At 70.5% G+C, this 222,306-nt stretch carries 227 protein-coding genes, 1 tRNA gene and 2 riboswitches (2 of these 230 running past the window's edge); of the genes, 110 read left to right on the top strand and 118 right to left on the bottom strand.

What is annotated here, in order from left to right:
• On the bottom strand, positions 1-500 hold the 5' end (the start) of the coding sequence (locus tag G537_RS0106725) for an MFS transporter (protein ID WP_211230305.1). Its footprint begins 844 nt before the window's first position; 500 of the gene's 1,344 nt are visible here — the first part of the coding sequence; the start codon lies at positions 498-500; the stop codon falls past the left edge of the window.
• Between the two features lie 158 nt (positions 501-658).
• On the opposite strand from G537_RS0106725, the gene G537_RS0106720 reads away from it, so the two are divergent.
• Both G537_RS0106720 and G537_RS0106715 read left to right on the top strand, forming a co-directional pair.
• Entirely contained in the window at positions 659-1,150 is a 492-nt protein-coding gene (locus G537_RS0106720; protein WP_051248036.1) for a MarR family winged helix-turn-helix transcriptional regulator, read from the top strand.
• A gap of 116 nt (positions 1,151-1,266) precedes the next feature.
• Positions 1,267-2,289: an aminoglycoside phosphotransferase family protein gene (locus G537_RS0106715; RefSeq protein ID WP_026869446.1), complete on the top strand. Its 1,023-nt coding sequence runs from the start codon at positions 1,267-1,269 to the stop codon at positions 2,287-2,289.
• Between the two features lie 27 nt (positions 2,290-2,316).
• On the opposite strand, the gene G537_RS0106710 is transcribed toward G537_RS0106715, so the two are convergent.
• On the bottom strand, positions 2,317-2,727 hold the full coding sequence (locus G537_RS0106710) for a DUF2000 family protein (protein WP_026869445.1): 411 nt from the start codon (positions 2,725-2,727) through the stop codon (positions 2,317-2,319).
• Positions 2,728-2,829: 102 nt separating this feature from the next.
• On the opposite strand from G537_RS0106710, the gene G537_RS0106705 reads away from it, so the two are divergent.
• Positions 2,830-3,654: an AraC family transcriptional regulator gene (locus G537_RS0106705; protein WP_026869444.1), complete on the top strand. Its 825-nt coding sequence runs from the start codon at positions 2,830-2,832 to the stop codon at positions 3,652-3,654.
• On the opposite strand, the gene G537_RS0106700 is transcribed toward G537_RS0106705, so the two are convergent.
• The 4 genes from G537_RS0106700 to alkB are packed head-to-tail and all read right to left on the bottom strand — an operon-like array spanning position 3,651 to position 7,442.
• The gene (locus tag G537_RS0106700) at positions 3,651-4,778 is read right to left on the bottom strand and encodes an NAD(P)/FAD-dependent oxidoreductase (RefSeq protein WP_026869443.1); all 1,128 of its coding nucleotides are present in this window, start codon (positions 4,776-4,778) and stop codon (positions 3,651-3,653) included. The genes G537_RS0106705 and G537_RS0106700 overlap by 4 nt on opposite strands.
• Entirely contained in the window at positions 4,775-5,956 is a 1,182-nt protein-coding gene (gene uxuA, locus G537_RS0106695) for a mannonate dehydratase (protein WP_026869442.1), read from the bottom strand. Before uxuA ends, G537_RS0106700 begins: the two co-directional genes overlap by 4 nt.
• 13 nt (positions 5,957-5,969) lie before the next feature.
• Positions 5,970-6,743, bottom strand: coding sequence for an oxidoreductase (locus G537_RS0106690; protein WP_026869441.1), 774 nt, complete (start codon positions 6,741-6,743; stop codon positions 5,970-5,972).
• 45 nt (positions 6,744-6,788) lie between these two features.
• Positions 6,789-7,442 (bottom strand): DNA oxidative demethylase AlkB, encoded by a 654-nt coding sequence (gene alkB / locus G537_RS0106685; protein WP_026869440.1) that lies wholly within the window; start codon positions 7,440-7,442, stop codon positions 6,789-6,791.
• Between the two features lie 129 nt (positions 7,443-7,571).
• Between alkB and G537_RS0106680 the strand changes: the two genes are divergently transcribed.
• On the top strand, positions 7,572-8,213 hold the full coding sequence (locus G537_RS0106680; RefSeq protein ID WP_026869439.1) for a glutathione S-transferase family protein: 642 nt from the start codon (positions 7,572-7,574) through the stop codon (positions 8,211-8,213).
• Positions 8,214-8,217: 4 nt separating this feature from the next.
• Here G537_RS0106680 and G537_RS0106675 read toward each other — a convergent pair whose 3' ends face one another.
• Positions 8,218-10,059 carry a chloride channel protein gene (locus tag G537_RS0106675; protein ID WP_051248032.1) on the bottom strand — a complete coding sequence of 614 codons (1,842 nt, stop codon included), beginning with the start codon at positions 10,057-10,059 and terminating at the stop codon, positions 8,218-8,220.
• A 129-nt stretch (positions 10,060-10,188) separates the two neighbouring features.
• Between G537_RS0106675 and G537_RS43565 the strand changes: the two genes are divergently transcribed.
• Together G537_RS43565 and G537_RS42880 are read left to right on the top strand one after the other, a co-directional pair.
• On the top strand, positions 10,189-10,362 hold the full coding sequence (locus G537_RS43565; RefSeq protein WP_155888528.1) for a hypothetical protein: 174 nt from the start codon (positions 10,189-10,191) through the stop codon (positions 10,360-10,362).
• Positions 10,363-10,440: 78 nt separating this feature from the next.
• Positions 10,441-10,599 carry a DUF3309 family protein gene (locus tag G537_RS42880; RefSeq protein ID WP_034850741.1) on the top strand — a complete coding sequence of 53 codons (159 nt, stop codon included), beginning with the start codon at positions 10,441-10,443 and terminating at the stop codon, positions 10,597-10,599.
• An 11-nt stretch (positions 10,600-10,610) separates the two neighbouring features.
• Here G537_RS42880 and hrpB read toward each other — a convergent pair whose 3' ends face one another.
• From hrpB to G537_RS44655, 3 genes are all read right to left on the bottom strand, one after another.
• Positions 10,611-13,082 (bottom strand): ATP-dependent helicase HrpB, encoded by a 2,472-nt coding sequence (gene hrpB / locus G537_RS0106660; RefSeq protein WP_034850738.1) that lies wholly within the window; start codon positions 13,080-13,082, stop codon positions 10,611-10,613.
• Positions 13,079-14,854 carry an SLC13 family permease gene (locus tag G537_RS0106655; RefSeq protein WP_026869436.1) on the bottom strand — a complete coding sequence of 592 codons (1,776 nt, stop codon included), beginning with the start codon at positions 14,852-14,854 and terminating at the stop codon, positions 13,079-13,081. The genes hrpB and G537_RS0106655 overlap by 4 nt, the downstream gene beginning before the upstream one ends.
• Positions 14,855-14,987: 133 nt before the next feature.
• Positions 14,988-15,737 (bottom strand): hypothetical protein, encoded by a 750-nt coding sequence (locus G537_RS44655; protein ID WP_026869435.1) that lies wholly within the window; start codon positions 15,735-15,737, stop codon positions 14,988-14,990.
• A 235-nt stretch (positions 15,738-15,972) separates the two neighbouring features.
• On the opposite strand from G537_RS44655, the gene lysS reads away from it, so the two are divergent.
• The gene (gene lysS / locus G537_RS36780; protein ID WP_081688628.1) at positions 15,973-17,484 is read left to right on the top strand and encodes a lysine--tRNA ligase; all 1,512 of its coding nucleotides are present in this window, start codon (positions 15,973-15,975) and stop codon (positions 17,482-17,484) included.
• A 215-nt stretch (positions 17,485-17,699) separates the two neighbouring features.
• Here lysS and G537_RS0106640 read toward each other — a convergent pair whose 3' ends face one another.
• The 4 genes from G537_RS0106640 to G537_RS0106625 all read right to left on the bottom strand — a co-directional run bounded on the left by G537_RS0106640 (position 17,700) and on the right by G537_RS0106625 (position 23,897).
• Positions 17,700-20,951 carry an error-prone DNA polymerase gene (locus G537_RS0106640; protein WP_026869434.1) on the bottom strand — a complete coding sequence of 1,084 codons (3,252 nt, stop codon included), beginning with the start codon at positions 20,949-20,951 and terminating at the stop codon, positions 17,700-17,702.
• A complete protein-coding gene (locus G537_RS0106635) occupies positions 20,951-22,492 on the bottom strand; it encodes a Y-family DNA polymerase (RefSeq protein ID WP_081688627.1) in 1,542 nt (513 codons plus the stop codon). Before G537_RS0106635 ends, G537_RS0106640 begins: the two co-directional genes overlap by 1 nt.
• Positions 22,407-23,144, bottom strand: a complete 738-nt coding sequence (locus G537_RS36775) for an ImuA family protein (protein ID WP_051248029.1) — start codon at positions 23,142-23,144, stop codon at positions 22,407-22,409. Before G537_RS36775 ends, G537_RS0106635 begins: the two co-directional genes overlap by 86 nt.
• Before the next feature lie 84 nt (positions 23,145-23,228).
• Positions 23,229-23,897, bottom strand: a complete 669-nt coding sequence (locus tag G537_RS0106625) for a glutathione S-transferase N-terminal domain-containing protein (RefSeq protein ID WP_342665192.1) — start codon at positions 23,895-23,897, stop codon at positions 23,229-23,231.
• A 113-nt stretch (positions 23,898-24,010) separates the two neighbouring features.
• Here G537_RS0106625 and G537_RS0106620 point away from each other — a divergent pair, with 113 nt between their 5' ends.
• Positions 24,011-24,634 carry a TetR/AcrR family transcriptional regulator gene (locus G537_RS0106620; protein WP_026869431.1) on the top strand — a complete coding sequence of 208 codons (624 nt, stop codon included), beginning with the start codon at positions 24,011-24,013 and terminating at the stop codon, positions 24,632-24,634.
• Here G537_RS0106620 and G537_RS0106615 read toward each other — a convergent pair.
• The 5 genes from G537_RS0106615 to G537_RS0106595 form a co-directional block, all read right to left on the bottom strand.
• Entirely contained in the window at positions 24,631-25,002 is a 372-nt protein-coding gene (locus G537_RS0106615; RefSeq protein WP_026869430.1) for a YciI family protein, read from the bottom strand. The genes G537_RS0106620 and G537_RS0106615 overlap by 4 nt on opposite strands.
• A gap of 63 nt (positions 25,003-25,065) precedes the next feature.
• The gene (locus G537_RS0106610; RefSeq protein ID WP_026869429.1) at positions 25,066-25,857 is read right to left on the bottom strand and encodes an ABC transporter ATP-binding protein; all 792 of its coding nucleotides are present in this window, start codon (positions 25,855-25,857) and stop codon (positions 25,066-25,068) included.
• Positions 25,854-26,633 carry an ABC transporter permease gene (locus G537_RS0106605; RefSeq protein WP_026869428.1) on the bottom strand — a complete coding sequence of 260 codons (780 nt, stop codon included), beginning with the start codon at positions 26,631-26,633 and terminating at the stop codon, positions 25,854-25,856. The genes G537_RS0106610 and G537_RS0106605 overlap by 4 nt, the downstream gene beginning before the upstream one ends.
• A 44-nt stretch (positions 26,634-26,677) precedes the next feature.
• Positions 26,678-27,628 (bottom strand): ABC transporter substrate-binding protein, encoded by a 951-nt coding sequence (locus G537_RS0106600; protein ID WP_026869427.1) that lies wholly within the window; start codon positions 27,626-27,628, stop codon positions 26,678-26,680.
• Positions 27,629-27,733: 105 nt separating this feature from the next.
• Positions 27,734-28,168, bottom strand: coding sequence for a DUF5818 domain-containing protein (locus G537_RS0106595; protein WP_155888527.1), 435 nt, complete (start codon positions 28,166-28,168; stop codon positions 27,734-27,736).
• Between the two features lie 312 nt (positions 28,169-28,480).
• Here G537_RS0106595 and G537_RS0106590 point away from each other — a divergent pair, with 312 nt between their 5' ends.
• Entirely contained in the window at positions 28,481-33,334 is a 4,854-nt protein-coding gene (locus G537_RS0106590; RefSeq protein ID WP_026869425.1) for an NAD-glutamate dehydrogenase, read from the top strand.
• Between the two features lie 34 nt (positions 33,335-33,368).
• Here G537_RS0106590 and G537_RS0106585 read toward each other — a convergent pair whose 3' ends face one another.
• Both G537_RS0106585 and G537_RS0106580 read right to left on the bottom strand, forming a co-directional pair.
• Entirely contained in the window at positions 33,369-33,860 is a 492-nt protein-coding gene (locus G537_RS0106585) for an Lrp/AsnC family transcriptional regulator (protein ID WP_026869424.1), read from the bottom strand.
• Positions 33,861-33,889: 29 nt separating this feature from the next.
• Positions 33,890-34,612, bottom strand: coding sequence for a haloacid dehalogenase type II (locus G537_RS0106580; RefSeq protein ID WP_026869423.1), 723 nt, complete (start codon positions 34,610-34,612; stop codon positions 33,890-33,892).
• A gap of 206 nt (positions 34,613-34,818) precedes the next feature.
• A riboswitch (cobalamin riboswitch) is annotated at positions 34,819-35,028 on the top strand.
• A gap of 110 nt (positions 35,029-35,138) precedes the next feature.
• Between G537_RS0106580 and G537_RS0106575 the strand changes: the two genes are divergently transcribed.
• Positions 35,139-36,383, top strand: a complete 1,245-nt coding sequence (locus tag G537_RS0106575; protein ID WP_026869422.1) for an aromatic ring-hydroxylating oxygenase subunit alpha — start codon at positions 35,139-35,141, stop codon at positions 36,381-36,383.
• Positions 36,384-36,636: 253 nt separating this feature from the next.
• On the top strand, positions 36,637-37,710 hold the full coding sequence (locus G537_RS0106570; RefSeq protein WP_026869421.1) for an FAD-binding oxidoreductase: 1,074 nt from the start codon (positions 36,637-36,639) through the stop codon (positions 37,708-37,710).
• 15 nt (positions 37,711-37,725) lie between these two features.
• On the opposite strand, the gene G537_RS0106565 is transcribed toward G537_RS0106570, so the two are convergent.
• From G537_RS0106565 to G537_RS0106515, 11 genes are all read right to left on the bottom strand, one after another.
• Positions 37,726-38,208: a hypothetical protein gene (locus G537_RS0106565; protein ID WP_026869420.1), complete on the bottom strand. Its 483-nt coding sequence runs from the start codon at positions 38,206-38,208 to the stop codon at positions 37,726-37,728.
• Between the two features lie 4 nt (positions 38,209-38,212).
• A complete protein-coding gene (locus G537_RS0106560) occupies positions 38,213-42,751 on the bottom strand; it encodes an RHS repeat-associated core domain-containing protein (RefSeq protein ID WP_026869419.1) in 4,539 nt (1,512 codons plus the stop codon).
• Entirely contained in the window at positions 42,741-43,922 is a 1,182-nt protein-coding gene (locus G537_RS0106555) for a tetratricopeptide repeat protein (RefSeq protein ID WP_026869418.1), read from the bottom strand. The genes G537_RS0106560 and G537_RS0106555 overlap by 11 nt, the downstream gene beginning before the upstream one ends.
• A gap of 48 nt (positions 43,923-43,970) precedes the next feature.
• Positions 43,971-44,522 carry a hypothetical protein gene (locus tag G537_RS0106550; protein ID WP_155888526.1) on the bottom strand — a complete coding sequence of 184 codons (552 nt, stop codon included), beginning with the start codon at positions 44,520-44,522 and terminating at the stop codon, positions 43,971-43,973.
• Between the two features lie 30 nt (positions 44,523-44,552).
• Entirely contained in the window at positions 44,553-46,658 is a 2,106-nt protein-coding gene (locus G537_RS36770) for a type VI secretion system Vgr family protein (RefSeq protein ID WP_155888525.1), read from the bottom strand.
• Between the two features lie 158 nt (positions 46,659-46,816).
• Positions 46,817-47,398, bottom strand: a complete 582-nt coding sequence (locus tag G537_RS0106540) for an NAD(P)H-dependent oxidoreductase (protein ID WP_026869416.1) — start codon at positions 47,396-47,398, stop codon at positions 46,817-46,819.
• Between the two features lie 197 nt (positions 47,399-47,595).
• Entirely contained in the window at positions 47,596-49,002 is a 1,407-nt protein-coding gene (locus tag G537_RS0106535; RefSeq protein ID WP_026869415.1) for an FAD-binding oxidoreductase, read from the bottom strand.
• Positions 48,999-50,330 (bottom strand): cytosine deaminase, encoded by a 1,332-nt coding sequence (locus G537_RS0106530; RefSeq protein ID WP_026869414.1) that lies wholly within the window; start codon positions 50,328-50,330, stop codon positions 48,999-49,001. The genes G537_RS0106535 and G537_RS0106530 overlap by 4 nt, the downstream gene beginning before the upstream one ends.
• Positions 50,331-50,332: 2 nt before the next feature.
• Positions 50,333-51,190 (bottom strand): ABC transporter permease, encoded by an 858-nt coding sequence (locus G537_RS0106525; protein WP_026869413.1) that lies wholly within the window; start codon positions 51,188-51,190, stop codon positions 50,333-50,335.
• Positions 51,187-51,996: an ABC transporter ATP-binding protein gene (locus tag G537_RS0106520; protein ID WP_051248099.1), complete on the bottom strand. Its 810-nt coding sequence runs from the start codon at positions 51,994-51,996 to the stop codon at positions 51,187-51,189. Before G537_RS0106520 ends, G537_RS0106525 begins: the two co-directional genes overlap by 4 nt.
• 16 nt (positions 51,997-52,012) lie before the next feature.
• Entirely contained in the window at positions 52,013-53,035 is a 1,023-nt protein-coding gene (locus G537_RS0106515; RefSeq protein ID WP_026869411.1) for an ABC transporter substrate-binding protein, read from the bottom strand.
• A 224-nt stretch (positions 53,036-53,259) separates the two neighbouring features.
• On the opposite strand from G537_RS0106515, the gene G537_RS0106510 reads away from it, so the two are divergent.
• Positions 53,260-53,652, top strand: a complete 393-nt coding sequence (locus tag G537_RS0106510; protein ID WP_026869410.1) for a RidA family protein — start codon at positions 53,260-53,262, stop codon at positions 53,650-53,652.
• Positions 53,653-53,663: 11 nt separating this feature from the next.
• Positions 53,664-54,461, top strand: coding sequence for a creatininase family protein (locus tag G537_RS0106505; protein ID WP_026869409.1), 798 nt, complete (start codon positions 53,664-53,666; stop codon positions 54,459-54,461).
• A gap of 189 nt (positions 54,462-54,650) precedes the next feature.
• On the opposite strand, the gene G537_RS36765 is transcribed toward G537_RS0106505, so the two are convergent.
• Genes G537_RS36765 through G537_RS36760 form a run of 6 tightly spaced genes read right to left on the bottom strand, consistent with a single transcriptional unit; the run spans position 54,651 to position 58,789 of the window.
• Entirely contained in the window at positions 54,651-55,907 is a 1,257-nt protein-coding gene (locus G537_RS36765; protein ID WP_051248022.1) for an adenylate/guanylate cyclase domain-containing protein, read from the bottom strand.
• The gene (locus G537_RS0106495; protein WP_051248019.1) at positions 55,900-56,286 is read right to left on the bottom strand and encodes a gamma-butyrobetaine hydroxylase family protein; all 387 of its coding nucleotides are present in this window, start codon (positions 56,284-56,286) and stop codon (positions 55,900-55,902) included. The genes G537_RS36765 and G537_RS0106495 overlap by 8 nt, the downstream gene beginning before the upstream one ends.
• Positions 56,287-56,290: 4 nt before the next feature.
• Positions 56,291-56,524, bottom strand: coding sequence for a Trm112 family protein (locus tag G537_RS0106490; protein WP_026869407.1), 234 nt, complete (start codon positions 56,522-56,524; stop codon positions 56,291-56,293).
• Positions 56,525-56,550: 26 nt separating this feature from the next.
• Positions 56,551-57,210: an LON peptidase substrate-binding domain-containing protein gene (locus G537_RS0106485; RefSeq protein WP_026869406.1), complete on the bottom strand. Its 660-nt coding sequence runs from the start codon at positions 57,208-57,210 to the stop codon at positions 56,551-56,553.
• A gap of 13 nt (positions 57,211-57,223) precedes the next feature.
• On the bottom strand, positions 57,224-58,141 hold the full coding sequence (trxA, locus tag G537_RS0106480; RefSeq protein ID WP_026869405.1) for a thioredoxin: 918 nt from the start codon (positions 58,139-58,141) through the stop codon (positions 57,224-57,226).
• 60 nt (positions 58,142-58,201) lie between these two features.
• Complete coding sequence (locus tag G537_RS36760; protein WP_081688624.1) at positions 58,202-58,789, bottom strand: prolyl-tRNA synthetase associated domain-containing protein; 588 nt, start codon at positions 58,787-58,789, stop codon at positions 58,202-58,204.
• 167 nt (positions 58,790-58,956) lie between these two features.
• Here G537_RS36760 and G537_RS0106470 point away from each other — a divergent pair.
• Positions 58,957-59,031: transfer RNA gene (locus G537_RS0106470), tRNA-Gly, on the top strand.
• 330 nt (positions 59,032-59,361) lie between these two features.
• Here the strand turns inward: G537_RS0106470 and G537_RS0106465 are convergent.
• The 7 genes from G537_RS0106465 to G537_RS0106440 all read right to left on the bottom strand — a co-directional run bounded on the left by G537_RS0106465 (position 59,362) and on the right by G537_RS0106440 (position 65,853).
• Positions 59,362-60,165 carry an alpha/beta hydrolase gene (locus G537_RS0106465; protein ID WP_211230304.1) on the bottom strand — a complete coding sequence of 268 codons (804 nt, stop codon included), beginning with the start codon at positions 60,163-60,165 and terminating at the stop codon, positions 59,362-59,364.
• Positions 60,166-60,167: 2 nt separating this feature from the next.
• Positions 60,168-60,479: a hypothetical protein gene (locus G537_RS44650; protein ID WP_211230303.1), complete on the bottom strand. Its 312-nt coding sequence runs from the start codon at positions 60,477-60,479 to the stop codon at positions 60,168-60,170.
• A complete protein-coding gene (locus G537_RS36755) occupies positions 60,479-61,597 on the bottom strand; it encodes a hypothetical protein (RefSeq protein ID WP_211230302.1) in 1,119 nt (372 codons plus the stop codon). The genes G537_RS44650 and G537_RS36755 overlap by 1 nt, the downstream gene beginning before the upstream one ends.
• Positions 61,594-62,484, bottom strand: coding sequence for an alpha/beta fold hydrolase (locus tag G537_RS36750; protein WP_211230301.1), 891 nt, complete (start codon positions 62,482-62,484; stop codon positions 61,594-61,596). Before G537_RS36750 ends, G537_RS36755 begins: the two co-directional genes overlap by 4 nt.
• A 292-nt stretch (positions 62,485-62,776) precedes the next feature.
• The gene (locus G537_RS36745) at positions 62,777-64,003 is read right to left on the bottom strand and encodes a Zn-dependent hydrolase (protein WP_034850733.1); all 1,227 of its coding nucleotides are present in this window, start codon (positions 64,001-64,003) and stop codon (positions 62,777-62,779) included.
• A 137-nt stretch (positions 64,004-64,140) separates the two neighbouring features.
• Positions 64,141-64,611 carry a DUF2269 family protein gene (locus G537_RS0106445; protein ID WP_026869403.1) on the bottom strand — a complete coding sequence of 157 codons (471 nt, stop codon included), beginning with the start codon at positions 64,609-64,611 and terminating at the stop codon, positions 64,141-64,143.
• Positions 64,612-65,853, bottom strand: coding sequence for an SDR family oxidoreductase (locus tag G537_RS0106440; protein WP_026869402.1), 1,242 nt, complete (start codon positions 65,851-65,853; stop codon positions 64,612-64,614).
• A gap of 276 nt (positions 65,854-66,129) precedes the next feature.
• Here G537_RS0106440 and G537_RS44240 point away from each other — a divergent pair, with 276 nt between their 5' ends.
• On the top strand, positions 66,130-66,366 hold the full coding sequence (locus tag G537_RS44240; RefSeq protein WP_162146085.1) for a hypothetical protein: 237 nt from the start codon (positions 66,130-66,132) through the stop codon (positions 66,364-66,366).
• A 413-nt stretch (positions 66,367-66,779) separates the two neighbouring features.
• On the opposite strand, the gene G537_RS0106425 is transcribed toward G537_RS44240, so the two are convergent.
• Positions 66,780-67,097, bottom strand: a complete 318-nt coding sequence (locus G537_RS0106425; protein WP_026869400.1) for a hypothetical protein — start codon at positions 67,095-67,097, stop codon at positions 66,780-66,782.
• A 311-nt stretch (positions 67,098-67,408) separates the two neighbouring features.
• On the opposite strand from G537_RS0106425, the gene G537_RS0106420 reads away from it, so the two are divergent.
• From G537_RS0106420 to G537_RS0106405, 4 genes are all read left to right on the top strand, one after another.
• Positions 67,409-68,110 (top strand): FkbM family methyltransferase, encoded by a 702-nt coding sequence (locus G537_RS0106420; protein WP_026869399.1) that lies wholly within the window; start codon positions 67,409-67,411, stop codon positions 68,108-68,110.
• Positions 68,103-68,669: a putative pterin-binding protein gene (locus G537_RS41945; RefSeq protein WP_051248013.1), complete on the top strand. Its 567-nt coding sequence runs from the start codon at positions 68,103-68,105 to the stop codon at positions 68,667-68,669. The genes G537_RS0106420 and G537_RS41945 overlap by 8 nt, the downstream gene beginning before the upstream one ends.
• Positions 68,666-69,940 (top strand): sensor histidine kinase, encoded by a 1,275-nt coding sequence (locus G537_RS0106410; protein WP_081688622.1) that lies wholly within the window; start codon positions 68,666-68,668, stop codon positions 69,938-69,940. Before G537_RS41945 ends, G537_RS0106410 begins: the two co-directional genes overlap by 4 nt.
• A 118-nt stretch (positions 69,941-70,058) precedes the next feature.
• Positions 70,059-70,736 (top strand): response regulator transcription factor, encoded by a 678-nt coding sequence (locus G537_RS0106405; protein ID WP_211230300.1) that lies wholly within the window; start codon positions 70,059-70,061, stop codon positions 70,734-70,736.
• Between the two features lie 104 nt (positions 70,737-70,840).
• Here the strand turns inward: G537_RS0106405 and G537_RS0106400 are convergent, their stop codons facing one another.
• Positions 70,841-71,578, bottom strand: a complete 738-nt coding sequence (locus G537_RS0106400) for an aspartate/glutamate racemase family protein (RefSeq protein ID WP_026869396.1) — start codon at positions 71,576-71,578, stop codon at positions 70,841-70,843.
• A 184-nt stretch (positions 71,579-71,762) separates the two neighbouring features.
• Between G537_RS0106400 and G537_RS0106395 the strand changes: the two genes are divergently transcribed.
• The 3 genes from G537_RS0106395 to G537_RS0106385 are packed head-to-tail and all read left to right on the top strand — an operon-like array spanning position 71,763 to position 74,649.
• Entirely contained in the window at positions 71,763-72,761 is a 999-nt protein-coding gene (locus G537_RS0106395; protein WP_051248010.1) for a TRAP transporter substrate-binding protein, read from the top strand.
• Positions 72,758-73,318: a TRAP transporter small permease gene (locus G537_RS0106390; protein ID WP_051248008.1), complete on the top strand. Its 561-nt coding sequence runs from the start codon at positions 72,758-72,760 to the stop codon at positions 73,316-73,318. The genes G537_RS0106395 and G537_RS0106390 overlap by 4 nt, the downstream gene beginning before the upstream one ends.
• Positions 73,319-73,356: 38 nt before the next feature.
• On the top strand, positions 73,357-74,649 hold the full coding sequence (locus tag G537_RS0106385) for a TRAP transporter large permease (RefSeq protein ID WP_026869393.1): 1,293 nt from the start codon (positions 73,357-73,359) through the stop codon (positions 74,647-74,649).
• 12 nt (positions 74,650-74,661) lie between these two features.
• Here G537_RS0106385 and G537_RS44235 read toward each other — a convergent pair whose 3' ends face one another.
• Entirely contained in the window at positions 74,662-75,540 is an 879-nt protein-coding gene (locus G537_RS44235; protein ID WP_051248005.1) for a helix-turn-helix domain-containing protein, read from the bottom strand.
• 132 nt (positions 75,541-75,672) lie between these two features.
• Between G537_RS44235 and G537_RS44230 the strand changes: the two genes are divergently transcribed.
• The 5 genes from G537_RS44230 to G537_RS0106355 are packed head-to-tail and all read left to right on the top strand — an operon-like array spanning position 75,673 to position 80,840.
• On the top strand, positions 75,673-76,929 hold the full coding sequence (locus G537_RS44230) for an ABC transporter substrate-binding protein (RefSeq protein WP_162146084.1): 1,257 nt from the start codon (positions 75,673-75,675) through the stop codon (positions 76,927-76,929).
• 17 nt (positions 76,930-76,946) lie between these two features.
• Positions 76,947-77,834, top strand: a complete 888-nt coding sequence (locus G537_RS36735) for a carbohydrate ABC transporter permease (protein ID WP_034850731.1) — start codon at positions 76,947-76,949, stop codon at positions 77,832-77,834.
• Entirely contained in the window at positions 77,834-78,703 is an 870-nt protein-coding gene (locus tag G537_RS0106365; RefSeq protein WP_034850728.1) for a carbohydrate ABC transporter permease, read from the top strand. Before G537_RS36735 ends, G537_RS0106365 begins: the two co-directional genes overlap by 1 nt.
• A 33-nt stretch (positions 78,704-78,736) precedes the next feature.
• Positions 78,737-80,056, top strand: a complete 1,320-nt coding sequence (gene melA / locus G537_RS0106360) for an alpha-glucosidase/alpha-galactosidase (protein WP_026869389.1) — start codon at positions 78,737-78,739, stop codon at positions 80,054-80,056.
• Positions 80,057-80,069: 13 nt separating this feature from the next.
• Positions 80,070-80,840: a glucose 1-dehydrogenase gene (locus G537_RS0106355; protein ID WP_026869388.1), complete on the top strand. Its 771-nt coding sequence runs from the start codon at positions 80,070-80,072 to the stop codon at positions 80,838-80,840.
• 203 nt (positions 80,841-81,043) lie between these two features.
• Here G537_RS0106355 and G537_RS36730 read toward each other — a convergent pair whose 3' ends face one another.
• From G537_RS36730 to G537_RS0106310, 9 genes are all read right to left on the bottom strand, one after another.
• Positions 81,044-81,886, bottom strand: a complete 843-nt coding sequence (locus G537_RS36730) for an endo alpha-1,4 polygalactosaminidase (RefSeq protein ID WP_051248002.1) — start codon at positions 81,884-81,886, stop codon at positions 81,044-81,046.
• 153 nt (positions 81,887-82,039) lie between these two features.
• Positions 82,040-82,837, bottom strand: a complete 798-nt coding sequence (locus G537_RS0106345) for a transporter substrate-binding domain-containing protein (protein ID WP_026869387.1) — start codon at positions 82,835-82,837, stop codon at positions 82,040-82,042.
• A 46-nt stretch (positions 82,838-82,883) separates the two neighbouring features.
• Positions 82,884-83,612 carry an amino acid ABC transporter ATP-binding protein gene (locus G537_RS0106340; protein WP_034850726.1) on the bottom strand — a complete coding sequence of 243 codons (729 nt, stop codon included), beginning with the start codon at positions 83,610-83,612 and terminating at the stop codon, positions 82,884-82,886.
• A gap of 48 nt (positions 83,613-83,660) precedes the next feature.
• Positions 83,661-84,332, bottom strand: a complete 672-nt coding sequence (locus G537_RS0106335) for an amino acid ABC transporter permease (RefSeq protein WP_026869385.1) — start codon at positions 84,330-84,332, stop codon at positions 83,661-83,663.
• Positions 84,333-84,346: 14 nt separating this feature from the next.
• A complete protein-coding gene (locus G537_RS0106330; RefSeq protein ID WP_026869384.1) occupies positions 84,347-85,030 on the bottom strand; it encodes an amino acid ABC transporter permease in 684 nt (227 codons plus the stop codon).
• Between the two features lie 12 nt (positions 85,031-85,042).
• A complete protein-coding gene (locus tag G537_RS0106325) occupies positions 85,043-85,945 on the bottom strand; it encodes an NAD(P)-dependent oxidoreductase (RefSeq protein ID WP_026869383.1) in 903 nt (300 codons plus the stop codon).
• A 3-nt stretch (positions 85,946-85,948) separates the two neighbouring features.
• Positions 85,949-86,386: a ribose 5-phosphate isomerase B gene (gene rpiB / locus G537_RS0106320; protein ID WP_245578967.1), complete on the bottom strand. Its 438-nt coding sequence runs from the start codon at positions 86,384-86,386 to the stop codon at positions 85,949-85,951.
• A 54-nt stretch (positions 86,387-86,440) separates the two neighbouring features.
• Positions 86,441-87,199, bottom strand: a complete 759-nt coding sequence (locus G537_RS0106315; protein ID WP_026869381.1) for a FadR/GntR family transcriptional regulator — start codon at positions 87,197-87,199, stop codon at positions 86,441-86,443.
• Positions 87,200-87,280: 81 nt separating this feature from the next.
• A complete protein-coding gene (locus G537_RS0106310) occupies positions 87,281-88,237 on the bottom strand; it encodes a helix-turn-helix transcriptional regulator (protein WP_026869380.1) in 957 nt (318 codons plus the stop codon).
• A gap of 316 nt (positions 88,238-88,553) precedes the next feature.
• On the opposite strand from G537_RS0106310, the gene G537_RS0106305 reads away from it, so the two are divergent.
• Genes G537_RS0106305 through G537_RS0106295 form a run of 3 tightly spaced genes read left to right on the top strand, consistent with a single transcriptional unit; the run spans position 88,554 to position 92,943 of the window.
• Positions 88,554-90,707 (top strand): TonB-dependent siderophore receptor, encoded by a 2,154-nt coding sequence (locus tag G537_RS0106305; RefSeq protein WP_211230299.1) that lies wholly within the window; start codon positions 88,554-88,556, stop codon positions 90,705-90,707.
• Positions 90,701-91,855, top strand: coding sequence for an ABC transporter substrate-binding protein (locus G537_RS36725; RefSeq protein ID WP_064742078.1), 1,155 nt, complete (start codon positions 90,701-90,703; stop codon positions 91,853-91,855). The genes G537_RS0106305 and G537_RS36725 overlap by 7 nt, the downstream gene beginning before the upstream one ends.
• Positions 91,852-92,943, top strand: a complete 1,092-nt coding sequence (locus G537_RS0106295) for a siderophore-interacting protein (RefSeq protein ID WP_026869378.1) — start codon at positions 91,852-91,854, stop codon at positions 92,941-92,943. The genes G537_RS36725 and G537_RS0106295 overlap by 4 nt, the downstream gene beginning before the upstream one ends.
• Positions 92,944-92,948: 5 nt before the next feature.
• On the opposite strand, the gene G537_RS0106290 is transcribed toward G537_RS0106295, so the two are convergent.
• Both G537_RS0106290 and G537_RS0106285 read right to left on the bottom strand, forming a co-directional pair.
• Positions 92,949-94,388: an ATP-binding protein gene (locus G537_RS0106290; protein WP_026869377.1), complete on the bottom strand. Its 1,440-nt coding sequence runs from the start codon at positions 94,386-94,388 to the stop codon at positions 92,949-92,951.
• Positions 94,385-95,104, bottom strand: coding sequence for a response regulator (locus G537_RS0106285; RefSeq protein WP_026869376.1), 720 nt, complete (start codon positions 95,102-95,104; stop codon positions 94,385-94,387). The genes G537_RS0106290 and G537_RS0106285 overlap by 4 nt, the downstream gene beginning before the upstream one ends.
• Positions 95,105-95,370: 266 nt before the next feature.
• On the opposite strand from G537_RS0106285, the gene G537_RS36720 reads away from it, so the two are divergent.
• From G537_RS36720 to soxA, 12 genes are all read left to right on the top strand, one after another.
• Positions 95,371-95,973: an adenylate/guanylate cyclase domain-containing protein gene (locus tag G537_RS36720; protein ID WP_051247996.1), complete on the top strand. Its 603-nt coding sequence runs from the start codon at positions 95,371-95,373 to the stop codon at positions 95,971-95,973.
• Between the two features lie 130 nt (positions 95,974-96,103).
• Positions 96,104-96,448 (top strand): hypothetical protein, encoded by a 345-nt coding sequence (locus G537_RS0106275; RefSeq protein ID WP_026869375.1) that lies wholly within the window; start codon positions 96,104-96,106, stop codon positions 96,446-96,448.
• Positions 96,449-96,501: 53 nt separating this feature from the next.
• Entirely contained in the window at positions 96,502-96,876 is a 375-nt protein-coding gene (locus tag G537_RS0106270) for a c-type cytochrome (RefSeq protein ID WP_051247993.1), read from the top strand.
• Positions 96,877-97,022: 146 nt separating this feature from the next.
• Positions 97,023-97,190: a hypothetical protein gene (locus G537_RS43560; RefSeq protein WP_155888522.1), complete on the top strand. Its 168-nt coding sequence runs from the start codon at positions 97,023-97,025 to the stop codon at positions 97,188-97,190.
• An 84-nt stretch (positions 97,191-97,274) separates the two neighbouring features.
• Positions 97,275-97,748, top strand: coding sequence for a (2Fe-2S)-binding protein (locus G537_RS0106260; RefSeq protein WP_026869373.1), 474 nt, complete (start codon positions 97,275-97,277; stop codon positions 97,746-97,748).
• Positions 97,749-97,759: 11 nt separating this feature from the next.
• Complete coding sequence (locus G537_RS0106255) at positions 97,760-99,934, top strand: xanthine dehydrogenase family protein molybdopterin-binding subunit (protein ID WP_026869372.1); 2,175 nt, start codon at positions 97,760-97,762, stop codon at positions 99,932-99,934.
• Positions 99,931-100,230, top strand: a complete 300-nt coding sequence (locus G537_RS0106250; protein WP_026869371.1) for a c-type cytochrome — start codon at positions 99,931-99,933, stop codon at positions 100,228-100,230. Before G537_RS0106255 ends, G537_RS0106250 begins: the two co-directional genes overlap by 4 nt.
• Positions 100,217-101,482, top strand: coding sequence for an NAD(P)/FAD-dependent oxidoreductase (locus tag G537_RS0106245; RefSeq protein ID WP_034850724.1), 1,266 nt, complete (start codon positions 100,217-100,219; stop codon positions 101,480-101,482). The genes G537_RS0106250 and G537_RS0106245 overlap by 14 nt, the downstream gene beginning before the upstream one ends.
• A 5-nt stretch (positions 101,483-101,487) precedes the next feature.
• A complete protein-coding gene (gene soxX / locus G537_RS0106240; protein ID WP_026869369.1) occupies positions 101,488-101,907 on the top strand; it encodes a sulfur oxidation c-type cytochrome SoxX in 420 nt (139 codons plus the stop codon).
• A 3-nt stretch (positions 101,908-101,910) separates the two neighbouring features.
• Positions 101,911-102,579 (top strand): SoxY-related AACIE arm protein, encoded by a 669-nt coding sequence (locus G537_RS44965; protein ID WP_155888521.1) that lies wholly within the window; start codon positions 101,911-101,913, stop codon positions 102,577-102,579.
• Positions 102,576-102,896: a thiosulfate oxidation carrier complex protein SoxZ gene (soxZ, locus tag G537_RS0106230; protein ID WP_026869367.1), complete on the top strand. Its 321-nt coding sequence runs from the start codon at positions 102,576-102,578 to the stop codon at positions 102,894-102,896. The genes G537_RS44965 and soxZ overlap by 4 nt, the downstream gene beginning before the upstream one ends.
• On the top strand, positions 102,896-103,657 hold the full coding sequence (gene soxA / locus G537_RS0106225) for a sulfur oxidation c-type cytochrome SoxA (RefSeq protein WP_026869366.1): 762 nt from the start codon (positions 102,896-102,898) through the stop codon (positions 103,655-103,657). Before soxZ ends, soxA begins: the two co-directional genes overlap by 1 nt.
• A 210-nt stretch (positions 103,658-103,867) precedes the next feature.
• On the opposite strand, the gene G537_RS0106220 is transcribed toward soxA, so the two are convergent.
• A complete protein-coding gene (locus G537_RS0106220) occupies positions 103,868-105,949 on the bottom strand; it encodes a 3-hydroxyacyl-CoA dehydrogenase NAD-binding domain-containing protein (RefSeq protein WP_026869365.1) in 2,082 nt (693 codons plus the stop codon).
• A 137-nt stretch (positions 105,950-106,086) separates the two neighbouring features.
• On the opposite strand from G537_RS0106220, the gene G537_RS0106215 reads away from it, so the two are divergent.
• On the top strand, positions 106,087-106,578 hold the full coding sequence (locus G537_RS0106215; protein ID WP_081688615.1) for a lytic transglycosylase domain-containing protein: 492 nt from the start codon (positions 106,087-106,089) through the stop codon (positions 106,576-106,578).
• 138 nt (positions 106,579-106,716) lie between these two features.
• On the opposite strand, the gene G537_RS0106210 is transcribed toward G537_RS0106215, so the two are convergent.
• Positions 106,717-107,457 (bottom strand): SIMPL domain-containing protein, encoded by a 741-nt coding sequence (locus G537_RS0106210; RefSeq protein WP_026869363.1) that lies wholly within the window; start codon positions 107,455-107,457, stop codon positions 106,717-106,719.
• Positions 107,458-107,591: 134 nt separating this feature from the next.
• Here G537_RS0106210 and G537_RS0106205 point away from each other — a divergent pair, with 134 nt between their 5' ends.
• Both G537_RS0106205 and G537_RS0106200 read left to right on the top strand, forming a co-directional pair.
• Complete coding sequence (locus G537_RS0106205; protein WP_026869362.1) at positions 107,592-110,864, top strand: GH36-type glycosyl hydrolase domain-containing protein; 3,273 nt, start codon at positions 107,592-107,594, stop codon at positions 110,862-110,864.
• 55 nt (positions 110,865-110,919) lie between these two features.
• Positions 110,920-111,468, top strand: a complete 549-nt coding sequence (locus G537_RS0106200) for a methylated-DNA--[protein]-cysteine S-methyltransferase (RefSeq protein WP_034850721.1) — start codon at positions 110,920-110,922, stop codon at positions 111,466-111,468.
• Between the two features lie 4 nt (positions 111,469-111,472).
• Here the strand turns inward: G537_RS0106200 and G537_RS0106195 are convergent, their stop codons facing one another.
• Positions 111,473-112,675, bottom strand: coding sequence for an MFS transporter (locus G537_RS0106195; protein WP_026869360.1), 1,203 nt, complete (start codon positions 112,673-112,675; stop codon positions 111,473-111,475).
• Between the two features lie 226 nt (positions 112,676-112,901).
• On the opposite strand from G537_RS0106195, the gene G537_RS36715 reads away from it, so the two are divergent.
• From G537_RS36715 to G537_RS0106175, 4 genes are all read left to right on the top strand, one after another.
• Positions 112,902-113,816: a LysR substrate-binding domain-containing protein gene (locus G537_RS36715; RefSeq protein ID WP_051247985.1), complete on the top strand. Its 915-nt coding sequence runs from the start codon at positions 112,902-112,904 to the stop codon at positions 113,814-113,816.
• A gap of 155 nt (positions 113,817-113,971) precedes the next feature.
• Positions 113,972-114,598 (top strand): SRPBCC domain-containing protein, encoded by a 627-nt coding sequence (locus G537_RS0106185; RefSeq protein ID WP_081688614.1) that lies wholly within the window; start codon positions 113,972-113,974, stop codon positions 114,596-114,598.
• 73 nt (positions 114,599-114,671) lie between these two features.
• Positions 114,672-115,325: a glutathione S-transferase family protein gene (locus G537_RS0106180; RefSeq protein ID WP_026869358.1), complete on the top strand. Its 654-nt coding sequence runs from the start codon at positions 114,672-114,674 to the stop codon at positions 115,323-115,325.
• Complete coding sequence (locus G537_RS0106175; RefSeq protein ID WP_026869357.1) at positions 115,322-115,843, top strand: GNAT family N-acetyltransferase; 522 nt, start codon at positions 115,322-115,324, stop codon at positions 115,841-115,843. Before G537_RS0106180 ends, G537_RS0106175 begins: the two co-directional genes overlap by 4 nt.
• Before the next feature lie 31 nt (positions 115,844-115,874).
• Here G537_RS0106175 and G537_RS0106170 read toward each other — a convergent pair whose 3' ends face one another.
• Together G537_RS0106170 and G537_RS0106165 are read right to left on the bottom strand one after the other, a co-directional pair.
• A complete protein-coding gene (locus G537_RS0106170; protein WP_026869356.1) occupies positions 115,875-116,627 on the bottom strand; it encodes a nucleotidyltransferase domain-containing protein in 753 nt (250 codons plus the stop codon).
• Between the two features lie 62 nt (positions 116,628-116,689).
• Entirely contained in the window at positions 116,690-117,559 is an 870-nt protein-coding gene (locus tag G537_RS0106165) for a LysR family transcriptional regulator (protein ID WP_081688650.1), read from the bottom strand.
• Between the two features lie 194 nt (positions 117,560-117,753).
• Between G537_RS0106165 and G537_RS36710 the strand changes: the two genes are divergently transcribed.
• The 3 genes from G537_RS36710 to G537_RS0106150 all read left to right on the top strand — a co-directional run bounded on the left by G537_RS36710 (position 117,754) and on the right by G537_RS0106150 (position 121,331).
• Complete coding sequence (locus tag G537_RS36710) at positions 117,754-118,917, top strand: GSCFA domain-containing protein (protein WP_034850888.1); 1,164 nt, start codon at positions 117,754-117,756, stop codon at positions 118,915-118,917.
• 225 nt (positions 118,918-119,142) lie between these two features.
• Positions 119,143-120,327 carry an MFS transporter gene (locus G537_RS0106155; protein WP_034850719.1) on the top strand — a complete coding sequence of 395 codons (1,185 nt, stop codon included), beginning with the start codon at positions 119,143-119,145 and terminating at the stop codon, positions 120,325-120,327.
• An 80-nt stretch (positions 120,328-120,407) separates the two neighbouring features.
• Positions 120,408-121,331 carry an alpha/beta hydrolase gene (locus G537_RS0106150; protein WP_026869353.1) on the top strand — a complete coding sequence of 308 codons (924 nt, stop codon included), beginning with the start codon at positions 120,408-120,410 and terminating at the stop codon, positions 121,329-121,331.
• Between the two features lie 9 nt (positions 121,332-121,340).
• Here G537_RS0106150 and G537_RS36705 read toward each other — a convergent pair whose 3' ends face one another.
• Entirely contained in the window at positions 121,341-122,576 is a 1,236-nt protein-coding gene (locus G537_RS36705) for an SAM-dependent methyltransferase (RefSeq protein ID WP_034850717.1), read from the bottom strand.
• Positions 122,577-122,745: 169 nt separating this feature from the next.
• Here G537_RS36705 and G537_RS0106140 point away from each other — a divergent pair, with 169 nt between their 5' ends.
• The 5 genes from G537_RS0106140 (at position 122,746) to panC (ending at position 126,892) form a co-directional block, all read left to right on the top strand.
• The gene (locus G537_RS0106140; RefSeq protein WP_034850715.1) at positions 122,746-123,030 is read left to right on the top strand and encodes a GNAT family N-acetyltransferase; all 285 of its coding nucleotides are present in this window, start codon (positions 122,746-122,748) and stop codon (positions 123,028-123,030) included.
• Positions 123,031-123,084: 54 nt separating this feature from the next.
• Positions 123,085-124,503: an amidase gene (locus tag G537_RS36700; protein WP_051247982.1), complete on the top strand. Its 1,419-nt coding sequence runs from the start codon at positions 123,085-123,087 to the stop codon at positions 124,501-124,503.
• Positions 124,504-124,602: 99 nt separating this feature from the next.
• Positions 124,603-125,082, top strand: coding sequence for a carboxymuconolactone decarboxylase family protein (locus G537_RS0106130; protein WP_026869351.1), 480 nt, complete (start codon positions 124,603-124,605; stop codon positions 125,080-125,082).
• Positions 125,083-125,234: 152 nt separating this feature from the next.
• Positions 125,235-126,059, top strand: coding sequence for a 3-methyl-2-oxobutanoate hydroxymethyltransferase (gene panB / locus G537_RS0106125; RefSeq protein WP_026869350.1), 825 nt, complete (start codon positions 125,235-125,237; stop codon positions 126,057-126,059).
• Positions 126,056-126,892, top strand: a complete 837-nt coding sequence (gene panC / locus G537_RS0106120; protein WP_034850713.1) for a pantoate--beta-alanine ligase — start codon at positions 126,056-126,058, stop codon at positions 126,890-126,892. Before panB ends, panC begins: the two co-directional genes overlap by 4 nt.
• An 11-nt stretch (positions 126,893-126,903) precedes the next feature.
• Here panC and G537_RS0106115 read toward each other — a convergent pair whose 3' ends face one another.
• Both G537_RS0106115 and mdh read right to left on the bottom strand, forming a co-directional pair.
• On the bottom strand, positions 126,904-127,119 hold the full coding sequence (locus G537_RS0106115) for a hypothetical protein (protein ID WP_026869348.1): 216 nt from the start codon (positions 127,117-127,119) through the stop codon (positions 126,904-126,906).
• Positions 127,120-127,336: 217 nt separating this feature from the next.
• Complete coding sequence (mdh, locus tag G537_RS0106110; protein ID WP_026869347.1) at positions 127,337-128,299, bottom strand: malate dehydrogenase; 963 nt, start codon at positions 128,297-128,299, stop codon at positions 127,337-127,339.
• Positions 128,300-128,611: 312 nt separating this feature from the next.
• On the opposite strand from mdh, the gene G537_RS36695 reads away from it, so the two are divergent.
• Together G537_RS36695 and G537_RS36690 are read left to right on the top strand one after the other, a co-directional pair.
• Positions 128,612-129,214, top strand: a complete 603-nt coding sequence (locus tag G537_RS36695; protein ID WP_034850711.1) for a PRC-barrel domain-containing protein — start codon at positions 128,612-128,614, stop codon at positions 129,212-129,214.
• Between the two features lie 16 nt (positions 129,215-129,230).
• Positions 129,231-130,520, top strand: coding sequence for an MFS transporter (locus tag G537_RS36690; RefSeq protein ID WP_081688613.1), 1,290 nt, complete (start codon positions 129,231-129,233; stop codon positions 130,518-130,520).
• A 3-nt stretch (positions 130,521-130,523) separates the two neighbouring features.
• Here the strand turns inward: G537_RS36690 and G537_RS0106095 are convergent, their stop codons facing one another.
• Positions 130,524-130,943, bottom strand: coding sequence for an acyl-CoA thioesterase (locus tag G537_RS0106095; protein WP_026869346.1), 420 nt, complete (start codon positions 130,941-130,943; stop codon positions 130,524-130,526).
• A 146-nt stretch (positions 130,944-131,089) separates the two neighbouring features.
• On the opposite strand from G537_RS0106095, the gene G537_RS0106090 reads away from it, so the two are divergent.
• The 4 genes from G537_RS0106090 (at position 131,090) to G537_RS0106075 (ending at position 133,787) form a co-directional block, all read left to right on the top strand.
• On the top strand, positions 131,090-131,434 hold the full coding sequence (locus G537_RS0106090) for a cupin domain-containing protein (RefSeq protein WP_026869345.1): 345 nt from the start codon (positions 131,090-131,092) through the stop codon (positions 131,432-131,434).
• Positions 131,435-131,448: 14 nt separating this feature from the next.
• Positions 131,449-132,609, top strand: a complete 1,161-nt coding sequence (locus G537_RS0106085) for a family 1 glycosylhydrolase (RefSeq protein ID WP_026869344.1) — start codon at positions 131,449-131,451, stop codon at positions 132,607-132,609.
• A gap of 5 nt (positions 132,610-132,614) precedes the next feature.
• Positions 132,615-133,352, top strand: a complete 738-nt coding sequence (locus G537_RS0106080) for a GNAT family N-acetyltransferase (protein ID WP_026869343.1) — start codon at positions 132,615-132,617, stop codon at positions 133,350-133,352.
• A gap of 111 nt (positions 133,353-133,463) precedes the next feature.
• On the top strand, positions 133,464-133,787 hold the full coding sequence (locus tag G537_RS0106075) for a hypothetical protein (protein WP_026869342.1): 324 nt from the start codon (positions 133,464-133,466) through the stop codon (positions 133,785-133,787).
• Positions 133,788-133,803: 16 nt separating this feature from the next.
• Here G537_RS0106075 and G537_RS0106070 read toward each other — a convergent pair whose 3' ends face one another.
• The 3 genes from G537_RS0106070 to G537_RS0106060 form a co-directional block, all read right to left on the bottom strand.
• Positions 133,804-134,598 carry an undecaprenyl-diphosphate phosphatase gene (locus G537_RS0106070; protein ID WP_026869341.1) on the bottom strand — a complete coding sequence of 265 codons (795 nt, stop codon included), beginning with the start codon at positions 134,596-134,598 and terminating at the stop codon, positions 133,804-133,806.
• A 146-nt stretch (positions 134,599-134,744) separates the two neighbouring features.
• The gene (locus G537_RS0106065) at positions 134,745-137,858 is read right to left on the bottom strand and encodes an efflux RND transporter permease subunit (RefSeq protein WP_026869340.1); all 3,114 of its coding nucleotides are present in this window, start codon (positions 137,856-137,858) and stop codon (positions 134,745-134,747) included.
• A 7-nt stretch (positions 137,859-137,865) separates the two neighbouring features.
• Positions 137,866-138,930 (bottom strand): efflux RND transporter periplasmic adaptor subunit, encoded by a 1,065-nt coding sequence (locus G537_RS0106060; protein WP_026869339.1) that lies wholly within the window; start codon positions 138,928-138,930, stop codon positions 137,866-137,868.
• Positions 138,931-139,196: 266 nt separating this feature from the next.
• On the opposite strand from G537_RS0106060, the gene G537_RS0106055 reads away from it, so the two are divergent.
• Complete coding sequence (locus G537_RS0106055; protein WP_051247980.1) at positions 139,197-139,613, top strand: response regulator; 417 nt, start codon at positions 139,197-139,199, stop codon at positions 139,611-139,613.
• Positions 139,614-139,623: 10 nt separating this feature from the next.
• On the opposite strand, the gene G537_RS0106050 is transcribed toward G537_RS0106055, so the two are convergent.
• Positions 139,624-140,697, bottom strand: a complete 1,074-nt coding sequence (locus G537_RS0106050) for a Gfo/Idh/MocA family protein (RefSeq protein WP_026869337.1) — start codon at positions 140,695-140,697, stop codon at positions 139,624-139,626.
• 92 nt (positions 140,698-140,789) lie between these two features.
• Here G537_RS0106050 and G537_RS0106045 point away from each other — a divergent pair, with 92 nt between their 5' ends.
• Positions 140,790-141,533: a TlyA family RNA methyltransferase gene (locus G537_RS0106045; protein ID WP_051248093.1), complete on the top strand. Its 744-nt coding sequence runs from the start codon at positions 140,790-140,792 to the stop codon at positions 141,531-141,533.
• A gap of 22 nt (positions 141,534-141,555) precedes the next feature.
• Here the strand turns inward: G537_RS0106045 and G537_RS0106040 are convergent, their stop codons facing one another.
• The gene (locus tag G537_RS0106040; protein WP_026869335.1) at positions 141,556-142,050 is read right to left on the bottom strand and encodes a MarR family winged helix-turn-helix transcriptional regulator; all 495 of its coding nucleotides are present in this window, start codon (positions 142,048-142,050) and stop codon (positions 141,556-141,558) included.
• 168 nt (positions 142,051-142,218) lie between these two features.
• On the opposite strand from G537_RS0106040, the gene G537_RS0106035 reads away from it, so the two are divergent.
• Positions 142,219-142,827: a VOC family protein gene (locus G537_RS0106035; RefSeq protein WP_026869334.1), complete on the top strand. Its 609-nt coding sequence runs from the start codon at positions 142,219-142,221 to the stop codon at positions 142,825-142,827.
• Positions 142,828-142,917: 90 nt separating this feature from the next.
• Here G537_RS0106035 and sppA read toward each other — a convergent pair whose 3' ends face one another.
• From sppA to pdxH, 4 genes are all read right to left on the bottom strand, one after another.
• A complete protein-coding gene (gene sppA / locus G537_RS0106030) occupies positions 142,918-144,663 on the bottom strand; it encodes a signal peptide peptidase SppA (protein ID WP_026869333.1) in 1,746 nt (581 codons plus the stop codon).
• Positions 144,664-144,681: 18 nt separating this feature from the next.
• Complete coding sequence (locus tag G537_RS0106025; RefSeq protein ID WP_026869332.1) at positions 144,682-145,254, bottom strand: peroxidase-related enzyme; 573 nt, start codon at positions 145,252-145,254, stop codon at positions 144,682-144,684.
• Positions 145,255-145,323: 69 nt separating this feature from the next.
• Positions 145,324-146,265, bottom strand: a complete 942-nt coding sequence (locus tag G537_RS0106020; RefSeq protein WP_026869331.1) for a cation diffusion facilitator family transporter — start codon at positions 146,263-146,265, stop codon at positions 145,324-145,326.
• A complete protein-coding gene (pdxH, locus tag G537_RS0106015) occupies positions 146,262-146,879 on the bottom strand; it encodes a pyridoxamine 5'-phosphate oxidase (RefSeq protein WP_026869330.1) in 618 nt (205 codons plus the stop codon). The genes G537_RS0106020 and pdxH overlap by 4 nt, the downstream gene beginning before the upstream one ends.
• Positions 146,880-147,056: 177 nt before the next feature.
• On the opposite strand from pdxH, the gene G537_RS0106010 reads away from it, so the two are divergent.
• Complete coding sequence (locus tag G537_RS0106010) at positions 147,057-147,533, top strand: RT0821/Lpp0805 family surface protein (protein ID WP_026869329.1); 477 nt, start codon at positions 147,057-147,059, stop codon at positions 147,531-147,533.
• Positions 147,534-147,572: 39 nt separating this feature from the next.
• On the opposite strand, the gene G537_RS36685 is transcribed toward G537_RS0106010, so the two are convergent.
• Positions 147,573-148,937: a YihY family inner membrane protein gene (locus tag G537_RS36685; protein WP_051247973.1), complete on the bottom strand. Its 1,365-nt coding sequence runs from the start codon at positions 148,935-148,937 to the stop codon at positions 147,573-147,575.
• Positions 148,938-149,047: 110 nt separating this feature from the next.
• Between G537_RS36685 and fabI the strand changes: the two genes are divergently transcribed.
• From fabI to aroC, 3 genes are all read left to right on the top strand, one after another.
• Positions 149,048-149,887: an enoyl-ACP reductase FabI gene (gene fabI, locus G537_RS0106000; protein ID WP_026869328.1), complete on the top strand. Its 840-nt coding sequence runs from the start codon at positions 149,048-149,050 to the stop codon at positions 149,885-149,887.
• Positions 149,884-150,381, top strand: coding sequence for a GNAT family N-acetyltransferase (locus G537_RS0105995; RefSeq protein WP_026869327.1), 498 nt, complete (start codon positions 149,884-149,886; stop codon positions 150,379-150,381). Before fabI ends, G537_RS0105995 begins: the two co-directional genes overlap by 4 nt.
• A gap of 171 nt (positions 150,382-150,552) precedes the next feature.
• The gene (gene aroC / locus G537_RS0105990; RefSeq protein WP_026869326.1) at positions 150,553-151,629 is read left to right on the top strand and encodes a chorismate synthase; all 1,077 of its coding nucleotides are present in this window, start codon (positions 150,553-150,555) and stop codon (positions 151,627-151,629) included.
• 79 nt (positions 151,630-151,708) lie between these two features.
• Here aroC and G537_RS0105985 read toward each other — a convergent pair whose 3' ends face one another.
• Positions 151,709-151,936: a hypothetical protein gene (locus G537_RS0105985; protein WP_026869325.1), complete on the bottom strand. Its 228-nt coding sequence runs from the start codon at positions 151,934-151,936 to the stop codon at positions 151,709-151,711.
• Positions 151,937-152,226: 290 nt separating this feature from the next.
• Between G537_RS0105985 and G537_RS36680 the strand changes: the two genes are divergently transcribed.
• A complete protein-coding gene (locus tag G537_RS36680; RefSeq protein WP_051247970.1) occupies positions 152,227-153,285 on the top strand; it encodes a trypsin-like peptidase domain-containing protein in 1,059 nt (352 codons plus the stop codon).
• A 132-nt stretch (positions 153,286-153,417) separates the two neighbouring features.
• The gene (locus G537_RS0105975; protein ID WP_026869324.1) at positions 153,418-154,206 is read left to right on the top strand and encodes a phosphodiesterase; all 789 of its coding nucleotides are present in this window, start codon (positions 153,418-153,420) and stop codon (positions 154,204-154,206) included.
• Here the strand turns inward: G537_RS0105975 and G537_RS0105970 are convergent.
• Complete coding sequence (locus G537_RS0105970) at positions 154,203-155,273, bottom strand: LacI family DNA-binding transcriptional regulator (protein ID WP_281171442.1); 1,071 nt, start codon at positions 155,271-155,273, stop codon at positions 154,203-154,205. The two genes, G537_RS0105975 and G537_RS0105970, sit on opposite strands and share 4 nt — an antisense overlap.
• A gap of 227 nt (positions 155,274-155,500) precedes the next feature.
• On the opposite strand from G537_RS0105970, the gene G537_RS0105965 reads away from it, so the two are divergent.
• The 4 genes from G537_RS0105965 to G537_RS0105950 all read left to right on the top strand — a co-directional run bounded on the left by G537_RS0105965 (position 155,501) and on the right by G537_RS0105950 (position 159,536).
• Complete coding sequence (locus G537_RS0105965; protein WP_034850703.1) at positions 155,501-156,721, top strand: ABC transporter substrate-binding protein; 1,221 nt, start codon at positions 155,501-155,503, stop codon at positions 156,719-156,721.
• 160 nt (positions 156,722-156,881) lie between these two features.
• Positions 156,882-157,751, top strand: a complete 870-nt coding sequence (locus G537_RS43555; RefSeq protein ID WP_026869321.1) for a carbohydrate ABC transporter permease — start codon at positions 156,882-156,884, stop codon at positions 157,749-157,751.
• Between the two features lie 5 nt (positions 157,752-157,756).
• Positions 157,757-158,560, top strand: coding sequence for a carbohydrate ABC transporter permease (locus tag G537_RS43550; protein ID WP_034850700.1), 804 nt, complete (start codon positions 157,757-157,759; stop codon positions 158,558-158,560).
• Positions 158,561-158,639: 79 nt separating this feature from the next.
• On the top strand, positions 158,640-159,536 hold the full coding sequence (locus G537_RS0105950; RefSeq protein ID WP_026869319.1) for a bifunctional 5,10-methylenetetrahydrofolate dehydrogenase/5,10-methenyltetrahydrofolate cyclohydrolase: 897 nt from the start codon (positions 158,640-158,642) through the stop codon (positions 159,534-159,536).
• Here G537_RS0105950 and G537_RS36675 read toward each other — a convergent pair.
• Positions 159,503-160,225, bottom strand: coding sequence for a DinB family protein (locus G537_RS36675; RefSeq protein WP_034850697.1), 723 nt, complete (start codon positions 160,223-160,225; stop codon positions 159,503-159,505). The genes G537_RS0105950 and G537_RS36675 overlap by 34 nt on opposite strands.
• Before the next feature lie 169 nt (positions 160,226-160,394).
• Here G537_RS36675 and G537_RS0105940 point away from each other — a divergent pair, with 169 nt between their 5' ends.
• The 3 genes from G537_RS0105940 to G537_RS43545 all read left to right on the top strand — a co-directional run bounded on the left by G537_RS0105940 (position 160,395) and on the right by G537_RS43545 (position 162,164).
• On the top strand, positions 160,395-160,856 hold the full coding sequence (locus tag G537_RS0105940) for a potassium channel family protein (protein ID WP_026869318.1): 462 nt from the start codon (positions 160,395-160,397) through the stop codon (positions 160,854-160,856).
• Between the two features lie 51 nt (positions 160,857-160,907).
• Positions 160,908-161,150 carry an AbrB/MazE/SpoVT family DNA-binding domain-containing protein gene (locus G537_RS0105935; protein ID WP_026869317.1) on the top strand — a complete coding sequence of 81 codons (243 nt, stop codon included), beginning with the start codon at positions 160,908-160,910 and terminating at the stop codon, positions 161,148-161,150.
• Positions 161,151-161,318: 168 nt separating this feature from the next.
• Positions 161,319-162,164, top strand: a complete 846-nt coding sequence (locus G537_RS43545; RefSeq protein ID WP_155888519.1) for a hypothetical protein — start codon at positions 161,319-161,321, stop codon at positions 162,162-162,164.
• A 137-nt stretch (positions 162,165-162,301) separates the two neighbouring features.
• Here the strand turns inward: G537_RS43545 and hemA are convergent, their stop codons facing one another.
• The gene (gene hemA, locus G537_RS0105925) at positions 162,302-163,522 is read right to left on the bottom strand and encodes a 5-aminolevulinate synthase (protein WP_026869315.1); all 1,221 of its coding nucleotides are present in this window, start codon (positions 163,520-163,522) and stop codon (positions 162,302-162,304) included.
• Positions 163,523-163,750: 228 nt separating this feature from the next.
• On the opposite strand from hemA, the gene G537_RS0105920 reads away from it, so the two are divergent.
• The 3 genes from G537_RS0105920 to G537_RS0105910 all read left to right on the top strand — a co-directional run bounded on the left by G537_RS0105920 (position 163,751) and on the right by G537_RS0105910 (position 165,591).
• On the top strand, positions 163,751-164,242 hold the full coding sequence (locus tag G537_RS0105920; RefSeq protein WP_245578953.1) for a VOC family protein: 492 nt from the start codon (positions 163,751-163,753) through the stop codon (positions 164,240-164,242).
• An 81-nt stretch (positions 164,243-164,323) separates the two neighbouring features.
• Complete coding sequence (locus G537_RS0105915; RefSeq protein WP_034850695.1) at positions 164,324-164,944, top strand: TetR/AcrR family transcriptional regulator; 621 nt, start codon at positions 164,324-164,326, stop codon at positions 164,942-164,944.
• Between the two features lie 80 nt (positions 164,945-165,024).
• On the top strand, positions 165,025-165,591 hold the full coding sequence (locus G537_RS0105910) for a hypothetical protein (RefSeq protein ID WP_026869312.1): 567 nt from the start codon (positions 165,025-165,027) through the stop codon (positions 165,589-165,591).
• Positions 165,592-165,596: 5 nt separating this feature from the next.
• On the opposite strand, the gene G537_RS0105905 is transcribed toward G537_RS0105910, so the two are convergent.
• The 3 genes from G537_RS0105905 to G537_RS36670 are packed head-to-tail and all read right to left on the bottom strand — an operon-like array spanning position 165,597 to position 168,177.
• Positions 165,597-166,808, bottom strand: a complete 1,212-nt coding sequence (locus tag G537_RS0105905; protein WP_026869311.1) for a M20 aminoacylase family protein — start codon at positions 166,806-166,808, stop codon at positions 165,597-165,599.
• A gap of 50 nt (positions 166,809-166,858) precedes the next feature.
• Positions 166,859-167,140 (bottom strand): MFS transporter, encoded by a 282-nt coding sequence (locus tag G537_RS44645; RefSeq protein WP_211230298.1) that lies wholly within the window; start codon positions 167,138-167,140, stop codon positions 166,859-166,861.
• The gene (locus G537_RS36670) at positions 167,140-168,177 is read right to left on the bottom strand and encodes an MFS transporter (RefSeq protein WP_211230297.1); all 1,038 of its coding nucleotides are present in this window, start codon (positions 168,175-168,177) and stop codon (positions 167,140-167,142) included. Before G537_RS36670 ends, G537_RS44645 begins: the two co-directional genes overlap by 1 nt.
• A 150-nt stretch (positions 168,178-168,327) precedes the next feature.
• Between G537_RS36670 and G537_RS0105895 the strand changes: the two genes are divergently transcribed.
• Together G537_RS0105895 and G537_RS0105890 are read left to right on the top strand one after the other, a co-directional pair.
• Complete coding sequence (locus G537_RS0105895; RefSeq protein ID WP_026869310.1) at positions 168,328-169,293, top strand: LysR family transcriptional regulator; 966 nt, start codon at positions 168,328-168,330, stop codon at positions 169,291-169,293.
• 68 nt (positions 169,294-169,361) lie between these two features.
• A complete protein-coding gene (locus tag G537_RS0105890) occupies positions 169,362-170,285 on the top strand; it encodes a ribokinase (RefSeq protein ID WP_026869309.1) in 924 nt (307 codons plus the stop codon).
• 209 nt (positions 170,286-170,494) lie between these two features.
• Here the strand turns inward: G537_RS0105890 and clpS are convergent, their stop codons facing one another.
• Complete coding sequence (clpS, locus tag G537_RS0105885; protein WP_026869308.1) at positions 170,495-170,803, bottom strand: ATP-dependent Clp protease adapter ClpS; 309 nt, start codon at positions 170,801-170,803, stop codon at positions 170,495-170,497.
• 231 nt (positions 170,804-171,034) lie between these two features.
• Between clpS and G537_RS41940 the strand changes: the two genes are divergently transcribed.
• Together G537_RS41940 and G537_RS0105875 are read left to right on the top strand one after the other, a co-directional pair.
• The gene (locus G537_RS41940; protein WP_162146083.1) at positions 171,035-171,940 is read left to right on the top strand and encodes a trypsin-like serine peptidase; all 906 of its coding nucleotides are present in this window, start codon (positions 171,035-171,037) and stop codon (positions 171,938-171,940) included.
• A gap of 107 nt (positions 171,941-172,047) precedes the next feature.
• Complete coding sequence (locus G537_RS0105875; RefSeq protein WP_026869307.1) at positions 172,048-173,220, top strand: M20 aminoacylase family protein; 1,173 nt, start codon at positions 172,048-172,050, stop codon at positions 173,218-173,220.
• A gap of 17 nt (positions 173,221-173,237) precedes the next feature.
• Here G537_RS0105875 and G537_RS0105870 read toward each other — a convergent pair whose 3' ends face one another.
• Both G537_RS0105870 and G537_RS0105865 read right to left on the bottom strand, forming a co-directional pair.
• Positions 173,238-174,287, bottom strand: coding sequence for a TAXI family TRAP transporter solute-binding subunit (locus G537_RS0105870; protein ID WP_026869306.1), 1,050 nt, complete (start codon positions 174,285-174,287; stop codon positions 173,238-173,240).
• 40 nt (positions 174,288-174,327) lie between these two features.
• Positions 174,328-175,248 (bottom strand): LysR substrate-binding domain-containing protein, encoded by a 921-nt coding sequence (locus G537_RS0105865; protein WP_026869305.1) that lies wholly within the window; start codon positions 175,246-175,248, stop codon positions 174,328-174,330.
• Positions 175,249-175,380: 132 nt separating this feature from the next.
• On the opposite strand from G537_RS0105865, the gene G537_RS43540 reads away from it, so the two are divergent.
• The 3 genes from G537_RS43540 (at position 175,381) to G537_RS0105850 (ending at position 177,044) form a co-directional block, all read left to right on the top strand.
• Entirely contained in the window at positions 175,381-175,524 is a 144-nt protein-coding gene (locus G537_RS43540) for a hypothetical protein (RefSeq protein WP_155888516.1), read from the top strand.
• A 71-nt stretch (positions 175,525-175,595) separates the two neighbouring features.
• Positions 175,596-176,309: a hypothetical protein gene (locus G537_RS0105855; protein WP_026869304.1), complete on the top strand. Its 714-nt coding sequence runs from the start codon at positions 175,596-175,598 to the stop codon at positions 176,307-176,309.
• Between the two features lie 9 nt (positions 176,310-176,318).
• Entirely contained in the window at positions 176,319-177,044 is a 726-nt protein-coding gene (locus G537_RS0105850; RefSeq protein ID WP_051247964.1) for a J domain-containing protein, read from the top strand.
• 3 nt (positions 177,045-177,047) lie between these two features.
• Here G537_RS0105850 and G537_RS36660 read toward each other — a convergent pair whose 3' ends face one another.
• The 10 genes from G537_RS36660 to coxB all read right to left on the bottom strand — a co-directional run bounded on the left by G537_RS36660 (position 177,048) and on the right by coxB (position 186,652).
• The gene (locus tag G537_RS36660) at positions 177,048-178,499 is read right to left on the bottom strand and encodes a DHA2 family efflux MFS transporter permease subunit (RefSeq protein ID WP_051247961.1); all 1,452 of its coding nucleotides are present in this window, start codon (positions 178,497-178,499) and stop codon (positions 177,048-177,050) included.
• A gap of 300 nt (positions 178,500-178,799) precedes the next feature.
• Positions 178,800-180,293: a carboxypeptidase M32 gene (locus G537_RS0105840; protein ID WP_026869302.1), complete on the bottom strand. Its 1,494-nt coding sequence runs from the start codon at positions 180,291-180,293 to the stop codon at positions 178,800-178,802.
• Complete coding sequence (locus G537_RS36655) at positions 180,290-181,015, bottom strand: SURF1 family protein (RefSeq protein ID WP_034850690.1); 726 nt, start codon at positions 181,013-181,015, stop codon at positions 180,290-180,292. Before G537_RS36655 ends, G537_RS0105840 begins: the two co-directional genes overlap by 4 nt.
• Before the next feature lie 7 nt (positions 181,016-181,022).
• Positions 181,023-181,376, bottom strand: coding sequence for a DUF983 domain-containing protein (locus G537_RS0105830; RefSeq protein ID WP_026869301.1), 354 nt, complete (start codon positions 181,374-181,376; stop codon positions 181,023-181,025).
• Between the two features lie 6 nt (positions 181,377-181,382).
• A complete protein-coding gene (locus tag G537_RS0105825; RefSeq protein ID WP_026869300.1) occupies positions 181,383-182,261 on the bottom strand; it encodes a cytochrome c oxidase subunit 3 in 879 nt (292 codons plus the stop codon).
• 76 nt (positions 182,262-182,337) lie between these two features.
• Positions 182,338-182,943 (bottom strand): cytochrome c oxidase assembly protein, encoded by a 606-nt coding sequence (locus G537_RS36650; protein ID WP_051247958.1) that lies wholly within the window; start codon positions 182,941-182,943, stop codon positions 182,338-182,340.
• A 1-nt stretch (position 182,944) separates the two neighbouring features.
• Positions 182,945-183,112, bottom strand: coding sequence for a hypothetical protein (locus tag G537_RS43535; RefSeq protein ID WP_155888515.1), 168 nt, complete (start codon positions 183,110-183,112; stop codon positions 182,945-182,947).
• Positions 183,105-184,031, bottom strand: coding sequence for a heme o synthase (locus G537_RS0105810; protein ID WP_026869299.1), 927 nt, complete (start codon positions 184,029-184,031; stop codon positions 183,105-183,107). Before G537_RS0105810 ends, G537_RS43535 begins: the two co-directional genes overlap by 8 nt.
• Positions 184,032-184,106: 75 nt before the next feature.
• On the bottom strand, positions 184,107-185,705 hold the full coding sequence (gene ctaD, locus G537_RS0105805) for a cytochrome c oxidase subunit I (RefSeq protein WP_026869298.1): 1,599 nt from the start codon (positions 185,703-185,705) through the stop codon (positions 184,107-184,109).
• A gap of 77 nt (positions 185,706-185,782) precedes the next feature.
• A complete protein-coding gene (gene coxB / locus G537_RS36645; protein WP_034850688.1) occupies positions 185,783-186,652 on the bottom strand; it encodes a cytochrome c oxidase subunit II in 870 nt (289 codons plus the stop codon).
• 330 nt (positions 186,653-186,982) lie between these two features.
• On the opposite strand from coxB, the gene tldD reads away from it, so the two are divergent.
• Positions 186,983-188,416: a metalloprotease TldD gene (gene tldD / locus G537_RS0105795; RefSeq protein WP_026869297.1), complete on the top strand. Its 1,434-nt coding sequence runs from the start codon at positions 186,983-186,985 to the stop codon at positions 188,414-188,416.
• A complete protein-coding gene (locus G537_RS0105790) occupies positions 188,413-188,751 on the top strand; it encodes an antibiotic biosynthesis monooxygenase family protein (RefSeq protein ID WP_026869296.1) in 339 nt (112 codons plus the stop codon). Before tldD ends, G537_RS0105790 begins: the two co-directional genes overlap by 4 nt.
• Positions 188,752-188,755: 4 nt before the next feature.
• Here the strand turns inward: G537_RS0105790 and G537_RS0105785 are convergent, their stop codons facing one another.
• Entirely contained in the window at positions 188,756-189,190 is a 435-nt protein-coding gene (locus G537_RS0105785; RefSeq protein WP_026869295.1) for a GFA family protein, read from the bottom strand.
• Positions 189,191-189,362: 172 nt separating this feature from the next.
• A riboswitch (FMN riboswitch) is annotated at positions 189,363-189,523 on the top strand.
• Positions 189,524-189,595: 72 nt separating this feature from the next.
• On the opposite strand from G537_RS0105785, the gene G537_RS0105780 reads away from it, so the two are divergent.
• Positions 189,596-190,090, top strand: a complete 495-nt coding sequence (locus tag G537_RS0105780) for a 6,7-dimethyl-8-ribityllumazine synthase (protein ID WP_245578941.1) — start codon at positions 189,596-189,598, stop codon at positions 190,088-190,090.
• A gap of 85 nt (positions 190,091-190,175) precedes the next feature.
• On the opposite strand, the gene rsmD is transcribed toward G537_RS0105780, so the two are convergent.
• Both rsmD and G537_RS36640 read right to left on the bottom strand, forming a co-directional pair.
• Complete coding sequence (gene rsmD / locus G537_RS0105775) at positions 190,176-190,742, bottom strand: 16S rRNA (guanine(966)-N(2))-methyltransferase RsmD (protein ID WP_081688603.1); 567 nt, start codon at positions 190,740-190,742, stop codon at positions 190,176-190,178.
• Positions 190,711-191,592: a pseudouridine synthase gene (locus tag G537_RS36640; protein WP_051247955.1), complete on the bottom strand. Its 882-nt coding sequence runs from the start codon at positions 191,590-191,592 to the stop codon at positions 190,711-190,713. The genes rsmD and G537_RS36640 overlap by 32 nt, the downstream gene beginning before the upstream one ends.
• 123 nt (positions 191,593-191,715) lie before the next feature.
• Between G537_RS36640 and G537_RS0105765 the strand changes: the two genes are divergently transcribed.
• A complete protein-coding gene (locus tag G537_RS0105765) occupies positions 191,716-192,150 on the top strand; it encodes a nucleoside deaminase (protein ID WP_026869292.1) in 435 nt (144 codons plus the stop codon).
• A gap of 25 nt (positions 192,151-192,175) precedes the next feature.
• Positions 192,176-192,478, top strand: a complete 303-nt coding sequence (locus G537_RS0105760; protein ID WP_026869291.1) for a DUF5076 domain-containing protein — start codon at positions 192,176-192,178, stop codon at positions 192,476-192,478.
• 7 nt (positions 192,479-192,485) lie between these two features.
• On the opposite strand, the gene G537_RS0105755 is transcribed toward G537_RS0105760, so the two are convergent.
• Positions 192,486-193,403 (bottom strand): PhzF family phenazine biosynthesis protein, encoded by a 918-nt coding sequence (locus G537_RS0105755; protein ID WP_026869290.1) that lies wholly within the window; start codon positions 193,401-193,403, stop codon positions 192,486-192,488.
• A 66-nt stretch (positions 193,404-193,469) separates the two neighbouring features.
• Here G537_RS0105755 and G537_RS0105750 point away from each other — a divergent pair, with 66 nt between their 5' ends.
• Complete coding sequence (locus tag G537_RS0105750; RefSeq protein ID WP_026869289.1) at positions 193,470-193,769, top strand: ArsR/SmtB family transcription factor; 300 nt, start codon at positions 193,470-193,472, stop codon at positions 193,767-193,769.
• A 61-nt stretch (positions 193,770-193,830) separates the two neighbouring features.
• Complete coding sequence (locus G537_RS0105745) at positions 193,831-194,322, top strand: GAF domain-containing protein (protein WP_026869288.1); 492 nt, start codon at positions 193,831-193,833, stop codon at positions 194,320-194,322.
• Between the two features lie 178 nt (positions 194,323-194,500).
• Here G537_RS0105745 and greB read toward each other — a convergent pair whose 3' ends face one another.
• Positions 194,501-195,052: a transcription elongation factor GreB gene (greB, locus tag G537_RS0105740; RefSeq protein ID WP_026869287.1), complete on the bottom strand. Its 552-nt coding sequence runs from the start codon at positions 195,050-195,052 to the stop codon at positions 194,501-194,503.
• Between the two features lie 43 nt (positions 195,053-195,095).
• Positions 195,096-196,355, bottom strand: a complete 1,260-nt coding sequence (purD, locus tag G537_RS0105735; protein WP_026869286.1) for a phosphoribosylamine--glycine ligase — start codon at positions 196,353-196,355, stop codon at positions 195,096-195,098.
• 57 nt (positions 196,356-196,412) lie between these two features.
• On the opposite strand from purD, the gene xseA reads away from it, so the two are divergent.
• The 7 genes from xseA (at position 196,413) to G537_RS0105700 (ending at position 202,170) form a co-directional block, all read left to right on the top strand.
• Positions 196,413-197,906: an exodeoxyribonuclease VII large subunit gene (xseA, locus tag G537_RS0105730; RefSeq protein WP_026869285.1), complete on the top strand. Its 1,494-nt coding sequence runs from the start codon at positions 196,413-196,415 to the stop codon at positions 197,904-197,906.
• 2 nt (positions 197,907-197,908) lie between these two features.
• Entirely contained in the window at positions 197,909-198,748 is an 840-nt protein-coding gene (locus G537_RS0105725; protein ID WP_026869284.1) for an aminoglycoside phosphotransferase family protein, read from the top strand.
• 83 nt (positions 198,749-198,831) lie between these two features.
• Complete coding sequence (locus G537_RS0105720; RefSeq protein WP_026869283.1) at positions 198,832-199,203, top strand: YciI family protein; 372 nt, start codon at positions 198,832-198,834, stop codon at positions 199,201-199,203.
• Positions 199,200-200,462: an RNA polymerase sigma factor gene (locus G537_RS0105715; protein WP_026869282.1), complete on the top strand. Its 1,263-nt coding sequence runs from the start codon at positions 199,200-199,202 to the stop codon at positions 200,460-200,462. Before G537_RS0105720 ends, G537_RS0105715 begins: the two co-directional genes overlap by 4 nt.
• A 106-nt stretch (positions 200,463-200,568) precedes the next feature.
• The gene (locus tag G537_RS0105710) at positions 200,569-200,991 is read left to right on the top strand and encodes a VOC family protein (protein ID WP_026869281.1); all 423 of its coding nucleotides are present in this window, start codon (positions 200,569-200,571) and stop codon (positions 200,989-200,991) included.
• Positions 200,992-201,066: 75 nt separating this feature from the next.
• Positions 201,067-201,510, top strand: a complete 444-nt coding sequence (locus G537_RS0105705; protein ID WP_026869280.1) for a YybH family protein — start codon at positions 201,067-201,069, stop codon at positions 201,508-201,510.
• Positions 201,511-201,735: 225 nt separating this feature from the next.
• The gene (locus G537_RS0105700; RefSeq protein WP_026869279.1) at positions 201,736-202,170 is read left to right on the top strand and encodes a YybH family protein; all 435 of its coding nucleotides are present in this window, start codon (positions 201,736-201,738) and stop codon (positions 202,168-202,170) included.
• Here G537_RS0105700 and G537_RS0105695 read toward each other — a convergent pair.
• Positions 202,167-202,520, bottom strand: a complete 354-nt coding sequence (locus tag G537_RS0105695) for an ArsR/SmtB family transcription factor (protein ID WP_034850686.1) — start codon at positions 202,518-202,520, stop codon at positions 202,167-202,169. The genes G537_RS0105700 and G537_RS0105695 overlap by 4 nt on opposite strands.
• 167 nt (positions 202,521-202,687) lie before the next feature.
• On the opposite strand from G537_RS0105695, the gene G537_RS0105690 reads away from it, so the two are divergent.
• A complete protein-coding gene (locus G537_RS0105690; RefSeq protein ID WP_026869277.1) occupies positions 202,688-204,118 on the top strand; it encodes an MFS transporter in 1,431 nt (476 codons plus the stop codon).
• 8 nt (positions 204,119-204,126) lie between these two features.
• Here G537_RS0105690 and G537_RS0105685 read toward each other — a convergent pair whose 3' ends face one another.
• On the bottom strand, positions 204,127-204,993 hold the full coding sequence (locus G537_RS0105685; RefSeq protein WP_026869276.1) for a Rossmann-fold NAD(P)-binding domain-containing protein: 867 nt from the start codon (positions 204,991-204,993) through the stop codon (positions 204,127-204,129).
• A gap of 141 nt (positions 204,994-205,134) precedes the next feature.
• On the opposite strand from G537_RS0105685, the gene G537_RS0105680 reads away from it, so the two are divergent.
• The 5 genes from G537_RS0105680 (at position 205,135) to G537_RS36630 (ending at position 209,041) form a co-directional block, all read left to right on the top strand.
• Positions 205,135-205,392 (top strand): hypothetical protein, encoded by a 258-nt coding sequence (locus G537_RS0105680; protein WP_026869275.1) that lies wholly within the window; start codon positions 205,135-205,137, stop codon positions 205,390-205,392.
• An 89-nt stretch (positions 205,393-205,481) separates the two neighbouring features.
• Positions 205,482-205,652: an entericidin A/B family lipoprotein gene (locus G537_RS42870; protein ID WP_081688602.1), complete on the top strand. Its 171-nt coding sequence runs from the start codon at positions 205,482-205,484 to the stop codon at positions 205,650-205,652.
• Positions 205,653-205,729: 77 nt separating this feature from the next.
• Positions 205,730-205,888 (top strand): YqaE/Pmp3 family membrane protein, encoded by a 159-nt coding sequence (locus tag G537_RS42865; RefSeq protein ID WP_034850683.1) that lies wholly within the window; start codon positions 205,730-205,732, stop codon positions 205,886-205,888.
• 72 nt (positions 205,889-205,960) lie between these two features.
• Entirely contained in the window at positions 205,961-207,931 is a 1,971-nt protein-coding gene (locus tag G537_RS0105665; protein ID WP_026869274.1) for a S9 family peptidase, read from the top strand.
• Between the two features lie 216 nt (positions 207,932-208,147).
• A complete protein-coding gene (locus G537_RS36630) occupies positions 208,148-209,041 on the top strand; it encodes a cobaltochelatase CobT-related protein (protein ID WP_051247950.1) in 894 nt (297 codons plus the stop codon).
• Positions 209,042-209,078: 37 nt separating this feature from the next.
• Here G537_RS36630 and G537_RS0105655 read toward each other — a convergent pair whose 3' ends face one another.
• The 8 genes from G537_RS0105655 to G537_RS0105625 form a co-directional block, all read right to left on the bottom strand.
• Complete coding sequence (locus tag G537_RS0105655) at positions 209,079-209,918, bottom strand: hypothetical protein (RefSeq protein ID WP_026869273.1); 840 nt, start codon at positions 209,916-209,918, stop codon at positions 209,079-209,081.
• A 233-nt stretch (positions 209,919-210,151) separates the two neighbouring features.
• Complete coding sequence (locus tag G537_RS44640; protein WP_064742077.1) at positions 210,152-211,174, bottom strand: cupin domain-containing protein; 1,023 nt, start codon at positions 211,172-211,174, stop codon at positions 210,152-210,154.
• A 151-nt stretch (positions 211,175-211,325) separates the two neighbouring features.
• Positions 211,326-211,547 carry a hypothetical protein gene (locus G537_RS0105645; RefSeq protein WP_026869272.1) on the bottom strand — a complete coding sequence of 74 codons (222 nt, stop codon included), beginning with the start codon at positions 211,545-211,547 and terminating at the stop codon, positions 211,326-211,328.
• Positions 211,548-211,647: 100 nt separating this feature from the next.
• Entirely contained in the window at positions 211,648-212,271 is a 624-nt protein-coding gene (locus G537_RS0105640; protein ID WP_026869271.1) for a PRC-barrel domain-containing protein, read from the bottom strand.
• Positions 212,272-212,912: 641 nt separating this feature from the next.
• A complete protein-coding gene (locus G537_RS0105635; protein ID WP_026869270.1) occupies positions 212,913-213,437 on the bottom strand; it encodes a hypothetical protein in 525 nt (174 codons plus the stop codon).
• A complete protein-coding gene (locus G537_RS41935; RefSeq protein WP_081688601.1) occupies positions 213,424-214,863 on the bottom strand; it encodes an HD domain-containing protein in 1,440 nt (479 codons plus the stop codon). The genes G537_RS0105635 and G537_RS41935 overlap by 14 nt, the downstream gene beginning before the upstream one ends.
• Positions 214,864-215,380: 517 nt before the next feature.
• The gene (locus tag G537_RS42855; RefSeq protein ID WP_081688600.1) at positions 215,381-216,541 is read right to left on the bottom strand and encodes a 2'-deoxycytidine 5'-triphosphate deaminase; all 1,161 of its coding nucleotides are present in this window, start codon (positions 216,539-216,541) and stop codon (positions 215,381-215,383) included.
• A gap of 599 nt (positions 216,542-217,140) precedes the next feature.
• Positions 217,141-217,944: an AraC family transcriptional regulator gene (locus G537_RS0105625; RefSeq protein ID WP_026869269.1), complete on the bottom strand. Its 804-nt coding sequence runs from the start codon at positions 217,942-217,944 to the stop codon at positions 217,141-217,143.
• 180 nt (positions 217,945-218,124) lie between these two features.
• On the opposite strand from G537_RS0105625, the gene G537_RS44220 reads away from it, so the two are divergent.
• Positions 218,125-218,355: a YjiS-like domain-containing protein gene (locus tag G537_RS44220; protein WP_026869268.1), complete on the top strand. Its 231-nt coding sequence runs from the start codon at positions 218,125-218,127 to the stop codon at positions 218,353-218,355.
• A 253-nt stretch (positions 218,356-218,608) separates the two neighbouring features.
• On the opposite strand, the gene lpxK is transcribed toward G537_RS44220, so the two are convergent.
• From lpxK to G537_RS0105600, 4 genes are all read right to left on the bottom strand, one after another.
• Positions 218,609-219,613 carry a tetraacyldisaccharide 4'-kinase gene (gene lpxK / locus G537_RS0105615; RefSeq protein ID WP_026869267.1) on the bottom strand — a complete coding sequence of 335 codons (1,005 nt, stop codon included), beginning with the start codon at positions 219,611-219,613 and terminating at the stop codon, positions 218,609-218,611.
• 202 nt (positions 219,614-219,815) lie between these two features.
• A complete protein-coding gene (locus tag G537_RS0105610) occupies positions 219,816-221,087 on the bottom strand; it encodes a 3-deoxy-D-manno-octulosonic acid transferase (protein WP_026869266.1) in 1,272 nt (423 codons plus the stop codon).
• Between the two features lie 10 nt (positions 221,088-221,097).
• A complete protein-coding gene (locus G537_RS0105605) occupies positions 221,098-222,090 on the bottom strand; it encodes a glycosyltransferase family 4 protein (protein WP_026869265.1) in 993 nt (330 codons plus the stop codon).
• Positions 222,091-222,118: 28 nt separating this feature from the next.
• Positions 222,119-222,306, bottom strand: partial view of a UDP-2,3-diacylglucosamine diphosphatase gene (locus tag G537_RS0105600; RefSeq protein WP_026869264.1) — the end only. It continues 616 nt past the right edge of the window; only the last 188 of its 804 coding nucleotides appear in the window; the start codon falls outside the window, past its right edge — the gene reads right to left on this strand; it ends in the stop codon at positions 222,119-222,121.

Raw genomic sequence — 222,306 nt, 5'->3', positions numbered from 1 at the left:
GCCAGGACATTGGCGGCCGGGCCGCCGATCATCGGGAAGCTGGTCCAGAAGCCGCGCCGCCGGCCGGGCATGGATTCGGCGACGATCAGCAGGGCGCCGGTGGCCTCACCGCCGACGGCGATGCCCTGCAGCACGCGCAGCGTGACCAGCAGCACCGGCGCCAGCACCCCGGCTGAGGCATAGGTCGGCAGCAGGCCCATGGCGAAGGTGGCGGCGCCCATCATCAGCAGGCTGACCACCAGCGCGTTCTTGCGGCCGATCCGGTCGCCCAGTGCGCCGAACAGGATGCCGCCCAGCGGCCGGGCCAAGAAGCCGATGGCGAAGGTGCCGAGGCTCAGCAGCACTCCGGCCAGCGGATCCTCGGTCGGGAAGAAGGCCCGGTCGAACACCAGCGTGGCGCAGAAGGCGAAGATGAAGAAGTCGTACCACTCGATGATGGTGCCGACGGCGCTGGCGAACAGCAGGCGCACGCGCTCCGCGATCGAAGTCGTCTGGGCCATTTGTCCTCCCCTCGTTCTTTGGTCTGATCGCCCGGACTTCCGCCAAGCACCGGGCTTGCCGCGGCCGCGCCCTCGCGTATGGTCGGGCGGGCCCGTCTTGATCGGCGGCCAATCTCGTTTCATATGAAACGAATGTCAAGCGGCGGGGAGGCCGGACGATGCGGGACCAGGCGGTGCGGGCGGCGGCGGATTTCGACCTCGAGGCGTTCCTGCCCTATGAGCTGTCGGTGGTCAGCAACCGGGTCAGCCGCACCTTCGCCCGGCGCTATGCCGACGCCTTCGGGCTCAGCATTCCGGAATGGCGGGTGATGGCGATGGTCGGCCGCTATGCGCCCCTGTCGTCGAACCAGATCTGCGAACGCACGGCGATGGACAAGGCCAAGGTCAGCCGGGCGGTCAGCCGGCTGATCGCGGCGGGCTACCTCAGCCGCGGCACGCATCCGGCCGACCAGCGGCTGATCCAGCTCGGCTTCACCCCGGCCGGCCGGCGGGTCTATGATGCGATCGTGCCGCTGGCCCAGGAGATCGAGGCCGAGCTGATGGCCGCCTTCGAGCCGGGCGAGCGCGAGGTGCTGCGCCGCCTGCTGCGCAAGCTCGACGCCCGCGTCTCCAGCCTCGGCACCCCGCCCGACGCCGGCGGGGAGGATTAGAGGCCGAGCTCCGATCGGCCGGCGCCGATCACGCCTTCAGATGCCTCAGCCGTGCGGGCAGCAGCCACTTTCGATTGTCCTGGAACCAACTCCGGATCGCTGCGACCGTGCCGCGGATGGAACAGGACCATATCGATGCATCGATCCGTCGCGTGCTCGAGTCGGTGGCGGGTGGGCCGGGCCGGGACGCGGCGGTCGAGATCAAGCCGTTGCGGGGCGGCCTGGAGGCGGCTGCGGTCGCGCAGGTCACGGCTCGGTACCGCGACCACGAAGGGCGTTCTCGAACGACGCGATTCGTCGTCAAGCAGCTCACCGGGCGGCCTGCCCGCGAGGCGCTGATCTACCAACGCCTGGTGTCGGCTCATGCCGCCCATATGTCGCCCCGCCTCCTGGCCGTCGACCGGCCGGCCCGGGATCTCACACTGCTGTATCTGGAGCGGATCCGACGGGTCAGCGCATGGGTATGGCGGGATATCGCGGCCGGTCGGAAACTGCTGACCCAGCTGGCGGAGTTCCACCAGAGGGCGGCGGAAGCGCCGGAAAGCGTCCGGGACTGGGACTATGAGGCGGAGCATCGCGATCTCGCCGTGGAAACGCGAGATGCGCTCGATCGCTGCCGGCAGGACGCGGATCTCTCGGTGCTCGCGCGCGCTCTCCCGGCGACGGACCGCATCGTGCGTGCCCGGGACAGGCTGCGCTCGCAACTCCGGTCCGAGCGGGGCTTCCAGGCGCGCCCGATCCATGGCGACGTCCACCCGGGAAACGCCGTCGTCCGACGGCGCCAGCGCGCCGACCAGCCCGTCCTTCTCGACTGGGCGCGGGCCCGGATCGGGTCGCCGCTCGAAGATGTCGGCTCCTGGCTCCAGTCGCTGGGGTTCTGGGAACCCGAGGTCCGCCGTCGCCACGATGCGCTTCTGCGCCATTACCTGACGGCCTACGGCATGGAGGATCGGCTGCTGCCGCATATCCGGGCGACCTATTGGCTCGCCGGTGCCTCGAACGCCCTGTCGGGCGCCCTGCTGCACCATCTGCGGACGGCAGGCGATGCGACGCAGAGCCTGAAGCAGCGATCGCTCTCATTCGACGCCGCGCAGGCATGGCTGCGCGTCATCCGTCGCGCCGATGCGTATTGGAGCTGACGGGGCGTCGTCGTCCCCGGTCGGCCGTCACGGATGCAGCGACAGCCCCTTCAGCACCTTGTCGATGTCCTTCCGCTCCTCGTGCAGGGCGAAGCCGACCAGGTCCAGCGCCTCGGCCGGCACCACCTGCACCGCCGCGCGGTTGGCCTCGTCGTAACCGGTGGCGAAGAGGTCGGCGGTGTAGACCGCCATCCGCAGGTTGCGGGCCAGGGCCCGGGCATGCGCCGCCTTCAGCGCCTCGGCCGGTCCGGCGAAGACCAGCACCGGCTGGCGGAGCATCGGCAGGTACAGGTTGCCCGAGCCGTCCCGGTAGGGCTCGCCGATCAGCTCGGGCCTCGTGCCGGCCAGGCCGGCGACGGTGAAGGCGGTGACGTTCAGCTTCTGCCACACCGGCAGATCCTCGCGCAGGACGACGGCGATCTTGGTGTCGAAGCGCATGCTTCCTCCTCGTGACCGGGCCGGATGCTAGGAACAGGGCGTCGGGCCGGCTTGTACGATCGTGCTGTGGCGGCCGCGGCCGGGGCGGCCTAACATGCCGCCATGGGCAGCGACGAATGGGTCACGGTCGGGCTGGACCAGCGCTTCGGCGTCGAGCGCTTCCGCGCCCATTTCACCGCCCATTGCTACGAGCGGCACGCGCACGAGACCTACGCCATCGGCCTGACCGAGGCGGGGTCGCAGAGCTTCACTTGCCGCGGCGCCACGCACAGCACCCGGCCGGGATCGGTCATCACCTTCAACCCGGCCGAGATCCATGACGGGCATGCGACCAATGCCGAAGGCTTCCTCTACCGCATGCTCTATGTCGAGCCGGAGACGGTGTCCGCCGTGCTGGACGATGCCGGCATCCGCCTGCCCTGGGCGCTGGGCTTCCCGGCCATCCTGTCCGAGGACCCGGCCCTGGCAGCACTGATCGCCCGCACCGTCGACGCCTTCGCCGAGCCGGGCGCGACGCTGGCGCGGTCGGAATCGCTGGCCGCCATGCTGGTGGCGCTGGCCCGCCGCCTGGCCGGGGCGCCGGCGCCGACCCTGCTGCATCCGGGCGACGCCGCCTTGGCGCGGGTGCGCGACCATCTGCACGCCCATCTCGGCGAGGACGTCACGGTGGAGGACCTCGCCGCCGTGGCGGGGCTGAGCCGCTTCCACATGTCCCGCGCCTTCGCCCGGCGCTACGGCGCACCGCCGGCGACCTATCTGCGCTGGATCCGGCTGGAGCGGGCGAAGCGGCTCCTGGCCACGGGCGAGGCGCCGGCCCAGGTGGCCGCAGCCACCGGCTTCACCGACCAGGCTCACCTGACCCGCCGCTTCAAGGGCGCCTACGGCATCACCCCGGCCTGGTTCCAGAAGGCGGCGCGGGCGGCCTAGGCCGGCGGCCCCAGCCGTTCCACCACCTCGTCGGCGATCGAGAGGCAGGAGGTCAGGCCCGGGCTTTCGATGCCGAACAGATTGACCAGGCCGGGCACGCCATGTCCCTCCGCCCCCTGGATCACGAAATCCGCCGCGGCGGCGCCGGGCGGGGTGATCTTCGGGCGGATGCCGGAATAGTCCGGCTGCAGCGCCCCGTCCGGCAGGGCCGGCCAGTAGCGGCGGATGGCAGCGTAGAAGCTCTCGGCCCGCGCCGGGTCGACCCGGTAGTCGATCACGTCGACCCATTCGACGTCGGGGCCGAAACGCACCCGGCCGGCGAGGTCGATGGTGGCGTGGGTGCCGAGGCCGCCGGGCACCGGCACCGGATAGACCAGGTGGCGGAAGGGCGGGCGGCCGGACAGGCCGAAATAGTTGCCCTTGGCCAGATAGGGCTGCGGCACCGATGTCTCGGGCACGCCGGTGATGCGGCGGGCGACGTCCGGCGCCGACAGCCCGGCCGAGTTCACCACCCGGCGGGTCAGCAGCTCCATGCCGCCGTCCTCGGTGGCGATCTCCAGATGCAGCCCCTCGGGTGTGACCGAAGCCGCCTCCAGCCGGCTGTGATACGCGATCATCGCGCCGCGGGCCTCGGCGTCGCCCAGCAGCGCCAGCATCAGCCCGTGGCTGTCGACGATGCCGGTGGAGGGCGAGAACAGCGCCGCGGTGCAGGCGATCTCCGGCTCCAGCGCATGCGCCTCGTCGGCCGTCAGCGGCCGCAGCGCGTCGTCCTCTCGCGTAAGGCCGTTGGCCCGGGCCGAGGCTTCGATCCGGGCCAGGGTCGCCGCCTCGGCCTCGTCGGTGGCGACGATCAGCTTGCCGCAGCGGTGATAGGTGATGCCGTGGTCGTCGCAGTAGCGGTACAGCGCCCGCCGCCCGGCGACGCAGTGCCGGGCCTTCAGGCTGCCCTGCGGGTAGTAGATCCCGGCGTGGATCACCTCGCTGTTGCGGGCCGAGGTCTCGGTGCCGAAGGCGTCCGCCGCCTCCAGGATGATCACCTCCTGCCCGGCCAGGGCCAGCGCCCGGGCGACGGCCAGGCCGACCACCCCGGCGCCGACCACGACGGCGTCGACCGTGTCCGTCATGTGCGCAGCTGCGCGACCGCCCGGGCCACGCCGCGCAGCTCGGCCAGGCCCTTCAGCCGGCCGATCAGGGAGTAGCCGGGGTTGGTCTTCTTGTGCACGTCGTCGGCCAGCAGATGGCCGTGGTCCGGCCGCATCGGGATCTCCCAATCCGCGCGCCCGGCGGCCTTGCGCGCCCGCTCCTCGGCCATCAGCGCGTCGATGATCGCCACCATGTCGGCGCCGCCCTCGAGATGCTCGTCCTCGAAGAACGATCCGTCGGGCTCGACCGTGACGTTGCGCAGATGGGCGAAGTGGATGCGCGGCGCGAATTCCCGCGCCATCGCCGCCAGGTCGTTGTCCGGCCGCGAGCCGTAGGAGCCGACGCAGAGCGTCAGCCCGTTCGCCGTGCGGTCGACCATGGCCAGGATCGCCCGGGCATCGGCCGGGGTGGAGACGATGCGCGGCAGGCCGAACAGCGGGAAGGGCGGGTCGTCGGGATGCACGGCCAGGCGGGCGCCGACCTCCTCCGCCACCGGCACCACGGCGGCCAGGAAGGCCTTGTAGTTGGCGCGGAAGTCGTCGGCGGTGATGCCGTCATAGAGCGCGAGGCGGCGCTCGAACCCGGCCCGGTCGTTGACCGCGCCGGCCACGCCCGGAAGGCCGGCGATGATGGTCTTCTCGAGCTCAGCCGTCTCGCTCTCGCTCATCGCCGCCACGCGGTCGCGGGCACGGGCCAGCACCTCGGGCCTGTGGTCGGCCTCGGCGCCGCGGCGCTTCAGGATGAAGGCGTCATAGGCGGCCATGTCGACCGCGTCGAAGCGCAGGGCGTAGCCGGTGGTGGGCAGCCGCCACATCAGGTTGGTGCGGGTCCAGTCGACCACCGGCATGAAGTTGTAGCAGACGGTCTTCACCCCGGCCGCGGCGACGTTGCGCAGCGACTGGGAGAAATTGGCGATGGCCTCGGCCGCGCCGGCGCCGCCGGTCTTGATCACGTCGGGCAGGGGAATGCTCTCGACCACCGACCAGACCAGGCCGGCGCGCTCGATCACCGCCTTGCGCTCGGCGATCTCGGCCTCCGGCCACACGCTGCCGTCCTGGCGGTGGTGCAGGGCGGTGACGATGCCGCTCGCGCCCGCCTGCTTGACATGGTCCAGCGTCACCGGGTCGTCCGGGCCGAACCAGCGCCAGGTTTCCTTCATCGTCTCCGATCCCTCATCGCGTGTTGATCTTGTTGCGGCCGACCAGCGGGTACTGCTCGACCTCGTAGACCTGGCCGGTGACCGGCGCCGACCGGTCGGACAGCCAGAAGACGGCATGCTGCGCCACCTCCTCCGGCCGCAGGATGCGGCCGGTCGGGGCGAAGGCGGGCGGGATGTGCTCGGCCCAGTCCTCCGGCCGGCCCTCGCGGCGCTGGATCTCGCGCTCCGTCTCCGTCAGGGTCCAGCCGACATTCAGCTGGTTGACCCGGATGCGCTCGGCCGACAGCGCGTCGCCCAGGTTGCGCGTCATCGTCATCAGCGCCGCCTTGGACATCGAATAGACCAGCAGATTGTCCTGGCCGCACAGTGCGTTGACCGAGCCGATGTTGACGATGGCGCCGCCCATCCCCCGGGCGCGGAAGGCGCGCACCGCCTCGCGGCACAGCAGCAGCGGAGCGCGGGCGTTGACGGCGATGATGGCGTCGAAGGCGGCGGCGTCGGCCTGCTCCAGCGTCGTGCGGGTCAGGACGGCGGCATTGTTCACGAGGCCGTCGATTCGCCCATGGGCGCGGAGCGCCGCATCGACCACGATTCCGGCGGCCTCCGGCTCCGACAGATCGGCCAGCACCGAGGCGGCGCCGCCGAGCTCGGCCGCGGCCTTGGCGAGGGCATCCGGCTCCACCCCGTGCAGCATCACGGTCGCGCCTTCGTCCCGGGCCGCCCGGGCGATCGCCAGGCCGATGCCGGAGGAGGATCCGGTGACCAGAATGACCTTGCCCTGAAGCATCGCGCCGCCTGTTCCCATGCAACCGACCCGGCCTTCATAGCGAGTCTACAGGGCCTTCCGAAAGGTCAGGTTTATCCGCTGGCGGCCGAGCAGCGCATGGCTGCCGTCCGGCAGCGGGGCGACGCCGTGGAAGGCCAGCCGCGCCGGACCGCCCCAGACCGCGACGTCGCCGTGCTCCACCCGCACCCGGCGTGGCGGGTCGCTGCGCTGCAGCCCGCCGAACAGGAAGGTCGCGGGCAGGCCCAGCGAGACCGAGACGATCGGCGCGCCGGTGTCGCGCTCGTCCCGGTCCTGGTGCAGCGACAGGCGGGCGCCGGGCTCGTAGCGGTTGATCAGGCAGGCGTCGGGCGCGAAGGGGCCGAAGCCGGCCTTGATCGAGGCGGCGTCGGCCAGCGCGGCGAAGATCTCCGGCATCTCCGGCCAGGGCCGGCCGGCGATCGGATCGATCGGATCGTAGCGATAGCCGCTGCGGTCGCTGACCCAGCCGACCCGGCCGCAATTGGTCATCGCCACCGACATGCGGTAGCCGCCCGGGGTGACCAGGTGGCGGAACGGCGCCTGGGTTTCGACCGCCCGTACCGCCGCGACCAGCGCCTCCGCCCGGTCGCGGGCGAAGCCGCGCAGCAGCACCGCGCCCTGGGCCAGCGTCTTTTCGGTCGGTCCCGGGGCAGGAAGGCTGTCGAACAGATCGGACATCATGCTCCGTATCCTAGCTCGCCGAGAGGAGACGCCCACCCGTCCCTTGCGGCCGAATTCGGCGCAAGAAGCGGAGTGGCGGGATCGCGGCGCGCTGCGATCCTTCCGGCCTCACCCCGCCCGAGGACGCCCATGCTCACCCTCTACGACTACCTGCCGTCGCAGAACGCCTACAAGGTCCGGCTGCTGCTGTCGCATCTGCAGCTTCCCTACCGGACCGAGATCATCAGCATCTTCGAGGGCGAAGGCCAGCGGCCGGAATATCTGGCGATCAACCCGACCGGCGCGGTGCCGGCGATCCGGCTGGAGGACGGCCGGGTGCTCGCCGAGTCCGCCGCCATCCTGGTCTTCCTGGCCGAGGGCACGCCCTATCTGCCGGACGACCGCTTCGCCCGGGCCAAGGTGCTGCAATGGCTGTCCTTCGAAGGAGACTACGTCCAGTCCACGATCGGGACGCTGCGGCACTGGACCATGACCGGCAAGCTGGCCCGCCGCCCGGCCGCGCTGGTCGAGGCCAAGCGGAAGGGATCGCTGAAGACGCTGGCGATCCTCGACCGGGAGCTGTCGCAGCGCACCTGGCTGGCCGGGCCGGCCTACGGCATCGCCGACATCGCCGTCTTCGCCTATGTCCACCGGGCAGAGGAGGCCGACCTGCCGCTGTCGGACCACCCGCATGTGACGGCCTGGATCGACCGGGTCCGGTCGCAGCCGCGCTTCCTGGCCGAGACCTTCCCCTATTCGATCGACCCGCATTCGGTGAACGAGCTGCCGTAAACCCTCACTCCGTCGACCGGAACCAGCGCTCGCCGGTGTCCTCGGCGCGGCGCCGCTCCAGCTCCTCGTTGTAGCGGCGCAGGGCGTAGGCCTCGCTGACATAGCCGATGATCCGCCGCTCCTGCGCGTCGCTGACCACCGGCAGGGTCTCCGTCTCCGCCGCCTGGAACAGCTCCAGCGCCGTGCGGACCGTCTGGCCGGGCAGCAGCATGTAGGCGGCGGCGTGGCGCAAGGCGCCGATCTCGGTGGTCTCCGCCTCGGCGTCATAATCGGCGCTGTGCGCGTCCGACACCTGCACCACCCCGGCGGCGCGGCCGGCGGCGTCGGTGACGAAGACGCGCTGGGTCGACCCGACCGGGAACTGCCGGCGGAAATCGGCCACGGTCGTCGTCTCCGGCACGCTGCGGGCGTCGCGCCGCATCAGCCGGGCGACGGTCAGGTCGCGGATCCAGCCGACGTCCTGGGCGCCGCGGATCGCTTCGCCGCGCAGATGGAAGCGCCAGGTGGCGAAGGAGTAGCCGAACAGGTGCCGCACCACCGCGGCGGCCACCACCACCCCGACCATGACGCCGATGGTGATGGAGAAGTCGCCGCTCAGCTCCAGCGCCAGGAAGGTCATGGTCAGCGGCCCGCCGATCACCGCCGCCGCCATCGACGCCATGCCGACCAGGGAATAGGCGAGATGCTCGACCGGATGGCCGGGCAGGGCCAGCGCCGCCAGCTGGGCCAGGATGCCGCCGAACAGCGCGCCGGTCAGTAGCGAGGTGAAGAACAGGCCGCCGCGGAAGCCGGCGCCGAGCGAGATCGCCGCCGCGGCGGTCTTGGCGACCAGCAGCAGGGCCAGCGCCGCGAGGGGCGGCGCCATGGTCAGGTCGGCGTAGAGCGCGCCGTGGCCGGAGCTCAGCACCTCCGGGAAGCGCAGCGCCATCACCCCGACCACCAACCCGCCCACGGCCGGCCGCAGCAGCTGCGGCAGGGCCAGGCGCCGCATCGCCCGCTCGGTCCAGGTGACGCCCTGCATCATCAGGATGCCGAGGCCGGCGCAGGCGAGGCCGACCAGAACGAACAGCGCGTAGTCGGCGGCGTGCAGGCCGGTGGTCCAGGTCACGGTCAGGAACGGGCCTTCGTTCAGCAGCACGCGCGCGACGGCCGTCGCCGCCAGCGCCGCCGCCACCACCGGCGCCAGCGTCGCCGCCGTGTAGGCGCCCATGATCAGCTCGAAGGCGTAGAAGGTGCCGGCCAGCGGCGCGTCGAAGGCGGCGGCGATGGCGGCCGCGGTGCCGCAGCCGACCATGGTGCGCAGATCGGCCCGGCGCAGCCGGAAGATCTGGCCGATGCGCGAGGCGAATCCGCCGCCGATCTGGGTGTAGCCGGCCTCCATCCCGACCGAGGCGCCGACGCCGCTCGACATCAGCGTGGCGCCGGCGACGACGAAGCCGTCGCGCAGCGACATCCGGCCGCCGTAGAGGGCGTTGGCCTCGATCGGGTCGACCGGCGGGCGGGGCCGCCAGCGGCCGATCGCCCACATCACGGCACCGAAGGCCAGGCCGCCCAGCACCGGCACCAGCACGGTCAGCACCGGATCGATGTCGGTGCTGGCGCTGAGGCGCTGGCCGCTCGGCAGGCCGAACAGCAGCTCATGCGCGATCTGCAGCGCCCAGCGCAGGGCGACGACGCCGAGGCCGACGATCACCCCGATCGCCACGGCCAGCAGCGGCAGGGCGATCTCGTTGGCGCGCACGGCGGTGCGCAGCCGGGTCCACAGATGCAGGCGCAGCAGCTGCCGGCGCAGGAAAGGGCGCTGGGGCGGGGAGATTGTCGCGTCTTCGGCCTGGGGCGTGGCCATGGTCGCCGCCGTATCGGGAAGTCCCGTCCTTGTGGCCGAGGCGGCAGGCCGGCGCAAGGGATCGGGGCTCGACGAATGGTCGCAACTGGGGTCTAACGGCGCGGGGGGCGGTGAGACGAAGGTGACGCGATGGTCCTGATCGGCTGCTTCCTGCCCTTCCTGCTGGCGCTCGCCGGCGCCGTGGCCGGCCATTGGCTCGGCAGCGGCAGCGTCGGGCTGTGGGGGATGGGCATCGGCTTCGTGGCCGGGCTGGTGCTGGCGGCGGCGGTCGGCGCGGTGGCGATGCGCGCCAAGGGCGATTAGGCGGACCGATCGACAGGAACTTACATTTCCCAATCGCTATTGAGGGAATCAGCGCGAACAACGGCGAGGACCGCCGTCATGGGTATCGGAACCATCCTGCTGATCATCCTGATCATCCTCCTGATCGGCGCCTTCCCGTCCTGGCCCTACAGCAGCGGCTGGGGCTACGGCCCGAGCGGGATTCTCGGGGTGATCGTCATCGTCCTCCTGATCCTGGTCCTGATGGGACGGATATAGCCTAGCCCGTCTCAGGTGCCGCGCGGCTTGGCCCGCGCGGTGGCCGGGGCGGCCAAGGGATCGTCGGGCCAGGGATGGCGGGGATAGCGGCCGCGCATGTCGCGGCGCACCTCGGCGTAGCTGCCGGCCCAGAAGCCGGCGAGGTCGCGCGTCACCTGCAGCGGCCGCCCGGCCGGCGACAGCAGGTGGATCGCGACCGGCACCCTGCCGTTGCCGACACGCGGCGTCTCGGCCTGGCCGAACATCTCCTGCAGCTTCACCGCCAGCACCGGCTGGGCCGGGTCGGCATAGTCGATCGCGGCGCGCCGGCCGCTCGGGATGGGGATCGCCGCCGGCGCCAGCGCGTCGAGCGCCCGCTGCCGCTCCCAGCCCAGCGCCGCCGCCAGGATCTGCGCCAGGTCCAGCCGGTCGAGATCGGCGCGGCGCCGCATCCCGGCCAGATGCGGCCCCAGCCAGTCCTCCAGCGTTTCCGTCAGCGCCGAATCCGACCAGTCGGGCCAGGCATCGCCCTCCAGCGCCCGGGCGAAGCCGACGCGCTGGCGCAGCGCCACGGCGGCGTCGCGCCAGGGCAGGGCGGCGAGGCCGAACCGCCGCACGCCCTCCAGCAGCGCCGCCGTCACCGCCGCGGGATTCGGGTTCGGCAGCGCCGCATCGGCCAGCACCAGTGCGCCCAGCCGGCGCTGGCGGCGGGCGGCGACGGTCTGTTCGGCGGCATCCCAGGCGACGCTGTCGACCATGGCGATGCGGTCGCCCAGCACGGCCTCCAGCGCCGCCTCGTCCAGCGGCGCCGCCGCCAGGATGCGGGCCTCGCGCCCGGCATCGTCGGTCTCGGCGACGGCGAGGTAGTCGGCGCCGGCCAGCGTGTCGCCCTCGCGCAGCGCGGCGCCGCGGCCATTGGCCAGCAGGAAGCTGCCGCGCCCGCCCGGCCGGCGCTTGGCCACGCGGTCGGGATAAGCCAGCGCCAGCAGGGCGCCGGCGTCCTCCGGCCCGCCGCCGGTACCGAGGTCGAAGCGCCGGGCGATGTCGCGCGCCGCCTCGCGCAGCCGGGCGACCGCCGGATCACCGCGGTCGCCACCCCTTGAATGACCCCGCAGCGCCTCGATCGACGCGCGCAGGTCAGTCTCGGAAGAAGGCCGGCGCCCCTCCAGGATCGCCGCCAGCTCCGCCGCCGCGCCGCCGACGCCTTCGGCCCTGGCGCGCAGCACCATATGGGCCAGGCGCGGATGCAGCGGCAGCCTCGCCATCGCCTTGCCATGCGCGGTCGGCCGAATCTGGAGTCCCTCGGCGGCGTCGATGGCGCCGAGATCGGCCAGGAGCGCACGGGCCTGGGCCAGGGCGGCGGCCGGCGGCGGGTCGAGCCAGGCCAGGTCATCGCCGCCCCAGAGCGCCAGCTCCAGCGCCAGCGGCGCCAGGTCGGCGACCAGGATCTCGGGCGGATCGAAGGGCGCCATCGCGCCCTCCCCGGCCCTGGCCCACAGGCGCCAGCACACCCCGGGCCCGGTGCGGCCGGCGCGGCCGCGGCGCTGGTCGGCGGCGGCGCGGGCGATGGTCACCGTCTCCAGCCGGCTCATGCCGGTGCGCGGGTCGAAGCGCGGCGCGCGGGCCAGGCCGCTGTCGATCACCACCCGCACGCCCTCGATGGTCAGGCTGGTCTCGGCGATGTTGGTCGCCAGCACCACCTTGCGGGTTCCGGCCGGCGCCGGGCGGATCGCCTGGTCCTGCGCCGCTGCCGGCAGGTCGCCGTAGAGCGGCGCCACGATGACCCCATCGCCCAGACCGGCCAGCTTCGCCTGCACCCGCCGGATCTCGCGCGCGCCGGGCAGGAACACCAGCAGGCTGCCGCTCTCCTCCGCCAGCGCGTCGCGCACCGCCCGCGCCACCGCATCCTCGATCGGCTCGGCGGCGCGGGGCGGGCGGTGATGCGTCTCCACCGGGAAGGCGCGGCCTTCGGAGGTGACGATCGGCGCGTCCCCCATCAGCCGCGCCACCGGCCCGCCGTCCAGCGTCGCCGACATCACCAGGAGGCGCAGGTCCTCGCGCAGCGCCGCCGTCTCCAACGCCAGGGCCAGGCCCAGATCGGCGTTCAGGCTGCGCTCGTGGAACTCGTCGAAGATCACGGCGCCGATGCCCTCCAGCGCCGGATCGTCCTGCAGCATCCGGGTCAGGATGCCCTCGGTCACCACCTCAATCCGGGTCTTCGGGCCGACCCTGCGGTCCATGCGGATGCGGTAGCCGACGGTGTCGCCGACCGTCTCGCCCAGCAGCGACGCCATGTGGCCGGCGGCGGCGCGGGCCGCGATCCGCCGCGGCTCCAGCATCACGACCTTGCCGCCGCCCAGCCAGGGCTGGCCCAGCAGCGCCAGCGGCACCCGGGTGGTCTTGCCGGCGCCGGGCGGCGCCTGCAGCACGGCGCGGCCGCGTTCGGCCAGGGCCGGCAGCAGATCCGGCAGCGCGGCGTCGATCGGGAGAGGGGGCAGGGTCACGGGGCGAAGGGCCAGACGATCGGGATCAGGAGGACGGAGACGACGATGATGACGGCGTCGAGCGGCAGGCCGACGCGCCAGAAATCCGACACCTCATAGCCGCCCGGCCCCATGATGAGGGTGTTGTTCTGGTGGCCGAACGGGGTCAGGAAGTCGCAGCTGGCGCCGATCGCGACGGCGATCAGGAACGGGTCGGGGCTGAGGCCCAGCTGCTGGGCGATGCCGATCACGATCGGCGCCATGATCACCACCGTCGCGGCGTTGTTCAGCATCGGGGTGACGGCCATGGTCGCGGCCAGCACCACGGCCAGGATCATGTGCGGCGGCAGGCCCCGGGTCACGGCGGCGATGCCGTCGGCCAGAAGCTGTGCCGTGCCCGTGGTCTCCAGCGCCCCGCCCACCGGGATCATGGCGCCGAGCAGCACCACGACCGGCCAGTCGATCGTGCTGTAGAGGTCGCGCAGCGGGATGGCGCGGCCGGCCAGCATGCCCATCACCGCCAGCGCGAAGGCGATGGTGGCCGGGACGGTGCCGGTCGCGGTGGCGACGATGGCGGCGACGAACAGGCCGAGCGGCAGCCACAGGTTGCGGCTGCGCAGGGTCAGCCGGCGCTGGGCCAGCGGCAGGCAGCCCAGCGCCTGCAGCGTGTCCGGCAGGGTGTCGGGATCACCCTGCAGCAGCAGCACGTCGCCGGCCTCGATGGCGACGTCGCGCAGCCGCTGCTTCACCGTATGGCCATGGCGCGACACGGCCAGGAGGTTGACCCCGTGGCGGCGGCGCAGGTCGAGATCGGCCGGGCTGGCGCCCCGGATCCAGGCATTGGTCGGCACCACCACCTCGGCGGTGACGAGATCGCGGAGGCCCCCGGTCTCCGGCGGGTGCTCGGCCGCCAGAACGATGTCGCCTTCGCCGAGGGCCTGCTCCAGCGCCTGGGTCTCGGCCTGGACCATCAGCAGGTCGCCGGGCTCCAGCCGCTCCAGCCGGATCAGCCCGGCGACGCGGCGCTTGCCGCGGAGGATGCCGAGCACGACGATGCGGCCCTTCTGCGCTTCCTCGAAGGCCATGACCGAACGCCCGGCCATCTTCGATTTGGCGGTGATCTCGACCTCGGTGGCGTAGCGGCTGATCTCGAAGCTCTCCTCCTCGGCCCGGCGGCCGCGCCGGCTGGTCGGGATCAGCCGCCAGCCCAGCAGCAGCATGTAGGCCAGGCCGGCGCCGGTCAGCGCCAGGCCGACGGGCGCGAAGTCGAACAGGTGGTACGGCTCGCCCAGCGCCTGCTCCCGGAAGGCGGAGATCAGCAGGTTCGGCGGCGTGCCGATCAGCGTGACGGTGCCGCCCAGGAGCGTGGCGAAGGACAGCGGCATCAGGATCGCGGAGGGCGAGTAGCCGGCGCTGCGCGCGCCCTGGATCGCCACCGGCAGCACCAGCGCCAGCGCCCCGACATTGTTCATGAAGGCCGAGATCAGGGCGCCGAAGCCGCACAGCACGGCCATCTGGGCGAAGCGGCCGCGGGCCACGCGCGCCAGCGCCGCGACCATCCGATCGACCGCGCCGGACAGGGCCAGGGCCCGGCCGATCACCAGCACCGCGGCCACGGTGATGACGGCGGGGTTGCCGAAGCCGGAGAAGGCGTCGTCGGCCTCGACCAGGCCCAGCAGCACGGCAGCGAGCAGCGCCCCGACCGCCACCAGGTCGAAGCGGATGCGGTTCCACACGAACAGGGCCAGGGCCACGGCCAGAAGCCCGATGATCGCGATCTGGTCCTGGGTCATCCGGGCTGTGGTCCGTTCCGGCGGCTTCGGGATTCCATCGACACCCCGACGCGCCGGATCGTGCCTGTCCTTCGCGGCGGGCGGCTATTCCTGCACCAGAAGGAACGACGGTTCCAAGACCGAATTGGTGCCGTCAGTAGCCGAGCGTCACCATCGAATAGATGTCGGTGCCCATCTCGACCGCGTTCAGCACCTGGCTGTTGCGCCGGCCCGAGAGGGTGCCGCGCACCACGATCGGCCGGCCCGGGGCCAGGCGGCTGCGGTCCGGGTCCATCGCCGCGGCGAAGGCCGGGGAGAAGCGGATCACCGTCTTGTCCTTCAGGATGACACCGTCGGGTCGGCCGGAGCCGTCCGACAGCACGAAGTCGATCAGGCCGCTCTTCTCGGTCAGCATCGGCCGGGCCGGGACATAGACGGCGGTCGCGGCGGGCGCCGAGACGATGCTGGTGGTCGGCGCCGGCGTCACCCGTGCCGGCGCCGCCGGCTGGGCGACGCGCGGGGGCGCGGCTTCGACCGTCACCGGCGGCGCGGCACCGACCACGCGCGGCGGAGCTGCGGCCGCCGGAGGCGGGGCCGTAACGGTCCGGGGCGGGGCATAGGCGGGGGCAGGCGCCGGCGCCGCGACGACGGGGGCCGGCGGCGCATAGGTCACGGTGGGCGGGGGTGGCGTCACCCGGGCGGGGGCGGCCGCGATCACCCGCGGCGCGGTATAGGCCGGCGCCGCCGGCTGCGGCTCGGGCAAGGGTTCGGTTTGGATCGGGGCGGGCCGCTGGGCGACGGCTCCCGGTTCGGTCGGATAGGCCCAGGGGGTGGTGTCGGTGCAGGCTGCCAGACCGACCGCGGCGACGGCCGCCGCCATCGCCTTGGACACGCTCTCTCTCATCTCGAACGCCCTCGCTGCTCACAGCCGCCGGTCGGTGCGGTGCCGGCTTCAATACGCAATTATGACTCTATTTCTCATAAACTGGTGTGAAACATTCGGATACCGAAAACGGCCACGACCGTGAGAGGAAGAAGGGCGCCATGCGCGGAACCGGCTTGCGCCCCGGGGATGCGGCGGGTAGAGGACGCGATCCCCGTCCATCCGCCCAGCCGTTTCCTGCCCTGGAGTCCCGATCATGTCCGACAGCGTCGAGAGCGTCCGCGCCCCGCACGACGATGCCGACAACCCGCTGAAGACGCCGCGGCTGGAGAAACTGCGGGCGCTGCGGGAGAAGCGGATCGACCCCTATCCCTATCACTACGAGAAGACGGCCGACGCCGCCGGGCTGCAGGCGCGCTATGCCGACCTGCCGGCGGAGGCGGAGAAGCCGGAGGACGTCGTCCGCATCGCCGGCCGCATCCGGGCCTACCGCAACAGCGGCATGTTCATCGACCTGCACGACGTCAGCGGCAAGATCCAGGTGTTCTGCCACAAGGACTATGCCGACCCGGAGACGCAGGAGCTGGTCGGGCTGCTCGACATCGGCGACCTGATCGGGGTCGAGGGCTTCATCCGCCGCACCAAGCGCGGCGAGCTGACGGTGAACGCGCAGCACGTCACCCTCCTGTCCAAGACGCTGCTGCCGCTGCCGGAGAAGTATCACGGCCTGACCGATGTCGAGGCGCGCTACCGCCAGCGCTATCTCGACCTGATCATGAGCGAGGAGAGCCGCGAGACCTTCCGCGCCCGCAGCCGGATCGTCAGCGACATCCGTCGCCTGCTGGAGGATCGCGGCTTCCTCGAGGTCGAGACGCCGATGCTGCACCCGATTCTGGGCGGCGCCTCGGCCCGGCCGTTCGTGACGCATCACAACACGCTCGACATGCAGCTGTATCTGCGCATCGCGCCGGAGCTGTACCTGAAGCGCCTCATCGTCGGCGGCGTGTCGGAGCGGGTGTTCGAGATCAACCGCAACTTCCGCAATGAGGGCATCTCGACCCGGCACAATCCGGAGTTCACGATGCTCGAGCTGTACCAGGCCTATGCCGACTACACCGACATGATGGCGCTGGCCGAGGACATCTTCGCGGCGGCGGCGAAGGCGGCGACCGGCAGCACCACGGTGACCTTCGGCGAGCACCAGATCGAGTTCGGCGGCCGCTACCGCCGCGCCTCGATGACCGATCTGGTGAAGGAGGCGACCGGCGTCGACTTCCTGGCGATCGAGGGCGCCGAGGCGGCGCGGGACGCGGCGCGCAAGCTGCAGCTCAAGGTCACCGGCAAGGAGAACTGGGGGCAGGTGGTGGAGCTGGTGTTCGGCGAGACGGTCGAGCACACGCTGATCCAGCCGACCCATGTCACCGACATGCCGAAGGAGATCTCGCCGCTGGCCAAGGCGCACCGCAGCGACCCGCGCCTGACCGAGCGGTTCGAGACCTATGCCAATGGCTGGGAGATCGCCAACGCCTTTTCCGAGCTCAGCGACCCGCAGGACCAGTACGAGCGCTTCGCCGCCCAGGTGGCGGCGCGCGAGGCCGGCGACGACGAGGCCCAGATGATGGACCGCGACTACGTCACCGCGCTGGAATACGGCCTGCCGCCGACCGGCGGCATGGGCATCGGCATCGACCGGCTGGTGATGCTGGTGACCAACTCCGCCTCGATTCGCGACGTCATCCTGTTCCCGACCCTGCGGCCGCGGAAGTAGGGGGAGCGCGTCACAAGCCGGGCTCGCCCAGCGGCGCTGTCCCCACTCCCCCTCACCCTCCCATTCGCTGTCGCGAATGGGCCCCTCCCTCTCCCCGAGGAGAGGGAAAGGATCTGCGGCCTCCAATACCTCTCCCCAGGGGAGAGGTCGAAATCGCGTCAGCGATTTCGGGTGAGGGGGCGGCTCCGACCCATCCATTGATCTGAGCGCCCGCCTCACCTGAAATCCCGGCTCTTCAGCGTCACGCGGTGGCCGCGGCCGGCGGCGGTGCGGGGGCGGCTCTGGGGCGCGGGGTCCAGCACCACCTGGTCGGTGCCGCGGGCGAGGACGGGAAGCTGGTCCGTCCAGTCGACGAAGCGCTCGGCCACGACGTGGATCACCATGTGCTCGCCCTCGCCCACCTTCTGCACCCGGCCCTCGCAGGCCAGGAGGCGCCCGGCATAGACGGCGCGGCGGTACTGCTCCGCCACATGCGACCAGACCACGATGTTGGCGGCGCCGCTCTCATCCTCGACGGTGACGAAGATGGTATCGTTGGCGGTCTGCGGCCGCTGCCGGAACAGCACGATGCCGGCGACGCGGATGCGGGCGCCGTCCCTTGTCTCGTCCTCGCGCAGGCTGCGGGCCGGGACGATGCCGAGCCTGGTGAGCGCCGGGCGCAGCAGCGCCAGCGGGTGCCGGGTCAGCGACAGGCCGGTGGCGGCGTAGTCCTCCAGCACCTCCAGCCCCGGCGGCAGAGGCGGCAGCTCGGCCTCCTGTTCCTCGAACAGTGCCAGCTGGGCCGGGCGGGCGGCGAAGAGCGGCAGGGCCTCGCCCTCCACCCCGGCCACCGCCCACAGCCCCTGCTGCCGGTCGAGCCCCATCGAGCCGAAGGCGGCGGCCTCGGCCAGCCGGTTCAGGGCGCGGGCGGAGACACCGGCGCGGCGGGCGAGGTCGGCCGGCGAGGCGTAGCCGGCGCCGCGCCGCTCGGCGATCCTTTTGCCCTCCTCCTCGTTCAGCCCCTTCACCAGGCGCAGGCCCAGGCGCACGGCGTGGTCGCGGCGGTCCGGCCCCAGCCCGGCGATCGGCTCCAGCGTGCAGTCCCAGTCGCTGTGGTTGACATCGACCGGACGGATCTCGACGCCGTGCTCGCGCGCGTCGCGCACCAGCTGGGCCGGGGCGTAGAAGCCCATGGGCTGGGAGTTGATCAGGGCGCAGCAGAACACGTCGGGGTAATGGTGCTTCACCCAGGCGCTCTCATAGACCAGGAGCGCGAAGGAGGCGGCATGCGCCTCGGGGAAGCCGTAGCTGCCGAAGCCCTTGATCTGGTTGAAGCAGCGTTCGGCGAAGTCGCGCTCATAGCCGTTGGCGACCATGCCCTCGACGAAGCGCTTCTCGTACCGGCCAATGGTGCCTTCGTTCTTGAAGGTGGCCATGGCCCGCCGCAGGCTGTCGGCTTCGGCCGGGCTGAATTTGGCGGCGACGATGGCCAGCTTCATGCCCTGTTCCTGGAACAGCGGCACGCCCTTGGTCTTCTCCAGCACCTCCCTGAGCTCCTCCTTCGGGTAGGTGATGGGCTCGAGGCCGTCGCGGCGGCGCAGATAGGGGTGCACCATGTCGCCCTGGATCGGTCCCGGCCGGACGATCGCGACCTCGATCACCAGGTCGTAATAGGTCTTCGGCTTCAGCCGCGGCAGCATCGACTGCTGGGCCCGGGATTCGACCTGGAACACGCCGATCGAATCGGCCCGGCCCAGCATGTCGAACACGGCCTCGTCGGTCGGCCGGCGGCCCAGCTTCGGCCGTTCGGGGAAGTCCTCCGGATAATGCGCGTGCAGCAGGTCGAAGCAACGCTTGAGCGCCGAGAGCATGCCGAGCGCCAGCACGTCGACCTTCAGCATGCCCAGCGCCTCGATGTCATCCTTGTCCCAGCAGATGACGGTGCGGTCCTCCATCGCCGCATTCTCGATCGGCACCAGCTCGTCCAGCCGCTTGCGGGCGAAGACGAAGCCGCCGGTGTGCTGGCTCAGATGCCGCGGGAAGCCCATCAGCTCGACCGCGAGCTCTAGCGTCAGGCGCAGCCTGGGATCGTCAGGGTCCAGCCCGGCCTCGCGCACCTGGCTTTCGTCCAGGCCGTTCATGCTCCAGCCCCAGACCGAGCCGGTCAGGGCGCTGACCATGTCCTCCGACAGGCCCATCGCCTTGCCGACGTCGCGCAGCGCGCCGCGGGTGCGGTAGCAGATCACGGTCGCGGTCAGGGCGGCGCGATCGCGGCTGAATTTCTCGTAGATGTGCTGGATCACCTCCTCGCGGCGCTCGTGCTCGAAATCGACGTCGATGTCGGGCGGTTCATGGCGCTCCTCGCTGATGAAGCGCTCGAACAGCAGGTTGACCTCTGTCGGATTCACCGCCGTGATCCCCAGGCAGTAGCAGACGGCGCTGTTGGCGGCGGAGCCGCGGCCCTGGTTCAGGATGCCTTTGCTGTTCGCGAAGGCGACGATGTCGGCCACGGTCAGGAAGAATGGCGCGTATTCGCGCCGGCCGATCAGGCCCAGCTCCCTTTCGATCTGGCTGCGCAGCTCGGCCGGCATGCCCTGCGGATACAGCCTGGCCGCCCCCTCCCAGGTCAGCCGTTCCAGACGGTCCTGCGGGGGTTCGCCATCCGGCGTGATCTCCTCGGGATACAGATACTTTTTGGACAGATCATCCAGGTCGAAGCGGCAGCGCTCGGCGATCTCGATCGTGCGTTCCAGCGCATAGGGATGGTCGCGGAACAGCCGCGCCATCTCGTCGGGCGTCTTCAGGTGACGCTCGGCATTGGCCTCCAGCCTCCAGCCGGCCTCGTCGATGGTGCAGTGCTCGCGGATGCAGGTCAGCGCGTCCTGCAGCCGCCGCCGCTGCGGCACGTGGTACAGAACGTCGTTGGTGGCGACCATCGGCGCCCTCGTGCGGAACGCCACCTCCCGCAGCGCCTCCAGCCGCCGGGCATCGTCGCCGCGATAACGGTGGCTCGCCGCCAGGAAGACCCGCCTGCCCATGTCCGAACGCAGCCGATCGAGATGCGCGACGAAGCCGTCGTCGATCCGGTCGGGCGGCAGTGCCACCAGGATCTGGCCGTCGCTGAACGGCAGCAGGTCGGCATGGTACAGAAGGCATTCGCCCTTCTTGGCCCGGAGGTTCCCCTGGGTCAGCAGCCGGCACAGCCGGCCATAGGCGTCGATATCGGTCGGGTAGCACAGCAGGCTCGGCGCATCGGCGAAGTCCAGCCGGCAGCCGACGATGTAGGGAATGCGGCAGGCCTTCTGCCGGTTCTGGTCGCGATTGGCGGCGACATGGCCGCGCACGATCCCGGCCAGGGTGTTGCGGTCGGTCACCGCGATGGCGGACAGGCCCAACAGGATCGCCGTCTCCACCAGCTCCGCCGGATGCGACCCGCCGCGCAGGAAGGAGAAGTTGGTGGTGACCTGCAATTCGGCGTAATCGACCATCAGTCGAACATCCCGTGCAGGTACCAGCGTGCGGTTTCGCCTTCGCCCTCGCGGTACAGCCCGGCGCGGTAGACCCAGAAGCGGCGGCCGGCTTCGTCCTCCACCCGGTAATAGTCGCGGATCATGTCCGGCTCGGCCCGGTCCTGCGGCCGCGCCTGGCGCCACCATTCATAGGCGATGCGCTCCGGCCCGTCGGCGCGGCGCACCCGGTGGGTCTTGCCGGCCCATTGGAAGCTGGTCGGCGGGTCGTCCGGGATCTGGGCGATCGCCTTGATCGGCTCCGGCCGGCGCAGCAGGCGCAAGGGCCGTACCCAGCCGGCGGGCCAGGCCTTGCCCTCGGCCAAGTCCAGCGGCGGGCGGGCGGCGACGCAGCGCTCGGGCAGGTGGCTCTCGACCGCGGCCGGGCGCCAGATCCGGTCGAAGCCGATGCGGTTGCCGACGATGTCGACGAAACCCGCGAGATCGCCGATCCCGCCGCCCTCGCCCTCCAGCTTGCTCAGCCCGGCCTGGCGTCCCGAAACCGGCGCCACCCGGTCGGCGCGCAAGGTCGCCACCTCGACGCCGAAGCCGGGATCGACCCGGTCCAGCCGGTCGGCCAGCATGCGCCCGACCCGCGCCGGGTCGCGCACCGGCAGGGCGGTGCGGATGGCGATGGTCGGGCAGCGGCCGTCGACCCGGTGGAAGGCGGCGGCGAACTGCGCCGCGCCCATCATCCGCGCCTCCAGCCGGCCGCAGAGATCGGCGGCCAGCGCGGCGATGGCGCGCTGCAGGTCCTCGGGCGTGCCGATCGGCTCCGGGAAGGCCAGGCGGGCGAACCAGGGCGTCGGCGGCCGGCGGAAGCCGACCGTCTCCTCCGCCCGGCCCAGCGCCTGGTCCAGCCGCAGCAGCGGCCCGGCGCCGAAGCGGCGGGCCAGGCCGGCCCGCGGCGCCGCCAGCAGCTCGCCGATCCGGGTCAGGCCGATCCGTTGCAGCGCCGCGACCTCCTCCTCGCCCAGCCGCAGCGCCGCGACGGGCAGCGGGGCCAGGGCCTCGCGCTCGGCGCCGTCGGGCCGGATCCGCCGGTCGGACCGGTCGTGATGCGCCAGCGCCCAGGCGGCGCCGAAGCTGCCGGCGATGGCGAGGCGGCAAGGCAGGCCGCGCCGCTCCAGCCGACCCGCCAGGTCGGCGGCCAAGCCGTCCTCGCCGCCCCAGAGATGGGCACAGCCGGTGATGTCGAGCCACAGCCCGTCCGGCGGGCAGGGCGCCACGGCGGGGCTGTAACGGCCGGCCCAGCGGGCCAGCCGGGCCAGCGCCTTCGCGTCGGCGGCATGGTCGGCCGGAACCAGGGCCAGCGCCGGCAGGATGGCGCGGGCGTCGGTCGCCTTCTGCCCCGGCCGGATGCCGGCGGTCCAGCCACGGTCGTCGACGGCGACCACCTGGCGCCGCTGCTCGACGGTCTCGACGATCGCGACCGGCTCAGCCGGCCAGGCGTCGGAGGGTGTCGACAGTCTCAGTCGCGTGATCGGCCAGTTCGGCAACCACAGCGAGACGATCCGTCCCATCCTCGGTCTCCACGATCCAGCGGCCGGGCAGGCCGCCGCGGCTGTGCAGCAGGGCCAGCTCCCACCGCGCCGGCCCGACCCAGGCGGCGGTGCCGCCGCTCGGCGCCGGGGCCACGGCCCAGCGCGTCACCGCGGCGCTGGCAACGGTGCGGCCTGCCCGCGGCGCGGCCGGCTGGCGCTGCAGCAGGAAGGCGGTGGTGCCGTGCGCTTCGCAGGCCAGCTGCAGCCGCCGCTCGGCCAGCAGCTCGGCCCGTGCCGCTTCGGCCAGCACGGCGCCGAAGCCTTCGGTGCGCAGCGCCTCCTCCGCCACCGCCAGCACGCCCTTCTCGTCGCGCGGCCGCACCAGGATCAGCCGGTCCGGCGCCAGACCCAGCGCGGCCAGGGCCGGCGGGTACAAGTCGTCGGCCGCGGTGCACCACAGCACCGGCCCGCGCCGCTGCAGCCGGGCCAGGATGCGGGCGGCGAAGCCGGTGGCCGCGGCCCCGGCCGGGTCGCCGCCGGCGCCGGCGATGCGGTGCAGCCGGCCGAGCGCCAGCCCGCCGCGCGGCAGGCGGTCATCGATCGGCGGCAAAGCGAGCGGCAGGACTCCCGGATCCCCGACGGCGGATCCGGTCCGGTTCAGGCGCTCGCGCAGGGCGGCGAGGGCAGACATGGCGGGGCATGGTTGTTCCGTATTTGTTCTAATATGAATCCACCATGCCGCCGCAGAGTCAAGCCGCCCTGGCTTCCGCGCGTATTACTGCGCCCCCGCTGCGACCACCGCTTCGGCCGGGCGGGGGCCGAAGAAGCCGTCGTCTCGCCGCACCAGCCCTTCCGCCGCCAGCGCCGCCTGCACCGCCGGGCGGGCGGCGACGCGCCGGTGCAACGCCTCCAGGGCCGGCCGGCGCGCCAGGTCGACGCCGTTCCAGGGCGACCAGTTCAGACAGACGAAGAGATAGGCGTCGGCCACGGTGAAGCGCCCGCCCGTCAGATACGGGCCGGCGATCTGCCCGGCCAGCCAATCGAGGCGCTTGTCCACCAGCGCCGCCAGCGCGGCCCGGGCCGGCGCATAGGCCGGAAGCATCAGCATCACCATCGGCTTGTGCAGCTCGGCGGTGACGAAGTTCAGCCAGGACTGCACCTGCGCGCGCCCGACGCAGCCGGGTGGCGGCAGCAGCCCGGCCTCGGGGCGGAGATCCGCGAGGTACTGCACGATCGCCGGCCCCTCGGTCAGCGTCTGCCCGTCCTCCAGCACCAGCGCCGGCACATAGCCGTTGCCGTTGATGCGCAGGAAATCCTCACCGTCGCTCGCCGCGTGGGTCCGCCGATCCACCTCGACCAGCTCCACCGGCAGGTCGAGCTCGCGGCACACGATGTGCGGCGACAGCGAGCAGGCGCCCGGATGCATGTAGAGCTTCATCGCCATCTCCCAGACCTCCTTCTCTCCGGCGACCTCGACGTCGCCGCGAAACCGTCTATATTTTGTACTGTATCGAATATTAATCTGGGATCAAGCCTTATTATGCGAAGTGGTACAAAATGAGCGAGGAGCCGAGAAAGCGTGGCCGGCCGCGGGCTTACGACCCCGACGTGGCGCTGGAGCGGGCGCGGGACGTGTTCTGGGAAGCCGGCTTCACCGGCAGCTCGCTGGATGCCCTGAGCGCCGCGACGGCGATGAACCGGCCCAGCCTGTACGGCGCCTTCGGCGACAAGGAGGCGCTGTATCTCAGGACGCTGGAGCGCTACCGCGACGAGGGCCTGGCGGCGATGCGGCAGGCGCTCGACCCCGGCCGCTCCCTGCGCGAGGGGCTCGACGCGGTCTACGCTGCGGCGCTGGCGACCTATCTGGACGAGCGGGCCGGCGCGCGCGGCTGCCTCCTGATCGGCACGGCGGCGGTGGAGGCGGTGCTGCACCCGGCCGTGCGCGCGGTGCTGCACGGCAGCCTGACCGTCTTCGACCAGGCGCTGGAGGAGCGCTTCCGCCTCGCCCGCGACCGCGGCGAGATCGACGCCGCCGCCGATGCCGCCGCCCTGGCCCGGCTGGCCTCGGCGGTGATGCATTCGCTGGCCGTGCGGGCGCGGGCGGGCGAATCGCGCGCCGTGCTGGAGGCGATCGCCGATTCGGGCGCGGCGATGATCTGCGGCGCCGCGCGCGCCGACTAGGCTGCGGTCCCGGGCAGGAACAGCCGGACCGGCCGGATCTCGTAGCCGCCGAGGCCGGGATTGGCCTGTTCCAAATCCTTGGCGATGGCGACCGCCTCCTCCTTCGATTCGCAGTCGACGACGTAGAAGCCGAGCATCTGCTCCTTGGTCTCGGCATAGGGGCCGTCGATCACCAGCGGCGGCTGATGGCCCTTCATCAGCGTGGTCGCGGCGGAGGTGAAGGCCAGCCGCGCGGCGGGGCCGAGCTTGCCCTCTGCGGCCAGCCGCTTGTGGACGACGTCGAGCCGGGCCATGACCGCGTCGTCCTCCTCCTGCGTCCAGGCGCTGAGGACCTCTTCCGAGTTGTAGCAGAGAATGGCGTAGAGCATCCGGGCCTCCCCTTCCCGTGTCCGGTCGGGAGTATGCCTGAGTCGCCGTCTGGCCGCAGGCCCTTACGCCGCCATCCCGGCCGCGATCATCGCCTGTTGGCGCACCGCCTCGGTCAGGGCGGCGCGGTGCTCCTGGAACTCCGGCGTCGTCTTCACCGTGTAGTGCCGCGGATGCGGCAAGGCGATCGGCCGGTCCTCGATGATGCGGCCGGGCCGGGCGCTCATCACGATCACCCGGTTGGCCAGGAACACCGCCTCGTCGATGTCGTGGGTGACGAACAGCACGGTCTTGCGCTCCGCCTCCCAGATCGACAGCAGCAGCTCCTGCATCAGCGCCCGGGTCTGGGTGTCGAGCGCGCCGAAGGGCTCGTCCAGCAGCAGGATCTTCGGGTCGTTGGCCAGCGCCCGGGCGATCGCGGTGCGCTGCTGCATGCCGCCCGACAGCATCTTCGGATAGTGGTTCTCGAAGCCGCGCAGCCCGACCTTGGCGACGTATTCGGCCACGATCTCGTCCTGCTGCCTCTGCGGCACCCCCTTCTCGCGCAGGCCGAAGGCGATGTTGCGGGCCACGGTCAGCCAGGGGAACAGCGTATAGGCCTGGAACACCACGCCGCGGTCCGGCCCCGGCTCGGTCACCGGCGTGCCGCCGACCAGCACCCGGCCCGCGGTCGGCCGGTCGAGACCGGCGACGATGCGCAGCAGGGTGGACTTGCCGCAGCCCGACGGGCCGAGGAGGGTGATGAAGTCGTTCTCGGCGATCGCCAGGTCGACCGGGCTCAGCGCCTGGGTCGGCGCGCCGCCATGGACGCCCGGGAAGGTGCGGCTGACGCCTTCGACGCGCACCAGGTCGGTCATCGGCCGAGGCTCCAGGGGAACAGGGCGCGGTTCGCCCGCTTGAACAGCTGGTCGGTGATCAGGCCGATGGTGCCGATGACGAAGATGCCGAAGATCATCTGCCCGGTGTCCAGGAAGCGCTGCGCGTCGATGATCATGTGGCCGATGCCGGCGGAGGAGCCAATCAGCTCGGCGACGATGACATAGGTCCAGGCCCAGCCCAGCACCAGCCGCAGCGCCTCGAAGATCTGCGGCGCCGCATTCGGGATCATCACCCGGAAGACGATGCCGCGGGTGCGGGCGCCCAGCGTCCGCGCCGCCTCCACCAGCTCCATCCGGATCGAGCCGGTGATCACCGCCACCATGATGATCAGCTGGAACACCGAGCCGATGAAGATCACCAGCAGCTTCTGCGTCTCGCCCACACCGGCCCACAGGATCAGCAGCGGGATGAAGGCCGAGGCCGGCAGATAGCGGCAGAAGGAGACGAAGGGCTCGAAGAACGCCTCGACCCCCCTGAAGGTGCCCATCAGGATGCCGAGCGGCACCGCCAGCAGCGCCGCCAGGATGAAGCCGCCGAACACCCGGAACATCGTCACCAGGATGTCCCAGACGAAGCCGAAGCGGACGAACAGCTCGACCCCCGCGGCCAGGGTGGCGTCGGGGCCGGCGAGGAACAGCGGCTTGACCAGCCCGCCCCAGGTCGCGGCGCCCCACAGCGCCACGAAGGCGACGAAGCACAGGATGCCGAGGACGATGCGGCGGCCGGGGCCGACGGGGGCGAGCGGGACGAGCACGGGTCGGTCCTAACAGCGGTTCGGATATCGCGCCGACGCCGAGGTCACTGCACGAATTTGGCGGTGTAGAGGGCGGTCAGGTCCGCGGGCTCGCGCCGCAGCAGCCCGGCCTCCAGCATCACGTCGGCCGCCTCCTTGATGAATTTCGGCATGGTCTCGGTCATGTAGGTCTTGTTGGCGTCGCGGCCGTACCAGGTGACGAACTTCGCCGATTCGGCGAACTGCTCGGCGGTCTGATTGACGTCGGCGCCCATGATCCGGTTGGCCTCGGCCGGGTTGGCCTTGATGTAGTCCAGCGCCTCGAACCAGCTGTCGACCACGCCCTTCACCACCTCCGGATGGGCTTCGACGTAGTCCGGCTGGAAGGCCAGGGTGTCGATGATCACGCCCGGCGTCTCGGCCGAGGTTACCAGGATCTTGCCGTTCGGGTCCTTGCGGATGTTCGACAGATAGGGCTCGTAGGTCACGGCCACGTCGAACTGGCCGGCGACGAAGGCGGCCGCCGCGTCGGAGGGCTGCAGGTCGGTCAGCCTGACGTCGCCGAGCGACATGCCGTTGTGCTTCAGGAGATAGGCCAGCCAGAACTGCGGCACGCCGCCGAACTGCACCGCCACGCTCTTGCCCTTCAGGTCCTCGAACTTGCCGATGTTCTTGCGCACGGCGACGCCGTCGCCGCCCGAGGAGGTGTCGAGCGCCAGCACCTGCACCACCGGCACGCCCGAGCTGGCGTAGAGCAGATGGGTGTCGACGGTGGTGGTGATGACCTGCACGTCGCCCGAGGCCATGGCCTGATGGCGGTTCGAGGTCGGCATCTTGACGATGTCGAGCTCGATGCCGTGCTTCTGGAAGATGCCGAGCTGCTTGGCCAGCGTGATCGGCGCGAAGCCGGTCCAGCCGCTCATCGCCAGGCGCAGCTTCACCGGCTCCTGCGCGGAGGCGGCGGTGGCCATGGCGGCGGTCACGGCAAGAACGGCGGCGGCGATGCCCAGACGCATGATGCTGTTCCCCTGTTCCGGTCGCCCGGGCACCGCGGCACCCGGGCGTGATTCGCCGCAGCCTACGGGATTTTGCAGTGCAGCGGAACGGGGCCGGCGGTCAGGTCAGGGTGTCGGCTGCACCACCACGGCGCCGGGGGCCACGGTCACGGCGGTGCCGGGGCCCGAAGCCGGCAGATAGGCGCTGGTCATGACGTCGACCTTGTCGGCGCGGATCGTCTCCAGCGTCTGGCACAGCGACCATTTCGCGGTCGGGCCGGAGATGGTGACCCGGTCGCCGATCCGGACCGGAACGGGCTTGCCCTGGATCGCCACCTCGCTGCCGTCGTCGCGCCGCAGCACGGTGCAGGGCCGGCCGACCTGCAGCGTGCCGGTGTAGACGACGCTGATGCCCTCATGCCACTCGGTCGAGACCTTCGGGAAGTCGTAGGGCGGGATCTGCGCCGCCTGCTGCTGGGTCGTCTGGCAGGCGCCCAGCAGGGCCGCCGCGGCGAATGCGATGAAGAGGGTCGGCGAGGGGCGATGACGGGTCGACAACACGCGCTCTCTTTCTCGTTTTGGCGGCGGAATCATTTCTTCCAATATGATCTTCCATACAGGCGAAGCGGGGCCGCCGTCCAGCCGGCGTTCGAAGCGAACGTTCCGGACCCGAAGCGGGATATTTCAGACCGGATCGCGGTGTCTTTGTGATCCGAGATGTCGTGGCCGCCAAATCGTCTGATGAAAACCGCCTGGAAATGCCAATGAACCGTCACGGTTCGGCGGTTTCCTTTTACACGGGTTGATTGTATGCCCTTGGGGCCCTGATGCGGCCCCACCGTTCGGGCCGCACGCTCTTCTGGAGTCTGCAGGATGTCGAAGGCCGATCAACACAAGGCCGAAATCGTCGATGGCGTCGTAACCCTGGCCAAGCAGCGGCTCGACCCGGCGAAGGGAGGAATGGCCGAGCGGTTCATCCGCCTTTATTTCCGCAACGTGCCGCCGCACGACGTGCTGCGCGAAGGTACGGACACCCTCTACAGCGTCGCCCTCGGCCTGCTGCAGTTCGGCGGCGAACGCCGCAAGGGCGAGGTCAAGATCCGGATCTTCAACCCGGTCTATGACGATTACGGCTGGCGCAGCCCGCACACCGTCATCGAGATCATCAACGACGACATGCCGTTCCTGGTCGATTCGGTGACCGGAGCCCTGTCCGAGCTGGGCCTGACCGTGCATCTGGTCGTCCACCCGATCCTCGCCGTCACCCGCGACGCCCAGGGCCGGCTGACCGACGTGCAGGATCCGGCCGCGGCGCCGGAAGGGACGCCGGCCGAGAGCTTCATGCATCTGCAGATCGACGAGCGCACCGACCAGGCGACGCTCGACCGCATCGCGTCGACGCTGCGGGCGGTGCTGGCCGATGTCCGCGCCGCGGTCGAGGACTGGGGCGCGATGCGGCAGCAGATCCGCGCCGTGCTCGATGAGCTCGACCACAGGGCGCTGCCGGTCGATCCCGGCGAGACGCGCGAGATCATCGCCTTCCTGGAATGGCTCGAGGACGACCACTTCACCTTCCTCGGCTATCGCCGCTACGACTTCGCCCGCACCGATGACGGGCTCGAGATCGCGATCGTGCCGGACAGCGGCCTCGGCATCCTGCGCCAGCCCGACGTCTCGGTCTTCGACGGCGCGCGCCGCTACGACCGGATGTCGGAGGAGGCGCAGTCGATGCTGCGCAGCACGGCGCCGCTGACCGTCACCAAGGCCAGCCTGAAGGCGACGGTGCACCGGCCGGTGCATCTCGACGTCTTCACCGTGAAGATCTTCGACGATGCCGGCGAGGTGGTGGGCGACCATCTGTTCGTCGGCCTGTTCACCTCGGTCGCCTACAGCCGCAGCGCCCGCGACATCCCCTATCTCCGGGCCAAGGTCAGCCGCACCCTGGCGCGCGCCGGGCTGGACCCGAAGAGCCATGACGGCAAGGCGCTGGGCCACATCCTCGACACCTATCCGCGCGACGAGCTGTTCCAGATCTCCGACGAGCAGCTGCTCGACACCGGCATGGGCATCCTGCACCTGCAGGAGCGGCAGCGGACGGCGCTGTTCGTGCGGCGCGACCCGTTCGGCCGCTTCGTCTCCTGCCTCGTCTACGTGCCGCGCGACCGTTACAACACCGACCTGCGCCACCGCATCCAGAAGATTCTGGAGAAGGCCTATGGCGGCCCGGTCACGGCGTTCACCACACAGATGACCGAAGGGGCGCATGCCCGCGTCCATTTCCTGATCAAGACCCAGCCCGGCGCCGGCACGGACGAGCCGGTCGACGTGATCGAGGAGAAGCTGGTCGAGGCCGGCCGCAGCTGGTCCGACCTGCTGCAGGCGGCGCTGGTCGAGAAGAAGGGAGAGGAGCAGGGGCTGATCCTCTTGCGCCGCTACGCCGAGGCCTTCCCGGCCGGCTATCGCGAGGAGACCACGCCCGCCGCGGCGATCGTCGACATCGAGCGGATCGAGGAGATCGACGAGGACGGCGAGATCGGGCTGCACCTGTTCCGCCCGATCGAGGCGGGGCCGAACGAGCTGCGCTTCAAGCTGTACCACCGCGGCACGCCGGTGCCGTTGTCCGACGTGCTGCCGATGCTGGAGCATCTCGGCTTCAAGGTGGTGTCGGAATTCCCGACCGAGGTCGCGATCCAAGGCCAGGGGACGGTCTGGATCCACGATTTCGAGATGCGCAGCCGCACCGGCGACGCGATCGACCTGAACCGCCTCAAGGCCGTGTTCCAGACCGCCTTCGAGCGGATCTGGACCGGCGACATGGAGGACGACCGGCTGAACCGGCTGGTGCTGGCCGCCGGGCTCGACTGGCGCTCGGTCACGCTGCTGCGCGCCTATGCCCGGTTCCTGCGCCAGGCCCGCTTCGCCTTCAGCCAGGAGACGATCGAGGACACGCTGGTGGCGCATCCGGAGATCACCCGCGCCATCGTCCGCATGTTCACCACCCGCTTCGATCCGGAGCTGACCGGCGACCGCGAGGTGGCGATCCGCGGCCTGCTGGTCGAGATCGAGCACGCGCTGGACGCGGTGACCAACCTGGACGAGGACCGCATCCTCCGCCGCTACCTGAACCTGGTGCGGTCGACCCTGCGCACCAACTTCTTCCAGACCGACGACCAGGGGCGGCCGAAGCCCTATCTGTCGCTGAAGTTCGACAGCCCGTCGATCGAGGAGCTGCCGCTGCCGCGGCCCTGGCGCGAGATCTTCGTCTACAGCCCGCGCATGGAGGGCGTGCACCTCCGCGGCGGCAAGGTCGCCCGCGGCGGCATCCGCTGGTCCGACCGGCGCGAGGACTTCCGCACCGAGATCCTGGGGCTGATGAAGGCGCAGATGGTGAAGAACACCGTCATCGTGCCGGTCGGCTCCAAGGGCGGCTTCGTGCTGAAGCGGCCGCCGGCGCCCTCGGCCGGGCGCGAGGCGTTCCAGGCCGAAGGCATCGAATGCTACAAGCTGCTGATGCGGGGGATGCTCGACATCACCGACACCATCGCCGGCGGCGAGACCCGGCATCCGGAGCGGGTCGTCCGGCATGACGAGGACGACCCGTACCTGGTGGTCGCGGCGGACAAGGGCACGGCCACCTTCTCCGATATCGCCAACGGCGTCAGCCAGGACTACGGCTTCTGGCTCGACGACGCTTTCGCCTCCGGCGGCTCGGCCGGCTACGACCACAAGAAGATGGGCATCACCGCCCGCGGCGCCTGGGAATCGGTGAAGCGGCATTTCCGCGAGCTGGGCACCGACATCCAGTCCCAGGACTTCACCTGCGTCGGCGTCGGCGACATGTCGGGCGACGTGTTCGGCAACGGCATGATCCTGTCCGAGCACACGCGGCTGGTCGGCGCCTTCAACCACCTGCACATCTTCGTCGACCCGAACCCGGACGCGGCGACCAGCTTCGCCGAGCGCAAGCGGCTGTTCGCGCTCGGCCGCGGCTCCTGGGACCAGTACGACACGGCGCTGCTGTCGCCCGGCGGCGCCGTGTACGAGCGCAAGGCCAAGTCGGTCAAGCTGTCGCCCGAGGCCCGCGCCCGCTTCGGCATCGACCGCGAGACGGTGACGCCGAACGAGCTGATCCAGGCGATGCTGAAGGCCGAGGTCGACCTGCTGTGGTTCGGCGGCATCGGCACCTATGTGAAGAGCAGCCGCGAGAGCCACGCCGATGTCGGCGACAAGGCGAACGACCCGCTGCGCGTCAACGGCCGCGACGTCCGCGCCCGGGTGATCGGCGAGGGCGCCAATCTCGGCGTCACCCAGTTCGGCCGCATCGAATACGCCCGCATCGGCGCCGGCGGCACGGGCGGCAAGATGAACACCGACTTCATCGACAACTCGGCCGGCGTCGACACCTCGGACCACGAGGTCAACATCAAGATCCTGCTCGGCTCCGTGGTCCAGGCCGGCGACCTGACGCTGAAGCAGCGCAACCAGGTGCTGGAGAGCATGACCGAGGAGGTCGGCCAGCTGGTGCTGCGCGACAACTACCTGCAGAGCCAGGCGCTGTCGCTCGCGGTCGGCGAGGGCTTCGAGGTGCTGGACCAGCAGGCCCGCTTCATGCGCGGGCTGGAGAAGGCGGGCAAGCTCGACCGCGTGATCGAGATGCTGCCGACCGACGAGGAGCTGACCCAGCGCTCGGGCAACCGCGAGGGGCTGACCCGGCCGGAGCAGGCGGTGCTGCTGGCCTATGCCAAGATCACCATCTACGACGCGCTGCTGGCCAGCGACCTGCCGGACGACCCGGCCCTGCTGGACGACCTGTTCCTGTACTTCCCGACGGCGCTGCGCGAGCGCTTCAAGGACGCCATCCCGCAGCACCGGCTGCGGCGCGAGATCGTGGCGACCCACGTCACCAACAGCATGGTGAACCGGGTCGGCGCCACCTTCGTCTCGGAGATGGCGGACAAGACCGGGATGGGCGTGGCCGACATCGCCCGCGCCTATCTGATCGTGCGCGACAGCTTCAGCCTGCGCGACATCTGGGCGGCGGTCGAAGCGCTGGACAACAAGGCCGAGGCCCAGGCGCAGATCCGCGCCATGCTGGCGACGCGGCGGCTGATCGAGCGCAGCGTCGCCTGGATCCTGCGCCAGCAGGGCCGCGGCCTCGACGTCGGCCAGGACGTGGCGCATCTCAAGCCCGGCCTGGCCGAGCTGGAGAGCCAGCTGGACGCCGCGATCTTCGACGACGCCCGCGCCGTGATCGACGCCCGCGCCCGCGGCTTCGTCGAGGCCGGCTTCCCGGAGGATCTGGCCCGGCGCGTCGCCCGGCTGAACCTGTGGGCGGCGGGGCTCGACATCATCCGCATCGCCGACCAGGCGGGTCGCAGCGTCAGCGAGGTGGCGTCGGTCTATTTCGAGACCGGGCGCCGGCTCGGCCTCGCCTGGCTGCGCGACGGCGCCAGCCGGATGCCGGCCACCAACCACTGGCAGAAGCAGGCGGTGGGGGCGATCGTCGACGACCTGTACACGCTGCAGGCCGACCTCGCGGTGCGGGCGCTGCAGGCGGCGCCCTCGGGCGCGGACGGGGCCGATGTGGTCGAGGCCTGGGTCGGCCACCGCCGCGCCCCGGTGGACCGGATCGACCAGCTGGTCTCCGAGCTGAAGGCGCTGGACCAGGTCGACCTGTCGATGCTGGCCGTCGCCAACCGCAACCTGCGCGGTCTGGCGACGGGGTGAGGACGGGCTGGGGCGTCGCCGGCGCGGCGCCCCTTCACTCCGCCCGCAGCAGCCTCTGCAGCGGCGCGGCCTGGCGCAGGATCGGCGACTTGATGACGATGTAGCTGAAGTACTTCTCGATGCCGAGGCGGCGGTCCAGCAGCGCCTCCATCACCTGCTGGTAATGCGCGATGCTGCGGGTCAGGAAGCGCAGCAGGTAGTCGTAGCCGCCGCTGACCATGTGGCACTCAAGCAGCTCCTCGACCGTCGCCAGGCCGGCCTCGAAGCGGATGAAGTCCTCGCGCCGGTGGTCGGCCAGCGTCACCTCGGTGAACACCGTCACCGTCTCGGTCAGCCTGGACAGGGCGATGCGGGCGCCGTAGCCGGTGATGTAGCCCGCCGCTTCCAGCCGCTTCACCCGCTGCAGGCACGGGCTGGGCGACAGGCCGACCGCCTCCGCCAGGGCGGCGTTGGTGATCCGCCCGTCGGCCTGCAGCCGGGCCAGGATGGCGATGTCGATCCGGTCCAGCTTCGGCGCGCCCGCCATCCTTCCCCTCGTCCGATCGGCTGTGGAGGTTAACCCCGCAGCGCCTCCTGGTGAGCTTTGGCAAGATCCGCCATGCTGGTGAAGCGGAAATCGACGTTGGGCTCGGACTCCGGCGGCATGGTGGCGCCGAAGCCACCCTCGGCGTGGCGGCGGTGGATCCAGCAGGTGGCGAGCCCCGCCGCCTTGGCCGGCACATGGTCGTGGAACAGGCTCTCCGCCGTGTGCAGGATCTCGCCCCTGGCGATCCCCAGGCCGTCCAGCTTCTCCAGCATGTACTGGAAGTTGCGGTGCGAGGGTTTGTAGCTGCCGATGTCCTCGGCGGTGAAGATCGCGTCGAACTCGACCTGCAGCCGGACGTTGCTGAGGGCGAAGCTGGCATTGTCGACATTCGAGAGGATGGCCAGCTTGTAGTACTTCTTCAGGTACTGCAGCGCACCGGCGGTGTCGGCGAAGGCCGGCCAGTCCTTGATCGAGCGGCCATAGGCCAGCGCCTCCTCCCAGCTCGCCGCCACGCCCCATTCCTCGGCCAGGCGCTTGTAGACGACCGCCAGCAGCTCGTCGTAGCGGCGCGCCGGGGTCCAACGCTGCTGCGCCGACTCGTGGCGGGCATGGGCTTCCAGGATCTGATTGCGGCTCAGCGGCTCTTTGGCGCGCGCGGTCAGCGGCGCCAGCCCGTTGACCATGCCGGTCTCCCAGTCGATCAGCGTGCCGTAGCAGTCGAAGGTCAGGATCTTGAAGTCGGTCAGCTTCATGGCGGCGTTCTCCAGATGGCTCTGCTTTCCAGTTAATGCCCCGGCGCCGACGGCAAGGGCTGCGCATTCGCGCCGTGCGGCGGCAGGAGCTGGCGAGACGCGGCCGTCCGGCAGCAGAAAATGCCGTGCCGCGGCCGGCACAGGATTCGTGTCGCAGCCGCGTCATGGCGTGTCGGCTCTGGAGCGTGCGGGGCCGCGGAGTCGCGCCATGATCCCCGCCAAGAGGTGCCGGTCCGAGGCCGCGGAACAGAGCGGCGGCGGGCCGGATAATTGGGAAGCCGGTGGAAGTCCGGCGCTGCCCCCGCAACGGTTACGGCGGTGAAGGTGCGGCAGGGGCCACTGGAGCGATCCGGGAAGGCGCCGCACCGGCCAGGAAGCCCGCCGAAGCCCGGAAACCAGCCTCGACGGAGTTTGTCTCGGTGATCGCGGTGGGCGGTCGGCGGGCATGTTCGCGAGGGACCGGCCCGGTCGCCGAGCGCGCGTACCCGGATGCCACATCTGCGACCGTGCCCATGGAGGATCGGGTATGGAAGCGCGTTCGGCCATGTTGATGGATCTGCTCTCCCGCGCGCCGGGCTTCAGCCTGAAGCGGGACTTCTACACCAGCCCCGCCTATCACGCGCTGGACCTGGAGCACATCTTCTACCGGGAGTGGCTGTTCATCGGCCATGCCTGCGAGGTGGCGCGGCCGGGCGACTTCCTGACCGTGCAGATCGGCGACTATCCGGTGATCGTGGTGCGCGGCCGCGACGGCGCCGTCCGCGCCTTCCACAATGTCTGCCGCCACCGCGGCTCGCGCCTGTGCACGGACGAGCGCGGCTCGCGCCCCCGCCTGGTCTGCCCCTATCACCAGTGGACCTACGACCTCGAGGGCAAGCTGGTCTTCGCCCGCGACATGATGGGCGACATCGACGCCGCGCAGTTCGGGCTGAAGCCGGTGGCATGCGAGGAGGTCGCCGGCTGGATCTTCCTCTCGCTGGCCGAGCAGCCGCGCGACTTCGAGCCGTTCCGCCGCATGGTCGAGCCCTATATGGCGCCGCACCGGCTGGCCGAAGCCAAGGTCGCCCACAGCTCGACCATCATCGAGCGCGGCAACTGGAAGCTGGTGATGGAGAACAACCGGGAATGCTACCACTGCTCCGGCAACCATCCGGAGCTGTGCCGCGTCTTCTCCGATCAGCCGACCCTGACCGGCGGCCGGGACGGGATGGAGGAGAGCCCCGAGATCCTCGGCCACTGGCAGCGCTGCGAGGCGTTGGGCCTGCCCAGCCGGTTCCGGATCTCGCCCGACCTGCAGTACCGGGTGATGCGGATTCCCTTCATCAACGACGCCCATTCGATGACGATGAGCGGAGAGCCGGCGGTGAAACGCCTGCTGGCCGACTTCCCGACCGCGCGGCTCGGCTCGATGCTGCTGTACCACTACCCGAACAGCTGGAACCATCTGTTGGCCGACCACGCGCTCAGCTTCCGGGTGCTGCCGATCAGCCCGACCGAGACCGAGGTCACCACCAAATGGCTGGTGCACAAGGACGCGGTCGAGGGCGTCGACTACGACCTGCAGGCCCTGACCGAGGTGTGGACCGCGACCAATGACGAGGACCGCCGCATCGTCGAGGAGAACCAGCGCGGCATCCTGTCCCCGGCCTATGAGCCTGGGCCCTATTCGCGGCTGCACGAGGGCGCGGTGATCCAGTTCGTCGACTGGTACGCCGACACCATCTCCGGCCGGCTTGGCGGCGGCACCGCCACGATCCGCGACGTGGCTTGAGGGGCCCCAGCTTGAAGAGAAGCACTGCGGCTCCCTTCCTTGTCCCCCCTCCCCTTGCGGGAGGGGGGCGGGGGGAGGGGTCTGCGCGCGTCTGCGCGCGAAAGGCTTTGAGGTCTCCCCGAGGGCCGGGACGGTTTGCCGCGTTTGAACGCCGGTGCGGGTCGAGACAATCCCCTCCCCCTATCCCCCTCCCGCGAGGGGAGGGGGGACAAAGAATTGAAGGCCTGAGTCGCCGAGATCAGGGGAAGCCGCTATGCCCGGCCCTCTGACCGCGACGCCGAAGCTGTGGAACGCGAAGTCGGCGCGGCTGCGCTGCATCGGCATCCGTGAGGAGGCGCCGGATGTCCGCACCTTCCGCTTCGAGGCGGAGGACGGCAGCTGGTTCTCCTACCGCCCCGGCCAGTTCGTGACGCTGGAGCTGCCGGTAGGGCCGCAGCCGGTGCTGCGGACCTACACCCTGGCCTCCACCCCGTCGCGGCCGCACCACGCCAAGATCACCGCCAAGGCGCAGAAGGACAGCGTCGCCACGCGCTGGCTGTTCGACCGGCTCAGGGTCGGCGACGCGCTGACGGCGCACGGCCCCTCCGGCCGCTTCTCGCTGCTCGACCACCCGGCCGAGCGCTACCTGTTCCTGTCGGCCGGCAGCGGCGCCACGCCGATGATGTCGATGGCGCGCTGGCTGTTCGACACGGCGCCGCAGACCGACGCGGTCTATGTCCATTTCGCCCGCCGGCCGCAGGACCTCCTGTTCCGGTCGGAGCTGGGCTACATGGCGGAGGTCGCGTCCGGCCTCAGGCTGCGCTTCGTCGTCACCGGCGCGCCGGCGGGCGATGGCTGGGCCAGTGGCCGGCTGGACCGGGCGCTCCTGTCCGCGTTCTGCCCGGACATCGCCGGGCGGGCGGTGTTCTGCTGCGGCCCGGACCGGTTCATGGACGCGGCCCGGCGCCTGGCGGGAGAGCTCGGCGTGCCGCCCGCGCGCTGGCACGAGGAGAGCTTCGGCGCCACCCCCGCGCCGGTGCCGGCCGTGTCCCCGATCGCGCCGCCGGTCGAGGCGGCGGGGGAAGGGATGCAGGTGGCCTTCACCCGCTCCGGCCGCAGGGCCGCGGTGCTGCCGGGCCAGACCGTGCTGGAGGCGGCGGAAGGCTGCGGCCTGCGCATCCCGACCGCCTGCCGCCAGGGCCTCTGTGGCACCTGCCTGGTGCGCAAGCTCAGGGGCGAGGTGCGGATGGAGCACAATGGCGGCATCGCCGACGACGAGATTGCCGAGGGCTGGATCCTCGCCTGCTGCTCCCAGCCCGAGACGGCGCTGGTGGAGGTGGAGGTGTAAACGCGCGGGCGACGGTTATGGATCGGAGTAATACTTCGCCTTGACCGCAGGGTCCGATAGACGCGTCTGATGCCATCGATACCAGTCAAGCCCGATGTCGGCTTCCAGCATCGGCTTCAGCTCGGTATCGGTGATCAAAATCGGAAAGTCGATCATCAGTGCGTAATCATCGATGGACAGGAAGAACCGATTTACTGGTTCGATTTCGCATTGAATCTGGCAGTGATATAGTCTTATTTCCATTTTCTGGAATCTTTCATTTTCTGATTCTTCCAGATAGAGTAATGAATCCTGGTAGTCTTCGAGGCCGATGGCGTATGTCTCGTCCTTTGCCTCTTCCGTATGGGATATCAGGAAGGCGCCGTCCTTCCAAAGCGCTCTGATGTTGTAATGCCCGTCCTCCTCCCTGACCTCCACATCGCCGTCGAAGGAGGGAGAAAGGGCGTCGACCAGCTCCAGCGGTCTTGCGGTCGAGAACAGGATGAATGATCGGCTCATCAGGTCATCTCGGTTTCATCAAGGCGGCGATCGTGTCGATGTCGTCAGTGATAAGATACCCATTTCTGCTGACGCCGTTCAGGACGCGGTCGATCACTCTCTGTGGTGCTCCAGCGGAATTGTTGATGAAGGATACGGCCGGATTTTCGAGGAATGGGATCGTTCGATCTCTAAGTTGTGTAATGACCGCGCTGGCGCTTGAGACGCCGTCCTTGAACTGAATCGAACCTTCGCTGGTCAGGACATCGATCTCCCCCACCACCCTGTTGCTGGAATCCATGATCTCCAGATTGACGCCTTCGACGTTGACGCCACGCGCCTTCAAATCGTTCACGAAGTTGGACAATCCCGGGTCATGGGCCATGCCCTGGCGGAAGGTGTATCCGGGCTTGAGGTGGCGAAGCCCCAAGGCTGTCAGGCACGTGGCCAAGCCGAGCGGATCGACCCAACTGGTCGGAGTGTCTACATATCCGTGGGTCCGGAGTCCTCCCCGCAAGCCGATCGGGTCCGGCGAAAGATATTGTCCCGTCTCAGGATCGTAGACTCGGAAGCGGTTGTAGTGCAGCCCCGTCTCCGGATCGTGCCACTGTCCCGGGAAGCGGATCGGGCAATCGGTCTCGGCTCCGGGCGCGGGTGCGGCATTGTCGTTGACCGCGCCCCAGGTGTCGTGCACTGCCGCCCAAGCCAGACGGCCATCCGACGTCACCAGCTCGCGCGGTGTCCCGATCTGGTCGGCCACCACATACCAGACGCGCTCTCCTTGGCGCTTGGCGAGCGGTACCGACGATCCTGGCGCATAGGTCCAGACCACGGCCCGCGACGGGTCGGCCACGCCGGTGTGGTCGAGCGGCACTTCTTCCACCACCACGTCGCCGTCCCAGAGATAACGAGTACCACCGCCGTCTGCCCGGCGCTTCTCGATGCGCCGATCCATTGCGTCGTAGCGATACAGCCAGCGCCCATGCTCTGGTGTTTCCGCCGCGACCAACCGGTTGCGATCATCCCAGTGGAACCGCCAGAGCTGCGGCCGGAAGCCGGCGCGGATGCGATGTTTCTCGATCAGCCGGCCGCGCCGATCCCAGACGTAGCGGGTTCGCCCGGCCACTGCGACGGCGCCGCCCGGCAGGACCGCCCAGCCCTGGCCCGGCCGCCAGGATGCGATTGGGCGTATGGCATCGTCATCGTCCGCGGTCGGCTCCTCCGCCTCGGGCGACAGCCGCTGACGGCCGGCCAGGTTCCGGGCGGCATCATAGACGTAGGCCTCGACATAGCGACTGCCCCGGGGTCGGCCGGGCGCCGCCTGTACGATTTGAGCGTTGCGGTCATAGGCGTAGTGCAGGGTGGGCCAGCGCGAATCCTCGATCGCCACCGGATTGGAGGCGCGGTCGTAATGCCACAGCCGGTCCACCAGCACTCCGCCGCTCCCGAACGCGCCGGCGTGACGCGTGCCGCTATCACCGACTCGCTGCCGGACGATCCGCCCCAGCGCGTCCCAATCCTGGTGGAGGGAGAAGCCGCGCCGATCGCTTCGCGTCGTCTCGCGCCCCCGGAGGTCGTGGCCGAAGGCCAGTTCCCCGCCGGCGCCGAGGCCGACCGCGGCCAGCAACCCTGACAGATCGTAGGCGAAACGCGCCGCCGCCTGTGCCGTCTTGAGCTCGATCCGACCGCCTGCCCCGTCGTAACAGGATTGGACCTCGACGCCGTCTTGAGCCTCGGCGATCACTCGGCCGAGCGCATCGTGAGTCCAGGTGACGGTGTGCCCGTCGAGGCTAGCCTCCACCGGCAGGCCACGCTCGTCGTAGGCAAAGCGACGGCTGCCCTCGGCTGTTATCTCCTCGACCACCCGGCCGGCCGGATCGCGGACGTAGCGGCGGATGGCACCGTCCGGCTCGACCCGTTCGACTACGCGACCGGCGGCATCGTGCCGGTAGGAAGAGGTTCGGCCACCGAAATCGGTCTCCTCGACCAGCCGGCCGGCGCGGTCATAGATGAGGCTGGTGCGCTCGCCTTTCGGATTGATGATGGCCGTCAGGCGTCGGCTCCCATCGTATTCATAACGATAGCGCCCCCCTTCGGCGTCGGTCACCTCGTACAGCAGGTCGAAGGCGCCGTAGGTGTAGCGCGTGGTATGACCCTCGCCGTTTCGGAACCGGACGAGGTTGCCCTCACTGTCATACGCCACGGCGATCCGTGTGCCGTCGGCCAGAACGGCTTCGGTCATGTTGCCGCGCATGTCATAGGCGAAGCGGGTCTGCTCGCCGACAGGATCGCGCCGCGACAGAACGCGGCCGAGCCTGTCGTAGGTCATCGTGCTATGCCCGCCGCGGGAATCGATGATCCCGACAACCCGTCCGAAGGCATCGTATTCGAGCCGGGAGACGGCCTTCGGCGCATCGGGAGCCGTGGTCGTCGTGACGGTGTGGATGCGCCCCTTTCCGTCATACTGATATTCGATCATCCCGCCGAGCGGATCGACGATCCGGACCGGATTGCCGTCGTGGTCGCAAGTTTCCGTCCAACGATGGCCGGCCGGATCGACGAAGCCGGCCGGACGGCCCTGGCCGTCGAACAGAAAGCTTTGGCGGGTGCCGTCGGGATGGCGGATCTCCGTCCGATTGCCGAACGCGTCGTAGCTGTATTCGGTCCGATGCCCGAGCTCGTCCACGCAGGCGAGAAGCTCGCCACGCTCGGACCATTCCTGGCGCGCGACGCCGCCCTCGGCGTCGGTCCGCTCGACCACCTGCCCCCGTTCGTCGCTGCGGAACGTGGTGACTGCGCCGTTGGCGGCGATCTGCCGGACCAGACGCTCGGCGTCGTCATATTCGTAGCGGTCGTGGAACAGGTCGTCCGCGGCGCGCGTCGCCACCACCCGGCCGCTTTCGTCGTAGTCGATCTCGGCCCAGGTCTTCAGGCTGTCGGCCCAGCGGATGACGCGACCTTCGTCGTCGGTGCGGTAGTGGAAGATGCCGCCGGACAGGCTGTCGACGAATTCGAGATAGCCGCGCGCGTCGTAGCCATAGCGCACCAGCGTCAGCGGTCGTCCCTCCTGCCCCGTGGGGTCGGAGAGCATGTGCACCGCCAGGATGTGGCCCTCCGCGTCGGTCTCGACCGACAGCTCGTGCCCGTCGGTGTGGCTGACCGCGTGCAGCCGGCCTCGGCCGTCGCGCTCGAAATCGATCCGGTTGCCGTGCCGGTCGCCGATGGCGGTGATCGGCGACGGCCCGTCGGCCGGCGTGGCGAAGGCCCAGTAGGCCCCGTCGACGATGTCGACGATCCGGGCCTCCCCGCCGCGGATCTCGAGCCGCAGCCGCGGCAGCAGCGGATTCTCGCCGATGCCCCGGCGGCCCGGCCAGGGGAAGGCGAATTCGGCGCTGTCGTCGCGGACCCAGATCACCGCGTCCCGCTCGAAATCGCGGATCAGGTGCTGGCTCCAGCTGTCGTACCAGCGCCGCCCGAGCGCGCCCTGGACATCGCAGCCGGAGCGGTGGACGCGTGTCAGCTCAAGCGGCAGGACGCCGGGGATCTCGATGTCGGTGCGGACATCGACCCAGTCGCCGGTCGCCATATCGACGGGATCGCCGAGCAGCTTCCCGATGCGGTCCTTGAGGCGGGTGCCGAGGCCGCGCGCATGCGCCGCGAGATTGTCGACCGCGCGGGAGACCCGCGGCAGCTTCGACATCCCGCTCTTCACGCCGGCCCGTGCCAGGCCGGCCAGCTTGCCGAGGCCCTTGCCGATCCCCTTCATCGCGGCGCCGATGGCGAACGCCGTCAGCGACGGCATCGGCACGCCGCCGATGATGACGTTCGGGCTCGCCGTCACGGTGGTGCCGATCGGCACGCCCAGCGGCGGGTCGCCCGGCGCGACCTTGAAGGACGAGAAGACGCAGTGCTTGGTGATGTCGACGCCGAGCCGGGCCGCGCGCATCCCCTCGATCCAGACCGAGGAGGAGCCGAGGAAGATCTCGTACATCGGGAAATAGCCGCCGCACCAGATCCCCAGCCCCATATCGAGGCAGCGGCCCGCCGGCATGCCGTTGATCAGCACCGTGCTGGCCCCCGACAGGAAGGGGATCGGGATCACCGGGCCGAAGCTCGGCAGGGGGATCGGCGGCGCCGGCGGAATTAGGTTCGGCGGATGGCTGTGGGCGTGCGGCAGCCCGATGGCCATGTCGAGGATCCGCACCGCCGGCAGGGCCGGGAAGGGGATGGCCGAGAACGGGATCGAGAGCAGCTGCTCCGCCGAAGTCAGCGCGGCGAAGGTGGCGCCGGTCGTGGCCAGGGCGCCGTCGGCGGCGCCGATCGCCTTCACCGCGTCGACCAGGCTGCCGGCCTGCCCCGCCAGGGCGCCGGGGACATCGCCGACCGGGGTCGAGCCGATATGGCTGAGGTCCATCGATCCGGTGGCGCCCTGCCGGCCGGCGCCCTGGGCGGTGTGGGTCCAGACATCCAGCGCGTTGTGTTCGCCTGCGGCGGACTGGGCCGTGTGCGCCGCATTGCCGCCGCGGGCGATGACCCCGCCGACCGCGTTCGGATCAAGCGCCATGGCCGGCCTGCCCCAGCTGTTCCAGCTTCTCGCGGATGTCGGCGCTGCCGGCCTCCCGCACATCCTGCAGGTCCGGATTGGTGATGCCGTCATACAGGCCTTGCGCATAGCGCCAGACCCGGGCCGCTTCGTCCGGCTGACCCCGCTCCTGATACATCTTCGCCAGGTTGTCGCAGACGAAGGCCTCGCCCGGCCGGTTGCCCTGCGCCCGGAAGAACCGGCTGCCGACGCGCATCGCCTCGAAGGCCTGCTCGAAGTTGCCGAGGCGGTGCAGCGCGACGCCGAGATTGGTGTAGGCCATCGGCGCCAGTTCGTTCAGCCCGTGCGCGACGCAGAGATCGCAGGCCCGCAGGAACGCCTCGGCCCCTTCCTCCGGCCGCCCCGCCGCCAGCAGCGTGTTGCCGAGGCCATAGGCGCCGATCGCCTGCTCCACCGGTTCGCCGGCCGATTCCGCGGCCTCGAGCTGCTGCCGCTGCAGCGCCTCGGCCCGCGGATAGTCTCGGTTCGAGAAGGCGAAGCCGGCGGCCATCATCAGCGCCCGCCGGCGGTCCGACGGGGAGGCGGCGGACTGCTCCAGCACCTCGTTCACCCGCCGTTCCATCTCCGGCGGCGAGCACCAGAAGGTCTGGGTGTCCGCCTTGGGATGGCCCGACGCCAGCGCGGCCAGGCACGGCGCGCGCCGCTCGTCGAGGACGATGAATTTCAGCCGTCGGCTCGAGACCTTGTCGGCCAGGAAGGTGACGGATCGGGCGAAGCTCTCGCGGTCTTCCACCGAATCGGGGTGGATCAGGAAAACGAGGCTGCCGACCGCCGCGGGCAGGGTCTCGGCCAGCCGCTCCGCGCGCCCGAGGAACCGCCACGGCGGGGACCGCCCGTCCTCGTCCGGTCCGGGCTCCACGCCGGCTTCGGCCAGGGCTTCCGCATGCTGCTCGATCTGTGCGTTCAGGCTGTCGAGCAGGCCCCCGAACCAGCCGGCGGGATCGTGGAAGGCGGCGTCGCGCGCGATCAGCAGGTGACGGAAATCCTCCTGCTCGTCCAGCCCGGCCAGCATGCGCAGGAGAATCCCCCGCATCTCCGGATCGATCAGGACGATGCGGACGGCCGGGACCGGCGCGTCCAGGAAATCCTCGATCAGGTCGAGCTGTTCGGAGAAGAACGCCGTCAGCGGCATGCCGGAGCCCTCACGCCATGATCAGCCATGCGCCGGGTGGACGCTGGATCAACCGTCGGTCCGCCGGCTCTTCCCCGGCCGCCGGGTCTTCTCGGCCAGGGCCTCGGCGGCCGCCTCCTCGGGCGAGGCCGGCGGGGCGTCCGCCGCGCCCGGCACCTTGGGGGCCTCGGTCCGCGGCACCGCCGCTGCCGCCGTCGCTGCCTCGGGGATGCGGGACGCCTGCGATGCGGCGCCAGGGATCTGCGGCGCCGCCCCGGCCGGCAACTGCGGCATACCGGAGGCGAGGGGCTGCGGCGGCGCGCCGGCCGACGCCGGCAGCCGCCCGGTGAAGCTGGTGAGCCGCATGGGCGGGAGGTCGGGAAAAGGCACCAGATCCGGCGGCGACGGAAGCATCCCCTGCGCCAGCTCGGTCAGCCCGCCGGGCAGGGCGCCGGCCGCCCGTCCGGCCCGGTGGTCCGTGACCCCTGCCGGCGAGGGCGCCGCCATCTGTTCCATCAGCGGCTGGACCATCCTGTTGGTGGCCTGGCGGAGCGCGATGTCCGTCATGCCGTTGGCCGCCGCCATGGGCGGCGCCGAAACCCTGGTTCCGGAAAACACCATCCGCGTTCTCCCTCTCGCCGGGATCTCCGGTCAGTTCAGGCGGATCAGGGGGCCCTTCTGCGAAATGCCCGTTGCATTCATCTCCAGGGTCGAGCCTGCAGCGTGCTTCTTGATGCTGTTGCGGCCGCCGGTGGTCACGCCCTCCCCGTCGATCTGGACGAAGTTGTCCTCGGCCTGCCACGCCTGGACCTTGGCGTTCGAGTTGATGCCGATGCCGTCGGCGGTCATCTGGATCCGGTGCGCGCCCTCGCCGGCCGCATCCTGCAGGATCGCCTTGCCCTTGGTGTAGACGCCTTCGCCGGTGATCGACACGAAGTTGGCTACATCGCCCTGCACCGCCTGCACCGCCTTGGTCGAGCGGATCTGGACGCCCTGGTCGCTGAGATGGATCGCGTGGCCGCTGCCGAAGGAGATGGTGATGCCCTTGGCATCCATCCGGATCATGCTGCCCAGGTGCTGCAGCACGATGTCCGCGGGCGTCATCGTCGACATCGAGGACTGCACCGTCGTCATGTGCAGCGTCTGCGCCGCCGCCGTGTAGGCATTGCCGACGGTCAGCAGCTTGTTGTTGTTGACAATCTCGCTGGCGTCCTTCTGGGCGTGCAGGAACACCTCCTCGGCGCCGGCCTTGTCCTCGAAGCTCAGCTCGTTGAAGCCGGCGCCGCCGGGGCTGGACGAGGTCTTCAGCGATGTCCGGGTCTTGTGCCCGGGCAGGGACAAGGGCGGCATCATCTCGGCGTTCGGCACGACGCCGACCACCAGCGGCTTGTCCGGATCGCCCTCGACATAGGCGACCAGCACCTCCATGCCGATGCGCGGGATGGTCTGGGCGCCCCAGTTGCGGCCGCCCCAGGGCTGGCTGACGCGCAGCCAGCAGGAATCCCCGTCGTCGCCCTTGGCGTAGCGGTCCCAGGGGAAGCGGACCTTGATGCGGCCGTACCGGTCGGTGTGGATCTCCTCGCCCGGGGGGCCGACCACGGTCGCGGTCTGCACGCCGTCGATCCGCGGCCGGTGCGTCTTCTGCTCGGGGGTATAGGGCACCGCCGCGGGGATGGCGGCGAAGCGGTTCTCGTAGCGGGGCAGCCCGCCGCCGGCATCGTTGGCGTAGGTCGGGTCATAGGCCGCGTGATGCACCGAGACGACGGCGTAATCCGCATTCTCGGCCGCCGCCGGATGGCCGGCGAGGGTGAACTTCTGGCCCGGCTGGATCCGGCGGTTGCCGCCTTCGGCCTGGATCGTCTCGAACCGCGCCTCATGCGCCTCGATCCGGCGCTTGGTGACCTGGTCGGCGCGGTCGCGGTCGGCGAAACGGCCGCCCCAATGGTAGACCTCGAACGGCTTGTTCGAGCCGATCGGCGCCAGCGAGGGCTGGTCCCGCATCTGCGGCGCCCGCGGCATCTCGAAATTCCAGTCCGATTCGGCCAGCCGCCCGGGCAGGAAGCTGAAGCGGCGGGTCCAGGCGGTGACGTCGTTCAGATCGACATCGGTCGTGGTGTAGCGGATCGTCGGCTCTTCGCCCGACGTCCAGGCATGGGCACCGTCCGCGACCACCAGCACATGCCGTCCCGGCGCCCCGTCCTGGCCCGGCTCGTGCCGGAACCACCAGGCCCAGCCCTCCTCCTCCAGCAGACGGAAGACGAAGTTCAGATCCGTCTCGTTGTACTGGACGCAGTATTCGCGCACCGCCTTCGGTCCGATCACCCCCCTGAAGTCGTAGTCGCGGATGTTCGCTTCCGCGAAGATCGTCTCCAGGATCTGCTGCGTCGTCTTGTGCTGGAAGATGCGGCAGTCGGAGGTGTGCCCGAACAGCCAGAGCCAGGGATGGGCCGTGACGGTGTAGGCCCGCATGCCGTCGCCCAGCATCGGGCCGGCCTCCAGCGCGCCGACCACGCCGGACCATTCCCGCCGGCCGCCGCCCGGCAGCTCCAGCGACCAGGAGACCGGCAGGCCGACCATGTCCGCCGGCGTCACGTCCTGACGCTTCGAGCGGACGCGCAGCCGGAACGAGAAGAGCGCGCAGACCTCCTCTTCCCCCTCCATGGCTTCGAGCAGGAAGATATCCGGGCCGATCGGAGTCTCGATCGCCAGAAGACGGCCTTGCTGCGTCAATGATCCGGCAAAATCATAGGCTGTCATCGCGCCCCTCCCCGCAAACGTGGAGGCCCGGACCTCTGAGCGAGGCTGGCCCGACGGTTCTCGGCGACTGGGTCTGCCGATTCCGAACATTAGCGATTAGAGGAGGGAAATGTGGTCTGATTTTGATCCTGTCGGCCCATATAGGGCAGATTGTGGCATCAGAGCCGCTGTGCGGCCCGGACCACCCGGGCCAGGAAGGCGTCGCGGTCCGCCGCGGTGGCGCGGTTCATGTCGTAGAGGGCGATATAGCGCACCGGCGCGCGGGGACGGATCAGGCCTCCCAGCCAGCGCCGCACCAGCTTGCGTGGCGGGTCGCCCATCAGCATGGTGGCCCAGCGCGGGCCGCCATAGGAGACGACCACGGTCAGGGCGCGGATATGCTGCAGGTTCGGATAGGCGCGGCCGTCCTTCAGCACGAAGGAGACGCCGGGCAGCATCACCCGGTCGAACCAGCCCTTCAGGATCGCCGGGAAGCCGAAATTCCACACCGGCGCCATGACCACCAGCGCCTCGGCCCGCAGGAGACGCTCGACATAGGCCTCGACCGGCCGGCGGTTGACCGAGAGGTCGTGGTAGCGCAGGCGCTCCTCCCGGGTCAGGATCGGGTCGAAGCCCTCGGCATAGAGGTCGCAGTCGTCGACCTCGTGCCCGGCCCGGCGCAGCGCCTCGACCACCGCCCGGTGCAGCGCGGCGTGGAAGCTGGTCTCGACCGGATGCGCGAACAGCACCAGGACGCGCATGGGTCAGGTCCCGCCGGGCGGAGAGGCCGGGACCGCCCCCTCACCCGAAATCGCTGCGCGATTTCGACCTCTCCCCGGGGGAGAGGTGAACGGACGCAGCCATCCTTCCCCTCTCCTCGGGGAGAGGGAGGGGCCCATTCGCGGCAGCGAATGGGAGGGTGAGGGGGATGGCACTGGCAGACGCGAGGCACCCATCCTCACCCCGCCGCCTGCAGCCCCGGGAACAGGTAGATGCGGCCGGAGTTCAGGTCGTAGCCGGGATCGTCCCAGCCGATCATCTTGCCGGGGTTCAGGAGGCCACGCGGGTCGGTCTCGCGCTTGAAGGCCAGCTGCACCGCGTCGGTGCGCTTCATCCCGCCTTCCTCCAGCGTGTAGCGGTGCGGGTTGAAGATCAGGCAGCCATGGTCCTCGTGGATGCGGATGATTTCGTCGAGGCGCTCCTCGCTGGTGAAGCGCACGATCGGCAGGCCGGAACAGGTGACGTTGCCGTCGAAGCGGATGATCTCGAGGTGCCCGGGCACCTCGTCGCCGAAGATCCGCGTCATCTCCTCGACCAGCCGCAGATGGTCGGGGAAGGGGTACAGCACCTGCAGATAGGTGATGGTCGGGTCGATCTTGATCGCCCTGAGCGTGGTGTGGTTCCAGGTCAGCTCGTAGAGCGGCGGCAGGCCCTTCTTCTCCTCCTCCGTCGCCGTGTCGGCGCGGAACAGCACCTCGCCCTTCGACCGTTTCATGAAGGCCTCGAAGCCGCCCATGGCGAAGTCGGCCACCATCAGCAGCGCCACCGACTGGTCGCGGCGCAGGAACTTCCGGTGCTTGAGGAAATAGTCGTAGGGCACCGGGGCGGCGACCGGCGCGATCTCCTTCAGCAGCAGCCCGTCGGCGCGGCCGATCTCCTCGCTGAAGCGCACCGCGTCCATCCAGTCGTCGAAGCCGACGATGACGTCGACCCAATCCGGCGCCGCTGTCAGCGGGATCTCGACCTCGGTGATGATGCCGTTGGTGCCGTAGGCGTGTAGCGCCTTCAAGAGGTCCTCGCCGGACAGGTCGAGGATGCGCGGCTCCGCCTCCATGGTGACGAGGCGCACCCGCATGACGTTGCCCAGGTTGCGCAGGCCGCCCCAGCGGATCGACCCGACGCCGCCGGAGCCCCCGGCCAGGAAGCCGCCGATCGTCGCCATCCGGTAGGTCGACGGGAACAGCCGCATCTCCTGCCCGACTCTGGCCCGGGTCTGCACATCCATCTGGGCCAACACCGCGCCGGCCTCGGCTGTCACCGCGCCGGGGCGGATCGCCGTGACCCGGTTCATCCGGGCCAGGTTCAGCACCATGCCGCCGGACAGCGGCATCGCCTGGCCGTAATTGCCGGTGCCGGCGCCGCGCGGCGTCACCGGCACGCCATGGGCATAGGCCGCCTTCAGCGCCTGCACCACCTCGGTCTCCGACGTCGGCGAGACGACGAGGTCGCCGGTGACATGCTCCAGCTGGCGCTTCAGCACCGGCGAGTACCAGAAGAAGTCCTGGCTCTTCTGCTTCACCAGCACCGGGTCCTCGGTGACCGGTAGCCCCTCCAGGTCGCGCTTCAGCGCCGTGAGATCGGTCATCCGTGCTCTCCTTCGGAGGCCAGCAGCGCGTCCAGCTCGCGGTAATCCGGCAGGGTGGTGTCGATGGCGCGGCCGGCACGGATGACGATCCGGTCGGCCTGGGGGCGGGACAGCAGCTCGGTCCAGCTGCGGGCGCGCAGCAGCACCAGGTCGGCGCCGCCGCCGGGGGCCAAGCGGCCGAGCTCGGGCCGGCCCAGCACCACGGCCGGGGTCGCGGTCACCGCCCGCGGCCAGTCGCCGACCGGGTGGTCGAGATGCAGGATGCGCGTCGCCTGGGCATAGACCTCGAGCGCATCGAGGTCGCCATAGGCGTAGAAGGGGTCGCGGGTGTTGTCGGAGGCGACCATCACCGGGATGCCGCGCGCCTTCATCTCGTGCAGCAGCGTCACCCCGCGCCAGCGCGGCGTGGCCCCGGCGTGGCGGTCCTGCAGATACATGTTGCACATCGGCAGGGAGACCACGGCCAGGCCGGCCTCGGCCACCCGGTCCAGCGTGCGGTCGATGACGTCCTCCGGCTGCCGGGCCATGGAGCAGCAATGGCCGACCAGCACCCGGCCGCGGAAGCGGTGGCGGATCGCGGCCTCGGCGATCAGAACCAGCGACTGCGCTGCCGGGTCGCCGGTCTCATCGGCATGGAAGTCGAGGTCGAGCCCGTGCTCGATGGCATGGCGGAACAGCCGGTCGATCCCGGCCTCGACGCCCGGGACCATGTAGGTGACGGCGCCCAGGATGCCGCCATGGGCGCGCACCGTGCGGCTGAGATCGGCGAAATACGGGTCGTCCAGCACCCGGTCGATTCCGACCAGGGCGGAGCCCTGCAGCTCGATCCGCCCGGCCCATTCGTCCCGCAGCGCGGCGAAGACCGGCCAGGAGGCGCGGTGCTGCGGCGGGTCGCTGTCGATATGGGTGCGGATCAGCCGCGTGCCGTGGGCGAAGGCGCAGCGCAGGCTGAACGCCATCCGCGCCCGCACATCCGCCGCCGACCAATGCGCCGCCCGGTCTGTCCGCACGGCGGCGAGCGCGCCTTCGAAGCTGCCGTCCGGGTTCGGCCCGCGAGGCCAGATATGGCCCTTGTCGAGATGGGTGTGCGCCTCGACGAAGGTTGGCCACACCATGCCGCGGTCGAGGTCCAGCGCCGGCAGGCCGTCCGGGTCGGGGCTGCCGGCTGGCTGGATCGCGGCCAGGGTGCCACCGTCGATCGTTAGGTCGGCGCGGGCCAGCCCCTCGGCGTCCGGCCTCAGATCCACGCCCTCGACCAGGCAGGCCGGCACGGTGGCGTTGGTCAGCCGGTAGCGCCGGGCGTCCGGCAGCGTGGCGAAGCCCTGCATGCTCAGTTCTCCCGCCGGACCGCGCTCTCGTGCCAGCGCCGCAGCAGCAGGTGCGACACCAGGCTGGTCAAGGCGAAGATCGCCAGGCCGGTCAGGGTGATCAGGATCAGGGCCGCGAACAGCCGCGGGACGTTCAGCCGCCGCCCGGCCTCGAGGATACGGAAGGCGAGGCCCGACTGGGCCCCGGCCGACCCGGCCGCGAACTCCGCCACCACCGAGCCGATCAGCGCCAGCCCGCCGCCGATCCTGAGGCCAGTGGCGAAATATGGCAGGGCGGCCGGAATGCGCAGATGCAGCAGCGACTGCCAGCGCGAGGCGCCGTACAGCTCGAACAGGTTCAACAGGTTGTGGTCGGTGCTCTTCAGCCCCTGGGTCGTGTTCGACAGGATCGGGAAGAAGGCGACGATGAAGGCGCAGATCAGCAGCACCGATTCGGTCGAGGGCGCGTAGATGATGATCAGCGGCGCGATCGCCACGATCGGCGTCACCTGCAGCACCACGGCATAGGGGTAGAAGGCCAGCTCCAGCCAGCGCGACTGGATGAACAGGATGGCCAGGGCCACGCCGCCGACCAGCGCCGCGGCCAGGGCGGCGAAGGTGATGCCCAGCGTCACCGCAAGGGCGGAGGACAGGATCGGCCAGTCGCCGACCATCGTCGCCGCCACCTCGGTCGGCGCCGGCAGGATGTAGCGCGGCACCTGATAGGCCGTGACGTACCACTGCCACAGCGCCACGAAGGCGGCGAAGGCGATCACCGGCACCGCGATCCGTGCCACCACCGCCCGGAGACGACCTGGGTCGGCCCGCCGGGCCTCGGCGATGGCGGCCTCGTCCTCGGCCTGGATCTCGATCTGCGTCATCGCTGCTCCGCCGCCACCATGATCGCCCGCATCAGCGCGTCCGACACGGTGCGGCAGCGCTCATTGTAGGGCGTGGACATCCTGTACTCGTTGCCGCGCGGGTAGGGGGCGTCGACCGCCACCTCCTCGATCACCCGGCCCGGCCGCGCCGCCATCACCACGATCCGGGTCGACAGGTAGACGGATTCGAACACCGAATGGGTGACGAAGACGATGGTCCAGTTCTGCCCCTGCCACAGCCGCAGCAGGTCGTCGTTCAGCTTGATCCGGGTGATCTCGTCCAGCGCCGCGAAGGGCTCGTCCATCAGCAGCAGCTTCGGCCGGGTGACCAAAGCGCGGGCGATCGACACCCGCATCTTCATGCCGCCCGACAGCTCGCGCGGATAGGCGTCGGCGAAGCGGTCGAGGCCGACCATCGCCAGCGCCTCCATCACCCGATCGCGCGCCGCCGCCCGCGACAGGCCCTTCAGCCGCAGCGGCAGCCACACATTCTTGAACACCGTGGCCCAGGGCATCAGCGTCGGCTCCTGGAACACGAAGCCGACCTCGCCCTCCGGCGCGCTGCGGGCGCCGCCGTTCGGCCAGCGGATGGCGCCGGCGGAGGGGGCGCCGAGCCCGGCGATCAGCCGCAGCGCCGTCGACTTGCCGCAGCCGGACGGCCCGAGCAGGCTGACGAACTCGCCCTCCCGGATGTCGAGAGTCATGGCGGACAGGGCGAGGGTGCCGTTGGCGAAGCGCTTCGACACCCCGTCCAGCGACACCAGGACCCGGCCGCCGGCGGCGGCGCTGTCCCCGGGCGCGGTCAAGCCGGCCGTGTCCACCTCAGCCGCCGGCCAGTTTCTTGTAGAGGTCGAGGCCGATACCCTTGCACACGAAGCGGTTGGTGAAGGCCTTGTTCACGTCCAGCCCGGCGTCCAGCACCCCGGCCTTGACCATGGTGTCGTAGAAGCGCTGGTAGCGCTCTGCACTCTGGCAGCCGATGCCCTGGGTCTCGGCCTCGCCGGCGATGACGATGTGCTGGGCCTTGAGCTGCTCCAGCCCATAGGCCAGCTGCTCGTCCGTCATCTCCGGATTGTCCTTCTTGATCAGGGCGTTGGCCGCGCTGTTGTCGCCGTACAGATAATTGTACCAGCCGATGATCGAGGCATCGACGAAGCGCTGCACCAGGTCGGGGTTCTGGTCGACCAGCGACTGCTGCGCCGCGATGGTGGTGGAATAGGCCTCGTAGCCGTTGTCGGCGAGCAGGAACACTTTCGGTTTCCAGCCGGCCTGCTTCTCGACGTCCCGCGGTTCGGAGGTCAGATAGCCCTGCTGGCCCGATTTCGGGTCGGCGATGAAGGGGGCGGGGTTGAAGGTGTAGGGCTTGTACTGCTCGTCCCGGAAGCCGGGATAGGCCGACTTCAGCCAGCGGAAATAGGTGTCGTAGCCCTCGCCGGACAGGAACAGCGTGTCCAGCTTCGCCAGGTCGCCGATGGTCTCGATCCCCTGGTCGGGATGGGCCATCAGGATCTGCGGGTCCTTCTGGAAGATGGCGCCGACATTGATCACCGGCACCCCTTCCTTGACCGAATCGAAGGCGTCCAGCATGCCGCCCATGAAGAAGTCGATCTGGCCGGCGACGAGGCGCGCCCGGTTCGCCGCCTGCGGCCCGCCCATGACGATGCTGACCTCCAGGCCGAACTTGGCATAGGTGCCGTCCGCCACCGCTTGGTAGAAGCCGCCGTGCTCGGCCTGGGCCAGCCAGTTGGTGCCGAAGCTGACCTTGTCGGCGGCCAAGGCCGCGCCGGCCGCCAGCCCCGCCGTCAGGCCGAAGGCGAGAGCGAGGATCCGTCCGAAGAGTTGCATGAAGCCGATCCCATTGTCGTTTTTCTGCCGCAGCGCCGAAGACGACAGGATGCAACGGCCATGCCATCCGGCCCCGGCCTCACGAACCGCCGAGGCCGCGGCCTGCGCCGCCCATCGGGTGCCCAATCAATGGGCAGCCTAGTCCAGATTTCCGGCACCCGGCAACCTTGTCACCGGCTGGGCAACGCCCTACGGTTCCTTGCCTTTCGCGGGAGACGGACCCCTTGTCGCGCGCCATCACCCCGGCCGGACTCCGGCCGCCCTTCGCCCGCTACAGCCACGCCGTCGAGGTGCCATCGGGCAGTCGCCTCGTGGTCTGCTCCGGCCAGCTCGGCATCGGCCCGGACGAGGCGGTTCCGCCGACGGTCGAGGGCCAGGCCGAGCTGTGCTTCGAGAACATCAAGGTCATCCTGGCCGCGGCGGGGCTGGACCTGTCCCACGTCATCCGCATCAATGCCTTCGTCACCGGGCGGGAACATCTGAAGGGCTACATGGCGGTGCGCGACCGCTATGTCGCCGACCCGCCCCCGGCCTCCACCCTGATGATCGTCTCCGGCTTCTCGCGGCCGGAGTTCCTGGTCGAGGTGGAAGTGATCGCCGCCGGCCCCGCCGCCTGAAAGGACCGCCCATGCTGCCGAAGCGCCACTGGCACGAGATGACGACGCTGGACTTCAGGGACGGCGGGGCGGAGGGCTGGATCGCGGTGCAGCCGGTCTGCGCCATCGAGCAGCACGGGCCGCACCTGCCGGTCTACACCGACACCTGCATCGCCGAGGGCATGGTGCGGCGGGTGCTGGAACTGCTGCCGCAGGACCTGCCGGTGACCTTCCTGCCGATCCAGGCGGTCGGCAAGTCGAACGAACACATCGCCTCGCCCGGCACCCTGACCCTGTCCTGGGAGACGCTGACGCGATACCTGATCGAGATCGGCGAGAGCGTTCGGCGGGCCGGCGTGCGGAAGCTGATCCTGATCAACTCCCACGGCGGCAACGTCCCGATCCTCGACGTGGTGGCGCGCGAGCTGCGGGTCCGGCACGGCATGCTGGCGGTGCATTCGGCCTGGTCGCGCTTCGGCAACCCGGACGGGCTGTTCCCGCCCGAGGAGTCGACCTACGGCATCCATGGCGGCGACATGGAGACCTCGGTGATGCTGCATCTGCGCCCCGACCTGGTGCGGATGGAGCTGGCCGGGGACTTCCGGTCGACCCAGCTGGAGTTCATCCGCGACTTCGCGCATCTGCGGGCGCATGGCGTGTCACAGTTCGGCTGGATGGCGCAGGACCTCAACCCCGGCGGCGCGGTCGGCAACGCCGCCAATGCCACGGCGGAGAAGGGGCGGCGGGTGGTCGACCACCAGGCCGCCGCCTTCGTCGCCCTGTGCCGAGACGTGGACGGCTTCGACCTGTCGCGGCTGTGGTCGGAGTGATCCAACGTCGAGCACTGTCGTTCCAAAGAAGCTGTCCGAGCTACCCCCTCACCCTCCCATTCGCTGACGCGAATGGGCCCCTCCCTCTCCCCGAGGAGAGGGATCTGGAGCGGCGCGTCTTATCACCTCTCCCCTGGGGAGAGGTCGAAATCGCGCAGCGATTTCGGGTGAGGGGGCGACCCCGGCCCATCAGGCCGGCGTGAACACCTCGACCGGCACCCGCACGCCGCGCAGGGTCTGGGGGCCGAGGCAGCGGAAGCGTTCGGGCGCGGCCAGCGCCTCGACGAAGCGGCGGCTGACCACCATCGGCACGTCCAGCGCGCCGCACAGATGCTCGAGCCGGGCGGCCTCGTTCACCGCCGGGCCGATGATGGTGAAGTCCAGCCGCCGGCCCGAGCCGACATTGCCGTACAGCACGTCGCCGACATGCAGCGCCACGTCCAGCGTCATCACCGCCGCGCCCTCGGCGGCGCGGCGCTCGTTGATCGCGGCGATCCGGGCCAGCGCCTCGGTGGCGGCCGCCAGGGCCCGGCCGCAGGTCTCGGCCGGATCGCCTTCGGCGAAGGCGAAGGTGGCCAGCAGGCCGTCGCCCATGAATTTCAGCACCTGCCCTCCGCGCTCCTCGACCGGGGTCGCCAGCGCGTCGAGATAATCGTCCAGCATGGCGACCAGCCGGTCCTGCGGCAGGGTGTCGGCCAGGGCGGTGAAGCCGCGCAGGTCGCCGACCAGGATCGCGGCCGCGATGGTCTCGACCGAGCCGCGGCGGATCTCGCCATGCAGGACCCGGCGGCCGACATCGCCGCCGAGATAGGTGCCCAGCACGGTGCGGAAGGCGGCCAGGTCGATGCCGGCGCGGATGGCGGCCCCGAACACCGGCATCAGCTCGTCGAACGCCCGCACCTCGGCCTCGGTGAAGCCGCCGGGCCGGTCGGTCGCCAGCGTGACCGAGGCGCCGGTGCGCAGCGGGTGCAGCGTGCCGTCGAAGCCGAAGGGGATGATGAAGCAAAGATAGTCGGTGGCGCCGGCGTTGCGGAATTCGGCGAGGATCGGGTACCGCTCCACGCCTTCGCCCCGCTCCAGCCGGTAGCGGGTCAGCGGCACGATGTCGTCGGCCCGGGCGGCGGCGGGATCGGCGGCGGCCTCCCGGGCGGCCAGCACCGCCTCGTAGATCGGGCTGGGGCTGGAGATCCGGCCCCAGGAGCCGTGGCCGTACTCCTCCCTCTCCCGGCCGCCGTCGCGGGTCCAGATCAGGCCGAAGGCCTCCATCTCCGGATGCAGCGTGGTGGCCGAGAGATAGGCCCGCCACAGCGGGATGCCGGCGTCGAGCAGCCGGTCGGCGAAGCCTTCGGCGACGTCCTGGACCGGCCCGGCCATCAGCGCCTGGTTGCCCAGCCACCGCCGCAGGCCGGCCAGGGCGGCGGCCGTCGCGGCGGGCAGGTCACCCACGCGACAGCCCCCGCGCCTCCAGCGCGGCGAGATAGGCGCGCCACAGCTCGTCCTGGCGGGTGGCGAGCTCGTGCAGATAGGTCCAGGAGTAGATGCCGGTGTCGTGGCCGTCGTCGAACACCAGCCGCACCGCATAGTGGCCGACCGGCTCGACCGTCGTGATCGCGACGTTGCGCTTGCCGGCGACGATCGTCTTCTGCGACGGGCCGTGGCCCTGCACCTCGGCCGACGGGCTCTCGACCCGCAGCAGCTCGGCCGACAGGGTGACGTGCAGCCCGTCGTCGAAGCGCAGCTCCAGCACGCGCTCGGCCCGCTTCAGCCGGATCTCGACCGGCCGGGCGGCGCTGCCGGTCAAAGGCGGGCTGCCCATGCTGGCCATGGTCTCAGCGCCGTGCGTCGGGGTCGAGCGGCCGGGCCTCGTCGACCAGCATGATCGGGATGCCGTCGCGGATCGGAAAGGCCAGCCGCGCCCGGTCGGAGATCAGCTCCTGCGCCTTGGCGTCGTAGCGCAGCGGCGTCTTGGTCAGCGGGCAGACCAGCATCTCGAGCAGGCGCGGGTCGACGGCCGTCGGGCTGCTGGGGGCGGAGGGGCCGGTGGCCTCGGGGGTGTCGCTCATGGCACGGGTTTCCGGGAACAGATCCGTCAGTGGCGCACGCGGCCGGCATGGCCGCCATGGATCGCCATCCGGATGATCGATAGCATGACTTCGGTGCGCTCGCAGAGATCCTTCGCCTCGAGCAGCGCCTGCTTCTCCTGCGGCTCGAACGGGCAGATCATGGCCAGCGAGGTGACCAGGCGCTCGTCCGGGGTCTGGCCGATCGCCTCCCAGTCGGCGGACAGGCCGGCGATGCGGAAATAGTCGGCCAGCGCGTGATCCAGCCCGGCGCGGTCGATCGGTGCCGGGGCGGGCCCGGCCATGTCGGCGGCGAAGCCGGCCCAGCCCGGCCGCACCCGGCGATAGCCGCGGCGCTCCTCCAGCTCCTTTTCCACCCGGAACCGGCACAGCCCGGTCAGGGTGATCAGGTAGCGGCCGTCATCGGTCTCGTCGAAGCTGGTGATCCGCCCGGCGCAGCCGACGGCGTAGAGCGGCGGCGGCGCGGCGCCCCAGTTGCCGGGGCGCGGCTGGATCATGCCGATCAGGCGGTTGCCGGCCAGCGCGTCCTCGACCATGGAGAGGTAGCGCGGCTCGAAGATGTTGAGGGGCAGAAGGCCGCGCGGCAGCAGCAGGACCCCGGGCAGGGGAAAGACCGGCAGGTCGGTGCCGAGATCCTCGAAGCTGGGCGCGCGCGGCCCCCTCTTCATGTCTCGATCCGCGTCATGAAAACAGCAGCGAGGACAACCGACGCCGGCCGGAGAGGGTCAAGGGGTCGGTCGGGCCCATGGCCTCGAACAGCTTGACGAGTTGCCTGCGCGCCGCCTGCTCGTTCCATTCGCGGTCGCGGCGGAACAGCTCCAGCAGCTCGTCCACCGCCGCCTCGCGCTGGCCGGCGCCGTAGAGGGCGGTGGACAGCTCGAAGCGGGCCTCGTGGTCGTTCGGGTTGGCCTCCAGCCGCTGGCGCAGCCCGGCCAGGCCGGCGATGGCGGCGGCGCTCTGCTCGGCCAGCTCCAGCGCGCTCTTCGCCGCCAGCACGTCGGCATGGCGGGCCAGGTCGGGGCTCAGGCTCTCCAGGAACTGCTTGGCCTGCCCGGTCTCGCCCAGCGCGATCAGGCAGCGGGCCAGGCCGGCCGCGGCCGGCGCGCTGTCCGGGGCATGCGCCAGGACGTGCTGGTAGATGCCGGCCGCCTCCTCGACATTGCCGGCGTCGAGCACGTTCTTGGCCTCGGCCAGCAGCTGGTCGACATGGTCGTGGGCGTCATGGCCCGCCAGCTGCACCAGCTTGTCGATGAAGCTCTTGACCTGGCTCTCCGGCACCGCGCCCATGAAGCCGTCGACCGGCCGGCCCTGGTAGAAGGCGTAGACCGTCGGCACCGACTGGATGCGCAGCTGCGCCGCCAGGGCCTGGTTCTGATCGATGTCGATCTTGACCAGCCGGACCTTGCCCTGCGCGGCCTGGACCTGCTTCTCCAGGATCGGCCCCAGCGTCTTGCACGGGCCGCACCAGGTGGCCCAGAAGTCGACAATGACCGGCACCTCCATCGAGGCCTCGATCACATCGGCGCGGAAGCCGGCGGTGCTGCTGTCCTTGATCACCGGTGCGGCGCCGCCGGCGGCGGCGTTGAGAAGGGCGTCCATGGCGTTGTCCCAGGTCTGGTATTGATCTGTGCCGAAGGCCGGCGGCGGCAAGCGGCGGCGTCAGCCGCCGGCAGGCGCATCCTCCGCCGGCAGGGTGACGGGGTCGAGATCGACGATATGGGGTTCGTGGCCGCAGCTGGCAATGAAGCCCAGCAGGCCGGCAGGCTCGATCGCCGTGGTCATGGTGTTGACCAGAGGGTGGAAGTGGAGGGTGCCGTGCCGCATCATGTCGGCGTCCAGCACCACGGTCACGCGCCGCGCCGTGTCGTTGATCAGGGCGAAGGGCGTGACCGAGCCGGGGGTGACGCCCAGCGCCTCCATCAGCCGGTCGGGCGATCCGAAGGACAGCCGGCCGGAGTCCAGGAGGTCGCCCAGCGCCTTCAGGTCGACGCGCCGCTCCTCCTCGCACACCACCAGCCATTCCTGCCCCTTCTTGTTGCGCAGGAACAGGTTCTTGGAGTGCCAGCCGGGCAGCAGGCCGCGCAGGTGTCGCGATTCCTCGACCGTGAACACGGCCTCGTGCTCATGCGTCGTGACCGTGAGGCCGAGCGATCGCAGCCGCGCGAACAGGTCCTCCGGCGTGGCGCAGGGCCGGGCGGCGGTGGCGGGCGCGGATGATTCGGCGATGGTGCTGTCGGGCGCGGTCATGGCCGGTGTTATACGAGCCTGCAGCCGGGCTTCCAAGCCCGGCTCCGCCCGGCGTTTCGCCGCGTCGTCGCGGGGCGAAAAAATTTCCGCATTTAGGTGCTTGCAAATCCCGCGGCATCGGATATAACCCGCCACCTCGACGGCGCTGCGGCGCCGACGACGCCAGAGCGGGCGTAGCTCAGGGGTAGAGCACAACCTTGCCAAGGTTGGGGTCGAGGGTTCGAATCCCTTCGCCCGCTCCAGTTTCTCCCAGGAAAATCAGCGACTTAGAGATGGCGGATCCAGGGTCGCCTTGCGCCGTTCGGCGCTGGTCAGCACCTGGTCGACACCGTTCTCATGGCGACCTGAGGTGGTTGGGTCGCCGATGCCGCGCTCGACCAATCCGCGATTGAGAGCGACTCGGACGGCGGCGATACGGCGAGCCGTCAGAACTGTGCTGCAGGCGGGTTCCATCATCGCGGCCGCACTGATCTCCGGCCTCCGCTCGGATCGGCCGGGTGAGGTGATCGCCCGGGTGACGGAGGAAGGCAAGAGGGTCGGCCGGCCCGCCGAAGATCGGATGGCAGGCTCGCTCACGATCCGTGCCGCGGGTGGGGCGAACCGAGCCCGGCCAGGAAGTTCAGCGCGAAGGCGCTGCCGCCGCGGATCCAGGCATCGACATGCCCGGCATCGTCGACAATGAGGATGCGCTTCGGATCGCGCGCGGTATCGAACAGCTGCTGCGCGTGATCGCAGGGGATGACGAGGTCGTCCCGGCCGGCATAGATCGCGACCGGCGCCGCCACGCTTCCGATCTTCCTCAGATTTTCGAACCGGTTGCGGACGAGGAGGCGGACCGGCACGAAGGGGAAACGCCGTGCCGCGACGTCGGCGATGCTGGTGTAGGGCGCCTCGAGGATCAGCGCGGCGACGCGGCCCTCGGCCGCCATCTGCACGGCCACGCCGGATCCGAGCGAATAGCCGTGCGCGACGATCGCGGCGGACCGGCCCTGCAGGAAGTCGAGCGCGGCACGCCCGTCCTCGTACAGGCCCCGTTCCGAGGGACGGCCCGGGTTGCCGCCATAGCCCCGGTATTCCACCTGATACACGCCGTAGCCGGCATCGAGCAGGTCGCGAGCCACATGCGCCCGGTGCGACAGGCTTTCGCCATTGCCGTGGAACAGCAGGAGCGTCGGTTTCCCGGGATCGCGCGGGGGCCGGTGCCAGCCGACGAGATCGAGCCCGTCGCGGGTGCGGACGGTGACGACCTCCATGTCGCCGAGGCCGACCTCGGCCGGTTCGATCCGCTGCAGGTCCACCGGGAAGACCAGCCGCCCCTGCAGCCCATAGAGCAGCAGGATGGCCAGGGCGTAGATCGCGGCCGCAACGGCCGCCACCTCTATGGCGACGGACCACATGCCGCTGCGGGAGAGGCGCCATGATCGGCCGGTCCGACGACCTCGATGCCCAGCGCCGGGCCCCGCCGCCGCGCCAGCGCCTCGAACCGTTCCGGCGAAAGCGGCGGCGGCAGATCGAACGGCATCCCGAGCTCGGCGAGCGCCTCGTGGAACCGGATGAAGGTGGCGAAGTCGCGCGGGTAGCGCGCCTCGTCCACGCCGAGGAAGCGGCCCTTGCGGGCACGGCCGAGAAGCCGGCGCCAGTCGTCGATGCCGACCACGCCGACGCCCTCGGTGCCGTGCGAGAACAGCATCAGGTCGATCTCGTCGAAGGGCGGACCTCGTCCAGCAACTGCCGCAGCACGCGGGCGGACCGCTCGACGCAGAACAGCAGCCACAGCGGCAGGGCCCTGAGCCGCAGCGCGCGATAGGGGTCGAGCAGCACGAAGCTGCCCACGATCAGGCGCGTCGGCTCATAGCCGAGATCGCGATACCAGGCGCGATGGATGGCCACCGTCAGCAGGCTGAGCGCCTCCGGATCCTCGAAGCGCAGGCGCACCAGGCGCCAGCCCTGCGCCTCCGCCAGTGCAGACAGCTCGCTGAGCAGGTTCGGGTCGAAGCCCCATTCCGCCTCCGGCGCGAGATCGTTCGGCTCGGGTGGGTTCCAGCCGGTGCGTGGCACCCGGTAGCGCGCGAGATAGGCGCGCACCCGGTCGCCGCCGCGAACATACTCCTCCGCCTCCATGCCCCCCACCGCCCCGAACTGGAACACCGAGCGCTCGCTGGTCCGGGTCACCGGCCAGGCGCGGCTGCATTCGTCGAGATAGAGCGTCGCCCCGGGCGGCAGATGCCGCATCAGGAAGTCCCGGTAGGCGGCGGGCAGCGCGCGATGCTTCAGCCGAAAATAGCGCATCGTCTTCAGCATCAGGCGATCCTGGTTCGGATCGTGCATGTGATGCACCGTCATGGCCGGCTGCGCCTTCAGGAAGGCCTCGACGATGCCGCGTCCCTGGGTGAAGGCGTCCTGCACGTCGTCCGGATCGCTCCATGGGGAACGCACCGGGCACAGGAAGGTCTGGGGCAGCCATGGCGCGCCCAGGGCCGCCGCGAGATGCACCAAAGCACCGTTCGAAGAACCGATGAAGGCGGCGGGATAGGGCCGTCGCGGGAACAGCCCGGTGATCCATTCGGAGATGGCGTCGAAGGGCAGGCGGGCGACGCGGCCGGGGGCGACCGCCTCGGTCATTCCGCCGACCGAATAGGCCAGCTCGCGGGCGCGGCGGGGCAGGCGGTTCACGACGTGCATGGTCCGGTCCAGCAGCGGCGATCCGCTGAGGCTCGCCACATCGCGCCCATGCAGGAAGGCGCCGACCGCCTGCGCCATTGCCGTGGCGGAATCGAAGCGGGCGATTCCCGAGGGCGAACCGCTCATCCCGCGCGCCTGTCGAGCAAGGCCGTGCGGTCGGCCAGCAGGAACGGCAGGATTGCGCGCGCCATCCGGTCGGGGAAGGCGTAGTTCATGGTGTGGGTGGCGCCCGCGACGACCACCAGCCGCCCGTTCGGCAGCAGGGCCGCGGCGCGTTCGGCCCAGGCCTGGGGAACGACGGGATCGCGCGAGCCCCGCACGACCAGGGTGGGGGCGGCGACCAGCGGCAGCCTGTCCTCGATCCGGTCCCGGATCAGGATGCGTATGGTGGCGAAGGCGCGCCGAAGCCCGGCCTTGGCATAGTCGATCCGGGCGATGCGCCCGATCCCTCCGGGTTCCCGCCGCCCGTTGACCAGATCGCGCCAGATCTGGACCGGCAGGCTGCGGGCGTCCGGATCGGTGGTCGGGCCCTGCAGCACCAGGCGGTCGACGACCTCGGGGTGGCGGATCGCCAGCGTGGCCAGGACCTGGCAGCCGAAGGAATTGCCGATGAAGCTCGCCCGCGCGATGCCGCAGGCGCCGAGCCAGGCATGCAGGGCGTCCGCCAGGCCGGCGAGGTCGAGGGCCCGCGGAGGCTTGTCGCTTTCGCCGAAGCCGGGAAGGTCGGGCGCCAGCACCGGCAAGGCGGGGCTGAGGGACAGGGCGAGAGGCTCCATATAGCGGCTGGAGACGACGAGCCCGTGGACGAGGATGACCGGTGGTCGACCGTCCGCCGCCGGCGAAGGCCTCGCCACGCGCGAGAACATCCGGAAGGGCCCGGCATCCGTGAACCTGCCTTCGATCCCCGCGCGCCGGGCTTCCCCGGTGATCGCGGGCGTCCGCTTCAGCGACCGCCACCAATCCGCGAGGGCGGCGGCGCCGAACACGGCGGCCCCGACCGACAATGCGGTCACCAGCCCGGTTCCGGCAGGGCGACGATCATCGAGAGCCCGACCCCGCTGCATCTTCGCGGCCTCAGGCGCCCTGGCCCTGTCGTCGGCCTTCGATCGGTGGCATCGAAGCCTTCTCCCGCGTTCTGTCGACCGAGTGACAACCGTCCCGCCGGATGCGCCGTTCCACCTGCCACGGGCCGAAGCCGGCCGGCGCTCCACCGCGCCCGCTTCCGAACGGCTCCGGTCGACACCCCCTCCGACGGATATCCGCTCTCGGGCGGTCGAGACGATGCCCTGACGCCGGTTCTCCGCCTCAGGCCGCGCGGAGCAAGGCCTCCGCTGCGGTCGCGAGCACCTGGCAGCCGAGGACGAGATCCGGATCCGCCGTGTTCTCCGTCCAGTGATGGCTGATGCCGCCGATGCTGGGCACGAAGAGCATGCCTGCGGGCAGGCGCCTGGCGAGATACTGGGCATCGTGGCCAGCGCCGCTCGGCATCCGCATGGCGCTGCCGGGCGCGTGGCGCTCCGCCGCCTGGTCCAAGGCCGCCTGGACGGGCTCGGCCATGACGTTCGGGGTCGAGCGCGACAGGGGACGCAGGCTCGCCCGACACGGACCGGCGGCGTCGGACTGCGCCACCAGCTCTTCGAGCGCTTGCTCCATGCTGCGCAGGCGCTCGGGATCGGCGTCGCGGAACTGGAAGATCATCTCGGCGCGACCCGGAATGACGCTGGCCGCCCCGGGTTCCAGCCGGATGCGCCCGGTCGTCCAGACCGAGAGCGGGCCTGCGACGTCGGGAAAGCGCTTCGCGATCGCGTGGCACAGCTCGGTGAGCGCGAGGCCGGCATCCTTGCGCGCACCCATGCGGGTCGTGCCGGCATGGTTCTGCTGGCCTTCGAAGGTGATGGCATAGGTCCAGATGCCGACGATGCTGGTCACCACGCCGATCCGCTTGCCCGAGCTCTCGAGGGTATCGCCCTGCTCGATATGCGCCTCGATGAAGCCGACATGCCGGCCGGGCTCGAGGACATAGCGCGGCCGGCCCGCATACCCGGCCTCCGCCAGCGCGTCCTGGAGCGGCTGGCCGGTCGTCCGGTTGACCGCTGTCGCGATATCGCCTTCGGACAGCTCGCCGATGAAGGACCGGCTGCCGAGGAAGGACCCGAAATGCCCCTCCTCGTCGGCGAAGACGGCGACCTCGATGCCGAGATCGCGGCAGGTCGGATCCTGGCGGAAGGCGCGGGCAACCTCGAGGCCGTAGATCACGCCCATCGCGCCGTCGAGCCAGCCGGCGTGGGGCTGGCTCTCCAGGTGGGAGCCGATCAGCAGCTTCGGACCCTTGGCCGGGCTGGCCGACATGATGTTGCCGATGCCGTCGATTTCGGCGGCGAGCCCAGCCTCCTGCAGCCGTTCCACGAGCCACTGCCGCGCCGCGACATCCTGCGGCGAATAGGTCGGCCGATGCACGCCGCTCTTGTAGCGGCCGAACTCGGCGAGTTGGCGCAGGTCGCGCAAGAGGCGTGGACCGTCGATCTCGGGCATTCCCGGGGCCTCCATGCAGCATGTTCAACGGGCGCCTTCGTTGGCGTTGTCGGCCCGGACCCCGTCACCGGCTCTGCCTGCCGGTGTCGGACGGCAGGATGGGGTTTGAGGCGACATCGTTCAAGCGCTCAGGGCTTTCAGAGGATCGGCTTCGCCAGCATCAGCCAGAAGATCACCAGAACGGCGATGAATGCCGGCCAGCCGAGAAGGAACCAGAGCCGGAGGATGTGATGATAGGTCTTCGGGAGCGGCTGCCCGGTCGCGGCCGCCTGCTCCGCGAGCCGGGCCGCCCGGATCTGCAGCCACACGACCGGCAGCCAGCACGCGCCGGTCAGCACATAGAGCCCGAGCGAGAGCGCGAGCCAACCGTCGGTGATCTGAAACCCGGCCAGGTGCATCATCGCGGCTCCGGACAGCGGCTGCACGATCACCGCCGGCGTGGTGAAGTACCAGTCGGCACGAACGACGTTCCTCGCGACCACGGCAATGGCGCGGACGTCGCCGCGGCGGTGCGCGGTCCACATCTGGAATGCCGTGCCGAGACCCGTTCCGAAGATGATCGTGGAGCTGATCACGTGGACGTATTTGATGGCCATGTAGAGGTCCATCTAGGTCCTCCTCGAGCGGGCGGATTCGCTCTTGGCCAGCATCGCCAGGCCGAAGGCGGCGATCGCGAGCGGCAGCCCCTTTGCGACGGGTCCGAGCGGATGCAGCCAAAGAAGAGGCGACCCCACGGTCATGATCGCGACATAGGCGGCCGTCACGACGACTGCGGCGAGGGCGGCGGCGTATTGCGTCCTCCTCGGCAGCATGGCGGCACCGACCATGATGTCGAGGATGCCGCCGATATAGACCGAAGCGACGGCGAGACCGTCGGGCACCCCGGCCTGCGTGGCGATGGCGGCGCTCTGGTCGATCGGCCACAGCCAGACCGAACAAACGCCCGACCAGATCCAGAACGGGGCCAGACCGAGGACGAGAAGCCAGCGCAGCACCGGTGACGCCGGCATCAGGTCCCTGGTCACAGCCGCCAGGGGGCGCGGCGTCACGCCGGATTTCCGCGACAGCGCGTGGGGATCGCCGTCGGCGCCGATCCGAAGGGTCTGCAACATGCCTTCGCCCGCCATCGGGACCCGGAGCCGGCCGGCCAGACGGAAGACGAGCCGGACCAGCCTGTCCGGAATGGAGATCGCCAGGCTAGGTCCGGCTCCTTGTTCGAAGCCGCGCAAATATCCTTCGAGATCAACGCGGTCGGGGCCGCAGGCGTCAACGATGGCATCCTCGGATCGCGGCGCGCGGAGAAGTCCAACCACCGCTTCGGCGAGGTCGTCCACGTGGACGGGACGGAGGGGGCCGGATCGGACCCGCGGGCGCAGCGGCAACGTCGCCAGGCTGGCGAGCAGTCGGGTGCTGGCCCCGCCCGGACCGCAGACCAGCGATGGCCGGACGATCGTCCAATTGAGACCAGGATTGCGCCGCCGGTGGTTCAGCAGTGCCGTTTCCTGCGCGGCCTTGGCCCGCAAGGATGCGATCGGCGCCTGGGCATCCGCGCCGATGCTGGAGATCAGCACCAGGTTTGGCACGACTGCCGCCGCGGCATGGTCCAGAAGGGCAATGATGCCGTCGGCCAGCCTGTCCGCCTTTTCGGGATCATCGCTCAAGAAGCCTGCGGCGATGACGAGGCCGTCGGCGCCGGAGAGGTGGGGCAGGGCGGCGGCGAGGGACGACGGACGTTCGAGGTCGTATCCCCTGTCTCGTCGCAGAGGGACGACATCGTCGCAACGACGATCGAGGCTCGTGTGGATTGCCTTGCCCAGGAAACCCGTGCTGCCGGCAAGGACGACGCGCATGGCTATTGGGGTCCCAATTTGAGACGCAGCGGCAGAAATACTGTTGATCTGCAGGCCGGCTACCCGGTGAGACCCCAGCTTGGTCTGCCGCAATGAAGACCGAACGGGCCCGTCGATGGTTCCAGGGCCTACGCCAGACGTGGGGCAGAAAACGGGGCGTGATGCGGTCGTCGCGGCCATATTGCACCGCGGGAATGGCCCCGCCACCCGCATCGAAGCCGGCGTGGCGGGCCGCGCCCGCTTGCCCGAGCGGTGCTCCCGGGCCTGGCCCGGCGGGTGGTCTCGCTCGGCTACACGACGCAGGACCCTCTCTTCGCCCTGGGCGTGCCGCCCGTCGCGGTGCGCCACTGGTTCGGCGACTTTCCATACGGGGTAGGGCCTTGGGCCCAGCCCTACCTCGGCGGCGTCCAACCCGTCCTCCTCATCGGCGGCGCGGGCGCGCTCGCGGCCGCGGCCGACGGCCGTCCCGACACGCCGGTCGCCTCCGCCGTCGCGGCCGGGCTCGCGCCATGACGAAAAGGCCGGAGGGTCGATTTCAAAGGCCTCCGGTACAAGCCGCCTATGGCTTTGCCGCTTCGAAGAGAAGCTCGTCCATCCCGTCCAGCGACTCGAGGCGCGTTCTCGGAAAGGAGACCGTGACCCGATAGATCATGCCGGGTTCCTCGTGCGTATCGATCACGATCCCGACGGCATTACGATACGGAGCGAGGATTCCATTGGCGAATTGGTCTCGAATCTTCACAGTGTCGTCGACCTTGAATAAAGGTTGTGTCCGAGAAGTTGTTGTTCCCATAATCTTGCCGAAGCATGCTTCTTGGAAGCGGAGCCGTCAGATTCACTTATGTGCTGCGATGACGGCTGCCGTATAGGGACGGCATCGTCCCCTTTTCCGTTCAATTTTAAGAATCTCTGGGAGCAGGCGAGATCTATGAGGCGACCGCGGTCCAGTGCAGTCGGACCCCGGGGCGGATTTCCGTGTGGACGAGGTACCAGAGGGTGATCGGCAGCACGACGAGCAGCGCAAACCACAGCCAGCGAGGGACGCTCCTGAGCGGCCGTGATCGATCTTCCGAATTGCCGGTGCCCGGGCCGTCCGCGCATGCCCGGTACAGCTCGCCCGAGAGCCACCAAAGGGGCGGGCACGCCACGAGCCACAACACCGGCGGGCTGCCGGTGATCGCAAAGGCAGCGATTCCCAGGACAGCCGAGAGCACCACCACGCCGATCCAGATGGGCTTCGACATCGGTGTCCCCTGCGCGAACCTAGGGACGGAATCATAATCCGGTGGGATGACAAATGATAGGTCGGTAAGCCCGGAGCCGCCTGTTGGCTGGCCTCGTTGAGGGGCGCCCCGAGCTAGAGCCGGTTACGGATAAAATTTTCAATCAACTTTCGATGAATTGCCGGGCCGGTGTGTCAACAATGTGTAAGCCCGATGATTGATAGTGAAGCGGGCAGCGCCTGCTTTTGCCGATTTCATCTGTCTGGTCCACGATACGGTGGTAGATATCCGGTCGACGCCGCCTTGTTGTTGGGAACTGAGGAACACTGTTCATGACTGCGCTGAGCGTTCACGGTCTCTCGGTCCCAATTCGTCAGGACGAGGTCTCGGACGTGATCTGGGCCGCGTTGCGCGATGGCAGCTACGAGGCCAAGGAAGCGCGATGGGCGGTCGCGGCGGCCCGGCCCGGGGATCGCATCCTGGAGCTGGGGGCGGGGATCGGCGTGATCACCGCTCTCCTCGCCGGCGTGGCGGACGTGCAGGTGTGGGCCTATGAGGCCGATCCCGCCTCGGCCGCGCTCGCCCGTCGCGTGGTCGCCGCGAACGGCCGCACCAATGTCTCGCTCCGTCAGGGCATCCTCGCGGCCGGCGGGCCTCGCCAGCAGACCTACTACCGCCGGCGCGATCTGTGGATGTCGTCCCTGGTCGAGGGGCAGGGGCCCTATGACGAGGTGCTGCAAGTGACCTCCGAGGATGTGGACGAGTTCCTGTCGCGGCAGCCCATCGACCTCCTCGTCATGGACATCGAGGGGGCGGAGCTCGATCTGACGGCGGGAGCCGCCCTCCCGGGAGTGGAGCGGGTTTTCCTGGAGCTTCACGATCACCTGTACGGCCTCGACGGGATCCAGAAGATCACGACGCAGCTCGCGTCGAAGGGCTTCGCCTATGATCCTCGGGGCTCGCGCGGCGCCTGCGTGCTCTTCTCCCGGAACCGTGATCCGCGGGAATACGAGCCGGAGATGAGCGATGGCTGATCGACTGGCCGTTGCCTTGATAGCCGGCCTCGCTGCGGCCGTCTCCGCGGTCCCGGATGCCGTCTCGCAGCAGCCGACCTATCCCGATCCCGGTATCCTCTATGTGGAGTCGACGCCGGGTCATCCCGTGGCCAGCTATCGACGCGAGGATCTGGCCCGCGCGTTTCCGCTCCACGAGATCAGGACCAGAACGCCCTGGACGGACGAAAAGCACGTCGTCCGGTACCGCGGCCCCTATCTCAAGGACGTCCTGGCGAGATCGGGCTTCGGCGACGCGCCGGAGGTCGAGGTCTACGCCTTCGACCAGTTTCAGACCGACATCACGAAATCCGAGATCGATCAGTACAAGCCGATACTGGCCATCGAGCGGGAGTGCAACGACCAGGATCGGGCACGAAAGGCATGCGCCGACGGGCAGGAGTTCAAGCCTCTCGATCTCGATGACTCCGGGCCGTTCTACATCGTCTGGCCTTACAATTCCCTGCCGCCGTCGTACACACCCCAGAGGAACAGCATCTGGGTGTGGTTCGCCGTCGCCCTGCGTCCGGTGGTGCGATGAGGCGCCTGGTGCTGCGATGGGGCCACCTCGCCCCATATGTGGGGCTTACAGTTGCCGTTCTTCTCAGCTCCTGGGCGTTCCTTCAGTCGGAGCGCTACCGCGAGAAGACCAATATCATCCTGAGCCAGACGCTCGAGATCCAATGGAGGGCCTCGCAGATCCGCGAGCGGATCGCCAACCTCATCGGCCTGCTGCGGCTGGCGCAGGAGACCGGACAGCGAGATCCCCGCCTCCTGTCGGAGTTCAACCTTCTGGACTTCAACATCACGGCGCTGCGGGACCTCGAATACGTCGAGCGATTCCTGGAGCCTGAGGACCTGACGAGGCTCGCCGTCAGCAAGGAGACCATCGAATCCAGGATCTATCCCGTGCTGGCCAATCAGGAATTGGATCCCGGCATCCTGCAGCTGGTCTACGACATCCAGGCGAGCATGGGGTACATCAGCGGAACCGCCGTCTCCCACAGCCGGACTCTGAACGAGACGGCCTATATCGAAGAAGAGGCCCAGCGCAATCTCTTCTTCTTCATGATCTCGGCGACGGCCCTGGCGGTCGTCGGGGTCATCATCTTTCGCGAGCGCCTGTACATCCGCCGTTACGACCAATATCTGCGGTCGTTCTCGTCGTTGTTCGCGCACATGACCCGAAGCCGCGTCGCGGCGCTCGGGCTGTTCGTCAAGAGCCTGAGCCCATCCGCGCCACCGTCAAAGGACTTCATCGCCGCCGCAAAGCGGGCGACGGAGGAGCTGGACAGCATCAATGAGGGGCTCCTGAGGATCGCCTATTCGGATCAGCCGAAGGCCTTCGACACGCTTCGGCTCATTCTCGACGCCCTCGCCCACGACCATCAGAACCGAATCCGGTTCGATGTCCCCGATAACGCCCTGAGAGCCGCCGTCGCTTCACCCCACTTCCACATGATCCTCGACGAGCTGGTCCGGAATGCCGAACAGGCCATCGAGGAAGCGCAGCGCCCCGATCCGAGCGTCACGATCAGGGCGCGCCTGTCCCGCAGGTTCCCGACCGGGGCACGCCAGCTGATCGTCGAGGTGATCGACAACGGGATCGGGATGTCGCCGGCGGTGCGCCAGAAGGTCCTGGAACCCTTCTTTTCGACCCGGGCCGGCACGCATGTGGGGCTGGGCCTCACCGGATGCTACGGCATGCTCAAGTCGCTCGGCGGATCCCTGCGCATCTCGTCGGAGCAGGGCGTGGGGACGTCCGTCCGCATCGCCTATCCGCTGAAGCGTCGGACCGAGGGGGCCGCTTAGCCGGCGGCCCCCTGTCGCTTCGCCGGCCAGGTCCGCGAGGGACCAAAAAATGACTCGGCCGTCCCTCCAATGGGCTAAGCTTCCTGGGGCAGGCTGATTAAGACCGGAGTCCTCGGTGATGGCTGTAGCGGAGCGCTCCGAAAAGGCCTCTATGCCCTCGGGCGAGCAGACGACACGTGTCCTGGTCATCGAGGATCACGAGCTGATGCGCCTCGGCTTGATCAGCGAGCTGAGCTCGCTCCTCAAGGACTGCGTCATCCACGGCGCGGGGACCATCGAGAGCGCCAAGCCGCTGCTGCGGGCCCACGAGTTCGACCTGGTGGTCATAGACCCCGGGCTTCCGGGCTTCGACCCCACCTCACGCTCGCACCGGCTCACCGTGGTCAAGGAGGTGGTGGAGGCGACGCCCCAGGCGATCCATATCGTGGTGACCGGGTCGGACCGGCTGGATGAGAGCGAGCAGTGCCGCCAGCTCGGGGCCAACGGCTATGTCGGAAAGGTCGGGCTGGACCGCGACGTCCTCGACCGCGTTCTGCGGGAGATTGCCGAGACGGGCTTCGCGACGGTGCTCTCCCACGTCAAGCACAAGGCGCCCGAGTTCCACTATTCCAGGCTCACGCCCCGAGAGCAGGAGATCATCGACTTCATGCGGCAGCGCCCTCAGGGGGTTACGCGCAAGGAGATCTACGCTGCGATGGGGGATCGATTCGGCATCGATCCGCAATCCGTCGAGAAGTACTACAAGCAGGCACGAGCGAAGCTGTTCAAGATCGGATATTACCCAAAGGGCACCTAGCCGCACCGGTTCGCCGGCCGAGGGGTGCGACGGCAATCGGCGGCGCCTCCGGCTTGCGGCTTTGCGGGTCTCCTTCCGTTTGACGAGGCGTCGGGACCGAAGCTCTAGGGCCGCACGTCGTCGAGGCGGGTGTCGAAGCGGCGCGGCAGGACCGCGGCGTGGAGCCAGGAGACGAGATTGTGGATCGAGAACACCGGCAGCCCCGTGGCGCGGCGGATATCGGCGGCGTAGGGGATCATGTTGGTGCATTCGAGCACGATGGCGCCGAGATCCGGGTGGGCCCCGACCAGGGCGCGCGCCGCCTCGACATTGTCCGCCCGCGCCGCCTCGACATCGAGCTCGGGCTGGTTGCCGAGGATGGCGCGGGTGAATTCGCGCCCGCCCTCGGTGCCCATCACCGGGGTCGCCGGGTCGACGCCGGCGGCCCGCAGATGGGTCTCGGTCAGCGCCTCGCGCGCGATGGTCAGGATGCCGGCGCGGCGCGAGGGCGGCAGGGTGCGCTGCACCAGCGGCACCTGCATCAGCGACGAGGTCGCGACCGGCACGCCGACCGCGGCCGCGATCTCGTCCTGAAACAGCGAGAGGAAGCCACAATTGGTGGTGATGGCGTCGGCGCCGTGGTGCACCAGGTCTTGCGCCGCGGCGATGAAGGCGGGCAGCAAGCCTTCCGCCCGCCGGCGCACCACCCGGTCGGGCGAGGCGTGGGGGACGACCCGGTACTGCACCGGGAAGGGCCAGGTCAGGCCGTTGCCCATGTCGCCCGGAACGCGCGGGAACCGCGCCTCGAGCATCAGGATGCCGATGCAGGCGCCGTAGACCGCCTTGCCGCCCCGTTCCGTCATTCCGCTGTCTCCATCGCAGGCGCCCCGTTAACCGTGCCGAGGACGCAATCGTTTCGAGCGGGAACGAATTTGCTTCCGTTCGAAACCTGAATCACCGCTAAGTTTTCACTATCAAGTCCGATCCCGGCGATCTCGTCCATCGAGCGAGACGGGGGACATCAAACAACCGCGCAGGGGGAAGAGAATGGGGGCGCATCGTCGTGGATTCGGAAGTCTGCCGGCCGGGCTCGCCTTCGCCGCCGCCGTCGCGCTGGCGGCCGGCCCGGCCGTGGCCGAGACCTGGGACATGCCCACGGCCTATACCGAGAGCAACTTCCACACCGGGACGGCGCAGGCCTTCGCCGCCTGCGTGAAGGAGGCGACGGCCGGCGAGATCGACATCGTCGTCCATCCCTCCGGCTCGCTGTTCAAGGGCAACGACATCAAGCGCGCGGTGCAGACCGGACAGGCGCCGATCGGCGAGCGGCTGATCTCCGCCCATCAGAACGAGAATCCGATCTTCGGCATCGACTCGATCCCCTTCCTCGCCACCTCCTTCGAGGATTCGACCAGGCTCTGGCGGGTGACGAAGCCGGTGGTCGAGAAGATCCTCGACGGCGAGAACCTGGTCCTGCTGTACGCCGTGCCCTGGCCGCCGCAGGGGCTCTACTTCAAGAAGCCGGTGGCCTCGAATGCCGATATCAAGGGGCTGAAGTTCCGCGCCTACAACGCCGCGACCGCCCGCTTCGCCGAGCTGGCCGGCCTGAACCCGGTGCAGATCGAGGAGGCGGAGCTGCCGCAGGCGCTGGCGACGGGCGTGGTCGAATCCTTCCTGTCCTCCGGTGCCACCGGCTATGACCGCAAGGTGTGGGAGCAGCTCACCAACTTCTACACGGTCGATGCCTGGCTGCCCCGCAACTACGTCTTCGCCAACAAGGACAGCTGGGACGGGCTGGACGATGCCACCCGCGCCGGCATCCGGGGCTGCGCCTCCCTCGCCGAATATGCGGGGTACTGGCGGGCGGTGCAGTACACCGACTTCACCGTCGGGCAGCTCGCCGCCAACGGCATGACGGTGGAGAAACCGTCCGACAGCTGGCGGGCCGAGCTCGTGAAGATCGGCGACACCATGACCCAGGAATGGCTGGCCAAGGCCGGGGCGGACGGCCAGGCCATCGTCGACGCCTACAAGGCCGCGAAGTGACGGCGCAGCCGACGGCCCGGCCGGCACCGGCTTCGGCGGGTCGCATCCTCCGGCGCCTGCTCGACGCGCTGTATCTCGGGGCGGGGATCCTGGCCGCCCTGTCCCTTCTGGCGCTACTGCTGGTCATCGTCGCGGCGATGGCGGCGCGCTGGCTCGGGCTGCAGTTCCCCGGCGGCACCGAATACGCCGCCTATCTGCTGGCGGCGTCGTCCTTCCTGGCGCTGGCTCTGGCGCTGCGGCGCGGCGCCCATATCCGGGTCGGGCTGCTGCTCAACGCGCTCGGATCCCGGCGCCGCTGGGGCGAGCTCTGGTGCTGGGCCGTCGGCGCGGCGCTCGGCTGCTACTTCGCCTGGTACGCGGTCGCGATGGTGCGCTGGTCCTACAAGCTGCACGACGTCAGCCAGGGCCAGGACGCGACGCCGCTGTGGATCCCGCAACTGGCGATGGCGGCCGGCGCCGTGATCTTCGCGATCGCGCTGCTCGACGGGCTGATCTCTCTGATCCTCACCGGCAGCGCCGGCGTCGAGGCGGGCGAAGAGAGCCAGCGCGAGATCTGACCGTCCGATCTTTCAACCCCGGAGACCGGGCCGAGGCCATGGACCAACTTACCGCCACTGCGATCCTCCTCGTCGCGCTGTTCCTCCTGCTCGGCTCCGGCGTCTGGATCGGCCTCGCCCTGCTCGGTGTCGCCTATATCGGCATGGAGCTGTTCACCAGCCGCCCGGCCGGGCCCGCCCTCGCCACCACGATCTGGAGCTCGGCGGCCAGCTGGTCGCTGACCGCCCTGCCGCTGTTCATCTGGATGGGCGAGATCCTGTTCCGCACCCGGCTGTCGGAAAGCCTGTTCCGCGGCCTGTCGCCCTGGCTGGCGCGGCTGCCGGGGCGGCTGCTGCACACCAACATCGTCGGCTGCACCGTCTTTGCCGCCATCTCCGGCTCCTCCGCCGCGACGCTGATGACGGTCGGCCGCATGTCGATCCCGGAGCTGCGCCGCCGCGGCTATCCGGAGCGGATGATCATCGGCACCCTGGCCGGCGCGGCGACGCTGGGGCTGATGATCCCGCCGTCGCTGACGCTGATCGTCTACGGCGTGACCATCAACGAATCGATCTCCAAGCTGTTCATCGCCGGGGTGATCCCGGGCCTGGTCCTGGCCGGCCTGTTCATGCTCTACGTCGTCGGCTGGGGGCTGCTGCGCCCCGGCGAGGTGCCGGCCGAGCCGCGCACCAGCTTCATCCAGAAGATCAGCGAGGGGCGGCATCTGCTGCCGGTCGTCCTCCTCGTCCTGCTCGTCATCGGGTCGATGTATTCCGGCGCGGCGACCGCCACCGAGGCCGCGGCCTTCGGGGTGCTCGGCGCGCTCGGCCTCGCCGCCTGGCAGAGGACGCTGAACTGGCGCAGCTTCCTCGAGGGGCTGGAGAGCGCGACCGTGATCTCCGCCATGATCGCCCTGATCCTCGCCGGATCGGCCTGCCTGTCGCTGGCCATGGGCTTCACCGGCCTGCCGCGCAACCTGGCCGCCTGGATCCAGGGGCTGGGCCTGTCGCCGACCGAGCTGATCCTGGCGCTGCTGGTCTTCTACATCATCCTCGGCTGCTTCCTGGACGGCATCTCCTCCGTGGTGCTGACCATGGCGATCGTCGAGCCGATGATCCGCCAGGCCGGGATCGACGTGATCTGGTTCGGCATCTTCATCGTGGTGGTGGTCGAGATGGCGCAGATCACGCCGCCGGTCGGATTCAACCTGTTCGTGCTGCAGGGCATGACCCGGCACGGGCTGGGCACCATCGCGCGGGCGGCGCTGCCGATGTTCTTCATCATGGTGCTGATGGTCTTCGTGCTGATGGGATTCCCCGGCCTCGCGACCTATCTGCCGTCGCATATGTGACCGGCCGCCCGCCTACCGGCGGAACCTCAGCCGGTACTGGCGCGGCGTGCTGCGGCAGTGGCGCTGGAACTCGGCATAGAACTGGCTGAGCGAGCCGTAGCCGCAGCCGAAGGCGATCTCGGCGATCGACTGGTCGGTGTCGACCAGCAGCATCATCGCCCGGCTCAGGCGCTGGCGCCGGATGTACTGGGCGATGGTCATGCCCAGCACCCGCTTGAACACCGCCATGGCGTTGGTCGGGTGCAGCCCGCCGGCGGCGGCCACCGCCTCGACCGTCACGGCTTCGCCGACATGCGCGTTGATGTGGTCGGTCATGGCCTGGACGCGTTCGATCGCCCGGCGGCCGGCGCTGCGCAGCCGCGGCTCGGCCGCCTCCTCGCCGACCGTCGCCTCGGGGGCCACGGCGTCGAGCGACAGGCGCTTGACCCGCAGCCCCACCTCCTCGCGCAGGATCTGCTGTCGCAGCTCGGACCCGTCCGGCCACTCCGCGGCCCAGCGCTGGAACAGCAGCGGGTCGATCGGGTCCGGCGCCGCCACCGTCGCGAAGCGGCCGTCCATGACGCTGGATTTGAAGGAATCCGCCACCGGCAGGGCCAGGAAATCGGCGAAGGGCAGGTAGACGCAGATCAGGTCCGCCGTGGGCTCGACCGCGATCACCTGATGCGGCACCGCCGCCCAGAACAGGTGCACCCGGTTCTCGCCGATCGAGATCCGCGCGCCGTTGAACAGATAGGTCATGCCGCCGGCCAGCAGCAGGTTCAGCTCGACATGGTCGTGCCAATGCGCCTGGCCCATCGGTTCCGGCAGATGCCGCTCGGCATAGAAGGCGCCGCGGTCGAGATAGGCGTCGATGTCGTCCGGGGCGGCGGGCGGTGTCAGGATCTCGCTCATCCGGCCCAGAAGAGGCTGGTTTTCCGGAAAATACAAGCGGCGGCGCGGAAGAAATCCGGAATCCGCAGTGTCACAGTGGCGACATGGGGCGAACCCACGGGGGCCGCAGACAGGCCCGGAGGGAGGCGAGAGATGAGATTGCAGGCATCCGCCGCGCTGGTCTGCGCGGCACTGGCCGCGGCGAGCCCGGCGCGGGCGGCGACCGAACTGACCTACATGATCTGGGGCACGCCGTCGGAGGGCGAGGTCTGGCGCAGCGTCGCCGACGCCTTCGAGGCCAAGCACCCCGACATCAAGGTCAAGGTCGAGGTCAACGACTGGTCGTCCTATTGGCAGAAGCTGCGCGTGCTGGTGGCCGGCGGCAACCCGCCCGACATCTTCGCCATGGACGCGCCGCTGTATCCGGACTGGCAGTCGCGGGACGCGCTGCTGAACCTGCAGCCCTATCTCGACGCCGACCCGAAGGCGCTGGACGACATCTACCCGATCACGCTCGAGGCCTACCGCACGCCGGACGGCATCTACGGCCTGCCGCGCGACTTCCAGACCATCGTCCTCTACTACAACAAGGACATGTTCGACGCCGCCGGGCTGCCCTATCCGACCGCGGAGTGGAGCTGGGGCGACCTGCGGCGCACCGCCAAGGCCCTGACGCTCGACAAGGACGGCGACGGCACCACCGACCAATGGGGCTTCTGGTCCGAGATCCTGGATGCGGAGCCGTTCTGGGGCCCGGTGGTGTGGAGCCATGGCGGCGACATCGTCAGCGCCGACCGCAGCCGCACGCTGCTGGCGGAAGGGGCGGCGCGCGACGCCTGGCATTTCATCGCCGGCATGGCCTTCGACGACAAGGCGATGCCGACGCCGGAGCAGCTCCGGCAGTACGGCACGGACGGCTTCTCCGCCGGCATCGCCGCAATGACCGTCTCCGGCCATTGGGTGGTGCCGGAATATGCCGAACGCGGCTTCGCCTGGGGCGTGGCGCCGCTGCCCTCCGGGCCGAAGGGGCGGGTGACCAGCGTCAACAGCGCCGGTTTCGTCATCGCCAAGGCGACGCCCCATCCGAAGGAGGCCTGGGACTTCGTGAAGTTCGCGATCGGGCCGGACGGGCAGGCGGCGCTGGCGAAGCTCGGCTTCGCCGTGCCGATCCTGAAATCGGTGGCGGAAGGCCCGGCCTATCTCGACCAGCCCGGCCCGAAGATCGACCAGCGCGTGTTCCTGGACGCCCTGTCCTACGCCCGGCTGAAGCCGTCCTTCCGCGGCTATGAGGAGTGGTCGACCGTCGTCGGCGACGCGCTGCAGCCGGTCTGGAACGGCGATGCCGAGATCGACGACGCGCTGGACGAGATCGGCCCCGCGGCCGACGACGTCCTGCAGGGCCAGCGCTGAGCCGGGCGGGAATCGCGATGCCGCCGAACGGCCTCCGCCCGCAGGGCCGTGACCGGGCCTGGCTCCTGCTGCTCCTGGCGCCGACGCTGCTGGGCCTCCTCCTCGGGGCCCTCGGCTCGGTGGTGGCGACCGCGGGCTTGAGCCTGCTGCGCTGGGACCTGCTGACGCCGCCCGGCTGGGCGGGGCTGGACAACTACGCGCACCTCGCGGCCGACCGCGGCTTCCTCAAGGCGCTCGGCAACACGCTGGCCTTCTCGGCGCTCTACGTGCCTCTGACGGTGGCGATCTCGCTCGGCGTCGCCCTGCTGCTGAACCGGCGGGTGACCTGGGTCGGGCTGTTCCGCGCGCTGTACTTCCTGCCGGTGATCACCTCGCCCACTGCGGTCGGGCTGATCTGGAGCTGGATCTTCGCCCAGGACCAGGGGCTCTTGAACGGCATCGTCACCGCCCTGGGCGGCGACCCGGTGCGCTGGCTCGGGCCCCGCATGGTGCTGATCTCGGTGGTGATCGTGAATGTCTGGGGCGCGATCGGCGAGGGCATGATCGTGTTTCTGGCCGGGCTGCAGGCGGTGCCGCGCGACTACTACGAGGCCGCGCGGATCGACGGCGCCCGGCCGCGGCACCAGCTGCTGTTCATCACCCTGCCGCTGATGGTGCCCAGCCTGTTCTTCCAGACGGTGCTGTCGACCATCCATGCGTTTCAGGCCTTCGACTACATCTACATCCTGACCCGCACCGGCACCGGCGGCTCGACCCTGCCGACCGTCGTCTACTCGATCTACCGCACCGGCTTCGGCTTCTTCCGCATGGGCGACGCCGCGGCCCAGAGCCTGACGCTGGCCGCCATGATCCTGATCCTGACGCTGGCCTATTTCCGGCTGCAGAAGCGCTGGGGAACGCAGTGATGACCGCCGCCTCCACCGTCGCCCCCCGCGCCCGCACCACCCGTCCCCGCACCCTGCGCCTCGGCGTCGACGCCCTGGCCTATGCCGTGCTGATCGCCGGCGCCGTGCTGATGGTCGGGCCCTTCGCCTGGATGGTCTCGACCTCGCTGAAGCTGCCGGCCGACCAGTTCGGCCATGCCCTGATCCCGCCGCGCCCGACCGTCGAGAACTACCTGACGCTGTGGCGGATCATCCCCTTCGACGGCCTGCTGTGGAACAGCCTGAAGGTCGCCGCCATCTCCACCTTCGGGCAGCTCCTCACCTGCTCGATGGGCGCCTTCGTCTTCGCCGTGGTCCGCTTCCCCGGCCGGCAGGTGCTGTTCGTGGCCCTCCTGGTGACGCTGATGATCCCGGCGCAGATGGCCTCGATCCCGCAATTCGTGATCTTCAAGTTCCTCGGCCTCTACGGCACCCAGGCGCCACTGTACCTGCCCGGCTTCCTGGGCGGCGCCTTCGGCTGCTTCCTGCTGCGCCAGTACTTCCTGACCATCCCGATCGAGCTGGCCGAGGCCGCGCGCATGGACGGCGCGTCACTGCTGACGATCTGGTGGCGGATCTACCTGCCGCTGGCCCGGCCGGCCCTGGCGGCGCTGGCGATCTTCGCCTTCCTCAGCTCCTGGAACGACCTGTTCAGCGCCCTGATCTACCTGCCGAGCGACCTGGAGAAGACGACGCTGCCGGTCGGGCTGGCGCTGATGCAGCAGCAATACGCGGCGCAATGGACCGTGATGATGGCGGCCGTCCTGGTCAGCATCGCCCCGATCCTGATCGCCTTCAGCCTGGCCCAGCGGCACTTCATCGAAGGCATGGCGCTGTCCGGCCTGAAATAGCCCAACCCCGACCGTCTCCACGAAAGACCCATCATGCCCAAGATCTGCCTCATCGGTGCGGGCAGCACCGTCTTCGCCCAGTCGATCATCGGCGACATCCTCAGCCAGCCGGACCTGGCCGACAGCGTCGTCGCCCTGCACGACATCGACGGCGAGCGGCTGAACACCTCCGCCATCGTCGCCCGCCGCATCGGCCAGGCCCTGGGGCTGGATAACCTCCGGGTCGAGGCCTCGCTGGACCGGCGCCAGGCCATGGCCGGGGCCGATTTCGTCATCCTGATGATGCAGGTCGGCGGCTACCGGCCGGCGACGGTGACGGATTTCGAGATCCCGAAGCGCTACGGCCTGCGCCAGACCATCGGCGACACGCTGGGCATCGGCGGCATCTTCCGGGCCTTGCGCACCATCCCGGTGCTGCTGGAGATCTGCGAGGACATGCGCGCGGTCTGCCCGGACGCGCTCCTGATGAACTACGTCAACCCGATGGCGATGAACTGCTGGGCGATCACCGAGGCGGCGCCGGACATCCGGTCGGTCGGCCTCTGCCACAGCGTGCAGGAGACCTCTTCCGACATGGCGCGCTGGCTGGGCGAGGCGCCGGAAACCCTCGACTACCTCTGCGCCGGCATCAACCACGTCGCGTATTTCCTGAAATTCGAGAAGCGGCTGCCCGATGGCGGGCGCGAGGACCTGTATCCGCGGTTGAAGGCGCTGGCGGAAGCCGGGGCGGTGCCGGCGGGCGAGGCGGTGCGCTTCGACATGCTGCGTCGGACCGGGCATTTCGTCACCGAATCCAGCATCCATTTCGCCGAGTACAACCCCTGGTTCATCAAGGCCGGCCGCGAGGACCTGCTGGACCGGTACGAGGTGCCGCTCGACGAGTATCCGCGGCGCTGCGAGGCGCTGATCGCCGAATGGCAGGCGCTGCGCGCCGGGCTGGAGGCCGACGACAAGCCGATCCCGGTCCGCCGCAGCAACGAATATGCGGCCGGCATCGTGCACGCGATGGTCACCGGCCGGCACAACCTGATCTACGGCAATGTCCGCAACGACGGGCTGATCGCTGATCTGCCGGACGCCGCGGTGGTGGAGGTGCCGTGCCATGTCGACCGCAACGGCGTGCAGCCGATCCGGATCGGCCGCATCCCGGCCCATCTGGCCGGGATCATGCGCCTGTCGATCAATGTCCAGCAGCTGGTGGTCGAAGCCGCGCTGACCAGGCGCAAGGACGCCATCCGGCACGCCGCGATGCTGGACCCGCACACCGCGGCGGAGCTGTCCCTCGACGAGATCTGGCGACTGGTGGACGATCTGATCGAGGCGCATGGCGACCTGCTGCCGCGCTATCACTGAGAAGGGACCGGGAATGCCGGGAAGATTGGAAGGGCGCGTCGCCGTCGTGATCGGGGCGGCGCGGGGCATCGGCGCCGCCATCGCCGAGCGGCTGGCGGAGGAGGGGGCGCGGCTGGTGATCGGCGACACCGAGGCCGAAGCCGGAGCGGCGACGGCGGCGCGGCTGGGCGGCCGCTTCGTCGCCACCGACATCAGCCGGAAGGCGGATGCCGACGCGATCGTGGCGGCGGCGGTCGACGGCTTCGGCCGGCTCGACATCCTGGTGCAGAACGCAGCGATCTATCCCTGGACGCTGATCGAGGACATCGAGCCCGAGGAGTGGGACCGGGTGATGGCGGTCAACCTCCGCGGCACCTATCTCGCCGCCCGCGCCGCGCTGCCGGCGATGCGGCAGGCGGGCGGCGGCCGGATGATCTTCACCTCCTCGATCACCGGCCCGCGCGTGACCAGCCCGGGCCACGGCCACTACGCCGCGACCAAGGCCGGCATCAACGGCTTCCTGAAATCCGCGGCGCTGGAGTTCTCGGGTTGGGGCATCACCGTCAACGGGGTGGAGCCGGGCAACATCCTGACCGAAGGGATGCAGCAGCACCGCAGCGCCGAGTTCATCGCGATGATGGAACGGGCGGTGCCTTTGGGCCGGCTCGGCACGCCGCGCGACGTCGCCGCGGCGGTGGCCTTCCTGGCCTCGGACGACGCCGCCTACATCACCGGCACCACCATCGTCGTCGACGGCGGCCAGACCCTGCCGGAAGGCCACGACTTCCGGCTGCGGCCGCGATAGGAGATGCGGGGCGGCGGTCGGCCGCCTCCGCTGGCGGCTCATGTCTGCGAGCCCGTGACTTGTCTTCATCCTCGCCGGCAAAGAACCGTCATTGCGAGGAGGCGAAGCCGACGAAGCAATCCATGCCTCAGCTCTTGCGGCCCTGGATTGCTTCGCTGCGCTCGCAATGACGATCCCTTCTTTGGCTCGCCGGTGTCAGCCCCTCAGCACCATTTGTACTCGTAGTCTTCGTCCCCGGCCGGGACCACGTCGCGGTCGCGATAGATGATCGAGATCTTGCTGCCGCGCGCCCGGCACGCGGCGTTGAAGAACTCGATCGGGTCGACCGGGTTGCCGTCGGCATCCCGGTCGTTGTCGTTGTACTCGATCTCGTAGACTTGGTTGCCGTAGACGTCGGTGTAGGCCTCGCATTCCGACCACACCTGGCATTCCTCGGCGATCGCGAAGTCGAAGCCGATCTGGGAGATGCCGATCGGGGCCAGCTCGGCCGCGTTCTTCTGCGCGATCGCCAGGTTGGCGGCATGGGCGCGCTGGACCAGCAGCTTGGCGAAAGCGGTGTTGCTGGCCTGGGTCAGCACGCCCTTCGAGCGCGTCCAGGAATCGAGGTTGTCCGGCTCGACCGCCTTGAACCCGTCGGCCGCGCATTTGTCGATCCACGGCCCGATGATCGCCATCAGCGCGGTGCGCTTGGCCGCCGTGGAGGTGTCGAGGATGTATTCGTCCGGCCACTCCGGATCGATCACGTATCTGCCGTCCTTCTTGACCAGCAGGTTGGAATGGTTCTGGGTCCACCACCGCGCATCGGCGGGCTGGGTCTGGAAGGCGTTCACGTAGCAGATCGAATACTTGCCCGGGGCCGGCGCCGCCAGCCGGTCGCGGTCGACGATGGCGACGCCGGACGCGGCGGCGTAGGCCCCGCCGATCTGGTAGTCGAACTGCCCGTTCGCGGGCGGCTTGGTGAAGGCCAGGGCGCTCGCGGAAAAGGCCGCAAGGACGCTCGCCGTGGCGACGGCCAGGGCCGTCGTCCGGAACCACGATGCATGCATTTGGGGTCGTGACCTCTCGGTCCTGCCATCCCCGCCTCGAGCCGGTCGCTCTGGCGTGGTCGGGCCGGGCTGGGTACCGGCTGGGGGCAGGTCAGGATAGGATGTCTGTCCTTCGACGCCGGGTCAAGACGTCCGGAGAGGCCCCGGCCGGCCCTATTGCAGCATCGCCTCCGGCAGCGGCGTGCCGTGGTACTTCTGGTAGATGTCGTTCAGCTTGCGGTTCTTCAGATTGGCCGCGACCCATTCGTTCAGCTTTTCCATCAGGCGCGGCTCGTCCTTGCGCAGCCCGATGGCGAGATCGAAGGTCCGGATCAGGAATTTCGGCTCGAAGGCGCGGTCCGGGTTCTTCTGCCGGATCTGGTTCACCAGCGTCGCCGAGGTGGCGACGATCTGGGCCTGGCCGGACACGGCCGCGGTCACCATGGTCGCGTCGTCGTCGTAGCGCACGACCTGGAAGCCCTTCTCCGACGCCAGCTTGGTCAGCTCCGTGTCCTGGGTGGTGCCGCGGGTGACGGTCACCGTCTTGCCCTGCAGGTCCGCCCAGTCCTTGATCGGTGCGTCGGCCGGAGCGCCGATCACCGATTGCAGCGCGGCATAGGGCTTCGAGAAGTCGATCACCTTCGCCCGCTCCGGCGTGACCGACAGGGTCGAGATGATGATGTCGGCCTTGCCGGTCTGGACGTTCGGGATGCGGGTGGCGCCCGTGGTCTGGACGAACTCCAGCTCCAGTCCCCAGTCCTGGGCCAGAAGCTGCGCGGTCTCGACGTCGGACCCGACCGGCTTCATCTGGCCGTCGATCATGCCCGAGGGCGGGATGGCGAGGTCGGTCGCGACCCGGATCTTCTTGGCCGCCATGATGTCGTCCAGCAGGTCGGCCCGGGCGCTCAGGGCGCCGAGGCTCAGGGCGAAGGCCAGGACCAGGGCTCGGCTCCAGCGGATGGTCGGCTTCATCTGCGTCTCCTCCTTGTTTGCGGATGTTCTGGTTGCGCGCCGAAGGTCAGAGCTCGTTGGCGACGAACTGCTGCAGCTCCGGCGTTTCGGGGCGGGTCAGGATTTCGGCCGGCCCCTGCTCGTGCACCCGGCCGCGATGCATGAAGACGATCCGGTCCGCCACCCGGCGGGCGAAGCCCATCTCATGGGTGACCATGATCATGGTCATGCCGCGGGCGGCGAGATCCTCCATCACCTTCAGCACCTCGCCCTTCAGCTCGGGGTCGAGGGCCGAGGTGACCTCGTCGAACAGCATCACCTTGGGCTGCATCGCCAGCGACCGGGCGATCGCCGCGCGCTGCTGCTGGCCGCCCGACAACTGCTCGGGATAGGCGTCGGCCTTTTCGCCGAGGCCGACCTGGTCGAGCACGCCGCGGGCCAGGGCGCGGGCCTCGGCCCGCGGCACCTTCTTCACCGAGACCGGCGCCAGGGTGATGTTCTGCTCGATGGTCAGATGCGGGAACAGGTTGTAGCTCTGGAACACGATGCCGACGTCAAGCCGCAGGCGGCGCAGGTCGATCTCCGGGTCGCTGACCCTGTGGTCGCAGACCGTGATCTCGCCGCCGTCGATCGTCTCCAGCCGGTCGATGCAGCGCAGCGCCGTGCTCTTCCCCGAACCGCTGCGGCCGATCAGGGCGGTGACCTGGCCCTTGCCGACGGTGAAGGACACGCCGTCGAGCACGGTCAGGGCGCCGAAGCTCTTGCGCACGTTCTGCAGCGTCACCATCGCCGTCATGGCGTTCTCTCCCTTGCGTGTTCTTGGGACACGGCCCTGACGGCCGCGCTAGGCCAGGGCGGGCTTCAGCCGCGGCATGAAGCCCGTCCGGCGCTCCAGCCTCCGGCTCAGGAGCGAGATCGGGTAGCACATGGCGAAGTAGAGGACCGCGATCACCATGTAGATCGCGAAGGGCTGGAAAATGGAGTTGTTGATGATCTGCCCGGCCCGGGCCAGCTCGACGAAGCCGACGACCGAGGCCAGCGAGGTGTTCTTGATGATCTGCACCATGAAGCCGACGGTCGGCGGCGTGGCGATGCGGACCGCCTGCGGCAGGATCACCTTGAACAGCCGCTGGGGGCGGCTCAGCGCCAGGCACTCCGCCGCCTCCCATTGCGGCTTGGGCACGGCTTCGAGGCAGCCGCGCCAGATCTCGCCGAGATAGGCGCTGACATAGATGGTCAGCGACGCGCCGGCGGCGAGCAGCGGCGGCACCTCGACCCCGATCGTCGGCAGCCCGAAATAGGTCAGGAACAGCAGCACCAGAAGCGGTGTGCCCTGGACCAGCTGCACATAGAAGCCGACGGCGCCGCGGATGAGGAGGCTGGCGGAGATGCGGCCGAGCGCGACCCCGAAGCCGGCCAGGCCGCCGCCGAGGAAAGCCATCAGCGACAGGGCCAGGGTCCAGACCGCGCCCTGCAGCAGGAAGTCGAGATGGTTCAGGTTGAGGCCGGGCTGCATGGCTGTCCTCCCGGTCAGAGCGGCGTGCCGAGCCGGCGGCGGCGCGGGAAGAGGACGAGGCCCAGCCCCCAGAAGCCGGCCCGCATCAGCAGCGAGAGCGCCAGGTACAGCGCCGCGACGATGATGTAGGTCTCGAAGGCGCGGTAGGTGTCGGACTGGATGAAGTTGGCGACCGCCGTCAGCTCCTCGGCCGAGATCTGCGAGACGACGGAGGAGGCCAGCATCAGCAGCACGAACTGGCTGGTCAGGGCGGGATAGACCCGCTCCATCGCCGGGCGCAGCACCACATGCCAGTAGATCTGCACCCGCGACAGCCCGAGGCATTCCCCGGCCTCGATCTGCCCCTTGTGGATGGAGTCGAAGCCGGCGCGCATGATCTCGGCGGTGTAGGCGCCGACATTGATGGTCAGCGCGATCACGGCGACGGCGACCGCCGAAAGCGACAGGCCCAGGCTGGACAGGCCGAAATAGACGACGAAGATCTGGACGAGGAAGGGCGTGTTCCGGATCGCCTCGACATAGGCGCCGCACAGCCGCGACACCCAGGCCGTCCCGTCGCGCCGGCCGATCGCGCACAGCGTGCCGAGCGTGAAGCCCAGCACCGTCGAGGCGACGGCGAGGCGGATGGTCAGCCAGGCGCCGTCCAGGAACATCGGCCAGCGCTCGAGCACGACGGAGAAATCGAGGGTGACGCCCATCGCCCGGCTCCTCTATCCGGCGTTCGGGGACTGCCCGGTCATGCGGTCGTAGACCCGGAACAGGGCCTGGTTGCCGTTGCCGCCCTCGCCATGGGCCCGGGCGTCGAGATACTGGCTGGTGACCAGCGCCGTGGCGGGCAGCGGCACCGCCTTGCCGAAGGCCAGCTCCTGCACCAGGCGCAGATCCTTCAGCATCAGGTCGATGCGGAATCCCGCCCCGGCGTCGCCGGCGATCATCGCGGGGCCGAGCTTGTCCAGCATCCAGGAGGCGGCGGAGCCGCCGAGCAGCACCTCGCGCATCTGCGCCAGGTCGACGCCGCAGGCGCGGCCCAGCGCCAGCGCCTCGCAGATCGCCTGCAGGTTGATGCCGCAGATCAGCTGGTTGCACAGCTTCACCGTCTGGCCGGCGCCGCTGTCGCCGACATGGGTGATGGTGGTGCCCATGCCGCGCAGGACCGGCAGCGCCCGGTCGAAAGCCGCGCGTGCGCCGCCGACCATGATCGTCAGGACGGCGGCACGGGCGCCCTGCGGTCCGCCGGAGACCGGGGCGTCGAGGAAATCGATCCCCGCCGCGGCGAGGTCGGCCTGCATCCGCCGCACCGCCTGCGGCGAGATCGTGCTCATGTCGACCACCAGCCGGCCGCGCGGCGGCGCCGCCAGCAGCCCGCCCGGGCCGTATACGACCTCCTCCACCTGCGGCGTGTCGGGCAGCATGGTGACGACGAGGTCGGCGTCCTCGGCCGCCTCGGCCACGCCGGCGGCGGGGACGGCGCCCTGCGCCGCCAGGGCCTCGACCGCCGCCGACAGCACGTCATAGGCGCGCACCTCATGGCCGGCGCGCAGCAGGTTGGCTGCCATCTCGCGGCCCATGGTGCCGAGGCCGATGAAGCCGACCGTGTGACGGGGCTCCGCCATGGCTCAGCCCTCCCGCTCCAGCGCGTGCAGCTTCTCGACCCGGCGCTTGAAGTCCTCGCTGGGGTCGAATTCGGCGGCGAGATAGGCCGCGACCAGGTCGCGCGCCAGCCAGGGGCCGACGATCTGGGCGCCGACGCACATGACGTTGACGTCGTCATGCTCCACCGCCTGATGCGCCGAATGGAAATCGTGGCAGACCGCGGCCCGGATGCCGCGGATCTTGTTGGCGGCGATGGCCGCGCCGACGCCGGTGCCGCAGATCATCAGCCCGCGGTCGGCCGCCCCGCCGGTCACGGCGGCGCAGACCGCCCGGGCGATGTCCGGGAAGTCGACTGGGTCGGGCGTGTGGCTGCCCACATCCGTCACCGCATGGCCAAGGCCCGCGACGAAGTCGGCGATCTCTCGCTTCAGGGGAAATCCGGCATGGTCGCAGCCGATCACGATCTTCAACGCTGTCTCCTCGGGCATTCTTGTTGGGCTCGGCCGGCGGGGCCGTCAGCCTGGCGGCTGCGGCCGGCCGACCGCGGTCTCGAAGGCGGCCTTGCGGCGGTACTCGTCGCCGATCTCGAAATGGCGGCGCAGCAGCTCGTCCGACCGCTGCACGTCGCGCGCCACCAGCGCCTCGAAGATCCGGTGGTGGTGGTCGATCAGGAAGGACCGGATGCCCGGCACGCGCAGGATCAGCTCGCGCCGCCCGCGATGCGACCGGCGCAGCAGGTCGGAGATCGCGGTGTAGATGCTCCGCAGCGTCTCCGACCGACCGGCCTGGACGATGCCGCTGTGGAAGTCGAAATCGGCGTCGCCGCCCGCGACGGGATCATCGATGGTCGCCTCGATCCGCTGCAGGGCCGCCCGGATGCGCTCGAAATCCGCCAGCGTCGCGCGGCGGCAGGCCAGGCGCGCGGCCTGGCACTCGATCGCGATCCGCGCCTCCATCACGTCGTCGATGACGTCGGATTGCTGGGCCAGGACGAAGGTGAAGAACTCGCCCAGGGTCGAGGCGTCGGGCTGGCGCACGATGGTGCCCACCCCGTGCCGGATCTCGACCGCGCCGAGCATCGCCAGCGCCCGCAGCGCCTCGCGCAGCACCGGGCGGCCGACACCCAGCAGCGCCGACAGGTCCCGCTCCGGCAGCAGCCGGTCGCCGGTCTTGAGGGCGCCGGACAGCAGCTGCTCGCGCAGGAAGGCGAAGACCTTCTCGTATCCGCCGGGGCCGTCCTCGGGATCGCGGGTGAGTTTGACGATATCGGACATAGTGATCTTACCGTGGTCAGACCACTTAATCGCCGTCGGCGCCGCCTGTCAATCGGCATCGATGCTTCGCCGTGCGGCGGCTCAGTGTGCTTTCGGCGGTGGGACCTGCCTCGCGGCCTCGCGCGGCGTGATGCCGTAGCGCCGCCTGAACGCGGTCGCGAAGTTCGCCGGGCTCGAATAGCCGGCCATGGCGCTGGCTTCCTGCACGCTGACCTCGCCGGACCGCAGCGCCGAGAGCGCGCGGTCGAGGCGCGCCAGGCGCACATATTCGAAGACGCTGCAGCCCTCCGCCAGGCGGAACAGCCGCTGCAGCCCGCTGGCGCTGGCCCCGGCCTCGCGGGCGATCGCCGCCACGCTCAGCGGCTGGGTCAGGCTGGCGGCGATCGCATCTCTGGCGCGCTGCAGGCGGATCCGCTCGCGATGCGTGAGAAGGCCGCCATCGGCGGTGCGGTCGGCCCGCACCACGGCGGCGATGGTCTCGGCCACGATCTCGACCGCCCGCCCTTCGAGATAGAGGGCGTGCAGCTCGGGCATGAAGGCCGGCGGCGCGAAGATTTCGCGCACGAGCGCGGAGACGCGCGGCGTCGGGGTCCAGCGATGGTCGGCGAGATGGTCCTTGAACAGCCGGCTGGCCAAGCGCTCGCCGCGCAGTTCCTCGATCCCGTCGATATTGAGCCATTCCGGCGTGGCCGACACGACCAGGTGGTGGACATGCTGCCGGCCCATCGACGTCCGCTGGAAGCTCTCGGGCGTGACGCTCATGATTGCCGCGGCCGCCATCGCGCCGCTCCGGCCGGCCCTGAACCCGAAGCGGCGGCCGCCGATCTCGACATCGACCTCGCCGTCGAGGAAGAAGATGCAGGACAGCCCTTCGGGCAGGCGGGACGCGACGGTGAAGGCGTGCTCCTCGATCGCGTTGCCGGCGTGGACGAACAGGCCGTGGCGCAGTTCCCGGTGCCACAGCTCGCCGGCGATCAGCGTGTCCTCCGGCGAGATCCTGTCCTCGGGGCTGTCGAGGACGACCCCGTCGCGCCGCATGAGGTCGCCGATCCGGACCCGTCGGCCCCGGCCGTCTCCGAAACCGCCGTCACGTGCAGCTGAATGGGTTCTCATCCGCGGCGCCCTTCGCGCTGTCCGGGCGGGGCCGCCGCGCACGGACCATCATCCGGGCGCCGGCATCGGCGACCGTCCGAGATTTGTTGATCCGCAAAGCTGTCTTGCTGCCGTGCAAAGGCTGACGCCCCGCCCTTGTGCCATGATGCCGCCATCCATTGAATGCGAATGACTATCAAAGTCAATCGTTGGGCGCTGTCATGGCTTGGGGCGGGGGATGATCGTGCAGCATGCGCGGAGCTTGCGGGGACCTTTGCTGCTGGCCTCGGCCATCGCGGGCGGCGCCTTGCCCGCCTACGCGCAGCAGGATGGCGCAATCCGGCTCGACCCGATCATCGTCCAGGGCGCCGGCGCGTCGGAGGAGGGCATCGTCGCCACCCGCAGCGCCGGCGCCACCAAGACGGACACGCCCTTGCTGGAAACGCCCCAGGCGGTCAGCGTCGTCACCCGCGGCCAGATGGATGCCCAGGGCGCCAACTCCGTTTCCGAGGCGTTGCGCTACACGCCCGGAGTCTTCGCCGAAGCCAACGGCTACGACGTTCGCTACGACTGGCTCTACATCCGGGGCTTCAACACCTACGGCACGATGTGGCTCGACGGGCTGGTCCTGCCCGGCGACCCGAACAACTACGCGACGCCGAGCATCAACCCCTACGCGCTCGAGCGCATCGAGGTGCTCAAGGGGCCGGCTTCGGTGCTCTACGGCCGGACGATCCCGGGCGGCCTCGTCAACCAGGTGAGCAAGCGGCCGCAGGCGACGCCCCACCACGAGGTCTCGGTCCAGACCTCCGGCTTCGGCGGCATCCAAGGCGCGCTGGACTCGACCGGCCCGCTCACCGAGGACGGCGCGTGGCGCTACCGCTTCATCGGCCTCGCCAAGAACATGGACACCCGGATCGACCGGGAGCACGACCGCCAGGTCATGCTGGCGCCCAGCCTGACCTGGTCTCCCGACACCGCGACCTCGCTGACCTTCTACGGCTACTATCAGCACGACACGCCGACCTTTAGCCCGCGCTTCTATCCGGCCGTCGGCACGCTGCTGTCCAATCCGCTGGGCCAGATCCCGCGCGACCTGTATCTCGGCGACCCGGCGGCGGACGAGTTCAGGCGGGATTTCTACGCCCTCGGCTACGAGTTCTCGCACGATGTCGACGAGACCTTCACCGTCCGGCAGAACCTGCGCTACGCCCGCTCCGACCAGAACATGTTCCTGGTGCTGGTCAATCCGGCCTTCGCCTACCAGCCGGACGGCCGCACGCTCAACCGCGCCTCGGCCGTCTCCGACGACTGGGTGTCGAGCTTCAATATCGACACCCAGCTCGAGGCCCGCTTCAAGACGGGCGCGCTGGACCACACGGCGCTCTTCGGCCTCGACTACGTCCATGCCGTCTCGGACACGAATTTCGGCAACGCGTCCCAGGGGGTGCCGCCGCTCGACTATCTCGACCCGCATTATGGCGGCACCCCGATCCCGGTCCCGGCCTATCAGCGGTCGGGTTTGCAGAAGCAGAGCCAGACCGGCGTCTACCTGCAGGACCAGATCCGCTACGGCGGCTGGGTCGGTACCTTCGGCCTGCGCTACGACGTCTCCGAGATCGAGAGCACCAACCGCCTCGCGCCCGGAACGCCGACGGTCTGGACCGAGGACCGGGCGCTGACCGGCCGGGCCGGCATCACCTATGTGTTCGAGAACGGCCTCGCGCCCTATGCCAGCTATTCGACCTCGTTCCTGCCGGTGCTCGGGACCGACCAGTCCGGCAGGCCGTTCGAGGCCCAATCCGCCGAGCAGTTCGAGATCGGCGTCAAATACGAGCCGCCGGGCGGTCCCGGCCTGGCGACGCTGTCCCTGTTCGACCTCGAGCTGGAGAACGCGCTGACGCCGGACCCGACGAACACGCTCTACAACGTGCAGAGCGGCAAGCAGCGCGTGCGCGGGGTCGAGATCGAGGCCAAGGTGGCGCTGACGCCGGAGATCGACGTTCTCGCCGCCTACGCCTTCACGCATTCGGAGGTGCTGAAGTCGAACCGGCCGGTGGAGGAGGGGAAGCCCATGCTGCGCCTGCCGAAGCACCAGGGCAGCGTATGGGTGAACTACCACCCGGACCGCGTGCCGGGCCTGTCGCTCAGCGCCGGCCTGCGCGCCACCTCCTCCTACCAGTCCGACAGCACCTATCTGCGCGAGCTGCGCATCCCGGCCCGCGCCCTGGTCGATCTCGGCGCTGAATACGATCTCGGCGGGCTGGTGCCGGAACTCGAAGGCACCCGGCTGCAGGTCAATGTCAGCAACCTGTTCGACGAGGACTACGTCTCCCACTGCCTCAACATCACCGGCGGCAGCTGCAACTACGGGGCGGGGCGCGTGGTCACGGCGGGCCTGAAATACGCATGGTGACGGGTCTGCGGCGCCGGCTCCTGCTGGTCGGCCTCGCCGCGGCCGGCCTGGTCGCAGCGTCGGGCGCGCGCGCCGAGATCGCGCTGACCGACGCGGCGGGACGCGAGGTGCGGCTCGCCGCCCCCGCGACCCGGATCGCCACGAATGAGAGCCTGCTCCTTCTCTCGCTGGCGCTGATCGACCCCGACCCGGTCGCCCGGATCGCCGGCTGGGCCGCGCCCCGGCGCATCGACCCGGGCATGGTCGCCGCCTTCCGGCAGCGCTTTCCCGGAATCGACGACATCCCCGTCGTCGGCGCCGTGCTCCCGGCCAACGCCTCGGTCGAGACCATACTGAGCGTGCGGCCGGACCTGTTCGTGGTCAGCCTCTGGCAGCCCGACTGGGACGGGGTGGCCGACCGGCTGCAGGCGGCCGGAGTCCCGGTCATCTTCCTCGACGGCCCCGGCACCGCCGGGCTCGATCCAACGGAGGCCACGGCCTTCGCCGTCGGGCTCCTCGGCAAGGCGATCGGGCGGGAGGCGCAGGCGGACGAGTTCGCCGGCTTCCTCAGGGCCCATGCGCAGGCCGTGGCCCGCCGCCTGGACGGCGTGACCGATCGCCCGAAGGTGCTGATCGACGCCTTCGCGGGCGGGGCCTGCTGCTCCACCCCCGGATCGGGCAACCGCCTGACACAGCTGATGGCGCTGGCCGGCGGCCGCAGCATCGGGGCCGGGGCCGTGCCCGGCTATGACGGCCAGCTCAGCCCCGAACACGTGCTCGAGGCCGATCCCGACATCTATATCGGCACCGGCGCGCCGCATCTCGCCGCGCAGGGCGGCCTCGTGGTCGGCGGCGGGGTCGACAGGACGGCCGCCCAGGCGTCGCTGCGCGAGGTGCTGGGGCGCGATGTCCGCCGCGAGCTCGCCGCCGTGCGCGAGGGGCGCGCCTTCGCGGTCTCGCACCAGCTCTCGATCTCCGCGCTCAGCATTCTCGTCCTGGAATGCTTCGCGACATGGACGCACCCGGACCTGTTCGCGGACCTCGATCCGGCCGGCACGCTGGCCGAGATCAACCGGCGGTTCCTGCCCGTGCCGCTCGACGGCACCTTCTGGATCGGCCTCGGGGACGCGCAGGGCTCTTCCGAAAATCCGAGAGAGGACTCTCGATGAAGACGACATTCGTGGCGCAGGCCCGCATCGACCTGGCCGATCCGGACGCCGTGATCGCCGCGGTCTGCGCGCACATGATCGAGCACGGCGCGGAGGTGGAGGAGCGCGGCGGCGAGCGGATCCTGCGCTTCGCCGGGGCATCCGCCCGGTTCTCGCGCGAGGGCGGGACGACGGTGGTCGACGCGACGGCCCCGAGCCTCGAAGGGCTGCATTTCGTCCGCATGGCCGTCGCCTCCCATATCCTCGAATTCGCCGCAGGACCGGCCCCGGCCATCGAATGGGCCGGCGATGGCGGCGAACTCCGGCGCCCGCCCAACTTCCGGATCCTCCGGGTCGCCGGCATCCGAGACGTGACGCCCCGCATGCGCCGCATCACCCTGGCCGGCGAGGATGTCGCGCGCTTCGCGCCGATGGGTGCGCTGCACCTCAACATCCTCGTCCAGCATCCCGAGCTGGAGCAGCCGCAATGGCCGACGGTCGGCCGGAACGGCCTGGTCCAGTGGGAGGATCCGCAGCGCCGGCCCGCCTTCCGCAAATACACGGTGCGCTCGCTCGACCTCGCGGCCGGCACGCTCGACATCGACTTCGTGCTGCATGCCGATGCGGGGCCGGGCTCGGCCTTCGCCGAACGGGCGAGGCCGGGCGACGAGATCGGCGTCGTCGGCCCCGGCGGCGGCGGGCTGGTCGAGGCCGACTGGTACCTCTTCGCCGGCGACGAGACCGCGCTGCCCGCCATCGCCCGCATGCTCGAACATCTCCCCGAGGGCGCGCGCGGCAAAGCGTTGATCGAGGTCGCGGACGCGGCCGAGATCCAGCCGCTCGCCGTCAGGGCCGCGATCGAGCTGGAGTGGCTGTGCCGCGACGGCGCGCCGGCCGGCACCACGCCGCTGCTCGCCGACGCGGTCCGGCGCACCACCTTCCCGGACGACGGGTCGAGGATCTATGCCTGGGCCGGGTGCGAGTTCGGCGCCTTCCGCGCGATCCGCAGCCATCTGCGCCAGGAGCGCGGGCTGAGGACCAAGGACCATCTCGTGGTCGCCTATTGGCGCCTGGGCGCGGGCGGAGACGTGGCCGACGCGGAGGGGTAGGGCCTTCAGTCCACCCGCGGCAGGCTGATCGTAGCGCGCAGACCCTTGGCCTGGTTGGCCAGGACGATGTCGCCGCCGTGGTGGCGCACGATGGTTCGGGCGATCGACAGGCCCAGGCCGACGCCGCCGGTCTCGGGGTTGCGGGAGTTCTCGATCCGGAAGAACGGGGCGAAGACCTGCTCGCCGACGCCGTCCGGGATCCCCGGCCCGTCATCCTCGATCACGATCTCGACGCTGTCGCCGGTCCGCGCCAGGTGCACCCGGGCCCGCTCGCCGTAGCGGACCGCGTTCTCCACCAGGTTGCGGATGGCGCGGCGCAGCGCGTCGGGCCGGCAGCGGTAGCTGATCTTCGGCCCTTCGACGAAGGTGACGTCGCGGCCCAGCTCGGCCAGGTCGTCGCACAGGCTCTCCACCAGCGCCGACAGGTCGACGGCCCGGGTGCCCTCGGCTGCCGCCTCCTCGCGGGCGAAGGCCAGCGTCGCCTCGGTCATCTTCTGGACCTCGGCGATGGTCGCCAGCATCTTCTCCCGCTCCTCCGCATCGGCGACGAACTCGGCCCTGAGGCGCAGCGAGGTCAGCGGCGTCCGCAGGTCGTGGCCGATCGCCGCCAGCATGCGGGTGCGGTCCTCGACGAAGCGCTGCAGCCGCTCCTGCATCCGGTTGAAGGCCTCGGCGGTGTTGCGGATGTCGTCGGGACCTGCCTCCGGCAGCGGCGCCACGGATTCGCCGCGGCCCAGCGCCTCGGCGGCGACGGCCAGCCGTCGCATCGGCCGGGCGATGCCGCGGGCGACGATGATGCCGAACACCGACAGCACGATCGCCGTGACCGCGACCGACACCACCGACTGGTTGGTCCAGAACGAGTTGCCGGTCGACTTGGCATAGGCGCTGTTGAGCCAGGCGCCGCTGTCCAGCTGGACCGACAGCCCCATGCCCCAGGCGTTGTCGAGATAGAGGAACTTCGCCGGGCGCGACAGCGGCCAGGCATGGGACGGCACGTCCGCCCAGGGCGTGGTGATGACCGCCGCCGTGGCCGTGCCGATCCCGGGGACCTGGACCGATTCCTGCCGCTCGTCGGTCTTGTCCTTGTCCTGCTTCGGGCCCTTCGGCCACGGGGTCAGGCTGGGCAGTGGCTTCGCCAGCTGGATCCAGGCCTCGCGCCGCCAGGCCATGGCGTCGCCCGGCCCGTCCGGCGACACCCAGAAGCGGGTGTAGGAGGTGCCGCTGGCGCGCAGGATCTCCGCCTGCACCGCCGGCGGCGTCGCCTCCAGCACCCGGGCCAGCGACGCGGTGCGGCTGAAGAACTCGCTCTTGGCCGCGGCCTTCAGCGCCTGGCCGCGCTCGTCCCAGGAGATCAGGAAGCCGATGCCCTGCGACAGCGCCAGGGCCAGCAGCATCAGCCCGATGAACTGGGCCGCCAGGCTGCGCGTCCACAACCGCTTCATGCCGGCTCGACCTCCGCCACGAAGCTGTAGCCGCCGCCCCAATGGGTCTTGATCAGGACCGGCGACTTGGGATCGGCCTCGATCTTCTTGCGCAGCCGGCTGACCTGGTTGTCGATGCTGCGGTCGAAGCTGTCGGCGGCGCGGCCGACGGTCAGGTCCAGCAGCTGGTCGCGGCTGAGCACCAGGCCGGCATGGTCGAGGAAGGCGTTCAGCAGCCGGAACTCCGCGGTGCTCAGCGGCACCGCGATGCCGTCGCGGCCGACCAGCTCGCGCCGGCCGACATCCAGCATCCAGCGGTCGAAGCGCAGCGCCTTCGCCTTCAGCCGGCCGCGCTGCGGCGGCAGGCTGTTGACCCGGCGCAGCACCGCCTTGATGCGGGCCAGCAGCTCGCGCGGGTTGAACGGCTTGGTGACGTAGTCGTCGGCGCCGATCTCCAGGCCGATGATCCGGTCGGTGTCCTCCACCATCGCGGTCAAGAGGATCACCGGCAGGTCGCTGGTGCCGCGCAGATAGCGGCAGAGGGACAGGCCGTCCTCGCCCGGCATCATGACGTCGAGCACGATCAGGTCCGGCGCGCTGCGCTCGAGCAGACGCCGCAGCGCCGCCGCGTTCTCGGCGACGCTGACCCTGTAGCCGTGCTGGGACAGGTATTTGCCGACGAGGTCGCGGATGTCGCGATGGTCGTCGACGACGGCGATGTGCGGTACGGATTCCATGGGCGCGCTCCACGGCCAACATACCGAACTCCGCGGCGGAGCCTGCGAAGGAAATTGTATCAGATTGTCTCGAACCGCGGCTTTGCGACACTCCGTGACTCAAAACCCGGTCCGGCGACAGATCCCTGCGACAGTTGCCCGCCATAGTACCCCGGTCTGCGCCGCCGGGCCTCGCCCGTGACGGCGCCCGGAGCAACCATCGATGGTCGGAGGCGATGTGGGGACTCGGACGGGTTAGCGGTCCCGGAGGGCAGCCGGGGTCTCAGGTGGCGTCGGATCGCGCGCCGGAAGCGCCGCGCTCCGCCTTCGCCGCGGTGCTGTTCGCCGACATCGTCGGCTTCACCCGGCTGTGCGAGGCGCTGGAGCCGGCCGGCGCCTTCGCCCTCCTGTCCGGCTTCCACCACAGGATGGCGCAGGCCGCGGCGGGCCACGGCGCCGCCATCGCCGACCCGATCGGCGACGGGATGATGGCGGTGTGGTGCGGCCCGGCGCCGGCCGCGGCGCGTTCCGCCCTCCGCTGCGGCTTCGCCATGCTGGAGGCGATCGAGGAGTGGAACCGGGCGCGCCGCGACGGCCTCCCTCTCCGGATCGGTGTCGGCCTGCATGCCGGCGCGGTGATGATCGGCCGGGTCGGCGCCGCCGGGCACGACAAGCTGGGCGCCTTCGGCGACACCGTGAACATCGCCCACCGGCTGGAGCGGATGACCCGGACGCACCGGACCGACATCATCGTGTCGGACGACCTGTTCCAGGCGGTGGCCGACCATCCCCCGCCGGACGGCCGTCTGACCCGTTTCCCCGCCGTCCGGCGCACCCACATCCCCGGCCGGGCCGGGGGGCTGGCGATCCGCGCGGCCGTCCCGGCGTAAGGGAAATCGTATCAAACTGTGCGCGCCGGACCGCGACGCGACATTCCGCGACAAATCCTCCGCCTCGCCGGCAAAGTTCTGCGACAACCGGCCGGCATGCTGCGGGGGTTCTCAGCGAAAGGGATGACCCATGCACGACGCGACATCGATCCGGCCGGCCGGGCCGGACACCGCCGCCATTGCACCGGCGATCGATCCCGAGCGCATCGAGCCCGGCTGGAGCCCGCCGGTGGACCGGCTGGCTCTGAGCTGGGACGAGGTGGCGGCCAGCTGGCTCGCCGCCTGCGGGTTGCTGGCCATCCTGGGCGTCGCCGCCATCATCGGCCGGGAGCCGGTCGGCGGGCCCGTGATCCTGTCGGCCGGGCTTCCCGGCGCACATCTGGCCGCCGGCGCGGAAGACTGCCACGCGGCGGGATCCGCCGACCGGGCCGGCCCCTTCGTCTTCGCCCCGCAGCCGCAGGGCGGCCGGGCGTGACCGGGCCGGCCCGACATCGATCGACCACCGACTGAACGGAGAGATGTTTCGTGATGACCTTGGCCCGTCCGGCCATGCTGCTGGCCGTCGCGGCGCTGCTCGGCGCCCCCTTGCCGTCCTTTGCGCAGGGCGCCGCCGCGGAGGGCGAACGCGCCTTCCGCACGCGCTGCGCCTCCTGCCACAGCCTCGATCCCGGGCAGAACCGGGCCGGCCCCAGCCTGGCCGGCGTGGTCGGCCGCAAGGCCGGCAGCGTCGAGGGCGCCCGCTACTCCAAGGCCCTGCAGGAGTCCGGCGTCACCTGGGACGCGCAGTCGCTCGACGCCTTCCTGGCCGATCCGCGGAAGACCGTGCCCGGCACCACCATGACGGTCGCCCTGCGCGACGCCGCGCAGCGTGCCGCCATCATCGCCTATCTGAACGGCCGCTGAGACCGGGGGCCGGACAGGAATTTGTATCAAACCGTGTCAGCGGGCCGTTTCGCGACGGCTCGCGACAAAGGCCGGGGCCGGCGGACAAGGTTCTGCGACAGCCGCCGTCCAGGCTTTCCTCCTTCATCAACCACAGGAGACGTGTCGTGCTCACCAAGATCCCCGTTCCGATCCTGGCCGGCCTCGCCCTGCTGGCCACCATCGGCACCGCGCTCGCCCAGGGTGACGGCTGCATCCAGCGGGACACCACCGCCGGGGCGCAGAGCACGCCGACGACCACGCCGGCTCCGGCGTCGGACGCGAAGCCGAGTTGAGATGGCGCGGGCACCGGCCGCCCGCCGGTGCCCGCAAGCCACGTGACGGCGTTCCGGTCCAACCCAGCCACCCGCGAGGCAGCCATGGCCTTCACCCTCAAGATTAACGGAACCGAGCGCAGCGTCGACGTCGAGCCCGACACGCCCCTTCTGTGGGTGCTGCGGGAGCAGATCGGCCTGACCGGCACCAAATACGGCTGCGGCATCGCCCAATGCGGCGCCTGCACCGTCCATATCGACGGCGTCGCCACCCGGTCCTGCGCCATGCCGGTCAGCGCGATCGCGCCGGAGCAGGAGATCGTCACCATCGAAGGGCTGTCGCCCGACGGGTCGCACCCGGTGCAGAAGGCCTGGCTGGCGCTCGACGTGCCGCAATGCGGCTACTGCCAGACCGGGATGATCATGGCGGCGGCCGCGCTGCTGCAGCAGAACCGGAACCCGACCGACGACGACATCGCCGCGGAGATCACCAACATCTGCCGCTGCGGCACCTACAACCGGGTGCGCGCGGCGATCAAGCAGGCCGCCGGCAACGCCGACGCGGTCCAGAGCGGCTGAGGGAGGCGAGCATGACGATCGTGCAGAGCATTTCGCGCCGCGGCTTCATCGTCAGCGGCGCCGCCGCGATCGGCGGGCTGTCGCTCGGCTTCCGCGTGCCCTTCGCCGGCGAGGCCTTGGCGGCCGAGGCGGTGCCCGAGGTCAACGCCTGGGTCGTGATCCAGCCGGACGAGACCGTGGTGATCCGGATCGCCCGGTCGGAGATGGGGCAGGGCACCCTGACCGGCCTGGCCCAGCTGGTGGCCGAGGAGCTGGGCTGCGACTGGTCCCGCGTCACCACCGAATATCCGTCGCCGGGCGAGAATCTGGCGCGCGAGCGGATCTGGGGCAATTTCTCCACCGGCGGCAGCCGCGGCATCCGCGAATCCCAGGACTATGTGCGCAAGGGCGGGGCGGCGGCGCGGCATATGCTGGTCGCCGCCGCGGCGGCGGAATGGCAGGTGGCGCCGGCGGAATGCACGGTCGACAAGGGCGTGATCAGCCATGCCGCCAGCGGCCGCAGCACCACCTTCGGCAAGGTGGCGGCGGCCGCCGCGCGCCTGCAGCCGCCCACCGAGGTCGCGCTGAAGGACCCGAAGGACTGGACCATCGCCGGCAAGCCGCTGCCGCGGCTCGACACCAAGGACAAGCTGACGGGGAAGCAGATCTACGGCGCCGACATCGTCCGGCCCGGCATGCTGAACGCCGCGGTCAAGGCCTGCCCGGTCTTCGGCGGCAAGGTGAAGAGCTTCGACGCCGCGGCCGTCGCCGGCATGCCGGGCGTGCGCCAGGTGGTGCAGGTCGACGACACGGCCGTGGCCGTGGTCGCCGACACCTGGTGGCGGGCGAAGACCGCGCTCGACGCCCTGCCGGTCGTCTGGGACGAGGGGCCGAACACCGGGGTCTCCAGCGCCTCGATCGCCGAGATGCTGGCGGCCGGGCTCGATGCGGACGACGCCTTCATCGGCAGCAGCAAGGGCGACGTGCGCCAGGCGCTCGCCGGTGCGGCGAAGACGGTCACGGGCGTCTATGCCTTCCCGTACCAGAACCACGCCACGATGGAGCCGATGAACGCCACGGCGGTGTGGACGCCGGAGCGCTGCGAGGTCTGGTGCCCGACCCAGAACGGCGAGGCGGCGCTGGCGGTGGCGGCCGAGGCGGCCGAGCTGCCGGTGCGGCAATGCGAGGTGTACAAGGTGCATCTCGGCGGCGGCTTCGGCCGGCGCGGCAACTTCCACGACTATGTGCGCCAGGCGGTGCGCATCGCCAGGCAGATCCCCGGCACGCCGGTGAAGCTGCTGTGGTCGCGCGAAGAGGACATGCTGCACGGCGCCTATCATCCCACCACCCAGTGCAAGCTGACCGGGGCGCTCGATGCGGACGGCAACCTCGTGGGGCTGCACATGCGGATCTCGGGCCAGTCGATCCTGGCGGCGGTCAGGCCCGAGGGCATGCAGGACGGCAAGGACCCGGTAGTGTTCCAGGGCCTCAACGACGGCGGGGCCGAGGGGGCCATCGGCTACACCGTGCCCAACCTGCTGGTCGACCATGCCATGCGCAACCCGCCGGTGCCGCCGGGCTTCTGGCGCGGCGTCAACCTGAACCAGAACGCGGTCTACCTCGAATGCTTCATCGATGAGCTCGCCCATGCCGCCGGGCAGGACCCGCTTGCCTTCCGCCGCAAGCTGATGGCGAACCACCCGAAGCATCTGGCCGTGCTGGAGGCGGTGGCGGAAGGGATCGGCTGGGGCAGCCCGCCGCCGGAGGGCCGGCATCGCGGCCTGGCCCAGATCATGGGCTTCGGCAGCTATGTCGCGGCCGCGGCCGAGGTCTCGGTCACCGACGGGCGGCTCCGGATCCACCGCATCGTCGCGGCGACCGATCCGGGCCATGCCGTCAACCCGGCGCAGATCGAGCGGCAGGTCGAGGGATCCTTCGTCTACGGGCTGTCGGCCTGCCTGCACGGCGAATGTACGGTGAACGGGGGGCGCATGGAGCAGGAGAACTTCGACACCTACAATGTGCTGCGCATGGACGAGATGCCGGCGGTGGAGACGATCATCATCCCCTCCGGCGGCTTCTGGGGCGGGGTCGGCGAGCCGACCATCGCGGTCGCGGCCCCGGCGGTGCTGAACGCGATCTTCGCCGCCACCGGCAAGCGCATCCGCACCCTGCCCTTGGCCAAGCACGATCTGAAGAGCGCATGACCATCCCCTGGCCGCTCGCCGCTCTGGTTCTGCTGGCGGCCGCGGCTCCGGCCGCGGCGCAGCCCTCCGGCGCCGCCTCCTGCTCCGGCTGCCACGGGCCGGCCGGGGCGGAGACGGGGTTGGTGCCGCCCCTGGAGGGCCGCCCGGCCGCGGAGATCGCCGCGGCCATGGCGGCGTTCCGCAGCGGCGAGCGGCCGGCGACGGTGATGGATCGAATCGCCAAAGGCTTCACGGATGAGGAAACGCGCGCGATCGCGGAGTGGCTCGCCAACGAGCGAGACCATGCCGGGCCGTAGGGCCGTCCTGCAGGGTCTCGCGGCCGGAGGGGCGGCGCTCTGGGCTCCTGCCGTGCTGGGGCAGGGACCCAGGGCGCGGGTGGTGGTCGTCGGCGGCGGCTTCGGCGGGGCCAGCTGCGCCCGTGCCCTGCGGCGAGAGTCCGGCGAGCTGGCGGTGACGCTGGTCGAGCCGGAGGAGCGCTTCACCGCCTGCCCCTTCAGCAACGAGGTGGTCGCGGGCCTGCGCGATCTCGATGCCCAGCGCTTCGGCTATGACGGGCTGCGGCGCGACGGCGTCGAGATCGCGCGGCGCAGCGCCGTCGCGGTCGACCCCGCGGCGCGGCGGGTACGGCTCGACGACGGCTCGGCCCTGGACTACGACCGGCTGGTGCTGGCGCCGGGGATCGAGCTGCGCTTCGACGCCCTGCCCGGCTACGACCAGGCCGCCGCCGAGACCATGCCTCATGCCTGGAAGGCGGGGGACCAGACGCTGCTGCTGCGCCGGCAGCTGGAGGCGATGCCGGACGGCGGCGTGGTCGTGATCTCCGCCCCGCCCAACCCGTTCCGCTGCCCGCCCGGCCCCTATGAGCGGGCCAGCCTGATCGCGCATTACCTGAAGACCAACAAGCCGCGCTCCAAGCTGATCGTGCTCGACGCCAAGGACGCGTTCTCGAAGCAGCGGCTGTTCCAGGCGGCCTGGGCGGCGCTGTATCCCGGGCTCCTGGAATGGGTGCCGCTGTCCTCCGGCGGCCGGGTGACGGAGGTCGATGCCGCGACGAAGACTCTGGTCACCGAATTCGACAGCCATCGCGCCGATGTCGCCAACGTCATCCCGCCGCAGCGGGCGGGCGCCATCGCCCAGGCCGCCGGCGTGGCCGACCAGACCGGCTGGTGCCCGATCGACCCCGTCACCTTCGAATCCCGGCTGCAGCCCGGCATCCATGTGATCGGCGATGCCGCGATCGCCGGGGCCGTGCCGAAATCCGCCTTCGCCGCCAACGGCCAGGCCAAGGTCTGCGCCGCCGCCGTCGCCGCGATGCTGCGCGGCGAGACGCCGGGCGAGCAGAAGCTGGTCAACACCTGCTACAGCCTGGTCGCGCCGGATTACGGCATCTCGATCGCCGGGGTGTACCGCCCGGCCGACGGCCTGCTGCGCGAGGTCGAGGGTTCCGGCGGCACCAGCCCGCTCGATGCGCCGCCGGAGGTCCGGGAGATGGAGGCCCGCTACGCCCAAGCCTGGTTCGAGACCATCACCGGGGCGGTGTTCGGATGAGGGCGGTGCTCGTCCTGACCGCGCTCACCGCGATGTCGCCGGCGGCCGCGCAACCGTATGAGGTCGAGGGCGACGCCATCCCGGCATCGCTCACCGGCCGTCCCGGCGACCCGGCGCGGGGCCAGGCGCTGATGGCCGACCGGCACCGCAGCCTGTGCTCGCTGTGCCATGCCGGCCCCTTCGCCCCGCCGCACCAGCAGGGCACGCTGGCGCCGGACCTGCGGGGCATCGGCGCGCGTTTCAGCGAGGGGCAACTGCGGCTGCGCGTGGTCGACATGAAGCGCCTGGTCCCGGGCTCGATCATGCCGTCATACTATCGGTCCGACGGCTTCGAGCGCGTCGCCTCCGCCTGGCAGGGGAAGCCCGTGCTGACGGCCGAAGAGATCGAGGACGTGATCGCCTATCTCGCGACGCTGAGGGAGTGAGGGATGGCGGACTTCCGCATCAAACCCATTCACCCAGGCAATAAGAGTCCCCCCTCCCCTTGCGGGAGGGGGGCAGGGGGAGGGGTCTGCGCGCGTCCGCGCGCGAATGCGCAGGGCATTGAACTCGCCGCTCGCGCCGAGTGGCCGCAATCTGGGCCGGAGGCAAACCGCGAAACCCCCCTCCCCCTATCCCCCTCCCGCGAGGGGAGGGGGGACTCACTGACTTTGGCCCGCCGTGGCCTCCTGGCAGCCGGCGCAGGCCTCGCCGTGCTGGTCCTGGCCCCAAGGCCGGCCCGCGCCCGCCCGTCGCTGGAGGAGGCCATCCGCGGCTTCGCCGGCGAGGCCGAGATCCGGCCCGGCCGGGTGCGGTTCGACATCCCGCCCCTGGTCGAGAACGGCAACGCCGTCGGCGTGACGGTGGCGGTGGACAGCCCGATGACCGAAGCCGACCACGTCCGCCGCATCGCCCTGTTCAACGAGAAGAACCCGCAGGCCGATATCGCGATCTTCCATCTCGGCCCGCGGTCCGGCCGGGCCAGCGTGTCGACACGGATCCGCCTCGCCACCTCGCAGACCGTCGTCGCCCTGGCTGAGATGAGTGACGGCAGCGTCTGGTCGGCCGAGGCGGAGGTGATCGTGACCCTCGCCGCCTGCATCGAGGACCTGTCGTGACCAAGCCCCTGATCAACGCGCCGAAGACGGCCCGCCGCGGCGAGGTCATCGAGATCAAGGCGATGATCGCGCACAAGATGGAGACCGGCCACCGCCTCGGCCCGAACAGCCAGTTCATCCCCCGCGACATCATCCACCGCTTCGCCTGCACCTATAATGGCGTCGAGGTGTTCTCGGCCGAGCTGTTCCCGGCCGTCTCCGCCAACCCCTTCATCGCCTTCACCACCGTGGCCACGGAGTCCGGGACGCTCGAATTCGCCTGGACCGACGACCATGGCACCGTCGAGCGGGCCTCGGTCGAGATCACCGTCACCTGATGCGGCGGACGCTCCTGCTGCTCGGCATGGCCCTGGCGGTCGGCGGCCAGGCCCCGAATGCCGACCGGCGCTCGGGATTCGACTTCATGGCGCCGGAGACGCAGGCGCTGCAGCGGGACGATGCCGCCAACCCCGGCATGCTGTGGGTGATGCAGGGCGAGGCGCTGTGGCGGCAGCCGGAGGGCGCGGCCGGCCGGTCCTGCGCCGATTGCCACGGCGACGCGGCCGCCGGCATGCGCGGCGTCGCGGCCCGCTACCCCGCCTTCGACGCGGCGAGCGGCCGGCCGATCGACCTGCAGGGGCGGATCAACCAGTGCCGGATGGCGCGGCAAGGTGCGACGCCTTTCGACCACGAAAGCGAGGAGCTGCTGGCCCTGACCACCTATGTCGCGCACCAGTCGCGCGGCATGCCGGTCGAGCCCGTCGACGACGAGCGGCTGAAGCCCTTCGTCGAGGACGGGCGCCGGCTGTTCGAGCGGCGGATCGGCCAGCTCGACCTGTCCTGCGCCGTCTGTCACGACGAGCGCTGGGGGCAGAGGCTGGGCGGCAGCGCGATCACGCAGGCGCATCCGACCGGCTATCCGATCTACCGGCTGGAATGGCAGTCGGTGGGGTCGCTGCAGCGGCGGATGCGCAACTGCATGATCGGGGTGCGGGCCGAGCCCTACGCCTGGGGCGCGCCGGAGTTCACGGCGCTCGAGCTCTATCTGCGCTCGCGAGCCGCAGGGCTGCCGATCGAAACCCCGGGGGTGCGTCCCTGACACCGGTGGGTTACGATCGCAGTGGTATTAGCGGCCGTTTTCGTTCAAAGGCGGCAAACCGCCGGATACGGGGTGAGCGCGCGGTTGTCGCGCGAGGTGTCCTCAGATCTTGGAGAACCGATTATTTTTGCCTCTCCCGTGAACGGGAGAGGTAGCCCCCACAACCACCCTCGCGGGGAGCCGCCGCGGCCATCCCTGCGGGACACCCGCTCAACGCGCCGGCGCGGCCCAGTCGACGAAGCCCTGGCCGGAATCGGCCAGGCGGCGCAGCAGCGGCGCCGGCGCCAGGCTCGGCTCGCCGCGGGCGGCGGCGAAGGCCTCCAGCCGGGCGGCTACGGTCCTCAGCCCGACCCGGTCGGCATGGAACATCGGGCCGCCGCGCCAGGCCGGCCAGCCGTAGCCGTTGATCCAGATGACGTCGATGTCGCCGGGGCGGGCGGCGATGCCCTCCTCCAGGATCCGGGCGCCCTCATTGACCATCGGATAGACCAGACGCTCGACGATCTCCTCGGCCGGAATCGGGCGCCGAGTGACGCCCAGCCGGGCCGAGACCTGCTCCAGCAGCGCCTCCACCTCCGGGTCGCGCACGCCGCTGCGGGTGCCCTTGGGATAGAGGTAGTAGCCGCGCCCGGCCTTCTGGCCCAGGCGGCCGGCCTCGCACAGCGCATCGGCCACCGGCGCGGTCTGGCCCAGCGCCTTGCGGTTGCGCCAGGCGATGTCCAGCCCCGCCAGGTCGCTGACCGCGAAGGGCCCCATGCGGAAGCCGAAGCCGGTCAGGGCGGCGTCGACGTCGTGCGGCAGCGCGCCCTCGATCAGCAGGCGCTCGGCCTCCTGGGTGCGGCGGGCCAGCATGCGGTTGCCGACGAAGCCGCGGCAGACGCCGACCACCACCGGCACCTTGCCCAGCCGCTTGCCCAGGTCGATCGCGGTGGCCAGCACCTCCGGCGCGGTCGCCTTGCCGCGCACCACCTCCAGCAGGCGCATGACATTGGCCGGGCTGAAGAAATGCAGCCCCAGCACGTCGCCGGGCCGGGCGGTCGCGGCGGCGATCTCGTCGACGTCGAGATAGGAGGTGTTGGTGGCCAGGATCGCGCCCGGCTTCGCCGCCCGGTCCAGCGTGCCGAAGATCTGCCGCTTCAGATCCATGTCCTCGAAGGCCGCCTCGACCACGAGATCGGCGTCCGACGCGGCGTCCAGCCCGACCCTGCCGGCCACCAGCGCCAGGCGCCGGTCCCGCTCCTCCTCCGACAGGCTGCCGCGCTGCACGGAGGACGCGTAGGTCTTGGCGATCCGGTCGAGGCCGCGGGCCAGCTGCTCCTCGCCGGTCTCGATCACCGTCACCGGGATGCCGGCATTGGCGAAGCAGACGGCGATGCCGGCACCCATGGTGCCGGCGCCGATCACCGCAGCCCGGCCGACCGGCCGCCGCGCCGTGTCCTTGGCCAGGCCCGGCACGCGGGAGGTCTCGCGCTCGGCGAAGAAGGCGTAGCGCAGGGCCTTGGACCGGTCGTCGGCCACCAGCCCGACGAAGCGGGCGCGCTCCAGCGCCTGCCCGGCCTCGAAGATCTCGGTGAAGGCGGCGCGCACGGCCTCGGCCAGGGCGGCGATGTTGGGCAGCTCCGGGCTGCGCTTCAGTGCCTCGGCGGCCGCCTGCTCGAAGGCTTCGCGGCCGCCGGGCTGCAGGTGCCGGTCCAGGTCGCGGGTGCGCCGCTTCGTGCCGGCCGCGGCCAGCTCCAGCGCCCTGGCCTTGGCCGCGGCCAGCAGGTCGCCCTCGGCCACCGCGTCGACGATGCCGAGCGCGAGCGCCTTGGCGGCGGGGACGGGATTTCCCTCGGCCATCAGCATGAAGGCGGGGGCGGCGCCGATCAGCCGCGGCAGCCGCTGGGTGCCGCCGGCGCCGGGGATCAGGCCCAGCTTGACCTCGGGCAGGCCCAGCGTCGCGGCGGGGCCGGCGACGCGGGCATCGCAGCCCAGCGCCACCTCCAGCCCGCCGCCCAGCGCCGCGCCGCCGATCGCGGCGACGATCGGCTTGCCGACCGAATCGAAGCCGTCGATCACCTCGGGCAGGGAAGGGGGCACCGGCGGCTTGCCGAATTCGCTGATGTCGGCGCCGGCGATGAAGGTGCGGCCCTCGGCGGCGATGACGATGGCGCGGACCGCCGGGTCGGCATCGGCGCGCCGAACCGATTCGGCCAGGCCGGCGCGCACCGCGGCATCCAGGGCGTTGACCGGCGGGCTGGCGATGGTGACGACCGCGATCCCGTCCTCCACGGTGGTACGCACCTTCTCCATCGGTCCTCCTCGGCTCTCCGCTGCGGGCGCTGGTCTGCGGCTCGCATCCGCTTCACACCCGGTATAGGCCGATGTCATTGATCGGCAAGCCGAATGCGATAGGCTTCGCAACCTGTGGGCGGCGCGGGGCGGATCCCATGGCTCTACATGGCGGGGACAGGATCGGCGGGCGAAGACCGGTGGCGGCGGCGCTGGCGGCGCTCGCCCTGGCGCTGCCGGGCCCGGCCTCGGCCGGGGATTGCATGGCCCGCGCCGCCCGCCAGGCCGGGGTGCCGACCGAGCTGATCCTGGCCATGTCCTATGTCGAGAGCCGCTGGCGGCAGCAGGCGGTGAACGCCGCCAACGGCAACGGCACCGAGGATGTCTGCATGATGCAGATCAACTCGATCCACTATCCGCGCCTGGCCGCGCTCGGCGTCACCCGCGAGGTGCTGCTGTCCGACCGCTGCGTCTGCCTCCTGGTCGGGGGCGAGATCCTGCGCGAGATGCGCGTGGCGACCGGCGGCAGCGACATCTGGTCCGCGGTCGCCGCCTACAATGCCGGGCCGGAGAACTTGGCGGCGGGCCGGCCCTATGCCGACCAGGTCCGCCGCGTGTATGAGGCGATCCACGTCATTCAGGGGCAGTGACCCCCGGAGCCACGCTCACATCGTCATGGCGAGCCCCGAAGGGGCGTGGCCATCCAGGGCAGCTCGCACCGGCCCCCTGGATGGCCACGGCGCTGCGCGCCTCGCCATGACGAAGTAGGGATCTTAAGGGCGCCGTGCTTACTGAGCGATCTCCCAGGTCACGGTCACCCGCGCCTTGAACTCGCTCTCGCCGGCCTCGACCGGCACGGCGGCCGCCTTCTCCATGGCATAGGCGGCCATCATCGGGCGCGGGCCGGGCTCGACCCCCGGCTCGCTGATCGCCAGGATCCGGCCCAGCTTCACCCCGGCCGCCTTGGCGATCAGCTCGGCCTTGCGCTTGGCGTCCGCCACCGCGGCCTCGCGCGCCTTGTCCAGCACCGGCGCCGGGTCGGCCAGGCCGAAGCCGATGCCGTCGATCTGGTTCGAGCCGGTGGCGACCGCCGTGTCGAGGATCGCGCCCAGCTTGGTCAGGTCGCGGATCCGGACCGTCACCTGGTTGCGCACCTCGTAGCCGTCGATCCGCGGCGCGTCGCCCGACCCTTCCTTCGGCGCGGCGTAGCGCGGCTGCACCGAGAAGCCGCTGGTCTGCAGGTCGGCCGGTTGGATGCCGGCCTTCTTGAAGGCGTCGATCAGCGCGCCCATGGCCGTGCTGTTGGCCTCCACGGCCTCGCGCGCGGTCTTGCCCTCGCTGGTGACGCCGCTGGTGACCAAGGCCTGGTCGGGCGCGGCGCTGGCGCTGCCCTCGCCGGTCATGGTCAGGGTCGGCGCGGTCTGGCCGGCCTCGGCGGCCAGGGCCGGCGCCGAGATGGCGGTCATGCCCGGCACGGCGACGGCGGCCAGCAGGGCGACGGCAAGGAGGCTGGGGCGGAAGCGGGTCATGGTCGGTTCCGGATGGGTTGCGGTTGGTCCGGAGTAGAGAGGCGAATTGCGACGGCGCCAAGGCAGGCATCGGGTCCCATAGGCATCGGCTCCGGGCCGGGGTAGAAGGGAAGCGGGACGGAGGGAACGCAAATATGACGGCCGAATTCACCCTGCCGCGCGACGCCCAGCTCGGGCTGCGCCGGATCGCCAACCGCACCGGCCTCGCCGCCGCCCTGCTGCCGAACGGCACGCTCTTCGCCCTGTCGCACCAGGCGGACGAGAAGAGCGACCTGGTGCTGGTCAACCAGGTGCTGGGATCGCCACTCGCGGGCGGCATCGGCCGGGTGCTGCTGCGGCTCGGCGGCGGCCGTGTGATCGAGGCTGTCGGGCCGACGGCGCGGCTGCAGGTCGGCGCGGGGGAAGATCGATTCGTCTGGGCCGGCGAGACCGGCGGCCTCTCGCACCGCGTCACCCTCTGGCTGGCGCCGGACACGGCTCTCTGGCTGTGGCGGGTCGAGGTCGAGAACAAGGGCGTCGTCGCGGCCGAGGTCTCGGCCGTGCTGCTGCAGGATGTCGGCCTCGGCAGCCGCGGCTTCCTGATGAACAACGAGGCCTACGCCTCGCAATACATCGACCACCACATCGCCCGGCACCCGCGCCTCGGGCCGGTGGTGATGAGCCGCCAGGCCCTGGCCCAGGGCGGCCGCAATCCCTGGGTGGCGCATGGCTGCCTGGAGGGCTCGGCCGGCTTCGCCACCGATGCGGCGCAGAGCTTCGGCCCCGGCTTCCGCGACCGCGCCGAGGTCGCCGGCGACCTGCCGGACGAGCGGCTGCAGCACGAGGCCGCCTGCCCGGCCATCGCCTCCGCCCCCATGACGCTGGCGCCCGGTGCCGCCGCGGCCTGGAGCTTCTTCGGCCTGTTCGTGCCGGACCACAAGGCGGCCTCCGGCGACGGGGATCTCGCCGTGGTCGAGCAGGCGCTGAAGGCCGCCGAATCCTTCCGCCCGGCCGAGGTGGCGCTGGAGACGCCGGTGCGCGGCCTGCTGCAGGACGCGCCGCCGCTGGTCGCCGAGGATCTCGACGCCGCCGCGCTCGACCGGCTGTGGCCGGCCCGGCGGCTGGAGGAAAAGCGCGATGGCGCGCTGCAATCCTTCTTTGTCGATGAGGACGACCTGAACCGGCACGTGGTGCTGCGGGCGAAGGAGCTGGGGCTGCGCCGCCGCCACGGCGCGCTGCTGCGCTCCGGCTCGGCCCTGCTGCCGGCGGACGACCTGCTCTGCGCCACGGTCTGGGCGCATGGCGTCTTCGCCGCCCAGCTGACAATCGGCAACACCTCCTTCCACAAGCTGCTCTCGGTCTCGCGCGACCCCTACAACATCACCCGCGCCTCGGGCTTGCGGATCCTGGTGAACGCGGGCGAGGGCTGGCGCCTGCTGTCGGTGCCTTCGGCCTTCGAGATGGGCTTGGCGGAGGCCCGCTGGATCTACCGCTTCGGCGGCCGCACCGTCATTGTCCGCGCCGCAATCTCCGGCGCCGAAACGGCGATGCAGTGGCGGGTGGAGGTCGAGGGCGCGCCCTGCCGCTTCCTCGTGCTCGGCCATCTGGTGCTCGGCGAGCGTGAGCTGGAACAGGCCGGGCGGGTCTCGGTCGACGCTGCCGGCAAGCGAATCTCCTTGCGTCCGGATCCCGATTGGCTGTGGGGGCAGCGCTATCCCGACTCGATCTACCACCTCGTGACGCCCACCCCGGACGCGATCGAGGCGATCGGCGGCGACGAGCTGCTCTATGCCGACGGGCAGGGGCGGGGCGGCGGATACATCGCGCTGCGCACCGCCGCCGTGGCCGGCTTCGGCTTCGCCGTCACCGGGTCACTGACCGACCCGGACGCGGCCGCCGCCCTGGCCGACCGCTATGCCGTCGGCGTGTCCTTCGAGGAGATGCTGGCCTCGGCCAACGCCCATTGGAAGGAGGTGACGCGCGGCCTGCGCATCACCGGCGGCGGGGCGGAGGGCGAGGCGCTGGACGCCGCCTTCCCCTGGCTGGCGCATGACGCGATGATCCACCTGACCGTGCCGCACGGGCTGGAGCAGTACACCGGCGGCGCCTGGGGCACGCGCGACGTCTGCCAGGGCGCGGTCGAGTTCCTGCTGGCGCTGGAGCACGACGCCGCGGTGAAGGAGACCCTGCGCACCGTCTTCGCCCAGCAATACGAGGTCCGGGGCGACTGGCCGCAATGGTTCATGCTGGAGCCGTATTCGCCGATCCAGGACCGGCACGCCCATGGCGACGTGATCGTCTGGCCGCTGAAGGCGCTGTGCGACTACGTCGAGGCCACCGGCGACCTCGCCTTCCTCGACGAGAAGGTGGCCTGGCGCGACGAGCAGGACTTCACCCGGACGGAGCGGCAGGACCCGGTCTCGGCCCATATCGACCGCATCGTCGCGGTGGTGCAGGAGCGCTTCATCCCCGGCACCCGGCTGCTGCGCTACGGCGAGGGCGACTGGAACGATTCGCTGCAGCCGGTCGACCCGCATCTGCGCGACTGGATGGTCAGCGCCTGGACCGTGGCCCTGCTGATCCAGCAGCTCGGCCGCTGGGCCGCAGTGCTGGACCGCGCCGGCCGGTCCGCCCGGGCGCGGGAGATCGAGGCGCTGGCCGGGGCGATGCACTGGGACCTGGAGCGCCACCTGCTGCGCGACGGCGTGCTGGCCGGCTATGCCGTGTTCAACCCGGACGGCACGGTGGCCGAGCTGCTGCTGCACCCCAGCGACACCCGCACCGGCCTGCGCTATTCGCTGCTGCCGATGAAGCGGGCGCTGATCGCCGGGCTGTTCGCGGGCGAGGCGGTGCGGCGACACCTCGACCTGATCCGCGACCACCTGACCTTCCCGGACGGCATCCGGCTGATGGACCGGCCGGTGGCCTATCGCGGCGGGGTCGAGACCCTGTTCCGCCGGGCCGAATCCGCCGCCTTCTTCGGCCGCGAGATCGGGCTGATGTACACCCACGCCCATCTCCGCGCCGGCGAGGCGATGGCGGCGCATGGCGAGGCCGACGCGGTGTGGCGGATCCTGCTGCAGGCCAGCCCGGTGGCGTCGACCGAGGTGGTGCCGAACGCGGCGCCGCGCCAGCGCAACGCCTATTTCAGCTCCAGCGACGCGGCCTTCGCCGACCGCTACGCCGCCGGCACCGACTGGGATCTGGTCAAGCAGGGGGCGATCGCCGCCGATGGCGGCTGGCGGGTCTATTCCAGCGGGCCGGGCCTCACCACCAACCTGATGCTGCGCCACGTCTTCGGCCTGCGCCGCAGCTTCGGCGAAAGGCTGTTCGAGCCGCTGCTGCCCACCGCGCATCCGGACCTGGCGGTCGAGCTGGAGCGCGGCGGAGAGCGGCGGCGCTACGGCCGGCCGGCGGGGGCGGCGTGACGACCGGCGCAAGATCCGGGTTGCCGGCACCGGTTTCCTGGAGCGTCATACCGCCATGATCACCCTCGCCGAGCCCATCCCTCCGATCGCCGGCGGCCCGGTCGACACGCCGCTGGGCCGGATGCTGGCGCTGGTCGACGCCACGGGCGCCCTGGTCGGCCTCGACTTCGAGGACGCCGACGGCACCCCGACCTTCAGCCAGCGCCGCGTGCAGCGGCAGGGGCTGCCGACCGGCCCGGCCGATCCCGCCGCCATCCGCCCGATCGCGGGCCAGTTGGGCGAATACTTCGCCGGCCGGCGCCGGGCCTTCGACCTGCCGCTGGCGCCCTTCGGCACGCCGTTCCAGCGCCTGGTCTGGGCGGCGCTCTGCGCCATTCCTTGCGGCGTCGTCCTGACCTATCGCGACCTGGCGCAGCGGATCGACCGGCCGCAGGCGGTCCGCGCCGTCGGCGCCGCCAACGGCGCCAACCCGATCTCGGTGGTGGTGCCCTGCCACCGCCTCGTCGGCAGCGACGGCACCCTCACCGGCTACGGCGGCGGCCTGCACCGCAAGGCGGCGCTGCTGGAGCTGGAGGGGGCGCGGCCGCCGACGCTGGCGGTGTGAGCGGTTACGCCGCCGCCGGCTGCGGCGCCCGGCGCGGCAGCAGCAGGGCCAGGACGCCGGCCAGGACGGCGAGGCCGATCGAGCCGGCCCAGAGCGGCGCGTAATCGGCGAAGCGGTCGAACACCACCCCGCCCAGGAAGGCGCCCAGCGCGCCGCCCGCGGCATGGCCGGCCGAGATCAGCCCCATCGCCAGGCCGAGGCGCGCGGTGCCGAGATGGCTCGCCGCCAGGCTGACCGTGACCGGCACGGTCGAATAGTCGAACAGGCCGAACAGCACGGCGAAGACGTAGAGCAGCCGGATGTCGGGGCCGAGGCCGATCAGCAGGACGAAGCTGGCGGCCCTGGCCAGATAGATGACGCCCAGCAGCAGCGGCCGGTCGACCCGGTCGGTCAGCCAGCCGGCCAGCACCATCCCGGCCAGGTTCACTGCCGACAGCACGCCATAGGCGGTGGCGCTGGGCAGGGGCGGGAAGCCGCACAGGGCCGCGAAGGGCAGGAGATGCGTCTCGATCACCCCGGTGGTGGTGAAGCCGCAGATGGCGAAGCTCCAGAACAGCAGGTGGAACACCGGGCTGCGCAGCAGCGCCGCCGGGCCGCCCGCCTCGGCCTCGGGCCGCGACGGCGCCGCCGGTGCTGCTTCGCCGCGCAGCGCCGCCCACGCGGCAACGCCCAGCACCAGGCAGGCGGCGGCCATGGCGGCGAAGCCGGCGCGCCAGGCCGTCCCCGCCGCCAGCAGCGCCACCAGCGGGACCAGCACCAGCTGTCCGCCCGTGGCGCCGGCGGTGGCGATGCCGGTGGCCAGGCCGCGCCTCTCGGCGAAGCGGCGGGCCACCGCCGCGGCGACGATGTTGGTGCCGACCGCGGTGAAGCCGATGGCGGCGACGAGGCCGAAGCCCAGCAGGAACAGCGCCTCGGACCGGCCCGCGGCCACGGTCGCCGAGCCGGCGCCGATCAGCAGCAGCCCGCCCGCCAGCAGACGGCGCGGGCCGTGGCGGTCGACCGCGGCGCCCATCAGCGGCGCCATCGCCGCCATGACGCACAGCGCCAGCGCGCTCGCCCCCGACAGGAAGCTGCGGCCCCAGCCCAGCTCCGCCTCGATCGCCGGCATCGCCAGCCCCAGCACGGCGCGGACCGAGAAGGACAGCGCCAAGGCCAGAAAGCCGATGCCGACCAGGATCCACCGGCCGTCCGGCCCTTCATGCCGCATGATGTCGCTCCTCGCACAGACAGGCTAAAGTCTCGCCGGGCAGGCAAGGATGAGGCAAACGAGATTCCATGCGATTCAGGTTTAGGCTGGCTAAACCCAAGCCGCCTTCGATCGAGGACTCCGCTCTTCACCGTCATTGCGAGGAGGGGAAGCCGACGAAGCAATCCAGCCCGCCGCTCGGGCTGTCCTGGATCGCTTCGCCTTCGGCTCGCGATGACGGTTTGTGATGACCGGACCGCTTCCTCTCCTCGGCCTCCGGGCCTATGCCGAGATCGGCCGGCGCGGCAGCGTCAAGGCGGCGGCGGAGGCCATGGGCGTGACCCCGGGCGCGGTCAGCCAGCAGCTCAAGCTGCTGGAAGAACGTCTGGGGCTGGCGCTGTTCGTGCGCGATCGCCGCGGCATCCGCCTGACCGAGGCCGGCGCCCGGGCGCATCCGCTGGTCCAGCGCGGCTTCGACCAGCTGGCCGAAGCGCTCGACCTGCTGGCGGCGGAAGGGCGGCGGGAGACGCTGACGGTCAGCACCGCGCCCTCCTTCGCCGCCACCTGGCTGGTGCCGCGGCTGGGCCGTTTCACCGCCCGGCATCCCGGCATCGAGGTGCGGGTCGAGGCGACCACGGCTTTGGCCGATCTCGGCCGCGTCGATGTGGTGCTGCGCCACGGCCTCGGCCGCTGGCCGGGTCTCGTCTCCGAACCGCTGCTGGCACCGCGCTTGCTGCCCGTCGCCAGCCCCGAACTGCTGCGCCGCGGCCCGCCGGTCGCCGGGCCGGCCGATTGCCTGTCCTATCCGCTGCTGCAGGACGGCGATCGGGCCGACTGGCGGCTGTGGCTGGCGGCGCAAGGGATCGAGGACCCGCGGGCCGAGCGCGGCCCCGCCTTCGACAGCGATCTGCTGCTGGTCCGGGCCGCCATCGCCGGCCAGGGGCTGGCGCTGGTGCGTGACCTCTATGTGGCGGAGGAGATCGCCGCCGGCCGACTCGCGCTGGTGCTCGACCGGCCCTGGCCCACCCGCTTCGCCTATTACGTCGCCGCCCGGCCGGCGGTGTGGCGGACGCCGAAGCTCGCCGCCTTCCGCGCCTGGCTTGCCGAGGAGGTGCGCGGGGCCGAGGATGGGGGCGAGATCGGCAAGCGGGATTCCGGATAGGCCGGAGCCGCCCCCTCACCCGAAATCGCTGACGCGATTTCGACCTCTCCCCGAGGAGAGGTGAAAAATCCCTCTCCTCGGGGAGAGGGAGGGACCCGACGCCGAAGGCGGCGGGAGGGTGAGGGGGAAAGCCGTCGCGCTTTGGGGAGGAGCGAATGGCGATCAGCAAGAGCGAGCCGGGCGATGCGGCGGTGGTGGCCGCGACCGGCAGGACCCCGGCGGAATGGCAGGCGCTGCTCGACGCGGCCGGCGCGCGCGACTGGCCGCATCCGCGCATCGTCGCCTGGCTGCGCGAGCAGCACGGCCTGTCCGGCTGGTGGGGCCAGTCGGTCACCGTCGGCTATGAGCGGGCGATCGGCCGCCGCGCCCTCGGCCAGACGGCCGATGCCGGCTTCCAGGTCGGCGTCAGCCGCACCCTGCCGGCGCCGGCGGAGACCGTGTGGCGCCTGCTGCTGTCGCCGGAGGGCCGCACGCTCTGGCTCGGCACGGCGGAACCGGCGGAGCTGGCGCCGGGCGTCGCCTATCACACGGCCGACGGCGTCTCGGGCGAGATCCGCGTGGTCAGGCCGGGCGACCGGCTGCGCCTGACCCGGCGGGGGCCGGGCGAAGCGGCGTCCTCGACCGTGCAGATCGCGCTGCAGCCCGGCGAGGCCAGGACCGTGATCACCTTCCACCACGAGAAGCTGCCGGATGCCGACGCACGTGAGGCGATGCGGGCGCATTGGCGCGGCGTCGCCGACCGCTTCGCGGCGCTGGTCGGGCGGTTGATGCCGTCCTCCTGACGCCCCTCGCTTTGCGCGCGGCACCTGTGGTTCACTGCGCCGCGACGACATTCCCTGGGGAGGACCTTCGGCCATGACGACCACGCCGCGCTTCACCCTGCACCATGCGCCGCGCTCCCGCTCCGCCCGCATCCTGTGGCTGCTGGAGGAGACCGGGGTGCCCTTCGAGATCGCGCAGCACGATTTCGCCAAGGCGACGCACAAGGACCCCGCCTATCTCGCCATCAACCCGGCCGGCAAGGTGCCGGCGCTGATCGACCGCGGCCCGGCCGGGGACTGGTCGCCGCCTGCGGTGGTGACCGAGAGCGCCGCGATCTGCGCCTATGTCGCCGATGCCGTGCCCGAGGCCGGCCTGGCGCCGCGGGTCGGCTCGCGTGAGCGCGCCGCCTACGCCACCTGGATCGGCTACTGCCCCTCGGTGCTCGAGCCCGCGCTGTCCGATTCGGTGTTCCCGCGGCGGGAGGAACCGCCGGCCAGCACCATCGGCTGGTGCTCCTTCCCCGAGGCGCTGCGGCGGGTTGAGACGGCGCTGCAGGCCGGCGGCCCCTATCTGCTCGGCGACCGGTTCAGCGCCGCCGACGTACTGATCGGGTCGCTGCTGCAATGGCTGCACGGCTGGGGCAAGCTGCCGGAGACGCCGACGCTGTCCGCCTATCTCGCCACGCTGGCCGCGCGTCCGGCGCTGCAGCGTGCCCAGGCCCGGGACGCGGCGCCGGCGGCGGCATGATCCTGCGCCCCGCCGTTCCTGCCGACGCGCCGCCCCTGGCGGCGCTGCACGTCGCGGTCTGGCGCGACACCTATCGCGACCTGGCGCCGCCCGAGGCCGCGGCGGCGCTCGACGTGCCCCGCAGGCAGGCGCGATGGGAGGCGATCCTGGCCGACCCGGACCAGATCGCTCTTGTCGCCGAGACCGATGGCGCGCTGGCCGGTTTCGGCTTGGCCGGGCCACCGGGCGACCCCGCCTTCGATGACCGGGCCGAGGTGAAGTACCTCTATGTCGGGCGCGGCTTCGCCCGCCGCGGCATCGGCCGCCGGCTGCTCGCCGCCCTGGCCGCGGCGCTGGCCGAACGGGGCTATGCAGCGCTCGGCCTCGGCGTCGTGGTCGGCAACGACCCGGCCATCGCCTTCTACGAGGCGCAGGGCGGCCGCCGGATCGGCGCCTACACCGACCCCGGCCCGCTCTGGCGCTCGGACAACCTGCTCTACGGCTGGGACGATCTGGCGGCGTTGGCGGCGCGGGGGTAAGGCACGGCGCAGATAGCGTCCGGCACGCCGGTCAGTCGGACGAGCGGCGGGCCTCGGCCGGAGCCTCGCGGCGATCGCCCTCAAAGAGCGGCCCGCCATGGTGTCCCAGTTCGGTCTCGGCGAATGCGATCAGGCGATCCGGCCGGCTCTCGGCGAACAGCCATCGGAAGGCCTCGTCGAAGTCCCGGGCAAGCGGCTCGTCCAGCGCCGCCAGCAATCGGGGAATCCATTTCCCGCTTCCGGTCCAGTGGCCGCGTCCCAGCAGCATCAGATCCGCGAGCCGCCGATGGAGGGCGGCGCCGATGGCCAGCATCTCCTGTGGGGTACGCCGATCCCGCAGGTCGTCGACCAGATCGGTGATCTCGTATCTGAGCGCGTCGCGGCGTTCGGCCGCCAGCGGCGGGGGACCCTTTGCCAGGAGGCTGCCGGCCTCGGAGCGCAGGGCTACGGCATCGGCAGTGACTGGGCCGATCAGGCGACCCTCGGCGACCATGGTGACGATGCTGGGGCGGCCCCGCGCCACATCCTGGTCCATGAACCACCGCAACGTCCCGGGGTCATGGACGAAGGCCTCGACCGGAAAGCCGCCCGAGCGGAAGGATTCCCGTCTTGCGCGATCGATCCGGCCATACACGACCACGAGGTCGACGTCGGAATGGGCCGTATCCTGGCCGCGGATGATCGAGCCCGCCACGAAGGCGAAGCGGGCATCCGGATAGCGTGTGGCCAGAACCGACTCGGCTGTGGCCAGTGCCGCCTCGATCCGCGCGGTCTCTGCCATCATCACCCGTCTCCCAACAGACTGGACCCGAACTGCGTCTCTGCGGCGGCATCGCCCGCAATTCCCTAGTCGAATCGTAGCCGCTCAACCAGGAAGTCGATGAAGGCGCGCACCCGGGCCGGCATGGTGCCGCGGCCCAGGAACAGGGCGTGGATCTCCTCCATCTCGCGCGGGTCGTGGTCCGGCAGCAGCTCGACCAGCCGGCGGGCGGCGAGGTCGTCCCGGATGTGGTACAGGGCGGTGCGGCCGATCCCCATCCCGGCCAGCACGGCCTGGCGCAGCGTCTCGCCGTTGTTGACCACCAGCGGCCCGGTCACCTGCATCGGCCGGGGCCCGTCCGGCCCGGCCAGGATCCAGTCGGTGAAGCTGCGCCGGTAGTTGAAGGTCAGGCAGTCGTGCCCGGCCAGGTCGGCCGGGGTGCGCGGCGTGCCCCGCCGCTCGAGATAGGGTGGCGCCGCGATCAGCAGGCGCCGGCTGGCGCCCAGCTTGCGGGCCTGCAGGCTGCTGTCGCGCAGCGGCCCGTGGCGGATGGCGACGTCGGTCCGCTCCGCCAGGATGTCGACCACCTCGTCGGTCAGGCTGACATCCAGCGTCACCGCCGGGTGGCGGGCGCGGAACTCCGGCAGCAGCGGCATCAGGCAATGCGTGCCGAAGGGGATCGAGGCGCTGATCCGGAGCCGCCCGCGCGGCGCCGAGGAGCCGGAGACGCCGGCCTCGGCCTCGGCGATGTCGGCCAGGATGCGGCTGGCCTGCTCGTAGAACAGGTCGCCCTCGGGCGTCGGCCTCAGGCTGCGGGTCGACCGGGCCAGGAGGCGCACCCCCAGCCGGCCCTCCAGCCGCCCGATCAGCTTGGCGACGGCCGACGGCGTCAGGCCCAGGCGCCGGGCGGCGGCGGAGAAGCCGCCCTCCTCCACCACCCGGACGAAGACTTCCATCTCTCCGGAACGATTGATGTCCATGGGCGTCCTCGGCTGGCTCGACGAAACCTTTGAACGCCAAGGTTTCGCCGCATTGAGGGTGGATTCAAAGGCGACCGCCTGTCATGCTGCGGTGCATCAAAACGGATTTCGAGGTGCGGACGGCTCCGTTCGAAACGGGCCAGGTCAACCGAAGGGGAACCACGACCACCATGTCCAGGATCGTGATCGAGCAGGACGGTGTGCAGCGCAAGGCGAGCGCGTCGTTCTTCCGTGGCGAGACGACGAATTTCTACCCGAGCGACAGGTCGCTCGAACGCAGCAGCGTCGTCTCCGAATACCTCGTCAAGGGTTGGATGCCGGCGGAGCGGTTTGTGACGAAGGACACGCCGATCGTCGCCTTCGGCTCCTGCTTCGCCGAGAACATCAGCCGCTACCTGCACAAGGCCGGCTTCAACGTGCTGACCAAGCGCGACGACCTCGCCTATGTCTCGAAGATGGGCGACGGCATGGTCAACACCTTCGCCATCCGCCAGCAGTTCGAATGGGCCTGGCTGGGCAAGACGCCGCAGGCCGAGCTGTGGCACGGCTACGACGCATCCCAGTTCGGCTATGACGAGGCGGTCCGGCTGCGCACCAGGGCGCTGTTCGACGAGGCCGAGATGTTCATCATCACCCTCGGCCTGTCCGAGGTGTGGTACGACGAGCCGACCGGGGAAGTGTTCTGGCGCGCGGTGCCGAAGGACAGATACGACCCGGCGCGGCACAAGTTCCGGGTCACCAGCCATGCCGAAAACCTGGAGAACCTGCAGGCGATCCATGCCCTGATCCGCGCCTTCCGGCCGGATGCGGCGATCCTGTTCACGGTGTCGCCGATCCCCCTGACCGCGACCTTCCGGCCGGTGAACTGCCTCTCGGCCAACGCCGTGTCGAAGGCGATCCTGCGCTCGGCGGCCGACGAGTTCTTCCGCTGCAGCGCGCCGAACGATCCGAGGCTGTTCTACTTCCCCAGTTACGACATCGTCATGCACGGCTTCAACCACCAGTGGCGGGACGACCGGCGGCACGTCTATTCCCACGTGCTCGACTTCAACATGAAGGTGTTCGAGCGCTACTACTGCCGGACCGCGCTGGACGACGAGGGGCTGCTGGCCTCCTTCCGCTACGCCCAGCGCCAGGACCGGCTGATCGGCCAGCTCGGTCATGCCGCGGTGACGCTGGGCGAGGCCCCGACGGCGGACGAGCGCAAGGCGGCCAGGGTGGCGCTGGCGAAGCGCAAGCGCGAGTTGGAGCGGGCGAAGATCCGGGAAGAGCGGCGCCAGCAGCGCATCGCCGCCCGGCGCGCGGCCGCGGGAACGGCGATCGCGGCGGAGTAGGGCACCCGGCTTGTCCTCCCCGACGTCATCGCGAGGCGCGAAGCGCCGTGGCGATCCAGGGGGCCGGTGCCGCTGGATCGCCACGCCCCTGCGGGGCTCGCTATGACAATCAAAGCCGTTGTCATTTTGGAAGCTGCATCACAGCTGATTGGATTTGCCGAAGCATAGTACAAGGCGGCCCTGCCGACCATCTTGCGGTGAGCTTTCCCCCGCAAGGTGCTCGTCATGCCCATCGCCCTCTATGCTCTCGCGGTCGGTGCCTTCGGCATCGGCCTCACCGAATTCGTCATCATGGGCCTGCTGCTGGAGGTCGGGACCGATCTCGGCGTCTCGATCTCCACCGCCGGCCTCCTGATCAGCGGCTATGCGCTCGGCGTCGTCGCCGGCGCGCCAATCCTCACCACCCTGACCGGGCGGATGCCGCGCAAGACCGTGCTGCTGGCCCTGATGGGGATCTTCACCATCGGCAACCTGGCCTGTGCGGTGGCGCCCGACTACGCCACGCTGATGGCGGCGCGTGTGCTGACCGCCTTCGCCCACGGCACCTTCTTCGGCGTCGGCTCGGTGGTCGCCACCGGCCTGGTGCCGGCGCAGAAGCGGGCCTCGGCCATCGCCATCATGTTCACCGGCCTGACGGTCGCCAACATCCTGGGCGTGCCCTTCGGCACCTGGCTGGGCCAGGGCTTCGGCTGGCGCGCCACCTTCTGGGCCGTGACCGCGGTCGGCCTCGTCGCCCTCGCCGTGATCGCCTTCGCCGTGCCGAAGGACGACGCGCCGGCCGAGGAGTCGGACTGGCGGCAGGACCTCAAGGTGCTGGCGCGCCGCCCGGTGCTGCTGGGCCTCCTGACCACCGTTCTGGGCTTCGCCGCGGTCTTCGCCGTCTTCACCTATATCGCGCCGATCCTGACCCGGATCACCGGCGTGTCCGAGGCCGCGGTCTCCCCGATCCTGCTGGTGTTCGGCGGCGGCCTCGTGGTGGGCAACCTGCTCGGCGGCAGGTTCGCCGACCGCTGGCTGGTGCCGACTGTGCTGGGCAGCATGCTGGTCCTGGCCGCGGTGCTGGGGCTGATGACCTTCGCCGTGCACAGCACCGTCCTGGCCGTGGTCTTCGTCGGCCTGCTCGGCGCCGCCGGCTTCGCCACCGTGGCGCCGCTGCAGATGTGGGTGCTGGAGAAGGCGGAGGGCGCCGGCCAGAGCCTGGCGTCGAGCTTCAACATCGCCGCCTTCAACCTCGGCAACGCGCTGGGGGCCTGGCTCGGCGGCCAGGTGATCGAGCACGGGCCCGGCCTCGGCGCCGTGCCCTGGGTGGCGGCGCTGGTGCCGCTGGCGGGCGTCGCCGTGGCGCTGCTCAGCCTTCGGCTCGACCGCCGCGCCCCGGCGCTGGTCCCGGCCGCGGACTGCGTCTCCTGATCCGCACGGAACTGCTCATGCGAGACGGCCCGCCGATCCCAGGCGGGCGTCTTCTCTTGCCGAAATCGTTGGAGCCTCCGATGCCGCTCGACCCCCAGGCCCAGGCCGTGCTCGACGCCCGCCGGGACGCACAGGCCTTCGACTACGACACCGTCACGGCGGCGGAGTTCCGCGCCGCCTTCGCCATCCCGGCGCCGTCCGGCCCGCCGGCCGGCGGGCTTCGGGTCGAGGACCGGGCGACCGACGGTCCCGGCGGGCCGCTCAGCCTCCGACTCTACCGGCCGGATGGGGCCGGGCCGTTTCCGGTCACGCTGTTCCTGCATGGCGGCGGCTTCACCATCGGCAGCCCGGATGCCACCGACGGCATCTGCCGCGCCTTGGCTGCCGGGGCCGGCAGCCTCGTGGTTTCGGTCGACTACCGGCTGGCGCCGGAGGCGCCCTTCCCGGCCGGGCTGCGGGACGCCGAGGCGGCGCTCGACTGGGTGCACGGGAACGCGGCGGAGATCGGCGGCGACGCCGGACGGATCGCGGTGGCGGGCAACAGCTCCGGCGGCAATTTCGCCGCCGTTCTGGCGCAGCGGTCCCGGACGGAAGGACCGGCACTGTGCCACCAGTTGCTGCTGTTCCCCGCGCTCGACGCCGCCGCCGAAGCCGAGTCCTGGCGCCTGCATGGGGAAGGGCTCATCCTGACCGCACCGATGATGCGCTGGTTCTGGCGGCTGTACCTGCCGGATCCGGCCCTGGCTTCCGACCCCCGCGTGTCGCCGCTACGCCGGCCCGACCTCTTCGGCCTGCCGCCTGCCACCATCTTCACCGCCGAATACGACCTGCTTCGCGATGAGGGCGAGGCCTATGCCGCGGCGCTGCAGGCCGCCGGGGTGCCGGTGGCGCTGCGGCGCTGGCCCGGCCAGCTGCACGATTTCCTGCTGATGCAGGGCGCGGTCGATGCGGCGGAGGATGGGCTGCGCGAAGCCGCGGCGGCGCTGCGCCGCAGCTTCGCCTGACAGGCGCAGCTAGGCTGTGGCCCGCTGGGGCGCGGGGTCACCGGTGTCGGTCAGCGCCATCTGCCGCTCGCGATCGATCATGTAGTCGCGGGTGATCGGCACGGTGTCGATGCGCTTGGCGAATTGCAGCTGGAACACGACATTGGTGCGGTGGCGGAACCCGACCTCGCACAGCGCCAGGTAGAACTCCCACATCCGGCAGAAGCGCTCGTCGTACAGCTTCGCCGCGTCGGCCCAGCGGGCCATGAAGCGCTCGCGCCAGTGCCGCAGCGTCTCGGCATAGTGGATGCGCAGCACCTCGACATCGGTGATGAACAGGCCGCTGCGCTCCGCCATCGTCGCCAGCTCGGACAGGGTCGGCAGGTCGGCGCCCGGGAAGATGTATTTGCGGATGAAGGGGTTGATCGGGCCCGGCGTGTCGGAATAGCCGATGCTGTGGATCAGCGCGACGCCGTCATCCGCCAGCAGGTCGTGCAGCTTGGCGAAGAACTCGGCGTAGTTGCGCTTGCCGACATGCTCGAACATGCCGACCGAAACGATGCGGTCGTAGGGGCCGGGCTCCTGGCGATAGTCGCGCAGGTGGAACTTCGCCCGGTCGGCCAGCCCGGCCGCCGCCGCCCGCGCCGTGCTCAGCTTGTGCTGCTCGGTGCTCAGCGTCACGCCGGTCACGTCCGCCCCGGCCTCGCGGGCGAGGTAGAGGCCGAGCCCGCCCCAGCCGGAGCCGATGTCCAGCGTCTTCAGCCCCGGCCGGTCGAACAGCAGCTTGGCGGCGATGTGCCGCTTCTTGTTCAGCTGCGCCGTCTCCAGGCTGTCTCCGGGGGTGGCAAAATAGGCGCAGGAATATTGCCGGTCGGCGTCGAGGAACAGGTCGTACAGCTCGGCCGACAGGTCGTAGTGATGGGCGACGTTCTGCTGCGCCTTGCCGACCGGGTTGTACTGCTTCAGCCCGCGGGTCACCCGCTCGATCAGCGCCAGCCAGCCGTGCCGGTCGACCTTCAGGTTCCGTGCCACCAGCGCCAGGAAGTCGTAGAGCGACCCTTCCTCGATCGTCAGCTGCCCGTCCATATAGGCCTCGCCCAGCGCCAGGCCGGGGTTCAGGACCAGCGTGTAGGCCAGGCGCGGCGATTTCAGCCGGATCACGGCGCCGGGCGGCGAGTCGTCGCCGATCTTGTGGACGGTGCCGCCGGCGTCGATCACCCGCAGGCTGCCGGTCCGGACAATCGACTTCAGAAGTGCGATGAACATCCCGAATCAATCTCTCTTTGCTCGGTCGCCCTGCGGCGCGGCCGGGCGCCGGAGGCGATTCCCTGTTCAAGCCCGAAGTTGGATCATGCCTCGGACTGTTTGTGTACCCTTTTTGTCGCGGCGTGGCCGCCGGGCCATACTGCCCGCAGCGAATCCGAGGGAGAGGATCATGGCCGAGGTGGCCGACAACCCGGCGCTGAACCGCTACGAGCTGGTGGTCGACGGCGTCACCGCCTTCGTCGAGTACCGCCGGACGGGCGGGGTGATCGAGCTGACCCACACCGAGGTGCCGAAGGCGCTGTCCGGCCGCGGCATCGGCACGGCCCTGGCGCGCGGCACGCTCGACCGGATCCGCGACGAAGGCCTGACGGTGCGGCCGCTCTGCCCGTTCATCGCCGCCTTCATCGAGCGCCACCCGGACACCGCGGATCTGGTCGCCGCCGATCGCGGTTGACGCCGTCCGCCACGGCCCCGCAGATTTGCCGGACAAGATCACCGGGAGGCGGATGTGGCGGAGCTGTGCGATCTGGAAGCGACGGAGCTGCGGCGTCTGGTCGGGGCGGGGGAGGTCTCGCCGGTCGATCTGGTCGAAAGCTGCATCGCCCGGATCGAGGCGGCGGACCCCGCGGTCAACGCCATCACCGCCAAGGCCTATGACCGTGCCCGGGCCGAGGCGCGGGAGGCCGAGGCGGCGGTGCGCCGCGGCGACGCGCTCGGCCCGCTGCACGGCCTCCCGATTGGGGTCAAGGACCTCAGCGACACCGAAGGGCTGCTCACCACCTTCGGCTCGCCGCTCTTCGCCGACAACGTGCCGGCGGCGGATGAGCGGGTGGTGGCTGTGCTGCGCCAGGCGGGCGCCATCGTGCTGGCCAAGACCAACACGCCGGAGTTCGGCGCCGGCGCCAACACCCGAAACGCCGTGTTCGGCCCGACCCGCAACCCCTTCGACCATCGGCTGACCTGCGGCGGCTCCTCCGGCGGCTCGGCGGTGGCGCTGGCCTGCGGCATGGTCCCGCTCGCCACCGGCTCCGACCTCGCCGGCAGCCTGCGCACCCCGGCCGCCTTCTGCGGCATTGTCGGCTTTCGCCCGACCCCCGGCCTGGTTCCGACCGAGACGCGCGGCCACGGCTGGTCGCCGCTGCCGGTTGACGGGCCGATGGCGCGGACCGTGGCCGATGCGGCGTTGATGCTCTCGGCCATGGTCGGCGACGACCCGCGCGACCCGCTGTCGCTCGGGGCGGACGGCGAGGCTTTCCGCGCGCTCGACACGGTCGATCTCGGCGGCCTCACCGTCGCCTTCACCGAGGATCTCGGCTTCGCCCCGGTGGACGGCCGCGTCCGCGCCGCCTTCCGCCGCGCCCGTCAGGCGCTGGAGCCGGCGATCGGTCGCGGCGTCGACTTCACCATGAACATGGCGGGGGTGGACGAGGCCTTCGCCACGCTGCGGGCGGTCGGCTTCGTCGCGGCGCATCGCGAGAAGGTCGAGGCGACGCCGGACAAGGTCGGGCCGAACGTCAGCGCCAATGTCGCCGCCGGGCTGACGCTCGGCCTCGCCGACGTGGCCGAGGCGCTGACCGTGCAGACCCGCGTGCTGCGCGACGCCGACGCCTTCCTGGCCGGGGTCGACGCCGTGATCTGCCCGGTGGCCGGCCACCCGCCCTTCCCGTGGGAGGACTGGTATCCGGCCACGATCGACGGGCTGCCGCTGTCCAGCTACTTCCACTGGCTGGCGCTGGCCTATGGCCCGACCCTGGCCGGGCTGCCCTCGGTGGCGCTGCCCTTCGGCCGCGATGATTCCGGCCTGCCCTTCGGCCTGCAGATCATCGGCCGCCGCCGCGGCGACCGCGCCGTGCTGTCCGTCGCCAGCGCGATCGAGGAATGGGCGGGCCGGAACGGCTTCGGCCGGGCGGTGCCGGAGAGCGCCTGACTTTTTTCGGCGAGCCCGTCACATCCGCGAAAGCCGTCTCGTCTTGTCGTCGAAACCGCCCCGATGGGCGGGTCGGATCTCAAGACGGGAGCTTTCAGAATGTCCAAGCGTATCTCCTGGGCCGCCGCCTCCCCCGGTGCCATGAAGGCCCAGCTGGGCGTGCACACCTATCTCGAAGGCTGCGGCCTGCCCACGGCCCTGCAGGAACTGGTGTTCCTGCGCGTGTCGCAGATCAATGGCTGCGTCTACTGCCTCGACATGCACGCCAAGGCCCTGCGCGCGGCCGGCGAGGGCCAGCAGCGGCTGGACTGCGTCGCCGGCTGGCGCGAGGCGCAGGGCCTGTTCAGCCCGCGCGAGCAGGCGGCGCTGGCCTGGGCCGAGGCCCTGACCCTGGTCGCCGACACCAGGCAGGTGCCGGATGCCGTCTATGAGGCGGCGAAGGCGCAGTTCAGCGACCGCGAGCTGGTCGACCTGACGCTGGCCGTGTGCTCGATCAACGCCTGGAACCGCCTGAATGTCGGCTTCGCCGTGTGGCCGAAGCCGGATGCGGAGAGCGAGCGGCGGGTGGCCGCGGCCTGACGTTCGGACGATCCGAGATGTCCGACGGGCGGCTCCGGCCGCCCGTCGCTTTTTCACCCTGTGACACCCATCCGGCTTGCACCGGATGATTTTGCACTGCAGCATCCCCATCCGGGACGACAGATCTCGAACCGAGTGGGGAGTGCACCGAGGTGAGCGTTTCCGCCGCGATCCGGCGCATCACGATCCCGCAGCTCCGCGCCCGCAAGGGGCAGGAGCCGATCGTCGTGCTGACCGCCTACACCACGCCGGTGGCCCGGCTTCTGGACCCGCATGTCGACGTGCTCCTGGTCGGCGACAGCCTGGGCATGGTGGTGCACGGGCTGGACAGCACCGTCGGCGTCACGCTCGAGATGATGGCGCTGCACACCGCCGCGGTCCGCCGCGGCTCGGCCCGCGCCGCGATCGTCGCCGACCTGCCCTTCGGCAGCTACCAGGCCTCGCCGCGCGACGCCTTCGCCGCCTCCGCCCGGCTGATGGCGGAAGGCGCCTCGGCGGTGAAGCTGGAGGGCGGCGCGGAGATGGCGGAGACCGTAGCCTTCCTGACCGCCCGAGGCGTGCCGGTGATGGGCCATGTCGGCCTGCTGCCGCAGTCGGTCAATGTGCTGGGCGGCTACAACGCCCGCGGCCGCACGGCGGAGGAGGCGGCGCGCATCCTGGCGGCGGCGAAGGCGATCGCCGAGGCCGGCGCCTTCTCCCTGGTGATCGAGGGCACGGTCGAGCCGCTGGCCCGCCGGATCACGGAGGAGGTGCCGGTCCCGACCATCGGCATCGGCGCCTCCGCCGCCTGCGACGGCCAGGTGCTGGTGATCGACGACCTGCTCGGCCTCACCGGCGCCGCCACGCCGCGCTTCGTCCGCCGCTATGCCGACCTGGAGGCGACCGTCACCGAAGCGGCGGGCGCCTTCGCCGCCGATGTCCGCGCCCGGCGCTTCCCCGGCCCCGAGCACGTCTTCGCCGAGAAGAAGCCATCATGAATGCCGACGCTCCCATCATCGCCCGCGCCGCGGCCGAGCTGCGCGCCGCCGTGGCCGGCTGGCGCCGGGCCGGCCACCGCATCGGCTTCGTGCCGACCATGGGCGCCCTGCACGAAGGCCATCTGGCCCTGGCCGCGGCTGCGCGCCGGGCCGGGGCCGACCGGGTGCTGTTCAGCATCTTCGTCAACCCGACCCAGTTCGGGCCGAAGGAGGATTTCAGCCGCTATCCTCGGCGCGAGGCCGAGGACCTGGCCAAGCTGGCGGCGATCGGCGCCGACCTGGCCTATCTGCCGGCGGTGGAGGAGATCTATCCGGAGGGTTTCGCCTTCGCGATCGTGCCGAGCGGCCCGATCGTCGCCGATCTCGAGGCGGCGGTGCGGCCCGGCCACTTCGCCGGGGTGGCGACGGTGGTGGCGAAGCTGCTGATCCAGGCGGCGCCCGACCTCGCCGCCTTCGGCGAGAAGGACTACCAGCAGCTGCTGCTGGTGCGCCGGCTGGTGCGCGACCTCGACCTGCCCTGCGAGATCCTGCCGGTGCCGACGGTGCGCGACCGCGACGGGCTGGCCCTGTCCTCGCGCAACGCCTATCTCAGCCCGGCCCAGCTGGCGGTGGCCCGGCGGCTCAACCGGATCATGGCCGAGATCGCCGCCGATCCGTCGGCGCTGGCCAGCGGGCCGGACCGGCTGCGCGACGCCGGCTTCGACGCGGTCGACTACCTGGTGCTGCGCGACGCCGAGACCCTGGCCGAGCCGGCGCCCGGCCGGCCGCGGCGGCTGCTCGCCGCGGTCCGGCTCGGCGCCACGCGATTGCTCGACAACATGCCGGTGCCGTAAGGCCCCGGGCGTTACTGCGCCGGCGGCTGCTGCGACTGGTCCGGCTGGCCGGTCAGCGAGGAGGGCGGGGCCGACAGCGGCTGGCGTTGGATCGGCTCGGTCGGGACCGCAGGCGGGGCCGGCTCGCTCTGCATGATCGGCCGATCGATCGGAACCGTGTTCGGGTCGCTGCAGGCGGCGAGGGTCAGGACGGACAGGCCGGCGACGGCCAGGATCAGACGGGTCATAGCACTCCCTCGGTCGTTCCACGGGGCGCGCACTCTAGCCAGACGGGCTGGCGAAGGCGAGGGGGCAGGCTGCCGCGCGATTGCGGCGAAAATCGGCAGGCCGGCCTCCACAAACTGTCATGCCCGGGCTTGACCCGGGCATCCAGAGGGCATCTCCAATCGCCTGGATTGCCGGGGCGAGCCCGGCAATGACAGTCAGTGAAGCGGAACAGGCGGCTCAGGCCGCCGAGTCCATCAGCTTCTTGGTGGTCTCGACCAGGCCCTTGACCGCGGCGACCGACTTGTCGAAGGCGGCCTTCTCCTCGGCGTTGAACTGGACCTCGACGATCCGCTCCACGCCCTGGGCGCCGATCACCACCGGCACGCCGATGTAGAAGCCGTCCACGCCGTACTGGCCGGTCAGATAGGCGGCGCAGGGCAGCACGCGCTTCTTGTCGCGCAGATAGCTCTCGGCCATGGCGATGGCGGAGGAGGCGGGCGCGTAGAAGGCGCTGCCGGTCTTCAGGAGGCCGACGATCTCGGCGCCGCCGTCGCGGGTGCGCTGGATGATCTGGTCCAGCTTCTCCTGCGTGGTCCAGCCCATCTTCACCAGGTCCGGCAGCGGAATGCCGGCGACGGTGGAGTAGCGGGCCAGCGGCACCATGGTGTCGCCGTGGCCGCCCAGCACGAAGGCGGTGACGTCCTCGACCGAGACCTTGAACTCCTCGGCCAGGAAGTAGCGGAAGCGCGCCGAATCGAGCACGCCGGCCATGCCCACCACCTTCTCCGGCTTCAGGCCGGAGACCTCGCGCAGCACGCCGACCATGGCGTCCAGCGGGTTGGTGATGCAGATGACGAAGGCGTTCGGGGCGTATTGCTTGATGCCGGCGCCGACCGCCTGCATGACCTTGGTGTTGACGCCGATCAGGTCGTCGCGGCTCATGCCCGGCTTGCGCGGGACGCCGGCGGTGACGATGACGACATCGGCGCCCTCGATCGCGGCGTAATCGCTGCCGCCCTTGAGCACGGCGTCGAAGCCCTCGACCGGCGAGGCCTCGGCGATGTCCAGCGCCTTGCCCTGCGGCACGCCGTCGACCACGTCGAAGAGGACGATGTCGCCGAGCTCCTTGAGGCCGGCGAGGAGGGCGAGGGTGCCGCCGATTTGCCCGGCGCCGACGAGGGCGATCTTGTTGCGCGCCATTGTATGCCATCCTTGCGATGAGGGGGCCGCGAGACCGCCCGATCATCCGCTGGCGTGGCCGTCTGATGGATGTTTCTGCGCTTCCGGTGCTCACGGGCTTTCACGCCCGCTGCGCTCCGGTTCTCGAAACCGCCACCAGTCACCTCACGCCAGCGTATGCTCGAACGGTCTCTGAAATGTCGGGCCCCGTCCTAGCGCGATTTCGCGGGTGCGGCAAGAACGGGCGGGCCCGCCGCGGGTTGATCCGGGCGAAGCGGTTGTCATCGGCGCGATGCGCCCCAGATCAGGACCACAACAAAGGCAGGTTCCGCGATGCGCATTCTCCTTCCGGCCGTGCTCGCCGTCCTCGCGGCGGCCGGCATCTCCCGCGCCCAGGACGCGCCGCCGGCGCAGCCCGACGCGCAGCCCACGGCCGCGCCCGAAGCCCCCGCCACGCCGGCCGCGCCGGCGGATGACCAGCGGCAGTCCTCCGAGACGCCGGCCGTGGTCATCGACGGCGATGCGGCCGACACGCTGCTCGGCAAGACGGTCCGCAGCGCCTCGGGCGAGGATCTGGGCCGCGTCGTCGACGTCGTCGTCGACCGCGCCGGGATGACGCGGGCCGCCATCGTCGATTTCGGCGGGTTCCTCGGCGTCGGCTCGCGGCAGATCGCGGTCGACTGGCGGGTCCTGCACTTCCCCAAGAACGGCAGCATGGACACGATCGTCACCGACCTGACGGAGGCCCAGCTGCGCGGCGCGCCGGCCTATAAGCGGGGCGAGCCGGTGGTCGTGGTCGGCCGGGCGGATACGGCCCCGGCGCCCGCGGCCCCGGATGCGCCCGGCTCGCCCTCACCGGCACCGGCCGCGCCCGCCCCTGCGCCGGCCACGACCGCTCCTGCGCCGGAGGCCAATCCACCGGCGCCGAAGCCCTGAAGCCGCGGTCCGACGCATGGCGGAGAATGGCGGATTCGACCAAGGCGGCGCCGGCGGGCCGGGGATCCCGGCCCGGGCTGGGGCGCGGCAGCCCTCTGCCCGCAGCCGTCGCGGGCTCGACTGGTTCGTGTTCTTCGTCGCCGATGTGCAGACCGGCTTCGGGGCCTTCGTCGCCGTCTTCCTGACGACGCAGAAATGGACCCAGGTCGATATCGGCCTGGTTCTCACCGTCAGCGGCCTCGTCGGCCTGATCGGGCAGATGCCGCTCGGGGCCCTCGTCGATGCCGTGAGATCGGTGCGGATCACCGCCGCCTTTGCCCTGGTGGTGATCGGCGTCAGTGCTTTCGCCTTCGCGATCTGGCCGATCTTCCCGGTCGTGTTCGCCTCGCGGGTGCTGCACGCGGCGGCCAGCATCGTCCTCAGCTTCTGCATCGTCTCGCTCAGCCTCGGCCTGGTCGGCGGCGCCGGCATGAGCGAAAGGCTGGGCCGCAACGCCGCCTTCGCCTCCGCCGGCACGGGCATCGCCGCCGCGGTCATGGGGCTTTGCGGGCTTTACGTGTCCAGCCGCGCGGTCTTCCTCCTCGCCGCGGCCCTGGTGGTCCCGGCCCTGTTCGCCCTGTCCCGCATCCGGGCGGGAGAGATCCGGGCAACCGCCTCCTTCCACCAGGAATCGGCGGAGCCGAAGGCGCTTGCGGCCGGGCTGAAGGCCCTGACGCGCAACCGCACCCTCGTCGTCTTCGCCGTCTGCATCGCGACGTTCCACCTCGCGAACGCGGCCATGATGCCGCTCGCCGCCAGCATGGTGACCTTGCGGTCGAGCCAGGCGGCGACCGCCATGGTCGCCGCGGCGATGATCGTCCCCCAGCTCACCGTGACCTTCCTTTCGCCCTGGATCGGCCGTGGTGCGCAGCGCTGGGGGCGGCGGCCGTTCCTCGCCATCGGCTTCGCCGCGCTCGCCCTCCGCGCCCTGCTGTTCGCGATGACCGGCCAGCCGCACCTTCTGGTCGTCTTCCAGGTCCTCGACGGAGTATCGGCGGCGGTGCTCGGCGTGCTCGTGCCGCTCACCGTCGCCGACGTCACGCGGCGGTCCGGGCACTTCAACCTCGCCCAGGGCGTGGTCGGCAGCGCCATGGGCCTCGGCGCCTCGGTCAGCACCGTCCTCGGCGGCTTCATGGCGGACAATTTCGGCAGCTACGCCGCCTTCATGATGCTGGCCGCGATCGCCACCGTCGGTCTCGCTCTCCTGATGCTGACGATGCCGGAGACGAAGCCGGAAACGGAACCGACTCCGGAGGCTCGGCCGTAGCGGCTAGAGCTCCGGCGCGAAGCGGGCGCGCAGCTCCTCCGGGATCGGGAAGGACTGGCGCGTCTCCAGGTCGAACATCGCGCTCACCGTCTCAGCCGTCGCATGGCAGCGGTCGCCGACGAACAGCGCCTGGGCGTAGGTGAAGGACTTGCCGCCCAGCTTCACCATGCGCGTGCCGATGCGCACGTCGTTCGGCCAGGTCAGCTCGTGCAGGAAGTTCATGATGATGCGCACCACCACCGCGCCTCTGGTCTTGCCCAGATGGATGCCGGCGTCGCGGAAGAAGTGCAGCCGCGCCGTCTCGAAGTAGACGCCGTAGGCGTTGTTGTTCACATGGCCCAGCGCGTCGGTGTCGGAATAACGCACGCGCTCCTCCGCCCAGTGGCGGTAGGCGGCGGGGTCGGTCGGGTCGAAATCGGTCACGGCGCTCTCCGGTCTGGGTCCGTTCGCGACATAGCCCCGAATCGGCGGCGGAGGGAAGCCGCAGCTTGTCTCGGGACAAGGTTCCGGTCGCCTGGAGGGGCCGGGCGGCCTACCGTTTCCGGACCAGGGACAGACGGAGAAGCGCCATGAGCGCCGAGCAGGACAACTGGCTGATCACGGTGGCCGAGACCGCGGCCCTCATCCCCGCATTGCCGGCCGAGCAGTTCGTCTACCGCCTGCAGCACGGCACCATGAAGGCCGGGCTCTACGCCCCGCGCGGCACCGACCCGCAGGGGCCGCACAAGCGCGACGAGCTCTACGTCGTCTGGCGCGGCACCGGCACCTTTTTCCGCGACGGCGAGCGCCGGACGTTCAGGCCGGGTGACGTGATCTTCGTTCCGGCCCATATGGAGCATCGGTTCGAGGACTTCAGCGATGATTTTGCGACATGGGTGATCTTCTGGGGCCCGGAGGGCGGGGAGAAGAGCTAGAGCCGGCGCGGACAGTGCCAGCGTGGGGCGCCGATCTCGGCGCGCCGGCGACGCCGCGGCAGGAGGCCGAGGCGCTGCGCCTGGCCGCGGAGATGGGCGCGGCCGCCGGCCGGTTCGCCGTCGGTTGGGCGGCGCTGCAGCCCGAGGGGCGCGGCCGGCTCGACCCGGCGGCGCTGGCCCGGCTCGACCGCCGGATCGACGCGGTCGGCGAGGCCGGGCTCGCCCCCTGGCCGGTGCTGGCGTCGGCCGGCTTGCCGCGCGACATCCGCATCCGCGGCGGCTGGACGGCTCGGGACACGGCTTGGCGCTTCGCCGAATTCGCCTGCCGGGTGGCCGACCGGATCGGCGACCGGATGGCGGCGCTGGTGATCGATGCCGGCGCCCCCGGCTACGCCCGGGACGAGGCGGCCTGGCGAGACCGGCCGGTCGGCATGGCCGAGGACGCCGCCTTCCGCGCCGCCCTGCACCACCTGCTGCTCGGCCGCGGCCTGGCGCTGACGGCACTGCGGCAGGAAAGCGGCCGCTGGCGCCTGGGCGCCGCGCTGGCCGGGCCGCCGCCCGAGCCCTGGGACGACACGCTGGCCTCGTCCGACGCCGTCGCGATCGCCGAGGCGCTGGGCTGGGAGGCGTCGGTCGCGACCCTGCGCGACGGCCGGTACCCGGAGCTGGCGGCGGAGCGGCTGGGCCGGCTGGTGGAGGAGGGCGACGCCGCGCGCTGCCGCGGGCCGGTCGACCTGCTGCTGCTCGACCATGCCGGGCCGCTCTGGGCCCGCATGGACGCCGACGCCCCGGGCGGCGTGAACCTGGCCGGCCGGCCGCGCGGCGGCGCGGTGCCGGAGACCGCCGGTCCCGACTCGCTGCGCCGGGCGCTCGACCGCCTGGCCGGGGCCTGGCCGAAGCTGCCGGTCCATCTGACGCTTCGGGTCGCGGCCGAAGACCCGCCGCTGCGGGAAGGGCGGATCGAGGACGGCGCCCGGATCGAGGCGCTGGAGGCGACTCTGGAAGCCGCCGAGGCCGCCGCGGCCGCGGGTGTGCCGCTCGCGACCGTGTTCCTCGGCCCGGTGCTGGACGACGGCGCGGCGCCGCCCGCCGGGCTGGCCGCCTGGGACGGCCGCGCCGACGCGCCGCTGCCGAAGGACAGCTGGCGCTGGCTGCAGCGGCGGATCCGGGGGTAGGACGGATGATCATCGTCACCGCGGCCGACCGGCCGGATCTGGTGGAACAGCGCAATCTGCTGGTCGACGCGCTGTGGCCGCGCTTCATGCAAGAGGACCCGGTCGCCGGCCGGCTCTGGCCGCGGCTCGATGCCGATTTCGCCGCCTTCCAGCACTTCCTTCTGGCCGAGGACGGCGCCCTGGTCGGTGCCGGCAACGCCATTCCGTTCCGCTGGTCGCTGCGCGACGAGGACCTGCCGGAGGCCGGCTGGGACGCGGTGCTCGAACAGGGTGCCGCCGACCGCGATGCCGGCCGTGCACCGACCGCCCTGTCGGCGCTGTCGATCACCCTGGCGCCGGAGCGGCGGGGCCAGGGCCTGGCCGAGCGGCTGATCGCGGCGATGAAGTCGGCGGCCGCGGCGCACGGCCTCGCCGCGCTGGCGGCGCCGGTGCGGCCGACGCTGAAGGCGCGCTACCCGCTGACGCCGATCGAACGCTACGCCGCCTGGCAAAGGCCGGACGGCGCGCCCTTCGACCCCTGGATCCGCACCCATTGGCGGCTCGGCGCCCGGGCGGTGAAGCCGGCGCCGCGGTCGATGACCATCACCGGCACCGTCGCCGACTGGGAGGGCTGGACCGGCATGGCCTTCCCGGACAGCGGCGACTATGTCGTGCCGGGCGCGCTGGCGCCGGTCCGGATCGACCGCGAGGCCGATATCGGCCGCTACGTCGAGCCGAATCTGTGGATGAGCCACCCGGTGTGACGGGTCAGCCCGGCGGAACCGGACGGTCGGCGCGGCGTTGATTCGTCACGTCGCGGGGGTGCCGCGATCCCCATCGCGGCGCCGGCCCGCGGCCTGATGGAGTGTCAGGTCATGTCTTGGACCCGTCCGCGCCGGCTGGTTCTGGCCGGCGCCCTGGCCGCAGCCGCGGCCGGTCTCGGCGGTTGCTACGCCTACCCGGTGGGCTATGCCGGCTACAGCACCTACAGCTACGACTATGCCTATGCCCCGCCGCCGACCTATGGGTACACGCGGTACTACAGCTATCCCACCTACTACAGCTATCCGCGGTACTACCGCTATCCGAGGGCCTACGGCTATCCCCGCTACTACGGCTATCCGCGCTACGGTTCCGCCTATCCGCGCTACGGCTATCGCTATGGCTACTGGGACGACGACCGGGGCAACCGGCGGTAGCCGCGGATCGGCCTGATCAGGCGATCCAGCCCAGCGCCGCCGCGCCCAGCAGCAGCGCGCCGAAGATGATCCGGTAGACGGCGAAGGCGGTGAAGCGGTGCGTCTGGATGTAGCCCAGCAGCCACTTCACGGCGATGAAGGCGGTGACGGTGGAGACGACGAAGGCGACGCCCAGCGCGCCCCAGTCCTCATGCGCCCCGCCCTCCTTCAGCTGGCCGTACAGCTCGTAGGCGCTGGCCGCGTACATGGTCGGAATGCCGACCAGGAAGGCGAATTCGGTGGCTGCGCCCCGGTTGCTGGCGCCGGCCAGCATGGCGGCGAAGATGGTGGCGGCCGAGCGCGAGGTGCCCGGGAAGATCCCGGCCACGAACTGGGCCAGCCCGACCGCGATCGCGACCAGCCAGGTGATCTTGAAGCTCTCGGGCAGCTTCGCCGCCTGCTGTTCCGCCCAGATCATCCAGAAGCCGCCGACGATCAGCGCGATTGCGATCGGCGTGATGTTCTCGGGCAGGGTGAAGCCCATCTTCTTGGCGATGAAGCCGAGCACCCCCGTGATTCCGAAGGCGACCAGCAGCCGGATGCCGTAGCGGCGGTTCTCCGGCCGCCGCCAGCCCAGCACCAGGTCGAACAGGCGCCGCCAATAGATGATCGTCACCGCCAGGATGGCGCCGGCCTGGATGACGATGTTGAAGGTGTCCGAGCGTTCACCCAGCCAGTGCTCGGCGATGATCAGGTGGCCGGTCGAGGAGATCGGCAGGAACTCGGTGATGCCTTCGATCACCCCGAGGATGATCGCGCTCAGATAGTCCAAGACAGTGCTCCGGGGTGACGAGAGGCCGTCTCGCTTGTGAACGAAGCGGGCGGATTTGGGAACCCCCGGCCGGGCCGGAAGTGCCGCTTCAACCCCGGATGCCGGTTAAAGTTTCGTAAATTGTCCTCGGCGACTCTCTTGCCCGGTCACTCCGCCGGCGAGCCCTCGCTGCGATGCACCAGAAGCTGGCGCTCCAGCTCCTTGGCCGTACGGCTGGCCGGGGCGGTGAAGCGGGCCAGGGCCCGGTAGATCACCGGCACCAGGTACAGCGACAAGAGGGTCGAGACCATGACGCCGCCGAAGATGACGACGCCGATCGCCTGGCGTGATTCGGCACCGGCACCGGTCGCGATCGCCAGCGGCAGGGCGCCCAGCGCGGTGGCGATCGAGGTCATCAGGATCGGCCGCAGCCGCGTGGCCGCGGCCTCGCGCACCGCCTCCAGCACGCCGAGCCCCTCGTCGCGCAGCTGATTGGCGAATTCGACGATCAGGATCGCGTTCTTCGCCGTCAGGCCGATCAGCATCACCATGCCGATCTGGGTGTAGATGTTGATCGTCATGCCGAGCAGCGCGACGGAGCCGAGCGCGCCGAAGATCGCCAGCGGCACGGTCAGAAGGATCGTGACCGGGTGGACGAAGCTCTCGAACTGCGCCGCCAGCACCAGGAAAACGATCAGCAGGGCGGTGCCGAAGGTGATGTAGAGCGAGGCGCTGCTCTCCAGGAACTCGCGGGTGTCGCCGTCCCAGGACAGGCGGGCCTCGGTCGGCAGCGCCTCGGCGACGGCGGCGCGGATCTCCTCCACCGCATCGCCCAGCGTGGCGCCGTCGGCCAGGCTGGCGGTGAAGGTGATGGCGCGGACCCGGTCGAAGCGGCCCAGGCTGGCCGGCCCGGCCACGTCCTGCAGCTTCACCAGGCTGGTCAGCGGCACCAGCGTGCCGCCGGACGCCCGGACGAAGACGTTGGACAGGTCGCGCGGCGTCTGCCGGTCCTCGGCCCGGGCCTGCAGCACCACGTCGTATTCCTCGCCGTCGTCCTCGTAGCGGGTGACGGCGACCGACCCGAACATCGTCTCCAGCGTCTCGCCGATGGAGCGGATCGAGATGCCGAGATCGGCGGCACGGTTGCGGTCGATGGCGACGCGCAGCTCCGGCTTGGTCTCGTCGTAATCGGCCTGCAGGTTGCGCAGCACGCGGGAGCCGCGCAGCCGGTCCTCCAGCTGGTCGCGCCATTCGACCAACTGCTCATAGGTGTTGCCGCCGATAGCGAAGCGCACCGGGGCGCCGGAGCCGCGGGCGAGGCCGCTGGGGTTGATGGCGACGGCGCGGATGCCGGGGATGCCGGCCAGCTTGGCCGACAGCTCGCGCACCACCTCCTGCTGCGACCGGCTGCGCTCCTCCCACGGCTTCATCTGGCCGATGACGGTGACCCGGTTCACCCCGGTCGGCCCCCAGGCCGGGGCCAGGATGGCGAGCAGCCGGGTGACGTCCTCCGCCTCGACATAGGGCGACAGCGCCGCTTCGATCCGGGCCAGCTGGGCGCTGGTGTATTCGATGCTGGAGCCTTCCGGCGCAGTGGCGCTGACCACCACCCGGCCGCGGTCCTCGGTCGGCACGAACTCCTGCGGCAGGGTGCGCAGCAGGACCACGGCGCCGAGGCTGAGCGCCACGGCGATGGCGCAGACCACGAGCGGTGCGGCGAGGGCGAAGCTCAGCGTCGCCCGGTAGAAGCGGTTCAGAAGCTCGAAGCCGTGCTCCGTCACCTTGTGCAGCCAGGTCTCCTCATTGGCCGGGCGCAGCAGCCGGCTGCACATCGCCGGCGTCAGGGTCAGGGCCACCAGCGCCGAGAACAGCACCGAGGAGGCGACGGTGATGCCGAACTCGCTGAACAGCCGCCCGACATTGCCCTGCAGAAAGGAGATCGGGACGAAGACCGCGCTCAGCACTGCGGTGGTGGCGATCACGGCGAAGCCGATCTGGCGCGACCCGAGATAGGCCGCGACCAGCGGCGGCTCGCCGTGCTCGATCCGCCGGCTGATGTTCTCCAGCACGATGATGGCGTCATCGACCACGAGGCCGATCGCCAGCACCATGGCGAGGAGGGTCAGCACGTTGATCGAATAGCCCAGCGCCGCCAGGATGATGAAGGAGGCGATGATCGAGACCGGCACGGCCACGGCCGGGATCAGCGTGGCGCGGACGCTGCGCAGGAACACGAAGACGATCCCGACCACCAGCGCCAGCGCGATGGCCAGCGCCAGGAACACCTCCTCGATCGACTTGTCGATGAAGACGCTGTCGTCGGAGGATATCTCGATCCGCACATCCGGCGGCAGCGACTGGCGCAGCGTATCCAGCGCGTGCCGCACGCCTTCGGCCACGTCCAGCGTGTTGGCGGTCGACTGCTTGACGACGCCGAGACCGATGGCGGGCTGGCCGTTGACGCGGAAGCCGCTGCGGTCGTCGCGCGGGCCGACCTCGACCTTGGCCACGTCGCCCAGCCGCACCAGCGTGTCGCCGTCGCGGCGCAGCACGATGCGGGCGAACTCCTCCGGCGTCGACAGCCGGGTGTTGGTGCGCACCGTCAGCTCGCGGTCGCTCGATTCGACCCGGCCGGAGGGCAGCTCGACATTCTGGGCCTCGAGCGCGTCCTTGATGTCCTGCACCGTCACCCGCCGCGCCGCCATGGCGTTGCGGTCCAGCCAGACGCGCATCGACGGCGCACGCTCGCCGCCGACCGTCACCTGGGCGACGCCGTCCACGGCCGAGAGCGGGTCGACGACATAGCGCTTGGCGATGTCGCTCAGCTCGACCGCCGAGCGGCCCTCGCTGGTCAGGGTGGCGTAGATGATCGGGCTGGCGTCGGCATCGACCTTGCGGATGATCGGGGTGTCGGCGTCGTCCGGCAGCCGCCCCATCACCCGGCCGACCGAATCGCGGACATCGTTGGTCGCGCTTTCGACATCGCGATCGATCTCGAATTCCAGCCGGACGCTGGATCGCCCCTCCTGGCTGGTCGAGCGCAGGGTGCGGATGCCGGCGACGCCGGACACGCCCTCCTCGATCACCTGGGTGATCTGGCTCTCGATCACCTGGGCCGAGGCGCCCTCATAGGTGGTGGTGATCGACACCACCGGCGGGTCGATGTTGGGATATTCGCGGACGGTCAGCCGCTGGAAGGCGAAGGCGCCCAGCACCACCAGCAGCAGGCTGACGACGACGGCGAAGACCGGGCGCTTGATGGCGGTGTCGGAGAGGACCATGTCAGCTTCACGCCCCCGCCGGCGCGGCCGTCTGGACCTCGACCGGCAGGCCGTCGCGCAGCCGCTGCGTGCCCTCGACCACCACCGCCTCGCCGGCGGCGAGGCCGGACAGGATCTGCACCTCGCCGCGCAGCCGGGTGCCCAGCGTCACCTCGCGCCGCACCGCCCGGCCGTCGGCCACCACATAGACGAACTGCCGCGCGCCCTGCGGCACCAGCGCCTGCTCCGGCACCAGCAGGGCCTTCGGGTCGGTCGACAGCTGCACCCGCACCATCATGAACATGCCCGGGCGCAGCAGGCCGTCGCGGTTGTCGATCTCCGCCACCGTGGTGACCGACCGGGTGGCCGGGTCGATGCGGGTGTCGACCGAGGTGATCGTGGCGGTGAAGGCGCGGTCGGGATAGGCGTCGCTGTGCACCTCGAGCGCGACCCCTGGGGTCAGCCGCGGCAGCAGCACCTCCGGCAGGTTGAAGTCGACCTTCACCCGGCTCAGGTCGTCCAGCGTGACGATCGCGGTGCCGGGCGACACCAGGGCGCCCAGGCTGACCTGGCGGATGCCCAGCGTGCCGGCGAAGGGGGCGACGATCACCCGCTCCGCCAGCCGGGCCTTCTGCGCCGCCACCGCCGCGGTCTTGACCTCGAGGTCGGCGCGCAGCGTGTCGACCTGGGCCTGGGGGACGTTGCGGGACTTGGACAGGGCCTCGGCCCGGTCGAGCGCCAGCCGGGCGTTGCGCAGCTCGGCCTCGGCGGAGCTGACGGTCGCCTCCAACTCGGCGCTGTCCAGCCGGACGAGCGGCGCGCCGGCCGCGACGGTCTGGCCGTCCTCGAACTCGATCTTGTCGACGATGCCGCTGGTCTTGGCGGTGATGGTGACCGCCTCGCGCGCCCGGGTGGTGCCGACCGCGTCCGCCGCCTCGGTCACCGTGCCGATGCGCACCGGCGCCAGCAGCACCGGCACGGAGGCGGGGCCGCTGCGCGACGCCACGGCGCCGTCGGCCTGCCATGGGGCATAATGCCACACGCCCGCCGTTGCCGCGGCGAGCAGGCCGATGACCGCCAGTTGTTTCCACACGCGCATGCGTCCGCGAAGCCCCCTTCCGTCCGCGCACCCGATCCAACGGGTGCATTGTAATACCAACGGCCCGTTTCTTCTTGGTTGAAGCCGTCTGTGTTCTTCACGGCACAGCGGGGAGATTCCGTCGCGACGATGTCGATGACGGGAACAGCTCATGACATTCGGTGTTTATGGCATCGATATGACGATTTCGCCGCGCTCTGCAGCGGCACTGGAAGGGACCCGAAGGACGGCCGATCGCGCCGGTCGCGGGGACAGGCGGAATGGGATTGCTCTACAGCGAAACGGAGGACGCGGTCGATCTGCACGGTCGCCGCATCCTGATCGTCGAGGACGAGCAGATCGTGGCGCTCGACCTGGAGCTGACCCTGCGGACCTGGGGCGGCACCGTGGTCGGCCCGGCGACGACGGTGTCGCGCGCGGTCGAGATGGCGCGCAGCCAGCCGATCGACGGCGCCATGGTCGACCTCAACCTGTCCGGCGCCGCGGCCTTCCCGGCGGTCGACATCCTGCTGCAGCGCGGCGTGCCGGTGATCCTGGCCACCAGCTATCCGCGGGAAAGCCTGCCGGCCCCCTACCGCAACCTGCCGCTCCTGCCGAAGCCCTACGATCCGCGACGCTTCTCCGGGCTGCTGCAGTCGATCTTCGCCGTCCGTCCCGGCGACGTCAGCATCCACTGACCGGCGGGCCTCAGCCCGCCCAGGGCTGGGTCTCGGTCCGCACCGGCTGGCCCGAAGCCTTCGCCGCCGCGATCGACAGCGCCAGATACTGGTCCTGCGCCGCTTCGGCGAAGCCGTAGATCTCCTCTCCCGTCTCGACGGTGCGGGCCATGCCGGCCAGGCAGGCCCCGACCGCGATCTCGTCGTCGTTCAGCCGCGTCCCGGTGAAGGGGTTGCGGTAGACCCACTCCGTCCCAGCCAGGATGCCGACCAGGTGATGGCCCTGGATGTCGGCATATTGCCCGGCGTCCTGGCGCAGCAGGCGCAGCGTCACCGGGGTGCGGTGGTCCTGCAGGAAGCGCAGCTCGTCGTCCTTGATCTCGCCGCGCTCGCCCCGGACCAGGAGGCGCGGCGACCGGATCCAGTGGTGGTACTGGTCGCCGGTGAAGTCGAACACCGCCAGCCGGTCGCCGAAATCCAGCGTCGCGATGGTCTGCTCGGATCGGGTGATGCGAAGCTCGTCCGGCGGTCCCGCCCGGGTCGGGCCGGCGACGATCGGGCTGGTGAAGCCCTGCGCCCGGATCGTCGCATTCTCGAACCGCAGGCCGAGATACTTCCGGATCAGGCTGGTGCCGTGATAGCCGTGCGCCACCGCGACATGGGCGTGGCTCGGCGTGCCGATGCGGCCGGCGGCGATCAGCGCCAGCCGGGCGGCGTGGGTCGGCTGCAGGAAATACTGCTCGGCCACCTGGATGCGGGCGCCGCCGCGGACCAGCTCCCAGAGCTGCAGCAGCCCGTCCAGGTCGGGCGCCGGCGGCGTCTCGGTCAGCACCGGCAGGCCCTCCGCCGCCAGCTCGGCGATCACCCCGGGCGCGGCCGGCTGCGACACCGACACCACGACGAAGCGCGGCCGCGTCAGGCGCAGCAGCGCCTCGGTGGTGCGGAAGGTCGGCAGGCCCCATTGTGCCTCGAAGGCGGCGCCGCGGGCCGGGTCGCGCACCACCACGCCGTCGACGCGGAAGCGGTCCGGCAGCGCCCGGGCGACGCGCAGGAAGAACTCGGTGCGCCAGCCGGGGCCGACGATGGCGAAGTTGCAGGGGCTCACGGGCGGTCCCTCCGGCGGGCGCGGGGCGTAAACCGATCTCACCTCAGACGGCAAAGGGTGTAAACCGGCGCGAGACGCGACGGGGGATGGCGATGGCGAAGCGGCCGCGGGCGGATCTGGTGCTGGTCGAGCGCGGCCTGGCGGAAAGCCGGGCCCGGGCCCAGGCGCTGATCCTGGCGGGCCTGGTCTATGAGGGCACGCGCCGGGTCGAGAAGCCGGGGGACGGCATCGCGCAGCCAGAGGCGCTGTCGGTGCGCGGCCGCGACCATCCCTGGGTCAGCCGCGGTGGGCTGAAGCTGGTCAAGGGCCTGGATCATTTCGGCATCGACCCGGCCGGGCTGGTCGGGCTCGATGTCGGCGCCTCGACCGGCGGCTTTACCGACGTGCTGCTGCACCGCGGCGCGGCGAAGGTCTACGCCGTCGATGTCGGCCACGGCCAGCTGGCCTGGTCGCTGCGCCAGGACCCGCGGGTGATGGTGCTGGAGCGGACCAACGCCCGCCACCTGGACCGGGCGATGGTCCCCGACCCGATCGGCATCGTCGTCTGCGACGCCAGCTTCATCGGGCTCGAGACCGTGCTGCCGGCACCGCTGGCCCTGGCCGCGCCGGGCGCCTGGCTGGTGGCGCTGATCAAGCCGCAATTCGAGGTCGGGCCGGACCGGGTCGGCAAGGGCGGGGTGGTGCGCGACCCGGACCTCCACCGCGAGGTCTGCGACCGTATCGCCGCCTGGCTCGCCGCCCGTCCGGGCTGGCGGGTGCTGGGCGTCACCGAAAGCCCGATCACCGGCCCGGAGGGCAATGTCGAGTTCCTGATCGGCGGCCGGTTCGAGGGGTGAGCCGGCGCCCGGCCGGTCGCGTTCACCGCGCCTTGGCGTCGCCTCCCTGCTCCTCCGCTCGCTGCCCGTGCATGTGCTTGATCAGGTTGTCGCGGATCTTGACAACGGTCTTCTGCGTCTTCCTGAACTCGTCCGCCTCCAGGCCCGTCGCGGCGACCAGATCCCGCTGCGCGCCCTTCTCGCGCAGGCGGCGCCCTTCCTCGGTCAGGCTCACGATCACCTGCCGCTCGTCGGCGGGGTCGCGCCGGCGGCGGAGATAGCCGAGCTCCTCGAGCTTCTTGAGGATCGGCGTCAGCGTGTTCGACTCCAGGAACAGCTTCTCCCCGAGGCCCTTGACCGTCTGATTGTCGTCCTCCCAAAGGGCGACGATCGTGATCCACTGGGTGTAGGTGAGGCCGAGCTCGTCGAGGATGGGCTTGTAGGCACGCCCATAGGCGAGATTCGCCGAATAGACCGCGAAGCATAGGAAATCGGCCAGCTTCGGCATCGCCCTGTCGCGTGGTTCGGATTTGGTCACAGCCGCCCTCGTGTCGTGTGGTGCTCTTCCTATATAGATCGCACGCGATTAAATCGGAAGATGTTGACGGAAGAAATCGGTTAGCCTATGTAGATCGCGTCCGATTGAAACGGACACGATCATTCGGGGCGCGCAGATCCGCGAGCCTCTCAACCCAAGGAGCAGGACATGAGCGACACCGATCCGCGCAGCGAAGCTGCCCCCGAGCTGAAGCTCGAGGTCGTCACCATCCCGGTCTCCGATGTCGACCGCGCCAAGCGCTTCTATGGCGATCTGGGCTGGCGGCTCGATGCCGACATCGTCCGCGACGATTTCCGGGTCATCCAGGTCACCCCTCCGGGCTCCCCGGCCTCGGTGATCTTCGGCCGGGGTGTCACGGTGGCTCCCCACTTCATCGTCTCCGACATCGTGGCGACGCGTGCCGAGCTCGCCGCCCGCGGCATCGAGGTCGGCGAGGTCTACCACTACGACGAGGCGGGCCAGCGCCGCAGCGGGCCGGAGCCGACCCGCCGCAGCTACGCCTCCTGGGCCTCGTTCAAGGATCCGGACGGCAATGAGTGGCTGATCCAGGAGGTCACCCACCGCCTGCCCGGGCGGGTGGAGGCGGGCGACACCACCTTCACGTCTTCCAAGGAGCTTGCGGCCGCGCTGCGGCGTGCGGCGGCCGCGCATGGCGAGCACGAGAAGCGGAACGGCGGGCAGCACGACGCGAACTGGCCGGACTGGTACGCCGAATACATCGTCCGCGAGCAGGCGGGCCAGGAGCTGCCGCTGTAAACGGCGATGATGACGTCATCGGCGGCCGGTTCGAAGGGTCGGCGGATCACTCCGTAGGTTGGGTTCGCGGTCCGCGAACCCAACCTGGAGCTACCGTCCCAGCAGCAGCGGCGGCATGGCCGCGACCGGCCCGTCCGTGGCGGCGGCGAAGGCGCCGAGGCGTTCCGTGACCGGTCCCAGGCCGGCCTCGATCAGCGCCCCTTCGCCGAACGGGCTGCCCGAGACCAGCCGGCGCAGCGTCTCCAGCGTCGAGCGCGGCCGCGGCAGCCGCTCCACCACCACCTTGGCGTCGGGACCGAGGCCGATCGCCTGGCGGGCGATGACCATGGCGGCGTCGAGGCCGCCCAGCCGGTCGACCAGCCCGTTCTTCGCCGCCTCGCTGCCCAGCCAGACCCGGCCCTGGGCGACCGAGTCCACCGCCCGGGGCTCCAGGCCGCGGCCCTTGGCCACCAGCTGGATGAAGGCGTCGTATCCGGCGTCGATCCCGGCCTCGAACCGGCCCTTCTCGCCGGCATTCATGGGCTCGTTCAGGGTCCAGATCCCGGCGTTGCGGCCGCGCTGCACGCTGCCCCAGTTGACGCCGACCTTCTTCCACAGCGCCTGCAGCACCGGCTTGCCGGCGAAGATGCCGATCGACCCGGTCAGGGTCGAAGGCTCGGCCACGATCGCCTTGGCCTGGGCGGCGATCCAGTAGCCGCCCGAGGCCGCGGTCTCGCCCATCGACACCACGATCGGCTTGCCGCTGTCGCGCGCCCGCTCGACCGCCCGGCCGATCAGCGCCGAGGCGACGACCGAGCCGCCGGGGCTGTCGATGCGCAGCACGATCGCCTTGATCCGGCCGTCCCCGACCGCATCGTCGATGGTCTCGGCCAGCTCATGGCCGACGATCCGGCGATCCAGGCTGCCGTCGGAAGGGTCGTCGACGATCGGCCCGCTGGCGTAGATCACCGCGATCCGCGGCAGGTCGCGGCCCTCCTCCGGCTCGGTCGCGGCGAGATAGTCGCTGGCCTTGACCTCGGCCAGCTTGCGGCCGGCCCGGGCATCGACCAGCCCGTCGACCTCGTCCCAATAGGCCAGCTTGTCGATCAGCCGCGCGTCGACCGCTTCCTTGGCGGTGTAGGGGCCGTCGTCGATCAGGCGCTTGACCTCGTCGGGCGGCAGGGCCCGGCCCTGGGCGATGCCGGCGATCAGCTGCTCGTACAGCCCCTGGGCGATGGCCTCGTTCATCGCCCGGCTGGCCGGGGTGAAGTCGCGCTCGGTGAAGGTCTCGGGGGCCGATTTGTACTGGCCGCGCTTGCTGACCTCGGGCTGGATGCCGACAGTGTCCAGGAGGTCGCGGACGAAGGGCACCTCGACCGAGATGCCGGTCAGGCCGACGCCGCCCTGCGGCATCATCAGCGTCTGGTCGAAGCCGGCGGCGAGATAGATCGCGACATTGCCGGGCCCGGCGCTGCCGAAATCGTCGGCATGGGCCACGGTCAGCTTGCCGGCCCGCCGCGCCCGGTCGACGGCGTCGCGCAGCTCCTGCGCCGAGGCCAGCGGCACCGCATCCGGCGCCAGCCGGGCGACGATGGCGCCGATCCGCGGGTCGGCGGCGGCGCGGTCGATCGCGTCGATGGTCTGGTGCAGCGTCAGCGGGGTGCGGGTCAGGCTGAAGCCGCTGCCCGGGACCTGGTCGGGCACGCCGCGGCGGAGGTCGAGGACCAGGGCCAGATCGCCCTTCGGCAGCTGCGGCGACCGCGTCGCCAAGTACCAGGCCGTGCCGCCGATGACGGCGAGCAGCAGCAGGAACAGCACGCCGAAGATGATGAGGATGGCGCGGATGAAGCGGCCCATGATGCGTCCTGCCCGGAATCAGCGGTCCATGGCGTGATAATCGCGGTTCGGCATCATGTCGACGCCCGAGGCGACCCGGTTCGACATGTTGAAGAAGCCGACCACGTCGCAGATGTCGAAGATGTCCTCGTCGGAGAAGCCGTGCTCGCGCAGCGCCGCGCGCTCGGCATCGTCGACCCGGTGCGGCTCGGTGGTCAGAAGCCAGGCGAAGTCCAGCATGGCGCGGTGGCGCGGCGGCAGCCGGGCGACGCGGTGGTTGAAGGCCAGCATCTCGCCCAGCTCCGGGTCCTCCGACAGACGGCGCACCGCCTGGCCGTGCGCCACCAGGCAGTAGTAGCAGCGGTTGGCAGAGGAGACGGTGACGGCGATCATCTCCCGCTCCAGCTTCGACAGCCCGCTGTCGCCCAGCATCAGCTCGTTGTAGGTGGCGATGAAGTTGCGGAGCTTCTTCGGCCGCAGGCTGTAGGCGCGGATCACGTTCGGCACCAGCCCCAGCTTCTCCAGGCACTTGGCGTAATAGGCCTTGAGATCCTCGTCGAGCGCCGCCTCGTCCGGGATCGGGAAGGCCATGACGTGATCGGGCTGCGGCACGGTGGGGCTCCCTCGCTGATCGCTGGGCCGCAGCCTAGCAGGCGCCTGGGGCCGGGTCGAACCCAGCCGCTAGCCTCGGCGCTTGAAGATGCGGTGGTCCAGCCGCTCGTCGTCCAGCCCGGCCGGCTCCTGGTGCAGGATCACCTCGGCGTCGGGGAAGGCGTCGGACAGCGCGGCCTCGAGGCGGTCGCAGACGGTGTGGGCCTGCCACAGGGTCAGGGCGCCATCCATCTCGACATGCAGCTCGATGAAGCGGGTGCCGCCGGCGCTGCGGGTGCGCATGTCGTGCAGGCCCGCCACCTCCGGGTCGGCACGGACGATGGCGGCGATCCGGTCCCGGTCCTCCCGCGGCAGCTCGCGGTCCATCAGATGGTCGGCGGCGCGGCGGGCGATGCGGGCGGCGCTGACCAGCAGCCATAGCGCCACGCCGATCGCGGCGGCCGGGTCCAGCCACAGCCAGCCCGGCTGCTGGCCGATCACCAGCACCGCCAGCACCACCAGGCTGGTGGCGGTGTCGCCGACATAGTTCAGCCGGTCGGCGGCGATGGCGGTCGAATCGGTACGGCGGGCGACGGCGCGCTGGAACAGCACCAGCGCGACGGTGGCGACCACCGACACGACCATGACCGCAATGCCCAGCGGCACCTCGGCGATCGGCGCCGGGGTGATGAAGCGGCCGGCCGATTCGAAGATCAGCAGCAGGGCCGAGCCGCCGACGAAGGCGGCCTGGGCGACGGCGCCCAGCGGCTCGGCCTTGCCGTGGCCGAAGCGGTGCGACCGGTCCGGCGGCCGCAGCGCATGGCGCACGCTGATCATCAGGATGCCGGAGGCGGCGATGTCGACCAGGCTGTCCAGCAGCGAGGACAGGATCGCGGCCGACCCGGTGACCAGCCAGGCGGCCAGCTTCAGCAGGGCCAGGGTGGAGGCGACCGAGACGCTGATCGCCGTGGCCAGGCGCAGCAGCCGGTCGCGTCTGGCCTGTTCGCCGCCGTTCTGGACGGCGTCCGTCACGGGTACAGCCGATGGTGGCGCCAGCCGTCCCGGCCCGGCTCGTAGACCACGCGGTCGTGCAGGCGATAGGGCCGCTCCTGCCAGAACTCGATCCGCCATGGCACCAGGCGGAAGCCGGACCAGTGCGGCGGCCGCGGCACCGGCCCGTCCGCCTCCTCCGGCCCGAAGCGCCGGGTCACCTCGGCCACCGCCGATTCCAGCGTCGCCCGGTCGGCCAGCGGCCGCGACTGGGCCGAGGCCCAGGCGCCGATCCGGCTGCCGCGCGGGCGGCTGGCGAAATAGGCGTCGGCCTCCGCCGGCTCGACCGGCGTCACCGGCCCCTCGATCCGGATCTGCCGGCGCAGGCTCTTCCAGTAGAAGCACAGCGCCGCCCGCGGGTTGCGCGCCAGCTCCTCGCCCTTGCGGCTCTCCAGATTGGTGTAGAAGACGAAGCCGCGGGCTTCCGCCGCGGCGTCGTCGACGCCTTTCAGCAGTACCGTCCGGACCGAAGGCACGCCTTCCGCCGTCGCGGTCGCCAGCGCCATGGCGTTCGGGTCGTTGATCTCATGCGCCGAGGCCAGGGCAAACCAGGTTTCGAACAGCGCGAACGGGTCTTCCGGCGGAACGAAATCCACGTTGGCGGGTTCGCTTGCGGCACTGCCGGGATTCGGGGCGGGCGAGGGGGGCGTCGTCATGGCGCACGGCCTTCATTCGGTCGAATTTTGGCTACATTAGGGATCGACGCCGTGAAGTCCATGGCGGCCAGGACAGGTCCGATGCCCGCTGCGGGCATCCCAGGAGGATCGGAGATTATGAGGAAGCTTACCATCGCCGTCGCCCTCGCCGGTGCGGTCGCCCTGGCCGGTTGCCAGGACTTCGGCCCGAAGCAGGGCGCCGGCACCCTGATCGGCGCCGCGGGCGGCGGCCTGCTGGGCTCGCAGTTCGGCAGCGGCACCGGCAAGCTGGCCGCCACCGCCGCCGGCGTGCTGATCGGCGGCTGGCTCGGCAACTCGGTCGGCGCCTCGCTCGACCGGTCGGACCAGCTCTATGCCGAGCGGACCTACAACCGGGCCTTCGAGACCACCCCGACCGGCACCGCGAGCTCCTGGCGCAACCCGGATTCGGGCAATTACGGCACCGTCACCCCGACCCGCACCTACCGGGACCCGGAATACGGGCGCGATTGCCGCGAATTCACCCAGACCATCTATGTCCAGGGCCGGGCCCAGACCGGCACCGGCACCGCCTGCCGCGAGGGCGACGGCACCTGGCGGATCGTCAACGGCTGAGACGCACGATCCCAATCGTCCGAAGGCCCGCCGTGCCGCTCACGGCGGGCCTTCCGCATTCGTGGGGGAACGATGCAGCGGGATCGGCGGGTTCTGCGGCCGGCCGGCCAGCCGCTCCGCCGGCGGCTCGTCGACCAGCACCTCCGCCAGCGGCGCGCCCAGGCTGTCCTGATGCGCCTCCTCGGCGGCGTGGATGCGGTCCGCCAGCGCCTGCAGCCACGGCCCCTCCAGCCCCGGCACCTCGCCGATCTTGCCGCGCATGCCGACGCCGAGGCCGCGCATCAGGTCGGCCAGCGTCGTCACCCGCAGGTCGCGCGAGATCAGCCAGGTATCGGAGGCGGAGCGCTCGACGAAACGGGCGTGGCGCAGCTGCTCCAGCATGCCGTCGAGCGCGGAGATGCCGACCGGCACCCGGTCCAGCAGGGTGCGGCGGTGCATGCCGACGCCGAGGCGGCTGGCCGCCGCCAGCTCGCGCAGGATGGCGACGGCGATGGTCAGCCGCGGCCCGGGCAGCAGGTCGTCGATCTCGCCGCCCAGGAGGCGGCCGGAGCGCCAGTCCGGCAGGGCCGCGGCGATCACCGCGCCGATCAGCACGATCGACCAGGCGAGATAGAGCCACAGGAGGAAGATCGGGATCGTGGCCAGGGCGCCGTAGATCGTCTCATAGGCCGGGAATTCGCGCAGGTACCAGGCGAAGAGGCGCTTGGAGATGTCGAACGCCACCGCCGCGATCAGCCCGCCGATCACGGCATCGGTCCAGCGCACGGACCGGTTCGGGATCAGCTGGTACAGCAGGGTGAAGCCGATGAACTGCAGCACCAGCGGCACGAAGCCGATGAACGGCGCCCAGAGCTGCTGGACGAAGCCGCCGCGGCCGCCGATGAAGTTGATGGTGAAGGAGAAGCTGGCGACCACCAGGATCGGCGTCAGGGTCAGGATCGCCCAGAAGGTGACGATCCGCACCACCCAGGCCCGTTGCTCCTTCACCCGCCAGATGCCGTTGAAGGCGTCCTCGATGGTGGCCAGCAGCAGCACCGAGCTGACCACCAGGCCGACGATCGAGATCGCCGTCAGCCGCCCCGTGTTCTGGCTGAATCCCTCGAGATAGTTCAGCACCGTGTGCCCGACCTCGGGCACCAGCATCTCCACCAGCCAGTTCTGCGCGGCCACCCGGATGACGCCGAAGGCGGGGAAGGCCGACAGGATCGAGAAGGCGATGGTCGCCATCGGCACCAGCGCCAGCAGCGAGGAATAGGTCAGGGCCGAGGCCGCCTGCGCCCCGCGGTCGTTCCAGAACCGCAGCACGGCGTAGCGGCCGAAGGTGTAGAGCGCCCGCGCCCAGCCGCGAGCCCTGCGGTCCAGACTCCAGCTCTGCTCTTGCCGATCACCCGGTCCCGATGCCATTCATCAGCCCACATTTGACCCGACAGGGCGTTCGTGTACGATCCCCGCACTTTCCCGAGGACCCGCGGCGCGCCCCGTTCGGGCTTCGTGACCCAAACTGAGGCTTTGCGATGACGGTTCCCTCTCCGCTCCTTCAAGGCAAGCGCGGCTTGATCATGGGCGTCGCCAACGACCGGTCGATCGCCTGGGGGATCGCCTCGGCCTGCGCGGCCCACGGTGCGGAGCTCGCCTTCACCTACCAGGGTGACGCCCTCTACAAGCGTGTCAAGCCGCTCGCCGACGGCATCGGCTCGACCCATGTGCTGCCCTGCGACGTCACCGACCACGCCAGCATCGACGCGGCGTTCGAGACGCTGGAGCGCGACTGGGGCCGGCTCGACTTCCTGGTGCACGGCATCGCCTTCTCCGACAAGAACGAGCTCGACGGCCTGTACCTGAACACGACGCGGGACAACTTCCTGCGCACCATGGACATCTCCTGCTACAGCTTCACCGCGGTGGCGCAGCGGGCGGTGCCGCTGATGACCGAAGGCGGCAGCCTCCTGACCCTGACCTATTACGGGGCCGAGCGGGTGATGCCGCACTACAATGTGATGGGCGTGGCCAAGGCGGCGCTGGAGGCCAGCGTCCGCTACCTCGCGGTCGACCTGGGCGGCCGCAGCATCCGCGTCAACGCCATCTCGGCCGGCCCGATCAAGACCCTGGCCGCCAGCGGCATCGGCGACTTCCGCTACATCCTGAAGTGGAACGAGCTGAACGCGCCGCTGAAGCGCAACGTCACCATCGAGCAGGTCGGCGGCGCGGGGCTCTACCTCCTCTCCGATCTCGGCTCCGGCGTGACCGGCGAGGTGCACCACGTCGATTGCGGCTACCACACCGTCGGCATGGTCGCGGTCGACAACGCGGCCGCGACGGCCGAGTTGCTGCAGAGCCTGGCGCCGAAGCCGTGAGCGCGCCGGCTGTCACGGTCCGGCTGGCCACGGAAGCCGATCGGGCGGCCGTCATCGACCTGTTCCAGGACCTCGACCGGCACTACGCCAATGGCCGAGTGCCGGATCCCGATGCGGTCACGGCCGAGCGGGTCGGGCGCTACGTCTACGGTGAGCATTCGACCGAGATCGCGCTGGCCGAGATCGACGGCCGGGCGGTCGGCCTGGCCAGCTTCGGCATGCTGTTTCCGGGTCAGGCCCTGACCGGCCATCTGCAGCTCAAGGACCTCTACGTGCGCGACGGCGCCCGCGGCCAGGGGGGCGGCGAGGCGCTGCTGCGCTTCCTGGCGCGGCTGGCGCGCGAACGCGGCTGCACCCGGCTCGACTGGACCACCGAGACCTGGAACGAGGGGGCGCAGCGCCTCTACGACCGGATCGGCGCGGCGCGCCTGCCGCAGAAGATCTACTATCGGCTCGAAGGCGGGGCCCTCGACCGCGTGGCCAGGGGAGAATAGGCGGCCGGCACTTCGCCGGTCTGCCCTTCTTTGTCATGCCCGGGCTTGGCCTTGGCATCCAGGGATAGCCAGAGCTGCTCGCGGTGGCCCTGGATTGCCGGGTCAAGCCCGGCAATGACATGGTGAGAGACTTGTGCGGCCACTCTGGTTTGGCCCGGACGGAACGAAACTATGGCCGGCAACAGCTTCGGAACCCTGTTCCGCTTCACCACCTGGGGCGAAAGCCACGGCCCCGCGATCGGCGTCGTGGTCGACGGCACGCCGCCGCGCATCCCGCTGTCCGAGGCCGACATCCAGCCCTGGCTCGACAAGCGCAAGCCCGGCCAGTCGCGCTTCGTCACCCAGCGGCGCGAGGCCGACGAGGTGAAGATCCTGTCCGGCGTCTATGAAGGGCAGACGACCGGCACGCCGATCTCGCTGCTGATCGAGAACACCGACCAGCGCAGCAAGGACTATTCCGAGATCGCGGCCAAGTTCCGGCCCGGCCATGCCGACTACACCTACTGGAAGAAATACGGCATCCGCGACCCGCGCGGCGGCGGCCGGTCCAGCGCGCGCGAGACCGCCTGCCGCGTCGCCGCCGGCGCCATCGCCCGCAGGATCCTGGCCGGCGTCACCATCCGCGGCGCGCTGGTGCAGATCGGCCCCCACCGGGTCGACCGCGATCGCTGGGATTGGGACGAGGTCGACCGCAACCCGTTCTTCTGCCCGGATGCCGAGGCAGCGGCACGCTGGGCCGACTATCTCGACGGGGTGCGCAAGGCCGGGTCCTCGACCGGCGCCGTGGTCGAGGTGGTGGCCGAGGGCGTGCCCGCCGGGTGGGGCGAGCCGATCTACGACAAGCTCGACAGCGACCTGGCCCGGGCGATGATGACGATCAACGCGGTGAAGGGGGTCGAGATCGGCGCCGGCTTCGCCGCCGCGTCCCTGTCCGGCGAGGAGAACGCCGACGAGATGCAGATGGGCAATGACGGCGAGGTCCGCTTCACCGCCAACAACGCCGGCGGCATCCTCGGCGGCATCTCGACCGGCCAGCCGGTGGTTGTGCGCTTCGCGGTCAAGCCGACCAGCTCGATCCTGACGCCGCGGCGGACGGTCGACATCGAGGGCCACAACACCGAGATCCTGACCAAGGGCCGGCACGACCCCTGCGTCGGCATCCGCGCCGTGCCGGTGGGCGAGGCGATGATGGCCTGCGTCCTGGCCGACCACATGCTGCGGCAGAGGGCGATCGAGGATCGGGGATGAGATTTGGGGCGACGCCTCTCTGGGGGCCCGGGCCAAGGCCGGGCATGACACGAGTCGCCGGGCTTCACCGGCCGCGGCCTCACGGCCGCCGGACGATCCTCCGGGCGCGGATGTCGATCACCGAGAAGGCGCGATCGCTATAGGCGCGGGCACCGCTTTCGGCGGCCGCCGTCGGATTGTCGAAGAAGCACTTGATCTTGCCGCGGCGCACCAGGGCATAGGGCGCCACCGCCGCCGCATCGGATTCCGAGAAAAATTTCGCCAAAGCCTCGATATCCGCATCGTCGGCAAGGTCGCTCGCGGTCATGAAATGTCTCCTGATGTGAGCGGATCGCTGCGTTCGAAGCCTGTCGCCGGCGCCGGCGTCACACGCCGGTCATGTCCGACTATAGACGGAGTGGCGACGGGATGGGAGGGGGGCCGGCGCCCGGAACGCAAAAGCCTTGCCACCGGACCGCGCCTGCCGCCACAAGGGCCGCGGCCGGCTCCGGTGAACTTTCCCCGCCGTCGCGGGTTCGGTGGGGCGGGGATGAACCAATCCTGGACGCTCGCCGCAAACCGGCGCACATCTTCCAGCGGATCGGAAGGAGACACTCGATGCGCCGCATCCTGATGCTGTTGCTGGTTCCCGCGACGCTGGCGCTGGCCGCCTGCAACGGGGGCGGGGCGGGGTCCGCCGGCGGCGGCCTGCCGCCGACGCTGAACCCGGTGCTGACGCAGGCCATGCCGGCGGTGGTGAACGTGTCGGTCCGCGGCACCGTCCGCCCGACCGCCGAGATGCTGCGCGATCCCGACATCCGGCGCTATTTCGGCGGCGAGAAGGAGAAGCCGTTCCGCAGCGTCGGCTCCGGCGTCATCGTCAACGCCGCCAGGGGGCTGGTCGTGACCAGCGCCCATGTCGTCGAGAACGCCACCGAGATCGGCGTGACGCTCGGCGACGGCAACGAGGTGCCGGCCCAGGTGGTGGGCTCGGCCCCCGACATCGACATCGCGGTGCTGCGCATCCCCGCCAACGGGCTGAAGACGGAGCTGCCGACGGACGACACCGACATGCCCAAGGTCGGCGACTTCGTGGTCGCGATCGGCAACCCCTTCGGCCTCGGCCAGACCGCCTCGCTGGGCATCGTCAGCGCCACGGGGCGGAGCGGGCTCGGCATCGAGGGCTACGAGGATTTCATCCAGACCGACGCGGCGATCAATCCCGGCAGCTCCGGCGGCGCGCTGATCAATCTCGACGGCCGGCTGGTCGGCATCAACACCGCGATCATCAGCCCCTCCGGCGCCAATGCGGGCATCGGCTTTGCCATCCCGATGCACATGGTCAAGAACTCGATCGACCAGATCGAGCAGTACGGCTCGGTGTCGCGGGCCCGGCTCGGCGTCGCGATCGAGGATCTGACCCCGGCCAAGGCGGCGTCGCGCGGCATCGCCGTCAACCGCGGCGCGCTGGTCACCGGCATCGTCCCCGGCACCGCCGCGGCCACGGCCGGCCTCCGGGTCGGCGATGCGGTCACGGCGCTGGACGGGCATCCGATCGACAGCGCCACTGCCCTGCGCAACGCCGTCGGCCTGATGCGGCCGCAGACCTCGGTGACGCTGACCGTGGTGCGCGGCAAGGAGACGCTGACCATGCCGGTGGCGCTCGGCGCGCAGTAACCGAATTCACGTTCCGGCGCTGGCGCTCGGCCTCGCCGTCGTTGTAACGGTCTGGGACAGAAGTCTGGCCGGCACGGTACGCGCGACCATGCCGGCCTGTCTCGCTCCGCGGCGCCGAGGAACCGGACGTTCATGCTGATCGCCCAGATCACCGACACCCATGTGACCACGCCGGAGGTCGCGGTCGAGACGGGGATCGACGCCCTCGGCGCGCTGCGCCGCTGCGTCGAGCATCTCGGCTCGCTGTCGCCCCGGCCGGACCTGCTGCTCGTCACCGGCGACCTGGTCGACCGTGGCGACGTCGAATCGTACCGGCTGTTCCAGAAGGCGCTGGCGCCGCTCGGCCTGCCGATGCTGGCGGTCCCCGGCAACCATGATTCGCGCGAGGCGATGCGCGAGGCCTTCACCGGCCATGCCGGAATCGGCACCGAGGGCCCCTTCCTCAACATCGCCGGCGAGACCGGCGGCTTGCGCCTGATCGGGCTCGACACCACCATCCCGGACCGGACCGAGGGCCTGCTGTGCGAGGACCGGCTGGAGTGGCTCGACGCCCGGCTGTCGGAAGCGCCGCAGCAGCCGGCGCTGGTGTTCATGCACCACCCGCCCTTCGAGACCGGGATGACCCGGATGGACGGCTGGCGCTGCGGCAACGGCGACGGGCTGGCCCGGGTGCTGGTCCGGCACCGGCAGGTGGTGCATGTGCTGTGCGGCCATGTCCATCGCGCCGTCGACACCACCTTCGCCGGCATCCCGGCCTCGATCGGGCCCAGCCCGTCGCATGCGGTCGGGCTGAACCTGGAACAGGGGGCCGAGCTGACGGTCGGCATCGAGCCGCCGCTGGTCCGGCTGCTGTACTGGACCGGCAAGCGGCTGATCTCGCATCTGTCGCCGATCGACGGGGTGCAGCGCCGGGTGTCCTAGCCCGCCGGCCGGACCGTATCGCGCGGCACCAGCGCGACCGGCACCGCCTCCACCGTTGCCGGCCGGGCGGGGTCCTCGGCGCGGTCCAGCATCAGGGCCACGGCCCGGGCGGCGATGCGGCCGGCATCCTGGCGGATCGTGGTCAGGCGGTAGGGCGCCAGGCCGGCCGGCGGCACGTCGTCGAAGCCGATGATCGAGAAGTCGCTCGGCGCCGTACGTCCCGCGGCCCGGGCCCCGTCCAGGAAGCCGCAGGCCAGCACATCGCTGGCGCAGAACAGCCCATCCAGCGGCGCGTTCCAGGCCCCGGCGGCGGCCGCGGCCCCGGCGGCGTGATCGGGGCCGGCTGCGACGATCGGCCGGAAGGTGGCGCGGCCCGCGGCCAGGGCCGGCGCCAGGGCGGCGACGAAGGCGGCGCTGCGGGCCATGCCGCTGTAGGTGCCTCCCTCGACCCCGAGGAAGCCGAGATGCCGGCAGCCGGCGGCCAGCAGCGCCTCCGCCGCCAGCCGTCCGCCGGTCTCGTTGTCCGACAGCACGGAGTCCACCCCGGGGATCGACACAGCGCGGTTCAACGCCACCACCGGGATGCCCAGCCGCGCGCATTGCTCGGCCAGCGCGAGCGGCGGCGCGCCGGAGGTCACCAGCACCCCGGTGACGCGGTATTGCAGGAACCGGGCGATGGTGCGGTCCAGCGCCGCCTCGTCGCCGACCTCGCTGACCAGGGACTGCAGGCCGCGCGCGTCGATCTCGCGCAGCAGCGCCTCGAACAGGCTGGCGCGGTACGGGTCGGTGGCGCCGCGCACGACGATGCCGACCAGGTCGGAGCGCTGGCGGTTCATGCCGCGGCCCAGCATGTTGACCTGGTAGCCCAGGGCCGAAGCCGCCTCCAGCACCTTGTCGCGGGTCTCGGGCGCCACCCGGGCCTGGCCCGACATGATGCGCGAGACCGTGGCGCGCGACACCCCGGCCCGGTCCGCCACCGCCTGGGCCGTCACCGGCCGCATTCCGCTGTCCTGCCGTCGTCGTCCCAAGCGGCGCTCCCTGCCGAAGACCCGAAGATCGAAGCACACGTGTTCACGAAGATGAGGCGCCGTAAAGCCGGAATTGCGCGGCCCGCGCGAATGTCATCGGACCGTCACCAAACATTCATTTCCTTGAAAGCGTGCGGTTCCGGGCGCCATGATAGAAGCTCCGCCGGAGAGCGGTGCGGTCGGCGAACAGCTGTGAGGGTTCGTGAACACGTGTTCAAAACCTCTTCCGAACGCCGGCGACCATCCTGCGGACTGGGAGGGTTGAAATGACAGGGACGATGATCGGCCGGGTGGCCGGGCTGGCCGCGCTGCTGCTGGCCGGGGCGGCGCAGGCGGACGAGCTGGTGATCGCCGGCCGCGACGGCGTCTATGGCGATGCGCTGGCCTATGCGGTCGAGGCCTACAGGACGGCGTCGCCGGACACCGAGATCGAACTGCTGAAGCTGCCCTATGGCAGCCTGTACGAGAAGCTGGTGGTGTCGCTGCGCGGCGGTGCCGACGCCTATGACGTGATCGTCGTCGACGACACCTGGATGCCGGAATTCACCGCCAATGGCTGGCTGAAGCCGGTGACGGCCGACCTGTCCGGCGTGATCCCCAGCCTGGCCGCACTGGCCAAGGGCAAGGACGGGCAGGCGGTGGCGCAGCCCTTCGTCGGCAATGTCGAGATGTTCGCCTACCGCACCGACCTGTTCCAGGCCGCGGGCCTGTTGGCGCCGAAGAGCTGGAGCGAGGTGGTCAAGGCGGCGGAGACGCTGAAGGCCAAGGACCCGAACGTCGCCGGGGTGGTGTTCCGCGGCACCAAGGGCAACCCGATCGTCACCGGCTTCCTGCCGATCTTCTGGGCCCATGGCGGCGAGATCGTCGACGGCTCCGGCAAGGCGGCGCTGGCGTCGCCCGCCGGGGTCAAGGCGCTGCAGCAGTTCCTGTCGCTGAAGGCCTATGCCCCGACCGGGGTCGAGACCTACAACGCCACCGAGGTGCGCGACGCGCTGGAGCAGGGCCGCGCCGCGATGGCGATCGAGGTCTGGCCGGCCTGGGTGCCGTCGCTCGACGATGCCGCCAAGTCCAAGGTGGTCGGCAAGGTCGCGATCGGCCCGGCCCCGGGCGAGACCAAGGGGCCGGCGCCGATGCTGGGCATCTGGCAGGTGGCCATCCCGTCCGGCGCGCCCAATGCCGAGGCGGCGCAGAAGTTCCTGGCCTTCCTCGGCTCCGCGGAGATGCAGAAGCAGCTGGCGCTGCGCTTCGGCCTGCCGCCAACCCTGGCCGCGCTCTATGCCGACAAGGATCTGGTCGCCAAGTACCGCTGGTACCCGGACCAGCTGAAGGCGCTCGAAGCCGGCGTGTCGCGGCCGCGGATCAGGCAGTGGCCGCAGGTCGAATCGATTCTCGGCGACTATCTGCAACTCGCTTTGGTCGGCCAGATGGGCGCTGAGGAGGCGCTGAAGAAGGCCTCCGCCGACATCGACGCGGCGCTGGCGAAGTAAGGAACGAGGTTATCCCTTTCTGTCATCGCCGGGCTTGACCCGGCGATCCAGGGGCCACCAAGAACGGTGCCTGCCGCCCTGGATGCCCGTCCTCGGGCTTGACCCGAGGACCCGCCCGGGCATGACAGGACAGGAATCCCGAAAGACTGCTCATCACCCCATGCTCTTCACCGACCGCCGGCAGCTCGTCCTGCTCCTGCTTCCCGCCGCGCTGCTGCTGGTCGTGTTCGCGCTCTGGCCGGTGCTGCAGGTCGCGGCCTATTCCTTCCAGAAGATCGACTTCGCGGCGGACACCTCGCGCTGGGTCGGCCTCGCCAACTACGCCGCGCTGTTCGGCGACTGGTTCTTCCGGGTCGATATCGGCAATACGGTCCGGTTCGCGGTCGTGGCCTCGCTGGTCCAGGTCGCGCTCGGCACCGCCCTCGCCCTGCTGCTGAACCGCGAGTTCCGCGGCCGCGGCGCGGTGCTGTCGGTCGTGGTCTATCCGATGATGCTGTCGACCCTGGTCTGCTCGGCGATCTGGCGGTCCTGGTTCCACCACGATGTCGGGGTGCTGAACGGCGCTCTCGGCTGGCTTGGCCTGCCGCCGGTGCCCTGGCTGTCCGATCCCGGCCTGGCGCTGTGGTCGGTGATGCTGGTCGACACCTGGCAATGGACGCCGATGACGACGCTGATCGTCCTGGCCGGGCTGCAGTCGATCCCGCCCGAGGTGGTGGAGGCGGCGCGGACCGACGGCGCCCGGCCCTGGGTGCTGCTGACCCGCATCGTGCTGCCGCTGGTGCGCGGCCAGATCTTCCTGGCCCTGCTGCTGCGGCTGATCGACACCTTCAAGCTGTTCGACAAGGTCTATGCCCTGACCGGCGGCGGCCCCGGCAACGCCACCGAGACGCTGTCGATGTATGTCTACCAGAAGGGCTTCAAGTTCTTCGATGTCGGCCTCGCCGCCGCCGCCTCGGTGGTGATGATGGCGATCGCCTGCGCGCTCTGCGCCGTCTACGCCGCCCAGGCGATGCGGGGTTCGGCCCGGTGATCCAATTGCGCCGTGCCCTGCCGTATCTCGGCATCGCCCTGTTCGTCCTGGTCTTCGCCCTGCCGATCCTTTGGATGGTCGGCGCCGCCTTCGAGGACCCGGCCCGCGCCGGCCGCGGCTTCCTGCCGACCGTGCCGACCCTCGACAACATCCGCGCCGTGCTCGACGACGGTTTCCTGGTGCGGCTGAAGAACACGGCGGTCGTCGCCTTCGGGGCCACGCTGCTCTCGCTCGCCGCCGGCTTCCTCGCCGCCTACGCCCTGGCCCGGTTCCGCTTCCCGAAGCGGCTCGACGTGCTGTTCCTGCTGCTGGTGCTGGTGGTGAAGCTGATGCCGCCGATCGTGGTGGCGCTGCCGCTGCATGCGCTGCTGCTCAATCTCGGCCTGCTTGGCACCCTGTCCGGGCTGGTGCTGGTCTACCAGCTCTACACCCTGCCCTTCTGCCTGTGGATGCTGCTGGGCTTCGTCCGCGAGGTGCCGGTGGAGATCGAGGCCGCGGCGGCGATCGACGGCGCCGGGCTGGGGCGCCGCCTCTGGCACATCGTGCTGCCGCTGGCGCTGCCGGGGCTGGTGGCGACGCTGATCTTCGCCCTGATCCTGTGCTGGAACGAGTTCCTGTTCGCGCTGCTCTACCTGCAGCGCCCCAGCCGCTTCACCCTGCCGCTCTACGTCGCCACCTTCATCACCGAGGACGAGACGCTGTGGGGCCGGCTGATGGCGATCGGGCTGCTGTCGTCGCTGCCGGTGCTGCTGGTCGCGGGCTACATCCAGAAGCACCTGCTGCGCGGCTTCGCGCTCGGGACAAAGTAGACATCCGCGACCGTGGGTTGACGCTGCGGCGCCCTGGGGCCAAAAGCCCCGCATCGCGGGATGCGCGGCGGAGCGGGCGATGGGCGAGCGGGACCTGACCGGACGGGCGGTGGCGGATGCCATCCTGGCCGAGGTGGCGGCAGAGGTGCAGGCGCTGGGCGAGACGCATTGGCCGCCGAAGCTGGTGTCGATCACGGTCGGCGACGAGAGTGCGGTCGACGTCTATGTCCGCAACCAGCGGCGGACAGCGGAACGCGTCGGCATCGCCTTCGAGACCCGCCGCCTGCCCGAGAGCCTGACGCAGGAGGAGCTGCGCGCCACCATCGCCGCGCTGAACGTCGATCCGCAGGTCAGCGGCATCATCCTGCAGCGCCCGGTGCCGAAGCAGATCTCGATCAAGGCGATGCAGACGACGATTCACCCGCTGAAGGATGTCGAGGGCATGAACCCGGCCTCGATCGGCAACATCGTCTACAACGAGCTGGAGCTGGCGCCCTGCACCGCCCTGGCCGCCGTCGAGATGCTGAAGCGCACCGGCCTGAAGCTGGAGGGGCTGGAGGCAGTGGTGATCGGCCATTCCGAGATCGTCGGCAAGCCGATCGCCTTCCTGCTGATGGCGGAGGGGGCGACGGTCACGGTCTGCCACCACATGACCCGCTCCGTCTCCATGCATTCGCGCCGGGCCGATGCGGTGTTCGTCGCCGTCGGCAAGCCGAAGCTGGTCACCGGCGACATGATCAAGCCGGGCGCCGCGGTGATCGACATCGGCATCAACGAGGTGCTGGACGACGACGGCAAGAGCCGGGTGGTCGGCGATGTCGACTACGACAGCGTCGCCCCGGTGGCGGGCTGGATCACCCCGGTGCCGGGCGGCGTCGGGCCGGTGACGGTGGCGGTGCTGATGCGCAACACCGTGGTCGCCACCCGCCGCCAGAAGGCGCATTACGAGGCCCGGCTGGGGGCGTCGGCGTTCTGAGGCTGCCCCTCGCTGTCCGCGGGGCCGCCCCGCAGCGACGGTAGGTGCAGCAGCTCGTGCCAGATCAGCCGCCGCGCCGCTTTCCGTGCGCTCCATTCCTCGCGGCGCGGGGCGCCGGCCCATTCGGCGAAGGTCCGGGTATCATCGTGCCGCTCGGCAAGCGCGCGCATGCGGTCGGTCGCCACGCCACGAGTCCATCCCAGAAACGCCTTGAGGCCTTGCCGCGTGTCGAGATCGAAGGTCCATGCCGCGTACATCAGCTCGACAAAGGCGATATGCAGCAGATCGCCGCGGATCGTCCGGCTGCTGCCCTCGGCCCGGCGGTCGAGATCCTCGGCGGAGAGCGCCGAGAGCGCTTCCAGCAGGTCTCTTCGCGAATAGGCCAGCCACCGCTCGATCCTTTCCCAGTCCGGCGGCGTGAGCGGGGCCCGGTCGGCCCGGACCAGCGCTTCCGTGTCCTCGGCGGCCTCGATCCTGGATTCGACCTCCTCGACGACGATCACTTCGGTCATCGCCGCCACGGGTTCTCCGGACCGGCGGAGCCAGTCGAGAAAGTCGCTGATCCGGGCCGGCAGGCTGCGTTCGACATCCGCCCGCGTCGGGCCGCGCGCAAAGCAGCCGGGCAGCTCGTGGACCCAGGCGAGCCAGCTCCCATCGCTGCCGTGCTCCAATGTCACCGAGTACTTCATGGGCGAGCCGTGATCGTCGCCGCTCCGTGTCATTGATGGTACGCCGACTTCGGGGCGATTCCAGGCCGATGCGCGGCGGCGATTTCGGAATGGTGCCATCCGGCCCGACCTGAGAGGCTTGAGTCGGCCGCGTCGGAGAAAGCGGTCGGCAATGCCCGGGAGGATGGGGATGCTGGGGCAGCTTCTGGTCGGGCTGGCGGTCAGCCTGGGCAACATCGCCGTGCACGCGCTGGCGATGCAGGCGCTGCGGGCGCCGCGCCGTTGGGCGCTGAAGCAGCATCGCCAAGCGCCGGCCTGGATCCTGGTCCCCGGCATGATCGCCACGGTGGCGGTGCTGATGCTGGCCCATCTGGCCGAGATCGCCATCTGGGCGCTGGTCTACGACGCGCTCGACGTGATCGAGTGGCGGGCGCCGGGCGATGCCTTCTACTTCGCCTTCGTCAACTACACCACGCTCGGCTATGGCGACGTGCTGCCGGCCCCGCGCTGGCGCCTTCTGGGGCCGATGACGACGCTGAACGGCATTCTGCTCGCCGGCTGGTCGACGGCGGTGATCTTCGACACGCTGCTCGCGATCGGGCGGCGTGTCGCTGAGCAAGGGGAGGGCGAGGCCCGCTCCGGCCGGCATTGAATTCGGATTATCTCTTCGTATGTACCCTCTATATTTGCGCGGAGACCGCCGATGCTGACCCGGCTCTTAAGAAGCGGAAACTCCTTGGCGGTGTGCATCCCGAAGGAGCTGGCCCTCGCCGATACGGTGCAGGACGTGCTGATAGAGCGCCGTGGCGACTGCTTGGTCATCCGGCCGGTGGCGGCCCGCTCGCTGGCCGGCGTGGCGCAGGTCTTCGCGTCCTTTCCGCCGGGCTTTATGGCCGAAGGCCGGGAGCATCACGTGCAGAAGGAGAGGGGCCGGGGCGATTCCTGAGCCAGCCCCGCGCTCAGCCCTTATCCCGGCCTGATGGTAGAGATCTGGGTGAAGCCTTGATCCGGCCCTTGGGCGTGCGTCTGGACGAGGTCGAGGGCCGCCCCTTACGCTGATGGAACCTCCGGCGTCCGGTGCCATGGAGAATTTCAAACGGGGGAGGCTCTTCCGTTGGTTTCAGCAGCAGGTCCCGAACGTCATCGCTCCTCCGATGGATCAGATCCGGAGCGTCTCCTTCTGTTTCTGCTGTTTGATGCGGTGCGTGCGCCGGGCAGATCATCGATTCAGGAGGACATCGCCCGGGTGGAGCCGCTTTCATCCTCCGTCACGTGCTCAGCACTCGGGGCCGATCCTGAGCATCCATCTCTGCTGATCTCATTCGAAGACCACGCTTTTGCCCTGGTCACGATCGGGACCCCGGTGCCTGCGGATAGCGCGCAGCAGCCTGTCGACATGTCCAATTGGTCGCCGGAAGAGAAGGAGCCGCTCCGCCGGCACCGAGCGCACATGATCTGCGCCTATACCGGGACCGCGATCGATCCCACTGAACAGTTCATCGCCGCCCTGAAGGTGGCGGCCGCCCTTCTCCCATATGGTCTGGTCGGCGTGATCGACACCGCCGCCTGGAATTGCCTGCCGGCGCGGGCGCTGACTGTGTCGCTGGCGCCCGATTTCCTGAGCGCAGCACGGCAAGCCGTTCCGGTCGCGATCTGGACCGGCTTTCTGAAGTTCTTTCGGCCCGATGGCCGCATCTGGTTCTGCTCGAAAGGATTTCACCGCTGGGGTGCTCCGGATTTCGCCCTGCTCGGAGAACAAGGTGAGGGCGAGGTGGCGGTCGACATCTTCTCCGCCCTGCTGAGCTATGTCCGAAACACGGGCGCGCGCCTGTCCCCGGGCGATACGGCGGATCTCGGCGGCACGTTGCTACGCTTCGGCCCGGTTCTCGAATATGCGGAGTATCTGGCCAGTCCGACGGGGACCCTGGTCGTCGAGAGAATCGACCCGCCACGCCGATAAGAGCCGCTCCGCCGACATCTTCTCAGGGTTTCGGTGATCGCGACGGCGGTTTTCCGCGGCCCCGTGGCGGCGGCATCGGCGGCTTCACCCGCGGCCGGTCCCGCGCCGGGGGCGGCGCGGGCGGCTTGCGCGGCAGGTCAGGCTGCCGCGGCGGCGACGGGGATCGAGAGCGTCGACCAGACATCGCGCAGCGCCTCGACCAGCCGGGCCATCTGCAGGTCGTCGTGCAGCGGCGTCGGGGTGATGCGCAGCCGCTCGGCCCCGCGCGGCACGGTCGGGTAGTTGATCGGCTGGACGTAGATGCGGTGCCGCTCCAGCAGCAGGTCGCTCGCCGCCTTGCACAGCCGGGCGTCGCCGACGAGGACCGGTACGATGTGGCTGACCGACGGCATCACCGGCAGGCCGGCGGCGCGCAGCAGGCGCTTCAGCGTCGCCGCCCGCTCCTGGTGCCGCTCGCGCTCGGCGTTGCTGGCCTTGAGGTGTCGGATCGCGGCCAGGGCCCCGGCCGCGACCACCGGCGGCAGCGAGGTGGTGAAGATGAAGCCGGGGGCATGGCTGCGCAGCGCGTCGACCAGGATGGCCGAGCCGGCGACATAGCCGCCCATCACCCCGAAGGCCTTGCCCAGCGTGCCCTCGATCACGGTGAGGCGCCGGGTCAGCCCGTCGCGCTCGGCGATGCCGCCGCCGCGCGGGCCGTACATGCCGACGGCATGGACCTCGTCCAGATAGGTCATGGCGCCGTGCCGGTCGGCGACGTCGCAGATCTCGGCGATCGGCGCGATGTCGCCATCCATCGAATAGACGCTCTCGAACGCCACCAGCTTCGGCCGGGTCAGCGGGTATTCCGACATCAGCCGGTCCAGATCGGCCGGGTCGTTGTGGCGGAAGATCCGCTTCTCGCAGCCGGAGTTGCGGATGCCGGCGATCATCGAGGCGTGGTTCAGCGCGTCGGAGAAGACGACGCAGCCGGGGATCAGCTTCGCCAGGGTCGACAGCGAGGCGTCGTTGGAGACGAAGCCCGAGGTGAAGAGAAGCGCCGCCTCCTTGCCGTGCAGGTCGGCCAGCTCCTCCTCCAGCGCCCGGTGGTAGATATGGGTGCCGGAGATGTTGCGGGTGCCGCCGGCGCCGGCGCCGCAGCGGTCCAGCGCCTCGTGCATCGCCGCCAGCACCGCCGGGTGCTGGCCCATGCCGAGATAGTCGTTCGAGCACCAGACGGTGACGTCCGGCGCGCCGTCGAGGCCGTGATGGGCGGCGCGCGGGAAGGCACCGGCATGGCGCTCGAGCTCGGCGAAGATCCGGTAGCGGCCCTCGGCCTTCAGGGTCTCGATCGCCGTCCGGAAGATGTTCTCGTAGTCCATTCCACCGTCTCGCCGTGCCGCGGGCCGGGCCCCGACAGGAAGTGTAACGCATCTGGCGCTGTCGCGTGAAATGGCACCATAGTCGAAGCACGCCAAGAGGTGAGACCCGCGGCGGCTTCGGCGGCGATCCGCCGCATGCCGGCAGCGGAGAAATTTCCGAGGGCCATGTCGGGACGTGTCAGGCCCGGCCGTCCTCCGGTCAGATCGTCCAGCCGAGGGAGAGTCGCCTTGCCCAAGATCACCCAGAAGATCACACCGTTCCTGTGGTTCGACAACGGCCGGGCCGAGGAGGCGGCCGAGTTCTACGTCTCGGTCTTCGACAATTCGCGGATCACCTCCGTCCTGCGCAATGGCGATGCCGTGTCGGGGCCGAACGGCAGCGCCCTGACCGTCGGCTTCGAGCTGGACGGCCAAGCCTTCACCGCCCTGAACGGCGGGTCGCATTTCGAGTTCACCTGGGCGGTCTCCTTCGTCGTCCACTGCGAGACGCAGGAGGAGGTCGACCGGTTCTGGGCCCGCCTGGTCGAGGGCGGCGGCGAGCACAGCCAGTGCGGCTGGCTGAGGGACCGGTTCGGCGTGTGGTGGCAGGTCACGCCCGACATCCTGATCGAGCGGATGCATGACCCCGACCCGGTGAAGGCGGCCCGAGTGATGCAGGCGATGATGCAGATGGCCAAGATCGACATCGCCGCCATAGAGCGGGCCTATCAGGGCGCCTGACCGATGCCCGCGCCCTGACCGGGCTTTGCGGCGGCCGGCTTCGGCGGCATGATCGCGGGCGTGGGGTGCGAGCAGGGGTGGATGATGGCGCAGACCGCGGCGGCCTGGGCGGCGACCCCGCGCGGCCGGAAGAAGCGTGAGGCGATCCTCGAGGCCGGCATCCGGGTCTTCATGGCCGAGGGCTACGCCGCCAGCATGGACCGGGTGGCGGCCGAGGCCGGGGTCGCCAAGCAGACCCTGTACAGCCATTTCGGCAGCAAGGAAGGGCTGCTCCGCGCCATGTTCGACCGCTACAAGCAGCAGTCCCTGGCCGGGCTCGACCCCGCCGGTGATCTGGCGGACGAGCTCGCCACCTTCGGCGAGCACATGCTGCGCCGGATCTTCGATCCCGAGATCCTCGGCGTTCAGCGGCTGATGGTCGCCCAGGCCGCGGCCTTCCCGGATCTGGCGCGCCTGTTCTACGACGCCGGTCCGGGCCGCGTCCGCGCCGCCCTGGCGGACTTCCTGCGGACCAAGATGGAGGCGGGCACGCTGCGCCCCGCCGATCCGGCCGAGGCGGCGGAGGATCTGGTCACGCTCATGCAGGGCGGCCGCCGCCAGCGCACCCTGTTCGGGGTCGAGCCGCCACCGGACCCGGCGGAGCTGCGGGGCATCGCCGAGCGCGCGGTGGCGGTGTTTTTGCGAGCCTATGCAGCCCTTTAGCTTACGGTTTCGTACCCTTGTTTCGCCGCAATTCCATCTTACCTCCGAAGCGCGGGGCGCAGGCGGCGGAGGAAAAGCGGATGGCGAAGTTTCGCTACTGGGGCATGTCGGTCCTGCTCAGCCTGGGCCAGGCCGACCTGGCGGTGGCCAGCGAGAAGCCGCCCTACGAGGACGCGCTGGCCGCGTATTTCGGCTCGGCCGGGACCGACGCCGCGCAGGCCCCCCTCTATCTCTACCGCCCCGACAGCTTCCCGCGGGTGACCTTCATCGGCCATGTCGCGCCGGACGCGGCGCCGCGGTGGCGCGGCGTCGCCATCGACGGGGTCTGGCAAGCGGCGGCCACGCCGGACGAGCTTGCGCCGCTATTGCTGCCGGAGGCCGGCTGGGACGCGGCGGATGCGGCGACGCGCGAGGCGATCGCGGTGCGCTGGGTCGAGGAGATCGTGATGGGCGGCGAGGTGCTGAGGAGCGGCGCCGACCTGGTGCCGCCCGCGCCGGACGGCGCCGTCCATCCCGCTGTTGCCCGCACCCTGCCCGACGGCACGATCGAGGTCAGCGGCTGGGTGTCGCATCTCAGCGTCGCCGGCGAGGTGGCCGACCCGTTCACCGTCCGGCTCGCGCCGGACGGCACGGTGCAGGCGGCGTAGAGCCTCTATTCCTTCACGCCCAGCTCCTCGCCGACGAGCGTGACCCAGTAGGTCGCGCCGAGGGCGAGGATCTCGTCGTTGAAATCGTAATGCGGCGTGTGGACGTAGTGGTAGCTGCCGTCCGGGTTGACGCCGTTGCCGATCATGATGAAGGCGCCGGGCTTCTTCTCCAGCATGAAGGAGAAGTCCTCGGCCCCGGTGATCGGCGGGATGTTGGTCGCGACCTTGTCGGCGCCGACGATCTTCGCCGCGACGCCGGCGGCGATCCCCGTCTGCTCCGGGTGGTTGACGAGAGGCGGGTAGCGGCGCTGGTACTCGATCTTGGCGGTGCAGCCGTAGGTCGCGGCCAGCCCCTCGGCGGTCTCGCGCAGCCGGCGCTCGATCGTGTCGCGGACCTTGGGGGAGTAGCTCCGGGCGGTGCCGGCCACCACCACCTCGGGCGGGATGATGTTGGGCGAGCCGATCGAGCCGCCGGAGACGTGGCCGACGCTGATCACCCCCGGCTCCACCGCCGGGATGTTGCGGCCGACGATGGCCTGGGCCGCCAGGATGAAATGCGCCAGCACCACGGTCGGGTCGGTCGCCAGATGGGGGGCGGAGCCGCCATGGCCGCCGGTGCCGCCGAAGGTGACGGTCCAGGTGTCGCTGGCCGCCAGCATCGGGCCGGGGCGGAGGCCGAATTCGCCGACCGCCCGGCCGGGATTGTTGTGCATGCCGTAGACCGCGTCGGCCGGGAAGCGGTCGAACAGGCCTTCCTCCACCATCAGCTGGCCGCCGCCCAGCCCTTCCTCGGCCGGCTGGAAGATGAAGTGCACCGTGCCGGCGAAGTCCCGGTTCTCGGACAGATAGCGGGCGGCGCCCAGCAGCATGGCGGTGTGGCCGTCATGGCCGCAGGCGTGCATCTTGCCGGGCACGGTGGAGGCGTAGGGAAGACCGGTCTTCTCCTCGATGAACAGCGCGTCCATGTCGGCGCGCAGCGCCACCGCGCGCTGGCCGGGCCGGTTGCCCTGCAGCGTGCCGACCACGCCGGTCCTGGCGATGCCCTCATGCGTCTCGATGCCCCAGTCGCGCAGCTTCCGCGCCACCAGGGCCGCGGTGCGCACCTCCTCGAAGCCGGTCTCGGGATGGGCGTGGATGTCGCGGCGGATGGCGATCAGCTCGTCCTCATAGGCCTTGATCGCGGCCAGGATGTCCTGCGGGGTCTTGGCGTCGGTCATCGGGCTCTCTTCTCGCTTGTGTCCGGGAATGATGGCCGGGTGGTCCCCGGCTAGTCCAGCCGGTCCCGCGCCGCCGGCGGGCGCAGCAGGCACAGGGCGACCGTGGTGATCAGGTTGGTCGCGACCAGATACCAGGCCAGCGCCATCGGGTTGCCGGTGACATCCAGCAGCCAGGTGACGACGAACTGGGCGCTGCCGCCGAAGATGGTGACGCCGAGCGCATAGGTGATCGACAGGCCGGAGGAGCGCACCGCGCGCGGGAAGCATTCCGGCAGGGCGACGATGCCGACCGCGCCGCTCATCGCCTGGAAGAGCGACAGCAGGCCGACCATCAGCAGCAGCGTCTCGGGCGTCGGTCGGCGGTGATCAGCAGGAAGGCCGGATAGACGGCGACCACGAACAGCGCCCGCGGCAACACCATCAGCGCGCGCCGGCCGAACCGGTCCGACAGCCAGCCGCCGAGCACGGAGCCGAGCGCGATGACGCTGCCGCTGACCACGCTGGCCAGCATCGCCGTGCCCGCCGGCATGTGCAGCGTGTGCAGGGCGTAGGTCGTCATGTATTTGCCGATGATGTAGCTGCTGATCGTCCCGCCCATGATGGTCAGGACGCCGATCAGCACCAGCCCGGCATGCCGCGAGGCCAGGGTCCTCAGCACCGCCCCGGCGCTGCCATGCGCCCCGCCGGCATGCGCGGTCTCGTCCATGTGCCGGCGGATATAGAGGCCGACCGGGCCGATCAGCAGGCCGAACAGGAACGGGACGCGCCAGCCCCAGCTCTCCATCGCCTCGGGCGTCAGCGCCTCGGCCAGGCCGAAGCCCATCAGGCTGGCGGCCAGGGTGGCCAGGCCCTGGCTGGCGTATTGCCAGCTGGCGTAGAGGCCGCGCCGGCCCTGCGGAGCGAGCTCCAGCAGATAGGTCGTGGCGGCGCCCAGCTCGCCGCCGGCGGAGAAGCCCTGCAGCAGCCGCGCCAGGACGATCAGGGCCGGCGCCGCCAGGCCGATCTCGGCGTAGGACGGCGTCAGGCCCAGGATCGCCGTGCCCAGCGCCATCAGCATGATGGTCAGGGTCAGAGCCGCCTTGCGCCCCACCCGGTCGGCATAGGCGCCGATGACGATGCCGCCCAGCGGCCGCATGACGAAGCCGACACCGAAGGTCGCGAGCGACAGCAGCAGCTGGCCGGAGGCGGACTCGACCGGGAAGAACTGCCGGCCGATCGTCACCGCGAACAGCGCATAGACGGTGAAGTCGAAGAACTCCAGCCAGTTGCCCAGCACCGTGGCGAAGACCGCCCGCTTCGGCACGGCAGGCGCCTGCGGCGCCGCCGTGGTGGAAAGCGCAGCCCCGCGGGCCGCCGCCGACTGCGTCATCTCGCAGACCCCCTGTTTGCTGCCCCGGCCGGCTCTTGCCGTGCTCGGGTTGCCCAATCTTTGGATGGGTTGCTTCGCGGGCAGAAATGAAATAACCGCGCTGATCCATAACCGCTGGGTTAATCGGCGGAGGCGGCGGACGAGGCAGGCATGACGAAGCGGCGCTGGGACGACCGGATCAAGCTGCGGCACCTCCGCACCGTGCTGGCGGTGCAGGATTGCGGCAGCGTCACCGGCGCGGCGGAGCGGCTGTTCATCTCCCAGGCCGCGGTGTCGAAGGCGATCGCCGAGGTGGAGGAGGCGCTCGGCGCCGACCTGTTCGAACGGCGCGGCCGCGCCATCGTGCCGACCGAGGCCGGCCACCGCTTCATCCGTACCGGACGGCGCATCGCCGCCGAGATCAGGGTGCTGGAGGAGGAGATCGATCTGCTCGCCACCGGCGGCGCCGGTCTGGTGACGATCGGGCTGCAGGCCGTCTCGGCCCAGGCGTTCCTGGTCAGGGCCGTGGCCGCGATGAAGCGGCGCTATCCGAAGATCACGATCCGGCTGGTCGAAGGCATGCTGCCGGACGTGCTGCGCGACCTCCGTTCCGGCCGCTTCGACCTGGCGATCGGGCGCATGGTGCCGGCGCTGATGGGGCCGGACCTCGACGGCGCGCCGATCGTGCTGGAGCCCTATGTCGTCGTCGCCAGCGTCGGCCATCCGGTCCTGGCCCTGCCGAGGCCGGGCTGGGCGGATGTCCTCGCCCATTCCTGGTGCCTGCCCCTGCGGGGCACGCCGGTGCGCGAGCATCTCGACGAGCACCTGGCCGAGCTGGTGCTGCCGCAGCCCGAGAGCCTGGTCGAGACCGGCTCGGTCGTGACCATCCTGATGCTGCTCCAGTCCATGCCGCTGCTGGCCCTGGCCCCGCGCCACCTCGCCCGCGACTGGGAGGCGCGGGGCCATGTCGCCCTGACGCCGCTGACCCTGTCGCCGCGGGCGGAGCCGATCGGCCTGATCTGGTCGACCGCCCTGCCGCTGGCCCCGGCCGCGCGGGTGTTCCGCGACGAGACCCTGGCGCTGCTGAAGGAGGGCGGCCCGGCCGTCACGCCCTGGCCGGACATCCTGCTGTCCTGACGCGGCGGCGGTTGCGTTCCGGCCCGCGCCGCGCCAGGATCGCGCGCTTCGTCGGGGAGGAAAGCCGCGTGATCCTGGATTTCGGCTCGATCAACATGGACCTGGTGATGGCGGTCACGGCACTGCCGCGGCCGGGCGAGACCGTGCTGTGCGACGGTTACGTCACCAAGCCCGGCGGCAAGGGATCGAACCAGGCGGTGGCGGCGGCGCGGGCCGGGGCGCGGGTGGCGATGGCCGGCGCGGTCGGCGACGACGGCTTCGGCCAGGTGATGCGCGCGACCCTGGCGAAGGAGGGTGTCGACACGTCCCTGATCGCCATCAGCGACCGCCCGACCGGCGTCGCCTATATCTGCGTCGACGCGCAGGCCGAGAATTTCATCGCCGTCGGCAGCGGCGCCAACCTCGCGGTCACGGCCGGCCAGGTGCCGGACGACCGTCTGACGCCGGACACGCTGCTGGTGCTGCAGATGGAGCTGCCGCCGGAGCAGAACTGGGCGCTGCTGACGCGTGCCCGGGCCCGCGGCTGCCGCGCCATCCTCAACGTCGCCCCGGCCGCGCCGGTGCCTGAGGCGGCGCTGCGCGACCTCGACCTCCTGGTGGTGAACGAGCACGAGGCGCTGGCGATCGCCGGCGGGCTCGGCCTGGACACGGCGAATCCGCGGGCCGCGGCCGCGGCGCTCAGCGGCCGGCTGGGGCTGACCTGCATCGTCACCCTGGGCGGCGAAGGCGCGATCGCCGTCGGACCCGGCACCGGCTTCGCCGTGCCGGCGCTGCCGATCCGGCCGGTCGACACCACCGGCGCCGGCGACACCTTCACCGGCGTGCTGGCGGCCGGGCTCGATGCCGGGCTGCCGCTGGAGCAGGCGCTGCGACGGGCCGCGACCGGCGCCGCCCTGGCCTGCCTCGCCCTCGGCGCGCAGGAAAGCATGCCGACCGCCGCCGCGATCGACGCCGCCCTGCCGCAGCTCGGCCCGACCACGCCGATCGGCTGATATTTGGGCCCGGCGGCTCGGCCGGAATCCCCCTCACCCTCCCATTCGCTGTCGCGACTGGGCCCCTCCCTCTCCCCGAGGAGAGGGATTTCGGAGCGACGCCTTCCTTCACCTCTCCTTGGGGAGAGGTCGAAATCGCGCAGCAATTTCGGGTGAGGGGGCGACTCCGGCCCATCCGCCTATCGCGTCCGCAGGGGCAAAGGTCGGCCCTACTTCTCCTCCGGCTCGGTCGTGAACATCAGCGGATAGCCCATCCGGCGGCCGGCCTCGGTCCCGCGCGTCGCCTTGGTCTCGGCCACCTCCTTGGGGTAGACGGCGACGACGCAGGCGCCGCGCCGATGCGCGGTCATCATCACCCGGTAGGCCTGGTCCTCGCTCATCCGGAACTCGCCCTTCAGGACCACGACCACGAAGTCGCGCGGCGTGTAGTCGTCGTTCAGCAGGATGACCTTGTGCAGGCGCGGCCGTTCCGTCTTGGGCCGGATGTCGACGCGGGGCTTGGTCGTGATCTCGCTCATCGGCTGCTCCTCGGATGCGGTGCAGCGGCGGAATGCGGCGGCAGCTTCTCACGCCCGGCGCCGCCCGTCCATTCCCGGCCGCCCCCGCGCGACCTTCCGTCCGGGCCCCCGGAATCCGACGCGGCATCCTCCGTTCGTATGACGACGCGGCTCGCCGCCTCTGCTGGAATGGCGGCGCATCTGGAGGTCCATCGCGGCGGTGCGGCCGGACCGATGCGCCGAACGGGGGCGATGACGATGCTGGCGGCCTCGACGAGAAGCACCCTGCCCTTGTCTCCGGAAGCGCTGGCCGCCTGTCAGCTGCGGATCCCGATCCATCGGGCGGACGCCCCTGCGGGCCTGTCCGACTTCCACGGCACACGGTCCCGCTTCGCCTGGCATCGCGCCCTGGGCCTCCAGCCGTCTCCGGCGCTCGCGCCGGAGGTGCTGCCGTCGATGCCCAGCCATCCTGCTGCAATCATCGCCCGGCCGGTGCCGTTGCGACCGTCGCCGCTGCCGCGCATGCCGTCGGCAGAGCAGGGGCGGCAGCCCGCCGCCGGAGCCCGCCGGCCCTACACGGACGCGTCCTTCCCCTGGCGCTGCGTCTGCAAGGTGGCGTCGGGCGCACGGTCGGGATCCGGCGTGCTGATCGGGCCCCGGCACGTTCTGACCGCCGGCCACGTGCTGGATCGTGACGCAGGGATCGCCTCGGTGTCCTTCCCCCGCGGCGGTCTCGTCTTCGCGGCCGCCGCGGTGACGGACGCGATCACCGCCGATGCCGGCGATTGCGCGGTGATCGTGCTCAACCAGCGCCTCGGCGACAGCCTCGGCTTCATGGGCGCCAGGACCTATGACGGCGACTGGGACAACGAGACCGACGCCTGGTGCAACATCGCCTATGCGCCGGACACCGCCGGCGGCGCCCTGCCGGTGTTCCAGACCGGCTTCTTCCTGGAGGAGGACGATCCCGGCCGGATGCGCGTCGCCGGGGCCGCCGCCTTCGGGCCCGGCATGTGCGGCAGCCCGGTGTTCGGCTTCTGGGACGGCGGCCCCTTCGTCGTCGGCGTGGCCGGCGCCGGCGACGACAGCCCCGCGACCGCGGTCGGCGGCCGCGGCCTGGCCGATCTGGTGCGGGAGGCGCGGGACCGGTTCGCCTGATCGGGGCGTGCGGAGCCGGCTTGCGCCCGCGGCGGGTTGCTCCGGCGGCGCGGACGGACCAGTATCGGGATTTCGCCATCCCAGCCAGCGCAAGACGAGACCGACCGATGCCCGTCATCAATTCGATCGCCGCCCGCAAGGAGGAGATGACCGCCTGGCGGCGCGATCTCCACGCCCATCCCGAGCTGGCCTTCCAGGAGGTGCGGACGTCGGCCCTGGTGGCGGAAAAGCTGGCCTCCTGGGGCATCGAGGTGCATCGCGGCCTGGCCAAGACCGGCGTGGTCGGGGTGCTGAAGGGGCGGACCGACAGCGGCCGCACCATCGGCCTTCGCGCCGACATGGACTGCCTGCCGATGGCCGAGGCCAACGACTTCGCCCACAAGTCGACCGTGCCGGGCAAGATGCACGCCTGCGGCCATGACGGCCACACCACCATGCTGCTCGGCGCCGCACAGTACCTGGCGGAGACGCGCAACTTCGACGGCACCGCGTATTTCATCTTCCAGCCGGCCGAGGAGAACGGCGGCGGCGGCGAGGTGATGGTCAGGGAAGGCCTGTTCGACCGCTTCCCCTGCGACGAGGTCTACGCCCTGCACAATTGGCCGCTGCTGCCGGCCGGCACGATCGGGGTGCGGCCCGGCCCGATGATGGCGGCGGCCGACATGTTCGAGATCCGGATCCGCGGCGTCGGCGGCCATGCCGCGATCCCGCAGAAGGCCAAGGACCCGGTGGTGATCGCGGCCCAGCTGGTCGGCGCGCTGCAGACCCTGGTCAGCCGCAACGCCAACCCGATGGATTCGGCGGTGCTGTCGATCACCCAGATCCACACCGGCACCACCCACAACGTGATCCCGGACGAGGCCTATCTGAACGGCACGGTGCGGACCTTCCGGCCCGAGGTGCAGGAGATGATCGTTGCCGGCATCCGGCGGATCACCGACGGCATCGCCGCCGCCTTCGACGTCGCCATCGAGGTGAACTACGACTACGGCTATCCGGCGACGGTGAACCATGCCGAGCAGGCCGAGATCGCGGCGCAGGTGGCGGAGATGGTGGTCGGCGAAGGCAATGTCCAGCGCGACGTCGAGCCGTCGCTGGGCGGCGAGGATTTCGCCTATCTGCTGAACGCCCGGCCGGGGGCCTATCTGTTCCTCGGCCAGGCCGGCGGAGCCTCAGGGGCGATGGTCCACAACCCGCATTACGACTTCAACGACGAGGTCCTGCCGATCGGCGCCTCGCTGCTGGCATCCCTGGTCGAGACCCAGCTGAAGGCGGGCTAAGCCCGGCTGACCCTCTCCTAAGGCGCCCGCTCCGTCGGCACCGTGAAGCCGTGCGCGGCCCAGGCCGCCGCGGCGCCGGGATGGAAGGGCACGGCGCGGTTGGTCAGCGGGTCGGGGGCCGGGGCGCCGGCGAGGCCTGCGGCCTCGGTCAGCGGTCCGGCCTGGCCGACCGCGATCTCGGTGGCCTGCCGGGCCACCCCCTCGGGCAGCGCGTCGGTCGCGACCAGCCAAGTCCACATGCCGGCGCTGGGGGGCAGCGGCTGCGGTGGTGCGGCGGGGGCGGGGGCCGGCGCCGCGGTCGGTGACCCGACGGCCGGGTCGGCGGCAGCGGCCGGATCGGCCGGCGGGGCGGGAGGCGCGGGCGGCGGCAGCGGCACCGCGGCGGCGGCCACGCCCGGAATCGTCCCGGCCGCCTTCGCGATCTCCGCCACGGTCAGGCCGAAGGTCACCGCCGGCTGCTCCGGCGGCAGGGCGAAGGGAGCGAGGCCGGTGACGGCGACGGCGTCGATCTTCTTGTCGGTCAGCTGCTTTGCGACCTCGGTCAGCGGCATGCGCCGCAGCGTGGCCTCGACGCCCAGCGCCTTCAGCATCGGCTCGGTCAGGGCGTCGTCGGTGGCGACGGCGATCCGCTTGCCGGCGAGGGCGGAGGCGGTGGTGATGCCGCCGGCCGCCGGGACGACGAAGCGCAGCACCGCGGCCGGCGCCACCGGCGCCAGGGCGCGCAGGTGGCCGAACTTCAGGCCGGGCGCCATCGGGCTCCTGCCCTCCCAGGCCGCGGCGGCGACGTCCAGCGACACCAGCCCGATCGCCACCCTGCCGCTCTGCAGCAGCGCGACGTTCGGCAGGGCACCGGCGGTGATCGCCTCCGACACCGGCTGGCCGGCCTCCGCCTTCAACCGGTCGACGAAGGCGGCGCCCCAGCGGCCGAGCGGCGAGTCGACCGGGGCGGTGGCGACGATGATCTCGCGCGGCGGGGCCTTGGGAGCGGTGTCCTGGGCTGGGGCGCCCGGGGCGGCGGCGAGGCCGAGGAGGAGGGCGACGGCCGGGAGGAGGGAGGCGCGCGACACGGGCATCATCGATCCGGATTGGTGAGCACCAGCGAGGAGGCTAACGATCGGCCGCGCTTTCCGCCAGAAGCCAGCTGCGGAATGCGGCGATGCGGGATTCATTCCCCGGCGCGCTGCGCCAGCGGACGACCTGGCGCCGGCTGCGCAGCTCCAGCTCCGGGCCGAAGGGACGGATCAGCCGGCCCTCCTCCAGCGGCGCCCGGATCAGCTGCTCGCGGCCGAGCGCGACCCCCACGCCGTCCAGCGCGGCGGCCAGCACCAGGGTGAAGTGGCTGAGGCGGATGCCGCTGCGGCGCGGCTGCTCCGCCACCCCCAGCCGCTCCAGCCACAGCTTCCAGCTCAGGGCCGAACGCGGCGACGGCTCCTCGTCGCACTCCTCGTGCAGCAGGGTGACCCGGGCCAGGTCGGACGGGTCCCTCAGCAGGGGCCGCAGGGCCGGGCTGCACACCGGATAGATCCGCTCCTCGAACAGCACCGCCTCGCCGTCCGGCTGCAGCGGCCGGTCCGATTCGCGGCTCAGCACCGCCAGATCCAGCTCGTCCTCCTCCAGGTCCGGGTTGCGCATCGCCATCGACAGCCGCACCTCGATCTCCGGATGCGCGGCGGCGAAGCGGCCGAGCCGCGGCACCAGCCAGCCGGTGGCGAAGGCGCCGCCGGCGCCGACCCGCAGCACCCCGCCGCGGCCGCAGCGCTTGACGTGGGCAACGGCTGCTCCCAGCCGCTCCAGCGCCGCCCGCACCTCCGGCGCCAGCTGCTCGCCCGCCTCGGTCAGGGCGATGCCGGGGTTCAGCCGCTTGAACAGCCGGACGCAGAGATCGGATTCGAGCGACCGGATCTGGTGGCTGACCGCGCTCTGGGTCACCGCCAGCTCGGCCGCCGCCTTGGTGAAGCTGAGGTGCCGGGCCACGCTGTCGAAGGTGCGCAGCGCCGCCAGCGGCAGGTGCGGGATCGCGTCACCCATTAGCCATGCTCATGCCAATGCGAGAAACCATCATTCGCTACGGCTCATGAGGCTGCATAGGCTCCGATCAGCCGGGTTTGTGATGATTCTGTCTCATGGATCTGCAGCCCCGGCAAGCCTCGGAGCACGGCCATGGCCTTCGTCCCGATCTCCCGCCGCCCGTTCCGCCTCGGCCTGCTGCGCCGGCTGGTGACGACGCGGCGCCCGACAGCGCGTTCGGTCGAGACGCTGTCCCAGGCGCTGCGCCGGGACATCGGTCTGACCGACCGCCGCTGAACGGTTCGCAACCCGTTCCGATTGGATTTCCGTTCGCCGGTCCCCATCATATTTGCGATGGACGCGAAGCGATGACGGGATCCGACGAGAAGCTGCCTGCCGGCCAGGGCCGGTCGGAGGTCGACGCCTTCCTGCGCCGGGTGGCGGCGACGCCGGTCCGGCGCGAGACCGGGCGGCGTGGCCGGCTGGTCTTCGCGCTGGACGCGACGCAGAGCCGCGAGGACACCTGGGACCGCGCCTGCCGCCTGCAGGGCGAGATGTTCGTCGAGACCGCGTCGCTCGGCGGGCTCGACCTGCAGCTGGTGTTCTACCGCGGCTTCGGCGAATGCAAGGCCAGCGCCTGGGTCTCCGACGGGACCGAGCTGGCGCGGCTGATGAGCAAGGTGCGCTGCCGGGCCGGCGAGACCCAGATCGGCCGGGTGCTGGCCCACGCCGAGGCCGAGGCCGGGCGCGGCAAGGTCGATGCGCTCGTCTTCGTCGGCGACGCCTTCGAGGAGTCGCTCGACCCGGTCTGCGCCCAGGCCGGCCGGCTGGCCCTGCGCGGCGTGCCGGTGTTCCTGTTCCACGAAGGGCATGACCCGGTCGCCGGCCGCGCCTTCCGCGAGATCGCGCGGCTGACCCGCGGCGCCTACTGCCCCTTCGATGCCTCGAGCCCCGGCCAGCTCCGCGACCTCCTGACCGCCGTCGCGGTCTATGCCGCCGGGGGGCGGACGGCGCTGGAGGATCTCGGCCGCCGCCGTGGCGCCGCGGTCACGGCGCTGATCGGGCGGATGGGTGGAGGCTGAGCCCCGACCGTGATCCAGCTTCTCCTCCTGGTCCTGGCGCTCGGCATCGGGCTGCCGCTGCTCGCCCGCTGGTTCGCCAACACCGAGCCGAAGAAGGTGGTCCGCGGCGCCCGCTGGGGCGGCATCCTGCTGCTGGCCGGACTCGGGCTGTTCCTGCTGCTGACCGGACGGCTGGCCGGCCTCCTTGCCGTGCTCGGCGCCGTCCTGCTGTGGTTGCAGCGTCTGTCGCCGCTGCTGATCCAGGGTCTGCCCTGGTTCCTGCGCTGGCGCCGGGCCCGGCAAACCGCGGCCGGGCCGACACCCGGCCGCGCCTCGCGGCTGAAGACGCGCAGCCTCGACATGCAGCTCGACCACGCCAGCGGCGCGATGGACGGCTATGTCCTGCGCCCGGGCCCGATGGAAGGCCGCAGCCTGGCCTCGCTGGCCCTGCCGGCGCTGCTGCGCCTCCTGGCCGAATGCCGCGCCGACGATCCCGATTCGGCCCGGGTGCTGGAGACCTATCTCGACCGCCGCTTCGGCCCGGACTGGGCGAAGCAGGACGGGGCCGGTCCCCGCAGGGACGAGATGTCGGAGGCCGAGGCCTATGCCCTGCTCGGCCTCGCCGCCGGCGCCTCGCCCGCGGCGGTGAAGGCGGCGCATCGCCGGATGATGAAGCGGCACCACCCGGACCGCGGCGGCTCGGCCGACATGGCGGCCAGGCTCAACGCCGCCCGCGACAAGCTGCTGGGACTCTGAATCCTACTCTCCCGGCGCGACCCGGGCGGAGCCTGGCCGCTCCGGCGGCGCCACCGGGGCGACGGCGTGGCCGGAGACCTCGGCCCCAGCATCGGGGGCGAGGCGCAGGAACATCAGCACCGAGCACAGGGACAGGAGGCCGACCGCGGCGAAGGCCCAGGAGAAGTCGGCCGCCTGCAACTCGCCGCCGCTGCGCAGCAGCAGGGCCAGGTTCAGCAGCACCGCGCCGGTGGCGACGCCCAGGCTGGCCGAAAGCTGCTGCGCCGTGCTCGAGAAGCTGGAGGCGCGGCTCATCTTCTGCGGCGGGATATCGGCGAAGGCCAGCGTGTTCAGGCTGGTGAACTGCAGCGACCGGAAATAGCCGCCGGCCAGCAGCAGGCCGAGGATCAGGAGGTGCGGCGTGTCCGCCCGGAACAGGGAATAGCTCATCAGGAAGGCCGAGCTGATCACCGCGTTCCACACCAGCACCGGGCGGAAGCCGAAATGGCGGATGATCCGGGTCGCCGTCATCTTCATGCACAGCGCGCCGGCGGCGCTGACGAAGGTCAGCAGGCCGGATTCGAACGGGGTCATGCCGAAGCCCAGCTGCAGCATCAGCGGCAGCAGGAACGGGATGGCGCCGATGCCGATGCGGAAGATGGTGCCGCCGACCAGCGAGATCCGGAAGGTGCGGACATGCAGCAGCTTCAGGTCGATGATCGGCGCCGGCACCCGATGGGCGTGGCGGACATAGAGCCAGATCAGCGCGGCCCCGAAGGCCAGCAGGCCCAGCGTCACCGGCAGCGGCACGATCGCCCGACCCACCGTCTCGAAGCCGAAGACCAGGCAGGCCAGGGCGGTGCCCGACATCACCAGGCCCCAGCCGTCCAGCGGGGGCTTCTCCTCCTCGCGCACGTCGTCGATGAACAGGGTGACCAGGATCACCCCGATGATCCCGATCGGCACGTTGATGAAGAAGATCAGCCGCCAGGAGCTGTAGGTGGCGATGAAGCCGCCCAGCGGCGGGCCCAGGACCGGGCCCAGCAGGGCCGGGGTGGTGAAATAGGCCATCGCCCGCACCAGCTCGGATTTCGAGACGCTGCGGAGCAGCACCAGCCGTCCGACCGGCACCATCATGGCCCCGCCGATGCCCTGGACGATGCGGGCGCCGACCAGCTCGGCCGTGGAGTTCGAGAGGCCGCAGAGGACGGAGCCGATGGTGAAAACGATGATCGCCGCCCGGAACACGGTCTTGGCGCCGAACCGGTCGGCGATCCAGCCGCTGGCCGGGATGAACACGGCGAGGCTGAGCAGGTAGGAGGTGATGGCGAGGCTGAGATGCAGCGGGTCGGTGCCGAAGGAATGGGCGATGTTCGGCAGCGCCGTCGCGATCACCGTCGAATCGAGATTCTCCATGAACAGCGCGCAGGCGATGATCAGCGGGATCAGCACCTGGCGCGGAAGGCGGGTCGTCATGTCTCAAGGCCGCGGCGGCGCGGCCCCCTCGGGCGTTCGGATTCCGACTCAACTCGTCTGACGGGTCGGAATCCTGCGCGCCAAACCGGCATTGGAGACATGCAAGTTTCGGGCGTCAGGCCCCCATGCCCCGTCTCTCGCGAATGCCGCCTGTCACAGGCTCACGGCCGATCACATCCCATACCGTCATTGCGAGCGCAGCGAAGCAATCCAGGGGCCGCACGCACCGGCCCCTGGATTGCTTCGTCGGCTTCGCCTTCTCGCAATGACGGTGTTGGGAAGCCACGTCCCGACCCCTGATCACCCCTCACCGGCATAGCGCCGGCGCAGATGCGCCTTGAACACGGCGGCGTCGAGCGGCCGGCCGGTGGCGCGGGTCAGCAGCTCGTCGGTCTCCCAGCGCGCACCCTGCTCATGGATGTTGGCGCGCAGCCAGCCGACCAGCGGCGCGAAGTCGCCGCGGCCGATCGCCGGCAGGATCTCCGGCTCTGCCCGGTTGGCGGCGTCGAAGATCTGCGCCGCGGTCATCGCACCCAGCGTGTAGGTCGGGAAATAGCCCCAGCCGCCGCTCGGCCAGTGGATGTCCTGCAGGCAGCCCAGCCGGTCGTTCGGCGGCACCACGCCCAGCAGCGCCTTCATGCCGTCGTTCCAGGCGGCCGGCAGGTCGGCCAGCGGCAGATCGCCGGCGATCATCGCCCGTTCCAGGCGATAGCGCAGGATGACATGGGCGGGATAGGTCACCTCGTCGGCGTCGACCCGGATGAAGCCGCGCTCGACCCGGGTGTAGTGGCGCCACAGCGCCTCCGCCTCCCAGGCCGGGCCGGAGCCGCCGAAGGCCTCGCGCATCCGGGGCGCGGCGAAGGTGATGAACTCGCGGCTGCGGCAGGCCTGCATCTCCATCAGCAGGGACTGGCTCTCGTGCAGGCTCATGCCGCGGGCCTGGCCGACCGGCTGGTTCATCCAGGTCTGGGGCCGGCCCTGCTCGTAAAGGGCGTGGCCGGTCTCGTGCAGCACGCCCATCAGCGCGCGGGTGAAGTCCGTCTCGTCGTAGCGCGTGGTGATGCGCACGTCGTTGTCGGCGCCGCCGCAGAACGGGTGGGTGGAGACGTCGAGCCGCCCGCGCTCGAAGTCGTAGCCCAGCACCCGCATCATGGCGATGCCCAGCGCCCGCTGCGCCTCGACCGGGAAGGGGCCCTCCGGCCGCGGCGTCGCCGGCCGGTGCGCCTGGATCGCCAGCACCTCCTCGGTGAAGCCGGGCAGGAAGGCGGCCAAGTCGTCGAACAGCGCGTCGATCCGCTCCGACCGGCCGCCGGGCTCGTAATCGTTCAGGAGGGCGTCATAGGCCGGCAGGCCCAGCGCCTCGCCCTTGGCCCGGCCGATCTCGCGCTGCAGCCGCAGCACCTCCTCGAGCTTCGGCAGCAGCGACGGGAAATCGGAGTCGGCGCGGGCCTGGCGCCACGCCATCTCGCAGGCCGACACCGCCTTGCTCGACGCTTCGACCAGGTCGGCCGGCACCGCCGTCTGCACCGTCCACAGCCGCCGGATCTCGCGCAGATTGGCGCGCTCCCACTCCCCCAGGCTGTTGTCGGCCTCGGCCTCCGGCAGCCAGTCGGACAGGCGCGGATCGGTCAGCATGCCGTGGCGCAGAACGTGCAGCAGCGCCAGGCTCTCGGCCCGGGTCCCGGCCGCGCCGTTCGGCATCATCGTGGCGTTGTCCCAGTCCAGGATGCCGATGGCGTTGGACAGCGCGGCGATGCGGCCGAAATGGGCGGCGATCTCGGAATAGGCGGTCATGCGTCGGGTCCTTTCCCGGCGGCGCGGCCGCGCCGCAGATGGTGCAGCAGATAGATCGCGACCAGGATGGCGGCGAAGCCGAACCAGGTGATCGCATATTGCAGATGGTTGTTCGGCAGGTCGATCTTGGTCTGGCCGCCCAGCGGATAGCGCCCGCGGTCCGGACCGGCCGCCTGCTCGACCACCACCGGCGCCACCCGGTCCAGCCCGGCCGCGGCGGCCATGGCCGGCGGATCGACCCAGAACCATTCGTTGGTCGCCGGGCTGTTGTCCGGCTGCATCCAGCCCTGCGCCAGGGGACGCCGGGCGATGCCTTCCACCGTCACCGTCCCTTCGGGCGGCGGATCGAAGGCGGCGGGCTTGCCGTCGGGGCCGAGCGGCACCCAGCCGCGGTTGACCAGCACCGCCGGCCCGCCGTCGTCCCGGATCAGCGGCGTGACCACCTGGATTCCGGTCACGCCGTCATGCACGCGGGCCAGCAGCCGGAAGGCGTGCGCGGCGTCGAAGCGGCCGGTGACGGTGACGTGGCGGTAGTCGAAGCCGGGATCGATCTCGGCCGGAAGCGGCGCCGCCGGCGCGGCCAGGCCGTGCTCGATCCGCCCGATCAGCTCGGTCTTCCAGATGCGGCGCTCGAGCTGCCAGACGCCGAGGCCGAGCATCAGGGCGAGGGCGGGGATCAGGAAGACGGTCGGCCAGAACTCCGGCCGGAAACGCCGTGCCATCAGGCTCTCATCGACCCGTGCTGCGGTGGCGGTACTGCAGCGCCACGATATAGGCCTTGGCGGGGCGGATCAGCACGGCGGTGAGCAGGACGATCAGGACGCCGCCGATCGCGATCGGCGCCCAGTCGGGCAGGTCGTAAGCGATGCCGAGCCAGAGCGCCAGCGGCACCACGGTGAAGCCGAGGATGAAGATCAGGAAGACGGCGGGGCCGTCGCCCGAATCGACCTCGGAGAGGTCGAGGTCGCAGACCGGGCAACGCTCCGCCACCGTCAGGAAGCCCTTGAACAGAGGCCCCTGGCCGCAGCGCGGGCATTTGCAGCCAAGCGCCGCGGTCAGGGGAGAGACAGAGCCGGCGGGCACCGAGGATCAGTGCGCCACGGCGGCGCCGTGGCCGCCCCACCAGTAGATGGCCACGAACAGGAACAGCCAGACCGCGTCGACGAAGTGCCAGTACCAGGCCGCCGCCTCGAAGCCGAAATGGCTGTCCTTGGTGAAGTCGCCGCGCGCGGTGCGGAACCAGCACACCGCCAGGAAGATGGTGCCGACCAGCACGTGGAAGCCGTGGAAGCCGGTCGCCATGTAGAAGGTCGAGGAGAAGATGCCGTCGCGGAAGCCGAACTCCGCGTGGGTGTATTCGTAGAGCTGGATGCAGGTGAAGATGATGCCGAGGAGCACGGTGACGCCGAGCGCCTTCGACGCCTCCTTCATGTTGCCTTCGACGATCTCGTGATGCGCCCAGGTGACGGTGCAGCCCGACAGCAGCAGCACCAGGGTCATCAGCAGCGGGAAATGGAAGGCATCGACCGGGACGATGCCCTTGGGCGGCCAGATGCCGCCGGTCGCCTCGACCCGGGCGTATTGCGCCGCCTCGTTGACGAACAGGCTGGAGTCGAAATAGGCCCAGAAGAAGGCGACGAAGAACATCACCTCCGAGGCGATGAACAGCATCATGCCGTAGCGCAGGCCCAGCTTCACCACCGGGGTGTGCAGCTTGCGGAAGGTCGCTTCCTTGATGACGTCGCGCCACCAGCCGAACATCACCCCCAGCACGCCGAGGAAGCCGATGATCAGCAGCGCCGGCCCCTCGTCATGCATGAACAGGACGCCGCCTATCGCCATGACGCCGGCAGCGAGCGAGCCGAGCAGGGGCCACGGGCTGGGGTCGACCAGATGATAGGGGTGCGGAACCGCGTTCAGTTCGTAACTCGTCTCGTGCCGGTCGGCATGGACGTCGGTGCTGCTCATCCTCGTGCCCCTCTCGGTCTCTTTTCCGATATTCGTTTCGGTGTTCCGCCCCATGGCCACAGCCCTCGGCAGGCCGTCAGCTGTCGTTCTTGGCCGCACGATAATAGGCGGCGACCGCATTCTCCAGCGCCTTCGACCGCTGGGCATAGAAGGTGTAGGACAGGGTGATGGTGCGCACGTCGCTCAGGTTCGGTTGCGCGTCCATCGCCGCGTCGACGTAGAAATAGACCGGGAACTCCACCGTCTCGCCCGGCTGGATGATCTGCTCGGTGAAGCAGAAGCACTGCACCTTCGAGAAGTAGAGCCCCACCTTGTCCGGCGTGACGTTGTAGACCGCCTGGCCGGCGGTCGGCTCCTGGGCGTTGCTGGTGGCCTTGAAGTAGATCAGCGCCGGCTCGCCGAGGCGGACCTCGACCTCGGCCTGCTCGGCCCTGAAGGTCCAGGGCAGCCCGCCATCGGTGTTGGCGACGAAGCGGACCCGGACCTTGCGGTCCAGCACCTCGCCGGACACCGAATCGGCGACCTGGGTGGTGCCGCCATAACCGGTCACCTGGCAGAACAGCCGGTACAGCGGCACCGAGGCGAAGGCCAGCAGGCCCATCGAGAAGGCAACGCCGCACAGCCCGGTCAGGATCAGGCGGTTGCGGCGGCGGAGCTTCGGGTCGAGGGCCGGGCCGCCCATCTCAGCCCCCCGTCATCTTGACGATGGTGATCACGTAGATCAGCACGATCCAGGCCAGGAGGCCGAGGGCGAGCGCGATGTTGCGGCCGCGCAGGCGGCGCTGGGCGTCGGGCGCCGGAACCCCGTGCCGGGCGGGCTTGGTGGTGGGGTGGTCGGCCATCTCAGACATGAATGTGGTCGATGATCAGAAGGCCGAAGATCGCGAACAGGTAGAAGATCGAATAGCCGAACATCTGCTTGGCGGCACGGTGGTTCGTCGTCGCACCGTCCTCGCCCAGCACGCGGAGGGCGCAGAGGATGAACAGCGCGCCGAGCAGGCCGGCGCCGATAGCGTAGGTCAGCCCGGCGACGCCGAGCAGCCACGGGGCCAGGCCGATCGGGAACAGGGCCAGCGTGTAGGCCAGCATCTGGCGCTTGGTCTCGCGCGCGCCGGACACCACCGGCAGCATCGGCACCCCGGCCTTGGCGTATTCCTCGCTGCGGAACAGGGCCAGGGCCCAGAAATGCGGCGGGGTCCACATGAAGATCAGGGCGAACAGCACGATCGAGGGCAGGCCGACATCGCCGGTCACGGCGGCCCAGCCGATCATCGGCGGGAAGGATCCGGCGGCGCCGCCGATCACGATGTTCTGCGGCGTCCGCCGCTTCAGCCATATGGTGTAGACGAAGACGTAGAAGGCCGAGGCCGCGGCCAGCACCCCGGCGGCGACCCAGTTGACCGCCAGGCCCATCAGCAGCACCGAGGCGACCGACAGGAACACGCCGAAGGCCAGCGCCTCGGACGGCGCGACGCGGCCGCGCACGATCGGCCGGCCGCAGGTCCGGCTCATCACCGCGTCGATGTCGCGGTCGTACCACATGTTGATCGCCCCGGCCGCGCCGGCGCCGACGGCGATGCACAGCACCGCGGTCGCGGCCAGGACCGGATGCAGATGGCCCGGCGCCGCGATCAGCCCGGCGATGCCGGTGAAGACGACAAGGGTCATCACCCGCGGCTTCAAGAGCGCGAGGTAGTCCTGCCAGGTGGCGCCGCCTTCGGCATCCGCCGCGGCGGTTCGGGCTGTCCGGTCCAGGGTCACGTCCGACATCATAAACCTCAAGCGGACCGGGCCGCACGGGAGATCCGCGCGGCCCGGCCCGGTCTTCTCTCCATCAGCCTCGGATCACTTGACCCGGGGCAGGTGCTCGAACTGGTGGAACGGCGGCGGCGAGGGCAGCGTCCATTCCAGCGTGGTGGCGCCTTCACCCCAGTAGTTGCCCTCCACCCGGCGGCCGTACCGGACCGTGTAGATCGCGATGCCGACGAACAGGAAGGCCGCGGCAACCGAGATATAGGCGCCGAAGGACGACACCATGTTCCAGCCGTGGAACGCCTCCGGATAGTCCGGCTGGCGCCGCGGCATGCCGGCCAGGCCCAGGAAGTGCTGCGGGAAGAAGGTCAGGTTGACGCCGACGAAGGTCATCCAGAAATGGATCTTGCCCCAGGTCTCCGGGTACTGCCGGCCCGACATCTTGCCGATCCAGTAGTAGAAGCCGCCGAAGATCGAGAACACGGCGCCCAGCGACAGCACGTAGTGGAAATGCGCGATCACGTAGTAGGTGTCGTGCAGGACGGTGTCGATGCCGGCATTGGCCAGCACCACGCCGGTGACGCCGCCGATGGTGAACAGGAAGATGAAGCCGATCGCCCACAGCATCGGCGTCTTGAACTCGATCGACCCGCCCCACATCGTCGCGATCCAGGAGAAGATCTTGATGCCGGTCGGCACCGCGATGATCAGGGTGGCGGCGGTGAAGTAGGCGCGGGTGTCGACGTCGATGCCGGTGGTGAACATGTGGTGCGCCCACACCACGAAGCCGACGACGCCGATCGCGACCATGGCGTAGGCCATGCCGAGATAGCCGAACACCGGCTTCTTCGAGAAGGTCGACACGATGTGGCTGATCATGCCGAAGCCCGGCAGGATCATGATGTAGACCTCGGGGTGCCCGAAGAACCAGAACAGGTGCTGGAACAGCAGCGGGTCGCCGCCGCCCTCGGGCTTGAAGAAGCTGGTCCCGAAGTTGCGGTCGGTCAGCAGCATGGTGATGGCGCCGCCCAGCACCGGCACGGCCAGCAGCAGCAGGAAGGCGGTCACCAGCATCGCCCAGACGAACAGCGGCATCTTGTGCAGCGTCATGCCGGGGGCGCGCATGTTGAAGATGGTGGTGATGAAGTTCACCGCGCCGAGGATCGAGGACGCGCCGGCGAGGTGCAGCGCGAAGATCCCCATGTCGACCGACATGCCGGGCTGGCCCGCCTCCGACAGCGGCGGATAGATGGTCCAGCCGGTGCCGGCGCCCTGGCCGACGAAGGCCGAGCCGATCAGCAGCGCGAAGGACGGGACCAACAGCCAGAAGGAGATGTTGTTCAGCCGCGGGAAGGCCATGTCCGGCGCGCCGATCATGATCGGCACGAACCAGTTGCCGAAGCCGCCGATCATCGCCGGCATGACCGTGAAGAAGATCATGATCAGGCCGTGGGCGGTGATGACGACGTTCCACTCCTGCCCGTCGGCCAGGAACTGCATTCCCGGGTTCTGCAGCTCGAGCCGCATGATCAGCGAGAACACGCCGCCGACCAGACCCGCGATGATCGCGAAGATCAGGTACAGCGTGCCGATGTCCTTGTGGTTGGTCGAGAACAGCCAGCGCTTGATGAAGCCCGGCTTGTGGCTGTGGTGGTCGTCGTGACCGTGTGCGTGCGCTTCGGCGTGAGCCATCGTGTCAACCTCTCCCCCGTCCGGGGCCTTGCCTGTCGGGGCCGCCGGCCCCGAGTGGGATCACTCCCCGAGTGGGATCACTGGCCGGCCTGGGCCAGCTTGGTGCGCGCCTGCGCCTCGTCCCAGGTCATTGTCAAAAGCTTCGGCTTCTCGGCCGGGTTGGGCCCGACCTTCTCGATGACCCACTTGTCGAAGTCCTCGCGGCTGACCGCATGCACCTCGATCGGCATATAGGCGTGGTCGGTGCCGCAGAGCTGCGAGCACTGGCCGTAATAGACGCCCGGCTTGGTGATCCGGACCCAGGTCTCGTTGGTCCGGCCCGGGATCGCGTCCTTCTTGATGCCGAAGGCGGGCACCGCCCAGGAATGGATGACGTCGCCGGCGGTGGTCAGGATCTGGATGTCGGTGTCGACCGGCAGCACCACCGGATTATCGACCGACAGCATCCGCACCTGGCCCGGCTTCAGATCCGCGTCCTTCACCAGGTAGCTGGTGTATTCGGCGATCTTCTGGTCCGGATACTCATAGCCCCAGTACCACTGGTAGCCATGCGCGATCAGCGTCATCTCCGGATTCGGCGTCCGGTCGCTGGCGTAGAGCAGCCGGAAGGACGGGGCCGCGATCACCAGCAGGATCAGCACCGGCGCGACCGTCCAGATCACCTCGATCAGGGTGTTGTGCGCGGTCTTCGACGGCACCGGGTTGCGGTTGGCGTTGAAGCGCCACATCACGTAGACCAGCAGCCCCAGCACGAACAGGCTGAGCGCCACGATGATGACCAGGAGCAGGTCATGGAAGCTCTCCATCTGCTCCTTGACCGGCGACGCCGCCTCTTGGAATCCGAGCTGCCAATTGTGCGGTGGGCCATCTGCGAAGGCCGCGCCCGTGCCCAGAAGAAGCAGGACCGACGCGCCTGCCGCTAATCCACGCAGTCTGCCCGATCGCATGCCTTGCCGCTCTTTCGTTATCGTTGACGTTCCCACCCATGGCCCCGCATCGGCTGCTGCCGACACCTGGTTCCGTTCGGCCTTATACCGGCGGAACCGCGAGGGTTGAAGCCCCCACGACGTCGGATGCCGCACGAATCCGGGCCAATCCTGGCCATGGCGAAAATACAGGGCGTTTCCGGGGGCAACAACAGGCCGCGCTGCCGCGCCCATCACGCAAATGGTCGCATCCGCGCGGCAGCCGATTCGGGTCTGCGGCCGATCGGGGCTGGCCCCCGCCGGCCGGCCGCATTATCTCAGGAGTCCAGATCCGCTGACCGGAATCCCGTCATGAGCGTCCTCGACCAGACCGACGACCTGTTCTTCACCCAGGCCGGGCTCGACCGCGCCCGGCTCGAGCGGCTGGTCGGCGATGCCCTGCAGGGCGCCGATGACGGCGAGCTGTTCCTGGAATACGTCCAGTCCGAGGGGCTGAGCTGGGACGACGGCAAGCTGAAGAGCGCCAGCTTCGACACCAGCCAGGGATTCGGCCTGCGCGCGGTGGCGGGTGAGACCACCGGCTACAGCCACGCCTCCACCCTCAGCGAGGATGCGGTCAGGCGGGCCGGCGAGACGGTGCGTGCGGTGCGCGCCGGCCATGGCGGCAGCCTGGCCGAGCCGCCGCAGGGCACCAACCGGCAGCTCTACACCGACGTCAACCCGCTCTCGGCCGTGCCGTTCGAGGCCAAGGTCAAGGTCCTGGCCGAGATCGACGCCTATGCCCGGGCCAAGGACCCGCGGGTGCGCCAGGTCAGCGCCTCGATCAGCGGCAACTGGCAGGCGGTGCGGATCATCCGCGCCGACGGCCGCCACGCCGCCGACATCCGGCCCTTGGTGCGGGTCGGCGTCTCGGTCGTGGTCGGCGACGGCGACCGGATGGAGAGCGGCAGCCACGGCGCCGGCGGCCGCACCGGCTACGACTTCTACCTCGAGCCGGGGCAGTGGCAGGCGGCGGTGGACGAGGCGCTGCGCCAGGCGCTGGTGCGGCTCGATGCCGTCGAGGCGCCGGCCGGTGAGATGACCGTGGTGCTCGGCCCCGGCTGGCCCGGCATCCTGCTGCACGAGGCGATCGGCCACGGCCTCGAGGGCGACTTCAACCGCAAGAAGACCTCCGCCTTCTCGGGCCTGATGGGCCAGCGCGTGGCGGCGCCGGGCGTCACCGTGATCGACGACGGCACCCTGCCGGACCGGCGCGGCAGCCTGACGGTCGACGACGAGGGCACGCCGACGCGCAGCACCACGCTGATCGAGGACGGCATCCTGGTCGGCTACATGCAGGACCGGATGAACGCCCGGCTGATGGGCATGGCGCCGACCGGCAACGGACGGCGGCAGAGCTACGCGCATCACCCGATGCCGCGGATGACCAACACCATCATGCTCGGCGGCGACACCTCGCCGGCGGAGATCCTGGCCTCGGTCAAGCGAGGCCTCTACGCCGTCAATTTCGGCGGCGGCCAGGTCGACATCACCAACGGCAAGTTCGTCTTCTCCGCCTCCGAGGCCTATCTGATCGAGGACGGCAAGATCGGCCCGGCGGTGAAGGGCGCGACGCTGATCGGCAACGGCCCGGACGCGCTGACCAAGGTGTCGATGGTCGGCGACGACATGGCGCTCGACCCCGGCATCGGCACCTGCGGCAAGGAAGGCCAGGGCGTGCCGGTCGGCGTCGGCCAGCCGACGCTCAGGATCGACGGGCTGACGGTGGGCGGCACCCGCGCATGATCGCGGTGATCTTCGAGGTCGAGCCGGCGGAAGGCCGGTTCGACGACTATCTCGACCATGCCGCACGCCTGCGACCGATCTTGGAGCAGATGCCCGGCTTCATCTCGGTCGAGCGCTTCCGCAGCCTGACCAACCCGGACAAGCTGCTGTCGCTGTCCTTCTGGGAGGACGAGGAGGCGGTGGCGCGCTGGCGCAATCGGGCCGAACACCGCGCCGCCCAGGCCGCCGGCCGGGCCGGCATCTTCCAGGGCTACCGCCTGCGCATCGCCGCGGTGCTGCGCGACTACGACATGGTCGGGCGGCGCGAGCAGGCGCCGGCGGATTCGCCGTTCTGAAGCGTCACCCCAGCCCCGGCACCCGCGGATAGCCGGGGTCGCCCTGGGCCGGATACCGCGGCCATTGCGGGGCATCGCCGGCGATCGCGTAGTAGTCGCCTTTGTCGGCGGTGAAGAGATGGGCGCCGATCCTGAGCCCGGTGGCGCCGTCCAGCGTGCCGGCGGCGATGCTGATGGCGCGGCCGTGGGCCGGCTTCCAGAACAGGTTGCTGCCGCATTCACCGCAGAAGCCCCGCTCCGCTTCGGGCGAGGACCGGTACCAGCGCAGCGTGCGGTCGCTCTCCAGCACCAGGTTATCGGCGGCGCAGGCGGTGAAGGCGGCGTAATGGCCGGAGGTGCGGCGGCACTGGCCGCAATGGCAGGCGACCACCTGCCGCAGCGGGCCCGTCACCCGATAGCGCACGGCGCCGCACAGGCAGCCGCCGGTCTGGTCCGTCATCGCTCGCCTCCCCTCAGGATCAGGCGCCCAGGATGCTGCCTCTCGGCCGAGTCGATTGTGCGGGACCCGTCCCGCGATGTCGCAGCCGCGCCACCGCCATGTCGCGTCCGGCCTTGCCAAGCCCCGTTCCGCTTCCGATATTCGCCGGAGCCGTCCGGATCCCCCGGGCGGCGGACGTTCTCAGGGCGGGGTGGAAGTCCCCACCGGCGGTGATGGCGTGGTCGCGAAGGGCCACGCACGAGCCCGCGAGCGCCTGCCGGGCGACCGGCGGGGTCAGCAGATTCGGTCAGAACCCGAAGCCGACGGTCACAGTCCGGATGAAAGAGAACGGGGACGACGGCCGGGCGCGAGTCCCGGCGGCCGGTCCCGTATGCCCTGATTCTGGTCCGTTGCATGAGGATGACCATGAATCAGCAGTCTTCTTCCCGTACCGACGCGCCGCGCATCGCCTTCATCCAGGCCTGCTGGCACCGCGACATCGTCGACCAGTGCAAGACCGCCTTCCTGGCGGAGATCGCCCGGGCCGGCGCTTCGGCCCCCGAGGTCGAGCTGTTCGAGGTGCCGGGCGTGTTCGAGATCCCGCTGCACGCCCAGTTGCTGGCCAAGAGCGGCCGCTACGACGCCATCGTCGCCGCCGGCTTCATCGTCGACGGCGGCATCTACCGCCACGAATTCGTGTCGACGGCGGTGATCGACGCGCTGATGCGGGTGCAGCTCGACACCGAGGTGCCGGTGCTATCCGCAGTGCTGACGCCGCAGCGCTTCCACGAGCACGAGACCCACGCCGCCTTCTTCCGCGAGCATTTCCTGGTCAAGGGCAAGGAGGCGGCGGAGGCCGCGCTCAAGACCATCGCCGCGGTGGCGAAGCTGCGCAGCCAGGGTCTGCGCGCGGCGGCCTGACACCGCACCGGCGGCTTGGGCCGGCGCCGCCCCCTCACCCTCCCGTTCGCGGCAGCGAACGGGAGGGTGAGGGGGCGGCGCCGGCCTATCCCGCCACCCGTCCGAAGCTGATGCGGGCGATCCCGTAGCGACGCTCGTCCAGCAGGTCGAGCCCGGGCACCGCCGGCTCGTCGGCCGCGGTCTCGGCCACCACCAGGCAGCCGGGCGCCAGCCATCCGGCGGCGGACAGCGCCTTGATCGCCGGGCCGACCAGCCCCTGGCGGTAGGGCGGGTCGAGGAACAGCAGGGTGGCATGCGCCCGCGCCGGCGGCGGTTTCAGCGCGTCTGCGCGCAGGACATGGGCGCGCGCCGCCTCGTTCAGCGCCTCGGCGTTCCTGCGGGCGAAGCCCAGCGCCGCGGCCGAGCTGTCGAACAGCCAGGCCTCGGCGGCGCCGCGCGACAGCGCCTCGAAGGCCAGCGCCCCGCTGCCGGCGAAGGCGTCCAGGACCACGGCCTCCGCCACCGCGTCGCCCTCGTCGGGGCCGTAGCCGGCATGGGCCAGGATGTTGAACACCGCCTCGCGCACCCGGTCGCTCGTCGGTCGGGTGGCGCGGTCCGGCGGGGCGGCGAGGACGCGGCCCTTATGCCGGCCGGCGACGAGGCGCAGCGGCATGGCGGCTTGCGGGGGCGTTCGCGGGCTTGCTCGCCGGCTTGCGCTTCGGCTCCTCCTCGCGGGTCTCCAGCCAGCGGCCCAGCTGGTCGCGCAGCACCGAGGCCTTGACCTCCTCGGCCTCGCCCTTCTCCAGCGTGCCCAGCTGGAAGGGCCCGTAGGCGATGCGGATCAGCCGGTTCACGTTCAGGCCGATCGCCTCCATCACCTTGCGCACCTCACGGTTCTTGCCCTCGCGCAGGGTGACCGTCAGCCAGGCGTTGCTGCCCTGCACCTTGTCCAGCGCCGCCTCGATCGGGCCGTAATGGACGCCGGAGACGGTGATGCCCTTGGCCAGCCCGGCCAGCTTCACCGGGTCCGGCGTGCCGTGCACCCGCACGCGGTAGCGCCGCGGCCAGCCGGTCGACGGCAGCTCCAGCCGGCGCGACAGCTCGCCGTCATTGGTCAGCAGCAGCAGGCCCTCGCTGTTCAGGTCCAGCCGGCCGATCGAGACAACGCGCGGCAGCCCTTCCGGCAGGTTGTCGAACACGGTCTGGCGGCCCTGCGGGTCGGACCGGGTGGTGACCAAGCCAGCCGGCTTGTGATAGCGCCACAGCCGGGTGCGCTCGGCCTCCGGCACCGGCTGGCCGTCGACGGTCAGGACGGCCCCGGGCGGCACGACCACGGCCGGGGTATCCAGCACCTTGCCGTCCAGCGCCACGCGGCCCTCGGCGATCCAGCGCTCCGCCTCGCGGCGCGAGCACATCCCGGCGCGCGCCAGCACCTTGGCGACGCGCTCGCCCTCCTTCTCGGCGCCGTCCTTGAAGGTCGCTTTCGGCTTGGGCTTCGGGGTCTTGTCGTCGGTCTTGCTCATCGCCCTTGTCTAGCGCGAAGCGCCCGGCCAGGGTTAGCGCGAAACGCAAGGATCCGACCCGTGCCCGTGGAACCGCCAGCCCCGTCCGCCCTCGATCCGGCCGCCGACCCGGCCGACGCATACATGCGCCTGGCGCTGGATGAGGCGGCGGCGGCGGCCGCGCGCGGCGAGGTGCCGGTCGGCGCGGTGCTGGTCGAGGCCGCGACCGGCCGGGTGCTGGCCCGGGCCGGCAATCGGGTGGAGGAGCTGGCGGACCCGACCGCACACGCCGAGGTTCTGGCGATCCGCGAGGCCGGGCGGCTGCGCGGCCGGCCGCGGCTGCCGGACTGCGACCTCTACGTCACGCTCGAGCCCTGCGCGCTGTGCGCCGGCGCCATCTCCTTCGCCCGCATCCGTCGGGTGGTGTTCGCGGCCCAGGACCCCAAGGGCGGCGCGGTGTTGCACGGTCCGCGCTTCTTCGAGCAGAAGACCTGCCACCACCGTCCGCAAGTGGAACAGGCGCCGGGCGGGGAGGAGGCGGGCGAACTGCTGCGGGCGTTCTTCCGGGCGCGGCGGTAGGACTCGGTACAAAGGGGAGGAGAAAGTGAAGGAACTGAGAATTCCGGATGCCGCCAAGCGGGATCCCAAATCGACCGAGATGCTGCGCGTCTGGATTGCGGAAGAGGGTCTGCATTGTGCCCTAAAGTTCGGACTCTACGAGGACACTCCCTGGGAGGAAGAGAAAGCCTGGGGCACCATCCTGGCCGACACTGCCCGGCATGTGGTGCGGGCGCTCGATCTGCACGCGCCGGGACAGCATCCGGACGCCCTGGCGAAGATCCGGGCGAAGTTCCTCGAGGAGCTCGACGATCCGACCTCGCCCGTCCGGGGCGACTTCGTCCGTTGACTGGCCCCTAGACCTGCGCCTCGCCCTTCAGCACCGGGATGCAGCCGCCGCCGACGGTGGAGCGGATGCCGTCCTCGGCGCGGCGGGCGGCGACGCGCAGCAGGCTTGGGCGGCCCATCTCCACGCCCTGGACGATCTCGGCCTGCCCGGCATCGGCGCCGGAGAGCGACAGCAGCAGGGCGCCGAGCGTGGCGTTGGCGCTGCCGGTCGCCGGGTCCTCATAGGTGCCGGACAGCGGCGCGAACATGCGGGCGCGGAGGCGGGCGCCGCCCGGCGCCGCGATGTCCGGCGCGGCCGGGTCGCGGGCATAGAGGTGCAGCGACAGGCGCCGCTCCACCTTCGGGAACTGCTCCTGGGTGCGGCGGAAGGCGGCGACGTCCGGGGTGGCGCGGGTCAGGGCCTCGTTGGTCACCTCCGCCAGCACGAAGGGGATGCCGACCGAGGCCAGCACCGGCTGGTGTGCCCGGGGGATGACATCGGACGCCGACAGGCCGGCGCAGGCGGCGATCGCCTCGGCCGGCAACTCCATCAGCGTCGACAGCGGCTGCGGCGCGGCGATCACGGCTCCGGTCACGGCCCCGGCCGAGTCGCGCTCGACCCGCACCTCGACCAGGCCGGACAGCTCCTCGAACAGCAGCACGCCGTCGCGGTCCAGCCCGTGCCGGGCCAGGACGCAGCCGGTGCCGACATTGGGGTGGCCGGCGAAGGGCATCTCGTAGGTGCGGTTGAAGATCCGCACCCGCGCCGTGTGCGCCGGGTCCTCCGGCGGCAGCACGAAGGTCGTCTCGCTCAGGTTGAACTCGGCGGCCAGCGACTGCATCTCGCCGTCCGACAGGCCGCGCGCATCCGGGAACACCGCCAGCTGGTTGCCGCCGAAGCGGCGGTCGGTGAACACGTCCACGGTCTCGAAGGCGAAGCGGCGCACGGCGTCCTCCTGTCGACTGAACGCCCCGAGTCTTGACAGGACTTTGCCCTTTGGCAAAGTGCCGAAATGTATCCAGCCAATCTCTTCCGCGCCCTGGCCAATGAGCGTCGCCTGCAGATCCTGGAATGGCTGAAGGATCCGCGCGCGCATTTCCCGCCGCAGGTCGACGGCGACCTGGTCGAGGACGGGGTCTGCGGTCTGTTCATCGCCGACAAGCTCGGCATCAGCCAGCCGACCTTGAGCGAGCACATGCGCGTCCTGGTCCAGTCCGGCCTGGTGGTGCCGAAGCGGATCAAGCAGTGGACCTTCTACAAGCGCGACGAGGAGAAGATCCACGCGGTCCGGGCGATGGTCGACGCCCTCTGAGTCTTTCCGCGGCCGGTTGCCACGCCTATCTTCCAGGCGACCCGACACCAAGGCCTGACCGATGTTCCAGACCGCCCGCCCCGACCCGTCCCTGCCGAAGGCGGAAGCCTATCGCGACCTGCTCTCCCAGGCGGAGGGGCTGTTCCACGGCGAGACCGACGCCATCGCCAACGCCGCCAACCTCTCGGCCCTGATCTTCCACGGCCTGCCGGACCTGAACTGGGCCGGCTTCTACCTGATGCGCGGCGGCGAGCTGGTGCTCGGGCCGTTCCAGGGCAAGCCGGCCTGCATCCGCATCCCGCTCGGCCGCGGCGTCTGCGGCACGGCGGCGGAGCGGCGGCAATCGGTGCTGGTGCCCGATGTGCACGCCTTCCCCGGCCACATCGCTTGCGACGCCGCCTCGCGGTCCGAGCTGGTGGTGCCGCTGCTGCGGGACGGCCGGGTGATCGGCGTGCTCGACCTCGACAGCCCGCTGCCCAACCGCTTCGACGCCGAGGACCAGGCCGGGATCGAGGCGCTGGCCGCGCTGTGGGTGGCGGCGAGCGCGGTGTGATGGGCGGCATCGGCTCTCCCCCTCACCCTCCCATTCGCCAACGCGAATGGGCCCCTCCCTCTCCCCGAGGAGAGGGAAACAGGTATCGCAGGCCCTTCACCTCTCCTTGGGGAGAGGTCGAAATCGCGTAGCGATTTCGGGTGAGGGGGCGGCCCCGGCCTCTCGGATCGCGCCTGCCTCAGCCGTTCCCGTAGCGGATCTCTATGACCTCCGCGGTCTCGATCCCGGCCGGGGTGCGGACCTCGACCACGTCGCCTTCCTGCGCCCGCATCAGGGCCCGGGCGAGGGGGGAGATCCAGCTGATCTCGCCCTCTTCCGGCCGGGTCTCGTCGATGCCGACGATGCGCACGGTGCGCTCGCGGTCCTGGCCGTCGACATAGGTGACGGTGGCGCCGAAATAGACCCGGTCGCGGTTGGTCTGGCGCGCCGGGTCGACCACCTCGGCGATCTCCAGCCGCTTGGTCAGGAACCGCACCCGGCGGTCGATCTCGCGCAGCCGCTTCTTGCCGTAGATGTAGTCGCCGTTCTCCGACCGGTCGCCGTTGCCGGCGGCCCAGGACACCACCTCGACCACCTTCGGCCGCTCGACCCGCCACAGCTGCTTCAGCTCGTCCTGCAGCCGCTGGAAGCCCTCCGGCGTGATGTAGTTCTTCGACCCTGCGGGCAGGGGCGCCGGCGCATCGTCCAGCTCCTCCTCGGTGTCGGTCTCTTTGGTGAAAGCCTTGCTCATCCGGGCAGTCTACGCCGATCCGGCCGCGGGTTTCAAAACTGGGTCACACGGCGATGTCCCGCCGGCAGAACCCCTCGGGCCAGTCGATGCGGTCGACGGCCTGGTAGGCCCGCAACCGGGCCTCGGCGATGTCGGCCCCCAGCGCCGTCACCGCCAGCACCCGGCCGCCCTGGGCGGTGACGCTGCCGTCCGTCTCGGCCTTCGTGCCCGCGTGGAACACGATGGTGCCCGGCACCTGCCCCGCCTGGTCCAGCGCCCGGATCGGGCTGCCCTTCTTGTAGCTGCCCGGATAGCCTTTCGCCGCCATCACCACCGTCACCGCCGCCTCCGGCCGCCAGCGCAGCGTCAGGTGGCGCAGCTCGCCATCGGCCGCGGCGATCAGGGCGGTCAGCAGGTCCGAGTTCAGCCGCGGCAGCAGCGTCTCGCATTCCGGATCGCCGAAGCGGACATTGTGCTCGATCAGCTGCGGCCCGCGCTCGGTCAGCATCAGCCCGGCGAACAGGATGCCGCGGAACGGCGTGCCCTCGGCCTCCATGGCCTTGAGGGTCGGCTGCACGATCTCGGCCATGATCCGGGCCTCGAGCTCCGGCGTCGCCAGCGGGTGCGGCGAGACGGCGCCCATGCCGCCGGTGTTCGGGCCCTGGTCGTGGTCGAAGGCGCGCTTGTGGTCGCGGGCGGTGGCCAGCGGCAGCGCGGTCTCGCCGTCGCACAGGGCGAAGAAGCTCAGCTCCGGCCCGATCAGGCACTCCTCGACCACGATCGAGGCGCCGGCGGCGCCGAAGCCGCCCTCGGTCAGCATCGCGTCGACCGCGGCCTGCGCCTCCTCGACCGTCCCGGCCACCACCACGCCCTTGCCGGCGGCCAGGCCGTCGGCCTTGACCACGATCGGCGCGCCCTCGGCGGCGATGTAGGCCTTGGCCTCGGCCGCGTCGGTGAAGCGGCAGTAGCGGGCGGTCGGGATGCCGTATTTGGCGCAGAGGTCCTTGGTGAAGCCCTTCGACCCCTCCAGCGCCGCCGCGGCGGCGGTGGGCCCGAAGGCCTTGATCCCGGCCTCGGTCAGCCGGTCGACGAGGCCCGCCACCAGCGGCGCCTCCGGTCCGACCACGACGAAGTCGATCGCGTTCTCCTGCGCGAAGGTCACCAGCCCGTCCACATCCTCGGCCGCGGTCGGCACGCAGGTCGCCTCCTGGGCGATGCCGGCATTGCCGGGCGCGCAGTAGAGGGTGTCGCAGAGGGGGGAGGCGGCGATCGCCCAGGCCAGGGCATGTTCGCGGCCGCCGCCGCCGACCAGAAGGATGCGCATGAAACCAGACCCGATCTCTTGCTAGGGTGGCCGCGGTTTAGCACGAACACCGGGCCGATGACCGAGCAAAACGCGAATACCCCCCGCCCCGGCTCCAACCTGCCGGAATTCACCATCGCCGAGCTGACCGGCGCGCTGAAACGCACGATCGAGGGCGAGTTCGGCCTGGTCCGCGTGCGCGCCGAGATCGGCAAGGTCACGGTGCCGCGCTCCGGCCACGTGTACCTGACGCTCAAGGACGACAGCTGCACCCTCGAATCGGTGATCTGGAAGGGCCAGCTGCCGCGCCTGATGGTGCGGCCGGAGCAGGGGATGGAGGTGGTCTGCACCGGCCGGCTCACCATCTACGGCTCGCGCTCGCAGTACCAGATGGTGATCGAGCAGATGGAGCTGGCGGGCGAGGGCGCCATCCTCAAGATGCTGGAGGAGCGCCGCCGCCGCCTCGCCGCCGAAGGGCTGTTCGAGGCCGCGCGCAAGCGGGCGCTGCCCTTCCTGCCTCGGGTGATCGGCGTCGTCACCTCGCCGACCGGCGCGGTGATCCGCGACATCCTGCACCGCCTGTCCGACCGCTTCCCGCGCCATGTCCTGGTCTGGCCGGTGGCGGTGCAGGGCGACACGGCGGCGGGGCAGGTGGCGGCGGCGATCGAGGGCTTCAACGCCCTGCCGAAGGGCGGCCCGGTCCCGCGGCCGGACCTGCTGATCGTCGCCCGCGGCGGCGGCAGCCTGGAAGACCTGATGCCGTTCAACGAGGAGATCGTGGTGCGCGCCGCCGCAGCCAGCGCCATTCCGCTGATCTCCGCCGTCGGGCACGAGACCGACACCACGCTGATCGACTTCGCCGCCGACCGCCGCGCCCCGACCCCGACCGCGGCGGCGGAGATGGCGGTGCCGGTCCGGGCCGAGCTGCTGGGCCGGGTGCTGGACTGCGCCCGCCGCCTCGAAGCCGGCACCGCCCGGCTGTTCGGCGAGCGCCGCACCCGGCTCGATGCGCTGCGCCGCGGCCTGGGCGATCCGGCCCGGCTGATCGAGACGGCGATGCAGCGGCTGGACGACCGCGGCGAGCGGCTGGACCGGGCCGCGCTCGGCCGGATCGAGCGGTGCCGCGCCTGGCTGGCCGAGCTCGGCGCCCGGCTGCCGCATCCGCGCCGCCAGGTGGCGGAAACGGCGCGGCATATCGTCCAGCTGGGCGACCGCCTGACCGCCTGTGGCACCCGCCTGGCCCATCGCCCGGCCGAGCGGTTCCAGGCCCTGTCCGGCCGCTTCGGGCCGGAGCCGGTGCAGCGCGCCCTGGCCGACCGCGCGGCCCGGCTGGCGGCCGCCGGCCGGCTGCTGGAAAGCTACTCCTATGTCGACGTGCTGCGCCGCGGCTATGCCCTGGTGCTGGATCCGGCGACTGGCCACGCCCTCGGCTCGGCGCAGGAGGCGACGCCCGGCCGGGCCGTGTCGATCCGCTTCCAGGATGGCGAGGCGCCGGCGGTGATCGGCGGCAGCAAGCCGTCCCGGCCTGCCCGTGCCGCCGACCCGAAGCCGGAGCAGGGAACGCTGCTGTAGCCATGTTCGACGAAGATCTGGCCCGCTGGGGCCTCGTGCCGGACGGCGAGCCGATCGTCACCCATGGCAGCCGGCTGCTGGCGGTGCGCTGCGGCGACCTGCCGGCCATCATCAAGCAGCCGGTCAACGAGGACGAGAAGCTGGGCTGCCTGCTGATGCAGTACTGGACCGGGGAGGGCGCGGCGATGGTGCTGGCCCAGCACGGCGACACGCTGCTGCTGGAACGCGCCACCGGTCCCGCCTCGCTCACCGCCATGTCGCGTCAGGGGCAGGACGACGAGGCCTGCCGCATCCTCTGCGACGCCGCGGCCCGGCTGCACGCGCCACGCGGCCGGCCGCTGCCCGAAGGCCTGCTGCCGCTGGAGGCGTGGTTCGAACCGCTGACCCGGGGCGGCGACCGCCATGGCGGCGTCGTGGCCCGCGCCGCCGCCGTCGCCCGCGAGCTGCTGGCGGAGCGGCGGGACGTCGTCACCCTGCATGGCGACCTGCATCATGACAACGTGCTGGATTTCGGCCCGCGCGGCTGGCTGGCGATCGACCCCCGGCACCTGGTCGGCGACCGCGGCTACGATCTCGGCAGCATCTTCACCAATCCCGACATGGGCTTTCCCGGCGCGCCTGCCCTCGCCGAACCGGACCAGGCCGTGGCGACGCAGCCGGGCCGCCTGGCCCGGCGGGCGACGGTGGTGGCCGAGGCGGCGGGGATGGAGCGCGGCCGGGTGCTGCGCTGGGTGCTGGCCGCCGCCGGCCTGTCCGCCGTCTGGAGCCTCGACGACGGCGACCGCCCGGCGATCGACCTGGCGGTGGCGGAGATGGCGCTGGCGGAACTGGACGGGGGCTGACCGGGCCGCCGCCGCATTTTTTGCCGGCCGTGTCGGCTCCGGGCATACTCCGTCGTCCTCGGGAGGAAGAAGGAAACGCCCGGATGCTGTATGCCGTCCTCTGCTACCACAACGAAGCCGTGACCGAGGCCTGGAGCAAGGCCGAAGACGACGCCGTCATGGCCCGGCTGGCCGCGGTGCAGGAGCCGCTGGCCAAGCAGGGCAAGATCGGGCCCGTGGCCCGGCTGCTGCCGACCACCGCCGCCACCACCCTGCGCTCCGGCGCGGGCGAGCCGGTGGTGATCGACGGCCCCTTCGCCGAGACGAAGGAGCAGCTTCTGGGCTTCTACACCTTCGACTGCGCCTCGCTGGACGAGGTGCTGGACATCGTGCGCGACCTCGCGCGTGCCAATCCCGGGGGATCCTACGAGATCCGCCCGATCCGCATCTTCAAGCCTGGGACAGCCGGATCATGAACGACATCGCCTGGATCGACGCGGCCTTCGCCTCTGCCCGCCCCCAGGCGCTCGGTGCGCTGCTGCGCTATTTCCGGGACCTGGACACGGCGGAGGAGGCGTTTCAGGAGGCCTGTCTCCGGGCGCTGAAGACCTGGCCGCAGAAGGGGCCGCCGCGCGACCCGGCGGCCTGGCTGATCTTCGTCGGCCGCAACGCCGCGCTCGACGGCGTGCGCCGCGGCCGCAAGCACGAGCCGCTGCCGCCGGACGAGGTGCTGTCCGACCTCGACGACGCCGAAAGCGACCTGGCCGAGCGGCTGGACGGCGCCGAGTACCGCGACGACATCCTGCGGCTCCTGTTCATCTGCTGCCATCCCGACCTGCCGGCGACGCAGCAGATCGCTCTGGCGCTGCGCATCGTCTCCGGCCTCTCGGTCAGGCAGATCGCCCGCGCCTTCCTGGTCGGCGAAAGCGCGATGGAGCAGCGCATCACCCGCGCCAAGGCCAAGGTCGCGAATGCCGGCGTGCCGTTCGAGACCCCGGGCGCCGTGGAGCGGGCGGAGCGGCTGGCCGCCGTCGCCGCGATGATCTACCTGGTCTTCAACGAGGGCTACTCCGCCGCCAACAGCGAGGAGGCGCCGCTGCGCGCGCCGCTGTGCGACGAGGCGATCCGCCTGGCCCGGCTGCTGCTGCGGCTGTTCCCGGCCGAGCCGGAGATCATGGGCCTGACCGCCCTCCTGCTGCTGCAGCACGCCCGCGCGCCGGCGCGGTTCGACGCCGACGGCTGCATCGTGCTGCTGGAGGACCAGGACCGCGGCCTGTGGAACCGCGCCATGATCGCCGAGGGGCTGGCGCTGATCGACAAGGCGATCCGCCACCGCCGGCCCGGCCCCTACCAGGTGCAGGCGGCGATCGCGGCGCTGCACGCCCGCGCGGCGCGGCCGCAGGACACCGACTGGGCGCAGATCGACATGCTCTACGCCACGCTCGAGCGGCTGCAGCCCTCGCCCGTGGTCACGCTCAACCGCGCGGTCGCCGTGGCCAAGCTGCACGGCCCGCAGGCGGCGCTGGAGATGATCGAGCCGCTGGCGGGGCGGCTGTCCGGCTATTTCTACTTCTTCGGGGTCAGGGGCGCGCTGCTGCAGCAGCTCGGCCGGTTCGGGGAGGCGCGCACCGCCTTCAACCAGGCCATCGCGCTGGCCAACACCGCGGCGGAGGCGGCGCATATCCGGCTGCATCTCGACCGGCTGCAGCAGGACGGGACGGCCGAGGCCCGCTGAAGCCGGAAAAAGTTTCGGGGCCGTGTCGGCGCCGCTCCGGCCCGTCCGTCCTTGAGGCAGGCCCGCAGCATCCGCCGCGGCGCGAATCGGCAATCAGGAGGACATCATGGCTCAGACGACAGATCACGCGGCTCCCCCGGTCCTCGGCGGCTTGGTCGCCTATGTGAACGTCGAAGGGGCGCTGAAGGCCGCCGAGTTCTACGAGAAGGCCTTCGGCGCGAAGACGGTCTATTCGGTGCCGCCCGACGAGAAGGGCCGGACCATGCATGTCCATGCCCATGTCAACGGCAGCTCGCTGATGATCTCCGACTTCTATCCGGAGCATGGGTTTGGGTTCGAGCAGCCGCAGGCCTTCACCCTGCAGCTGATCCTCAAGGCGGACGAGATCGACGCCTGGTGGCAGCGGGCGGTCGATGCCGGCTGCACGATCGAGGTGCCGCTGGATGTGATGTTCTGGGGCGACCGTTGGGGCCGGCTGAAGGACCCGTTCGGCATCGCCTGGGCGATGAACGCACCGGTCAAGTCGTAGGAGCCGTTCGGCGAGACGCCGGCGAGAGGGCACGCGCCGTTCCGCCGGCTTTCCGTTATGCGCATGGAGGAAGAGATGACCAGCCAGCATGACAGCGAAGCCGAGATTCGCGCCCTGATCGAGGAGCGCGCGGCGGCGCTGCGCCGCAAGGACGCCGAGGGCTTCGTCGCCCGCCAGGCCGCGGACTACGCCCTGTTCTCCCTGTACTCCATGGGGTCGCCGCTGGCAGCCGACCAGGCGAGCGTCGAGGACGTGGATGGCTGGTTCGCCACCTGGGACGGGCCGATCGGCTACGAGGTCCGCGACCTCGACATCGCGGCTGGCGGCGACGTCGCCTTCTGCCGCGGCTTCGCCCGGATGAGCGGCACCAAGACCGACGGCGAGACGGTCGATCTCTGGTTCCGCCTCACCCTCGGCCTGCGCCGGGCCGCCGACGGCTGGACCATCGTGCACGAGCACGAATCCGTCCCCTTCTACATGGACGGCAGCCTGCGGGCCGCGGTGGACCTGAGGCCCTAAACGACAGCGGCTTTGGAAGCGGCCGGCTGAAAAGACCCATTCGGCATCGCCTGGGCAATGAACGCGCCCGCCAAATCGTAGGAGCCGTTCGGCGATACGCCGGCGGGAGGGCGCGCCTTTCCGCCGGCTTTCCGTTTCGGACATCGTTCCGGCCCTGTCGGATGCATGGGCGCTGCTTCGTCCTCTGGACAGGCATCCGAATCCCGGATGCAGATGGAGGAAGAGATGACCAGCCAGCACGACAGCGAAGCCCCGATCCGCGCCCTGATCGAGGAGCGTGCGGCGGCACTGCGCCGCAAGGACGCCAAGGGCGTCGTCGCCTGCCAGGCCGCCGATTATGTCCTCTACTCCCTGGCGCCGCCGCTGCGGACGATCGACTCGGGGGCCGAGGGGCTGGAGGCTTGGTTCGCCACCTGGCAGGGGCCGATCGGCTACGAAGTCCACAATCTCGACATCACGGCCGACGGCGGCATCGCCTTCTGCCACGGCTTCGCCCGGATGAGCGGCACCAAGACCGACGGCGAGGCGGTCGATCTCTGGTTCCGCCTCACCCTCGGCCTGCGCCGGACTGCCGAGGGCTGGACCATCGTGCACGAGCACGAATCCGTGCCTTTCTACATGGATGGCAGCTTGCGGGCCGCGGTGGATCTGAAGCCCTAGACGCCGGCGGCTTCGGACGAGGCTTGGCGCCCCGAGGTTTCGGCGTCCGCCCCGACGGCACCGATCAGCGCATCGAGCAGGCCGGGGAAGCGGGCGTCGAGATCCTCGCGCCGCAGCGACAGCAGGTTTTCCCGACCGGAGGGGCGCTGCCAGATCACGCCGCTGTCGCGCAGCACCCGCCAGTGATGGGTGAGGGTGGATTTCGACACGCCCTGCAGCACCGTGCCGCAGGCGTGCTCGCCGCCCTGCGCCAGCACGCGGATCACGCTCAGCCGCATCGGATGGCCCAGCGCGGCCAGGACGTTCTCCAGCCGGATCTGGTGGCGCTCGGGGTGCTGCGGCGTGATCATGCCGCATAGATAAGCAACGATACGCGTACAGTCAAACCATCGGCCTCCAAGCGGGCGAGTCGGGGTCGCGACACAGTCTCGATGGTACGCAAATTCTAGTACTGTTCAACAGTACGATAATCTGCGTACAGTCGGACGAATCGAATCCGACGGAGGAGTCCCCGACCATGCCCGCATCCGCTTCTGCCTCAGCCGGCGGCCACCGCCCGCTCGGCTGGAGCCTGGCCGTGTTGGCCTTCGCCCAGCTGATCTTCGCGCTCGACCTCAACATCGTGTTCGTCGCCCTGCCGGAGATCGGATCCGGCCTCGGCTTCTCCGAGCAGTCGCTGCAATGGGTGGTCAGCGCCTACACCGTGTTCTGCGGCGGCTTCCTGCTGTTCGGCGGCCGCGCCGCCGACCTCTTGGGCCAGCGCCGGATGTTCGTGCTCGGCCTCGTCCTCTACGCCGCCTCGTCGCTGGCCGGCGGGCTGGCCTGGAGCCCCGGCGTGATCGTCGTCGCCCGCGCCGTGCAGGGCATCGGCGGGGCGATCCTGTTTCCGGCCACGCTGTCGCTGGTCAACCGCCTGTTCGAGGAGGGGCCCCGGCGCAACCGGGCGCTGGCGGTCTGGGGCGGCGCCGGGGCCAGCGGGCTGACGCTGGGATCCCTGCTCGGTGGCGTGCTGACTGACGGCTTCGGCTGGTCCGCCGTGTTCTTCGTCAATGTCCCGCTGGCCGGGATCGTCGCCCTCGCCGCCCTGGCGGTGATCCCGCGCGACCCGCCGCGTGCCGCCCGCCGCAGCTTCGACCTGCCCGGCGCCCTGACCGTCACCGCCGGCGTCACCCTCCTGGTCTATGTCCTGGTGCAGGGGCCGGAGACGGGCTGGGGCGCGACCCCGATCGTCGCCGCCGCCGTGCTTTCCGCGATCCTGCTGGCCGTCTTCGTGCTGATCGAGACCCGCAGCGCCGACCCGCTGATGCCGATGCGGCTGCTCCGCAACCGCAGCCTGGTCGCGGGCATGTCGATCACCTTCATCTACATGGGCAGCTTCGGCGCGCTGCCCTATTTCCTGACCGTGCTGTTCCAGGACGTGATGGGCTTCAGCGCGCTCGAGACCGGCCTGGCCTTCATCGTGCCGTCGCTGGCCATCGCCGCCGGCACCCAGCTCGGCGAAAGGCTGGCGACGCGGCTGACCACGCGCAGCACCCTCCTGCTCGGATCGGCCATCGGCGTGGTCGGCACCGTCGCGATCGGCCTCGAGACCACGGCCGGCTATGCCGCGCTGGTGCCGGGCCTCGTCGTCTCCGGCATCGGCCAGGGCATCGTCTGGACCGGGATGTGGATCGCCTCGGCCTCCGGCGTCGCGGCGGAGGAGCAGGGCGTCGCCTCCGGCATGGCCTCGACCACGCTCAACATCGGCAACGCGATCGGCCTCGCCATCCTGATCGCCATCGCCAATGCCGGGATCGCGGGGCAGGAGGGCGAGGCGCTGCGCCTCGTGATCGCCGACGGCACCCGCCTGGCCTTCCATCTCTCCGTGCTCGGCATCGTCCTCGGCGGGCTGGTGGCGCTGGCCCTGCCGCGCCGGGCCCGCGGCGCGGCGGTGCAGGCGGCGGCGTAACGGCGCCCCTACTCCTTCACCGCGGCGATGGCGCCGTTGCCGACCAGCCAGCGCTTGCCGTCCGCGGTCAGGACGATCAGCGGCAGGGCCTGGCGCAGGCTGAGGAAGACGTGCAGCTCGGTCGGGATCGGCGAGTCCGGCTCCGCCACCGCGAAGGCAACGGCCGGGTGACCCTCGGCCGTGCGCTCGCCGGCCAGGCAGGAGGGCGGCGGCAGGCGGCCGCCGGACAGGATGCGGCCGCCGTCCGGGCTGACCAGGTAGCGGAAATGGCCGCCGACCATGAACACGCCCGGGTCGGTCGCCGTGGCCAGGGCGTAGACCCGCCAGTTGCGGCTGCCGGGGTCGCGGAAGGCGACCGGCCGGTAGGTCTTGGAGCAGGGCTGGTCGAGCCGCCCCAGCGCCAGCTCCTCCGCCGCGAACTGGGCGGCCTGGTCCGGCGTCAGCGGCGCGCCGTCGCGGCGGGTGAGGGCGGGGGCGCCGCCGCCGGCATCGACGGTGACGTCGTAGGCGGCCTCCGGCCCCCGGCCGCCCCGGCGCACGAAGCGCACCAGGATGCCGTTCGCCGCCGGCTCGGTCACCCAGCCGACGATGCCGCCGGCCTGCGGATCGATGCCGTTTCGGCGCAGCGCGGCGCTGGCCAGGGCGGCGGCGCCGTCGATGACGAAGATCTGGCGGCCCAGGGTCGCGGCCCGAAGGAACTCCGGCCCGGTCTGCGGCACCACCTGCGCCGGCGGCGCCTGGCCGGCGGGCGGGGCGGCCTGGCCGGGCGTGCCCTGCTGGGCCATGGCCGCTGCCGCGGAGAGCAGCAGGGCGGCCGCCGTGAGCAGGGCGGCCGGCCCGGGGCGGCGGCGAAGGGCGATCGGGTCCTGGCGCATGCTGTCTCCGCTGTGACCGGGGCCACCATGCCCCGCCGCGCCGGCCGGGCCAACCCCCGCCTGCAGCAACGGAGCCGAAACGGTGACTGATCCGAGCGTCGCCCTGTTTCCTTCGTATGCAACCGCGAGGAGAGAGGAACCATGGCGACCAGAAACCTCGAACGCGATATCGATGCCCTGACCCGCACGCTGGCCGAGCTGCGGTCGGAGATGGGCGTGCTGGCCGGCGATGCCGCGCGGGACGCGGTCGATGCCGGACGGCGGGGGGCCCGATACGTCGGCACGGCGGCGAATGCCGCCACCGAAGGGATCCAGGACCAGGTCGCCGAGCGGCCGCTGACCAGCATCGGCCTGGCCTTCGCCGCCGGCCTGGCGATCGGCCGCTTCCTGGTGCGCTGAGTCCGGCGGCCCGGAACCGTACGGCGCGCCGGGCCGTTCCCTGACCGGTCCGTCCCGGATCGGTTTTCCCCAAGATCGAGGAGAAGCCCATGATCGCACGCATCCTTCTCATCGCCGGCCTGCTGACCGCGGGCCTCGGCATGGCCGCCTGCGAGAACACCGTCCGCGGCTTCGGCCAGGACACCAAGGAAGCCGGCCAGGGCATCCAGCAGTCGGTCCCGCCCGAGCGGCAGACGACGCAGCCGCAACCGATGCAGTGACCGGCCGGCCCGGGCGGATGGACCCACCCGCCCGGGCGCCCTGATCCCCGCCCGACTCCCGAAGGACCCCGCCGCGAATGGACCTGCTCCGGATCATCATCGCCATCCTGCTGCCGCCGCTGGGGGTGTTCCTCCAGGTCGGCTTCGGCGGGCATTTCTGGCTGAACATCCTGCTGACGCTGCTGGGCTACATCCCGGGCATCGTCCATGCGGTCTGGGTGATCGCGAAGAAATAGGCCGGGGCACTGGAATCCCGGCGGCCGATGGGGGAGGCTGGCCCGATCGACACGTCGACCGGAGTTGCCGCCATGCCCAGCGTCAGGACCGCCCCCTACGGCTTCTGGAGATCGCCGATCACCTCCGACCTGATCGTGGCGCAGTCGATCGGCCTGTCCGAGGTGCGGCTGGACGGCGACGCCGTCTGGTGGCTGGAGGGCCGGCCGCAGGAGGGCGGGCGCAGCGTGCTGATGCGGCGCGCGCCGGACGGGTCGGTCGCCGAGATCAGCCCGGCCGAGGCCAATGTCCGCACCCGGGTGCATGAATATGGCGGCGGCGCCTGGACCGTGGCCGACGGCACCGTCTACTTCTCCAACGACCGTCCCGGCACCGCGGGCGGGCCGCCGGACCGCCGGCTGTACCGCCAGGCGCCCGGCAAGGCGCCGGTGCCGGTCACCCCGGCGGCCGAGGCCGGGGGCGGGGAGTGGCGCTTCGCCGACGGCCTCGTCGACCCGCGCCGGCGCCTGTGGATCGGCGTCGGCGAGCACCACCGGCCCGGCCAAGCCCATCCCGACAACATGATCGTCGCGGTGCCGCTGGAGGGCGACGGCGTCGGCAGCATCCGAATCCTGGCCCGGGGCCACGACTTCTTCGCCTCGCCGCGGCTGTCGCCGGATGGCGGCCGGCTGGCCTTCCTGGCCTGGGACCATCCGAACATGCCCTGGGTCGAGACCACGCTGTTCGTGGCCGAGCTGGCCGCCGACGGCCTGCCGTCGCGGCCGCCGCAGGCGCTGGCGGGCGGGTCGGGCGAATCGGTGTTCCAGCCGGAATGGTCGCCGGACGGGCGCTGGCTGGTCTTCGTCGCCGACCGGTCCGGCTGGTGGAACCTGTACCGCTGCGACGGGCGCGGCGGCCCGGCCGAGGCGGTGCTGCCGATGGCGGCGGAGTTCGGCCAGCCGCAATGGGTGTTCGGGATGTCGACCTACGCCTTCTCCGGCCCCGGCCGGCTGCTGTGCAGCTACATCGAGGGGGGCCTGGGCAAGCTGGCCCTGGTCGACCTCATGACCGGCGGCCTGACCCCGATCGACCTGCCCTACACCGATGTCAGCTCGGTCTGCGCCAACGAGCGGATGGCGGTGTTCCGCGCCGGGTCGCCGCGCGACGCCGCCCAGATCGTCCGGCTGGACCTCGCCACGCTGCAGCGGGAGGTGCTGAAGCGGTCGACCGAGATCGGCGAGGACCCGGCGCTGCGCGGCTGGTTCGCCGAGGCGCGGCCGGTCGAGTTCCCGACCGCGGGCGGCAGGACGGCCCATGGCCTGTACTACCCGCCGACCAGCCCGGACCACGCGGCGCCCGAGGGCGACGTGCCACCGCTGGTGGTGAAGATCCATGGCGGCCCGACCTCCGCGGCGTCCTCGACCCTCAATTTCGGCATCCAGTACTGGACCAGCCGCGGCGTCGCGGTGCTGGACGTCAATTACGGCGGCAGCACCGGCTACGGCCGCGAATACCGCGACCGGCTGCACCTGTCCTGGGGCGTGGTCGACGTGCAGGACGCGGTGGCCGGGGCGAAATACCTGGCGTCGCAGGGCCTGGCCGACCCCGCCCGGTCGGTGATCACCGGCGGCAGCGCCGGCGGCTATACCGCGCTGGCGGCCCTGGCCTTCGACAGCTGGTTCGCCGGCGGCGCCAGCCATTTCGGGGTCAGCGACGCCGCCGCCCTGGCCCGCGACACGCACAAATTCGAGTCGCGCTATCTCGACTGGCTGATCGGCCCGTACCCGGAGGAGGCCGAGCGGTACCGCGAGCGGTCGCCGCTGTACCACGCCGACCGCCTGTCGAAGCCGGTGATCTTCTTCCAGGGCGACGAGGACGAGGTGGTGCCGCCGAACCAGACCGAGGCGATGGTCGACGCGCTGCGCGCCAAGGGCCAGCCGGTCGGCTACGTCCTGTTCGCGGGCGAGCAGCACGGCTTCCGCAAGGCCGCCAACATCCAGCGCGCGCTGGACGGGGAGCTCGCGTTCTACGCCGTGGAGATCTTCAAGACCGGGCTGGCGTTTTAGGCTTGGTACGGCAGGAGCCGGCCTTTGCAAGGTGAGGCCGGCGACGCATCGACCCGTCGGGGCCGCCGGCGGTCGTGCGCGCATGGTGCTTCGAGAAGGCCTTGGTTTTGCCTGTTGCCTTCGAGCCTTTCGGATCACCATGCTGGCTGCTCCTGCATTGGAGCGTCGATCGTGTTTGCATCGCCATTTGCGGCCGGTTTTGGCCGGCGGCTTCGGATGATGTTCAAGCGGTCCGGAGATGCCACCGATGAGTCCGGCTACGGGGTCTTTACCAATCTGTTCGACGAGGTGGTGGATGCCGGGGAACTGGATCGCCGCCTGCCGCCGATGGCTCCCGAGGATGCCGCCGCCTATCGCCGGGCATGCGAGGTGTTCCAGCGTGGGCTGGCCGACTGGAAACTGGGCGCGCAGCTCTCGGCCCTCGACGCCACCGCCCGCATCCGCCGCAGTTGCACGGCCGAACAGCTGCGATCCACGGTCGTGTCGCTGCTGATCGACCATTCCGGATCGATGAGAGGACAGAAGATTCTGCTTGCGGCCGCAGCCACCGAGGTCGCGACCGATTTCCTCCTTGAGCTCGGCGTCAAAATCGAGATCCTCGGCTTTACCACCGTGGGCTGGCGTGGCGGCCAGTCCCGCCGGGCGTGGATCGCCGCTGGACGGCCGGCGAAGCCGGGTCGGCTCTGCGATCTTCGGTATATCGTCTATGGGGCGGCCGCCGATCGGCGCTGGGGCGGCCTGTGGCCGATGCTTCGCCCGGATCTCCTGCACGAGAACGTGGATGGCGAGGCGATCGAATGGGCGGCGTCGCGGCTGCGGGCGAGACCGGAGCCGCGGAAACTTCTGATCGTGATTTCGGACGGGGCTCCGGCCGACGATTCCACGCTGACCGAGAACGGCCCAAACTATCTCGTTGCGCATCTCCGGCAGGTCGTCGCCGGGCTTCGGGACGCGGGCGACATTGAATTGTCGGCGATCGGCATCGGCTGTCGTTTCGCATCCGCCTATGAAAGGACGGCAGCGATCGAGAGCCCCGATGATCTGGGCGGTGCCTTGCTTCGGCTCCTTGAGAGCTCTCTGGTGACCAAGCCGCCATCGGGCGGCTCCTGACAGAGGCGGGCCGGATTGCGTCGCCATCCGCGGCCCGTCATCCGGTGTCGGGTTCGTCCGGGTCCTCGGGGAAGATGTAGGGGTCGAGGCCGAGCGACCGGCGGAGGCGGTCGGCGGCCCGCATCGGCGGCTCGGCCTCGACCAGCGCCGCGACGTCGGGCTCCCGCAGGCGGGCCTCGATCCCGGCCTTCAGCGCGGGGGCCTGGCCGGGCTCGGCGAGATCGACCGGCTGCTGCATCAGCTTGATCAGCCGGGCCCAGCGCCGCGTCTTGGTCTCGGCCACGGTGCCGGTCAGCGGCGGCGGATGGGGCGGATCCGACCAGTCGGCGGCCCGGCGGCGCCATTGGTCGGAGATCTCGAGGCCGCAGGCCAGGCCGGCGATGACCGAGCCGACCGGCCGGTCCTCGACCCGGTTCTCCTCGTCCTCGTAGAGCGCGTCGAGCCGTTCGTTCAGGTCGTCGGTGCGCTCCTCGGCCTTGTCGAGCTCCTCGGCCGGCTGGCGGGGATCCCAGATCAGGTCGTGGAGGGCCTCGGTGACATGGTTGCGCTGGCGGGCGCGGCGGGCCTTGCGGTCGGCCCGGTCATGGGCGCAGAGTCGGTCGGCGGCGCGGGCGCGCAGCGCCAGGGCGCGCTGCACCGTGCCGGAGAAGCGGGTGAAGGCCAGGCCGGCCTCCTGCGCCTCGGCCCTGGCCGCCGCGACCGCGGCCTCGTCGGCCTCGGGCCCGGCGGCGCGGGCCTGGGCGGCGATGGCGCGGGCGCCCTCGGCCTCGACCATCCGCATGCCGATCTCGGCGATCCGCGTGAGCATCTCGACCTGCTGCAGCGCGAGGCCGCGGCAATAGGCCGGGATGTCGAGATCGGGAGAGGCGGCGTTCATGGAACATATCATGAACGAGGTTCGCGGGTTAACGCAACTGCACATTGTGTGAACTCGACGGCCCGGCGCCGGCACGTGTGGCGGCAGGCTGGATCGCCACGGCGCTTCGCGCCTCGCGATGACGGTGTGGGGGGCAGGAGAGGGTTTCCCCAAACCGTCATTGCGAGGAGGCGAAGCCGACGAAGCAATCCATGCCTCCGCTCGCGCGGTCTTGCCTGGGCGGACGCGTCTGGTCAGCCCGTCTCCTCGCCGTCCCAGTACCGCCGCACCCCCGACATGTCGAAGATGTCCTGCTTCGTGCGCAGGGCGGCGACGGCCATCTTGTTCGAATCGGGATAGACGCAGACGTCGTTCGGGTTGCGCTCGCCGATCATCAGGTAGCGGCAGGGGCCGGGGCCGCTGTTCATGAAGGAATGGCCGATCTTCTGCCCGGCGGGGAAGCAGACATAGTCGCCCGGCTTCAGCGCGTGGCGCTCCCCGCCGAGGATCAGCGTCAGCTGCCCCTCCAGGACCAGCGCCTGCTCCTCCTCCAGCATGTGGTAGTGGGTGGGGCACAGGCGCTTGCCGGGCGCCGGCGATTCGATCAGCACGCCGACATGGTAGCCCCGCCCGACGGCGGCGAAGGTGAGGTGCTTCGACCGGCCGCCGAAGCGGGCGCTGCCGGGCACGCCTTCGTCGGTCCATTCCACCTGGTCCGCGGAGATCGGCGGCTTCGGCACGACCGGCGGCTCGGGCGCGGCGGCGGCTTCGGGCGGGCTCTCCCCCGGCGGCAGGCCGGTGTCCTCCCCGTCCCAATAGCCGCGCCGCGCGGCGAGATCGAGGATCGAGCGCCCCAGGGCGCGCACCATCACCTTGTTGCTGTCGGTGTAGACCGCCACCTCGTTCGGGTTGCGCTCGCCCACCAGCACGTAGCGGCACGGCGCGTCGCCGGTGTTGACCAGGCAGTGTCCGGCCTTCTGCCCGGCCGGGAAGCAGACGTAGTCGCCCGGCTTCATCGCATGGGTCTCGGCGCCCAGGCGCAGGGTGACGGTGCCTTCGAGGATGTAGACGTGCTCCTCCTCGAAGATGTGGTAGTGGGCGGGCGCGCTCCGCCCGCCCGGCGGCAGTTCCTCGATGACGACGCCGACATGGTAGTCGTCGCCCATCGCGGCGCGGGTCAGGTGCTTGCAGCGCAGGCTGAAGCGCGGGATGTCGGCCCATTCCTCCCAGGGCAGGTCGGGCGTCGAGATCGGCTTCGGCGGGGTTCCGGTGGGCATGCGGGCGAACCTCCCTTGCGGCCCGGCGGCCGGCCTCGGCCCGCACGTGGCGAGACCGGTCCGCCGGCGATGCGCGCATCATCGGCCAGGGCGGCGGCGGGCACAATGCGCCGCGGACGGCGTCTCCGGGCCTGCAGAGGGACGGTGCGGATCAGCAGACGGCCCGGGGGCCCGGCCCATGGCCGGGCCGGGCCTTGGCCGTCAGCGACGCCTCCCGGCTGCTCGGCACGACCTTGTCCGTCGCCGCCATCCACAGGGCCTCGCGCTCGAAGTCCTCGGGGCAGAGCGTGCGGTTGAACGCCGTGATCCGTACGGTGTAGGTCACGATACAGGCGCCGTTCTCGTCGAAGACGTCCACAACCCGCTCGGCCATGTCACCTGCGTGAGGCGGGCTTGCGCCGCCCCGGTCCCTTTTCCCCGGCGTGACTGCGCGGCATCAGGGGAGTCCCGCCGCGACCTCGGATCAGCGTCAGCTACCCCGGATACTCGAAACTCGGGGCGTCGTTCAGCTGCTGCCTGGTCATGGTGATGCGGCCATGATCGGGGTACATCCGCTTGGTCTCGGCCATCCCGGTGGTTCCTTCGGTGGCCGGCGGCGGAGTGTCGGCAGCCGGAGGCGTGGTGCCGGCAGCCGGAGGCGTGGTGCCGGGAGCGGGAGGCGTGGTGCCGGCGGCGGGAGGCGTGGTGCCGGGCGCCGCCGACGGATCGGCCGGCGCCGGCTGCGTGCCGGGAGCCGCGGCCGGAGGGGGATTGACGGGCTGATCGCTCCACTCCACCTCGCCGAACGGGATGGCGACGTTCTTCTCGCCGATGCCGAGGAAGCCGCCGACGCCGACGACGATCGCCTGCGCCTTGCCTTGGCGATCGACGAGGATCTCGTTGACCTCCCCGACCCTCTGGTCATCGGGCCCGTAGATGCCGACGCCGATCAGCTTGGACGCCCGCCAGGTGTCCGCGGACATCTTGTCGGCCGTGACGGTTTCCGTCGCCGTGCCGGTCTGCGCCGGTGGGGTGGCGGGCTGGTTGGTCTGCGCCAGCGCCGGCCCCAGGCCCAGCGCGACGACGGCGACGCATGCGAACAGATGCTCCTTCACCATGGAGCCCTCCTTCTCGTGATGTCGGACGGGGTCGGATCGGCGTTCCTGCCGAACGCGGGATCGCGGGGGACCTCGAAGAGCCGCTGACGGCCTTTCGGATGGATGACTGCCCTCGATGCGATCGCGTCGGCGATCATCGGAATGCCTCCGGCACTGCGGCCGGACCGACCCATTCGGTCATGACGGCAACGGGGGAAATCGGCAGCTGGTTCCGGCTCGCCGCGCTCCTCACGCGGGAGGCGGGATGGCCGGCTGCCGGGCCGGTGGAGGTGGTGCCGCGGCTCAAGCGCCGGCGGGCCCGTCGCGAGGGGCTGGCGGCGCTGCCGGGCCGGCGGGTCACCTGTTTCTTTGTTGGCCGGTCCCGCGGTCCTCGCGGGCGCGCTGCGGGAGATCGCCCGCCTGGTCGGCCGCACGATCGAAAGCTATCCGGAGGACGCGGAGGGCCGGCGGGTCGTCTTCCTTCCTGCGCAATGGCACGGTCGTGATGTCCGGACGACGGGGTTCACCCGTACCCGCCGTATCGGGAAGGACTGGTGGGTGGTGGCCAGAGTGTGGCGGCGGGTGGATGTTCAGACATTGGAAAGCCCCGCCGAAGCGGGGCCACCGACATCCTGTCGTCGAGAAAGAGTAGGAATTTCGCGTTATGCAGCGGGCAACTTCGGCAGAGGCCGAGGCGTGCTCAGGGATCTTAAATCTTCATAAGCCGCCATTGCTCGCTCTAGCCTACCATCCTTCGCCTTCTCAGGCTTCCGGCGCCTAGTCTCTGCCCAGGGATCCTTCTTCCCCTCGGCGACGAAGAGAAATGCTGCGGTCGCGGCAAGCTCCAACTCCACCGCGTTCACCAACTTGGCCTTTTGAGCGAAGGCAGCCCGTTGCGGGTCTAAGGGGGCAACCGGCTCCTTGAGGCTAAACACGGAGTATCGTCCGCCCCAACTGGCCTGCTTTTCATCCTCATTAACCGCACCGAAGGCAGTGGCGATATCGATACCGAACGCCAGATCCTCGCTGAATGGTCCGAAGTGATGATACTCGAAGTCAAATTCATCACCGAAGCCCGCCAGTTGCATCAGGTAGGCAACCTTCTGCAGACGGGTACGCCCGACTAGCATACCGCCGGCGTCACAGATGATCCGGGTTGCTGCGAGGTGCGGGTCACGCGTCGCCATGCTCGCTCCTCTGAAGTTCTGTTCTCATTATGTTCTCTACCACCTTCTGCGCTTCGGTGTCACCTCGAAACACGTAAGCGCGGAAGACCGAGAAGGTTTCAGCCCCCGCGATAACGGACGACAATTCCGCGACGTCCCTAGGTTCCCCCGAGCCCACGCGAATAAGTATCCGGTTTAGCGGCGTATTGGAATCCTGATAACGCTTATAAGGAGCTCGGTCATAGCGGTCTAAAAGGACGCGAACCGGGCCGTCGGCAGCAGCCATGGGATGCGCCTCCAGCGCCGCCTGTATTCGCGAGCACGCCAGTGTGATCCGCGCCCGCCAGATTGAACGAGGTTCGCCCTCCTTGATGGGCAACGCTTCTTCCACCCTACGGCGAATATCGATCCCGGCCGGCAGATGTCTTTTCTGAAGACTCAGTGCGAGCTTTTGGATCTCAGCATCCTTCGCATCTACAAGCATCGGCAAAGCGCCCCAGAACACCATATCGTCCAGCCCCAGCGCGTGGGAAAGTTTCTCAGGCTCCCTCGCAAACCGGAGAATCGGATGGTTCACCGGGAGCCCAATTTCAACTTCATTCCCGTCCAAACCAAGTTGAAGCACGCGGCGCATAAGGGCGCTAAATATCTTCTCTGCGCCACGAGTTGTCTTATGCAGGTAGACGTTCGGGTAAAGGTGGAATAGCGAGAGAACATAGCTTTCCGCTGTCTGAGCTGCCTTAGGTCCCAACACAAGCGTCTCAATAGACCCAGTGCCCTCATCATCCGCGCCAGTTCGGACGGAAGCAATTTCGAGGTTCGCTAATAGCCAAGTCAGATCGATGCCGCTGCTCTGGACCCCCGACATAAGCCTGTCACGCTGCATATAATCCAGGCGGTCGGCATCGAACTGACTCGACACAACAGCGTCATAGAGGTTACCCGGCTCCTTACGGCCGATCAGAGTGGCGACGTCGTTGGCGAAGCCGCTGCCAAGATCGCGGTTGAATGCTTGAGTAATCTCGCTGTCGCGAATAATCGCCTCGCTGACGTTCTCATGCTTTGCCATGGGCAAATTTAGCGATTTGCCAACTTCCTCAAAGGCATGACTAAACATGCCGTGGCCGACGTCGTGAACGAGCGCTGCGGCCAGTGCGACCCTTGATTGATATTCGCCAAACTGACGCGAGGTGTCGGCCTTGATATGCCGTTCGATCAGCAGCATGAGGGCCCGTGCGACATGAAATACGCCAATGCTGTGGGCGAAACGGGTATGAGTTGCGCCAGGGAAGACGAATTCGGAAAATCCGAGTTGGCGGATACGCCGCAACCGTTGAAAGGGTGGAGTCTGGATTACGCGCCACAGCGCGTGCTCGAACTGACTGGTGTCGAACGCGATTAGGTTGTGTACCGGATCGCGGACGCGCTGCGGCTTCAGAGCGGTCACCACGCATCCGTCCTTCCGCGCCCCTGATCAGCATTCTTTGCCAGAGATATTTTGTCGACTACATGCCGCTTGGCAGCGCTTGATCCGTCCTGCACCGCAAATTCCCGTTTCTCTAAGAAAGAGCGTCGTCTACTAAAGCCGGGCAATTTTTGTCGATTAAATAGACGGGTGTCCAGTACCCTCTGTCGACCGTTGCTCCGTTCTGTCGACGCTGCCGTAGGTGGCACCCGCTCAATCTGGCGCTGAGCGTATGGCCATTCCTCGTTGTCTCCACAATAGCGTCTTTTCGCGCGAATAATTTGCGCTCGCCGTCCACGCTGCCGCACTGTGAAATCTGTTGAGTGCCGGGTGACTTCTGGAGTGGCCGGAGTGGTCATTGGGTGGGCAATGCCAACCATCTGCTAACAGGCTAGCAATGTCGCGCAGTCGGCCTGATTGGCGCATGCCTAGGTCCTGATTGTCTCACGCAGGCAGACGCCGCCTCTGTCGAGGCGTGTGCGGACTCTCGCCTAATCAGCTATGCTGGCGGCTTGAACTGCTTTGCAAGCTTCAGTCCTTGATTCTGGTAATTCGATCCGATCCGCTCCCCGTACAGCCGATCAGGGACATCGGCCATGCGCTCATACTGCAGCCAGCCGACCGTTTGGCCATGATCTAGCAAAAACGGGACATCATGAGAGCGTACCTCTAAAACAGCCTTGCTCTCGACGTCTCCGAGCCCGAAGCCAGGGTCAAAGAAGCCTGCATAGTGGACCCGAAATTCCCCAACTGAAGTATCGTAAGCAACCATTTCGGCGGCCAAATCGCGGGGAATCTTGACACCTTCCTGCGTAACGAGGATGTAGAAGTCATCGGGATCTAGAATTAGAGGCGGTTCTCGATGATAATATATAGGTTCCCAGAAATCCTCTATATCATAATATCCGACTTTCTCTAAATCAATTCTATCAGTATGTTTCTTTGCGCGATAGCCAATCAGGTTGCCGCGTTCCTTGCCGCGGAGATCTACGGTTACCGCAACAAGATTTCGGCTATCCAAATACTGCTCGGCGGTTCCGCCGGAGACTAGTTCGCCTGCATCGTGGAGGCGCTTCAATTCACTCGCCGACATGATTGGTGATCCACGACGGAATCGCAGTTGGTTGAGGCGGGTGCCCGTTTTTGCAACTACACTAAAAGTCTTTGGCGCGACTTCGACATAGAGGTTGCCACTATATCCGCGCTCAACCTTATCAAAAGCAGTGCTGCGATCCGTAATCAGGCGCGTAAGAATGTCGAGTCGGCCGGTGGAGCTCTTTGGATTGGCCACTCCAACGACATGACTGTTTATATGAACCTGTTCGAGAAGAGGAATTACATACACGCACCCTCTTTCAAGAACCGCTCCATTGGTCAAGTCGATGGGATAGCCATCAAGCTGTGTGATCTTGTCCAATACCGTCGCGCCCGGACCCGGCAGAAAGCTCGCGCGTACACGATAAGCAACGTGCCCGAGCCGGAGGTCGATACTCGCGGGCTGCAATTGGTCAGGGTCAAGTTCGGCTGGAGAAAAGATTTCCTTGTCACGTACCATCTGCTTCAGTGTTTGGATCGGAAGAATCCCTGTGCGCGGCGGAACCGAGGGAGCCAACTTTGTCTCCCTGCCGAACAAACTCCTCGCCAACCCGACCTCAACCATCGTTACGTCCTTTCAAGCGCCCTTCATGCCTCAGGCGCAGCGCAACCTCATGCCATTGGGCGTTGCATTTCAGCGAACAGAAAACACCCTGGCTAAACGAACCGCTCCCGACCCTTGTTTTGAGGGGCTTCCGGCAAGTGGGACAAATCCCCTTGTGCCGGCAATCTTCCAGGTAGCGATGTTCATCTTCGGCCATGGCATCCCCGCATCCAGGAGCACAATCTAGCAAATTAGCCAAGAAAATCAAACGATTAGGCGGGGCGAGACACCCTCCATGATATCCCCTATTGGGAAGGAGGTAACCCATTGGAGATCGGGCCTCATTCGATTTGTCCCCGTTTTTCACAGGGACCGCATCGTTGATCAGAGCGCGCGGCGACTGCCGACGCGACGCAGCCAGTGATACCAACCGCCGCTAGTGACATGCCGCAGATCGATCTATCTCGTAGCGTCCCGACCAACTTACGGGACTAGGCCTGTGTTACCGTCGTGGGATTCGACGGTCAGCTTCGAGGACGAGGCGCCTGTTTGGCCGCACGCAATCGACTCCCGTGATAGGTCGGACATTGCCGTTCCTGCGTGTCCCCCACCCAGCCGCCTCACCCTCCCTCCGCGAAATACCGGCCCGGCGTGACGCCGAAGGCCTTGCGGAAGCCGGCGACGAGGGCGCTGGGGCCTTCGTAGCCGAGGCGGTCGGAGACCTCGCCGACCGGGACGCCGAGCGACAGCCACTCCACCGCCTTCAGGAGGCGGGCCTGGCGCCGCCAGGCGCGGAAGCTGAGGCCGGTCTCGGCGCGGAAATGCCGCTCGAAGGACCGCTCCGACAGCGCCGCCCGCCGCGCCACCTCGGCCAGGCCGTCGGTCCGCGCCGGGTCGGCCGCCAGTTCGGCCACCGCGCGCCGCAGCCGGGCCGAGGCCGGCATCGGCAGGTGCAGCGGCGCGATCGGCTCGGTCACCAGCTGGTCGAGGATGACGGCGACGATCCGCCCGGCCGGGCCGCCGGCCGCGGCGTCGCGCGGATAGCCGAGGAGCGCCAGGATCAGCTCGCGCAGCAGCGGCGACAGCCGGATCACCGATGGGTCGCGCGGCAGGTGCCGAACCACCTCGGGCCGCAGGAACAGGTAGCGCAGGGCCGAGCGCTGCAGATAGGTGACGGCGTGCGGCACGTCCGGCGGGATCCACAGCGCCCGCTCCGGCGGCACCACGAAGCTGCCGCGCCCGGTCTCCACCGTCACCGAGCCGGAGACGATGTGGAACAGCTGGGCCCAGCGGTGGCTGTGAGGCTGGAAGTGCAGGCCGGTCTCCGCCTCGCCCGCGAAGGTGAGGGCAGGGGCGGGGTAGTCCTCCGCCTCCGGCCGGCCGAGGTCGGGGTGGACCAGATTGTCCGGATGGATCGAGGCCATGGCGACTCACATACAGAAGCCGCCGACATGGCGCCAGATGGCTGGCGACTCGCAGACACAAGTCGGCGGAGTGGCGCTAACGCGACCATCGCCGGCGGGCTTAGGGTGACGGCCGTCGACACCGCCTCCGCCCGGCCGCGCCGCGGCGGGGACGCCGACATCCAGCAAAGGAGTCCGACGATGGACAGCATGGTGGTTTCACCGCGCAAGCCGCGGATCGCGACCCTCCGCCCGGCGACGGCGGCGAAGGCCGCCGGCCGGTGCGTCGCCTGGATCCGGTACCGGATGAGGATCCGGCGCGACACCGAGGCGCTGATGGCGCTCGACGACCATCTGCTCGCCGATATGGGGCTCGACCGGCCGGAGATCGGGCGGGCCCTGCGCAGGGCGTACCGGGGCGGCGGGCGGTGAAGACCCGGCCGTCCGTGCCGGTTCACGACAGTCGCGGCCGGATCGCGCCGATGGAACCCCCTCCCCCTGCCCCCTCCCGCGAGGGGAGGGGGGACTCAAAACAAGTGAGAATGTCCTGGCCCGCAGGGGGAGGGGACTGGAAGAGAGACAGCCAGGCGGTTCAGCGGCACCGCCCCCCTGGATGGCCACGCCCCCCAATAGGCGTAAGGGGCGGGGCTCGCCATGACGGGTTTGGTACTTTGTATCGTCGGTATCAGCCGGCGCGCAGGCCGAGGGCCCGCCGCACCACCGGCTCCAGCACCGCGTCGGCGGCGGCGGGGTCGTCCCAGGCCAGGTCGACGCGCAGGGCCTCGACCATCGGCCGGGCCTCGGGCGGCAGGCGGACCATGTCCTTCTCCGTCGTCACCGGCACGGCCTGCCGCTCTTGCGCCGTCTCGGCCAGGCGCATGATCTCGTCCGGCGTGTAGGCGTGGTGGTCGGGGAAGGGGACGGCGCCGGCGAGCTCCGCCCCCAGCTCCGCCAGCGTGGCGAAGAACTTCTCGGGCCGGCCGATGCCGGCGAAGGCCAGGACCTTGCGGCCGCGCAGCCGCGCCGCGTCCGCGGGCGAGGGGACCAGCCGGGCGCTTAGGGCCGGCAGGCCGTGGCGGGCGGCCAGCGCCCCGATCCCGGCCCGGTCCGGGCCCATCACCACCAGCGCGCCGGCCCGCTTCAGCCCGTCCTCCGGCCGCTCGCGCAGCGGGCCGGCGGGCAGGATCCGGCCGTTGCCGAAGCCGGCGGCGCCGTCGACCACCAGCAGCGACAGGTCCTTCTCCAGGCTCGGGTTCTGGAAGCCGTCATCCATCAGGATCAGCCGGGCGCCGGCCGCGGCGGCGGCGCGGGCCCCGGCCGGGCGGTCGCGCGACACCCAGGCCGGCGCGGCGCGGGCCAGCAGCAGCGGCTCGTCGCCGACCTCGGCGGCCGAGTGGCGGCCGGGGTCGACCCGCACCGGCCCGGCCAGCGAGCCGCCATGGCCGCGGCTGAGGAAGTGGACGGCGATGCCGATCTCGCCCAGGCGGAGGGCGAGGGCCAGCGCCACCGGGGTCTTGCCGGCGCCGCCCGCCACCAGGTTGCCGACGCAGACCACCGGCACCGGCGCCCTCTGCGGCCTGACCAGGCTGCGGCGCAGGCGCGAGGCGAGGTCGTAGAGCGCCCCGGCCGGGGCCAGGAGGAGGGCCGCCGGCGTCGCCTGCGGGCGGTACCAGAAGCCGGGGGTCTTCATCGGCAGGACTGTCCGCGGCTTTTGCGTTGCCTCTCCCGCCTGGCGGGAGAGGTCGGGCGCCCGCAGGGCGACCGGGTGAGGGCTGGTCCCGGCCTCGACAAACTCCCCTCACCCGGAGCCGCTTCGCGGCTCCGACCTCTCCCGCAAGCGGGAGAGGCCACGTGTCTTCCGGGCTGATGGGAAATGTCGATCAGCAACTCCCTCATGCCAGGATCGGCGTGATCAGCGGCTCCAGGGTCGCCATCACGGTCGAGACCACGCCGCGGTTGCGCTGGGCCACGGCGCCGGCGGCGCGGGCCATGCGGCGGCGCTCCACCGGGTCGTCCAGCAGGCGGCCGACCGCCGCGGTCAGCGCCGCCGCATCGGCCACCGGCATGGCGCCGCGGGCCTGGCCGAGCTGGGCGGTGATGTCCGGGAAGTTGGTCATGTGCGGGCCGTAGACCAGGGCGGCGCCCAGCTGCGCCGCCTCGATCGGGTTGTGGCCGCCGAACGGCACCAGCGAGCCGCCGATGAAGGCGATCGGGCAGACCCGCAGCCAGATTCCCATCTCGCCGATCGTGTCGGCGACCAGGATGTCGGTGTCGGACCAGGGCAGCCGCGTCTGGCTGCGGCGCAGGGCGCGCAGGCCGGAGGCGCGGACCAGGCCCTCGATCTCCTCGCCGCGGTCGGGGTGGCGCGGCGCCAGCACGGTCAGGAGGCCCGGCCGCTTGGCCGCCAGCGCCTTGTGCGCTTGGACGATCTGCTCCTCCTCCCCCGCATGGGTGCTGGCGGCCAGCCAGACCGGGCGGCGGCCGATCGCGGCGCGCATCGCCGCCAGCGCCTCGAGGTCGGCGTCGGGCGGGTCGGAGGAGAATTTCAGGTTGCCGATCTGGCCGACGCCGCGGGCGCCGAGGGCGCGGAAGTTGCGGGCCGAGCGCTCGTCCCAGGGCAGGATCACCCGGAAGATGCCGAGCAGCCGGCGAATCAGCCGCGGCAGCCGGCGCCAGCGGCGGAACGACCGCTCCGACATCCGGGCGTTGACCAGGGCGATCGGCAGGCCGCGCTTCTCCGTCTCGATCAGCATGTTCGGCCAGATCTCGGATTCGACCCAGATCGCCAGGTTCGGCCGCCAGTGGTCGAGGAAGCGGCGGACATAGGCCATGCGGTCGAGCGGCGCGAACTGGTGCATCGCCCGTTCCGGCAGCCGCTCGGCGATCAGCCGGGCCGAGGTGACGGTGCCGGTGGTGACGAGGACGGAGAGGCGCGGGTCGCGCTCCAGCAGGCGGCGCACCAGCACCTGCACCGACAGCACCTCGCCGACGCTGGCGGCATGGACCCAGACCAGGGGGCCGGCCGGGCGCGGCAGGCTGGCATGGCCCAGCCGCTCACCGCGGCGGGCGGGATCCTCGCGGCCGGCGGCGGTGCGCCGGGCCAGCAGCAGGGGCACGAGGGGGCCGGCGGCGTCGGTCAGCCCGCGATACAGCGCATAGATCATCCAGACGGTGTCACCGGAACGGGTGCAGATGAGTCAGGAACTGATCTGTACATGCCTCCCAGGAATAGCGCAGCGCAAAACTGCGGCAATCCTCCGAAGGGACCTTCAGCGCCTCGCGGATGGCGCGGCCGAGATCCTCGTCCAGCCGGCCGACCGGGGCGTCGCCGATGACGTCGGCCGGGCCCTGCACCGGATAGGCGGCCACGGGCACGCCGCAGGCCAGCGCCTCCAGCATCACCAGGCCGAAGGTGTCGGTGCGCGAGGGGAAGACGAAGACGTCGGCCGAGGCGTAGGCGTCGACCAGCGCCTGCCCCTGCTTGGCGCCGGTGAAGGTGACGTCCGGGTACTTGGCCTGGAAGGCGGGCAGGGACGGGCCGCCGCCGACCACCACCTTCTCGCCGTCCAGCGGCAGCGACAGGAAGGCGTCGAGGTTCTTCTCCACCGCCACCCGGCCGACATAGAGGTGGCGCGGCCGCTCGCGGTCGGGGCGCGCCGCCGGGCGGAAGCGCTGGGTGTCGACGCCGCGGCTCCAGCGCGCCAGGCGGCGGAAGCCGCGGCTGGTGAGGTTCCGCTCCAGCGTGTCGGTCGCCACCATCACGGCGCTGGCGGCGCGGTGGAAATGCCGCAGCAGGGCGTAGGTCGAGGCCAGCGGCATGCCGGTGCGCAGCTGGACGTATTCCGGGAACTGGGTGTGGAAGGAGGTGGTGAAGCTGAGCCGCCGGCGGATGCAGTAGCGCCGCGCCGCCCAGCCCAGCGGGCCCTCGGTGGAGATGTGGATGGCGTCGGGGTCGAACTCGTCGATCAGCCGGGCCATGCGCCGGCTCTGGCCGATCGCCAGGCGGATCTCGGGATAGGTGGGGCAGGGAATGGAGGCGAAGCGGTCGGGGCCGATCACCTCGACCAGATGGCCGCGGCGGCGCAGCTCGTCGCGGGTCGATTCGATCGTGCGCACCACCCCGTTGACCTGGGGCAGCCAGGCGTCGCTGACGATCAGGATGCGCATCAGCCCTCGAACAAAACGCGAGGCTGGATCAAGCGGCGCGCCGCGGCTTCAGGGCCGGCTGCGGCGCCACCGTCGCGTCGCGGGCCGCCACGATGTCCGCCCAGTGCAGGATCTCCAGCCTTCCGTCCTGATGCTCCACCAGGGCGGTGCAGCTCTCCACCCAGTCGCCGTCGTTCACATAGGTCATGCCCTGCATGTCCTTCAGCTCGGCGGTGT

Origin of the sequence: Inquilinus limosus DSM 16000, from assembly GCF_000423185.1 — a bacterium.
GTDB lineage: Bacteria > Pseudomonadota > Alphaproteobacteria > DSM-16000 > Inquilinaceae > Inquilinus > Inquilinus limosus.
The sequence above is the reverse complement of the archived record's forward strand: the minus strand, read 5'-3'. Positions and strand labels throughout refer to the sequence as shown.

Coding starts and splice junctions, on each gene's coding strand:
- G537_RS36685 (WP_051247973.1), bottom strand. CDS start 148,937: ATGGCATCGGGACCGGGTGATCGGCAAGAGCAGAGCTGGAGTCTGGAC.
- G537_RS0106495 (WP_051248019.1), bottom strand. CDS start 56,286: ATGGCCAGCATGGGCAGCCCGCCTTTGACCGGCAGCGCCGCCCGGCCG.
- G537_RS0106610 (WP_026869429.1), bottom strand. CDS start 25,857: ATGACCGACCTGGTGCGCGTCGAAGGCGTCAGCCGCACCTTCCCGGGC.
- G537_RS0106400 (WP_026869396.1), bottom strand. CDS start 71,578: ATGACGGAACGGGGCGGCAAGGCGGTCTACGGCGCCTGCATCGGCATC.
- G537_RS0105915 (WP_034850695.1), top strand. CDS start 164,324: ATGATGGCGCAGACCGCGGCGGCCTGGGCGGCGACCCCGCGCGGCCGG.
- G537_RS0106275 (WP_026869375.1), top strand. CDS start 96,104: ATGCACGACGCGACATCGATCCGGCCGGCCGGGCCGGACACCGCCGCC.
- G537_RS44235 (WP_051248005.1), bottom strand. CDS start 75,540: ATGAGCGAGATCCTGACACCGCCCGCCGCCCCGGACGACATCGACGCC.
- G537_RS0105790 (WP_026869296.1), top strand. CDS start 188,413: ATGATCGCGGTGATCTTCGAGGTCGAGCCGGCGGAAGGCCGGTTCGAC.
- G537_RS0106115 (WP_026869348.1), bottom strand. CDS start 127,119: ATGACCCGTCTGATCCTGGCCGTCGCCGGCCTGTCCGTCCTGACCCTC.
- G537_RS0106680 (WP_026869439.1), top strand. CDS start 7,572: ATGCTCACCCTCTACGACTACCTGCCGTCGCAGAACGCCTACAAGGTC.
- uxuA (WP_026869442.1), bottom strand. CDS start 5,956: ATGAAGGAAACCTGGCGCTGGTTCGGCCCGGACGACCCGGTGACGCTG.
- G537_RS0106575 (WP_026869422.1), top strand. CDS start 35,139: ATGGAAGCGCGTTCGGCCATGTTGATGGATCTGCTCTCCCGCGCGCCG.
- G537_RS0106335 (WP_026869385.1), bottom strand. CDS start 84,332: ATGCAGCCCGGCCTCAACCTGAACCATCTCGACTTCCTGCTGCAGGGC.
- G537_RS42880 (WP_034850741.1), top strand. CDS start 10,441: ATGGGTATCGGAACCATCCTGCTGATCATCCTGATCATCCTCCTGATC.
- clpS (WP_026869308.1), bottom strand. CDS start 170,803: ATGAGCGAGATCACGACCAAGCCCCGCGTCGACATCCGGCCCAAGACG.
- G537_RS0105965 (WP_034850703.1), top strand. CDS start 155,501: ATGACAGGGACGATGATCGGCCGGGTGGCCGGGCTGGCCGCGCTGCTG.
- G537_RS0105635 (WP_026869270.1), bottom strand. CDS start 213,437: ATGGCGACGCGTGACCCGCACCTCGCAGCAACCCGGATCATCTGTGAC.
- G537_RS0106330 (WP_026869384.1), bottom strand. CDS start 85,030: ATGGGCGTCACCCTCGATTTCTCCGTCGTGCTCGAGCGCTGGCCGATG.
- G537_RS0106640 (WP_026869434.1), bottom strand. CDS start 20,951: ATGGTCGATTACGCCGAATTGCAGGTCACCACCAACTTCTCCTTCCTG.
- G537_RS0106710 (WP_026869445.1), bottom strand. CDS start 2,727: ATGCGCTTCGACACCAAGATCGCCGTCGTCCTGCGCGAGGATCTGCCG.
- G537_RS0105765 (WP_026869292.1), top strand. CDS start 191,716: ATGCGCCTGGCGCTGGATGAGGCGGCGGCGGCGGCCGCGCGCGGCGAG.
- G537_RS0106180 (WP_026869358.1), top strand. CDS start 114,672: ATGACGACCACGCCGCGCTTCACCCTGCACCATGCGCCGCGCTCCCGC.
- G537_RS42870 (WP_081688602.1), top strand. CDS start 205,482: ATGATCGCACGCATCCTTCTCATCGCCGGCCTGCTGACCGCGGGCCTC.
- G537_RS0106210 (WP_026869363.1), bottom strand. CDS start 107,457: ATGACCCGCTTCCGCCCCAGCCTCCTTGCCGTCGCCCTGCTGGCCGCC.
- G537_RS36680 (WP_051247970.1), top strand. CDS start 152,227: ATGCGCCGCATCCTGATGCTGTTGCTGGTTCCCGCGACGCTGGCGCTG.
- G537_RS0106515 (WP_026869411.1), bottom strand. CDS start 53,035: ATGCAACTCTTCGGACGGATCCTCGCTCTCGCCTTCGGCCTGACGGCG.
- G537_RS36715 (WP_051247985.1), top strand. CDS start 112,902: ATGACCGGACCGCTTCCTCTCCTCGGCCTCCGGGCCTATGCCGAGATC.
- aroC (WP_026869326.1), top strand. CDS start 150,553: ATGGCCGGCAACAGCTTCGGAACCCTGTTCCGCTTCACCACCTGGGGC.
- panC (WP_034850713.1), top strand. CDS start 126,056: ATGAATGCCGACGCTCCCATCATCGCCCGCGCCGCGGCCGAGCTGCGC.
- G537_RS36630 (WP_051247950.1), top strand. CDS start 208,148: ATGATGTTCAAGCGGTCCGGAGATGCCACCGATGAGTCCGGCTACGGG.
- G537_RS0105710 (WP_026869281.1), top strand. CDS start 200,569: ATGGCTCAGACGACAGATCACGCGGCTCCCCCGGTCCTCGGCGGCTTG.
- G537_RS44650 (WP_211230303.1), bottom strand. CDS start 60,479: ATGCTGTTCTCGCACGGCACCGAGGGCGTCGGCGTGGTCGGCATCGAC.
- G537_RS0106530 (WP_026869414.1), bottom strand. CDS start 50,330: ATGCAGGGCTTCGCCACGCTGCCGGACGCCCGGCGCTACCGGCTGACC.
- G537_RS0105725 (WP_026869284.1), top strand. CDS start 197,909: ATGTTCGACGAAGATCTGGCCCGCTGGGGCCTCGTGCCGGACGGCGAG.
- G537_RS0106440 (WP_026869402.1), bottom strand. CDS start 65,853: ATGCGCGTCGTCCTTGCCGGCAGCACGGGTTTCCTGGGCAAGGCAATC.
- G537_RS0106715 (WP_026869446.1), top strand. CDS start 1,267: ATGGAACAGGACCATATCGATGCATCGATCCGTCGCGTGCTCGAGTCG.
- G537_RS44655 (WP_026869435.1), bottom strand. CDS start 15,737: ATGAGAGAGAGCGTGTCCAAGGCGATGGCGGCGGCCGTCGCCGCGGTC.
- G537_RS36755 (WP_211230302.1), bottom strand. CDS start 61,597: ATGAGCGGTTCGCCCTCGGGAATCGCCCGCTTCGATTCCGCCACGGCA.
- G537_RS0106675 (WP_051248032.1), bottom strand. CDS start 10,059: ATGGCCACGCCCCAGGCCGAAGACGCGACAATCTCCCCGCCCCAGCGC.
- G537_RS0105975 (WP_026869324.1), top strand. CDS start 153,418: ATGCTGATCGCCCAGATCACCGACACCCATGTGACCACGCCGGAGGTC.
- G537_RS0105645 (WP_026869272.1), bottom strand. CDS start 211,547: ATGGCCGAGCGGGTTGTGGACGTCTTCGACGAGAACGGCGCCTGTATC.
- G537_RS0105665 (WP_026869274.1), top strand. CDS start 205,961: ATGCCCAGCGTCAGGACCGCCCCCTACGGCTTCTGGAGATCGCCGATC.
- G537_RS0106720 (WP_051248036.1), top strand. CDS start 659: ATGCGGGACCAGGCGGTGCGGGCGGCGGCGGATTTCGACCTCGAGGCG.
- G537_RS0106200 (WP_034850721.1), top strand. CDS start 110,920: ATGATCACCCTCGCCGAGCCCATCCCTCCGATCGCCGGCGGCCCGGTC.
- G537_RS0106365 (WP_034850728.1), top strand. CDS start 77,834: ATGACCGCCGCCTCCACCGTCGCCCCCCGCGCCCGCACCACCCGTCCC.
- G537_RS43535 (WP_155888515.1), bottom strand. CDS start 183,112: ATGTCTGAGATGGCCGACCACCCCACCACCAAGCCCGCCCGGCACGGG.
- G537_RS0105690 (WP_026869277.1), top strand. CDS start 202,688: ATGCCCGCATCCGCTTCTGCCTCAGCCGGCGGCCACCGCCCGCTCGGC.
- G537_RS43540 (WP_155888516.1), top strand. CDS start 175,381: ATGGCCTTCGTCCCGATCTCCCGCCGCCCGTTCCGCCTCGGCCTGCTG.
- G537_RS43555 (WP_026869321.1), top strand. CDS start 156,882: ATGCTCTTCACCGACCGCCGGCAGCTCGTCCTGCTCCTGCTTCCCGCC.
- G537_RS0106700 (WP_026869443.1), bottom strand. CDS start 4,778: ATGACGGACACGGTCGACGCCGTCGTGGTCGGCGCCGGGGTGGTCGGC.
- G537_RS42865 (WP_034850683.1), top strand. CDS start 205,730: ATGGACCTGCTCCGGATCATCATCGCCATCCTGCTGCCGCCGCTGGGG.
- G537_RS0106615 (WP_026869430.1), bottom strand. CDS start 25,002: ATGCTCTACGCCATTCTCTGCTACAACTCGGAAGAGGTCCTCAGCGCC.
- G537_RS0106590 (WP_026869425.1), top strand. CDS start 28,481: ATGTCGAAGGCCGATCAACACAAGGCCGAAATCGTCGATGGCGTCGTA.
- G537_RS0106490 (WP_026869407.1), bottom strand. CDS start 56,524: ATGAGCGACACCCCCGAGGCCACCGGCCCCTCCGCCCCCAGCAGCCCG.
- G537_RS0105610 (WP_026869266.1), bottom strand. CDS start 221,087: ATGATCTATGCGCTGTATCGCGGGCTGACCGACGCCGCCGGCCCCCTC.
- G537_RS0106580 (WP_026869423.1), bottom strand. CDS start 34,612: ATGAAGCTGACCGACTTCAAGATCCTGACCTTCGACTGCTACGGCACG.
- G537_RS0106215 (WP_081688615.1), top strand. CDS start 106,087: ATGGCTCTACATGGCGGGGACAGGATCGGCGGGCGAAGACCGGTGGCG.
- G537_RS0106425 (WP_026869400.1), bottom strand. CDS start 67,097: ATGTCGAAGCCCATCTGGATCGGCGTGGTGGTGCTCTCGGCTGTCCTG.
- G537_RS0105705 (WP_026869280.1), top strand. CDS start 201,067: ATGACCAGCCAGCATGACAGCGAAGCCGAGATTCGCGCCCTGATCGAG.
- G537_RS41945 (WP_051248013.1), top strand. CDS start 68,103: ATGGCTGATCGACTGGCCGTTGCCTTGATAGCCGGCCTCGCTGCGGCC.
- G537_RS0106340 (WP_034850726.1), bottom strand. CDS start 83,612: ATGACGGCGATGGTGACGCTGCAGAACGTGCGCAAGAGCTTCGGCGCC.
- G537_RS0106090 (WP_026869345.1), top strand. CDS start 131,090: ATGAGCGCCGAGCAGGACAACTGGCTGATCACGGTGGCCGAGACCGCG.
- G537_RS0105940 (WP_026869318.1), top strand. CDS start 160,395: ATGCTGGGGCAGCTTCTGGTCGGGCTGGCGGTCAGCCTGGGCAACATC.
- G537_RS0106250 (WP_026869371.1), top strand. CDS start 99,931: ATGACCATCCCCTGGCCGCTCGCCGCTCTGGTTCTGCTGGCGGCCGCG.
- G537_RS0105715 (WP_026869282.1), top strand. CDS start 199,200: ATGAACGACATCGCCTGGATCGACGCGGCCTTCGCCTCTGCCCGCCCC.
- G537_RS44230 (WP_162146084.1), top strand. CDS start 75,673: ATGAGATTGCAGGCATCCGCCGCGCTGGTCTGCGCGGCACTGGCCGCG.
- coxB (WP_034850688.1), bottom strand. CDS start 186,652: ATGCGATCGGGCAGACTGCGTGGATTAGCGGCAGGCGCGTCGGTCCTG.
- G537_RS36670 (WP_211230297.1), bottom strand. CDS start 168,177: ATGACGCAGTCGGCGGCGGCCCGCGGGGCTGCGCTTTCCACCACGGCG.
- G537_RS0106550 (WP_155888526.1), bottom strand. CDS start 44,522: ATGGTGTTTTCCGGAACCAGGGTTTCGGCGCCGCCCATGGCGGCGGCC.
- G537_RS36695 (WP_034850711.1), top strand. CDS start 128,612: ATGCGCATTCTCCTTCCGGCCGTGCTCGCCGTCCTCGCGGCGGCCGGC.
- G537_RS0106395 (WP_051248010.1), top strand. CDS start 71,763: ATGGGGGCGCATCGTCGTGGATTCGGAAGTCTGCCGGCCGGGCTCGCC.
- G537_RS0106600 (WP_026869427.1), bottom strand. CDS start 27,628: ATGCGTCTGGGCATCGCCGCCGCCGTTCTTGCCGTGACCGCCGCCATG.
- G537_RS0105720 (WP_026869283.1), top strand. CDS start 198,832: ATGCTGTATGCCGTCCTCTGCTACCACAACGAAGCCGTGACCGAGGCC.
- G537_RS36650 (WP_051247958.1), bottom strand. CDS start 182,943: ATGGGCGGCCCGGCCCTCGACCCGAAGCTCCGCCGCCGCAACCGCCTG.
- G537_RS36730 (WP_051248002.1), bottom strand. CDS start 81,886: ATGCATGCATCGTGGTTCCGGACGACGGCCCTGGCCGTCGCCACGGCG.
- G537_RS0105655 (WP_026869273.1), bottom strand. CDS start 209,918: ATGAACGCCGCCTCTCCCGATCTCGACATCCCGGCCTATTGCCGCGGC.
- G537_RS0106325 (WP_026869383.1), bottom strand. CDS start 85,945: ATGGCGGAGCCCCGTCACACGGTCGGCTTCATCGGCCTCGGCACCATG.
- G537_RS0106295 (WP_026869378.1), top strand. CDS start 91,852: ATGAAGACGACATTCGTGGCGCAGGCCCGCATCGACCTGGCCGATCCG.
- G537_RS0105625 (WP_026869269.1), bottom strand. CDS start 217,944: ATGGCCTCGATCCATCCGGACAATCTGGTCCACCCCGACCTCGGCCGG.
- G537_RS0106620 (WP_026869431.1), top strand. CDS start 24,011: ATGAGCGAGGAGCCGAGAAAGCGTGGCCGGCCGCGGGCTTACGACCCC.
- G537_RS0105640 (WP_026869271.1), bottom strand. CDS start 212,271: ATGGTGAAGGAGCATCTGTTCGCATGCGTCGCCGTCGTCGCGCTGGGC.
- G537_RS0106185 (WP_081688614.1), top strand. CDS start 113,972: ATGGCGATCAGCAAGAGCGAGCCGGGCGATGCGGCGGTGGTGGCCGCG.
- G537_RS0106690 (WP_026869441.1), bottom strand. CDS start 6,743: ATGCTTCAGGGCAAGGTCATTCTGGTCACCGGATCCTCCTCCGGCATC.
- rsmD (WP_081688603.1), bottom strand. CDS start 190,742: ATGCCGCTGCGCCTCGTCGCCGGCCGGCATAAGGGCCGCGTCCTCGCC.
- lysS (WP_081688628.1), top strand. CDS start 15,973: ATGTCCGACAGCGTCGAGAGCGTCCGCGCCCCGCACGACGATGCCGAC.
- G537_RS0105875 (WP_026869307.1), top strand. CDS start 172,048: ATGCCCGTCATCAATTCGATCGCCGCCCGCAAGGAGGAGATGACCGCC.
- G537_RS0105840 (WP_026869302.1), bottom strand. CDS start 180,293: ATGACCGCCTATTCCGAGATCGCCGCCCATTTCGGCCGCATCGCCGCG.
- G537_RS0106535 (WP_026869415.1), bottom strand. CDS start 49,002: ATGACCGATCTCACGGCGCTGAAGCGCGACCTGGAGGGGCTACCGGTC.
- G537_RS0106045 (WP_051248093.1), top strand. CDS start 140,790: ATGGCGAAGCGGCCGCGGGCGGATCTGGTGCTGGTCGAGCGCGGCCTG.
- G537_RS0106285 (WP_026869376.1), bottom strand. CDS start 95,104: ATGGAATCCGTACCGCACATCGCCGTCGTCGACGACCATCGCGACATC.
- G537_RS0106525 (WP_026869413.1), bottom strand. CDS start 51,190: ATGACGCAGATCGAGATCCAGGCCGAGGACGAGGCCGCCATCGCCGAG.
- alkB (WP_026869440.1), bottom strand. CDS start 7,442: ATGATGTCCGATCTGTTCGACAGCCTTCCTGCCCCGGGACCGACCGAA.
- G537_RS36675 (WP_034850697.1), bottom strand. CDS start 160,225: ATGAAGTACTCGGTGACATTGGAGCACGGCAGCGATGGGAGCTGGCTC.
- G537_RS36660 (WP_051247961.1), bottom strand. CDS start 178,499: ATGACGACCCGCCTTCCGCGCCAGGTGCTGATCCCGCTGATCATCGCC.
- G537_RS0106405 (WP_211230300.1), top strand. CDS start 70,059: ATGGCTGTAGCGGAGCGCTCCGAAAAGGCCTCTATGCCCTCGGGCGAG.
- G537_RS0106075 (WP_026869342.1), top strand. CDS start 133,464: ATGTCTTGGACCCGTCCGCGCCGGCTGGTTCTGGCCGGCGCCCTGGCC.
- G537_RS0106420 (WP_026869399.1), top strand. CDS start 67,409: ATGACTGCGCTGAGCGTTCACGGTCTCTCGGTCCCAATTCGTCAGGAC.
- sppA (WP_026869333.1), bottom strand. CDS start 144,663: ATGGGCCGCTTCATCCGCGCCATCCTCATCATCTTCGGCGTGCTGTTC.
- G537_RS0106150 (WP_026869353.1), top strand. CDS start 120,408: ATGCCGCTCGACCCCCAGGCCCAGGCCGTGCTCGACGCCCGCCGGGAC.
- G537_RS0106260 (WP_026869373.1), top strand. CDS start 97,275: ATGGCCTTCACCCTCAAGATTAACGGAACCGAGCGCAGCGTCGACGTC.
- G537_RS36760 (WP_081688624.1), bottom strand. CDS start 58,789: ATGACCGCGCCCGACAGCACCATCGCCGAATCATCCGCGCCCGCCACC.
- G537_RS0105780 (WP_245578941.1), top strand. CDS start 189,596: ATGAATCAGCAGTCTTCTTCCCGTACCGACGCGCCGCGCATCGCCTTC.
- G537_RS36690 (WP_081688613.1), top strand. CDS start 129,231: ATGGCGGAGAATGGCGGATTCGACCAAGGCGGCGCCGGCGGGCCGGGG.
- G537_RS0105905 (WP_026869311.1), bottom strand. CDS start 166,808: ATGACCGACGCCAAGACCCCGCAGGACATCCTGGCCGCGATCAAGGCC.
- G537_RS0106540 (WP_026869416.1), bottom strand. CDS start 47,398: ATGCGCGTCCTGGTGCTGTTCGCGCATCCGGTCGAGACCAGCTTCCAC.
- G537_RS0105910 (WP_026869312.1), top strand. CDS start 165,025: ATGGCGAAGTTTCGCTACTGGGGCATGTCGGTCCTGCTCAGCCTGGGC.
- G537_RS0106585 (WP_026869424.1), bottom strand. CDS start 33,860: ATGGCGGGCGCGCCGAAGCTGGACCGGATCGACATCGCCATCCTGGCC.
- G537_RS0106080 (WP_026869343.1), top strand. CDS start 132,615: ATGATCATCGTCACCGCGGCCGACCGGCCGGATCTGGTGGAACAGCGC.
- G537_RS44220 (WP_026869268.1), top strand. CDS start 218,125: ATGGACAGCATGGTGGTTTCACCGCGCAAGCCGCGGATCGCGACCCTC.
- G537_RS36710 (WP_034850888.1), top strand. CDS start 117,754: ATGTCCAGGATCGTGATCGAGCAGGACGGTGTGCAGCGCAAGGCGAGC.
- G537_RS0106385 (WP_026869393.1), top strand. CDS start 73,357: ATGGACCAACTTACCGCCACTGCGATCCTCCTCGTCGCGCTGTTCCTC.
- G537_RS41940 (WP_162146083.1), top strand. CDS start 171,035: ATGACGATGCTGGCGGCCTCGACGAGAAGCACCCTGCCCTTGTCTCCG.
- ctaD (WP_026869298.1), bottom strand. CDS start 185,705: ATGGCTCACGCCGAAGCGCACGCACACGGTCACGACGACCACCACAGC.
- G537_RS0105605 (WP_026869265.1), bottom strand. CDS start 222,090: ATGCGCATCCTGATCGTCAGCGACGCCTGGCTGCCCCAGGTCAACGGG.
- G537_RS0106635 (WP_081688627.1), bottom strand. CDS start 22,492: ATGGGACGGATCGTCTCGCTGTGGTTGCCGAACTGGCCGATCACGCGA.
- G537_RS36725 (WP_064742078.1), top strand. CDS start 90,701: ATGGTGACGGGTCTGCGGCGCCGGCTCCTGCTGGTCGGCCTCGCCGCG.
- xseA (WP_026869285.1), top strand. CDS start 196,413: ATGACCGAGCAAAACGCGAATACCCCCCGCCCCGGCTCCAACCTGCCG.
- G537_RS36770 (WP_155888525.1), bottom strand. CDS start 46,658: ATGACAGCCTATGATTTTGCCGGATCATTGACGCAGCAAGGCCGTCTT.
- G537_RS0106010 (WP_026869329.1), top strand. CDS start 147,057: ATGAGGAAGCTTACCATCGCCGTCGCCCTCGCCGGTGCGGTCGCCCTG.
- G537_RS0106705 (WP_026869444.1), top strand. CDS start 2,830: ATGGGCAGCGACGAATGGGTCACGGTCGGGCTGGACCAGCGCTTCGGC.
- G537_RS0105825 (WP_026869300.1), bottom strand. CDS start 182,261: ATGAGCAGCACCGACGTCCATGCCGACCGGCACGAGACGAGTTACGAA.
- G537_RS0106245 (WP_034850724.1), top strand. CDS start 100,217: ATGCCGGGCCGTAGGGCCGTCCTGCAGGGTCTCGCGGCCGGAGGGGCG.
- G537_RS0106035 (WP_026869334.1), top strand. CDS start 142,219: ATGAGCGACACCGATCCGCGCAGCGAAGCTGCCCCCGAGCTGAAGCTC.
- G537_RS0105935 (WP_026869317.1), top strand. CDS start 160,908: ATGCTGACCCGGCTCTTAAGAAGCGGAAACTCCTTGGCGGTGTGCATC.
- G537_RS44645 (WP_211230298.1), bottom strand. CDS start 167,140: ATGGTCGGCCTGCTGTCGCTCTTCCAGGCGATGAGCGGCGCGGTCGGC.
- G537_RS0106140 (WP_034850715.1), top strand. CDS start 122,746: ATGGCCGAGGTGGCCGACAACCCGGCGCTGAACCGCTACGAGCTGGTG.
- G537_RS36640 (WP_051247955.1), bottom strand. CDS start 191,592: ATGAGCAAGACCGACGACAAGACCCCGAAGCCCAAGCCGAAAGCGACC.
- G537_RS0106625 (WP_342665192.1), bottom strand. CDS start 23,897: ATGGCGATGAAGCTCTACATGCATCCGGGCGCCTGCTCGCTGTCGCCG.
- G537_RS43565 (WP_155888528.1), top strand. CDS start 10,189: ATGGTCCTGATCGGCTGCTTCCTGCCCTTCCTGCTGGCGCTCGCCGGC.
- G537_RS42855 (WP_081688600.1), bottom strand. CDS start 216,541: ATGGTTGAGGTCGGGTTGGCGAGGAGTTTGTTCGGCAGGGAGACAAAG.
- G537_RS0106270 (WP_051247993.1), top strand. CDS start 96,502: ATGACCTTGGCCCGTCCGGCCATGCTGCTGGCCGTCGCGGCGCTGCTC.
- G537_RS0105855 (WP_026869304.1), top strand. CDS start 175,596: ATGACGGGATCCGACGAGAAGCTGCCTGCCGGCCAGGGCCGGTCGGAG.
- G537_RS0106290 (WP_026869377.1), bottom strand. CDS start 94,388: ATGAAGCGGTTGTGGACGCGCAGCCTGGCGGCCCAGTTCATCGGGCTG.
- soxA (WP_026869366.1), top strand. CDS start 102,896: ATGCGGCGGACGCTCCTGCTGCTCGGCATGGCCCTGGCGGTCGGCGGC.
- G537_RS0106165 (WP_081688650.1), bottom strand. CDS start 117,559: ATGGAAGTCTTCGTCCGGGTGGTGGAGGAGGGCGGCTTCTCCGCCGCC.
- G537_RS0105785 (WP_026869295.1), bottom strand. CDS start 189,190: ATGACGGACCAGACCGGCGGCTGCCTGTGCGGCGCCGTGCGCTATCGG.
- G537_RS0106195 (WP_026869360.1), bottom strand. CDS start 112,675: ATGCGGCATGAAGGGCCGGACGGCCGGTGGATCCTGGTCGGCATCGGC.
- trxA (WP_026869405.1), bottom strand. CDS start 58,141: ATGGACGCCCTTCTCAACGCCGCCGCCGGCGGCGCCGCACCGGTGATC.
- G537_RS36775 (WP_051248029.1), bottom strand. CDS start 23,144: ATGTCTGCCCTCGCCGCCCTGCGCGAGCGCCTGAACCGGACCGGATCC.
- G537_RS0105985 (WP_026869325.1), bottom strand. CDS start 151,936: ATGACCGCGAGCGACCTTGCCGACGATGCGGATATCGAGGCTTTGGCG.
- G537_RS0106130 (WP_026869351.1), top strand. CDS start 124,603: ATGTCCAAGCGTATCTCCTGGGCCGCCGCCTCCCCCGGTGCCATGAAG.
- G537_RS0105810 (WP_026869299.1), bottom strand. CDS start 184,031: ATGTCGGACGTGACCCTGGACCGGACAGCCCGAACCGCCGCGGCGGAT.
- G537_RS0106570 (WP_026869421.1), top strand. CDS start 36,637: ATGCCCGGCCCTCTGACCGCGACGCCGAAGCTGTGGAACGCGAAGTCG.
- G537_RS0106055 (WP_051247980.1), top strand. CDS start 139,197: ATGGGATTGCTCTACAGCGAAACGGAGGACGCGGTCGATCTGCACGGT.
- G537_RS0106560 (WP_026869419.1), bottom strand. CDS start 42,751: ATGGCGCTTGATCCGAACGCGGTCGGCGGGGTCATCGCCCGCGGCGGC.
- purD (WP_026869286.1), bottom strand. CDS start 196,355: ATGCGCATCCTTCTGGTCGGCGGCGGCGGCCGCGAACATGCCCTGGCC.
- G537_RS0106655 (WP_026869436.1), bottom strand. CDS start 14,854: ATGACCCAGGACCAGATCGCGATCATCGGGCTTCTGGCCGTGGCCCTG.
- G537_RS0106565 (WP_026869420.1), bottom strand. CDS start 38,208: ATGAGCCGATCATTCATCCTGTTCTCGACCGCAAGACCGCTGGAGCTG.
- G537_RS0106205 (WP_026869362.1), top strand. CDS start 107,592: ATGACGGCCGAATTCACCCTGCCGCGCGACGCCCAGCTCGGGCTGCGC.
- fabI (WP_026869328.1), top strand. CDS start 149,048: ATGACGGTTCCCTCTCCGCTCCTTCAAGGCAAGCGCGGCTTGATCATG.
- G537_RS0106170 (WP_026869356.1), bottom strand. CDS start 116,627: ATGATGGCAGAGACCGCGCGGATCGAGGCGGCACTGGCCACAGCCGAG.
- G537_RS0106065 (WP_026869340.1), bottom strand. CDS start 137,858: ATGGTCCTCTCCGACACCGCCATCAAGCGCCCGGTCTTCGCCGTCGTC.
- G537_RS0106175 (WP_026869357.1), top strand. CDS start 115,322: ATGATCCTGCGCCCCGCCGTTCCTGCCGACGCGCCGCCCCTGGCGGCG.
- G537_RS0106445 (WP_026869403.1), bottom strand. CDS start 64,611: ATGGACCTCTACATGGCCATCAAATACGTCCACGTGATCAGCTCCACG.
- G537_RS0106555 (WP_026869418.1), bottom strand. CDS start 43,922: ATGCCGCTGACGGCGTTCTTCTCCGAACAGCTCGACCTGATCGAGGAT.
- G537_RS0105695 (WP_034850686.1), bottom strand. CDS start 202,520: ATGATCACGCCGCAGCACCCCGAGCGCCACCAGATCCGGCTGGAGAAC.
- G537_RS36745 (WP_034850733.1), bottom strand. CDS start 64,003: ATGCCCGAGATCGACGGTCCACGCCTCTTGCGCGACCTGCGCCAACTC.
- G537_RS0106310 (WP_026869380.1), bottom strand. CDS start 88,237: ATGCGGCGCGACGGGGTCGTCCTCGACAGCCCCGAGGACAGGATCTCG.
- G537_RS0105680 (WP_026869275.1), top strand. CDS start 205,135: ATGGCGACCAGAAACCTCGAACGCGATATCGATGCCCTGACCCGCACG.
- G537_RS0106410 (WP_081688622.1), top strand. CDS start 68,666: ATGAGGCGCCTGGTGCTGCGATGGGGCCACCTCGCCCCATATGTGGGG.
- G537_RS36705 (WP_034850717.1), bottom strand. CDS start 122,576: ATGTTCATCGCACTTCTGAAGTCGATTGTCCGGACCGGCAGCCTGCGG.
- mdh (WP_026869347.1), bottom strand. CDS start 128,299: ATGGCGCGCAACAAGATCGCCCTCGTCGGCGCCGGGCAAATCGGCGGC.
- G537_RS36655 (WP_034850690.1), bottom strand. CDS start 181,015: ATGGCACGGCGTTTCCGGCCGGAGTTCTGGCCGACCGTCTTCCTGATC.
- G537_RS0106355 (WP_026869388.1), top strand. CDS start 80,070: ATGCCGGGAAGATTGGAAGGGCGCGTCGCCGTCGTGATCGGGGCGGCG.
- G537_RS36735 (WP_034850731.1), top strand. CDS start 76,947: ATGCCGCCGAACGGCCTCCGCCCGCAGGGCCGTGACCGGGCCTGGCTC.
- lpxK (WP_026869267.1), bottom strand. CDS start 219,613: ATGAAGACCCCCGGCTTCTGGTACCGCCCGCAGGCGACGCCGGCGGCC.
- G537_RS44640 (WP_064742077.1), bottom strand. CDS start 211,174: ATGCCCACCGGAACCCCGCCGAAGCCGATCTCGACGCCCGACCTGCCC.
- G537_RS0106255 (WP_026869372.1), top strand. CDS start 97,760: ATGACGATCGTGCAGAGCATTTCGCGCCGCGGCTTCATCGTCAGCGGC.
- tldD (WP_026869297.1), top strand. CDS start 186,983: ATGAGCGTCCTCGACCAGACCGACGACCTGTTCTTCACCCAGGCCGGG.
- greB (WP_026869287.1), bottom strand. CDS start 195,052: ATGAGCAAGGCTTTCACCAAAGAGACCGACACCGAGGAGGAGCTGGAC.
- G537_RS0105745 (WP_026869288.1), top strand. CDS start 193,831: ATGTTCCAGACCGCCCGCCCCGACCCGTCCCTGCCGAAGGCGGAAGCC.
- G537_RS0105685 (WP_026869276.1), bottom strand. CDS start 204,993: ATGCGCCAGGACCCGATCGCCCTTCGCCGCCGCCCCGGGCCGGCCGCC.
- G537_RS0105750 (WP_026869289.1), top strand. CDS start 193,470: ATGTATCCAGCCAATCTCTTCCGCGCCCTGGCCAATGAGCGTCGCCTG.
- G537_RS0106220 (WP_026869365.1), bottom strand. CDS start 105,949: ATGGAGAAGGTGCGTACCACCGTGGAGGACGGGATCGCGGTCGTCACC.
- G537_RS0106345 (WP_026869387.1), bottom strand. CDS start 82,837: ATGAAGCCGACCATCCGCTGGAGCCGAGCCCTGGTCCTGGCCTTCGCC.
- G537_RS0106155 (WP_034850719.1), top strand. CDS start 119,143: ATGCCCATCGCCCTCTATGCTCTCGCGGTCGGTGCCTTCGGCATCGGC.
- G537_RS44965 (WP_155888521.1), top strand. CDS start 101,911: ATGGCGGACTTCCGCATCAAACCCATTCACCCAGGCAATAAGAGTCCC.
- G537_RS0105950 (WP_026869319.1), top strand. CDS start 158,640: ATGGGCGAGCGGGACCTGACCGGACGGGCGGTGGCGGATGCCATCCTG.
- G537_RS0105700 (WP_026869279.1), top strand. CDS start 201,736: ATGACCAGCCAGCACGACAGCGAAGCCCCGATCCGCGCCCTGATCGAG.
- melA (WP_026869389.1), top strand. CDS start 78,737: ATGCCCAAGATCTGCCTCATCGGTGCGGGCAGCACCGTCTTCGCCCAG.
- G537_RS0106315 (WP_026869381.1), bottom strand. CDS start 87,199: ATGTCCGATATCGTCAAACTCACCCGCGATCCCGAGGACGGCCCCGGC.
- hemA (WP_026869315.1), bottom strand. CDS start 163,522: ATGGACTACGAGAACATCTTCCGGACGGCGATCGAGACCCTGAAGGCC.
- G537_RS0106505 (WP_026869409.1), top strand. CDS start 53,664: ATGCTGCCGAAGCGCCACTGGCACGAGATGACGACGCTGGACTTCAGG.
- G537_RS0105865 (WP_026869305.1), bottom strand. CDS start 175,248: ATGGGTGACGCGATCCCGCACCTGCCGCTGGCGGCGCTGCGCACCTTC.
- G537_RS0105895 (WP_026869310.1), top strand. CDS start 168,328: ATGACGAAGCGGCGCTGGGACGACCGGATCAAGCTGCGGCACCTCCGC.
- G537_RS0106485 (WP_026869406.1), bottom strand. CDS start 57,210: ATGAAGAGGGGGCCGCGCGCGCCCAGCTTCGAGGATCTCGGCACCGAC.